223 protein-coding genes, 1 other RNA gene, 1 riboswitch and 1 other annotated feature (1 of these 226 cut by a window edge) are annotated in these 230686 nt (G+C 35.2%); of the genes, 144 read left to right on the forward strand and 80 right to left on the reverse strand.

Going from position 1 to position 230686, the window contains the following annotated elements:
• The coding region (locus QA612_RS02205) for a hypothetical protein (RefSeq protein ID WP_278282118.1) at window positions 1-590 on the reverse strand (590 nt) is incomplete at its 3' end.
• A gap of 260 nt (window positions 591-850) precedes the next feature.
• Between QA612_RS02205 and QA612_RS02210 the strand changes: the two genes are divergently transcribed.
• Both QA612_RS02210 and typA read left to right on the forward strand, forming a co-directional pair.
• Window positions 851-1006: a DUF1540 domain-containing protein gene (locus QA612_RS02210; protein WP_278282119.1), complete on the forward strand. Its 156-nt coding sequence runs from the start codon at window positions 851-853 to the stop codon at window positions 1004-1006.
• 201 nt (window positions 1007-1207) lie between these two features.
• Window positions 1208-3046 (forward strand): translational GTPase TypA, encoded by a 1839-nt coding sequence (typA, locus tag QA612_RS02215; protein ID WP_278282121.1) that lies wholly within the window; start codon window positions 1208-1210, stop codon window positions 3044-3046.
• A 90-nt stretch (window positions 3047-3136) separates the two neighbouring features.
• On the opposite strand, the gene QA612_RS02220 is transcribed toward typA, so the two are convergent.
• Complete coding sequence (locus tag QA612_RS02220) at window positions 3137-3370, reverse strand: hypothetical protein (protein ID WP_278282122.1); 234 nt, start codon at window positions 3368-3370, stop codon at window positions 3137-3139.
• Between the two features lie 509 nt (window positions 3371-3879).
• Between QA612_RS02220 and QA612_RS02225 the strand changes: the two genes are divergently transcribed.
• From QA612_RS02225 to eutH, 6 genes are all read left to right on the forward strand, one after another.
• Window positions 3880-4194 carry a YbjQ family protein gene (locus QA612_RS02225; protein WP_278282123.1) on the forward strand — a complete coding sequence of 105 codons (315 nt, stop codon included), beginning with the start codon at window positions 3880-3882 and terminating at the stop codon, window positions 4192-4194.
• A 143-nt stretch (window positions 4195-4337) separates the two neighbouring features.
• A complete protein-coding gene (gene sfsA / locus QA612_RS02230; protein WP_278282124.1) occupies window positions 4338-5063 on the forward strand; it encodes a DNA/RNA nuclease SfsA in 726 nt (241 codons plus the stop codon).
• Window positions 5064-5089: 26 nt separating this feature from the next.
• The gene (locus tag QA612_RS02235) at window positions 5090-5950 is read left to right on the forward strand and encodes a DMT family transporter (protein WP_278282125.1); all 861 of its coding nucleotides are present in this window, start codon (window positions 5090-5092) and stop codon (window positions 5948-5950) included.
• Window positions 5951-6146: 196 nt separating this feature from the next.
• A complete protein-coding gene (locus QA612_RS02240; RefSeq protein WP_278282126.1) occupies window positions 6147-7979 on the forward strand; it encodes a PAS domain-containing sensor histidine kinase in 1833 nt (610 codons plus the stop codon).
• 32 nt (window positions 7980-8011) lie between these two features.
• The gene (locus QA612_RS02245) at window positions 8012-8473 is read left to right on the forward strand and encodes a hypothetical protein (protein ID WP_278282127.1); all 462 of its coding nucleotides are present in this window, start codon (window positions 8012-8014) and stop codon (window positions 8471-8473) included.
• Between the two features lie 137 nt (window positions 8474-8610).
• Window positions 8611-9720, forward strand: coding sequence for an ethanolamine utilization protein EutH (gene eutH, locus QA612_RS02250; RefSeq protein ID WP_278282128.1), 1110 nt, complete (start codon window positions 8611-8613; stop codon window positions 9718-9720).
• Here the strand turns inward: eutH and QA612_RS02255 are convergent.
• Window positions 9717-9947, reverse strand: coding sequence for a hypothetical protein (locus tag QA612_RS02255; protein ID WP_278282129.1), 231 nt, complete (start codon window positions 9945-9947; stop codon window positions 9717-9719). The genes eutH and QA612_RS02255 overlap by 4 nt on opposite strands.
• 520 nt (window positions 9948-10467) lie before the next feature.
• Window positions 10468-10860, reverse strand: a complete 393-nt coding sequence (locus tag QA612_RS02260; RefSeq protein WP_278282130.1) for a response regulator — start codon at window positions 10858-10860, stop codon at window positions 10468-10470.
• 374 nt (window positions 10861-11234) lie between these two features.
• Here QA612_RS02260 and QA612_RS02265 point away from each other — a divergent pair, with 374 nt between their 5' ends.
• The 6 genes from QA612_RS02265 to QA612_RS02290 all read left to right on the forward strand — a co-directional run bounded on the left by QA612_RS02265 (window position 11235) and on the right by QA612_RS02290 (window position 18616).
• Entirely contained in the window at window positions 11235-11918 is a 684-nt protein-coding gene (locus QA612_RS02265) for a DUF2225 domain-containing protein (protein WP_278282131.1), read from the forward strand.
• Window positions 11919-12420: 502 nt separating this feature from the next.
• Complete coding sequence (locus QA612_RS02270) at window positions 12421-13956, forward strand: GNAT family N-acetyltransferase (RefSeq protein WP_278282132.1); 1536 nt, start codon at window positions 12421-12423, stop codon at window positions 13954-13956.
• Window positions 13957-14249: 293 nt separating this feature from the next.
• Entirely contained in the window at window positions 14250-14696 is a 447-nt protein-coding gene (locus QA612_RS02275) for a FixH family protein (protein ID WP_278282133.1), read from the forward strand.
• Between the two features lie 188 nt (window positions 14697-14884).
• Window positions 14885-16381, forward strand: coding sequence for a glycerol kinase GlpK (gene glpK, locus QA612_RS02280; protein WP_278282134.1), 1497 nt, complete (start codon window positions 14885-14887; stop codon window positions 16379-16381).
• A gap of 186 nt (window positions 16382-16567) precedes the next feature.
• Complete coding sequence (locus QA612_RS02285) at window positions 16568-18214, forward strand: glycerol-3-phosphate dehydrogenase/oxidase (protein WP_278282135.1); 1647 nt, start codon at window positions 16568-16570, stop codon at window positions 18212-18214.
• 195 nt (window positions 18215-18409) lie between these two features.
• Window positions 18410-18616 carry an aspartyl-phosphate phosphatase Spo0E family protein gene (locus tag QA612_RS02290; RefSeq protein ID WP_278282136.1) on the forward strand — a complete coding sequence of 69 codons (207 nt, stop codon included), beginning with the start codon at window positions 18410-18412 and terminating at the stop codon, window positions 18614-18616.
• A gap of 152 nt (window positions 18617-18768) precedes the next feature.
• Here QA612_RS02290 and QA612_RS02295 read toward each other — a convergent pair whose 3' ends face one another.
• Window positions 18769-19647, reverse strand: coding sequence for a DMT family transporter (locus tag QA612_RS02295; RefSeq protein ID WP_278282137.1), 879 nt, complete (start codon window positions 19645-19647; stop codon window positions 18769-18771).
• 170 nt (window positions 19648-19817) lie between these two features.
• Between QA612_RS02295 and QA612_RS02300 the strand changes: the two genes are divergently transcribed.
• A complete protein-coding gene (locus QA612_RS02300; RefSeq protein WP_278282138.1) occupies window positions 19818-20312 on the forward strand; it encodes a cation:proton antiporter regulatory subunit in 495 nt (164 codons plus the stop codon).
• Window positions 20313-21482: a cation:proton antiporter gene (locus QA612_RS02305; RefSeq protein WP_347568854.1), complete on the forward strand. Its 1170-nt coding sequence runs from the start codon at window positions 20313-20315 to the stop codon at window positions 21480-21482.
• Window positions 21483-22216: 734 nt separating this feature from the next.
• On the opposite strand, the gene QA612_RS02310 is transcribed toward QA612_RS02305, so the two are convergent.
• Window positions 22217-23761 carry a peptide chain release factor 3 gene (locus QA612_RS02310; protein WP_278282139.1) on the reverse strand — a complete coding sequence of 515 codons (1545 nt, stop codon included), beginning with the start codon at window positions 23759-23761 and terminating at the stop codon, window positions 22217-22219.
• 235 nt (window positions 23762-23996) lie between these two features.
• Here QA612_RS02310 and QA612_RS02315 point away from each other — a divergent pair, with 235 nt between their 5' ends.
• Window positions 23997-24257 carry a hypothetical protein gene (locus QA612_RS02315; RefSeq protein ID WP_278282140.1) on the forward strand — a complete coding sequence of 87 codons (261 nt, stop codon included), beginning with the start codon at window positions 23997-23999 and terminating at the stop codon, window positions 24255-24257.
• 87 nt (window positions 24258-24344) lie between these two features.
• Window positions 24345-24443, forward strand: coding sequence for a YjcZ family sporulation protein (locus tag QA612_RS02320; RefSeq protein ID WP_278282141.1), 99 nt, complete (start codon window positions 24345-24347; stop codon window positions 24441-24443).
• 299 nt (window positions 24444-24742) lie between these two features.
• Here QA612_RS02320 and QA612_RS02325 read toward each other — a convergent pair whose 3' ends face one another.
• Window positions 24743-24919: a hypothetical protein gene (locus QA612_RS02325; RefSeq protein ID WP_278282142.1), complete on the reverse strand. Its 177-nt coding sequence runs from the start codon at window positions 24917-24919 to the stop codon at window positions 24743-24745.
• A 472-nt stretch (window positions 24920-25391) separates the two neighbouring features.
• Here QA612_RS02325 and QA612_RS02330 point away from each other — a divergent pair, with 472 nt between their 5' ends.
• Window positions 25392-25955, forward strand: a complete 564-nt coding sequence (locus QA612_RS02330; protein ID WP_278282143.1) for a CBO0543 family protein — start codon at window positions 25392-25394, stop codon at window positions 25953-25955.
• A gap of 40 nt (window positions 25956-25995) precedes the next feature.
• Here the strand turns inward: QA612_RS02330 and leuD are convergent, their stop codons facing one another.
• From leuD to ilvE, 9 genes are all read right to left on the reverse strand, one after another.
• Entirely contained in the window at window positions 25996-26580 is a 585-nt protein-coding gene (leuD, locus tag QA612_RS02335) for a 3-isopropylmalate dehydratase small subunit (protein ID WP_278282144.1), read from the reverse strand.
• Between the two features lie 13 nt (window positions 26581-26593).
• Window positions 26594-28015: a 3-isopropylmalate dehydratase large subunit gene (gene leuC, locus QA612_RS02340; protein WP_278282145.1), complete on the reverse strand. Its 1422-nt coding sequence runs from the start codon at window positions 28013-28015 to the stop codon at window positions 26594-26596.
• A 63-nt stretch (window positions 28016-28078) separates the two neighbouring features.
• A complete protein-coding gene (leuB, locus tag QA612_RS02345) occupies window positions 28079-29170 on the reverse strand; it encodes a 3-isopropylmalate dehydrogenase (RefSeq protein WP_278282146.1) in 1092 nt (363 codons plus the stop codon).
• A 41-nt stretch (window positions 29171-29211) separates the two neighbouring features.
• Entirely contained in the window at window positions 29212-30762 is a 1551-nt protein-coding gene (locus QA612_RS02350; RefSeq protein ID WP_278282147.1) for a 2-isopropylmalate synthase, read from the reverse strand.
• Complete coding sequence (ilvC, locus tag QA612_RS02355; protein ID WP_278282148.1) at window positions 30749-31780, reverse strand: ketol-acid reductoisomerase; 1032 nt, start codon at window positions 31778-31780, stop codon at window positions 30749-30751. The genes QA612_RS02350 and ilvC overlap by 14 nt, the downstream gene beginning before the upstream one ends.
• Before the next feature lie 72 nt (window positions 31781-31852).
• Entirely contained in the window at window positions 31853-32374 is a 522-nt protein-coding gene (gene ilvN / locus QA612_RS02360; RefSeq protein WP_278282149.1) for an acetolactate synthase small subunit, read from the reverse strand.
• Window positions 32371-34056 (reverse strand): acetolactate synthase large subunit, encoded by a 1686-nt coding sequence (gene ilvB / locus QA612_RS02365; RefSeq protein WP_481804406.1) that lies wholly within the window; start codon window positions 34054-34056, stop codon window positions 32371-32373. Before ilvB ends, ilvN begins: the two co-directional genes overlap by 4 nt.
• A gap of 429 nt (window positions 34057-34485) precedes the next feature.
• Window positions 34486-36153, reverse strand: coding sequence for a dihydroxy-acid dehydratase (ilvD, locus tag QA612_RS02370; protein WP_278282151.1), 1668 nt, complete (start codon window positions 36151-36153; stop codon window positions 34486-34488).
• Between the two features lie 14 nt (window positions 36154-36167).
• Window positions 36168-37076 (reverse strand): branched-chain-amino-acid transaminase, encoded by a 909-nt coding sequence (ilvE, locus tag QA612_RS02375; RefSeq protein WP_278282152.1) that lies wholly within the window; start codon window positions 37074-37076, stop codon window positions 36168-36170.
• Between the two features lie 583 nt (window positions 37077-37659).
• On the opposite strand from ilvE, the gene QA612_RS02380 reads away from it, so the two are divergent.
• A complete protein-coding gene (locus QA612_RS02380) occupies window positions 37660-39081 on the forward strand; it encodes a SpoVR family protein (protein ID WP_278282153.1) in 1422 nt (473 codons plus the stop codon).
• A gap of 33 nt (window positions 39082-39114) precedes the next feature.
• Here QA612_RS02380 and QA612_RS02385 read toward each other — a convergent pair whose 3' ends face one another.
• The 5 genes from QA612_RS02385 to QA612_RS02405 all read right to left on the reverse strand — a co-directional run bounded on the left by QA612_RS02385 (window position 39115) and on the right by QA612_RS02405 (window position 42448).
• Window positions 39115-39561, reverse strand: coding sequence for a hypothetical protein (locus QA612_RS02385; protein WP_278282154.1), 447 nt, complete (start codon window positions 39559-39561; stop codon window positions 39115-39117).
• A gap of 309 nt (window positions 39562-39870) precedes the next feature.
• On the reverse strand, window positions 39871-40302 hold the full coding sequence (locus QA612_RS02390) for a CBS domain-containing protein (RefSeq protein WP_278282155.1): 432 nt from the start codon (window positions 40300-40302) through the stop codon (window positions 39871-39873).
• The gene (locus tag QA612_RS02395) at window positions 40295-41038 is read right to left on the reverse strand and encodes a P-II family nitrogen regulator (RefSeq protein ID WP_278282156.1); all 744 of its coding nucleotides are present in this window, start codon (window positions 41036-41038) and stop codon (window positions 40295-40297) included. Before QA612_RS02395 ends, QA612_RS02390 begins: the two co-directional genes overlap by 8 nt.
• Complete coding sequence (locus QA612_RS02400; RefSeq protein ID WP_278282157.1) at window positions 41007-41759, reverse strand: DUF1538 domain-containing protein; 753 nt, start codon at window positions 41757-41759, stop codon at window positions 41007-41009. The genes QA612_RS02395 and QA612_RS02400 overlap by 32 nt, the downstream gene beginning before the upstream one ends.
• Window positions 41756-42448, reverse strand: coding sequence for a DUF1538 domain-containing protein (locus tag QA612_RS02405; RefSeq protein ID WP_278282158.1), 693 nt, complete (start codon window positions 42446-42448; stop codon window positions 41756-41758). Before QA612_RS02405 ends, QA612_RS02400 begins: the two co-directional genes overlap by 4 nt.
• A gap of 317 nt (window positions 42449-42765) precedes the next feature.
• Window positions 42766-42932: riboswitch (M-box (ykoK) riboswitch) on the forward strand.
• 261 nt (window positions 42933-43193) lie between these two features.
• On the opposite strand from QA612_RS02405, the gene mgtE reads away from it, so the two are divergent.
• Complete coding sequence (mgtE, locus tag QA612_RS02410) at window positions 43194-44555, forward strand: magnesium transporter (RefSeq protein ID WP_278282159.1); 1362 nt, start codon at window positions 43194-43196, stop codon at window positions 44553-44555.
• A gap of 76 nt (window positions 44556-44631) precedes the next feature.
• Here the strand turns inward: mgtE and QA612_RS02415 are convergent, their stop codons facing one another.
• Window positions 44632-44973: a hypothetical protein gene (locus QA612_RS02415; RefSeq protein ID WP_278282160.1), complete on the reverse strand. Its 342-nt coding sequence runs from the start codon at window positions 44971-44973 to the stop codon at window positions 44632-44634.
• Between the two features lie 131 nt (window positions 44974-45104).
• Here QA612_RS02415 and QA612_RS02420 point away from each other — a divergent pair, with 131 nt between their 5' ends.
• On the forward strand, window positions 45105-46031 hold the full coding sequence (locus QA612_RS02420) for a manganese-dependent inorganic pyrophosphatase (RefSeq protein WP_278282161.1): 927 nt from the start codon (window positions 45105-45107) through the stop codon (window positions 46029-46031).
• A gap of 383 nt (window positions 46032-46414) precedes the next feature.
• On the opposite strand, the gene trhA is transcribed toward QA612_RS02420, so the two are convergent.
• Window positions 46415-47065, reverse strand: a complete 651-nt coding sequence (gene trhA, locus QA612_RS02425; RefSeq protein ID WP_278282162.1) for a PAQR family membrane homeostasis protein TrhA — start codon at window positions 47063-47065, stop codon at window positions 46415-46417.
• 42 nt (window positions 47066-47107) lie between these two features.
• Entirely contained in the window at window positions 47108-47305 is a 198-nt protein-coding gene (locus tag QA612_RS02430) for a hypothetical protein (protein ID WP_278282163.1), read from the reverse strand.
• A gap of 707 nt (window positions 47306-48012) precedes the next feature.
• Here QA612_RS02430 and QA612_RS02435 point away from each other — a divergent pair.
• The gene (locus tag QA612_RS02435; protein ID WP_278282164.1) at window positions 48013-48396 is read left to right on the forward strand and encodes an aspartyl protease family protein; all 384 of its coding nucleotides are present in this window, start codon (window positions 48013-48015) and stop codon (window positions 48394-48396) included.
• A 46-nt stretch (window positions 48397-48442) separates the two neighbouring features.
• On the opposite strand, the gene QA612_RS02440 is transcribed toward QA612_RS02435, so the two are convergent.
• A complete protein-coding gene (locus QA612_RS02440; protein ID WP_278282165.1) occupies window positions 48443-49930 on the reverse strand; it encodes a potassium/proton antiporter in 1488 nt (495 codons plus the stop codon).
• Window positions 49931-50178: 248 nt separating this feature from the next.
• Here QA612_RS02440 and QA612_RS02445 point away from each other — a divergent pair, with 248 nt between their 5' ends.
• Both QA612_RS02445 and map read left to right on the forward strand, forming a co-directional pair.
• Window positions 50179-51102, forward strand: a complete 924-nt coding sequence (locus tag QA612_RS02445; protein ID WP_278282166.1) for a ketopantoate reductase family protein — start codon at window positions 50179-50181, stop codon at window positions 51100-51102.
• 200 nt (window positions 51103-51302) lie between these two features.
• Window positions 51303-52058, forward strand: a complete 756-nt coding sequence (gene map, locus QA612_RS02450) for a type I methionyl aminopeptidase (RefSeq protein ID WP_278282167.1) — start codon at window positions 51303-51305, stop codon at window positions 52056-52058.
• Window positions 52059-52142: 84 nt separating this feature from the next.
• Here the strand turns inward: map and QA612_RS02455 are convergent, their stop codons facing one another.
• Window positions 52143-52973 (reverse strand): TerC family protein, encoded by an 831-nt coding sequence (locus tag QA612_RS02455; RefSeq protein ID WP_278282168.1) that lies wholly within the window; start codon window positions 52971-52973, stop codon window positions 52143-52145.
• A gap of 197 nt (window positions 52974-53170) precedes the next feature.
• Between QA612_RS02455 and QA612_RS02460 the strand changes: the two genes are divergently transcribed.
• The 5 genes from QA612_RS02460 (at window position 53171) to QA612_RS02480 (ending at window position 57651) form a co-directional block, all read left to right on the forward strand.
• A complete protein-coding gene (locus tag QA612_RS02460) occupies window positions 53171-53623 on the forward strand; it encodes a GNAT family N-acetyltransferase (RefSeq protein ID WP_278282169.1) in 453 nt (150 codons plus the stop codon).
• Window positions 53624-53761: 138 nt separating this feature from the next.
• Window positions 53762-54625 (forward strand): GNAT family N-acetyltransferase, encoded by an 864-nt coding sequence (locus tag QA612_RS02465; RefSeq protein ID WP_278282170.1) that lies wholly within the window; start codon window positions 53762-53764, stop codon window positions 54623-54625.
• 150 nt (window positions 54626-54775) lie between these two features.
• Window positions 54776-55483 carry an ABC transporter ATP-binding protein gene (locus tag QA612_RS02470; RefSeq protein WP_347568855.1) on the forward strand — a complete coding sequence of 236 codons (708 nt, stop codon included), beginning with the start codon at window positions 54776-54778 and terminating at the stop codon, window positions 55481-55483.
• Between the two features lie 2 nt (window positions 55484-55485).
• Window positions 55486-56739 (forward strand): ABC transporter permease, encoded by a 1254-nt coding sequence (locus tag QA612_RS02475; RefSeq protein WP_278282171.1) that lies wholly within the window; start codon window positions 55486-55488, stop codon window positions 56737-56739.
• Between the two features lie 105 nt (window positions 56740-56844).
• A complete protein-coding gene (locus QA612_RS02480) occupies window positions 56845-57651 on the forward strand; it encodes a 3'-5' exonuclease family protein (protein WP_278282172.1) in 807 nt (268 codons plus the stop codon).
• Between the two features lie 73 nt (window positions 57652-57724).
• Here QA612_RS02480 and splB read toward each other — a convergent pair whose 3' ends face one another.
• The 7 genes from splB to QA612_RS02515 form a co-directional block, all read right to left on the reverse strand.
• Window positions 57725-58750 carry a spore photoproduct lyase gene (gene splB, locus QA612_RS02485; RefSeq protein WP_347568856.1) on the reverse strand — a complete coding sequence of 342 codons (1026 nt, stop codon included), beginning with the start codon at window positions 58748-58750 and terminating at the stop codon, window positions 57725-57727.
• 116 nt (window positions 58751-58866) lie between these two features.
• Complete coding sequence (locus tag QA612_RS02490) at window positions 58867-59115, reverse strand: transcriptional regulator SplA domain-containing protein (protein WP_278282174.1); 249 nt, start codon at window positions 59113-59115, stop codon at window positions 58867-58869.
• A 272-nt stretch (window positions 59116-59387) separates the two neighbouring features.
• The gene (locus QA612_RS02495) at window positions 59388-59696 is read right to left on the reverse strand and encodes a phasin family protein (protein WP_278282175.1); all 309 of its coding nucleotides are present in this window, start codon (window positions 59694-59696) and stop codon (window positions 59388-59390) included.
• A gap of 78 nt (window positions 59697-59774) precedes the next feature.
• Window positions 59775-61415, reverse strand: a complete 1641-nt coding sequence (locus QA612_RS02500; protein ID WP_278282176.1) for an ABC1 kinase family protein — start codon at window positions 61413-61415, stop codon at window positions 59775-59777.
• Between the two features lie 157 nt (window positions 61416-61572).
• Window positions 61573-62595: an ABC-2 transporter permease gene (locus tag QA612_RS02505; RefSeq protein ID WP_278282177.1), complete on the reverse strand. Its 1023-nt coding sequence runs from the start codon at window positions 62593-62595 to the stop codon at window positions 61573-61575.
• Window positions 62585-63460, reverse strand: coding sequence for an ABC transporter ATP-binding protein (locus tag QA612_RS02510; RefSeq protein WP_278282178.1), 876 nt, complete (start codon window positions 63458-63460; stop codon window positions 62585-62587). Before QA612_RS02510 ends, QA612_RS02505 begins: the two co-directional genes overlap by 11 nt.
• Window positions 63450-63845 (reverse strand): GntR family transcriptional regulator, encoded by a 396-nt coding sequence (locus tag QA612_RS02515; protein ID WP_278282179.1) that lies wholly within the window; start codon window positions 63843-63845, stop codon window positions 63450-63452. Before QA612_RS02515 ends, QA612_RS02510 begins: the two co-directional genes overlap by 11 nt.
• A 381-nt stretch (window positions 63846-64226) precedes the next feature.
• Here QA612_RS02515 and QA612_RS02520 point away from each other — a divergent pair, with 381 nt between their 5' ends.
• The gene (locus QA612_RS02520; protein ID WP_278282180.1) at window positions 64227-65132 is read left to right on the forward strand and encodes an NAD-dependent epimerase/dehydratase family protein; all 906 of its coding nucleotides are present in this window, start codon (window positions 64227-64229) and stop codon (window positions 65130-65132) included.
• Window positions 65133-65136: 4 nt separating this feature from the next.
• Window positions 65137-65400, forward strand: coding sequence for a CGCGG family putative rSAM-modified RiPP protein (locus tag QA612_RS02525; protein ID WP_278282181.1), 264 nt, complete (start codon window positions 65137-65139; stop codon window positions 65398-65400).
• A gap of 126 nt (window positions 65401-65526) precedes the next feature.
• Here QA612_RS02525 and QA612_RS02530 read toward each other — a convergent pair whose 3' ends face one another.
• Both QA612_RS02530 and QA612_RS02535 read right to left on the reverse strand, forming a co-directional pair.
• Complete coding sequence (locus QA612_RS02530; protein WP_278282182.1) at window positions 65527-66420, reverse strand: hypothetical protein; 894 nt, start codon at window positions 66418-66420, stop codon at window positions 65527-65529.
• Window positions 66401-66967 (reverse strand): RNA polymerase sigma factor, encoded by a 567-nt coding sequence (locus QA612_RS02535; RefSeq protein ID WP_278282183.1) that lies wholly within the window; start codon window positions 66965-66967, stop codon window positions 66401-66403. Before QA612_RS02535 ends, QA612_RS02530 begins: the two co-directional genes overlap by 20 nt.
• Window positions 66968-67717: 750 nt before the next feature.
• Here QA612_RS02535 and QA612_RS02540 point away from each other — a divergent pair.
• The 5 genes from QA612_RS02540 to QA612_RS02560 all read left to right on the forward strand — a co-directional run bounded on the left by QA612_RS02540 (window position 67718) and on the right by QA612_RS02560 (window position 75129).
• Window positions 67718-69484 (forward strand): ABC transporter ATP-binding protein, encoded by a 1767-nt coding sequence (locus QA612_RS02540; RefSeq protein ID WP_278282184.1) that lies wholly within the window; start codon window positions 67718-67720, stop codon window positions 69482-69484.
• On the forward strand, window positions 69481-71502 hold the full coding sequence (locus tag QA612_RS02545) for an ABC transporter ATP-binding protein (protein WP_278282185.1): 2022 nt from the start codon (window positions 69481-69483) through the stop codon (window positions 71500-71502). Before QA612_RS02540 ends, QA612_RS02545 begins: the two co-directional genes overlap by 4 nt.
• Window positions 71503-71851: 349 nt before the next feature.
• Window positions 71852-72784 (forward strand): glycoside hydrolase family 16 protein, encoded by a 933-nt coding sequence (locus QA612_RS02550; protein WP_278282186.1) that lies wholly within the window; start codon window positions 71852-71854, stop codon window positions 72782-72784.
• On the forward strand, window positions 72784-74178 hold the full coding sequence (locus QA612_RS02555; protein WP_278282187.1) for a glycosyltransferase family 2 protein: 1395 nt from the start codon (window positions 72784-72786) through the stop codon (window positions 74176-74178). The genes QA612_RS02550 and QA612_RS02555 overlap by 1 nt, the downstream gene beginning before the upstream one ends.
• A 15-nt stretch (window positions 74179-74193) precedes the next feature.
• Window positions 74194-75129: a polysaccharide deacetylase family protein gene (locus QA612_RS02560; RefSeq protein WP_278282188.1), complete on the forward strand. Its 936-nt coding sequence runs from the start codon at window positions 74194-74196 to the stop codon at window positions 75127-75129.
• An 86-nt stretch (window positions 75130-75215) separates the two neighbouring features.
• On the opposite strand, the gene QA612_RS02565 is transcribed toward QA612_RS02560, so the two are convergent.
• Complete coding sequence (locus QA612_RS02565; protein ID WP_278282189.1) at window positions 75216-75389, reverse strand: hypothetical protein; 174 nt, start codon at window positions 75387-75389, stop codon at window positions 75216-75218.
• 312 nt (window positions 75390-75701) lie between these two features.
• On the opposite strand from QA612_RS02565, the gene QA612_RS02570 reads away from it, so the two are divergent.
• The gene (locus QA612_RS02570; protein WP_278282190.1) at window positions 75702-76430 is read left to right on the forward strand and encodes an urease accessory protein UreH domain-containing protein; all 729 of its coding nucleotides are present in this window, start codon (window positions 75702-75704) and stop codon (window positions 76428-76430) included.
• A gap of 86 nt (window positions 76431-76516) precedes the next feature.
• A complete protein-coding gene (locus tag QA612_RS02575; protein WP_278282191.1) occupies window positions 76517-76966 on the forward strand; it encodes a hypothetical protein in 450 nt (149 codons plus the stop codon).
• Between the two features lie 94 nt (window positions 76967-77060).
• On the opposite strand, the gene QA612_RS02580 is transcribed toward QA612_RS02575, so the two are convergent.
• Together QA612_RS02580 and QA612_RS02585 are read right to left on the reverse strand one after the other, a co-directional pair.
• Window positions 77061-77459 carry a hypothetical protein gene (locus QA612_RS02580; RefSeq protein ID WP_278282192.1) on the reverse strand — a complete coding sequence of 133 codons (399 nt, stop codon included), beginning with the start codon at window positions 77457-77459 and terminating at the stop codon, window positions 77061-77063.
• Between the two features lie 17 nt (window positions 77460-77476).
• Window positions 77477-77659, reverse strand: coding sequence for an IS200/IS605 family transposase (locus QA612_RS02585; RefSeq protein WP_481804405.1), 183 nt, complete (start codon window positions 77657-77659; stop codon window positions 77477-77479).
• Window positions 77660-78374: 715 nt separating this feature from the next.
• Between QA612_RS02585 and QA612_RS02590 the strand changes: the two genes are divergently transcribed.
• On the forward strand, window positions 78375-78890 hold the full coding sequence (locus QA612_RS02590; protein WP_278282193.1) for an RNA polymerase sigma factor: 516 nt from the start codon (window positions 78375-78377) through the stop codon (window positions 78888-78890).
• Complete coding sequence (locus QA612_RS02595; protein WP_278282194.1) at window positions 78880-79596, forward strand: hypothetical protein; 717 nt, start codon at window positions 78880-78882, stop codon at window positions 79594-79596. Before QA612_RS02590 ends, QA612_RS02595 begins: the two co-directional genes overlap by 11 nt.
• A gap of 142 nt (window positions 79597-79738) precedes the next feature.
• Here the strand turns inward: QA612_RS02595 and QA612_RS02600 are convergent, their stop codons facing one another.
• From QA612_RS02600 to QA612_RS02610, 3 genes are read right to left on the reverse strand one after another with little or no spacing between them, the layout of a single operon-like run.
• The gene (locus tag QA612_RS02600) at window positions 79739-80074 is read right to left on the reverse strand and encodes a hypothetical protein (RefSeq protein ID WP_278282195.1); all 336 of its coding nucleotides are present in this window, start codon (window positions 80072-80074) and stop codon (window positions 79739-79741) included.
• A gap of 28 nt (window positions 80075-80102) precedes the next feature.
• On the reverse strand, window positions 80103-80642 hold the full coding sequence (locus QA612_RS02605; protein ID WP_278282196.1) for a transcription repressor NadR: 540 nt from the start codon (window positions 80640-80642) through the stop codon (window positions 80103-80105).
• A complete protein-coding gene (locus QA612_RS02610; protein WP_278282197.1) occupies window positions 80626-81786 on the reverse strand; it encodes an IscS subfamily cysteine desulfurase in 1161 nt (386 codons plus the stop codon). The genes QA612_RS02605 and QA612_RS02610 overlap by 17 nt, the downstream gene beginning before the upstream one ends.
• 1263 nt (window positions 81787-83049) lie before the next feature.
• On the opposite strand from QA612_RS02610, the gene nadB reads away from it, so the two are divergent.
• From nadB to QA612_RS02675, 13 genes are all read left to right on the forward strand, one after another.
• The gene (gene nadB, locus QA612_RS02615) at window positions 83050-84612 is read left to right on the forward strand and encodes an L-aspartate oxidase (RefSeq protein WP_278282198.1); all 1563 of its coding nucleotides are present in this window, start codon (window positions 83050-83052) and stop codon (window positions 84610-84612) included.
• An 18-nt stretch (window positions 84613-84630) separates the two neighbouring features.
• Complete coding sequence (nadC, locus tag QA612_RS02620; RefSeq protein WP_278282199.1) at window positions 84631-85470, forward strand: carboxylating nicotinate-nucleotide diphosphorylase; 840 nt, start codon at window positions 84631-84633, stop codon at window positions 85468-85470.
• 3 nt (window positions 85471-85473) lie between these two features.
• Complete coding sequence (gene nadA, locus QA612_RS02625; protein ID WP_278282200.1) at window positions 85474-86577, forward strand: quinolinate synthase NadA; 1104 nt, start codon at window positions 85474-85476, stop codon at window positions 86575-86577.
• Between the two features lie 575 nt (window positions 86578-87152).
• Window positions 87153-88301, forward strand: a complete 1149-nt coding sequence (locus QA612_RS02630) for an acyl-CoA dehydrogenase (RefSeq protein WP_278282201.1) — start codon at window positions 87153-87155, stop codon at window positions 88299-88301.
• 14 nt (window positions 88302-88315) lie between these two features.
• Entirely contained in the window at window positions 88316-89668 is a 1353-nt protein-coding gene (locus QA612_RS02635; protein WP_278282202.1) for an acetyl-CoA carboxylase biotin carboxylase subunit, read from the forward strand.
• Window positions 89669-89689: 21 nt separating this feature from the next.
• The gene (locus QA612_RS02640) at window positions 89690-89908 is read left to right on the forward strand and encodes an acetyl-CoA carboxylase biotin carboxyl carrier protein subunit (protein ID WP_278282203.1); all 219 of its coding nucleotides are present in this window, start codon (window positions 89690-89692) and stop codon (window positions 89906-89908) included.
• A gap of 17 nt (window positions 89909-89925) precedes the next feature.
• Window positions 89926-90828: a hydroxymethylglutaryl-CoA lyase gene (locus tag QA612_RS02645; protein WP_278282204.1), complete on the forward strand. Its 903-nt coding sequence runs from the start codon at window positions 89926-89928 to the stop codon at window positions 90826-90828.
• A 5-nt stretch (window positions 90829-90833) separates the two neighbouring features.
• Window positions 90834-91610 (forward strand): enoyl-CoA hydratase-related protein, encoded by a 777-nt coding sequence (locus QA612_RS02650; protein WP_278282205.1) that lies wholly within the window; start codon window positions 90834-90836, stop codon window positions 91608-91610.
• A 30-nt stretch (window positions 91611-91640) separates the two neighbouring features.
• Window positions 91641-93170, forward strand: coding sequence for an acyl-CoA carboxylase subunit beta (locus QA612_RS02655; RefSeq protein WP_278282206.1), 1530 nt, complete (start codon window positions 91641-91643; stop codon window positions 93168-93170).
• 41 nt (window positions 93171-93211) lie between these two features.
• Window positions 93212-93904 carry a CoA transferase subunit A gene (locus QA612_RS02660; RefSeq protein WP_278282207.1) on the forward strand — a complete coding sequence of 231 codons (693 nt, stop codon included), beginning with the start codon at window positions 93212-93214 and terminating at the stop codon, window positions 93902-93904.
• Between the two features lie 19 nt (window positions 93905-93923).
• Window positions 93924-94568 carry a 3-oxoacid CoA-transferase subunit B gene (locus tag QA612_RS02665; RefSeq protein ID WP_278282208.1) on the forward strand — a complete coding sequence of 215 codons (645 nt, stop codon included), beginning with the start codon at window positions 93924-93926 and terminating at the stop codon, window positions 94566-94568.
• A 323-nt stretch (window positions 94569-94891) separates the two neighbouring features.
• A complete protein-coding gene (locus tag QA612_RS02670; RefSeq protein ID WP_278282209.1) occupies window positions 94892-95095 on the forward strand; it encodes an alpha/beta-type small acid-soluble spore protein in 204 nt (67 codons plus the stop codon).
• A 384-nt stretch (window positions 95096-95479) separates the two neighbouring features.
• On the forward strand, window positions 95480-95728 hold the full coding sequence (locus QA612_RS02675) for a hypothetical protein (RefSeq protein WP_278282210.1): 249 nt from the start codon (window positions 95480-95482) through the stop codon (window positions 95726-95728).
• 97 nt (window positions 95729-95825) lie between these two features.
• On the opposite strand, the gene QA612_RS02680 is transcribed toward QA612_RS02675, so the two are convergent.
• From QA612_RS02680 to QA612_RS02710, 7 genes are all read right to left on the reverse strand, one after another.
• Complete coding sequence (locus tag QA612_RS02680) at window positions 95826-96917, reverse strand: ABC transporter ATP-binding protein (protein ID WP_278282211.1); 1092 nt, start codon at window positions 96915-96917, stop codon at window positions 95826-95828.
• 318 nt (window positions 96918-97235) lie between these two features.
• Window positions 97236-98153 carry a PucR family transcriptional regulator gene (locus tag QA612_RS02685; RefSeq protein ID WP_278282212.1) on the reverse strand — a complete coding sequence of 306 codons (918 nt, stop codon included), beginning with the start codon at window positions 98151-98153 and terminating at the stop codon, window positions 97236-97238.
• A gap of 125 nt (window positions 98154-98278) precedes the next feature.
• Complete coding sequence (locus tag QA612_RS02690) at window positions 98279-98452, reverse strand: hypothetical protein (protein WP_278282213.1); 174 nt, start codon at window positions 98450-98452, stop codon at window positions 98279-98281.
• A 78-nt stretch (window positions 98453-98530) separates the two neighbouring features.
• Complete coding sequence (locus QA612_RS02695; protein ID WP_278282214.1) at window positions 98531-99562, reverse strand: YheC/YheD family protein; 1032 nt, start codon at window positions 99560-99562, stop codon at window positions 98531-98533.
• A gap of 38 nt (window positions 99563-99600) precedes the next feature.
• Window positions 99601-100995 (reverse strand): YheC/YheD family endospore coat-associated protein, encoded by a 1395-nt coding sequence (locus QA612_RS02700; protein WP_278282215.1) that lies wholly within the window; start codon window positions 100993-100995, stop codon window positions 99601-99603.
• A 36-nt stretch (window positions 100996-101031) separates the two neighbouring features.
• A complete protein-coding gene (locus QA612_RS02705; protein ID WP_278282216.1) occupies window positions 101032-102099 on the reverse strand; it encodes a YheC/YheD family endospore coat-associated protein in 1068 nt (355 codons plus the stop codon).
• Between the two features lie 26 nt (window positions 102100-102125).
• Entirely contained in the window at window positions 102126-103487 is a 1362-nt protein-coding gene (locus tag QA612_RS02710; protein WP_278282217.1) for a YheC/YheD family endospore coat-associated protein, read from the reverse strand.
• A 175-nt stretch (window positions 103488-103662) separates the two neighbouring features.
• Here QA612_RS02710 and QA612_RS02715 point away from each other — a divergent pair, with 175 nt between their 5' ends.
• The 5 genes from QA612_RS02715 to QA612_RS02735 all read left to right on the forward strand — a co-directional run bounded on the left by QA612_RS02715 (window position 103663) and on the right by QA612_RS02735 (window position 108902).
• Window positions 103663-104805, forward strand: a complete 1143-nt coding sequence (locus tag QA612_RS02715) for a DUF445 domain-containing protein (RefSeq protein WP_278282401.1) — start codon at window positions 103663-103665, stop codon at window positions 104803-104805.
• A gap of 350 nt (window positions 104806-105155) precedes the next feature.
• Window positions 105156-105509 (forward strand): YlbF/YmcA family competence regulator, encoded by a 354-nt coding sequence (locus tag QA612_RS02720; RefSeq protein WP_278282218.1) that lies wholly within the window; start codon window positions 105156-105158, stop codon window positions 105507-105509.
• Window positions 105510-105853: 344 nt separating this feature from the next.
• Window positions 105854-106705, forward strand: coding sequence for a Cof-type HAD-IIB family hydrolase (locus QA612_RS02725; protein ID WP_278282219.1), 852 nt, complete (start codon window positions 105854-105856; stop codon window positions 106703-106705).
• A gap of 148 nt (window positions 106706-106853) precedes the next feature.
• Window positions 106854-108359: a coproporphyrinogen III oxidase gene (locus tag QA612_RS02730; RefSeq protein WP_278282220.1), complete on the forward strand. Its 1506-nt coding sequence runs from the start codon at window positions 106854-106856 to the stop codon at window positions 108357-108359.
• Between the two features lie 111 nt (window positions 108360-108470).
• On the forward strand, window positions 108471-108902 hold the full coding sequence (locus tag QA612_RS02735; protein ID WP_278282221.1) for a PaaI family thioesterase: 432 nt from the start codon (window positions 108471-108473) through the stop codon (window positions 108900-108902).
• 146 nt (window positions 108903-109048) lie between these two features.
• Here QA612_RS02735 and QA612_RS02740 read toward each other — a convergent pair whose 3' ends face one another.
• Entirely contained in the window at window positions 109049-109234 is a 186-nt protein-coding gene (locus tag QA612_RS02740; protein WP_278282222.1) for a YhzD family protein, read from the reverse strand.
• A 148-nt stretch (window positions 109235-109382) separates the two neighbouring features.
• On the opposite strand from QA612_RS02740, the gene QA612_RS02745 reads away from it, so the two are divergent.
• From QA612_RS02745 to yhaM, 6 genes are all read left to right on the forward strand, one after another.
• Entirely contained in the window at window positions 109383-110618 is a 1236-nt protein-coding gene (locus tag QA612_RS02745; protein ID WP_278282223.1) for a metallophosphoesterase family protein, read from the forward strand.
• Window positions 110615-113605 (forward strand): ATP-binding protein, encoded by a 2991-nt coding sequence (locus tag QA612_RS02750; protein WP_278282224.1) that lies wholly within the window; start codon window positions 110615-110617, stop codon window positions 113603-113605. Before QA612_RS02745 ends, QA612_RS02750 begins: the two co-directional genes overlap by 4 nt.
• Window positions 113606-114264: 659 nt before the next feature.
• Window positions 114265-114822, forward strand: coding sequence for a GbsR/MarR family transcriptional regulator (locus QA612_RS02755; RefSeq protein WP_481804407.1), 558 nt, complete (start codon window positions 114265-114267; stop codon window positions 114820-114822).
• A 124-nt stretch (window positions 114823-114946) separates the two neighbouring features.
• Entirely contained in the window at window positions 114947-115618 is a 672-nt protein-coding gene (locus tag QA612_RS02760; RefSeq protein WP_278282225.1) for a response regulator transcription factor, read from the forward strand.
• Entirely contained in the window at window positions 115615-116970 is a 1356-nt protein-coding gene (locus QA612_RS02765) for a sensor histidine kinase (RefSeq protein ID WP_278282226.1), read from the forward strand. Before QA612_RS02760 ends, QA612_RS02765 begins: the two co-directional genes overlap by 4 nt.
• Before the next feature lie 169 nt (window positions 116971-117139).
• Window positions 117140-118099 carry a 3'-5' exoribonuclease YhaM gene (gene yhaM, locus QA612_RS02770; protein WP_278282227.1) on the forward strand — a complete coding sequence of 320 codons (960 nt, stop codon included), beginning with the start codon at window positions 117140-117142 and terminating at the stop codon, window positions 118097-118099.
• Between the two features lie 62 nt (window positions 118100-118161).
• Here the strand turns inward: yhaM and QA612_RS02775 are convergent, their stop codons facing one another.
• The gene (locus tag QA612_RS02775; protein ID WP_278282228.1) at window positions 118162-118467 is read right to left on the reverse strand and encodes a hypothetical protein; all 306 of its coding nucleotides are present in this window, start codon (window positions 118465-118467) and stop codon (window positions 118162-118164) included.
• A gap of 138 nt (window positions 118468-118605) precedes the next feature.
• Between QA612_RS02775 and QA612_RS02780 the strand changes: the two genes are divergently transcribed.
• The 3 genes from QA612_RS02780 to QA612_RS02790 all read left to right on the forward strand — a co-directional run bounded on the left by QA612_RS02780 (window position 118606) and on the right by QA612_RS02790 (window position 120367).
• Window positions 118606-118941: a sporulation YhaL family protein gene (locus QA612_RS02780; protein WP_278282229.1), complete on the forward strand. Its 336-nt coding sequence runs from the start codon at window positions 118606-118608 to the stop codon at window positions 118939-118941.
• A 177-nt stretch (window positions 118942-119118) separates the two neighbouring features.
• Complete coding sequence (locus QA612_RS02785; RefSeq protein WP_278282230.1) at window positions 119119-119646, forward strand: RNA polymerase sigma factor; 528 nt, start codon at window positions 119119-119121, stop codon at window positions 119644-119646.
• Window positions 119630-120367 carry a hypothetical protein gene (locus QA612_RS02790; protein ID WP_278282231.1) on the forward strand — a complete coding sequence of 246 codons (738 nt, stop codon included), beginning with the start codon at window positions 119630-119632 and terminating at the stop codon, window positions 120365-120367. The genes QA612_RS02785 and QA612_RS02790 overlap by 17 nt, the downstream gene beginning before the upstream one ends.
• Before the next feature lie 228 nt (window positions 120368-120595).
• Here the strand turns inward: QA612_RS02790 and QA612_RS02795 are convergent, their stop codons facing one another.
• The gene (locus tag QA612_RS02795) at window positions 120596-121483 is read right to left on the reverse strand and encodes a peptidylprolyl isomerase (RefSeq protein ID WP_278282232.1); all 888 of its coding nucleotides are present in this window, start codon (window positions 121481-121483) and stop codon (window positions 120596-120598) included.
• 177 nt (window positions 121484-121660) lie between these two features.
• A complete protein-coding gene (locus tag QA612_RS02800) occupies window positions 121661-121840 on the reverse strand; it encodes a hypothetical protein (protein ID WP_278282233.1) in 180 nt (59 codons plus the stop codon).
• A 112-nt stretch (window positions 121841-121952) separates the two neighbouring features.
• On the opposite strand from QA612_RS02800, the gene QA612_RS02805 reads away from it, so the two are divergent.
• A complete protein-coding gene (locus QA612_RS02805) occupies window positions 121953-122540 on the forward strand; it encodes a YpmS family protein (RefSeq protein ID WP_278282234.1) in 588 nt (195 codons plus the stop codon).
• A gap of 244 nt (window positions 122541-122784) precedes the next feature.
• Here the strand turns inward: QA612_RS02805 and QA612_RS02810 are convergent, their stop codons facing one another.
• From QA612_RS02810 to QA612_RS02830, 5 genes are all read right to left on the reverse strand, one after another.
• Entirely contained in the window at window positions 122785-123324 is a 540-nt protein-coding gene (locus tag QA612_RS02810) for a DUF3267 domain-containing protein (protein WP_278282235.1), read from the reverse strand.
• A gap of 212 nt (window positions 123325-123536) precedes the next feature.
• The gene (locus QA612_RS02815; protein WP_278282236.1) at window positions 123537-124124 is read right to left on the reverse strand and encodes an HTH-type transcriptional regulator Hpr; all 588 of its coding nucleotides are present in this window, start codon (window positions 124122-124124) and stop codon (window positions 123537-123539) included.
• 476 nt (window positions 124125-124600) lie between these two features.
• Window positions 124601-124966 carry a hypothetical protein gene (locus QA612_RS02820; RefSeq protein WP_278282237.1) on the reverse strand — a complete coding sequence of 122 codons (366 nt, stop codon included), beginning with the start codon at window positions 124964-124966 and terminating at the stop codon, window positions 124601-124603.
• Window positions 124967-125025: 59 nt separating this feature from the next.
• Window positions 125026-126108 carry a 3-phosphoserine/phosphohydroxythreonine transaminase gene (serC, locus tag QA612_RS02825; RefSeq protein ID WP_278282238.1) on the reverse strand — a complete coding sequence of 361 codons (1083 nt, stop codon included), beginning with the start codon at window positions 126106-126108 and terminating at the stop codon, window positions 125026-125028.
• Window positions 126109-126341: 233 nt separating this feature from the next.
• Window positions 126342-126773, reverse strand: a complete 432-nt coding sequence (locus tag QA612_RS02830) for an HIT family protein (RefSeq protein ID WP_278282239.1) — start codon at window positions 126771-126773, stop codon at window positions 126342-126344.
• Window positions 126774-126944: 171 nt separating this feature from the next.
• On the opposite strand from QA612_RS02830, the gene QA612_RS02835 reads away from it, so the two are divergent.
• The 4 genes from QA612_RS02835 (at window position 126945) to QA612_RS02850 (ending at window position 130910) form a co-directional block, all read left to right on the forward strand.
• A complete protein-coding gene (locus QA612_RS02835; RefSeq protein WP_278282240.1) occupies window positions 126945-128102 on the forward strand; it encodes an MFS transporter in 1158 nt (385 codons plus the stop codon).
• An 87-nt stretch (window positions 128103-128189) separates the two neighbouring features.
• Window positions 128190-128939 (forward strand): ABC transporter ATP-binding protein, encoded by a 750-nt coding sequence (locus QA612_RS02840; RefSeq protein WP_278282241.1) that lies wholly within the window; start codon window positions 128190-128192, stop codon window positions 128937-128939.
• Window positions 128929-130146 (forward strand): ABC transporter permease, encoded by a 1218-nt coding sequence (locus QA612_RS02845; protein ID WP_278282242.1) that lies wholly within the window; start codon window positions 128929-128931, stop codon window positions 130144-130146. The genes QA612_RS02840 and QA612_RS02845 overlap by 11 nt, the downstream gene beginning before the upstream one ends.
• 32 nt (window positions 130147-130178) lie before the next feature.
• Window positions 130179-130910 (forward strand): EcsC family protein, encoded by a 732-nt coding sequence (locus tag QA612_RS02850; protein ID WP_278282243.1) that lies wholly within the window; start codon window positions 130179-130181, stop codon window positions 130908-130910.
• A 217-nt stretch (window positions 130911-131127) separates the two neighbouring features.
• Here QA612_RS02850 and QA612_RS02855 read toward each other — a convergent pair whose 3' ends face one another.
• Window positions 131128-132303, reverse strand: coding sequence for a M20 family metallopeptidase (locus QA612_RS02855; protein ID WP_278282244.1), 1176 nt, complete (start codon window positions 132301-132303; stop codon window positions 131128-131130).
• A gap of 34 nt (window positions 132304-132337) precedes the next feature.
• A complete protein-coding gene (locus tag QA612_RS02860; protein WP_278282245.1) occupies window positions 132338-133084 on the reverse strand; it encodes a cytochrome c biogenesis CcdA family protein in 747 nt (248 codons plus the stop codon).
• A 387-nt stretch (window positions 133085-133471) separates the two neighbouring features.
• Here QA612_RS02860 and QA612_RS02865 point away from each other — a divergent pair, with 387 nt between their 5' ends.
• The 4 genes from QA612_RS02865 (at window position 133472) to hemY (ending at window position 139218) form a co-directional block, all read left to right on the forward strand.
• On the forward strand, window positions 133472-135628 hold the full coding sequence (locus QA612_RS02865; RefSeq protein WP_278282246.1) for a transglycosylase domain-containing protein: 2157 nt from the start codon (window positions 133472-133474) through the stop codon (window positions 135626-135628).
• Window positions 135629-135778: 150 nt separating this feature from the next.
• Window positions 135779-136828 (forward strand): uroporphyrinogen decarboxylase, encoded by a 1050-nt coding sequence (gene hemE / locus QA612_RS02870; protein WP_278282247.1) that lies wholly within the window; start codon window positions 135779-135781, stop codon window positions 136826-136828.
• Between the two features lie 19 nt (window positions 136829-136847).
• A complete protein-coding gene (gene hemH, locus QA612_RS02875; protein WP_278282248.1) occupies window positions 136848-137792 on the forward strand; it encodes a ferrochelatase in 945 nt (314 codons plus the stop codon).
• Window positions 137785-139218, forward strand: coding sequence for a protoporphyrinogen oxidase (hemY, locus tag QA612_RS02880; RefSeq protein ID WP_278282249.1), 1434 nt, complete (start codon window positions 137785-137787; stop codon window positions 139216-139218). The genes hemH and hemY overlap by 8 nt, the downstream gene beginning before the upstream one ends.
• A gap of 126 nt (window positions 139219-139344) precedes the next feature.
• On the opposite strand, the gene QA612_RS02885 is transcribed toward hemY, so the two are convergent.
• Window positions 139345-140301, reverse strand: a complete 957-nt coding sequence (locus QA612_RS02885; protein WP_278282250.1) for an agmatinase family protein — start codon at window positions 140299-140301, stop codon at window positions 139345-139347.
• 288 nt (window positions 140302-140589) lie between these two features.
• Between QA612_RS02885 and QA612_RS02890 the strand changes: the two genes are divergently transcribed.
• The 15 genes from QA612_RS02890 (at window position 140590) to yajC (ending at window position 161454) form a co-directional block, all read left to right on the forward strand.
• Window positions 140590-141714 (forward strand): sensor histidine kinase, encoded by a 1125-nt coding sequence (locus QA612_RS02890; RefSeq protein WP_278282251.1) that lies wholly within the window; start codon window positions 140590-140592, stop codon window positions 141712-141714.
• Between the two features lie 109 nt (window positions 141715-141823).
• Complete coding sequence (locus tag QA612_RS02895; protein ID WP_278282252.1) at window positions 141824-142366, forward strand: Spo0B domain-containing protein; 543 nt, start codon at window positions 141824-141826, stop codon at window positions 142364-142366.
• A gap of 32 nt (window positions 142367-142398) precedes the next feature.
• Entirely contained in the window at window positions 142399-143682 is a 1284-nt protein-coding gene (gene obgE, locus QA612_RS02900) for a GTPase ObgE (protein ID WP_278282253.1), read from the forward strand.
• A gap of 190 nt (window positions 143683-143872) precedes the next feature.
• Window positions 143873-144325, forward strand: coding sequence for an ACT domain-containing protein (locus tag QA612_RS02905; RefSeq protein WP_278282254.1), 453 nt, complete (start codon window positions 143873-143875; stop codon window positions 144323-144325).
• 15 nt (window positions 144326-144340) lie between these two features.
• Window positions 144341-145225, forward strand: a complete 885-nt coding sequence (gene pheA / locus QA612_RS02910; protein WP_278282255.1) for a prephenate dehydratase — start codon at window positions 144341-144343, stop codon at window positions 145223-145225.
• Window positions 145226-145874: 649 nt separating this feature from the next.
• On the forward strand, window positions 145875-146870 hold the full coding sequence (gene safA, locus QA612_RS02915) for a SafA/ExsA family spore coat assembly protein (RefSeq protein WP_278282256.1): 996 nt from the start codon (window positions 145875-145877) through the stop codon (window positions 146868-146870).
• Window positions 146871-147171: 301 nt separating this feature from the next.
• Window positions 147172-148035, forward strand: a complete 864-nt coding sequence (locus QA612_RS02920; RefSeq protein WP_278282257.1) for a YhcN/YlaJ family sporulation lipoprotein — start codon at window positions 147172-147174, stop codon at window positions 148033-148035.
• Between the two features lie 718 nt (window positions 148036-148753).
• A complete protein-coding gene (locus tag QA612_RS02925) occupies window positions 148754-155545 on the forward strand; it encodes a pectate lyase family protein (RefSeq protein WP_278282258.1) in 6792 nt (2263 codons plus the stop codon).
• Window positions 155546-155762: 217 nt separating this feature from the next.
• Window positions 155763-156329 (forward strand): intercompartmental signaling factor BofC, encoded by a 567-nt coding sequence (locus QA612_RS02930; protein WP_278282259.1) that lies wholly within the window; start codon window positions 155763-155765, stop codon window positions 156327-156329.
• 498 nt (window positions 156330-156827) lie between these two features.
• The gene (gene ruvA / locus QA612_RS02935) at window positions 156828-157448 is read left to right on the forward strand and encodes a Holliday junction branch migration protein RuvA (protein WP_278282260.1); all 621 of its coding nucleotides are present in this window, start codon (window positions 156828-156830) and stop codon (window positions 157446-157448) included.
• A gap of 33 nt (window positions 157449-157481) precedes the next feature.
• Complete coding sequence (ruvB, locus tag QA612_RS02940) at window positions 157482-158483, forward strand: Holliday junction branch migration DNA helicase RuvB (protein WP_278282261.1); 1002 nt, start codon at window positions 157482-157484, stop codon at window positions 158481-158483.
• Window positions 158480-158698 carry a DUF2905 domain-containing protein gene (locus QA612_RS02945; protein WP_278282262.1) on the forward strand — a complete coding sequence of 73 codons (219 nt, stop codon included), beginning with the start codon at window positions 158480-158482 and terminating at the stop codon, window positions 158696-158698. The genes ruvB and QA612_RS02945 overlap by 4 nt, the downstream gene beginning before the upstream one ends.
• Before the next feature lie 94 nt (window positions 158699-158792).
• Window positions 158793-159821 carry a tRNA preQ1(34) S-adenosylmethionine ribosyltransferase-isomerase QueA gene (gene queA, locus QA612_RS02950; RefSeq protein ID WP_278282263.1) on the forward strand — a complete coding sequence of 343 codons (1029 nt, stop codon included), beginning with the start codon at window positions 158793-158795 and terminating at the stop codon, window positions 159819-159821.
• 41 nt (window positions 159822-159862) lie between these two features.
• A complete protein-coding gene (gene tgt, locus QA612_RS02955) occupies window positions 159863-161005 on the forward strand; it encodes a tRNA guanosine(34) transglycosylase Tgt (protein ID WP_278282264.1) in 1143 nt (380 codons plus the stop codon).
• A gap of 185 nt (window positions 161006-161190) precedes the next feature.
• The gene (yajC, locus tag QA612_RS02960) at window positions 161191-161454 is read left to right on the forward strand and encodes a preprotein translocase subunit YajC (protein ID WP_278282265.1); all 264 of its coding nucleotides are present in this window, start codon (window positions 161191-161193) and stop codon (window positions 161452-161454) included.
• A gap of 61 nt (window positions 161455-161515) precedes the next feature.
• Here the strand turns inward: yajC and QA612_RS02965 are convergent, their stop codons facing one another.
• Window positions 161516-161893 carry a TIGR04086 family membrane protein gene (locus QA612_RS02965; protein WP_278282266.1) on the reverse strand — a complete coding sequence of 126 codons (378 nt, stop codon included), beginning with the start codon at window positions 161891-161893 and terminating at the stop codon, window positions 161516-161518.
• 157 nt (window positions 161894-162050) lie between these two features.
• On the opposite strand from QA612_RS02965, the gene QA612_RS02970 reads away from it, so the two are divergent.
• On the forward strand, window positions 162051-163340 hold the full coding sequence (locus QA612_RS02970) for an ArsB/NhaD family transporter (RefSeq protein WP_278282267.1): 1290 nt from the start codon (window positions 162051-162053) through the stop codon (window positions 163338-163340).
• A 94-nt stretch (window positions 163341-163434) separates the two neighbouring features.
• Window positions 163435-164094 (forward strand): DUF421 domain-containing protein, encoded by a 660-nt coding sequence (locus QA612_RS02975; RefSeq protein ID WP_278282268.1) that lies wholly within the window; start codon window positions 163435-163437, stop codon window positions 164092-164094.
• Between the two features lie 488 nt (window positions 164095-164582).
• Here QA612_RS02975 and QA612_RS02980 read toward each other — a convergent pair whose 3' ends face one another.
• Together QA612_RS02980 and spoVB are read right to left on the reverse strand one after the other, a co-directional pair.
• Entirely contained in the window at window positions 164583-165074 is a 492-nt protein-coding gene (locus QA612_RS02980; protein ID WP_278282269.1) for a hypothetical protein, read from the reverse strand.
• A 677-nt stretch (window positions 165075-165751) separates the two neighbouring features.
• Window positions 165752-167302, reverse strand: a complete 1551-nt coding sequence (spoVB, locus tag QA612_RS02985; protein WP_278282270.1) for a stage V sporulation protein B — start codon at window positions 167300-167302, stop codon at window positions 165752-165754.
• Window positions 167303-167603: 301 nt separating this feature from the next.
• Here spoVB and QA612_RS02990 point away from each other — a divergent pair, with 301 nt between their 5' ends.
• From QA612_RS02990 to QA612_RS03090, 21 genes are all read left to right on the forward strand, one after another.
• Window positions 167604-168377: a DUF368 domain-containing protein gene (locus tag QA612_RS02990; RefSeq protein WP_278282403.1), complete on the forward strand. Its 774-nt coding sequence runs from the start codon at window positions 167604-167606 to the stop codon at window positions 168375-168377.
• Window positions 168378-168437: 60 nt separating this feature from the next.
• A complete protein-coding gene (locus tag QA612_RS02995; RefSeq protein WP_278282271.1) occupies window positions 168438-168758 on the forward strand; it encodes a post-transcriptional regulator in 321 nt (106 codons plus the stop codon).
• Between the two features lie 189 nt (window positions 168759-168947).
• Window positions 168948-170264 (forward strand): protein translocase subunit SecD, encoded by a 1317-nt coding sequence (gene secD / locus QA612_RS03000; RefSeq protein ID WP_278282272.1) that lies wholly within the window; start codon window positions 168948-168950, stop codon window positions 170262-170264.
• Window positions 170254-171180 (forward strand): protein translocase subunit SecF, encoded by a 927-nt coding sequence (secF, locus tag QA612_RS03005; protein ID WP_278282273.1) that lies wholly within the window; start codon window positions 170254-170256, stop codon window positions 171178-171180. The genes secD and secF overlap by 11 nt, the downstream gene beginning before the upstream one ends.
• 183 nt (window positions 171181-171363) lie before the next feature.
• Window positions 171364-172278 (forward strand): cation diffusion facilitator family transporter, encoded by a 915-nt coding sequence (locus tag QA612_RS03010; RefSeq protein ID WP_278282404.1) that lies wholly within the window; start codon window positions 171364-171366, stop codon window positions 172276-172278.
• Window positions 172275-172628: a LapA family protein gene (locus QA612_RS03015; RefSeq protein ID WP_278282274.1), complete on the forward strand. Its 354-nt coding sequence runs from the start codon at window positions 172275-172277 to the stop codon at window positions 172626-172628. The genes QA612_RS03010 and QA612_RS03015 overlap by 4 nt, the downstream gene beginning before the upstream one ends.
• Window positions 172629-172699: 71 nt before the next feature.
• Complete coding sequence (recJ, locus tag QA612_RS03020; protein WP_278282275.1) at window positions 172700-175048, forward strand: single-stranded-DNA-specific exonuclease RecJ; 2349 nt, start codon at window positions 172700-172702, stop codon at window positions 175046-175048.
• 92 nt (window positions 175049-175140) lie between these two features.
• Complete coding sequence (locus QA612_RS03025) at window positions 175141-175653, forward strand: adenine phosphoribosyltransferase (protein WP_278282276.1); 513 nt, start codon at window positions 175141-175143, stop codon at window positions 175651-175653.
• A gap of 647 nt (window positions 175654-176300) precedes the next feature.
• Window positions 176301-178481 carry a RelA/SpoT family protein gene (locus QA612_RS03030; protein ID WP_278282277.1) on the forward strand — a complete coding sequence of 727 codons (2181 nt, stop codon included), beginning with the start codon at window positions 176301-176303 and terminating at the stop codon, window positions 178479-178481.
• A 55-nt stretch (window positions 178482-178536) separates the two neighbouring features.
• A complete protein-coding gene (dtd, locus tag QA612_RS03035; RefSeq protein WP_278282278.1) occupies window positions 178537-178977 on the forward strand; it encodes a D-aminoacyl-tRNA deacylase in 441 nt (146 codons plus the stop codon).
• A gap of 72 nt (window positions 178978-179049) precedes the next feature.
• A complete protein-coding gene (locus QA612_RS03040) occupies window positions 179050-179226 on the forward strand; it encodes a hypothetical protein (RefSeq protein ID WP_278282279.1) in 177 nt (58 codons plus the stop codon).
• Window positions 179227-179298: 72 nt separating this feature from the next.
• Window positions 179299-179540 (forward strand) — a binding site (T-box leader).
• A gap of 65 nt (window positions 179541-179605) precedes the next feature.
• Window positions 179606-180880, forward strand: coding sequence for a histidine--tRNA ligase (gene hisS, locus QA612_RS03045; protein WP_278282280.1), 1275 nt, complete (start codon window positions 179606-179608; stop codon window positions 180878-180880).
• A gap of 17 nt (window positions 180881-180897) precedes the next feature.
• Window positions 180898-182676: an aspartate--tRNA ligase gene (gene aspS / locus QA612_RS03050; RefSeq protein WP_278282281.1), complete on the forward strand. Its 1779-nt coding sequence runs from the start codon at window positions 180898-180900 to the stop codon at window positions 182674-182676.
• A gap of 263 nt (window positions 182677-182939) precedes the next feature.
• Window positions 182940-183128: non-coding RNA, 6S RNA (gene ssrS, locus QA612_RS03055), on the forward strand.
• Window positions 183129-183366: 238 nt separating this feature from the next.
• Window positions 183367-184134 carry a tRNA threonylcarbamoyladenosine dehydratase gene (locus QA612_RS03060; RefSeq protein ID WP_278282282.1) on the forward strand — a complete coding sequence of 256 codons (768 nt, stop codon included), beginning with the start codon at window positions 183367-183369 and terminating at the stop codon, window positions 184132-184134.
• A 532-nt stretch (window positions 184135-184666) separates the two neighbouring features.
• Window positions 184667-184918, forward strand: coding sequence for a hypothetical protein (locus tag QA612_RS03065; RefSeq protein ID WP_278282283.1), 252 nt, complete (start codon window positions 184667-184669; stop codon window positions 184916-184918).
• Between the two features lie 61 nt (window positions 184919-184979).
• On the forward strand, window positions 184980-185126 hold the full coding sequence (locus QA612_RS03070; protein WP_278282284.1) for a hypothetical protein: 147 nt from the start codon (window positions 184980-184982) through the stop codon (window positions 185124-185126).
• 9 nt (window positions 185127-185135) lie between these two features.
• Complete coding sequence (locus tag QA612_RS03075) at window positions 185136-185351, forward strand: hypothetical protein (RefSeq protein WP_278282285.1); 216 nt, start codon at window positions 185136-185138, stop codon at window positions 185349-185351.
• Window positions 185352-185788: 437 nt separating this feature from the next.
• Window positions 185789-186511, forward strand: coding sequence for a (Fe-S)-binding protein (locus tag QA612_RS03080; protein WP_278282286.1), 723 nt, complete (start codon window positions 185789-185791; stop codon window positions 186509-186511).
• A gap of 13 nt (window positions 186512-186524) precedes the next feature.
• Window positions 186525-187958: a LutB/LldF family L-lactate oxidation iron-sulfur protein gene (locus QA612_RS03085; RefSeq protein ID WP_278282287.1), complete on the forward strand. Its 1434-nt coding sequence runs from the start codon at window positions 186525-186527 to the stop codon at window positions 187956-187958.
• Window positions 187955-188680, forward strand: a complete 726-nt coding sequence (locus tag QA612_RS03090) for a LutC/YkgG family protein (protein ID WP_278282288.1) — start codon at window positions 187955-187957, stop codon at window positions 188678-188680. Before QA612_RS03085 ends, QA612_RS03090 begins: the two co-directional genes overlap by 4 nt.
• A gap of 72 nt (window positions 188681-188752) precedes the next feature.
• Here the strand turns inward: QA612_RS03090 and QA612_RS03095 are convergent, their stop codons facing one another.
• Both QA612_RS03095 and QA612_RS03100 read right to left on the reverse strand, forming a co-directional pair.
• On the reverse strand, window positions 188753-189433 hold the full coding sequence (locus tag QA612_RS03095) for an RsfA family transcriptional regulator (RefSeq protein WP_278282289.1): 681 nt from the start codon (window positions 189431-189433) through the stop codon (window positions 188753-188755).
• A gap of 190 nt (window positions 189434-189623) precedes the next feature.
• Window positions 189624-190952, reverse strand: a complete 1329-nt coding sequence (locus QA612_RS03100; RefSeq protein WP_278282290.1) for an AAA family ATPase — start codon at window positions 190950-190952, stop codon at window positions 189624-189626.
• Window positions 190953-191142: 190 nt separating this feature from the next.
• On the opposite strand from QA612_RS03100, the gene QA612_RS03105 reads away from it, so the two are divergent.
• From QA612_RS03105 to QA612_RS03205, 21 genes are all read left to right on the forward strand, one after another.
• Window positions 191143-191784, forward strand: a complete 642-nt coding sequence (locus QA612_RS03105) for a YczE/YyaS/YitT family protein (protein ID WP_347568857.1) — start codon at window positions 191143-191145, stop codon at window positions 191782-191784.
• Window positions 191768-192187, forward strand: coding sequence for a cysteine metabolism transcriptional regulator CymR (gene cymR, locus QA612_RS03110; RefSeq protein WP_278282292.1), 420 nt, complete (start codon window positions 191768-191770; stop codon window positions 192185-192187). The genes QA612_RS03105 and cymR overlap by 17 nt, the downstream gene beginning before the upstream one ends.
• A 191-nt stretch (window positions 192188-192378) precedes the next feature.
• Complete coding sequence (locus tag QA612_RS03115; RefSeq protein WP_278282293.1) at window positions 192379-193518, forward strand: cysteine desulfurase family protein; 1140 nt, start codon at window positions 192379-192381, stop codon at window positions 193516-193518.
• A gap of 19 nt (window positions 193519-193537) precedes the next feature.
• Window positions 193538-194641, forward strand: a complete 1104-nt coding sequence (gene mnmA, locus QA612_RS03120) for a tRNA 2-thiouridine(34) synthase MnmA (RefSeq protein ID WP_278282294.1) — start codon at window positions 193538-193540, stop codon at window positions 194639-194641.
• 66 nt (window positions 194642-194707) lie between these two features.
• Window positions 194708-195373: a tetratricopeptide repeat protein gene (locus tag QA612_RS03125; RefSeq protein ID WP_278282295.1), complete on the forward strand. Its 666-nt coding sequence runs from the start codon at window positions 194708-194710 to the stop codon at window positions 195371-195373.
• Window positions 195374-195391: 18 nt separating this feature from the next.
• Window positions 195392-197713, forward strand: coding sequence for an SF1B family DNA helicase RecD2 (recD2, locus tag QA612_RS03130; RefSeq protein ID WP_278282296.1), 2322 nt, complete (start codon window positions 195392-195394; stop codon window positions 197711-197713).
• A 25-nt stretch (window positions 197714-197738) separates the two neighbouring features.
• On the forward strand, window positions 197739-198218 hold the full coding sequence (locus QA612_RS03135) for a PRC-barrel domain-containing protein (protein ID WP_278282297.1): 480 nt from the start codon (window positions 197739-197741) through the stop codon (window positions 198216-198218).
• 22 nt (window positions 198219-198240) lie between these two features.
• On the forward strand, window positions 198241-198432 hold the full coding sequence (locus tag QA612_RS03140) for a hypothetical protein (RefSeq protein ID WP_278282298.1): 192 nt from the start codon (window positions 198241-198243) through the stop codon (window positions 198430-198432).
• An 18-nt stretch (window positions 198433-198450) separates the two neighbouring features.
• Window positions 198451-198642: a hypothetical protein gene (locus tag QA612_RS03145; RefSeq protein ID WP_278282299.1), complete on the forward strand. Its 192-nt coding sequence runs from the start codon at window positions 198451-198453 to the stop codon at window positions 198640-198642.
• 157 nt (window positions 198643-198799) lie between these two features.
• Window positions 198800-199876, forward strand: coding sequence for an AI-2E family transporter (locus QA612_RS03150; protein WP_278282300.1), 1077 nt, complete (start codon window positions 198800-198802; stop codon window positions 199874-199876).
• Window positions 199877-200415: 539 nt separating this feature from the next.
• Window positions 200416-203052 carry an alanine--tRNA ligase gene (alaS, locus tag QA612_RS03155; RefSeq protein ID WP_278282301.1) on the forward strand — a complete coding sequence of 879 codons (2637 nt, stop codon included), beginning with the start codon at window positions 200416-200418 and terminating at the stop codon, window positions 203050-203052.
• A gap of 101 nt (window positions 203053-203153) precedes the next feature.
• On the forward strand, window positions 203154-203420 hold the full coding sequence (locus tag QA612_RS03160; protein WP_278282302.1) for an IreB family regulatory phosphoprotein: 267 nt from the start codon (window positions 203154-203156) through the stop codon (window positions 203418-203420).
• 2 nt (window positions 203421-203422) lie between these two features.
• On the forward strand, window positions 203423-203842 hold the full coding sequence (gene ruvX, locus QA612_RS03165; RefSeq protein ID WP_278282303.1) for a Holliday junction resolvase RuvX: 420 nt from the start codon (window positions 203423-203425) through the stop codon (window positions 203840-203842).
• 77 nt (window positions 203843-203919) lie between these two features.
• Window positions 203920-204225 (forward strand): DUF1292 domain-containing protein, encoded by a 306-nt coding sequence (locus QA612_RS03170; protein WP_278282304.1) that lies wholly within the window; start codon window positions 203920-203922, stop codon window positions 204223-204225.
• A 558-nt stretch (window positions 204226-204783) separates the two neighbouring features.
• Window positions 204784-205893, forward strand: a complete 1110-nt coding sequence (gene mltG, locus QA612_RS03175) for an endolytic transglycosylase MltG (RefSeq protein WP_278282305.1) — start codon at window positions 204784-204786, stop codon at window positions 205891-205893.
• 139 nt (window positions 205894-206032) lie between these two features.
• A complete protein-coding gene (locus QA612_RS03180; protein WP_278282306.1) occupies window positions 206033-206695 on the forward strand; it encodes an O-methyltransferase in 663 nt (220 codons plus the stop codon).
• 1 nt (window position 206696) lies between these two features.
• The gene (locus QA612_RS03185) at window positions 206697-207626 is read left to right on the forward strand and encodes a peptidase U32 family protein (RefSeq protein ID WP_278282307.1); all 930 of its coding nucleotides are present in this window, start codon (window positions 206697-206699) and stop codon (window positions 207624-207626) included.
• Window positions 207627-207642: 16 nt separating this feature from the next.
• Entirely contained in the window at window positions 207643-208923 is a 1281-nt protein-coding gene (locus tag QA612_RS03190) for a peptidase U32 family protein (protein WP_278282308.1), read from the forward strand.
• Window positions 208923-209558 carry a uridine kinase gene (udk, locus tag QA612_RS03195; protein ID WP_278282309.1) on the forward strand — a complete coding sequence of 212 codons (636 nt, stop codon included), beginning with the start codon at window positions 208923-208925 and terminating at the stop codon, window positions 209556-209558. Before QA612_RS03190 ends, udk begins: the two co-directional genes overlap by 1 nt.
• A gap of 288 nt (window positions 209559-209846) precedes the next feature.
• On the forward strand, window positions 209847-210320 hold the full coding sequence (gene greA / locus QA612_RS03200) for a transcription elongation factor GreA (RefSeq protein ID WP_278282310.1): 474 nt from the start codon (window positions 209847-209849) through the stop codon (window positions 210318-210320).
• 172 nt (window positions 210321-210492) lie between these two features.
• Window positions 210493-211164 (forward strand): YrrS family protein, encoded by a 672-nt coding sequence (locus tag QA612_RS03205; protein ID WP_278282311.1) that lies wholly within the window; start codon window positions 210493-210495, stop codon window positions 211162-211164.
• Window positions 211165-211236: 72 nt separating this feature from the next.
• On the opposite strand, the gene QA612_RS03210 is transcribed toward QA612_RS03205, so the two are convergent.
• Complete coding sequence (locus QA612_RS03210) at window positions 211237-211440, reverse strand: DUF2536 family protein (RefSeq protein ID WP_278282312.1); 204 nt, start codon at window positions 211438-211440, stop codon at window positions 211237-211239.
• 153 nt (window positions 211441-211593) lie between these two features.
• On the opposite strand from QA612_RS03210, the gene mtnN reads away from it, so the two are divergent.
• From mtnN to QA612_RS03225, 3 genes are all read left to right on the forward strand, one after another.
• Complete coding sequence (gene mtnN / locus QA612_RS03215; RefSeq protein ID WP_278282405.1) at window positions 211594-212295, forward strand: 5'-methylthioadenosine/S-adenosylhomocysteine nucleosidase; 702 nt, start codon at window positions 211594-211596, stop codon at window positions 212293-212295.
• Window positions 212296-212492: 197 nt separating this feature from the next.
• Window positions 212493-212726, forward strand: coding sequence for a YrhC family protein (locus tag QA612_RS03220; protein WP_278282313.1), 234 nt, complete (start codon window positions 212493-212495; stop codon window positions 212724-212726).
• A 326-nt stretch (window positions 212727-213052) separates the two neighbouring features.
• Window positions 213053-214552: an MDR family MFS transporter gene (locus QA612_RS03225; RefSeq protein WP_278282314.1), complete on the forward strand. Its 1500-nt coding sequence runs from the start codon at window positions 213053-213055 to the stop codon at window positions 214550-214552.
• 47 nt (window positions 214553-214599) lie between these two features.
• Here the strand turns inward: QA612_RS03225 and QA612_RS03230 are convergent, their stop codons facing one another.
• Window positions 214600-215235, reverse strand: coding sequence for an NUDIX hydrolase (locus QA612_RS03230; RefSeq protein ID WP_278282315.1), 636 nt, complete (start codon window positions 215233-215235; stop codon window positions 214600-214602).
• A 217-nt stretch (window positions 215236-215452) separates the two neighbouring features.
• Between QA612_RS03230 and QA612_RS03235 the strand changes: the two genes are divergently transcribed.
• Window positions 215453-215695 (forward strand): HPr family phosphocarrier protein, encoded by a 243-nt coding sequence (locus tag QA612_RS03235; protein WP_278282316.1) that lies wholly within the window; start codon window positions 215453-215455, stop codon window positions 215693-215695.
• Window positions 215696-215812: 117 nt separating this feature from the next.
• Here QA612_RS03235 and QA612_RS03240 read toward each other — a convergent pair whose 3' ends face one another.
• Window positions 215813-217807, reverse strand: coding sequence for a S9 family peptidase (locus QA612_RS03240; protein WP_278282317.1), 1995 nt, complete (start codon window positions 217805-217807; stop codon window positions 215813-215815).
• A gap of 176 nt (window positions 217808-217983) precedes the next feature.
• Between QA612_RS03240 and QA612_RS03245 the strand changes: the two genes are divergently transcribed.
• Window positions 217984-218724, forward strand: a complete 741-nt coding sequence (locus tag QA612_RS03245; RefSeq protein ID WP_278282318.1) for a PRC-barrel domain-containing protein — start codon at window positions 217984-217986, stop codon at window positions 218722-218724.
• Between the two features lie 266 nt (window positions 218725-218990).
• Entirely contained in the window at window positions 218991-219161 is a 171-nt protein-coding gene (locus tag QA612_RS03250) for a hypothetical protein (RefSeq protein ID WP_278282319.1), read from the forward strand.
• A gap of 173 nt (window positions 219162-219334) precedes the next feature.
• On the opposite strand, the gene QA612_RS03255 is transcribed toward QA612_RS03250, so the two are convergent.
• A complete protein-coding gene (locus QA612_RS03255) occupies window positions 219335-219946 on the reverse strand; it encodes a class I SAM-dependent methyltransferase (RefSeq protein ID WP_278282320.1) in 612 nt (203 codons plus the stop codon).
• A gap of 142 nt (window positions 219947-220088) precedes the next feature.
• On the opposite strand from QA612_RS03255, the gene sigK reads away from it, so the two are divergent.
• Window positions 220089-220805 carry an RNA polymerase sporulation sigma factor SigK gene (sigK, locus tag QA612_RS03260; protein ID WP_278282321.1) on the forward strand — a complete coding sequence of 239 codons (717 nt, stop codon included), beginning with the start codon at window positions 220089-220091 and terminating at the stop codon, window positions 220803-220805.
• Between the two features lie 296 nt (window positions 220806-221101).
• On the opposite strand, the gene QA612_RS03265 is transcribed toward sigK, so the two are convergent.
• The 5 genes from QA612_RS03265 to pssA all read right to left on the reverse strand — a co-directional run bounded on the left by QA612_RS03265 (window position 221102) and on the right by pssA (window position 226320).
• Window positions 221102-221746 (reverse strand): TetR/AcrR family transcriptional regulator, encoded by a 645-nt coding sequence (locus QA612_RS03265; protein WP_278282322.1) that lies wholly within the window; start codon window positions 221744-221746, stop codon window positions 221102-221104.
• A gap of 121 nt (window positions 221747-221867) precedes the next feature.
• On the reverse strand, window positions 221868-222317 hold the full coding sequence (locus QA612_RS03270) for a TlpA disulfide reductase family protein (protein WP_278282323.1): 450 nt from the start codon (window positions 222315-222317) through the stop codon (window positions 221868-221870).
• 60 nt (window positions 222318-222377) lie between these two features.
• A complete protein-coding gene (locus QA612_RS03275) occupies window positions 222378-222923 on the reverse strand; it encodes a peroxiredoxin (RefSeq protein ID WP_278282324.1) in 546 nt (181 codons plus the stop codon).
• Window positions 222924-223081: 158 nt separating this feature from the next.
• Window positions 223082-225703: a CBS domain-containing protein gene (locus QA612_RS03280; protein ID WP_278282325.1), complete on the reverse strand. Its 2622-nt coding sequence runs from the start codon at window positions 225701-225703 to the stop codon at window positions 223082-223084.
• A gap of 74 nt (window positions 225704-225777) precedes the next feature.
• Window positions 225778-226320, reverse strand: a complete 543-nt coding sequence (gene pssA / locus QA612_RS03285; RefSeq protein ID WP_278282326.1) for a CDP-diacylglycerol--serine O-phosphatidyltransferase — start codon at window positions 226318-226320, stop codon at window positions 225778-225780.
• 165 nt (window positions 226321-226485) lie between these two features.
• Here pssA and QA612_RS03290 point away from each other — a divergent pair, with 165 nt between their 5' ends.
• Window positions 226486-227268, forward strand: a complete 783-nt coding sequence (locus QA612_RS03290; RefSeq protein ID WP_278282327.1) for a phosphatidylserine decarboxylase — start codon at window positions 226486-226488, stop codon at window positions 227266-227268.
• 152 nt (window positions 227269-227420) lie between these two features.
• Here QA612_RS03290 and mnhG read toward each other — a convergent pair whose 3' ends face one another.
• The 6 genes in view from mnhG to QA612_RS03320 are tightly spaced (at most 5 nt apart) and all read right to left on the reverse strand, a layout consistent with a single transcriptional unit that may run on beyond the window.
• Window positions 227421-227777: a monovalent cation/H(+) antiporter subunit G gene (mnhG, locus tag QA612_RS03295; protein ID WP_278282328.1), complete on the reverse strand. Its 357-nt coding sequence runs from the start codon at window positions 227775-227777 to the stop codon at window positions 227421-227423.
• Window positions 227758-228039, reverse strand: a complete 282-nt coding sequence (locus QA612_RS03300) for a Na(+)/H(+) antiporter subunit F1 (protein WP_278282329.1) — start codon at window positions 228037-228039, stop codon at window positions 227758-227760. Before QA612_RS03300 ends, mnhG begins: the two co-directional genes overlap by 20 nt.
• A complete protein-coding gene (locus QA612_RS03305; RefSeq protein WP_278282330.1) occupies window positions 228039-228515 on the reverse strand; it encodes a Na+/H+ antiporter subunit E in 477 nt (158 codons plus the stop codon). Before QA612_RS03305 ends, QA612_RS03300 begins: the two co-directional genes overlap by 1 nt.
• Window positions 228516-228520: 5 nt before the next feature.
• Complete coding sequence (locus tag QA612_RS03310) at window positions 228521-230014, reverse strand: Na+/H+ antiporter subunit D (protein ID WP_278282331.1); 1494 nt, start codon at window positions 230012-230014, stop codon at window positions 228521-228523.
• The gene (locus QA612_RS03315) at window positions 230007-230345 is read right to left on the reverse strand and encodes a Na(+)/H(+) antiporter subunit C (protein ID WP_278282332.1); all 339 of its coding nucleotides are present in this window, start codon (window positions 230343-230345) and stop codon (window positions 230007-230009) included. Before QA612_RS03315 ends, QA612_RS03310 begins: the two co-directional genes overlap by 8 nt.
• Window positions 230345-230686: the 3' portion of a Na(+)/H(+) antiporter subunit B gene (locus tag QA612_RS03320; RefSeq protein WP_278282333.1), read on the reverse strand. It continues 84 nt past the right edge of the window; only the last 342 of its 426 coding nucleotides appear in the window; the start codon falls outside the window, past its right edge — the gene reads right to left on this strand; its stop codon occupies window positions 230345-230347. Before QA612_RS03320 ends, QA612_RS03315 begins: the two co-directional genes overlap by 1 nt.

Raw genomic sequence — 230686 nt, forward strand, 5'->3', positions numbered from 1 at the left:
ATATCTTCCAAAAATGTATGGTAGTATATATCAAGTAGTGGTTCAAAGTGTCTTGAGAAGTGATTCTTTTTTATTGGAACATTGAACTTGAAAATAAAATACACCGTTGAACAAAGGGATAGAATTAATGTGAGAATAGGTCGTTTAGTAAATAAAAGACTGTACAAAAACATTTTGGCGTATAATATTCCCGACCAAAAAACATTCCAACCGTGAGCATAAAGTATTAACTGATTTTTTTTAACTACATATTCAACAGCAGTGCTTGCTGCAACCCAACGAATAAAGTGAATAAATTGCTTGAAAAGTGTATTTGGTAGCTTGCTCAAGAATACAAGAACTAATAATGGAGTGATTATCATAATATGAACGACTCTAAGTAACGGCCAGTGTGCCCCAGTTGTAGGAATAAACTCCCAAACAAGATGTCTTCTACATAAAAAATAATATATTACATTAAATAAACTAACAAAGCCCATGTTTTTATAGTACTTTGGAATCTGACGAAAGGAATTGCTGCATAGGGTTAGCAAGAAAATAAGTAATATCAAAACGATATGCCCATTTCTGATTTTTAGATCTTTTCGCATTATAATTCTCCTCTTAATTTATAATCAACATTTTGAACACCTTCGTAAGATAAGAAAATTTTTTCATTAATGTATTTGCCTTCCTTAGTATTAAATGAAAAATATTTTATATACTTGATCTTTCCACCATCCTCCCAATGACAATTTGTTATAACCTTCCGACTTTTTTTGAAATTTTTTGTAAGCTTCTTTTTTACTTTTTTTGTGAAGTATGTTTTCCGTTCATTCGATCAGTCTATTAAGGAGGGGAGGTGTTACTCATGGCAATAGACGTACTTTGCGAAGTAAACAACTGTAAGTTTTGGGAAAAAGGAAATAAGTGTGCAGCGGATCAAATTTACGTTGTAAGCCATAAAGGTAAAAAAGCAGAAAATCAAGAAGAAACAGACTGTAAAACGTTTGATCCACAGCTATAAGTGATATAAGAATAAGTAATAGGCAGTAAAACACTGCCTATTACTCACATACATAAATTGTAAGCTTGAATCAATTTAATACATACGTACTATTATTATCTATATTTACATTATGAATATGAAAAAAAACTTTATTTATTTTAAAACAGTGTTATAATAGTACAGTTATGAAATTGATTCATTTAAGGAGAGAAATTTTTAATGAATATTCGTGAAGATATTAGAAATATTGCTATAATTGCCCACGTTGACCATGGTAAAACGACGTTAGTTGATAAATTGCTTCATCAGTCAGGTACTTTCCGTAGTAATGAGCAGGTAGAAGAAAGAGCAATGGATTCCAATGCTATTGAGAAAGAACGAGGAATCACAATCCTAGCTAAAAATACGGCAATTAATTATGAAGATAAAAGAATTAACATTATGGATACACCAGGACACGCTGACTTCGGTGGCGAAGTAGAACGTATTATGAAAATGGTGGATGGTGTACTTCTTGTTGTAGATGCCTATGAAGGATGTATGCCACAAACTCGCTTTGTACTTAAAAAAGCGTTAGAACAAAAGCTCACTCCAATTGTTGTTGTAAATAAGATTGATCGTGACTTTGCAAGACCATTAGAGGTTGTAGATGAAGTAATCGACCTATTTATCGATTTAGGAGCAGATGAGGATCAGTTAGACTTTCCAGTTGTATACGCATCTGCAATTAATGGTACTGCTAGCTTAGATCCAGACAAGCAAGACGAAAATATGAATTCCTTGTTTGATTCGATTATTGATAATATTCCAGCACCAATTGATAATGCAGATGAATCCCTACAGTTCCAAGTAGCACTACTTGATTACAATGATTATGTAGGAAGAATTGGTATTGGTCGAGTTTTTCGAGGAACAATGAAGGTAGGACAACAAGTTGCTCTTATGAAGAATGACGGTTCTGTCAAACAGTACCGTGTTACGAAAATGTTTGGTTTCTTAGGGTTAAAGCGTATTGAAATCGAAGAAGCAAAGGCTGGAGATCTTATTGCCATATCTGGAATGGAAGCAATCAATGTTGGTGAAACTGTTTGTCCAGTTGATGCACAAGACCCACTTCCAATTTTGCGTATTGATGAACCAACATTACAAATGACATTCTTAGTTAACAACAGTCCATTTGCTGGACGAGAAGGTAAATACCTTACAAGTCGTAAAATTGAAGAACGTCTCCGTTCTCAATTAGAAACAGATGTTAGCTTACGTGTTGAGAACACAGAATCTCCTGACGTATGGATTGTTTCAGGTCGTGGTGAACTACACTTATCGATTCTTATTGAAAATATGAGACGTGAAGGGTATGAGCTTCAAGTTTCTAAGCCAGAGGTAATTGTCCGTGAAATCGATGGGGTTCGCTGTGAACCAGTAGAACGTGTTCAAATTGATGTTCCAGAAGAGTACACAGGTGCTGTAATGGAATCATTAGGAGCACGTAAAGGTGAAATGCTAAATATGTCCAACAATGGTGGGGGCCAAGTTCGACTTGAATTTATGGTTCCAGCTCGTGGTCTTATTGGGTATTCAACTGAGTTCTTAACACAAACAAGAGGATATGGGATCATTAATCATACCTTTGACAGTTATCAACCTATGGTGGAAGGCCAGGTTGGTGGTAGAAGAGCTGGAGTTATGGTATCAATGGAAACTGGTAAAGCAAGCCAATATGGAATTATGCAAGTGGAGGATCGAGGAACAATCTTCGTTGATCCAGGAACTGAAATTTACACTGGAATGATTGTTGGTGAGCACACCCGTGAAAACGATATTACTGTTAATATTACAAAGTTGAAGCAAATGACAAATATGCGTTCCGCAACGAAAGAACAAACCGTTACGATGAAAAAACCAAGAATAATGTCATTAGAAGAAGCTTTGGAATATTTGAATGAAGATGAATTTTGTGAAGTAACACCAGAATCCATTCGTTTACGTAAAAAAATTCTTGATAAAAATGAACGTGAACGTATTGCGAAGAAAAAGAAGTATGCAAATCAAGTTTAATAAAGAAAGAAAAAAGAGGGGGATATATCCTCCTCTTTTTTTTTCATATTATTCAGAAGCATAATCACATTTATTAAGCTAAAAATATGATTATGAAGCTGATTTTTTATTTGTAAGAGAGAGGAAGAAGCTAATAATACGATAAATAGAAAATAAAAGGACACAGGTTAAAAGTGATCCTGCCATATATCCTGCTGTTGCAAACGCCGGCCTAAACCATTCTGTGTTGTTTCCAACAAAGATTCCTACTACGATTGAAATAATAAAAATAGTGCTAATAATTATTCCGTCCGTTTTTTGTTCCTTAGAGAATTTTTTTAACATGTCATTTGTTCCCTCCCTTGCAAAAGTACGTCTATTGTTATTATTATACTTTTTTACTAAAAGTGATGCAATTTGTATTATTATTACTTAATGAATCAATTTTCATAAAAATGCTCTTCATTTAGAGTGAGGTTAATTAAAAATATCTCAATTTTTAAGGCTATCATGAAAATACAACAGTTCAGTAGTGAAGTGTGGCGACTCCAGTGGGATCAGCACGATTCGAAAATCCCCTAGCACTTACCGAGTAAGTGGTAGGAAGTTGAGGCCGTGCCCCACGGTAAAGAAGACACTGTGAAGCATGAACAGATGTCGCACTTATGCCTGTGGTGAAAGCGCCTGCCTGCAACGTATGAACATCCCTTTAAGAATATTTTCATCCTCCATGGTACAAGTTCCACTGAATGGTGGTCTACTATGAAAATAAAGCGAAAATTATCTTTAAAATGAAACCTAAACAAAAAGATTAACGTAGATATATTAATTATAAATGAAATGAGGAGATTGTAATGATATTAGTAAATACGGAAACAGTACCTGGTATGGAAATCGAAAGAGCTTTAGGAATTGTGCAAGGAAATACTGTTCAAGCAAAGCACGTGGGAAAAGATATCGTTGGCGGATTAAGGGGATTAGTTGGAGGGAAAATGGTAGAGTATGAAGAGATGTTTCGTGAATCTAGAGCAATAGCTGAAAAGGAAATGGTTGAGAAAGCGGAAAAGCTAGGAGCCGATGCTATTGTTAATGTTCGATACTCTTCATCCTCTATTATGAATGGAAGCTCAGAAGTAATGGTATATGGAACTGCTGTTACATTTAAATAAGATTAATATGATGGAGAAGGATTGATTTTTTGATCCTTCTCTTTTTGGTGTTAAAATTTATTATAAGGTACTGAATATCTACATTAGACAAATCTAATTTCAGGGAAACCAAATTATTAGCAAAAAGTGAGGAGCTATTGAAAATGGGAAAAATGTTTATACCATTTCCAAGTGGACTTTTACCTGGAATTTTTCTCGAGAGACCAAATCGTTTTATTATAATATGCCAACTGCAATCTGGTGAGATTGTAACTGCACATTTAGCAGATTCCGGTCGATTAAAGGAGCTTTTACTTCCTGGTAAAAAAGTTTATTTAAAGAATGTAAATGATCCAAATCGTAAAACAAATTACTCTGCAGTCATTGTGGAAAGGGAGGACGGAAATGGCTGGGTATCCATAAACACCATGTTGCCAAATAAATTAGCTGAATTAGCTATAAAGGAAAGATTTTTTCCAAGCTTAGAGGAATGGGAATATGTCCGATCTGAGTTTAAAAAGGGAGGCTCTCGCTGGGATTTGTTACTTGAGCATAAAAGTGGTAAAAAAATGGTGGTGGAAGTAAAAGGGGCGTCATTGCTAATGAATGGCAGTGGATTTTTTCCTGATGCTGTGACAGAAAGAGGAGCAAAGCATGTTAGGGAGCTAGGACAAATTGCTAAAGAGGACGGATGGGCTTCAACGCTGATGTTCGTTGCCCAACGAGAGGATATTGTGAATCTTTATCCAGCGAAACATATTGATCCTAACTTTGCAGAAGCCATGAAGGAAGCAAAACAAAATGGAGTAAATATGATTGGCTGCCGCTGTGCAGTTTCAGTAAATGGAATCGAAATTATAGATACTATTCCTGTTGGTGTAGAAATATAGTTTTACTGCGAAAGAGATGATGAAATATGATTGACCAAGTAAATAATAATAAAGAGCTTTTTCATGTTCATTTTGCTGTCCTTTTATTTGGTCTATCAGGATTATTTGCTAAGTGGTTGTCCTTATCAGCATATTTTATCGTTTTAGGGCGGGTGTTCTTTGCGGCTCTATTCCTTCTTATCGTCTTACATATACTAAATCAGTCTGTGAAATTGCCATCAACGAAAGAGTATCTCTATTTCTTAATACTAGGAGCAGTATTGGCCATCCACTGGACAAGCTTTTTTCATTCCATACAATTGTCAACCGTTGCTGTAGGATTAGTTACGTTTGCTACTTTTCCTATTTTTGCTAGTTTTCTAGAACCTCTCTTTTTTAAGGAGAAGTTTCAAAAAATTAATCTTCTTCTCGCCTTACTCACATTTATTGGAATTACATTTATTATACCGGAAATCAGTATGACAAATAGCATTACAAGAGGAGCAATGTGGGGAATTGTATCTGCCTTTACATTTGCTATCCTGTCTATATTAAACAGAGCTTTTGTGCGTCAGCATTCTAGCATTCTTATAGGGTTTTATCAAAATCTATTTGCGTGTCTTTTTCTATTTCCAATTATATTTTTTGTGCAAGTGTCCCCTACATTAAAAGATATTTCACTTCTCCTTTTGCTAGGTGTTGTGTTTACTGGTGTGGCACATGTGGTTTTCATACAAGGGTTAACTAAAATCAATGTCCAAACTGCCAGTATTATTGCCTCGTTAGAACCTGTCTATGGCATCATTGCAGCAGCAATATTTCTATTTGAAATTCCAGTATTCCAAGAGTGGATTGGAATTTTAATTGTATTATCGGTTGTTGTTTTTTCAAGCATGAGAAAACAATAATCATTATAATAAATATAATATTACCTAATTCTACATAGATGGACATGGAAAAAATCGAAAAATAGCGAATCGATAGTGCATTAGGGGAAAATTGCGATAAGAAAAAAAGATTAATCACTATTAATTCAACTAATTGTACTTATAATTTGATAATATTATTTATAGATGAATGGTCATGTAGAATGGGGTGTTATTGGTGAAGAACGAGACGGAAATAAAAGAAAATACTAACAAAATACCAATAATGGGGGATGACTCTGATCAATTAAATCTATTACAATCCATGTTAACATCAATGGATCACCTTGATGAAGGGGTTATGCTTCTAAATCAAGATTGGGAGTTAAAGTTTATTAATTTGTCTGCCTGTAAACTACTGCGATGCACTAGAGAAGAGATGATTGGGAGAAATATGTGGGAAAAGCTTCCTGAAAAAATTAAGAAACCCTTTTCGAACTCCTATAATAATAAAATGATAGAAAATCAACCAATTGAATTGAATGAATATTATTCTCCAACAAAAACATGGTTTTACGTTCAAGCATATACATCAGACAGTGGCTTAACGGTTATTTTTCGTGATACAACAGAAAAACATGCTGCAATGCAAGTGATGGAACAGGCTTATCGAACATTATTTGATGGACACCCTGATGCAGTTTGCTCTGTGGACCTGAAAGGACGTATCCTTTCTATCAATACTGCTTTTAAAGAAATATTTGCAGTAGACGAGAAAAATATTGTGGGAGACTTGTTTATAAAAAATCTTAGTCAAGATAAACAATCCAAATTAACAGATGTTTTTGAATTTGCGAAAAAAGGTTCGCCTAAAACGATAGAAATTAATTTAACTGAAGAAATGGAACGGCCTTTCTACATTATGGTGACAGCAATTCCTATCATTGCTAATTCTCAGATTATAGGAATATTTGGCATTATTAAAGATATTACAAAGGATTATCACAATATTGAAGAAATAAGAAGACTTTTTCATATGAATCAGCTCATCATGGAGTCTGTAGAGGATGGGATATTAGGCATAGATAGAGAATCGAATGTGGTTATGTGGAACGAAGCAGCTGAAAGAATAACAGGCTATCATAGAGAAGAATTAACACACAAAAAGCTGAAGGAAATAGTGAGCTTTTTATCTCCTACAGATAATAAACTAATTAAAAAAGGTTTCTCAAGAACATCTACCATTACGAAGGATACAGTCATTCGAAGGACTGGAGCTACTTTTTATCGAAAAGATGGAACTCCTTTTTTATGTGAATTTACCATAACACCTATGGTATCTTCGGATGAGATTGTAGGGAGTGTTTTCACCTTTAGGGATATAACGGAAAAAAAGAAGTCAGAAGAGCTTCTTCATCAATCTGAAAAATTATCAGCAGTAGGACAATTAGCAGCGGGAATTGCCCATGAAATTCGTAACCCATTAACATCTTTAAAAGGCTTCTTACAATTGATTAAAAATAACAATGGTGGGAAGAAAGAATATTTTGATATAATGATGTCGGAGTTCATGCGAATTGAACAAATTTTAAATGAGCTACTGGTTTTATCAAAGCCTCAGTCAATGAAGAAAGAGAAGAACTCTCTTGATAAATTGTTGAATCATACAGTAACATTATTGAATACGCAGGCAATTATTAAAAATATTGAAATTGAAACAAAAATAACGAAAAAAGATATTAATATAAAATGCTCAGAGCACCAAATAAAACAGGTTTTTGTCAATTTAATAAAGAATGCCATTGAAGCAATGGACAATGGTGGGAAAATAATAGTTTCATTAGAGCAAGAAATGGATGAAGCAACAGTTCGTATTATAGACGAAGGCTGTGGAATACCCGAAGAAAAGTTAAAACGACTAGGTGATCCTTTTTTTACAACGAAGGAAAGTGGTACAGGCTTAGGGTTAATGGTTTCCTATAAAATTATTGAAGATCATGGAGGAGAAATACACATTCATAGTATAGAAGGTAGCGGTACAACATTTACTGTTAAACTACCAACTGTTTAAATGCACTATTTTACTTTTGAAAGGGTTGAACGATGAAAAAGCTATTAATTATACTTCTTATTGTTGGAGCATTAGGTTATGCTGGGTATCGATTTGCACTTTCCTATGCTTCGGATGAGGTAATGAATCAATTATCACAGGAGTTATTAACGGAAGATGTGGTGTCTGAATTAATGGCAGACCCATCAATTAGAGATGTTCTTGAACAATTTCAAGGTAAAAATAACGAAACGAATACAAGAGATAATACTACTGCGGTGGAACAGTATAACCAACTACCATTTACTACAAAAGAGGAAGCAACCAAAACGATTGTAAGTAAATTTTCTGTAGGAGAGATACGAGATTTTACAACAAAGGCAGCGAGAGGATTAACGATAGAAGAACAAGTAGAGTACGAAAAATTAATCATGAATCGATTGTCTGAAGAGGAAATAGAAGCTATCATGCTAATCGGACTTTCTGAATTAAGTGAAGAGTTATTAATAGAGTAAGGGTGTATCTACATGGGTGATAGGAGAGCCTATAGGTAGGTACACCCTTCAATTAATAGAAATAAGGTTAACGCAGTTCTGTAGTGGTTGTTAATAGGCGAGCAGGCAGTCGTTTTTCTAAATAGAAGGTGCTTAAAATGTGGGTAAATGAAGTAGTTATATGGATTTTAGTGGTCTTTATGTGTATTGGTGTTATAGATCGAGTTTGTGGAAATAAGAAAGGATATGGAAAGGCCTTTGAGGAAGGCTTTATGTCGATGGGGCCAATTGCTTTAGCAATGGTCGGTATTATTTCTATATCTCCAGTTTTAGCAAATGGATTACGACCAATCATTACACCTATTTTTTCTGTATTAGGTGCTGATCCAGCAATGTTCCCAGGTATTATTTTAGCGATAGATATGGGAGGATATTCATTAGCCATGGAGTTAGCACAAACGGAAATGGCAGGGCAATTTTCTGGCATTATCGTTGCAACATTAATTGGACCAACATTCGTCTTTACGATCCCTGTGGCTTTAAGCTTAATTGAAAAAGAAGACGAGGCAATTTTCTCAAAGGGTATTTTAATTGGCTTGATCCCAATTCCAATAGGAGCTTTTTTTGCAGGTTACATAGGGAATTTTCCTATTTCATTTATATTAGTGCAACTCATACCATTATTCTTGTTTTCAGCTATCATCGCAACTGGTCTTCTAGTATTTCCTCAGAAAATGATAACATGCTTTTCTTACGTTGGAAAATTTGTTGTAGGATTAATTACAGTTGCTCTGGGAGTAAGTATTATTGAAACCCTTACAGGTTTTGTCATTATTCCAGGAATGACGCCACTATCAGAAGGTATTTATATTGTTGGGATTATTGCAATTACGTTAGCAGGTGCTTTTCCTGCAGTTCATTTTTTGAAACGTGCGTTAGCGTCTGTTTTACCTCCTTTGGCTAAAAAGATGAAGGTCTCTGAGATCGCCTTTATTGGCTTACTTTCATCATTGGCTCACAGCATACCGATGTTTAAGTTATTATCTAAAATGGATGAAAAGGGAAAACTAATGAATATTTCCTTTGCCGTCAGTGGTGCCTTTGTTTTAGGTGGACATCTCGGTTTTACTGCTTCAGTAGAACAGGACCTCATTTTGCCAATGATGACAGGAAAATTAGTTGCAGGTGTTTTATCGGTAATGCTAGCTTTTTATATAGGTAGTAGGAGAGCTAGCAGAAATTACTCTTCCAAAGGCTTGATAGATTAATTTTGATTCAGTTTTTCTTTAACAATTTGAAAATACTTTTTTATTGTGGTCCATAAAGTTATTTCTGTTTTTCTACCATCTAACCACTCTTTTTTCACTTGTTCATGAGCTTCCATTTTCCGTTCATGTCTACTACTTCCATAATAATAAAATTTAGCAAAGTGCCACATGTACCAAAAGTGATGCCAATGGGATATAAACTGTGCTTTTTTTGTTATTAGTGTCATTTTCATTCCTCCTATACAATTTTTTCCTTTGATAGACCTCAATACAAGTGAAACTTGCACCATGGGGTATGAAAATATTCTTTCAAAGGTGTTCATTCGTTGCAGGCAGTCGCTTTCACCACAGGCATAAGTGCGACATCTGTTCTGCTTCACTTTGTTTGCAATCACAGTGTATTCTTTACCAAGGGCAACGCCTCAGTCTCACACTAGACACTTTGTGTACTGCTAAAGTACTTGGTCCTGTCTCTGACTCTGCAAGTGTTGCTCTATTGTTTTATGCGTCGAGACCACTCGGAGTTTATTCGTGAAGCATATGCTCGTCACTGGAGTCACCGCATATCACTACTGAACCGATACTTATTTTCAGGGTAGTCATGATGGATTGCTAAATGCTCTATTAAAAAAATTGTATTTAGTAGGATGCTATTTTAGAACTTACAATGACATTTATTATTTCTTTTCTTTTTTGAAAGAAAAAAGCAAATCCCATTGAAGGAATTTGCTTAATTTTCAGTCATATTTAAACTTTTGAACGTGATTTAGATCGTTCATCTAAATATTTGTTAATAATATTCATTAATGTAATCTCACTAATTGGTTTTTGAATAAAAGAGTAAGCTCCTAATAGCTTTGATTTCTTTAAATGAGCTAACCCACTGGTAGATGAGGCCATGACGACTTTTACATGTGGGAATTGGTGGTGGATCTCCTTTAAAGCAGCTATACCATCTTTTTTAGGCATAATAATATCCATAAAAACTAGATGTGGTTCCTTTTCACGACACACGAAAATAGCTTCTTCACCGTTAGATGCTTCATACACGTTTGTTATTCCGATTGTTCCTAAAGTATCTATCATTTGCTTCCTGATTGTTTCTGAATCATCACAAACAAGTATTGATAGATCTTCCACAAAAAAACCCCCTCATTGAAAGAAACGTCCTTTGTTTTCTACCATTTTATCATATGATTTTAATAGATTTAGCATGTTTTTTTATTTGTCATGTGATCTTAATAATGTCGGATACTGTTGAATATAGAAGGAGTATTATTTTAATAGATTGTATTTTCATGGATATATGCTGTTTGTAGACTGAAACTAATCGTATTAATCTCAAATATTAGTTAAAAAGAATGGACAGAGTACTAATGGAACAGTGTACAATTTTTACCATTACGATAGGTCTTTTTAGTTTAAATATAGGATATTGTATGTAAGTCTTTCAGAAGTAGGTGGAGGTCTTTTATACTAATATAGAAGTATAGTATTAAAAGAAGGTGTTAACATTGAACGATCACATCTCAGCAACCTATGATAAAAAGCAAAAGTGCTCTATGTGTGAGAACGAATTTACTTCAAAAAAATTACGTTCTCGTTTTATACGACCGGATAAAATTGAAAATGATTTTTATACGATCTACAAAGAACCATTAAATAATCCTATCCTGTATGAAGTATATGTATGCCCTAAATGTGGTTTTGCATGTACAGAACAATTTAAAACAAACTTTACTGACAAGCTAAAAGGGGAATTTTTTAATAAAGTTACTAGACAATGGAATGGAAGGAACTACAATGGTGAACGGACTTATGAAGATGCAATCCAAACTTATAAGCTTGCATTAATTTCTGCAGAAGTTACAAATCAACCTCCCGTTGTCATTGGAGGAATTTGTCTACGGCTAAGCTGGCTTTATCGCTATCTTCAAAATGTGGAGGAAGAACAGAGATTTTCAAGTTTTGCCTTAAAAAAATATGAGAAATCCTTTATGGAAGGTGATTTTAAAGAGACATCAATGTCGGAACTAAAATTACTCTTTTTGCTAGGGGAACTAAGTCGAAAAGCAGATTTAAAAGAAGGAGCATTAAAGTTTTTTTCAAAGGTTGTAGAACATAAAGAACGTCATTTTGAACCACAATTGGTAGAAAAAGCTCGTGAACAGTGGTACGAAATGAGAAAAGATACGTAGATTATGGTGATTCATTGGGAAAAGAAAACTGAAACAGAGTAAGAGGAATAAAAAGGGTAAAGCTATAGTCAGAGGACTGTAGCTTTTTTTTTCAAATGTAGATAAAGGACGGGGCACTGAGATGGCAAAAGCTCATAGAATGTTGATAGTTGCTCATAGGAAGCAAGAATCGGCTCATAGAAGGTTCGTTTGTGCTCATAGGAAGCAAATATTAACTCATAGAATAAGGCTGGTATCATTGAACACCCGTTTCGGCTCATAGACACTCAATTTATGATCATAGTAGAGCACTTATTGCTCATAGACACTAAGATGAGCTTTTACAGAAAGGGCTTTATAACTTCATTAGATCTCAAAATAGTGTTTAATATAGTGGACAGATGGATAGCTACATAAGTATCAATGATTGCATTTATTTGTAGATCGTATTAGATTAGAAACTATACTTAAAGTTATGGATATAGTAACAAGTAAGTAAGGTATTACGAAAGGATGAACAAATATGAGTCCGTTAGATATGTCCAAGTTTGAGAAAAAAGTAATTATACGTAATCTTCAAGAAGAAGATATAGATAAAATTATTGAATTGTCGAAAGTTTGCTTTCCTCGAATGAATCCATGGAAGCGAGATCAATTAAAAAGTCATTTAGATATTTTTCCAGAGGGACAGTTTTGTGTGGAACTAGAGGGGGAAATTATTGGATCTTGTTCAAGCTTGATTATCAACTTTGATGAATATGATGACCAGCACACGTGGGATGAAGCAACGGATGAGGGGTATATAACAAATCACGATCCAGAAGGTTATAACCTTTATGGTATTGAGGTGGCCGTGCATCCTGATTATCGTAGAATGAAAATCGGTCGACGATTATATGAAGCAAGAAAAGATTTAGCAAGGAGAATGAATTTAAAGAGTATTATTATTGGCGGTAGAATTCCAAATTACAATAAGCATGTAAAGGATATGTCTCCTAGAGAATATGTAGAAGAAGTTATGAATCATAATATTTATGATCCAGTATTAACCTTCCAAATTATGAATGGCTTTACATTAAAGCGTGTTAATAAAAATTATTTAGATGATGATAAGGCTTCTATGAAATATGCTACCTTGATGGAATGGAACAATGTGGACTATCAGCCTACAACAAAGCGTCACTTTAAAACCTCCTTCCCAGTTCGAATATGCGCTATTCAATATATGATGAAAAAAATTAATTCCTTTGAGGAGTTTGCACAGCAGTGTGAATATTATGCTGATGTAGGTGCTAGCTATCAGTCTGATTTTGTTGTTTTCCCAGAAATTTTTACGACTCAGCTCCTTTCGTTTATTGAAGAGAAGAGTCCCAGTCAAGCAATTAGGCGTTTAACAGAATTTACAGAAGGGTATATAAACCTTTTTACGGAACTAGCTATTAAATACAATGTAAATATAATTGGTGGGTCCCATTTCGTAGAAGAAGATGGAAAAATATTTAATATCGCCTACTTATTCCGTAGAGACGGCACAATAGAAAAACAGTATAAAATTCATATTACACCAAATGAAAGAAGGTTCTGGGGAATCCATGGTGGTGATAAAGTAGAAGTATTTGACACAGATTGTGGTAAGATTGCTATTCAAATTTGCTATGATATTGAATTTCCAGAGCTAGGGAGAATTGCTACTGAAAAGGGAGCAAATATTATTTTCACTCCATTTTGTACAGATGAAAGACAAGGTTATTTGAGAGTGAGGTATTGTGCTCAAGCAAGAGCTGTTGAAAATCAAATTTATACGATGATTGCGGGGACAGTTGGGAACTTAACACATGTAGAGAATATGGATATTCAGTATGCCCAATCTGGAATTTTTACTCCTTCTGACTTTGCTTTCCCTCGTGATGGAGTAGTTGGGGAATGTCACCCTAATATTGAAACTGTTGTTGTAGGGGATGTTGACTTAGAAATTCTCCGTCGAAGCAGGAAATCAGGTAACGTAACACAATGGCGAGATCGCCGTAAAGATTTATATGAAATTAAGTCCGATTGCTAAATGAAATTTTATAAAAGTTTTGGAAACATGTTACTTGGTTCTTTTACTAATGTAATAAATTAATCAATGCAAACTGACTATTAAATCGTAATCGGTTATAATGGTCAGTTTTTGTTTGTATAGGTTATTTATTTCATAGTTACTGCGAAAACCAAATCACGGAAGCGGTATTCTTGCTCTTTGAGTACCAAACCTATTTAGTAATCTTCATGGATAAGAAGCAAAACATTTTTAAGAAAAGTTTATGATGGAATAATATTGTCTACCCTGTTGAATGGGAAGGGTGGACATATATGAATATGGGAGATAAGAAGATTGAACGAAAGTACTACCAACCAGCAAATTTAGGGAGCATATTAGTAATTTTTTTATGTGCTATTGCTGTATTAAACTTTTTACAAATCAATAATCCTAGCCAAGTAAATATGCAAGATAAATCGGACCAATGGCACGTGGAGGTCACGGCTAAGGAATTACCGATCACTTCAAATAGTCCTATTATCTTACAAACGGTTTTGATGACTAACGATGGAGGGTGGATCGAGGGGGCGAACATTAAAGCAACCCTTACAATGGATGGAGCAGAAAATAAGGAAATCCAATTTCAACATGTAGAGGATGGATTGTATGAGTATGCAACTCAAATGGGAGATTCAGGTACATGGTCTGGAGAATTAGAAGTGAAAAAAGACAATGGTATAATGACAAGGCCTTTAGAAATCGTCGTTGTTCCTAGATAAAAGACTTAAACAACTTACCCTAATCATAAAGGTAAGTTGTTTTTAGTATTATTTATTGTGTAGTAATAGCTAATGAAGGGTAGGAAGAAAATGAAATTGACCTTTTCATATGATATTCTAAAAGTATTAATTAATTTCCTGAATAAACCAATATGGAAAGTTCTATCATGCTTTTAGGGGGAGAGAGTATGGCAAAAAAATATGTCCTTGCAATTGATCAGGGAACAACTAGTACGAGAGCTATAATTTTTGATCATCAAGGGGAAATAATTGAAGTGGCACAGCAGGAATTCAAGCAATATTTTCCTAATCCTGGCTGGGTGGAGCATAATGCAAATGAAATTTGGTCATCTGTATTATCCGTTATTGCAGAGGTTTTGAATACATCTGAGATTTCCCCGAAGGAAATAGCTTCTATTGGAATAACGAATCAACGAGAAACGACGGTCGTGTGGGATATAGAGACAGGACAGCCAATCTATCATGCCATTGTTTGGCAATCCAGGCAAACAGATGGTATATGTGAGGATTTAAAAAAGAAAGGCTATGATAATGTATTCAGAGAAAAAACAGGATTATTAATTGATGCTTATTTTTCAGGAACAAAAGTTAAGTGGATACTAGATCATATTGATGGTGCAAGGGAAAAAGGAGAGCAAGGGAAGCTCCTTTTTGGCACAATTGATTCGTGGATTATTTGGAAGCTAACTGGTGGAAAAGTGCATGTGACAGATTATTCAAATGCTTCTAGAACGTTAATGTTTAATATACATGATTTAAAATGGGATGATGAGCTCTTATCTATTTTAGACATACCGGTAGCCATGCTTCCAGAGGTAAGGCCATCCTCTGAAGTTTATGGTAAAACGGTAGATTATCATTTTTTTGGTGTAGAAGTACCTATTGCTGGTGTAGCTGGAGATCAACAAGCTGCTTTATTCGGGCAAGCATGCTTTGAGAAAGGGATGGCTAAGAATACTTACGGAACAGGCTGTTTTATGCTAATGACAACAGGGGAGGAAGCTGTAAAGTCTAACCACGGCTTGTTAACTACTATTGCGTGGGGACTTGATGGCAAAATTCAATATGCGTTAGAAGGTAGTATATTTGTTGCAGGATCAGCAATACAGTGGCTTCGTGATGGATTAAGGATGCTTAAAAAAGCAGCTGATAGCGAAATATACGCAAACAGAGTTAGTTCATCTGATGGCGTGTATGTTGTACCTGCTTTTGTTGGACTAGGAACTCCATATTGGGATAGTGAAGTACGTGGAGCTATTTTTGGATTAACGAGAGGAACGGAAAAGGAACAATTTATCCGTGCAACTTTAGAGTCATTAGCGTTCCAAACAAAAGATGTTCTAGATGCAATGGAGGCCGATTCTAACATCTCTGTAAAGAAGCTAAGGGTTGATGGTGGAGCTGTTGCCAATAATTTTCTCATGCAATTTCAAAGTGACATACTTGATGTGCCTGTTCAACGTCCAGTCGTGCAAGAAACTACAGCACTTGGTGCTGCATATCTTGCTGGATTAGGAGTAGGCTTTTGGAAAGATCAGAATGAGATAGCAAAGCAATGGAAAATTGATCATACATTCCAATCAACGATGGAAAAACATGAACGTGATGATTTATATTCTGGTTGGAAGCTCGCAGTAAAAGCAGCTTCAGCATTTAAGCGGTAGCTAAATAAGAAATTAGTTTTAATTTCTTATCTGGCACATAAATTGGTTATATACAATTGATACAGGGTAAACACAAATATATTGTTTGATTCTAGTATATAAAACTACAATTCTCAATGAACAAAAGGAATATATTGTCCATTGTTTTGAGAGACTTGTAGTTTTTTGCATTTTTAGGGGGGAAACATGACAAAAATGAAACGTTTTTCTGCAGAATATAGAAGGCATTATTTAGAAGAGATGAGTGAAAAAGAATTAGATGTTTTAGTTATTGGGGGTGGAATTACAGGTGCTGGAATTATATTAGATGCATCCTCAAGGGGCTTAAAAACTGGTTTACTGGAAATGCAGGATTTTGCTAGTGGTACGTCAAGTAGGTCTACTAAACTGGTTCATGGAGGACTAAGATATTTAAAGCAGTTCGATATAAAGCTCGTTTCTGAAGTTGCAAAAGAACGTAAAGTGGTATATGAAAATGCTCCTCATGTAACGACACCAGTTCCTATGCTATTACCCATCATAAAGGGGGGAACATTTGGAAAAATCTCAACTTCAATTGGCTTAAAGGTGTATGATTATTTGGCAAAGGTTAAGAAAAAAGAAAAAAGAATAATGTTAAACAGGAAAGAAACCTTAAGAAGAGAACCATTATTAAGAAAAGAGGGTCTAAAGGGTTGCGGTGCTTACGTTGAATATCAAACTGATGATGCAAGATTAACGATTGAAGTGTTAAAGGAAGCAGTCAAAAGAGATGCAATTGCTGTCAATTATGCCAAGGTCGTTCAGTTTATATATAAAGAGTCTCAGGTGACTGGAGTAGTTGTCAAAGATGTCATTCATAATAAAGAATATAATATAAAAGCTAAAAAGATTATAAATGCCACAGGTCCGTGGGTGGATACACTTCGTGAAGAAGATCGTTCAAGGGATGGAAAAAGACTATTTTTATCGAAGGGAGTTCATATCGTTGTTGATAAACAGCGATTACCTTTGAAACATGCCATTTATTTTGATACGGAGCATGATGGTCGGATGCTCTTTGCAATTCCCCGTGATCATAAAGTATATATCGGTACTACAGATACAGCTTTTGATGGAGATATTGCAAACCCTAAAATGACTGAAGAAGACGTAAATTATTTATTAAATGCTGCAAATTATATTTTTCCCACTGCACAATTAACAAAGATAGATGTGGAATCAAGCTGGGCAGGTATTCGACCTCTAATACATGAGGAAGGGAAAAAAGCTTCTGAAATTTCTAGAAAAGATGAAGTATTTATTTCGCCATCAGGTCTTATCTCCATTGCTGGAGGAAAGCTTACTGGATATAGGAAAATGGCAGAAAAAATAGTTAATATGATTTGCAGAGACTTAGAACTTAGATCAATTTGCATAACAGAAAAATTACCGTTGTCAGGGGGGCATATTGGAGGATCTAACAAACTAGAGAAATATATTGAAGAGAAGGTAAAAGTAGGTGTGAAATATGGCCTAGATGAAACGGAGGCTTTAAGTCTAGTTAGGCGATACGGAGCGAATGTGGAAACTATTTTTAAGGAAATGAGGGGAAATAATAGAATTAGCATTAGACAATCCGCCATGCCAGACTCTTTATTTGCTTCTCTAAAGTATGGAATTGAAGAAGAAATGGTTACTTCACCAATAGATTTTTATAATCGGCGTACTGGTATCTTGCTTTTTAATATAAACGAAGTTAATAAGTATAAAGATGAGGTGTTAGATTATCTTTCCTATCGACTAAAATGGTCGGCAAGAGAAAAAGAGAAACATCGCCATTCGTTAGAGAAAGAGATGAATAGGACTTTATAGGACTTTAGAACTAAAAAGTGATAGAAAAAGTGAATAAATTTAAAAAAAGTATAATAAATATTAGGAAACTATTGTAATTTTTTTTCTTTTACATATAATAGTATTCATAGTATAAATAGTGATCTTAATTTCGGACAATTTTTATTTATACTGTTAATATAAAAATAGTAACTAAATGTAAAGTGAGTGAGTAATATGGGGATTCATTACTACTTAAAAGATCAAATGGAAACGAAGAGAAGTGAGATGATTCAATCTGCAAAAGTTCATGGATTGGCTTCACAAGAAACTGTACGTCACAGTCAAGAGCTTGACCATTTGATGAACCTTTACAGAAAATTAACAGTCAGAAAAAATACCTATACATCAAAAGTGTCAGAACCAATAGGCTATATGAATTAGAAATAATTCACCCTTGTCATCAGGCAAGGGTGTTTTTTTCTTTTGTTCGTGAATAGATAAAGAAGTTAATTTGAGAAAACTACTTCTTATATACAAAAAAAGCACGAATATGTTATTATTACCCATTGCTATTAAAGCTTAAACATTTTTAATTATTTCTTTGTAGAAAAGTATACTCCTATTAATACGACGACCCCACCTAGTAGTTGATGATAGCTAAAAATCTCCCCTAAAAAAATGATTGCAAGAATGGTTGTAAAGATTGGAACTAAATTGAAAAAGATTGATGCACGAGCTGGTCCTATAGCAGCAACACCTTTGTACCATGCTAACAATGCTAGTGCAGATGGAAAAATACCGATATAAGCAATCCCTAATAAAACGTTCCAATTGAATATGTTAGGAAAACCATACAAATACCATTCTATTGCTGACATTGGTAATAAAAAGAGAATTCCAATGAACATGGTAACAACTAAGCTAGCAACACTAGGGAATTTATGGTTGTGCTGTTTTATGATAATAGAGTAGAGAGCCCAAAATATAATCCCAATAAGCATAATAATATCGCCTATATTAAAGGAAAGAGATAATAGAACACCCAAAGATCCTCGACCAATGATGTATAAAATACCAGCAAAGGAAAGTCCAATTCCTATTAACTGAAGCTTTGTTAATGATTCCTTTAATAAAATAAACCCTAGTATTGCAGCAACTGTTGGGGTTAGAGCATCTACGATTGCTGCGTTAATGGAGGTTGTATAATTAACGGATAAATATAAGCAACCATTAAATAATACGATGCCACAAATGGATAGACCTAATAGGGGCTTCCATTCTTTTTTCCATAGAGGATGATTCAACATCACAGTTTTATAGCATAAGGGTAAAAGGAAGACTAATGCTGAAACAAAACGAAAAAGTGCGAGAGTGAACGGTGGAACCACTCCCTCGAAGGCTTTTCCAACGATAAAGTTACCAGAAAAAAATAGCATTGCCATTGTTAATAAAATATACGGATGAATTCGCAAAAAAACACCTCCACCGTCCATGAGTATAACATGGCTGTGGAGGAAGGAGAAAGTATTAGTATTGTTTTAGTTAATTCACTGGATTAAGTGAATTAAAATATTTTTCACATTAACTCTCATGGTATATACTTAAAATGATGTTAGTAATGGAGAGAAAGGAAGTTGTTATAGTGCAGGTTAAAGCAACAGATCTACCAGGAATCGGAAAGAAATTATCTTTTATTACAGCTGAAAATAATATGCTAGTATTAATTGTTCATCACACTGGAAAAAGAGAGTTATACTTCTTTCAAGACCAAGACAATGATGAAGCAGATTTTGCCATCAATTTATCTGCTGATGAAACGAGAGAATTAGGTGCACAATTGTTAGGAGCAGTTTTTCAGCCTGTAGATAGTGAAAAAATGAAGCTATTAAAAAGTCAAATCGTTACTGAATGGATAAAACTAGACAAAAATTCTAGTGTTGTTAATAAAACGATCGGAGAATCAGAAGTACGTAAAAAAACCGGTATCTCTATTGTTGGTATATTTAGAGATAACGATGTAATAGCAAGTCCAGACCCTTCTGAAATGTTAAAGGTTGGGGATACGGTTATGGCCATAGGAAAACAGGAGGATATTGCTCAATTTGAAAAGCTTTGTGAAGGTAAGGAGTCCTCTTAATTGGAAATTCAGCTACCGATCATGCTGAGTGCCGGAATCATCTTCCTCCTGATGTTTTTATTCGGGCTTTTCAGTTTGAAGTTTAAAATACCAGAAGTAATTATATATATATTATTAGGACTAGTTTTAGCATCATTCTTAGGGGATTCTTATCTTCTTCATTTAATCGGTGAAGTGGGAATAGTATTGTTATTTTTTATGCTAGGTATGGAGTTCCCAATTAAACAGCTATTGAAGGTATCGAAAAAAGTTACGCCTGCTGGGACATTAGACGTCCTGTTGAATATTGGGGTTACAATGGTCATTGTTTATTTATTTGGACTTGGTTTAATTGAATCACTATTGATTGGAGGAGTAGTATATGCAACCAGCTCATCCATAACAGCGAAGCTACTCGAAACGAATAAACGAATGGCAAACCCAGAATCTGAGTTTATTTTAGGATTACTTATTTTTGAAGATTTAGTAGCACCAGTTTTAGTGGCAATTTTGGTTGGTTTAACTGCAGGAACTGGAATGAATGCAGGAGCATTTACTATCTTAATTCTTAAAGTTGTACTGTTAACTGCAGGTGCAATTATTTTAGGTCAATTGTTATTCAAAAGACTTAGAGGATTCTTTGAAAGGTATTTAAGTTCTGATATTTTCATTATGTTTGTTATTGGAATCGCCCTAGCTTATGGTGGAATAGCACTTTATTTAGATTTATCAGAGGTATTAGGGGCATTTCTAGCTGGTATTATGATTGCTGAAGTTCGTAAAACTGAGCAGCTAGAGCATTTAATTGTTCCAATTCGGGACCTTACTCTTCCATTATTTTTCTTATGGTTCGGTACAACGATTGAATTTGGAACAGGCATTCCTTATGTAGGACTGTTAGTTACACTTATTATTTGGGCTATCATCGCTAAGATAATTGTTGGTATTGTTGGTGGTAGATTATATGGCTTAAGTAAAAAGGTATCAGTACGAGCAGGATTTTCATTAATACAACGGGGAGAATTTTCTATCATTATTGCTGCTTTAGCAACAACAGAAATCATGGTTTTTAGTAGTGTATTTATATTATCTACAGCAATAGTAGGTATTATCTTTTTCCAATTTGCACCCAAAACCGCAAACAAATTTTATCCTAATAAAAAACCACAAAAGGTAAAGCTACCAGGATAATAATCAAGATAGAATAGATAAGGCATTGCTTCTCAATAGGAGACAATGCCTTTTATTTAAAGATAAGTATAAAATTTTCACTCTACGTAAGGTGTCTAGGAGACAGGATGTCGATGATTTACTCTTTGCCCACAGGACGTGGGCTGTACTTAGGCGGAATTGAGGCGCCTTGCCTTTTCTTATATGTGGATACCTAATGCATTTCTTTTTAAGTTTGTCATATTATTTAACAGACTTTTTTGAAAACTTAGAGTCAAACAAGCCACAAAAGGTGTTAAATATATTATAATTTATAAAAAGCGGTGAGGTGTTATAAATGGCCATTATATATATATGTAGAATGTGTAATGGAACTGGTCTTGTAGAAAAAAAATATTGGTTTTTAACGAAGAGTATATCTTGCCGCATTTGTAAGGGATCAGGGAAAAGAAAATCAAAGAGTAACATTGTTTGTTAATTTACCTGCATGAGTTCTCTTCTGGCATTAGGTAGTAAAGCAAGGGGAAATAGGATGGACTCTTATCAAAATATTTCTTAATTTATTCTAAGGTTGCTTTAAATACCGAAACTCTAAATGAAACGACGAAGGTTATGTAGCAATTAGTTTTAGTTTTTCGAATAAGCTGTCCTACAAGGGAGTATAGAATTTCTCCTTGCCGGACAGCTTATTCATTTTTATCTATACTTAATAATGTTTGTTTAAAACTTACTCACTAATGAGTCAATAAATTGATTTACTCTAGAAGCTCCCAGCCTGTTGATAGCTTTATATCCGGGTTTTTGTCCTGGAACATCCGTAATGTAAATTCGTTTTCAAAAAGGAGTACAGGACGCTTCTGTTGATCATGTACAAGCATTTTTCGGCTATCAGTCATTCTATCAGTTACTTCCCCTTTTGTTACCCAACGAGCTAATTCATGGGTCATATGTTGAAATTCTATATCTACGTTATATTCATTTTTCATTCGGTATTCAAATACTTGGAATTGAAGTTCACCTACTGCACCGATAATAAAATCTTCAAAATATGGAGTTTTATATAACTGGATAGTACCTTCTTGTACTAATTGTTCCATTCCCTTATGATATTGTTTATGTTTTAGTGCATTTTTTGCTGTGATTTTTGCGAATTTCTCAGGTGGGAACTGTGGCATTTCTTCATAAATAAGGCGTTCGTTGCCAGTTACTAATGTATCTCCAACTTGAAAGTTTCCAGAGTCGTATAGGCCAATTATATCTCCTGGCATTGCAGTATCTACTGTTTCACGATCGGATGCAAAGAAAGAGTGAGACTGATTCAGCTTCATTTTCTTCCCGGTTCGAGAAAGCATTATCTCCATGCCACGTTCAAACTTTCCAGAACAGACTCGTAAAAAAGCGATTCTATCACGATGGTTTGGATTCATGTTAGCTTGAATTTTGAAAATGAATCCAGAAAATGTATTGCTTTCAGGTTGAACTAGCTCTCCTGACGCTTTTCGTGGCTGAGGTTCAGCAGCAAGTGTAACAAAATTATCTAAAAATGACTGAACGCCAAAGCTGGATAATGCACTTCCAAAAAATACAGGAGTTAATTGTCCACTTTGTACTTTTTCCATTGTAAACTCATTTCCTGCTTCCTCTAGTAGCATGGTATCTTCCTCTAGTTTTTCTTTTTCAAAATCTTGAAGGACGGTTTGTTCCTTGTAAGATACGATTTGTCGTTCGTGAGAGTCATTATATACTTCAATTTTTTCATCTGGAATACTATAAATTCCTTTTAAGGTTTTACCCATACCAATTGGCCAATTCATTGGATAAGTTTCCATTTCCAGAACTTCTTCAATTTCAGCTAATAGATCTAACGGTTCTTTTCCTTCGCGATCAAGCTTATTAATGAAAGTGAGAATGGGGATACCGCGCATACGGCAAACCTTAAATAGCTTTAAGGTTTGGGCTTCTATCCCTTTAACACTATCGATAACCATTACAGCAGTATCTACAGCGGTCAGTGTTCTATACGTATCTTCACTAAAATCTTGGTGACCTGGTGTATCTAATATGTTTATTTGAACATCATTATATATGAGCTGCATCACACTTGATGTTACAGAGATACCTCTTTGCTTTTCAATTTCCATCCAGTCAGATGTGGCATATTTCCCTGACTTTTTCCCTTTAACTGTTCCAGCACTTCTTATTCCTCCACCTAATAACAATAACTTTTCCGTTAATGTTGTTTTACCAGCGTCTGGGTGGGATATAATGGCAAACGTTCGTCTTGGTGTTTCGTTAGACATATAACATAACCCTTTCATTTTAAAAAGTGTACATTGCTCCAATTCCTCATTATATACAAATATAAGGAAAGAATCACTTATTTTTAAAAGTTTATTTAATATTATTTATCAATTCTTTATTTCCACCGAATTTATACTGATTATTTTGATTAATGTAGAGGTGTATAAATAAAGGAGGATTGTAGTTTGAGTGTTGTACAAAGAGGAATAAATAATGATAAAAGGAGGGTGTAACATGTCCTCATATAAATTGTGGTATATGTTAATGACTGGAATATTTCTAGTAGTTACCTCTGTTACAGTTTACTCTGTTTTTCAAAACGATGAGAGGGAATGGTCTTTTCCTACACATGTATTTGTAATAGCATTAGTATTTGCTGTATTAGGAATTATCGTATGGAAAAAAGGTCGAGAGCACTATCCTTACGCATATTTATTAGGATTATGCTCTTTATATGCCTTTGTCCTTGTTATTTTAACAATGATTCAGATGTGAAAAATAATAACCTCTTCCGTTTTGCCCACGCCAATCTGGTGAAAATGCATATGCTGTGTGTGAACCCATGAAAGGAGGCTTTCTCTCATGTCTCACGCACCAGCTACAGGTCTATTTGGAGGCTTTGCCTTCATCTTAGTTTTATTCATTTTGTTAGCGATTATTGGTAGCGCAGTGTATATGTAATAAAAAATAAAAGTCAGCCGGAGAGGCTGACTTTTATTTTTGCATATCTAATGTGAGCACTGTTAATAACCTATTGTTTGGGGAGACTTCCATTCAAGTGCATCTTGCACCATGGAGGATGAAAATTATACATCAAGGTGGTTCATTCGTTACAGGCGAACGCTTTCCGCGGGCACGGCCTCAACTTCCTAAAACTTACACAGTAAGCTTTAGGGGATTTTCGTCTAGGCGCTAATCCCGCTGGAGTCGTCACCCTTCACTACTGAACCAGTCTATTTTTAGGGTAGGTATTTTGGCAATCAGGATACTCCTTCTTCTGCAAAATGTAAATATTTTGTGAAATAAGCACCAAATAAGGTTAAAATCGTCGTCCCTGTCCAAAATACAATGCCGTTTAAAGGTAGGCCGACAATACCAACTAAAAAGTACAGGATTGGAATTAATAAAAAGCAAATAGCGGTTAACCAAGATTTCATTTAATTTACCTCCTTTCACCATAAATACTTTTTTATAATTATAGATAGTCGTCAGAGTGAATAGTGTCCTTATAAAAAATATATATTCGTTAAAGAAATGATTGATCGTTTACAACATATTTATGGTGCAAACAGTATTATGATGATTACTAATTCGATAATGGGTAGGGAAATCCTCCAGAATATTTAGAAAATAATAAAAATATTATGTGGAATGGATGACGAAAGGGGGATGTTGAAGTGAAAAGGAGTTTCCATTGGAAGAAATTTTTAATAATAGAAGGAGGAAGTAATCTAAAATTCTGAAGTAAGTACTATATTGTAAATGATTCTATTATAGGACCGAGGTAGATCATCAAAGCTATGTATGTGATTAACTGGATGGATATTCAATAAATAAATAGGCAATAATAATGTAGCTACACCAACACAGCTAGATTATATATTTATTTCAGAAAGAGAGATATTTTATATGGCTAACCCTAGTTTTGATGATATAAGAGAGGTACACCAAAAATTAGTGGAATTGAGATTGGAATACTGGATAAATGATAATTTATTTACTTTTCAGTGGTGGCTTCTACTTTTTTTACTGATTGGGCCTTGGATTATATGGTGGAAGGTTGTACATAAAGAGAGAATTTCTGAAGTATTATTATACGGATCTATTTTAATGGTTCTCGTCATTATATTAGATGATATTGGTGTTGAACTACATCTATGGTCATATCCATATCAATTATTTAGCTTATTACCTCGTCTCATCTCTATAGATCAAGGAATCATTATTGTACTACATATGGTGTTATATCAGTATTTTACTAAATGGAAATCCTTTATTATTTCTAATACTGTAATGGCATTAATTTTTGCTTTTATTTGTGAACCAATTACCGTGTGGTTAAATGTGTACCAAATAGATAATTGGGAATACATCTATTCATTTCCTATCTACATAGTCAAAGCGATATTAATAAAATGGTTAGTTGATGAAATAATCTTAAAAAAACAGTACGAAAACAAGAAAACACTTTGACTCTACCATAAAGGAGGTCAAAGTGTTTAATAAATTATGATTAGTTTTGAGCTGCTTCATATTGACTGATTTTATCTTCATGAGTCAATGTTACTGCAATCTCGTCCCATCCGTTGAGAAGCATTTCTTTATGGTATTCAGGTACATCAAAGGATACTTCAAAGCCAGTTGAATCCTTAATTGTTTGGTTTTCAAGGTTTACTGTTAATGTGTAATTTTCAGCTTCTGCTTTTTCGATAAGCTTTTCTGTCACTTCTTCAGGTTGAATAATTGCCAATATGCCATTTTTAAGACAGTTATTGTAAAAGATATCAGCATAACTAGGGGCTATAATTACTTTAAAACCAAAGTCTTGAATTGCCCACGGTGCATGCTCACGTGAAGAACCACAACCAAAGTTTTCACCAGCAACTAGTATTGATGCACCTTCATATTTTTTATCGTTTAAAGAGAAGTTTTCTCTAGGTGTCCCATCATCCTCAAAGCGCCAGTTATAGAATAGGAATTGCCCGAAGCCTTGACGTTCAATTCTCTTTAAAAATTGTTTAGGAATAATTTGGTCTGTATCAATATTTGCTCGATTTAAAGGATAAACGAGACCTTCATGTTTTCTAATCGGTTCCATAATGTGTTACCTCCTATGACGAAAGAGTAGGTGCAGAGTATTTTCGAACATCAACAAATTGTCCTTCGATAGCAGCAGCCGCTGCCATTTCTGGACTAACTAGATGCGTACGTGCGCCATTACCTTGACGTCCTTCAAAATTTCGGTTCGAAGTAGAGGCACAACGTTCTCCTGAAGGAATAATGTCATCGTTCATGGCTAAACACATACTACATCCAGCTTCTCTCCATTGGAATCCAGCTTCTTTAAAGATAGTATCTAAGCCTTCTTCTTCAGCACGAAGCTTGATTGTTTGTGATCCTGGTACTACGAGAGCTGTAACAGATGGATTTACTTTTTTACCACGGACAATGTTTGCAGCTCTTCTTAAATCACTTAGCCGTGAGTTTGTACAGGAGCCGATAAATACATGGTCAATTTTTACAGAAGAGATAGGTTGATCTGCTTCAAGCCCCATATACTCTAAGGCACGTTCAATTTCTTCTCTTTCCACTGCTGTTTTAGCTGTATTTGGGCTAGGTACGTTTGCACTAATAGGTAGCCCCATACCAGGGTTTATCCCCCATGTTACTTGAGGTTCTACTTCAGCTGCTTCGATTTCTACCGTTGCATCGTACGTAGCACCTTCATCTGTTGCTAAAGCCTTCCACTTTTCTAAAGCTATATCAAAATCTTCACCTGCCGGAGCATGGCGTCTACCTTTAATGTATTCGAATGTTTTTTCATCAGGACTTATTAATCCAGCTCGGGCACCGGCTTCAATAGACATGTTACAAACTGTCATTCTTTCTTCCACAGTTAAGTTTCTAATTGCTTCTCCTGTGTATTCGATAACATATCCAGTTCCAAATCGGACACCGAATTTAGCAATAATAGCTAAAATTAAGTCTTTTGCCGTTACGCCTACACCAAGGTCACCATTTACTTTTACGTTAAGTGTTTTAGGTTTGTTTTGCCAAAGTGTTTGTGTTGCAAGCACGTGCTCCACTTCACTTGTACCGATACCGAATGCTAATGCACCAAAAGCACCATGAGTAGAAGTGTGGCTATCTCCACATACGATTGTTTTTCCTGGCTGTGTAAGTCCAAGCTCAGGTCCAATAACGTGGACGATACCTTGATCAGGATGGCCAATATCTGCTAATGGAACATTAAATTCTTCACAGTTTGCTTTTAGCGTATCGATTTGTTTTTTTGAAACAGGATCTTTAATAAAATAACGATCTAACGTAGGTACGTTGTGATCCATTGTTGCGAATGTTTTCTCTGGTTGTCTAACTTTACGGTTGTTCATTCTTAGACCCTCAAATGCTTGTGGAGAGGTAACTTCATGAACGAGGTGTAAATCAATATATAATAGATCAGGCTTACCTTCTTCTTGATGGACAACATGTTGATCCCAAATTTTTTCTACTATTGTTTTTGGTTGTGACATACGCTTCACTCCTCACATTACACTCTTTTAATTTTGATCTTCAAATGGCGTAAAAAAAGTATCTTAAACTTTTGAAGTACTTTGAGCCTTTATGAAGTCAACAATAAGCTTTGTCATTGTATCTGTATTTACTTTTTTTCCTTCACCTAAAAGGTTCAGGTCTGCAGTATGATAACCCTCTTCAAGGACTGCTTGTACGGCAGATTCTACTAGTTTTGATTCTTTATCTAGCTCAAATGAGTGCTTTAACATAAGAGCAGTAGATAAAATCATGGCAAGTGGATTGGCAACTCCTTGTCCAGCAATGTCTGGTGCTGAACCATGGACAGGTTCATATAATCCAAAGCTATCATCTCTTAAGCTAGCAGAAGGTAGCATACCTAGAGATCCAGTTAAAACAGATGCTTCATCACTTAAAATGTCACCAAACATGTTCTCAGTAACAATGACATCAAATTGAGTTGGTGCAGTAATGAGTTTCATGGCTGTTGCATCTACTAGCATGTGCTCAACCGTTACATCTGGATAATCACCTTTTTTCTCCTCAACAACTTCACGCCATAATTTACTAGACTCAAGAACATTTGCTTTATCTACAGAAGTAAGGTGTTTACGGCGACGCTGTGCACACTTAAAGGCATTGTCAACAATACGTTCAATTTCTTCTCGTGTATATGCTAATGTATCAACAACGGATTGACCATCGTTTTGGCGTTCACTTGGAGTACCAAAGTAAAGACCACCAGTTAATTCTCTTACTATGAGAAGGTCGCTTCCTTTTACTACTTCTTCCTTTAATGGAGAGGCATGTAGTAATTGAGAGAACCCTTTTACTGGTCGTAAATTTGCGAATAATCCAAGTTCTTTTCGAATTCCTAGTAATCCTTTTTCAGGGCGAAGATGGGATGGGTTGTTATCCCATTTCGGTCCACCAACTGCACCTAATAATACTGCATCTGCTTTTTTACATGCCTCGACTGTTTCATTAGGAAGTGGAGTACCGTTTTTATCGATAGATGTTCCACCAATGTCATGAGTACTAAATGTGAATGTATGGTTAAATTCCTCTGCAATTGTTGTTAATACTTCTTTTGCAGCTTGAATAACTTCCGTACCAATACCGTCACCAGGAAGTAACACGATTTGTTTTTCCATAGAAGATACCTCCTCGTATAATTTAATATTAAATATAGTTTTTATAGCTGTGCTGTTTCTTTTTCTTTTTCCTCTAATTTTTTGTTAAAGAAAACTCGGTTTACTGCATTTAAAAATGCTTTTGCAGATGCTTCTAAAACGTCTTGAGCAGACCCTCGACCACTTACTGTCGTATCATTTACAGTCATTTTTATATGAGCTTGAGCAAGAGCATCACGTCCTTGCCCAATAGAGCTTAAATGATAATCTGTTAAATGGATCTTCTCTTTAATTAATGATTCTAACGTATTATAAAGAGCTTCGACACTACCTTTACCTGTACAAGCTGTTTCTACTTGAATTCCTTCAGGTGTTTTAAGTGCCACTGTTGCAGTAGGAATATTAGAAGAACCATATTGTACTTGGAAGGATAATAATTCATATTTTTTCACATTTTGTATGTCTGTTTGAATTTCCGTTAAAATAGTGAATAGGTCATCATCTGTTACTTCTTTTTTACTGTCTGTTAGTAATTTAAAAGCTTTAAAGGCTTCAGTTACCTTTTCATCAGAAAATTGATAACCTAGCTGTTCAATTTTATCTTTAAATGCATGGCGACCAGAATGCTTACCTAAAACAAGATTGTTAGATTGCACCCCAACTAATTCTGGTGTAATAATTTCATACGTAGACGCATTCTTTAAAATACCATCTTGATGGATACCTGATTCGTGTGCAAAAGCATTTCGACCAACAACAGCTTTATTTGCAGGTACTGGCATTCCTGTTAATTTACTAACAAGGTCACTCGTTCGTTTGATCTCATTAAGAACAAGGTTTGTAGTAAAAGGATACACATTATTTCGAATATTTAAAGCAACCGCAAATTCTTCTAAAGAAGCATTACCAGCTCGTTCTCCAATACCATTAATCGTACCTTCTACTTGCGTAGCGCCGTTATTAATGGCTGCCATCGTATTGGCAACTGCCATCCCTAAGTCATCATGGCAATGGGCAGAAAGGACAACTTTATCAATATTCGGAACATTCTCTCTAACATACTTAAACATGTATCCATATTCTTCAGGAGTAGAATATCCTACTGTATCAGGAAGGTTAATGACAGTGGCTCCTGCGTCAATAACCTTTTCGATAATATGAACGAGAAAATCTAAATCAGTGCGAGAGGCATCCTCAGCAGACCATTCTACATTAGGAAACTTCTTTCTTGCATAAGAGATCATGTCTTCAGCTATTTGAACGACTTGTTCAGGTGTCTTTTTTAATTTATACGTCATATGAATTGGGGATGTTGCTAAAAAAATGTGTAGACTCGGTTCTTGTGCTTCTTTTAAAGCTTCCCAAGAGATATCAATGTCTGATTTTTTTGCTCTTGAAAGAGCAGTTACAGAAGCATTTTTAATTGTTCTTGCAATATTTCGAACACCTTCAAAGTCTCCTTGGGAGGAGGCTGGAAAACCAGCCTCCATAATATCTACACCGAAACGTTCTAATTGTTTAGCTATTTCAAGCTTTTCAAGTTGATTTAGGTTAACGCCAGGGGATTGCTCACCATCTCTGAGTGTTGTATCAAAGATGTTAATTCGTTGCATTAGTGACCACTTCTTTCTTTGAGTTGACCTGTTTTTTTACAAATGGCATTAACTCACGAAGCTCTTTACCTACCTTTTCAATTTGATGTTTATTTTCATTTGCATTAATTGCGTTAAATTGAGGGCGATTAGCTTGGTTTTCAAGGATCCATCCATGAGCAAATTTCCCAGTTTGAATATCTGTAAGTACGTCTTTCATACGAGCTTTCGTTTCTTCGTTTACTACTCTAGGACCTGATACGAAATCACCCCATTGTGCTGTGTCAGAGATGGAGTAGCGCATTCCTTCAAGACCACCTTCATACATAAGGTCTACGATTAGCTTTAATTCATGTAAACATTCAAAGTAAGCAACTTCCGGTTGATAGCCTGCTTCTGTAAGAGTTTCGAAACCAGCTTTTACAAGAGCTGATAAACCACCACATAATACTGCTTGCTCTCCGAAAAGATCTGTTTCTGTTTCTTCTTGGAAAGTTGTTTCTAAAATTCCAGCACGACCTGCACCTACACCTTTAGCATAAGCTAAAGCAAGCTCTTTTGCTGACCCAGTTGAATCTTGGTATACAGCGTATAAAGCTGGAACACCAGCACCTTCTTCAAATGTACGACGAACTAGGTGACCAGGACCTTTTGGTGCAACTAAGAAAACATCAACATCTGCTGGAGGAACGATTTGTGTAAAATGAATGTTAAAGCCATGGGCAAAAACTAATGCATTACCTGCTTGTAAATTAGGTTTAATGCTCTCTTCGTAAATTTTAGGTTGATATTCGTCTGGTAGTAATACCATAACTACGTCTGCTTGAGCTGTTGCATCAGCAACGCTTAGTACTTGTAGACCATCTTCAACTGCTTTATCCCAAGATTTCCCTGGTCTTAACCCTACAATTACGTCAAAACCACTTTCTTTTAAATTAAGGGCATGGGCATGACCTTGTGATCCGTAACCAATAATTGCAATCTTTTTACCTTTTAAAACCTCTTCTTGAATATTGTTGTTATAAAGAACTTTAGTCATTATGAACATCCTCTCTCTTTTTTCCAATTTTATTTATGATAAGAATTTTTAAATTCTTTATCTAGCAAATAGTTATTTTAATAAAGAAAAACTAGCTAATTCACTTGCTTGAGGCTGGTGACCTCGTAAAAATGCTGTTAATCCTGTACGGGCTAGCTCTTTTATTCCGTATGGTCGAAGGAGATCGATTAACGCTTCAATTTTATCTGGTTTTCCAGTTACTTGGATTGCTAAACTATCCTTGCTTACATCAATGATGGAAGCTCTGAAAGGTTCAATAATCCCTTGAATTTCACTTCTTAATTGGCTTGTTGAAACAACTTTTATTAATGCCAATTCTCTAGCCACAATAGCTTTATCTGTTATGTCAGAAACTTTTAAAACGTCAATTTGTTTATTTAATTGCTTTGTTAATTGTTCTAGCTTTTGATTGTCTTCAACATCTACAACTAATGTCATCTTAGAAATGCCGTCTGATTCCGTTCGTCCTACAGATATGCTATCAATGTTAAATTGACGCTTTTGCATTAATCCCGTTACTCGGTTTAATACCCCACTGCGGTTTTGAACTACAGCCGTAATAATTCGTTTCATGGTTTCACCCCTATCATTTCATGAAGTCCTTTACCTGGTGCAATCATTGGATATACATTTTCTTGTTGTAACACACGACAGTCTAACACCATTGGTCCGTCGTAAGCGAAAACTTCAGGAAGGACATTGATAAGATCTTCTTGTGTCTCTATTTTCATCCCCTTAATATCATAACTATCAGCGAGCTTTACAAAATCTGGTTGAACGCTTAATAGGGACTCTGAATAACGTTTATCATAGAATGACTCTTGCCATTGTCTTACCATACCTAAAGCACCATTGTTAACAATAATCACCTTTACAGGTAAACCTCTCTCTTGAAGTACGGATAGTTCCTGTAAAGTCATTTGGAAGCCACCGTCACCAACGACAGCTACAACAGTGGAATCTGGTTCAGCTAGCTGAGCACCAATAGCAGCAGGAAAGCCGAAGCCCATCGTACCTAAACCACCGGATGTAACCCATCTATTAGGTTTATTAAACGTATAGTATTGAGCAGCCCACATTTGATGCTGTCCAACATCTGTTGTAATAATCGCTTCTCCTTTAGTAACTTTATGAACAGCTTCCATAACCCATTGAGGAATCATTTCACTTTGTGGGTTGTTATACCATAAAGGATAATCAACCTTTCTTGCATTAAGTGTGTTATGCCATTCATAGTGGTTCGGTGATTCCTTCGCATGATTAACAAGTTGTATTAAAGCTTCATTCGCGTCTGCAACAATTGGTATTTGAGTTGATACATTTTTTCCGATTTCTGCAGGATCAATATCAATGTGTGCAACAGTTGCGTTTGGAGCAAAGTGTTGTAAATTACCTGTAAGACGGTCATCAAATCGTGCACCAATATTAATCAATAGGTCACATTCGTAAAGTGCCATATTAGCTGTATACGTGCCATGCATACCTGCCATCCCTAGGGACAATTTATGGTTACCAGGGAAGCTACCCAATCCAAGCAAAGTTGTTGTAACTGGAAGATCATGCTTTTCAGCAAAGCCAATTAAATTTTCAGTGGCTTTAGCGAACAATACTCCAGCACCTGCGAGAATAATAGGCTTCTCAGATTTAGCAATTGCATCTGAAAGCTTTTTAATTTGTAAAGGACTAGGCTTTGTTGTAGGCTGATAACCTGGTAAATGGAAGCTGTTATCATACGTGTCTTCACAAGGGTTAGCAGAAATGTCCTTTGGTATATCAACAACGACAGGGCCCGGACGACCAGTTGAAGCAATATGGAATGCTTCTTTTACGATTCTAGGTAGATCACTAATTGATTGAACTTGATAATTTTGCTTCGTAATTGGAGTAGTTAACCCCATTACATCCGCTTCTTGGAAAGCATCTGTACCAATAACACCACGAGCTACTTGACCAGTAAAAACAACTAACGGTAAGGAATCCATCATTGCATCTGCAATTCCTGTTATAAGGTTTGTTGCTCCAGGACCTGAAGTGGCAATGACTACCCCAGGTTTTCCTGAAACACGAGCATAGCCTTCTGCAGCATGAATGGCTCCTTGTTCATGTCTTGTGAGAATGTGTTGAAACGAATCTTTAGCTCTATATAGAGCATCGTAAATAGGTAAAACTGCCCCTCCTGGATACCCAAAAATTGTTTCAACTTTCTCTTCAATCAACGTCTGTACGAGCAGATCAGCACCAGTCTTCGGCTTCATGTCAGTGTTCTGTGTCGGTTTTGCTTCTACCTTCACCTTATATTCCTCCTAAAGATAAATATTTATATTAGCTTGCATTGTAATTTGATGAGTAAAATAATAAAAAGGCCTGTTTCTCCCAAATAACCCACACGTATGTGAAGTTTTTCGGGGAGAAAAGACCTTTCTTTTCTCGGTACCACCCGGATTCACAGTATTTTTACAAATACTGCCTCGTGAGGCTCATTCACGAAACGAAAGAATAGCCTCTTTTGGTAACAGGTGCTAAGTAACACCTGATTAAGCCTACTGAGAAATGACCGTTCAGCTTAACACTCAGGGATGATGTCAGAATAAGGTGTATTTCCGGGCTTCCAGCAACCCCGGCTCTCTGTGAATACTAGAACTTATTCCTTTATTCCCGTCATCGTTTTCTTATATTTTAACTTTTTATATTTTCATTACTCCACCTGTATTTGCAGAGGTTACTAACTTAGAATACCTAGCTAAGTAGCCTTTTTTAATTTTTGGTTCAGGCTTCGTCCATTCTTCCTGACGTTTCTTTAGTTCTTCTTCTTCAACGAGAAGTTCGATGGATCGTGTTGGTAAGTCAATTAAAATAGGATCACCATTTTTAACAAAGGCGATTGGTCCACCTTCCGCCGCTTCTGGGGAAATATGACCGATAGATATTCCACGACTAGCTCCAGAGAAACGTCCATCTGTGATAAGGGCAACCTCTTTATCCAGTCCGCGACCTGCAATGGCAGATGTAGGAGCTAGCATTTCCGGCATTCCTGGTCCACCTTTTGGACCTTCATAGCGTATAACGACTACATGACCTGATTGAACAGTACCATCGTATATTCCAGCCTGAGCTTCTTCCTGAGATTCAAAAACGATTGCTTCCCCTAAAAACTTTTTGATAGAAGGATCTACAGCACCAACTTTAATTACCCCTCCATTTGGAGCTAAATTTCCGTGTAGGATAGATAAGCCTCCTACTGGACTATATGGGTTATCTTTCGTGCGGATAACTTCTTCATTTAAAATTTTTGCATCTTTTACTGTTTCTGAAATTGATTTACCAGTTATAGTAATACGATCCTTATGAATCAAGCCATCTATTTTACATAATTCGTTAATGATGGCGCTAACTCCTCCTGCTAAATGAACATCGTGCATGGAATAATCAGATGCAGGACTTATTTTAGAAAGATAAGGAACTTTTTCAGCAATACGATTTATTTCATGTAAGTCATATTCGATTTCTGCTTCATGTGCAATAGCTAATGTATGAAGAACAGTATTTGTAGAACCGCCCATTGCCATATCTAGTGCAAAGGCATTATCAATTGTTTCCTTTGTTAAAATATCACGCGGTTTTATATCTTGTTTTACTAATTCCATTAAATGATTTGCAGCTTCTTTTATTAAACGGTGTCTTTCATCAGATGTTGCTACCATCGTGCCGTTTCCAGGTACTGTTAAGCCTAACATTTCCATTAGTGAATTCATAGAATTCGCTGTAAACATACCTGAGCATGACCCACACGTAGGGCAAGCGGATGTTTCTAAAGCTTTTAGCTCGGCCTCGGACATTGACCCTTGATGATAAGCACCAACTCCTTCAAAAACAGATACGAGAGATAGGTTTTGACCTGTTTCAGAAACTCCTGCTTCCATTGGACCACCTGATACAAAAACGGATGGTACATTCGTTCTAGCCGCTGCCATTAACATACCTGGAGTTATTTTGTCACAGTTTGGAATGTAAAACACTCCATCAAACCAGTGAGCATTAATCACTGTTTCTGCACTATCAGCAATGATTTCACGGCTTGGAAGGGAATACCGCATACCAATATGTCCCATTGCAATGCCGTCATCTACCCCAATTGTATTAAATTCAAATGGAATGCCTCCAGCTTCTCTAATTGCTTCTTTGACAACCTCTGCGAAACGATTAAGGTGCATATGCCCTGGTATAATATCAATGTATGAATTACAAACACCGATAAACGGTTTCTCAAGATCTCTTGTTTTGACTCCTGCTGCGTGTAATAGACTTCGATGTGGAGCTCGGTCTATTCCTTTTTTTATCATATCGCTACGCATTGTTGACGTCCCCCTTAACTTACTTCAGCTTGATTTGCTGATGATGAGTAGCATTGAACCCCATCAGTAGTTACAATTTTTCTAAATTCTTTTAATAAATGATTTGTAATTTCTCCTGGCTTTCCATTACTAATTATACGATTGTCGACCTTCACAACGGCAATAACTTCTGCAGCAGTTCCTGTTAAGAATACTTCATCTGCTACATAAACATCGTGTCGTGTAAAGGGATCTTCTTTTAGTTCGTAACCGAGTGTCTTTGCAATATCTATAATTGCATTTCGCGTTATTCCTTCGAGTGCCCCTAAATAAACGGGGGGAGTGTACAACACACCATTTTTTACAATAAATATATTGTCAGCTGAGCCTTCAGTTACATACCCTTGGTCATTTAGCATTAATGCTTCATCAGCTCCAGCTTGATTAGCTTCTAGTTTAACAAGAATGTTATTTAAATAATTTAATGATTTTATTTGAGGACTTAATACATCTGGGCGATTACGTCTACTAGCAACTGAAGCAACATTTAGCCCTCGTTCATATAATTCTTTTGGAAAGAGAGCAAGTTCTTCAGCAATCACGATAAGTCCTGGCTTAGAACAGGACTTTGGATCAAGTCCAAGGTTCCCAGTGCCACGTGAGACAACAACACGGATATAAGCACTTTTTAACTGGTTCTTTTGTACAGTATCTATAATAATCTGCTGAAGTTCCTCCTTCGTGTATGGAATCTCTAGCATGATAGACTGTGCGGATTCAAATAGACGCTGAAGGTGTTCATTAAGTCTGAAAATATTTCCACTGTATACTCGAATACCTTCAAATACTCCGTCTCCATATAAGAACCCATGATCGAAAACGGAAACGACAGCTTCTTCTTTCTTTACAAATTTGTCGCTTAAAAATATCCATTGATTGCTCATACGTTACACTCCTTCCTTTAAAGTTTTTGATTGTTTTAAAGTATTAAAGTCAACTTGTTAAATAATAGCCTAAGTCCATTTTCTCCTATTTTGACGAAAATGGACAGAGGCTTTTATCCATTTTAAAAAATTAGTAGAACTAAATAGTTTGAAGTTTTAAATAATTATTATATTGACGACAATATTACAATCAATTAAAGGTAAGGTCAACAGTATTATGGTAAATTTTCTGACAGTTATGATAATTTAGGCCTATTGTAAACGTTTACATCCTTGTGTAATAAGGGAAAAAAGAAATCGAAAAAAATGAATTGTAAATTTTTTTGAAGCGCTTACAATAATGAACTCTAATCAAACAAATGCCTACTGCCAGTTGAAGTTTGGTGTGTTAATGTATTAATTTACCATCACAAGAATTACATTCCATATATATTACTCATTGAATGTGAAAGTAGTTGTCGATCTGCCAAACACTCTTATCATTAATCTTTTCATCAATAATTATAATGAGATTGATGTTTTTTTCATCATCTTCGTCGCTTGTTCATAAACTGTGATAACACATCAATTAGGGGGCGAAGGGATGACAACAGAATCAAAAGAGCTAGTGAAGGCGATTGAAGAGATTACAGAAATAGCAGAGGGGTTCGGTTTGGATTTTTATGAAATGAGATATGAAATATGCCCAGCTGATATTATTTATACTTTTGGAGCATATGGAATGCCGACTCGTTTTTCCCACTGGAGTTTTGGAAAACAATTTCATAAGATGAAACTTCAATATGATTTAGGGCTAAGTAAAATATATGAGTTAGTCATTAACTCTGATCCATGCTATGCCTTTCTATTAAATACGAATTCTATGATACAAAATAAATTAATTATAGCTCACGTTTTAGCGCATTGCGATTTTTTCAAAAATAATGCTCGTTTCTCAAATACAAGACGAGATATGGTTGAAAGTATGACGGCAACGGCAGAACGAGTTGCTCATTATGAAATGGTTCATGGAAGACAAGAAGTGGAAGAGTTTCTAGATGCAGTGTTAGCTATTCAGGAGCATATTGATCCTAGTTTAGTTAGACCTAAACTTTCTTGGTCAGTAGAAGATGTGTGGCAGGATGTGGATGAGGAAGATGATGTGAAAGAAACACCTTTTGATGATTTATGGTCATTAGATGATAAGAAGGAACGAAAAACTAGATCATCAAAGAAAAAGAAGAAACTTCCTCCACAACCAGAAAAAGATATTCTTTTATTTATAGAAGAATATAGTAGGGAACTAGAAGATTGGCAACGAGATATATTAACAATGATGCGGGAAGAAATGCTCTATTTTTGGCCACAGCTTGAAACAAAAATTATGAATGAAGGCTGGGCGTCCTATTGGCATCAACGAATAATTCGAGAAATGGAATTAACGTCAGATGATGCTATTGAATTTGCTAAGCTAAATGCTGGTGTTGTTCAGCCTTCAAAAACTCAAATCAATCCTTACTATGTTGGTTTAAAAATATTTGAGGATATAGAAGAGAGATACAATAATCCATCTGACGAGATGAAAGAACGTCAAGGTGTTCAACCAAATAGTGGTAGAGAAAAATTATTTGAAGTTCGTGAAATTGAGTCGGACATTTCCTTTATTAGAAATTATTTGACGAAGGATTTAGTTATGCGTGAGGATATGTATTTATTTCAGAAAAAAGGAAGAGAATATAAGATTGTCGATAAGGAATGGGAAAATGTTCGTGATCAACTAATAAGTAGTCGAGTTAATGGAGGATTTCCATATATCGTTGTTAAAGACGGAGACTATTTAAAGAATGGAGAATTGTATTTAACCCATGAGTATGAAGGCATTGAACTTGATTCTCAATATCTTGAAAAAACATTACCTTATATTTATCAGCTTTGGGGGCGACCAGTTCATATGGAAACGGTCCTTACTGATCGTAAAATTGTATTTACTTATGATGGTAGAAAAATTCATAAAAGGTATGTGTAGAGGAGGAAAGAGCTGGTCCATTGTTAGAATGGATCAGCTTTTTGCTAATAGCCTTTTTAATATAATTCCTACGATTAAACCAGGAATAACAAACAGCATGGGTAGCCACATGGGTCCTAATATATGACCAAATATTTTAAGCTTAGAGGAATATATCAAACCTACCGTAACGAAATATGCTGAAAATACAAAGGGCAAGGAAGCATATCGGCTTTTTCCCCCTCCTGCATCTTTGTATGCATCCCACATAGCGAAGAAATACAAACAAGGGTAAAACATTAACCATAAATAATTTGTACTAAGAACTGCCATTTCGATATCGCCATGAAAGCTATAGATAATTATTTCGTTGAAATTTGCTTGAACATTTATAAAAATTTCTAAAAATACAAATATAAATCCTTTTATATATTTTCCATTTAATATTTGTCCGAAACCAGGCAGTGCGATGCTCCAAAATAACGCTTCTTTTGAGTTCACATAATTTGCTCCCCTTATGTAGTTCTTTTTATGTAATTACGAAGAAGTTGTCGCGACAACTGTTTTATTATTTTGGGCAATTGTACGAGTATTATTCTTATTTAAGTGATATATCTTTTTTAAATTTTAAATTTCTCTTAAAGAATTTATACATTTCTTCTATTGATGCTATATTTTCTTTTCCTTATTGATTGTTTAATGTTTGCATAAAAAAGAAGTCTCAAATTATTTTCGAGACATCTTTATAATTTCTCTATTCTTTCTATTGCTTGTAAGATATCTATCTATATAGTTCCATATTAATAAAAGTTATAATTTAGTAATAATTTCATATGCATTTAAATCACCAATAACTTTTCTAGAATCATTTATAACAGGTATTTCATCCAAATTATGATTTACCATTTTTTGTAGTGCTTCCTCTAATGGATCATCAGTTACTACAGAAATTGGTGATCTCATAATGTCTTTTGCAATACTATCTTGTGATACGGATAAATATAGTAATTTTTTATTACTAGATGTAGTCTTGTGGAGACTTTTCTGAACAGATATGGTTTCTAAAAGGTCATGCATCGTAATTATGCCGGTTAAAGTATCTTCGGAATTTACAACATAAAGGCATCTTTTGATTGGTTCTGTACTTGAGAATTTTTGCCGTACTTCGTGAATAGAAAAATTTTCTCGAACAATTGAAGCTGTTAATGTTATATTTTTATAAACATCTTTTACTTTAGGCATCTGTATCACCAATTCTATTACGAACCATTTGGTTAAGTATATGATTAATACCGATTGTTCGTTCTACTTCTAATACAAAGGCAATACCTTTTCCTGGTTGATTTAATCCTGCGTCCTCATTAATTTGTCCAAGAACATCATCTGTTTTATTTCTATCGATCAAAGTTAGTACTACTTCTTTCTCTGGTTCAATGGTAATATTTAAAAATTTTGCTTGTTCATGAATCCCCGTACCTCTACCAGTTAAAATTGTTCCCCCTTCAGCACCAGCTTTTTTTGAAGCAGTTACTACTTTGTCTGAGTCTCCCTTATTTACAATCGTTACTATAAGATCATATAAAATCCCGTGACTTTCCATTGGCATATTAACTCCTCCCGTAAGTGGTGCTGAACCTATTTCTCCACCTAATAGGTGGCATATTCCAATAATTGATTTTGTGTTTAATACGATACCTAAGCCAGTTCCAGGATTCTCTAGTTTACTTTCTCTTATAATACTTTCAATTATATTTTCTATTAATTCATTTTTTGCTAGTGTAAAGACTATTTCTTTTTCAGGTGTGATAGGAATACCTAAAAAGGATTTATTTTCATGGACGCCAGTTCCTCTTCCTAAAAGAACTGTACCTCCTTCAGCACCAGCTTTTTTAGATCCGTTAACCACTTTTTTAGCTATTCCTTTTTTGACAATTGTAATAATTAGTTTATGCTTTTGATTTATTTTGTTCAGTAACACGTTCTCGCCCCTTTCCTTCAAATAGTAATCCTAATGTGAGAACGGATATAATGGGTATTAGTGCCACTAGAGCAATCATACCAAACCCATCTATAAGAGGATCTCTTCCTTCAATGACTGACGCTACACCTACTGCGATAGATAGGATAAACGTCACAGTCATGGGACCAGTTGCAACTCCCCCAGAATCGAAAGCAATGGATGTGAAGGTACTAGATGAGAAAAACATCATAATAATAGCAATCATATAACCAGGGATAACAAAATACCACAATGGTAGACCTACTAATATTCTAGCCATTGATAGGGCAATAGAAACAGCTACACCGATAGATAAAGTATATAGCATTACTTTTTGTGAAATATAACCGCCGGATACCTTCTCTACTTCATGATTTAAGATTCTTACAGCAGGTTCGGCGAACGTAGCAACAAAACCAAATACGAAACCAATGGGAATAAGGACCCAACTTTGAGAAATCCCACCTAATTTCTCCCCAATTAATTCTCCTACCGGAAAAAAACCTACATGAACCCCTTGTAAGAAAAATGCTAATCCAAAAAAGGAAAGAATCATACCTTTTCCTATGTTAATTAGTTTTTCTTTGCTTAGTTTTAAAAAGAAAAATTGAAAAATTGCGAAAAAAATGATCAACGGTATTAATGCAAAGGTGACTTCAAATAATACGTGACCAAAGCCGTGGAATATTTGTATTTTCATCCGTATATCACTCCTAAAATGAGGACCGCTATTATTGGACCTATGGATGCTAAAGCTACTAGACCAAAGCTATCACTAGAGGAAGTCTTTCCTCTTATTACAGAGGCAACACCTACACCAAGAGCTAATATAAAAGGCACTGTCATTGGTCCGGTAGTTACACCGCCAGCATCAAAGGAGATTGGAATAAAGCTTGCTGGGGTAAAAGATGCTAATAGAAAGACTACACCATAGCCTCCCATTAATAAGTAAGTGATATTAATATTAAAAATAATTCTAAGCATCGCGAGCAAAACAAAAATTCCTACCCCTAAGGCAACAGAATAGACAAGAATGTTTCGTGAGATTTCCCCACCTGATACTTGGTCTACTTGAAGTGCTAAAACACGCACATCAGGTTCTGCTACCGTAACGACGAAACCAAGTAGAAATCCAAAAAATAAAATTAATCCTAGTTTTTGAGTTTTGGGTAAAGTAGAACCGATCATTTCACCAACTGGGAGGAGCCCTATATGCACTCCTAACAAAAAGAGTATAAGTCCAATACTTACAAATGCAACTCCGATTAAGAATTGTAAAAAAACATCCATTGGTAGCCAGAGTATGGAGAATTGTAAAATAAAAACTACAGCTGTAATTGGCATAACTGCATAGACAACTTCTTTCACTGTATCTCTAATTTCCTGCATCATATCCCCCCAATATCTATTACATTTCCTTTTTATTATATTTATTAAACGATATTTATTTGAATCATTATTAAATCATTTTTTTAAAGAATGATAATTTTCGGATTTTTTTATCGGTATTTATTTAAGTTCATTTAAATTTTATTATTAGCTTTTACTTCTTGATACACTTTCACCAAGGGTATAAGTGTCACCACAACCGTTCTTCCTTCACTCTTCTCCTATCAGGCTCTTTTTTTATTCTATTAAAATGTCTTTAAATACAAAATACGTGGTTGACAACTTAACTATACTAATGTAACTTTATCAGTGAAATTGAATACCCTCGTTAGGTGAGGCTCCTGTGCTGGAGATATGCTGCTGCCCAAAAATGTCCAAAGACGCCAATGGGTCAACAGAAACCATCGACATAAGGTGGTTTTTAATGTAGCTGGAATTTTTTCCTATGCCGCACAGTGCTAAAGCTCTACGAATGGAGGAACTTATTCGTGTGATATTAATACAATATCACTATGCTTATGCTTGGTTACGTATAACTACTGACCACCTTCATTTGTTGAGGGTGGTCTTTTGTTGTTAATAATATAATTAGGAAAGTAGAGGTGAGTTGGAATGGATAGTAGTCCCGAACCTGATTCAAAAAGGATAAAAGGCAAAAAAATATGGGAGAAGTTGGGGAGAAATCCATTCTACTTATCTCAAAAAATAATAAGTGAAATGGTTTTCTCCTAAGGGAGGAATCGTAATGGTTAAATTAGATGAAAGAAATCGTGAGCAATATGAAAAGTATATTATTGATATTTTAGAAAAGAGAGATATAAAAAAATTCCGTGATTCGTATTTAGAATTACATCCAACTGATCGTGTTGATTTATTTACTATGCTAAATGGGGAGAAGAGAAATCTTGTTTATGAATACTTATCTCCTGCAGAATTTGCTGATATATTTCAAGGGTTGGATGTTGAAAATCAAAAGGAAATTGTTTTAGAAATTAAGGAAAGCTATGCTTCAGAGATGTTTAATAATATGTATGCTGACGATGTTGCAGACTTTTTAAGTGAAGTAGTAGATTCTAAGGCAGAAAATATATTAACATCTATGGATAAAGAGGAAGCGGAAGAGGTTAAAGAACTTCTTTCCTACCAACCTGAAACGGCAGGTTCCATTATGACAAAGGAATTTATTAGCCTTTCCTCAACTTGCCGTGCTACAGATGTCATAAACCTCCTCCGTAATGAAGGACCAGATGCAGAAACAATCTATTATTTATATGTAGTAAATAGTGGAGGACAATTGGTTGGAGTTGTATCATTAAGAGATTTAATTATTGCACCGCCTAGTGAATTCGTAGAAAATATTATGAGTTCCAGAGTAATTTCTGTTTCTGTTAATGAAGATCAAGAGGATGTAGCAAAGCTGATTAAAAAATATGATTTCTTAGCAGCGCCAGTTGTTACTGACAATAATATCCTTGTTGGTATTGTTACAGTGGATGATGTAATGGATGTATTAGAAGATGAAGCAACAGAGGACTTTGGTGAATTTACTGCTTCAAGAGGAGCAACAGATGTAAATATTAGTTCTTTTTCTGCTGCTAAGAAACGATCTCCTTGGATTATTATGCTAATGTTTTTTGGCTTAATTACCGCAGGAGTGATTGGGCAGTTTGAAGAGACACTTGAAGAGATTGTGTTATTAGCAGTATTTATTCCATTACTCATGGATTCTGCAGGGAATACGGGAACGCAATCATTAGCTGTGATGGTACGTTCATTAGCAACAGGATCTTTTGAAAAGAAGGGTATGTTCCATACAATTAAACGGGAATTTGGAACAGGGGTTATGCTCGGCATAATATGTGCAGTCGTTCTATTCATTATTATACCACTATTTTATGGAAGCTTTATTATTGCATTTATTGTAGGTATTTCCTTATTTTTAACCCTTAGCATTGCAACGATTATTGGAGCAGTTGTTCCAGTCATGATTAATAAGTTAAGACTTGATCCAGCTATTGCATCAGGACCGTTTATTACTACGGTTAATGATATTTTAGGTTTACTCATTTACTTCTCTATTGCAACAGCATTATTAGAATATATATAAGGTAATTGTGGTTTAATTGATAATTAATCAAGGTCCTAGTGAGTTGTTACTGCTCCCTAGGACTTTGTGTTACATTTTATTGAATGTGAACAATATCTACAGGGCCGTGGTCATCACAATGATCACCGTGTACGTGGTGAAGTCGTCCATTCACTAAATAATCGAAATGATCACCGTGTGGTACCATTTCATGACCGCAATCTTTTTCGTGGTTACAGCCACAATCAATTGGCTTACATTCGGTTTTATTTACTTCATTTGTAGGGATGGAACATTCAAACCACTTTCCATCTTTTTCATGATGGAGGTGACCGTTGTGAACATAATCAATGTGATCATCATGACGTATTTTTGTATGGCCACAAGCTATACTATGCTTATGGGGATGCTCATGGTGTTCATTGTTTATTCCATTCATAATAAAAAGCTCCTCTCCGAATGTAAACTGTAGGATAGATATTACATATTCAGTTGTTATTATAGTGTGTCCAAAAAAAAGTTGATTTACTATTACTGAAATGATAGAACTATATGGAAGGGGTGATTTTAATGGAAAAAGTTCTAGTATTTGGTCATAAAAATCCTGATACAGATACGATTTGCTCAGCTATAGCTTATGCTGAATTGAAGAAAAAATTAGGTGTTAACTGTGAAGCAGTACGATTAGGTTCAGTAAATGGGGAAACGCAATATGCACTTGATTATTTTAAACAAGATGCACCTCGTTTAGTAGAAACTGTTTCAAATGAAACAAATAGCGTTATTTTAGTTGATCATAATGAACGCCAACAAAGTGTAGATGATTTAGGGGATGTTCGCGTTCTTGAAGTAATTGATCATCATCGTATTGCAAATTTTGAGACGTCAGATCCATTATATTATCGTGCTGAACCAGTTGGTTGTACGGCAACCATCCTTAACAAGCTATATAAGGAAAATGGTGTTGCAATTGAAAAAGAAGTAGCTGGTTTAATGCTTTCTGCTATCATTTCTGATTCTTTACTTTTCAAATCTCCGACGTGTACAAATGAAGATGTTGAAGCGGCTCAGGAATTAGCAAAGATTGCTGGTGTTGATAGTGAAGCATATGGCTTAGAAATGCTTAAAGCTGGCGCGGATTTAAGTGAAAAGACTCCAGGAGAATTGATTTCTCTCGATGCAAAAGAATTTCAAATGGGTGATGCTAAAGTAGAAATTGCTCAAGTGAATGCAGTTGATGTGAATGAAGTTTTAGCACTTCAAAGTGAATTGGAGAAGGAAATGTTAGCAACAATTGATAAGAAGGATTTAGATCTTTTCTTATTAGTAATAACAGATATTTTAAATAACAATTCTGTAGGTGTAGCTTTAGGAAAACAATCTAATTCTGTTGAAAAAGCCTTTAATGTATCCCTTTCCAACAATACAGCTACTCTTGATGGTGTTGTATCTCGTAAAAAGCAAGTGGTACCGCAATTAACTGCAGCATTAACTTAAAAGTAAGGCTAATACATAAGGACTTAGATTTTTTATAATCTAAGTCCTTTTTATATGGTAAATGGGATGTAAATTAGGATAGATCCCCCATATACAAGTAATAATTTGCACCATGGGGGATGAAAATGCTCATCAAGTGGGTTCATCCGTTTCAGGCAGGCGCTTTCACCACAGGCATAAGTGCGACATCTGTTCATGCTTCACAGTGTCTTCTTTACCGTGGGAACGGCCTCAACTTCCTATCACTTACTCGGTAAGTGATAGGTGATTTTCAGATCGCGCTGATCCCACTGGAGTCGTCCCCCTTCACTACTGAACTGTCTTATTCAGGATAGCTGCAATTGTTTTTAGATATCATTTATTATTTAAATGCCCATTTCAGATTAACCAGCATACGGTAATAAATAAAGAAGCACGGCAAAGAAATGACTTGTGGTACCACCTAAAACAAATAGGTGCCATACTGCATGATGAAACTTAAATCCTCTCCAAACATAAAACACAGCACCAAATGTATATAGAAGTCCTCCAATAATTAATAAATTGATACCGTTAGGATGTAAATTTTCCTTCAAAGGAGTCCATGCAAATACAATTAACCATCCCATAACAACATACAGAAGTGTAGAGGTAACTAAAAATTTTTTTACAAAAAAGCACTTAAACACAGTACCACCAATGGCTAATCCCCAAACGATACCGAACAAAGTCCAACCTAAAGTTCCTTGGACAATAATAAATAAGAAGGGAGTATATGTACCTGCTATAAAAAAATAAATGGAGGAATGATCTAGAATCTCAAATAGGTCTTTTCCTCTTCCTTGCGGGAGAGCATGTACAAAGGTTGAAGCAGTATATAAAAGGACCATGGTTGTACCGAACAATGTAAAACTGACTATGTGCCAAGGGGTTCCGTGAATACTAGAAAAAAAAATCAATAGAACTAATCCTGCAACACTTAATAGAAATCCTAAGCCGTGTGTGATTGAATTTGCAATCTCTTCTCCCTTGGAGAACGTATGAGTATTTGCCACATTGATCATCCTTTTACAAGAAAGTATTGTAGTTAGTAAACTTTATTTCCGTTTATTATTATTAATATGTGAAGAATTTTGCTCTTCTTTTTCATTTCGTTTGCTTTCTTCTTCTGCCAAACGTTTATTTGCTCTTTTTAATCTACTAACAGTAAATGAAGCTGCAATAAATACTAAAATCATTATGATATAAGCGTATAAAAAATTTTCATCTCCGTCAGGAAATGTAAAAATATCCACAAAAAACACACCTTTCATTTAAATGTTTTAAAACAATTTTCAGGGTAGTCCTCGATGCAAGTGAAAAAATTTGCACCATGGGGGATGAAAATTATTTCATAGTGAGTTCATCCGTTTCAGGCAGCCGCTTTCACCACAGGCATAAGGGCGACATCTGTTCATGCTTCACAGTGTCTTCTTTACCGTGGGGCACGGCCTCAACTTCCACACTATACATTTTGTATACCGCTAAACGTAAATGGTCCTGTTTCGGCCTGCAAGTGTTGCTCTGTTGTTATATGCGTCGAGACAACTGGAAGTTTATTCGTGAAGCATATACTACTCGTCGCAGGAGTCGCCGCATTTTCACTCCTGATGCCATTTAAAATTTCGGAGTCTTCAATTTATTATAGATAACTTAATTTCTTCATAATTATATCAATTGATGTGAGATAATTCTAAGCTTTACTCTCAAATATTTTAAAATATTATGTTGAAATTAACGATATTAATTCGGAAACTTCACAAAAATTATAAGGGTGTAAACATCTGGAGTACAGGGAAAACAATAATGATGGGAATGCTTTTGTGATAATTCATAGTAATAGATATGGAATATATAGATGATAACGGGTAATAGGCATATAATAAAAATAAATAATACTGAAATTTTGTGAAAATGATCCGTTTAGAAAGATTATGATAATTATTAATTGGGGGAGTTTAAAATGAAAAGCCTAAGAATTGAAAATGGATTTTTGTTGACCGAAATGAAGGTTACACATGATGAAGCATCAATAGAGCTTCAACGAATTTTAGTGGATACATGCTCCAATTTTAGTGTTTTATCTATGGAAAAAGCTGAGGGGATAGGTTTAATAACGTCAGAAGATATAAAAGAATTACAAGATAAAAATAATGAAAACAAGAGAAGTTTAATTAAACCAGTATGTATTAGTGTCGGTCCGTTAAAGATCGTTGATTTTCCAATTGAAATACAAAGAATAAATGATACAAATCTAGAAGGAGTACTTGGATTAGATTTTTTGAAGAGAGTTGGTGCAAAAATTAATTTAGACGCAATGACTTTATCAGGCTCTAGAGTAATTTAACCAAAATGCATAGAGGAAATTAGTAATAGGATAAAAACGAACCACGTTATTGTTGGTTCGTTTTTTGTCTTTCAGCAAGGATTATTTTTTTAGCTAATGGAAGGTCTTCTTTTTTTACTAGTACGAACAATGTATCTCCAGCATATATTTTTGTTTTTCCATGAGGAGGTATTAACTCTTTTTTTCGTATGATAGCATTGATGAGAACATTTTTCGGTAATGGGAGGTCTACAATAAATTTTTCCGTATTCAAATTGTTTTTATCAATGAAAAATTCAACTATTTCTGCATTTGTTTTTCCTATTGAGCTTAATTCAATCACATGTTCTGGTGTTGTTTTTGCTGGCTGTGTTAATTTCAAATTTTTCGCTAATAATGGTATAGTCGCCCCTTGTAAAAGGGTAGAAGTAACAACGATGAAAAATACAAGATTAAAGACCAGCTGACTGTTGCCAACACCTGCTATCATTGGAAAAGTTGCTAATATAATTGGAACTGCTCCTCGTAAGCCTGCCCATGATAGAAAAAGCTTCTCTTTCCAGTTAAAAGGATAAAAGTGTAATGAGATAAATACGGAAATAGGTCTAGCAAAGAGCATTAATATAATTGATAAAAGAGTTCCTTGTATAATTAATGTTCCATTTATTAACTGACCTGGAAAAACAAACAGTCCAAGAATTATAAACATTATCATTTGCATCATCCAGGCGAAGCCTTCATGAAATCGAAAAATAGATTGGCGATATGGTAAATCGTTATTTCCCATCATTAGTGCAGTTACGTATACTGCAAGGAAGCCACTTGCTTGAATAAGTGATGTGCTACTGTATGCAAGAATTGCAAAGGCTGCAGCAAATACTGGATACAGTCCACTTGAATCTAAGTTTATTTTATTAATTGAATAAATGGCAATCTTCCCAATTAAATACCCCACTATTAAACCGATTCCCATTTGCCAAAAGAAAGATAAAACTACAGTAGTTGTGTTTATCGTTGTAGCTGTATACATTCCAATAAATGTAATCGTTAAAAATACGGCCATTGGATCATTTGTACCAGATTCAACTTCTAATGTTCCTTCCAAACGTTTTTTTATATTTTTCCCTCTTAGAACACTAAAAACTGCAGCTGCATCCGTCGATCCAACGATAGAACCAAATAAGAATGCTTCTATCCATGTGAATCCTATAATATATTTAGCACCTATTCCAACGATAATAGCTGTAAATAAGACTCCAACAGTAGCCAAAGTTAATGAAGGTGCTGTAACACTTTTAACATTTTCCCACTTTGTTTGTAGTCCACCTTCAAACAGAATTAAAATAAGTGCAAAAATTCCAATGAATTGAGCAATTTTTGGATTATCAAAATAAATAAATCCTAAAATATCACTACCCATTAATATACCAATGCCAATAAACAAAACAAGTGCAGGAACACCAATACGGGAGGAAAATTTTGTTGTTAGTACACCTAAGATGAGAAAAAACGCAATAAACAAAATGATAGTGGTAGCATCATAAGTGATATCCACCTTTTTATCCCCCCTATTTTTTTATCTAGTATTAAATTATTTTAACATTGATTAAGAAAGACGTTTTAACGTGTGAAGAAATCTAACATTTTATTTTAGTTTATTATACTGCGTTTATAAAATGAGAAAATACAGTGAAAAATAGTACTCAATTACTGTGTTTTACAAAAGTGGATAGAAAAAAGGATTTTACCTCGATTTGTAGAAATAAGACACATGAGAAAGATGGAGAGGAGATCGATCGTTAAATGAAAATATTAATTCTTGGTGCAGGTGCTGTTGGAGGCTATTTTGGAGGACGGTTGATAGAAAAGGGAGAAGACGTAACTTTTTTAGTTAGAGAGAAAAGAAAACAACAGTTAAGAGAAACTGGACTAGTGATAAAAAGCGTACATGGAGATGTAACACTTAAGCCAAAAACCATATTGGAGTCTGATTTAGATGAACCGTTCGATATCGTGATTATTGCTACTAAAGCCTACCACTTAGAACAGGGGTTAAAATCAGTAGAACCTTTCATTCGAGATTATACATTAATCCTTCCGTTATTAAACGGGATTGAGCATATGGATGAATTAAAGGCTTATTTTTCACCAGAACAGGTTATCGGGGGGCTGTGTTCCATTGAATCTACTCTCGATGAAACTGGTGCTATCATCCAAACTTCGGGATTTAATGAATTAGTTTTTGGGGAGTGGAGTGGGGAAAGAACAGATCGAATTTTAAAGGTAACTGATGCTTTCTCGGGCACAAAAGCATCTTTTCGTCTAAGTGAAAACATTCAACAAGAAATGTGGCACAAATATTTATTTATTACGACTTTTTCAGGTATCACTTCACTTATGAGGTCTCCTATTGGCCCTATTAGAGATACATTTGAGGGACGTACATATACTCAACAATTATTTGAAGAGATTCGTCTAACAATGGAAGCTTTTGGTGCTCCAATAGTTGAAGGAATAATTGAAAAGCAAATGGGAAAAATAGAATCTTTATCACCACAAATGAAATCATCTATGCTACGGGATATAGAGAAAAACGCAGCTATCGAAGGAGATCATTTACAAGGGTTTCTGTTGTTATTAGCAGAAAGGTGTGGCATAGAAACTCCTTTACTTCGCCTTGTATATCAACACTTAAAAGTTTATGAAAAAAATCAGTTTCATGATTAGTAATAATGCAGATTGTATGGGATTTATATAATATAAAATATTCAGTGAAGTTTGTAGAATATTGCCCGGGAAAACATGTGTACAAGTGGACTTTAGTTAGAACTGTTAAATAAAAAAGTTGCAAAATTCTATTTAACAACATATGGTGAAAAGTAAATACATATTTAATCGGTCTTTAAGATTAGAAAGGAGAACATATTGTGATTCAACGAAAATCAGCAAGGGAAATAGAGCTAATGCACGAAGCTGGAAGGCTTGTTGCATCTATTCATAAAGAAATTGCAAAATTAATAAAGCCAGGCATAACAACTTTAGAAATTGATACATTTGTAGAAGATTATTTAAGGAATAATGGAGCAAAGCCAGCTCAAAAAGGATACCAAGGTTATCAATATGCTACTTGTGCTTCAATAAATGATGAAATTTGTCATGGATTCCCAAGAAAAGAACCGTTAAAAAATGGGGATGTTGTGACAGTAGACTTTGTTGCAGATCTCAATGGTGCATTAGCAGATTCTGCATGGACACATTTAGTTGGGGATGTACCTGATGAGGTAAAAAAGCTATGTGATGTGACGAAAGAAGCTCTGTATATTGGCATTAGGCAAGCTGTTGATGGTAACCGGGTTGGAGATATTGGTGCAGCGATTGAAGCGTTTGTTAATCAATATGGCTATGGTATTGTTAGGGATTTTGCAGGTCATGGAATTGGTCCTACAATACATGAGGAGCCGAACATTCCTCACTTTGGAAGCAGTGGAAAGGGTAAACGGTTAAAGGAAGGCATGGTCATAACGATTGAACCAATGATCAATATGGGGCTTTGGGCATCTCAAATGGATAACAATGGTTGGACAGCAAGAACCGTTGACGGTAGCTTATCTGTTCAATACGAACATACGATTGCTATCACAAATGATGGCCCAATAATTTTAACAGAACAAGAAGGATTTTAAACATAAATATTAAAAGAAACTAATTAGGCTGTCAGACAAGTCATAAACAATTGACTTAAGACAGCCTAATTTTTTCTTAAGTAATTAAGTTCTATTTTGAAGTAAGTCTTCATCAGTTTCTAATGTGTTTTCCGTTCCTTCTGATTCTTCATCAAAAGCATCCTCTTTTGTTAAAACCCAACCTAACACTACTATGAGAAGCAATATTGACCAAAATACAACTTTCCACAGGGTGGATTCAGGAAAATGGTGAGGAATTATAGCGACATCAGGGTGTGCTAATGTATGAATAATAAGTTTTATTCCTACCCAACCAACTATTAGAAATGCTGCTGTCTCTAATCCAGGTCTAGTTTGTAATACCCTGACGAAGTATGTTGCTGCAAAACGCATAATAATTACTCCAATCAATCCTCCTAATAAAATAACGATAAATTGTCCGCCGTCTAGTTCTCCAATTTGAAATGCACCTGTAGGAGTAAGTGTTAATGCTAAGGCAATAGCAGCTAAAATAGAATCTACAGCAAAGGCAATATCAGCTAATTCCACTTTTAATACAGTTAACCAAAAGCCAGATTTCGATACGTCTTCCGTAGGGCTGGTATTAGCTTGAAAAGGACTTTTATTAAAGGTATGTTTTTTTATAAGATGGTTTAGTGATATATATAATAAATATATGGCACCAACTGCTTGTACTTGCCACACATTAAAGAGAAATGAAATGATAAATAAGGATCCGAAACGGAAAATGAAGGCTCCAGCTAATCCATAAAACAAAGCTTTTTTTCGTTGCTTTTCTGGTAAATGTTTAACCATTATTGCTAATACAAGGGCATTGTCGGCAGCTAAAATCCCTTCTAGACCAATGAGTACAAGAAGGACCCACCCGTATTGTAATAGCATAGCACTGTCCATACATACTGCCCCCTTTATACTTATTTTCTCCATTTTCCTGTTTCCTACCACTTCCTTTTAAAGGATTTTTGCATTGAACAAAGAAATTATGAGAATGGGGAAGATTGAAGTTAGTTCACAAAATGTTCAGGAACATGGTCCCTGAACATTTTGTGAACTAGGATAGTCTTGTTTAGTTAGGAAGGATGATTGACATTATGTATAAATGGTCTTGGATGGATAATGATGCAGCTTTGGAAATTGCTGAGTGGGAATATGAAGGGGATATCTCTGTGTATAATTTAGCAGATGATCTTGATGCATTAGATGAGTTTTTGAATCCTTTTAATTGGAAATATGCGTATGCTATTTACGATTATGAAAACTATTTGAAAGGCTTTATGATGTTGAAGCCTACTGCAAGTAACGGATTTACTATTGAAAGAATTGGGTTGCATCCTAGTATCATTAATCAAGGGTACGGAATGGGATTTATTAAGTATTGCATAGACATTGTACAGGAGAAATATCAGACTAGAGAGATTAATGTACATATTCCTATCTTCAACAAACGAGCAATTAACGTTTTTTCAAAAAATGGGTTTGTTCAAAAGGGGCAAGTGAAAGAAGGTAATGAAGAATTTATAATATTAGTACTAAGCTTAGAATAGAGATAAAAAGCATATTTTTTAATTGGACTACATTAAATTTGCAGGATTTTTAAAAGAATAACTGGAATATATTGATAGAGAAGTAAAAATAAAATTTACTTTCAGCAGTATACATGAATTTGTTAGGGGGAGTGGATCATGGACATACGTTTACGTGCATACACATCACCAACAATTGTTTTAAAAAAAATTGAAAAACCCTTAATGGAAAAGGAAGCGGAAAATAACCTCCCTCTTGGATTATTAAGACGATTAAAGGTGGAAGAGGAAAAAAATGTTCATTACAAGGATGGACAACAACCAATTATCGTGTTAGGAGAAAAAGAGGGTGAAGCAGTTCCTTTCGTAATGGTTCAAACGCCTCCTTACAACCTCGTTATATGTGGTAATGAAGAGTTTGTTGATGTAGCAGTTCAATGGTTACATAAACGAAAAATTTCCATTCCTGGTGTAGTAGGCTGTAGACCGTTGGTAGATAAATTTGCTGAGGCTTGGGGAAGGAAATCTGGAAAACAAGTTAAGCAATATATGAGGCAACGTATTTATCAACTTGAAGAGCTCAATCAAGTATCTATGCGTAAGGGAAGGCTCTGTTATGCAACGGAAGATGACTTAGCACTAGTCACATATTGGACTCAGAAATTTTATGAGGAGTCCTTAGAACCAATTGATATGGAGCAGGCGGAGCTTTTTGTAAAAAATGAAATCAAAAGAAATACAATCTTTCTTTGGCGTACTGAATCATGTACTCCTGTTTCAATGGCTAAACGAGCTAGGGAATCTGAAAACGGAGTCGTTGTGAGCTTAGTTTATACCCCTGATGAATACAAAAAACAAGGGTATGCAACTACGTGTGTAGCAGCACTAAGTAAGAGATTACTTCAAGAAGGTTTTAAATTTTGTAGTTTATATACAGATCTAGATAACCCTATTTCCAACAGTATCTATATGAAAATCGGTTATAAACCAGTAGCTGATAGCATGGAATATCGTTTTGAATAATCATATAAGTTATGTTTCTACTCACTTCCTATGAAGTGGTTTTTTTTTTGAAATTACTAATTATCATAAAAAAATTCGAAACATTATCTAAATGTAAATCGTACTACTAGTTGCCAATAGTAAAGGTTATTAAATGTAGGATGTGATATTTTGAAAAATGTTCTTGAAGTAAAAATAGAAAGAGCAGGCTATCATGATGAGAAAAATACCATTACAAATATACAATTTGACGTTGGTGAAGGGGAATTAGTGGGACTGATTGGGGCAAATGGCGCTGGGAAAAGTACAACTATAAAGGCTATTTTAGACATGCTTGATATAGATGGGACTATATTGTTCAAACAAACTTCTGGTAAGAGGTATGCATACATACCAGAACAACCAACATTTTATGAAGAATTAACCCTATGGGAGCATCTAGCCTTTGCTGCAACTGTTTGTGAGTTACATGAGACTGAATGGAAGAAAGATGCAAAAAAACTGTTGGAGGATTTTCGTATGGAACATGTTATACACCATCTCCCATCTAGTTTTTCAAAAGGAATGCAACAAAAACTCATGATCATAATAGCTTTTCTAATAAAACCTAAAGTTTACATAGTAGATGAACCATTTTTAGGGTTAGACCCTAAATCAACAAAACAATTTTTACGCTACATAGATCAGGAGAAAAAGCGTGGAGCAGGAATTTTAATGTCTACACATGTACTAGATACAGCGGAAAAAATTTGTGACTACTTGTTGCTTATTGCAGATGGCCATATTAAAGCGACGGGTAATATAGAGCAGATTCGAAAGGAAGCAGGCTTACCAAATGGTTCATTATTGGATTGCTTTGAAGAACTTGTGGAGTGGTAGAAATGGAAAAAAACACAACAAAAAGGATTTTTCAAACAAGAGTGAAAAAGCATTATTGTACTATATTAGATCTTTATAAACGGACAGTTGACTGGGTCACCTGGCTATACTTAATTATTCCTGCAGCAGTAATTTCTTTTTATCAATATATTGAATGGTGGCAGACGCCATGGGAATGGAAGGCATCTGAAATTCAATTTGTGTCACTCCTTTTTCTATTCTTTTTCATCTATACAGGTAACATTCGTCTCTTTATTGAAAAGGGAGATCAGCTTTTTTATAGACAATACGAAAAAAAATTCTATTATTTAATGAAATTAGGAATGGCTTATTCGTCTTTAGTCAATTTCATTCTAACAACGGTAATTTTTATCATTCTTGCACCAATTTTAATCGTTCAGCTTAATTATCCAATCTTTATTACAATTGCTTTACTTTTTTTTATTTCTATTTCAAGGTTTCTTGTTACCACAATTAAACAAATAGTTCATGCTAGGTTTTCTGGATGGCAATTTTATATTGTATATTCATGTTTTATACTTCTTTCAGCTGTCATTTATAGTTGGATTCTCTATGTTTGGTTTAGCATAAATGACAAATTGTTGATTATCCTTTCCATTTTCATATTACTAGTATTAAATCTTCTGTTACTTATCTATAAACTCCACCAAAGAGATACATTTGAAGAGGATTTAACACGTGAAATAAAATTGAAATATCGTTTTATGACATATGCTTTGCAAAGTGCTAGTTTACTAGGAGCTCCGAAATATGAAAAGCTTAAAGTAATGAGGAAGAAAAAAAGGTCATGGTTGTTCCGAAACTCAGGAAGTATTTTTTTCAAACGTACAACACAATCCGCGTTTATAGAAATATATATAAAGTATCTTTTAAGAAGTAAAGATAGACGGATGGTATTTCTACAATTAATTGGTGGGATTCAGTTTGCAATAATTTTAGCACCAGATGTAATAAAATGGATAATTTGGATTCTTACAATTTTAATTATTTTACAAATGAGTAACTATTATGTAACAGAATTAAAAAAAGCAACATTTTTAAAGTTATTTGATTGGGATAATGAGAAGCTTTTTCATTACACTTCAAAAGCAGTTTTTGTTGTGAATTTACCCATTATCTTTATTATTGGAGCAGTAGGAGGAGCCTTGTTGATAGATGCTTGGTGGGGCTTTCTTATATTGGGTTTAGGATCTATATGTATAACCTACTTAATACAACCATTTATGCAAAAATAATAAAAATGACTACTACAACACGTTTTCTATTCAAAATATTGAAACATAACATCCTAAAATCTCGTTCTATGATGTAAGAGAGACAGCATAGGAGTGAGAAAAAGGATGAAAGCCATATTAATGGAGATAAACTGGACAAAAGAGAAAGGATTTAACAACTTTTGTGAAATGACGGAAATCGCCGCTATACAGCTTCAAGTAGTTGATGGAATTCTTATTGAAGGTGGCTCCTTCCATTCCTTTATTCGGCCAGTATTTTCGCCCTGGAAAAAGGAAAATCATCCAAACTATTCCGATTGGTGGTTAGCATCAACTTTTCCAAGTGTGATGAGAAAGTTTACTCAATGGTACGAATCCTTAGGTGATATCCCTTGGATCGTATGGAACGATTATTTATTTACCATACTTGTAATGAATATGGAGAGGCACAACTATTTTTTTCATGGGGCGAAAAGGACAGTTTTTTTGCAGAATGAACTTAAGAAGAGAAAACGTCCTTATCATTTTCAAGAGGTAGTATTAAATCAGATAAAAGATAAGGAGAAAAGTGGGCAGGAAGTTGAAATACTAGCATCAGAAAAAATAGCTATATTACGTAAAATGGTAGTAAATACAATGAATCTTAATGAATTAACCATGGAATCTTTTACTTTTAAGTCAAATATGAGAAGGAAAATGAATGGACGGCATCACAAAGATTTGGTTATAACAAAATTAATTGGTTTGCTTAAGGATGGTGATATAACCATTGATGATATTGCAGAATGGAGTCGCCTATCTAAAGATAGGGTAGTCCAAATTTTATCGTCAAATACCATTATAAATGATTATTACCGAAAACAACTGAACGAAGCGTGGACCATGTGGATAACAATAGAAGAAATGAGTAGAGAATTTAATGGAAAAGACTAGGGTGCAGGTTGAAAGTATATTTTGCTTCCAATAAAAAACCTTCAGGCAGGGATATGGCATGAAGGTTTTTACTCTAAGTAAAATATTCAATTTTTGCCTTTGGGAAGTATTTGTTCATATAACTATAAAGAGTATCTTTTAATTCCTCTTGTTGTTCTATCTGATATACGTATTTTCCAATTCCGTACTTTCCCCATTTATACTTTCGTTTTTCCTCATCAAGTTCCAGCTTTGTCATAGGGTAATTTTTTTGAATGACGCGTTTTGCTGGTTTTGTAAATCGATGCTGAATAAATTCGAAGGTAATATCATCACGAGTATCCTGTCCTAGTTTTTCATCTAGTATTTCGAACATTTTTTTATAACCTTCCTGCCATCCTTCATGAATGTAAATAGGTGCTACAATAAATCCAAGAGGATATCCAGCTCTTGCAACCTTTTCTGCTGCCCCTATCCGTTCTGTTAATGGGGAAGTACCATGTTCAAAGTTGCGAATAACATAGTCTGCATTGATGCTAAAGCGGAATCGAGTTTTTCCGCGATGGTCTGCATCTAATAAATGATCCACATGATGATACTTCGTGACGAACCGTAGCTTACCTAATTCCGTTTTACCGAAAAACTCAATCGTTTTCTTTAAAGAATGTGTTAAATGATCAATTCCAACAATGTCTGATGTACATGCTGCTTCAAATCTTGTTATTTCAGGAGCATGCTCGTCAATGTATGATTGAGCTGCTCCTAATATTTCTTCTACATTCACATATGTTCGGATGTAAGGCTTACTTCCCATCGTTGTTTGTAAATAACAATATTGACAGTGCCCCATACATCCTGTTGCAAGAGGAATTGCATATTCAGCAGAGGGTTTAGATGTGTCGAATTTCAATGTTTTTCTAACACCAACAACGAGAGTTGATTTTGCATTTCTATACTTTTGTAAATCATTTTCTCCTGGGATGTTTCGAACCTGGTTATGAGAAGTTGTTTGGCGAATTTCCAGCCCCATTTTTTCGAATTTTCCCTTTAGTTTTTCTCCTAAAGGATATTCTAATGCTTTTGGTTCGATATATACTAGCTGTGGTGTAAATGGCTTAATCGTCAACTTTTTCACCTTCTAGATGTTTTATACTATTGTAAAAGTATTGTTAGCCTTTTTCCTTTACTTAACCACAGTATATTTTACCTGTTTGTAATTCTAGTTTTTATGGATTGTTAATACATGTCGATTTCTGTTTCGTTGAAATACATATTATACATTTCTTCCGCTTCTTGATAGCTTGAAAAAAGGGCATAGTCATCAGTTAATGGGATATAATCTTCAAATAAAAATAATACCGTCCTGCCTGGATGATCAGGATGTTCAACAACAGAAGCTTCTTGAATCTCAGCTACAGTTTGTGTATGTGGATTTCGACAAATGACAAAAACAGAGTCACCAGAATGGAGCTGTGTGATATCCATCAACGTACCTCCTTTAAATATGACATGATGTAATACGGGTGGTAATAAAAAATAAAAAGGTACTTAAGGTATAGCATACTGTTAATGTTTCATATGAAAAAAAACAATATACTATGCATTCGTTGTCAATTATATCCCGTGAAAAGTTTTGGCTGACTTTAGGTGTAATTGAGTCGCCAGTAACGGATGAACACCTAACACCATTGGAAGAAAATTATCACCCCCCATGGTGCAAATTTCCACTTGCATGAGAGGTGAAAGTTTATTTTGTATTATTCATTTGACTGTTCATTTAATTTCTTTTCTAGTAAAGCAATTCGCTGCTCTAATTTTTCCAGATCCTGCTTGGAGGCAATGTCTAAATCATCGAAAACAGAACGTGCTTTTTCCTTGGATAATCTGCTCCAACGATCACCTGTTTCTTCACCTTTTTTTATTAAAGAATCAAATAACTCATCCGCTTCCTTCGGTGTCACCTTTCCTTTAGAGACTAGTTCATTAATGTACTTTTCTACTTTTTCTTTGCTTGCAACAGCAACACCTAGACCTAGCAAAAAACCTTTTTTAAATAAATCTGACATAGTAAAAAACCTCCTAATGTTTTTTATTGATACTTAATAATAGCTGTTATGAAATGATTGGTTAGAGCTTGTTGTTAATTACCGATGATTATTTTTGACCCAGCGACTGTGGCTGGCTGTGAAAATAATGATTAGCAGGATAGATATGATGGTAGAGCCTAATGAAAGGTATATTAAAAAGGTATGGTTTAACCATATGGATATGAACAATAAGATAAAGGAAATGATAAAGGTAATAAACGAAAAGACTGTGACTAACAATTTTCGTGCTTGCTCATAGCTGTTCCATTGTTGCCGTTCTGATTGCTCTAGCTGTTGCTTTGGGGCTTCTAACCATTGGTTTAAATTTTTTGGTACGTGAAGTAGTGGTTTTGCTGCATCTTTTAGGAGATCATATTGAAAGGACTTTTCCTGTTCCCCATTCGACTCATTTAACCATTTTTGTACAACTGGCTTTCCTAACTCAATAAAGTCAATTTTAGGATCTACAATGGTTAATACCCCAAGGGCAATAGAAGCAGCTCGACCTAAAAATGCATACTCTGCAGGTAGCTGAATCGGTTGATTTCTCACGAGGTCTTGTAGATCATCAAAGATTCTTTCGATTAACGCTTGATCTAATGCAATGAGTGATTCATCAAGATATGCCTCCACTCCATGCTTTAATATGGTTTGCAGCTGACGTTTATTTGCATGTGGAAGGAGAAAGCCTAACTCTTCAAGTTGTTTAATTATTAATTGGTAGTCCTTTAACACAAAGCCTTGAATCATTTGTCTAAGCATCAATGTATCATGACGGTCCACGAAGCCTATCATTCCAAAATCGATGAGGACAATTGTACCGGTTTTTGTTATAAGAATGTTGCCTTGATGAGGGTCTGCGTGGAAAGTACCATAATCAAGTAGCTGTTCCACAAAAAAATCAAATAATTCTTTCCCGACTTTTTCTCGATCAATATGGTGCTTTGTTAAATAAGGGATGTCAGTAATTTTTGCTCCGTTAATCCATTCCATGACTAATACTCGTTTAGTGGAATATTCTTCGTAGAATTGTGGAATGTAAATTTTTTTGTTTTCTTGAAAACGGGATTGGAAATACTGCCCATTTTTAAGCTCTTTTTCATAATTTAATTCATCACTTATAGTAATGACCATCTCTTTGTATAACGCACTTAAATCAGCTTTTTTACCAATGGTTGTGAATTTTTTAGCTATCCATAAGACAATACGTAGAGCTTTGAAATCCTTTTTAATAATTTTATCGATGTCGTGTCTTTGAATTTTTATTGCTACCTCTTGCCCATTGTGTAGTGTTCCTTTGTAAACCTCTCCAATAGAAGCAGATGCAACAGGTTTGTTGCTAAGATTTAATAATATATCGTCAATTTCTCTATTCCATTCCTTTTTTAGTATTCTTTTAGAAACTTCAACTGGGACAGGGGGGACTTGATCAATGAGGTCTGTTAGCTCTTCTAAAAATGCTTGAGGGAAAATATCTGCTCGAGTGCTTAAAAATTGACCCACCTTAATTAATAAACCTTGTAGTTTAATTGCTTTTATTCGGTATTCTTCCGCTTGCTTTCTTAATAAGTTCTCCCAAGCTTCATATGTCGTTGTATCCCAATTTTTATTCTTCTTATTAAACATATAAACCTGGAAAATAAACTTAATAAACATTGAAACAATCACTGTAATTCGATATAAAGAGAGTTGTTTCATGGACACTCACCCTACCTATCAAAGTCAATCTGTTCCATAATTAATCCTATACCCAACAAATCGTGAGAGTATGTCATCAATTTTATGAAAATATTATAAGAAATAAGAAGTTTAGCCACAAAAATGTCACGAACCAGGTTCGTGACATTTTTGTGGCTTATTTGTTTTTGATCATGATATTCATTCGTAGTAATCGTCTTGTGATGAGGTAGGAGAATAGAAGGAAAATTCCTACGCCAATCCAATAGGCTATGATACGTAATGTTGTAGCGTTCCAAGGTGCTAGAGAGGATATGATAATTCCTCCTAATAGGGCGAAACAGATAGTGATTCCAACAAGAAATATTGGATTCAGTTGTTTGAAGATTAAAAACTCACCATTATGCTCAATTTTATTTCTTTCGTAAAGAAAAATACTTAATATAGTAAATAAAGCAATTCCTATTAGCGGATAAAGTAGGTCGAGGAATTCATTCCCTTGATGGTTTAGGACAAAATTAAATATCGTTATATTCTCAACCCATTGCAAATTCTCAATCCAGAAACGACTGTAACCAAAGTGAACTTCTATCAACGATTGCACAAGAATCATTACGCCTATTGGGAAAATTCCGAAGATAAACGTTAAAGCAATTTGTGATATCATTTCTCCAGTAATCGTTCCAATAAACAAAGCAAATGTAAAGACTAATAGATAGCCGATTAGAGGTCCGTAAAATATTTCAATTAATGTAACCTTTCCTAACTCACTACTAAACTCCGATTGCATAAACGTGAAATAGGATATGAAAAAATTAACAATATGGAAAACGAAGATGAGTAACATGCCATATAACCATTTCGATAAGAACATGTCTTTTCTAGAAAATGGTAGGGAAAAGGTGAAATCCATTCTTCTTGTATTTCTTTCTACTCCAATAAGTAAGCATGCTAAAAAGATAATGCCGAACATAACGATGAATGGAAATATTCCTTGAAAGTATAAATTATAAATCTCAAAGGCATGAAACTCTACTTGTTGTCCTGGGAAATGTTCGTTCATATGTTTCACATGTGATCGCCATGATTCTAATAGTAAAATTGTCTGAAATGGAAGGTGGATGACAAATAGCACTAATAATATCCAGACGACCATTTTCGTTTGTTTATAGTTTTGATACCAAAGTCCTTTATGAAACAATGTCTTCACCTCCTAGTTTTGCAATAAAAAGATCTTCAAGAGAGATGGGAAGTTCTTCGTAAAGTATTGGATTATGTTCTTGAACAATGCTTTCCCCCTGGATGTTCTTTCGTTCTAAAATGATCGTATATACTCTACCTGTTTGATTGATGATATTCACTTCTTTTTTTACAGCGTCAGGCATGTGATCTTGGAAAGCAACCTGTGCTTTTTTATATTGCGTTTTTAATGCATCTAGCTCATAATGACTATCCACTTTTCCTTCTTTAATCATGACAATATCGTTTGCCATGAACTCTAATTCATCCAATCGGTGAGAGGATATAATAACTGCCATATCGTTTTCCGCAACCTCTTCTACTAAAATTTTTAAAATTCTCTTTTTTACGATGACATCTAGTCCATCAGTGGGTTCGTCTAGAAGAATATATTTTGCTCTTGTTGAGAAAGCAACAACGAGTGAAAAGAGTGCTTTCATCCCCTTTGAATAATTTCCAATTCGTTTTACGTTCGGTAGTGAAAAACGATTCATTAGATCGTGAAAGTATTCTACGTCAAACCGTGGATAGATGTTTTTATAAAGTGTTACGATTTCCTTCGTACTATATGCCTTTAAAGCTTGTGAGGAATCTGGCACAAAAATTATTTCTTCTTTTAGCTTCGGGTTCTGAAAGATAGATTCTTCACCAATAAGAACGTCCCCTTCCGTTGGATCGAGAATACCTACCATTGTACGTAGTAAGGTCGTTTTCCCAGCACCATTTCTCCCTACAATCCCAATAATATTACCTGTATTCACTTCAAAATCTATATCAGATAAAATAATATGCTGATGAACTCGCTTGGAAAGATGTTTAATCCTCATTGTTATTCCCTCCTATTTCATCGTAAATTTCCTCCAACCATGTGGATACTTCTTCTTTTGTTATCCCTGCATAATGGCTATCAATAATCATTTGCTTTAGTGATTGCTTCAATTTTTCCACCTGCCTTGGATCTTGTAATTGGTTTATTTCTTCTGAAATAAATGTTCCACGACCTCGAATGGTTATGATTACACCTTGTCGTTCAAGTTCTTGATAAGCTTTACTCACAGTATTTGGGTTAATAACCATTTGAGAGGATAATTCTCTAACTGAAGGTAGCTTTTCATTTGGTTTCAAAATCCCTTTGGCACACATTTCTTTCACTTGCTGAATGACTTGTTCATATAAAGGTGTATTTTTTTTTGGGTCAATATTGAAATACATCCTTTCACCACCTTTTAGCTTTTTGGAAAGTCTATTTGGATCATATGTTAAAAATATTATGTGTATTATTTGTAGTAGTACACTTGCAGTATATTGGTTTTATGTTTCACCGTCAAGAGGAATTTATTGTTTGATAGTAAAAAGTAAAATTTGTGTGATGTGGATAAAGATTAGTCGGCTATTTCAGTGGATCTTTTATTGGAATGACTTTATTAATAATGAAAAACTCTTTTGACCGCCTTAACTATTTTTTATATATAAACGATTCATCTTAGTTTAAAATAAAAGGATGGAAGTATCAGAATATTCTTTTAATGTGATCTATATCAATAACATTCTTAATAAATTCATTTATAATTTTATTGGAGAGAGGGATGGAGCATGAGAAAGATCTTAGTTCTAGGGGGAACTCGTTTTTTCGGAAAACGTCTCGTACAAAAGCTTATTGAAAACGGGGATAAAGTAACAATTGCCACAAGAGGGGAAACGAAAGATTCGTTTGGTAACAGTGTAAATCGATTAAAAGTGGATCGTTTTAATAGACGTTCGATGGAAAGGGCTTTTGATGACGAAACATGGGATGTTATTTATGATCAAATTTGTTTCTCGCCAGACGACGCCAGAGATGCACTTGAGATTTTTGAGGGAAAGGTTAAAAAGTATGTATTAACATCCACTCTTTCCGTTTACCCGTTTGATGAAAAGGCCTTAAAGGTAGAAAAGGATTTTGATCCTTTTGTTTATGATTTGGAAGATGGACGTAAGGAGGATTTTGAATACGGTGAAGGAAAGAGGTTAGCAGAAGCAGTGTTGCTACAAGAGGCAACTTTCCCAGTCGTAGCTCCCCGGCCACCAATTGTATTAGGATTGGATGATTATACAGAACGTCTTCAGTACTATGTTCGGAAAATATTATCTGATGAAGTTATAGGTATTGATGACTCGGATACAAAGCTCTCTTTTGTAGAGGCTGGTGATTTAGCTGAATTTTTGTTTTGGGTTGGATTTCAAAATTTGAATGGACCTGTGAACACCTCAGCACCAGATCAAATTACTTTAGGCGAAATGATAAAGGTAATTGAGAAGAAAATAGGAAAAAAAGGGAAGGTTGAACAACCGAAAATGAAGTCAGAAAGCTCTCCTATGAATTTTCCCGTATCTATTTATCAAGATGTTTCTATGGCAAAGGCTGCAGGTTATGAATTTATGCCTCTTTCACAGTGGTTCGAACCGCTAATTGAACAAATTGTAGAACAGGAATTAAAGGTAAGTACAAAAGGGAGTTGAAGGAATGAAAAAGACTATACTTTCTTGGTCAGCGTCATTAGAACATGGAGAGTATGAATTAGATCAAGATCTAGTTATTCAACATGGGATTGAGGCTGTCGATGAAACGACGAAAGGTGCCTATGTAAATCTGGTAACGCCAAATACATTTGGCAATCCAGTAGAATATTTAAGTCCAGTACTTAAAGAGAAGTACGGTGACTCTATTCAAATAAAGTATATAGATCAGTGTGGGTGCGGAGGATATGTCCTTCGAATCTATAAATGACACAAAACGTTCAGGGACCTGTTTCCTGAACGTTTTGTGTCTGTTAAGAAAAAATGTTCACCAAAATATACGGAATCAGGTTCCGTACATTTTGGTTCTATACATTTACGTACAAATTAGACTATCTTACTGAACTACAAGCTCTTCAACAAAGGTTTGTATGGAATCATGAAAGGTGACGTATTCACTATTTACTGGTTGCTGTGCCTCAACGTAATAAATTACTCCATTATCCTCAATAAATGCATAATAAAGGTTTATCCAATCATCAGGGTGATTAAGGAATCCTTGGAAATCCACATTATTAAAAGATTGCTCTGTTGAACTGCTTTCTATTACAAAGCCTTCTTCTTCAAAATTTGACTCATATTCCCTTTCTACCGCATGTACATCAATATTTTCACTAGTTCCTAATCTTGTAATAGAAATCCATGTACGTTCTGTTAACGTGAAGCTTACTTTTTCTGTCTTAATATCTTCCTCAATAGTCATAGTTGAATCTACATAGGTGGAAAAGCGAAGAGCCTGATTAACGTACAACTCATAAGCTTGATGTATATTTTCTCCACCTACATTTATTTCCTTTACAATACGTGGCGATCGATCTTCTAAAGCCACTCTATATTCAACAGGTGAATTAAAATCATCTGAGACAACTTCACCATTATTATTTCTATCAATAAATAGGTCCCCGCTTTCAGCCATATCTTCTTCTATTTCATTATCACTTGAATCCAGAACAGCGTTTTCTCTCAGCGGTCCATTGCTCAATTCATAGTTTGCCGAATCATCAAAGCTGAATTGATTTCCTGATAAAAGAGAAGTAAAGAGAATGCCAGCTATGAATAGGATTCCAATAGAAGCTGCAATTGCAGGGATATACGTGACGAATTTATTTCGTCTCGATAGCTTTGATTGTTGGACAGATTGAAAGATTTCTTTCGCTGATGTTGTCGGTTCTGCTTGGGTATATTTCTGTTTTAATTCTTTCATCCCTTTATCAAAACGCTTTTGACTCATATGGGATACCTCCTTCCGCTATGCTTACTTTTAACCGTTCCTTTCCTCTTTTTAATCTTGTTTTAACGGTAGCTTCTCGCATCCCCATAATGGTAGAAATTTCTTTAATAGATGCATCATGAAAGTAAAATAGGACAATTGGAATTCGATATTTCTCATCCATTTTCTTAATAGCATCATGTAAAATGCGGCTATCCTCTGTTAAATCAAGATTTTCCTCATATTTTGTAACAGGGTTTTCCTGAATTGTTTTTAAAACCTTTGCATTTTCGCGCTTCTGCTTACGGAAAAAATCCTTCGCCACATTTAATGTAACACTATAGAGCCATGTACTGAATTTCCCTCGAGAGTATTTGTGTAGGAAGCGATACACCTTAATAAAAACCTCTTGCGTTACATCCTGTATATCCTCATCACGGACACCTATTTGTCTCGCGAACCGTTCTACTGTTGTATGATAATGATTGATTAGTTCATAAAAAGCCTGTTCATCTCCATTTAAAGCATTTTGGATCCATTCACGTTCATGCTCCGATTTTTCACACATGCTTCCGGCCTCCTCTCACCTATTAAACTATACATTTACAGAAAAAGTTTCAGTTGATTTTTAAAAAGGCTGTTTTAAAGGTTAGTGTATTTTTAGCAAAAATCAACATTAAAATCTAACAGAACGCATAAAAAAAGTGTTGACGAAAACAAACTAGGAGCGCTACGATCTTAATTAGAAATTACCTAAATTTACTAAACATTTCGAAAGGAGGAGACCAACATGATTAAGTTAAGAATGAATGATAATGCTTTAATCAATCAAATTGTAAAAAAAATACATGTTGTGACTCCGCCTAATAGTAGAGATCTATCTCTCTAGTTGTATGTTCATTTTGTAAAACAAAGGGGCAGGTCACACGTGCATTTGTGTGGCATGCGCCTTTTTCTATTTTATAAGATAATATAGCTGAAAAGATAGGGGAATTCTGTCTGTACATGTAAGGAGCTCTAACACAGCTTCTAATTGTTCATCAGCTTTGTTTTATAAAAGACACATGGGCCATTAGTATGCCTCTGTGTCTTTTTGTCGTTATAAACAGTTTTCTACAGCCCATTGATTATTTGGGACTATGTGATTAATTTTTAGTTGGTGTTATCGGTCTTTACCGTTCACATAAAAAATCGATTTAGGAGGAATGTTGAGATGATTATTTGGTTTTTTATTTGTAAAAGAAGGTTGTCGGAGGAGGATAATGCAGGTGGCGGTTAGTGAAAGAATAACAATTGAATATAACAGGGAGATGTTATTATGTTTTCAGCGTTAAAGAAATTAACCTGGTTTTTTAAAAAGCATTGGAAAAGATATACGATTGCAATCGTCTTTTTGCTGATTGTTAGTTTATTAGAGGTGTTGCCCCCAAGAATTTTAGGCTACTTTATTGATGAAGTTCACCAGGAGCAATTAACAGCAGAAAGACTTCAATATTACATTCTCATTTTTTTAGGGTTAATGGTGATTATTTATCTTATGACCTTCGTATGGATGAGACAGCTCTTTGGTGGAGCATATATAATCGAACGGACTCTTCGTTCAAGATACATGCATCATTTAATGAAGATGACACCATCGTTTTATGAAAAAAATAAAACTGGTGATTTGATGGCAAAAGCTACGAATGATTTGAAAGCCATCTCATTAACAACTGGAATAGGGGTTCTTACTCTCATTGATTCGACCGTATATTTAGTTATTATTTTATTCATGATGTCTGTCCTTGTTAGCTGGAAGCTCACCTTAGCTGCAATACTCCCATTGCCAATTATGGCTTGGCTAATGAAACGTTATGGAAAAATTATTCATGAACGTTTTACAAAAGCCCAAGGAGCTTTCGGTGATATGAATGATCAAGTGCTAGAATCAATTGCAGGTGTTCGAGTTATTCGAGCATTCGTAAAAGAAAAGGATGATCAACAGCGTTTTAATCGGTTAACAAATGATGTGCTTCAAAAAAATATTGCTGTTGCAAAAATAGATGCCTTATTTGAACCAACCATTAAAATTCTTGTTGGCTTGAGCTACATGATCGGATTAGGCTACGGTGCATTCCTCGTATTTCATAACGAAATAACACTAGGACAGTTAGTGTCCTTTAATATTTATTTAGGAATGCTTATATGGCCAATGTTTGCATTTGGAGAGTTAATGAACATTATGCAACGAGGAAATGCCTCCATGGACCGAATAAACACAACCTTTGATTACGAACCAGATGTAAAAAATAGTATGAAGCCATGTGACGTCAACAAGCCTACAGAAATAGAATTTAGAAATTTATCGTTCCACTATCCAAGCTCTAAGGAAGAAGTACTAAAGAATATTTCTTTACTTGTTCCAAGGGGAGCAACAGTTGGGGTAGTTGGAAAAACAGGTAGTGGCAAAACAACATTATTAAAGCAGCTATTAAGGGAGTATCCAATTGATAATAGTAGACTTTTTATTTCTAACGTGGCCATTGAAAATATACAATTAAACTTGCTTAAAAGCTGGTTTGGCTACGTACCTCAGGATCAGTTTTTATTTTCCAAGTCCATTAGAGATAATATTTTTTTTGGTCGACCAAATGCAGAGGAGTTTGAATTATATCGTGTTATGGATTTATCCTCCATCACTGCCGATATTGATACGTTTTCAAACGGAGTAGAAACCCTTGTTGGAGAAAAAGGGGTTTCCTTATCTGGGGGACAAAAACAGCGAATTTCCATTGCAAGAGCATTGATTAAGGATCCAGAAATCTTATTATTAGATGATGCCCTTTCTGCTGTAGATGCCAAAACGGAATCTACCATCATCCATAATATTCGTAGGGAACGAAAGGGAAAAACAACCTTTATTACTGCCCACCGTATGTCAGCAGTTCGACATGCAGAAATTATTATCGTTCTTGAAAATGGTAAGGTGATAGAACAAGGTTCCCACGAGGATCTATTGGAACGAGAAGGCTGGTATTTTAACCAGTACTCAAAACAACAAATGGAGCAAAGTCAACGGGATTCAGTGGAGGTGTTCCTCAAATGAAAAAGCAAGTAGGTAAACGATTGTATCAGTATGCATTGCAATTTAAAGGTTCAATTCTGTTAGCATTATTTCTTCTTATGATTGCAGTGGCTGCAGAATTAACTGGCCCTTTTATAGCAAAAACAATGATCGATAATCACATTCTTGGTATAGAACGCCCTTGGGTAGAGGTAGAAGAAGATGGTGAAGTTATTTTTTCAGACAGGGAGTTTATTCGATCGGATCGTTTTGATGGAGATGTTGACACACACCATGTGGTGCAGGTTTATCAACAAGGTTTAAACTATTATTTTATAGATGAACAGGTTCCAAACGGTGGTAATCGAAGAGTAGAAAATGAAACACTAATTATTGAACGTGGAGAAAGGATGGAAACTTATTCTGTAACTTCACTATCGAATACAGAGGTCTTTCAATTTTTTCAACCAGAGATTCGATATCTTATCTTTTTAATGGGAGGCTATTTATTGTTAATTGTCGTCGCGGCCATATTGCACTATCACCAGCGATACCTCCTACAAACCTCTGCAAATCGAATTATTAAACAAATGCGTGAGGATGTATTTGGTAAAATACATCAATTGCCAATCCAATACTTTGATCATCTTCCAGCAGGTAAGATCGTTTCTCATATTACAAACGATACAGAGGCCATTCGGGAGCTTTATGTTCGGGTATTAGCTACTTTCTTTACAAGTATCATCTATATGACAGGGATTTTTATAGCTTTGTTTTTACTAGATTCCCGTTTAGCAACAGTTACGTTGTTGTTGATTCCGATATTAATCGTATGGATGATTTTATACAGGAAATATGCAGGAAAATATAATCGAATGATACGAGAACGACTAAGTGATATTAATGGAAAAATAAATGAAAGTATTCAAGGAATGCCAGTTATCCAAGCCTTTGGAAGAGAAAAGGAAGTTAGTACGGAGTTTGAAACATTAAACCAAGAGCATTATCGTAATAACCATAAGCTGCTGTCTCTAAATTCCTTAACATCCTTCAATCTCGTTCATTTTTTTAGAAACCTAACTTTCGTTGCTTTCATTTGGTATTTTGGTGGAGGTGCTTTAGGGGTAGGGGCTATGTTTACTATGGGTGCTTTGTATGCCTTTGTTGACTATATTAATAGATTATTCGAACCTGTAAATGGTATCGTGAATCAGTTAGCGCATTTAGAGGAAGCGAGAATTGCTGGTGAACGTGTATTTTCTTTAATGGATGAAGGTGGTATACCTTTATCAAATGAAAAGGTAGAACGCTTTAAAGGTAATGTAAATTTTGAACAAGTATTTTTCGCATATGAAAAGGATGAATATGTCTTAAAAAATATTTCCTTTTCTGCTAAACAGGGGAATACTGTAGCTTTTGTAGGTCATACAGGTTCAGGAAAAAGCTCTATTATGAATATCCTTTTCCGTTTTTATGATCATCAAAAAGGTAAAATTACGATTGATGGCACCGATATTCATACTATAACAAAGCAAGCCCTTCGGGAGCATATGGCTATCGTGTTGCAGGATCCATTTTTGTTCACGGGAACAATCGCTTCAAATGTAAGCATGTCTGATCCTTCAATTACGAAGGAAGAAATCATTGCTGCTTTAGAAAAAGTTGGAGCAGGTAGCATGATCCGAAACCTTCCAAATGGTATTGATGAAGAAGTTAAAGAAAAGGGTAGCACCTTATCGTCTGGACAAAGACAGCTCATTTCCTTTGCACGAGCCCTTGTCTTTAATCCTCCTATATTAATTCTCGATGAAGCAACAGCGAATATTGATACAGAAACGGAGGAGCTTATTCAACAAGCTTTGGATGTCGTTAAGGAAGGAAGAACAACTTTTGTTATCGCACATCGATTGTCAACAATACGTCAAGCTGATCAAATTTTAGTTCTTGATCATGGAGAAATAGTAGAAAGAGGGAACCATGAATCACTAATGGCTGAACGAGGGAAATACTATACAATGTATCAGCTTCAATCAGGAGATAAAAAAGCACCAGCTAGTTAAATAAACATTGAAGTGGGACTAATGGTCTCACTTCTTTTTTTTGGAAAATTATAAGCGTCATCCCATTACTTTAGTTCATGTCTTACGTTTATTAGTAGAAAGAACTTTATATAGAACGAAGAAATTGTAGAAAAAGGCTAGAAAAGTAAGAAAAAACGAGTAAATACGATATAAAGAACGATTATATTCTCTATACAGAATATAATCATAGATTTTGCCTTTTCCCCTTCTTGATAATTCGTAATATAATACGAATAAGTTCTTTATAAAGAACATAGATGAAGGGATTTCCCTTAACTGATTGTTATTTATTGAGAACGTTATTGGTAATTTTGTGGAGGGGAGCTACATGAATAGAGAATCAAAAGTATTTTCAACGATACTCGCTTTTATTGTTCCAGCAGTTATTGGTGTGTTGTACTTTATTGAAAGTAATTTACATCTTGATGAATTATCACAAATAACAATTTTTCAAAATAGATCTGAAATGATAAGTGAAGATATATCTCTACGCAAGGCAGTACTTGATAGAAAACTAGAGTCAATAAATTACGAAAGAGATAGTGATGACATTCATTATGTTCACCCTGTAAAGAAAGAGGGATGGGAATTAATTTGGCAAGATGAGTTTGAATTTAAAGAATTGAATAAAGACAAATGGAATGTAGAAAATTGGGCAGCAGAAAAAAATAATGAATTACAGTTTTATACACCGAATAATGTGGTGGTTGAAGATGGAATTTTAAATCTATTAAGCAAAAGAGAAAGTTACAATGGGAGAGAATATACATCTGGTGCTATACACTCGAAGGATAAGTTTAGCTTTCGATATGGAAAAGTGGAGATGAGAGCTAAATTGCCAAGTGGCCAAGGTATCTTTCCAGCATTTTGGATGATGCCAAATGTTGATGAAACGTGGCTACCTGAGATCGATATTATGGAGATGTTAGGTCATAAACCAGATGAAATATGGATGGTGCTGCATTGGTTGAATGACCAAGGGGAGCTTACTACTATTTCAAAAATGCACAAAGGAAACGATTATTCGAAGGATTTTCATACGTACAGTGTGGAATGGTCCCCTACTAAAATTTCATGGTTTATTGATGATGTGGAGAAATTTAGTACAGATGCATTTATTCCACATGTTGATATGTACTTATATTTAAACACGGCAGTAGGAGGAAATTGGCCTGGTAGTCCTGATGAAACAACCATATTCCCTCAAATCTATGAAGTTGATTATGTACGAGTCTATCAAGAGGAGAGGGGGAATGAATAATGTTTCTTAAAATTACATTAGTATTGTTTTTCATTTATATGTTATTTCAGTTAATTTATATTTTTGTTCCATTATTTGCAGTTAAAAGCAAAAATAGGTTTAGTAAATTAGAGAAGGAAAAAGGAATTTCAATTTTAATTCCTGCTTACAATGAAGAAAAAGTAATTCTAAATTGTCTACAAGGAATTGTTAATCTAAAATACAAAAACTATGAAGCTATTTTTATCAATGATGGTTCTTCTGATCAAACCTTAAATATTCTAAAGGAGCATTTGCAACTAGAACCAACATTCCAAAGGTTACCTGCAATTAAAATTCCACATGAAGCTATCATTGAAGTATATCAATCAAAGCTATACCCTAAAATTCTCGTTATAGATAAAGAAAATGGAGGAAAAGCAGACGCCTTAAATGCAGGTATTGAATATTTGAAAAAGGAGATTGTCATTACACTTGATGCAGATAGCATATTAGAACCCCATTCTCTACAAGCTATGAACAAAGCATTTGAGGATGAAAAAGTTATTGCTGCAGGAGGAATGGTGCAAATTGGGCAAGGCTTTCATGGAAACTTTCTAAGGCCTAAGCCAACTTTTCTAACTTCTGGAATCATTCGTTATCAAATCATTCAATATTTAACAGCCTTTTATTTGCATAAATTTACACTGATGAAGATGAGTTCCATAACTGTTATTGCTGGAGCATTTGGAGCATTCAGGAAAAATATATTATTTGAAATTGATGGCTTTAGAAAAACTGTCGGTGAGGACATGGATATTACATTAAGAATCCAACGATTAGTAAAAACGAAATACAAAGATTGTAAACTGATATTTAATCCACAAGCAACATGTTATACAGAATGTCCAGAAACTTACAAAGCATTATTTAACCAACGAATTAGATGGCAAAAAGCATTTATGGATTGTGTGATCACTTATAGAACTTCATTTTTTAACAGATTTGGCTTTAGATTATCCATTTTCTTTCTTATCGAAGCATTTCTATTAGGGACATTAAGTGCTTTCCCAATCATTTTTATACCTATTATCTTAATTTTTAACCTTGAGCATTACATGATTGCACTTGGGCTATTAACTGTCACTTTCTTTCTTGGAAACTATCAAAGCTTTTCTACGTTAGTTGTAAGTAGACGATTTGGATTACGTTATCATAGAAAAGATTATCTGAAAATTGCAACATTTATACCTATAGAGATTATTACATATCGGTTATTAGGGCTAGCTTTTGTAATCTCTGGAACAATCATGTATTTTATCAACAAAGAAAAGTGGAATGTTGCAACGAGAATAGGGACAAATAGTCAATCTTATGATGAAGGAGTACTTCTGTTAAATGAAAAGACCGTTTTTATGAACGAAAAAGTAGGTTGATGGGAGATCGTTAAAATGAAAAGAATCGTTTTTAATATGACCTTTGTTGTTTCGTTTTTACTCATATTCTCAATAATTGTAAAAGTATATTATGCTGATTTTGCTGAGGCATTGTCTCAAGAACCACACTTTTATCCAAGAGACAAAAGCTTACCACTTCAGTCGTGTCAAGGATGGACAGATGTCGTCAGAGATTTTCAGGTTGATGATGGACAAGGAGCCGATGAAGTACCAGTGCTTATGTATCACCGAGTAATTGATGAAGAAGATCTTGCAGAAAACCATTTTGACGAAGAAAACAGATTACATTCTACGATTCTTTTAAAAGAAAGCTTTAACGACCAAATGGAATTACTGAGGGAACATAATTTCACTACATTAACATCAAAGGAGCTTAAGCTATTTTTGAAGGGAGAACTAGAGGTTCCGAAAAATAGTATTGTTCTAACTTTCGATGATGGATCTAAAGATAATTATGTAGAAACGTATCCTATATTAAAAGAAAATGGATTAACGGCCTTAAATTTTATTATTACTGGAGCTATTACAAGTAAAGATAGTAAATATGAGGCGAATGCCTATCAATATTTAAGTGAATCAGAAATAATTAATAGCTGTGATGTATTTGAATTCCAAAGTCATACGTATAATTACCACAAACGAACATTTAATTATGTTCCGTACCTAATTGCTAAATCAAAAGAAGATATAAAATACGACTTAGAAGCGAGTATTGTGAATTTAGACCAACGAAATCGTGCCTTTGCATATCCATATGGCGGATATAATGAAGAAACGATTGATGTATTGAAGGAGTTAGAGTTTGAGATGGCCTATACAGTAGTACCTGAAATAGCTCGTCCAGGAATACATCTGTATGAAATACCGCGAATTGAAATATTTCCAGAGGATTCACTGGAGGATTTTAAGCGTAAAATTAGACTAAATTAAAGAGAGTCTGTCTTCAAAAACGATGAACGATTGGAAATGCTAACCTGGTAATTAAACTAGCACTTCCACATCTGCTATCGTTTATGTTATTCTCCACTACCAATATCCCCTAACCCACTATCATTGCTCTCTTCTTTTGTGGCATCTAAGTTAATAAATTCTTTTTTCTGTTCAGTAGAAGCATTTGGATCCTGCTTTAAGTCAAGAAACTTGATAAATCCATATGCTTCGTTTGGCCTTTCTTTTGTTCGTGTATTCAAAAAGGTTAGGATAGATAGACCAACTAAAAAAGCTAAAATCTTAATCGTTCTCCCTCCTCGTTAATAAGTGTTATTACGTTATATTCGAATAATCAGCACGATATGAAATGTATATTTTAATAGTAAAAAAATAATATTAGCTAAATGGCTTTTATTATGAAGTGGTATTAATCTATTCAGCAATGTTGCCTTTGATTGTATTCGCAATATGTAAATATTACAATACAAGTTTTCTTCACAATTAATTCCTGTATTTTTGTTAAAATATAAGTTATTAAGAGAAATATAGATTACTTGTGAGGAGATAATTGAATGTTTCAATATATAGAGCAAATTAGTTACTTTTTTCGTGAACCCTTTATGAATGCAGCAAATAGTGTAGAATCTGTTCCAATTCTATTTGCATTATTATTAGGTGTTGTAGGAGCATTGGCTCCATGTCAATTTTCTGGAAATATTAGTGCTATTACTCTTTATGGAACCAATTCACTGAAAAAGGGTGTTTCCTGGTCTGACACTATTTTTTATGTCCTTGGGAAAATTGTAGCCTTTTCTGGATTAGGACTTATTGTTTTTTTACTTGGACAAGAAATACAGCAACAATTACCGTACTTATTTGAACCTATGAGAAAAATATTAGGTCCTTTACTTATTATTATTGGGGTATTTATGTTAGGTTTGTTTCAAATGCGGTGGAATTTTAATTTGTGGAAATCTACTTCAAAAGAAAACCGTCATGGTAAGTGGGGCGCATTTATGCTAGGGTTCAGCTTTTCTCTCGGTTTTTGCCCAACAATGTTTCTTTTATTTTTTATGTTATTAATGCCTATGACTCTTTCTACAGCGTATGGTGCAGTATTGCCACCGTTATTTGCTATAGGTACATCTGTCCCATTTCTTATTGTAATATTCATTATATGGTACCTCGGTCTTGGTGGTAAGGTGTTAAAAAAAGGCCGGAAAGTTGGTTTAATTGTTCAACGTGTTGCAGGGAGTTTTATGATTCTTATCGGAATTTTTGATATTCTAACGTTTTGGTAAATGTCAGTAAATTAATCTTGAAACCTCCTTCCTTTTTACAACGTATAAATAAAAAAGGAATATAAAGGTAGTGGAGGAAACCATATATGAATTACAAATTTTGGGGAATCTATTTATTAATTTTAAATATTTCAGGATTCGCAACATTGTTATATATAAATTATTCGGTGTATGGAAATATTATTGAATCAGGCTTTTTTGTTGTTATGTTTATTCCGCAACTAATCATGATACACAAAATTATTGTGAAGGAAAATAAACGAGCAATTATGGGTAACAGTGGTGCATTTTTAGTTTTAATGTTCGCTTTTATGATAGCTATGCCTTCTGTGACATATGAAGAGGGGAAAGAAATTGTTGAAGAATACTATGAAATAGAAACGATAGAGTTTCTCGAAACAGACTGGAAATATACGTATTATAACGATTCGCGTTTTTTACTAAACGGGAACTACTATTACACAATAAAGTTAAATGGAGTAGATAAGTATTTGATGGTAGACCCAATTGATGGAAAAGTCATTGAATTTAATTAGGATTAACACTTAAGAAAGCTGAACCTCCACACGAATGAATTCGGTGGGTTCTAAGGTACTTAAAGGCACTTCCTCTAAAACTATGGTATCTGTTTTAGAGACTAATGCTGTTCCCTTTGACTTTGGTGTCTTTATGGAATAAGTATTTTTCAAAAGTCCTCCAACTACGTGTCGCTATTTTTTGAGCTGTCAAACTATCTATGTTTTCCTTGAAGTAGTGTTGCATTGGCTTTACAAAGGCATGAATAGAGTATTCGCTTAACTCATGCTTTTTTATTAACTCTCTCAGTGCCTGAGAACGTTCCTTAGATGCTTTCTGCTGTACCCAACACCTATATTCCTTATCTTGCTTCATACGTCTATAACGCTTCATTAACCTTCCTAGACAGGCATTATACATGTTTCTAGCAATCTCTAATCGCTTGGATAATACATCTTCTTGCCATTCCTCTGTTACGAGAGGGAGAGACAAAATATAGGATTGTTTAGCCAATGGTATCACCACCTTACTTACACATTTTTTTGGTTTTTAATATACTCCTGAACCGTTTTTTCAGAAATATGTCCTACCGTACAACTGAAATAACTCCTTGTCCATAAGCTCGGCAACCTACTTTTTAGGTGCGGGTGTTTTTCCCTAAGAATTCGACTACTACTACCTTTAAAGTCTTTATGAGTATATTCTGTAGCCATTAAATCCACCACCTCTCCACAACTAATTATACCATATCATAATTATTTTGTTACACAATAAACTAATGAATAGCTAAAAAGAATTGGCACAATTCATCCCCATCAATGAATGAAGGGGCTTTCTTGTGCCATAGTTGTAATAGAGGCTATCTCAAAGGTCATGAAATGATGACTAAGAGAAAGCCTCTTTTATTATATCTTCCTAGAGATAATACAGTATATTTTTGATAAGTTAGACGGTCTACCCTGAAAATAAGAAGCGTTCTAGAAGCCCGGAAAGCAATGAAAAACACAAATGCGGTATTCAAGAAGCGTTCTAGAAGCCCGGAAAGCAATGAAAAACACAAATGCGGTATCCAAGAAACGTTCTAGAAGCCCGGAAAACAGTGAAAAAAGCAAATGCGGGGTGAATGAAGACGATGTTCTTCCCACAAACGGCGGAAGATTACAAATGCGTGAAGGTAGTAGGTAGTATACTTTAAAAAGAACATCTTCATCCTCCATGGTGCAAGTCTCCACTTGCATGGGCGGTCTACCCTAAAAAAGAACGGTTCAGTAGAGAAGGGTGACGAATCCAACGTCGAGAGTATATGCTTCACGAATAAGCTTCAAGTTTTCTCTTCCTTTAATAATTAAAATTAGTGATAAACTAAACTGAAACAAACGCTTTTGGCAAACGTTTTATACATAGATAAACAAAAATAGGGAGAGTTCTATGGAAAATAAGAGGATCATTATAAAATGGTTTGATCTATATAGTGATGATATTTATCAATTTCTCATCTACCGAGTAGGAGTTAAGGATGCTGAGGATCTCGTACAGGAGGTTTTTATTCGGGCATTGAAAAATATCGATTCCTTTCAAGATGAGGGGAAAGAAAAAAGTTGGCTATATAGCATTGCTCGTAACCTAGCTGTTGATGAAATAAGAAAAAGAAGTCGAAATAAGTGGAAAACGTTGCTCTCCTCTGATATAGGACAAGAAGGAACAAATGAGGTTACTCCAGAAACCATTCTCGAAAAAAATGAAATAAATATAGCCCTATACAACGGAATTCATCGGTTAAAGCCTACTTATCGTGATGTCATTATTTTAAAGGGCTTAAAGGAATTGTCTGTATCAGAAACGGCTGCAGTTTTAGACTGGAAGGAAAGTAAGGTTCGGTTAACTTACCATCGTGCTAAGCTTGCCCTTAAAAGGGAGTTAGGAGGAGTGCAAGATGAGAAATGATGAATTTGACAAATTTTTAGGGGAGACACGAAAGCCGAAAATGGACGAACAAGAAAAGAATAAAATACGCCAGACAATACTACACTTTTCCCCAGATTCTCAACAAGAGAAAAGAAGCATAGGAACATGGAAGAAAATAGCTGTTAGTTTTAGTAGTATAGGGGCTGTTGTATTATTTGCTACTCTACTTTTGTTTAATGGAGATAGTTCTACTCCCCCTTCGTTAGGGAATTCCGTAACACCAGAGGATGTTTCTATAAAGGCAACATTAATGGTTAATGATAACGATTATATGAGTCATAAGGATTATGTCCTTGAAGTAGTAGTCCATCGGGAAAAGGATGGATGGAATATGATTTATCCCTTTATCCAAGGAACAAAGGTGATGGGATATACTGATTACGAAGCAGATGAGTATTTTATTCCTGGTAGTATAGGCAGGAAAGACGTAGATGTAGAAACTGTAATAAATGCATTAATAGAAGAGGAAATTATAGCAGAAACAGATCGTGAACTTGATTCATACAGTGACTTACTAAGTTTTTGGACTCCTGAGGAAGCTGGAGAATATAAAGTGAGAATGTACTTCGAAGACGATGGCTTTACTGGTAATGATCCCATGTATGTTGTGTATATCCATAAAGAGGGCTTTGGTCGAGAAGTTAGATGGACGAAGGTTGTGGAGGTAGAGTCAGAGGTATATTGAATATTTTCTTTTTTCTACTAACATAAAATTCATTACGAAGGATAGGAGAGTACTTTTTCATCGTTTATTATTGTAACGAAAGGCTCTTTTCTAAAAGTTTGCGAAAACAGCCTAACGAAAAAAGGAATCCTATCCTTCTTATTTATGTTAAAGTTTTGTTTCTAGATTGCTCCTCATCTAAGCAAATGATTTCAATACTCTTATCAACAAATTTTTTTTCGTAGAGTTCATAAAACAAAACTCTAGAAGTATTTAAATGATAATATGCCGGTAAAATGACGGATTGAATATGATCAAGGTTATCCATCATTCTATACTTATTTGTGGATGAAGATCCAACGTCCTTGTAAAACAAACATTCTTTTTCACTATCTAGCTTTAGCGTATTAACTGCGTAGTTAAGTAATTCCTTACAGTACTCTGCTACTATTTCATCATTTTTACCGTAACAAAAAAAAGCATGTTTTTTTTCTGGCATTCGATCCTTCCTCCCAAACAGGTTTGTATTAATCCTTCAGTAAAAAGCCAGCATTGTCTAGTGCTTCAACTGCATCATCAATATCAGCTTCTGATTTAGCCTCTAACGTATGAAGGTGGACACCATCTGTTAATTCGGAAAGGTATGATGCCTTCGTTTCCATAATTTTATTTAAAAACTGTCTTACTTCCTTACGATTACTTACCATGATGGACGAAGTAAGATCACCATAAACAGGGTGTTCAATTTTAACATCCTTTACAGTAACACCATGATCAACAAGTAAAAGAAGCTCCTCTTCTGTACGTTCTGGAGGGTGGTAACATGCAACAACACGTGAAAAAGGTAATCCTTCATGCTCTTCTTTAGCCAATACATAACCCTGACTAGTAGCCATTATAGGAATATTTTTTGCTTTCAGTAAAGAGATATCTTGAACGATAACCTGCCTACTAACATGTAATTCATCAGCTAATGAACTTCCTGTTTGTGGATCTTTTCGTTCCTTTAATAAACTCATGATTTTTTCTCGACGTTCTTCTCCTAACCATTTACGTTTTACGTCCATGACTATACCCCTCCTTTTCTTGAAAGCATTGAATCATTCGTTTTGCTGCTTCCTTTATCTCTTCTTCTGTATTATAAATTCCCATCGATATTCGGAAAAAGCGCTTTGCCTCCTGTGATGAACGATGTAATGCCTTCATGACAACAGAAGGGTCTTGTTTATCTGACTGGCAAGCACTACCTGTTGAAATACATATCCCGAAACGATCTAATGTTAACAGCATATATTGCCCTTCGATACCATGAAGTCCCATTCCTATAATATGTGGCAGTTGGTTAGACTTATCCTTTCCTCCTTCTATTAGAAGCAACTGACGAATAGGAGCTAATTCGTTAATGAGTGTATTTCGTAGATCCCATATATGATCAAGATGTTTCCTTTGTTGACTACAGATATCCATTGCAGCAGCGGTAAATGCTGCGATGCCAGGAGTGTTCACGGTACCTTGCCGAAAACCTCCTTCATGACTAGTGAAAGGATCAATAGGCTCCCATAAAACCGAAGAAGATAAGAAGACGGCTCCAACTCCTTTTGGACCATGAATTTTGTGACTAGAAATAGAAACAGCATCTATATTCCACTCATGTACATCAATTGGAAGCTTACCGAAGGATTGTACACAATCACTATGAAAAACAATATCATTCTCCTTTAATAAAGTACCTATTTTTTTCATAGATTGAATGGTTCCTATTTCTGAATTGACATGCTGAATAGATGCAAGAAAAGTGGTTGGGCGAATACATTTCTTTAATTCTTCTATCGTAACTTGTCCTTCATTATTTATATCTACGTAGGTAACTTCTATCCCCTTTTTCTCTAGTCCTTTAAAAAAGGAGTGAACAGATGGATGCTCCATTGCTGTTGTAATGACATGGTTTCCTTTGTGACGATTTGCTAAAAATAACGATTCTAATACACGTATATTTGATTCAGATCCACCACTTGTAAAATAGATCTCATTTTTTTCTGCCCGAAGTAGATTTGCTAATTCTTCACGGCACTTTTCTAATAATAGCTTAGCCTTTTCTCCTTGCTCATGTAAACTACTAGGGTTTGCAAAATATTCATTGGTAGCTTTTACATATGTTTCTATAGCTTTTTGGGACATTTTTGTCGTTGCAGCGTTGTCTAAATAAATCATTTTTACCCCTCTCTTTGCCTCTCTTCTTTCTTACACTACTGAATCGTTTTATTTTCAGGGTAGACCTCACATGCAAGTGAAGTGAATCTTGCACCATGGGGGATGAAAATATTTCTATCTAGCGGCTTCATTCTCACCGTATATTCGTTTTTCCACCGTTTGTGGGAACAAAAGCGGCTTCATTCATCCCGCATTTTCGTTTTTCCACCGTTTGTGGGAACAAAAGTGGCTTCATTCATCCCGCATTTTTGTTTTTCCACCATTTGTGGGAACAATAGTGGCTTCATTCATCCCGCACTTTTGTTTTTCCATTATTTGCGGGAACAAAAGCGGCTTCATTCTTCCTGCATTTTTGTTATTCCATCATTTGCGGGAACAATAGTGGCTTCATTCATCCCGCACTTTTGTTTTTCCATTATTTGCGGGAACAAAAGCGGCTTCATTCTTCCTGCATTTTTGTTATTCCATCATTTGCGGGAACAATATCGAGTCTTCTTTCGTATTTTCAGGGTAGACCGCCGATGCAAGTGAAGATTTGCACCATGAAGTATGAAAATAATCATTTTTGTCTATACATCATTTTGCTTTTATACCATCTATTTTCAGGGTAGACCTCACATGCAAGCAAAACTTGCACCATGGAGGATGAAAATTATACATCAGGGTGGTTCATTCGTTACTGGTGAATCAATTACGTCTAAGGGCAGCCCACGTCCTGTGGGCAACGGCGTAATCCTGCCATCCTGGCTGCGTGGGCACGGCCTCAACTTCCTACCACTTACTCAGTAAGTGCTAGGGGATTTTCGGACTCGTGCTGATCCCACTGGAGTCGTCACCATTCACTACTGAACCGTTTTTATTTTTCAGGGTAGACCTCGATGCAAGTATGAATTTGCACCATTGGGGATGAAAATTAATCATCTGAAAGTTCATCCGTTCTATTAGGAACAATTATGCCTAAGGGCAGCCCACGTCGCAACGTCATAATCCTGCCATCCTTCAATTAGGCCTAAGTACCGCCTACGTCCTGTAGGCAACGGAGTAATGTCACCGTCCTGGTTCCAGTAATACCTCAGCCTTCACCAGTTACTTTTCCCCATTGGAGTCGTCGTCCTTCTATTATTGAACTATTCTATTTTCAGCGTAGTCAATAGAAGAGCAAAATACGAATATTTTTATAGTAAATTAATAAATGTCTTGTCATTAGTTTAAATTTATGTAAATATAGGTGTCAAGACACATGTAAAAAAAGGGTGTAACAAAATGGCTACCGATCGTGATGTAATCATCGTAGGATCTGGAATGGCTGCTCTTGTTGCGGCTATGAAACTAATAAATGAAAAGAATGTGAAGATATTTACAAAGGAGCCTCGTACTGGAGGGAACTCTTGGCGAGCGCAAGGTGGAATGGCTGCGGCGATACATCAGGAAGATAGTCCCTTTCAACATCTCCAAGATACCCTTGAGGCAGGTTGCTTTCATAATGATCCAGACATGGTTTCTATTCTTGTAAATGAAGGATTAAGCCGTGTAAAGAATTGGTTAAAACAAGGTATGACTTTTGATCATCATAATGGAGAGTTATCATTAGGGATGGAAGGTGCTCATCGAAATCGAAGAATTCTCCATGCTGGTGGTGACCAAACAGGTTATAAATGCATGGAATTTTTGCATCGTCAGCTGAAGGATCATCCCAATATACAAATATTTGAAAATGAGATGGTGTTCGATCTAATTATAGGTGAAGGACAGTGTCAAGGTGTTTTATCGAAAAATCATAATGGAACTATAGTTGAGCATCGAGGTGGTCATACTATATTAGCAACAGGTGGCTGCGGTGGTTTATTTGAGGCTACGACAAATGATACAGCAATTATTGGCGATGGGTTAGCAATGGCATATCGAGCTGGAGCTGCTTTGTCTGATTTAGAATTTATGCAGTTTCATCCTACATTAATTAAATACAAAGGTCGTGTTGTTGGCTTGGCATCGGAAGCATTAAGAGGCGAAGGTGCAATATTAGTAGATGAAACGGGAAGAAAAATAATGGAGAATGTCCATCTTCTAAAGGACTTAGCACCTAGAGATGTAGTGGCCCGTGTCATTGAACGGGAAACACATGCTGGGAAACAAATCTTTTTAGATATTTCAGCAATAGTAAATTTTGAAAAACGTTTTCCAACGATTTATCGTTTGTGTAAAAATGCACATATTCCATTGGAAAAAGGACTCATCCCAATTACAACAGGTGCTCACTTTTTAATGGGAGGAATTGTAACTGATTCTAATGGGAGAACGACAATTCCTAATTTGTATGCAGTTGGTGAAGCTGCTAGGACAGGAGTGCATGGAGCAAATCGTTTAGCAAGCAATTCCTTATTAGAGGCCCTTGTTTTTGGGGAAAGAATAGGTGAATTTATCTGTAAAGAACCTAATATGCCTACTAATTATGCTAGAAAAGAAAATCAAAAGCTGAAAAAATTATTAAAAAATACGGTTAAACTACCTTCAAAGGGTGAAATTCAATATTTTGTATCTAGATCACTTGGGGTAGTTCGAAATGAACAAAATCTATCTAAACTTATTCAATGGCTAGAAAAGTGGGATATTCAATCTCATTTCAAAATAGATCGTACTTTATGGAGAAAAGAAGAGTTAGAGATATCGAATATGATGATCATTGCCTTCCTAATGGGGAAATCTGCATTAGAAAGAACGGAAAGCCGTGGTGCGCATTATCGAACTGATTATTCTTTACCACTTCAGGAATGGGATAGAAAGCAAATTACATTACAAAAAAAGGAAAGAGTAGCGTCAAATCAATAAGGGAAGGGGCAACATATTGTGAATAAGTTATCACTTAGGGGGAAGTTACTAGATTTTTTTCAAGAGGATCTAGGCTTTGGTGATCGGACATCAGAATGGATTTTTTCAAATGAACGAAGTAAAGCAGTCTATTTGGCTAAAGAAGATGGTATTTTTTCTGGAGAAATGATACTTCAAGAAGGGTATAAATTACTTCAAGAAGATATTGAAATTACACTGTTAAAACGTGACGGAGACTCTTTGAAAGCAGGAGATATAATAGCAGAGGTTACAGGACCTACAGTGGATATTTTATCAACGGAAAGAGTGCTGCTCAATTTAATGCAACGAATGAGTGGAATTGCAACATTAACCTGGAAAGCGGCAGAACAGTTGCGTGAATCACATACATCTGTTTGTGATACGAGAAAAACGACACCAGGATTAAGGATGCTAGAAAAGCATGCAGTAGTTTGTGGTGGAGGGAAGAATCATCGCCTTCGTTTAGATGATGCAATTATGATAAAGGATAATCACATTGCTCAATGCGGCTCTATTACTGCTGCTGTTCAGCGTGTTAAAGAGAAGGCTGGTCACATGATGAAGATTGAAGTGGAAGCAGAGTCGTTAGAAGCGGTGAAAGAAGCAGTGGAAGCTGGAGCTGATGTCATCATGTTTGATAACTGTTCTGTAGAAGAAGCAATCGAATGGAGAAAAGCAGTACCTAGCTCCATTATTACAGAAGTTTCTGGAGGAATTACTCTTGATACCTTATCACAGTATGGAAAAACAGGTGTTGACTTTATTTCCATAGGGGCATTAACCCATTCAGCTAAAGCGTTAGACATAAGCCTAGATATTTTAGAAACGGGGGAGTAATGAATGGCTAGTATAGAACTGTTTGATACAGTACAAACGACGTTGCCGGAAGAATATAAACAAAGAACGACAGAAGAGTTAATTCAGCGGGCGAATGAAATAAAAAGCAAATTAGGAAGTCGTTTATTTATTCCAGGTCACCACTATCAAAAGGATGAAGTGATTCAATTTGCTGATGCTACAGGTGATTCTCTTCAATTAGCACAGATTTCAGCACAAAATGCAGAAGCAGATTATATTGTTTTTTGCGGTGTTCATTTTATGGCAGAAACGGCTGATATTTTAACAGGTGAACATCAAACAGTTGTACTTCCAGATATGCGTGCTGGCTGTTCAATGGCAGACATGGCCAATATGGAGCAGACGGAAAAAGCTTGGGAACAATTAGTGGAGCATTACGGCGATACAATCGTTCCATTAACTTATGTAAACTCAACTGCAGAAATTAAGGCTTTTGTAGGTAAGCATGGAGGAGCAACAGTAACATCCTCTAATGCAAAAAAAATGCTTCAGTGGGCTTTTAAACAAAAGAAGCGAATTCTATTTTTACCAGACCAACATTTAGGAAGAAATACAGCTTATGACTTAGGAATAACATTAGAAGATATGGTTGTTTGGAATCCAATTCAAAATAATTTTGAAGGTAATCCACATGAGGACGTAAAAATGATCCTTTGGAAGGGGCATTGCTCTGTTCATGAAAATTTCCGTATAGAGCACGTAGAGCAGCTTCGTAAAGAGGAGCCAGATCGACAAATTTTAGTTCATCCAGAGTGTACCCATGATGTAGTTCGTGCATCAGACTTAGATGGTTCTACAAAGTATATAATAGAAACCATAAAAGCTGCACCTGCAGGAAGTAAATGGGCAATTGGAACGGAAATGAACCTTGTGAACCGTTTAATTCAGCAGCATTCAGACAAGGATATTGTATCGTTAAACCCTGAGATGTGTCCTTGCTTAACGATGAACAGAATTGATTTACCGCATTTTGTATGGGCACTAGAAGAGATTGAAAAAGGAACACCAATGAATGTCATTCGAGTTGATCAATCCATTGCAGCTGATGGGAAATTAGCAATTGAACGGATGTTTGAACACGTTTAATAAACGAAAAAATATCGCTGTCTTGAAGGGATAATATTTATTTCTTCAGGACAGCTTTTTTAATATTGGTAATGTTGATTTATTCAACATTTGATTTTGTTGGTTCAAGATGTAAGACTCCTCTGTTTAGGAAATATTAACCCAAATGACAACATTCATTTTTGTCATTTTTCAAAACTACTAAAATATATATTATTTAAGGGGTTGCAAGGTTATCAGCTATTTAGTGGATTGTGATTAATTAACTCAAAATACTAAAAATTCTAAAATATTTGTAAATTCATTCTAGATTTCATATAATAAACATACAGCCTATAGACAGTAAAAACATCTAATGGAGTGACTCTGAACGATTGCTCAGTCAGTTATGACCTACCAAACTTCTATTCTATATAACAATCCGCGGTTTCTATAAATATGACAAGTATCCCAAAACCACAAACATACATACCAAGGAATATCATTCACTTTGCTATTTTCTTCTAATCAAACAAACAAATATTTCAGCATTCCATTGTAATGTTATAACTCTTAAAAATGTAAGCCCTTACAAAAAGCTAAGAGGAGAGGATGGAATGGATTTTACCTTTACGAAGGAACAAGAGATGATTCGTGAGATGGTCAGAGATTTTGCAAACAAAGAAATAGCTCCTATTGCAGAAGAAATTGATCGAACGGAACGTTTTCCAATTGAAAGCTTCAAAAGGATGGGAGAGCTCGGTTTATTAGGAATACCTTTTCCAGAGGAATACGGTGGATCAGGTGGAGATACAATCTCCTATATTTTAGCTGTTGAAGAGATTGGAAAAGCTTGTGGAAGCACAGGCTTAAGTTATGCTGCAGCAGTGTCTCTAGGTGCTTCTCCTATATATTACTTTGGTACAGAGGAACAGAAGGAAAAATATTTAGTCCCCTTAGCAAAAGGGGAAAGCTTAGGAGCCTTTGGCTTAACAGAACCAAATGCAGGTTCTGATGCAGGTGGGACACGAACAAAAGCAGTCCTTTCTAGTGATCATTATTTGATCAATGGGGAAAAATGCTGGATTACAAATGCAAGCTTTGCGAGAACAGTTATTGTTACAGCATTAAATGGAACAGATGATAGAGGGAAAAAGAAAATTTCTGCTTTTATCGTACCTACGGATTGTAATGGGTTAACGATAAGAAGCGAATACGAAAAAATGGGAGTAAGGGGATCGAATACAACAGAAATAGTGTTAGAAGATGTAAAAGTACCGAAAGAAAACCTTTTAGGAGATCCTAGTAAAGGTTTTGGGCAATTTTTATATACGTTGGATGGTGGAAGAATCTCAATTGCTGCCTTAGCTGTAGGAATCGGAAAGGCGGCGTATGAGGCAGCTCTTGCTTATAGTAAGGAAAGAAAGCAATTTGGAAAGTATATCGGAAGCTTTCAAGCCATTCAATTTAAATTAGCAGACATGGCAATGGAACTTGAATTAGCACAAAACATGGTCTATAAGGCTGCTTGGTTAAAGGATGAAGGAAAACCCTTTAAGAGAGAAGCGGCCTTTGCAAAGCTGTTTGCATCCGAAGCGGCTATGAGAATATGTAATCAAGCTATACAGATACATGGAGGCTATGGCTACATGCGTGAATACCATGTGGAACGATTTTTACGGGATGCAAAACTACTAGAGATTGGGGAAGGTACATCCGAAATACAAAGAATGGTTATTGCTCGGGAGATTGGTTGCCCGAAGTAAAAGGGGGAAACTAGGTGTTTAAAAAGCTATTAATAGCAAATCGCGGTGAAATTGCAGTGAGAGTCATTAAAACGTGTGAAAGACTAGGAATAAAGTCAGTTTCTGTTTATTCAGATGCGGATAAAGAAAGTCTTCATGTCCAAATGGCTGATGAAGCTTACTATATTGGAGGATCTAGGGTAAAAGAAAGCTATTTGAATATAAATAACATCATAGATGTTGCGAAAAAGGCAAACGTTGATGCCATACATCCTGGCTATGGTTTTTTATCTGAAAATAGTGAATTTGCAATGAAGATAAAGGAATCTGGGATAATTTTTATTGGACCAAGTGTTACTGTGATTGACCAAATGGGGAACAAAATTAAAGCGAGAAATATGATGGAAGCTGCCAATATTCCTGTTGTTCCAGGAGCAACAATTACTGATTCCGATGAAAGGAAGGTAATGTTAGCAGCACGTAAAATTGGCTATCCAATCATGGTTAAGGCTGCAGCTGGTGGTGGCGGAATAGGAATGGAAAAAGTAACAAATGAAGAAGAATTATTAAAAGTCATTCCATCTATCATGAAAAAATCAGCCATGTTTTTTCGTTCTAGTGATATTTACTTGGAGAAATACATTGAAGGCCCCCGTCATATTGAAGCGCAAATAGTTGGAGATACGAATGGAAACGTCATTTGTTTAGGAGAACGAGATTGTACAATACAGAGGCGTCATCAAAAAATCATTGAAGAATCTCCTGCACTTTCTTTATCCATAGAAGGGAGAAAGAAGCTGCACGAATTAGCAATCCGTGCAGGAAAAGCTGTTCATTATACAAATGCAGGAACCGTTGAGTTTTTAGTTGATGAAAAGGAAGAGATATATTTTTTAGAAATGAATACAAGACTTCAGGTGGAGCATCCAGTAACAGAAGAAACTACTGGGATTGATCTTGTGGAGCTTCAATTGAACTTAGCTCTAGAAAAAGATGTTACAGAATGTATAACACCTTATAAAAATAAAGAAAACCATGCAATAGAGGCTAGGATTTATGCAGAGGATCCTGTTCGATTTTTTCCTTCACCAGGCCATTTACTGAAATGGAGATTTCCTGAGATGGACCACATTCGATATGATTTTGGCGTAATAGAGGGGAAAGAAATAACACCCTTTTATGATCCAATGATTGGAAAAGTAATTGCAAAAGGAGAGTCAAGAGAAGCAGCTATTCACTTACTTTTAGAATGCATGGAACGTGCTGAGGTTGATGGGATAAAGACAAATATCCCTTTAATAATAAATGTGTTAAAAAGTGATTCATTTCAAAGAGGACTCGTTACAACCAATTTTGTATATGACGAATTACTTCCAACATTAAAATAACCCAAACGAGGGAGGAGTAACATGAAAAACATAAGAACATCGATGGCAGGAAACGTTTGGAAGGTTCAAGTGAAGGTAGGAGATAATGTACGAATAGGGGATGAAGTGGTTATTCTTGAATCAATGAAAATGGAAATCCCCATCGAAGCAGAAGTAGAGGGGATCGTGGAGGAAGTGAAGGTAGAAGAGGGAACCTTTGTAAATGAAGAGGACGTCTTACTTCTTATTAGAGAAGAATAGGAAGGAGAGGCTTTCATATGAAAATCCCTCATTTTATTCATGTAAAAGAAGTGGGACCTCGTGATGGTCTTCAAAATGAAAAGCAATTTATTTCTACAGATAAAAAGATAGAATGGATTAATTTATTGTCCTCATCAGGTCTTTCTTATATTGAAGTTACTTCCTTTGTACATCAAAAATGGATACCAGCATTAGCAGATGCCATGGAGGTAGCCAAAGGAATCAAACGAAAAGAAGGCGTAACATATGCAGCCCTTGTACCTAATCGAATAGGATTAGAAAGGGCATTAGAAGCAGATATGGATGAGGTATCTATTTTTATGTCTGCTACTGAGACGCATAATTTAAAAAATATAAATAAATCCATAGATGAAACCTTTCCGATCCTAGATGAGGTTATTAAAGATGCAATAGCCTCTGGAAAAAAAGTTAGAGGATATGTTTCCACTGTATTTGGCTGTCCTTATGAAGGTGCTGTTCCTATTGAACGTGTTAAACGTATTGCTGATCGATTATTTTCAATGGGAATATATGAGTTATCTCTAGGCGATACAATAGGAATTGCAAATCCAGTACAAATGAACCAAGTTTTAATGGAGTTATTAAAAAGCCTTCCTCCTACCTCCATTGCATTACATCTTCACGATACACGAGGAATGTCTCTTGCTAATACGCTTGTAGGCTTATCTAATGGAATATCAACTTTTGATAGCAGTTGTGGTGGGCTTGGGGGATGTCCATATGCGAAAGGAGCATCTGGTAACATCGCATCGGAGGATTTTATCTATATGTTAGATGCAATGGGATGTGAAACTGAAATTGATTTTGAAAAATTGCTTAGGGCTAGCCGATATATTCAATCACTGTTTTCGAAATCCTTACCTAGTCACCAGCTAGGCTTGAATGTAAAAGGGGGTTAGCTTTATTGAAAACAATAGATGCTGTAATAGAAAATAGAGTCGGATTGTTAAAGCTAAAGCGTAAGGAATCAGCAAATGCATTATCTATGTTAATGCTTGAAGAATTAAATATACAATTGGATCAGTGGGAAGAGAATGACAACGTTAGAGCAATCATTATAACTGGTGATGGAAATAACGTTTTTTGTGCTGGGGCTGATTTAAAGGAAAGAGGAGGAATGACAGAACAGCAAGTGAAGGAGGCTGTAAAAAAAATTCGGCACACGATAAATAAAATCGAACATATTCCAATACCTGTTATTGCTGCAATTAATGGAGCTGCAATTGGAGGGGGCTTAGAATTAGTTTTAGCATGTGATTTAAGAATATCATCCGATAACGCAACATTTGCACTAACAGAAACAAGCTTAGGTATTATACCAGGAGCAGGAGGAACGCAACGCTTACCAAGAGCAATCGGAATGCAAAGAGCAAAGGAAATGATTTTTACAGGGGAAAAAATATTAGCAAACACTGCATTACAATGGGGCTTAGTATTGAAGGTTGCTCCAGCTGCTGAATTACTAACTACTGCTGAGAATTTAGCTCATAAAATTTGTAGAAATGGCCCAATAGCAATGAAGCAAGCTAAATATGCAATGAATCAAGGTGCCGAAATGGAACTAAACACTGCATTAAAATTAGAAGAAAATGCCTATGAAGTAGTCATCCCTACAAAAGATCGTCTAGAAGGTCTAGCTTCATTTAAAGAAAAAAGAAACCCACATTTTACAGGTGAATAAGGAAGTTAACGGTGATGGAGGTGTTGGTGAATGAGTAAGGATAATAGGTGGAGTGAACTCGTTAACAATATTGAAAAAGGTGGTTCAGATAAATACCATCAGGCAAATCAAACTAAAGGGAAGTTATTTGTTAGAAAACGTTTAGAATTACTTTTTGATAAGGGGGAATGGAATGAAGACGGGATGTTTGCCAATTGTCAGGAAAATAATCTGCCAGCAGATGGCGTTATTACGGCAGTAGGAAAGGTTCAAGGAAAAAACGTATGTGTCATGGCAAACGATTCTACTGTTAAAGCAGGATCATGGGGGGCAAAAACAGTAGAAAAAATAATTCGGATTCAAGAAAAAGCTGAAAAGCTAAAGACTCCACTTCTTTATCTTGTAGATTCTGCAGGAGCAAGAATTACAGATCAAATTGAAATGTTTCCCGGTAGACGAGGTGCCGGAAGAATTTTTTATAACCAAGTTAAGCTTTCAGGAAAAATACCACAAATTTGTCTTCTTTTTGGTCCCTCTGCAGCAGGAGGTGCGTATATCCCCGCATTTTGTGACGTAGTAATGATGGTAGATGGAAATGCTTCCATGTATTTAGGTTCACCTAGGATGGCAGAGATGGTAATTGGTGAAAAGGTTTCTCTTGAAGAAATGGGAGGAGCACGAATGCACTGCTCTATTTCCGGTTGTGGCGATATCCTTGTATCTACGGAAGAGGAGGCTATTCATCAAGCAAAAGATTACCTTAGTTACTTCCCTTCAAATTATCTATCAAAACCTACAGTACAGAAATCTGTCCCACCAATGGATTTGGAAAAAACATTAGAAGAAATCATACCGGAAAATCAAAATACCCCTTTTAACATGTACGACTTTATTGATGGCATTATCGATAATGGTAGTTTTTTCGAAATGAAAAAGCTGTTTGCAAAGGAGCTTATAACAGGTTTTGCAAGATTGAATGGTATGTCCGTTGGTATTATTGCTAATCAGCCTAAACAGAAAGGAGGCGTCCTTTTTCACGATTCTGCCGATAAAGCCGCTAGATTCATTACCTTATGCGATGCCTACCATATCCCATTATTATTCTTAGCAGATGTGCCTGGATTTATGATCGGAACAAAGGTGGAAAGAGCAGGAATTATTCGACATGGTGCTAAAATGATTTCAGCCATGGCAGAAGCTACTGTGCCGAAAATTTCTGTCATTGTTAGAAAAGCGTATGGGGCTGGACTTTATGCTATGGCGGGTCCTGCATTTGAACCTGACTGCTGTATAGCATTACCGTCTGCACAAATAGCAGTTATGGGGCCTGAAGCTGCCGTCAATGCCGTCTATGCTAATAAAATAAGTTCACTGCCCACTGAAGAACGGCTTCCATTTATTCAAGAAAAGCGAAAGGAATACGAAGAAAATATTGATATATACAGACTAGCTTCTGAGTTGATTGTTGATGATGTTGTTCCAGCTGATCACCTCAGAAATGCTTTAGTTTCACGCTTTGAACATTATTCATCAAAATATGAAGTTTTTACAGATCGGAAGCATTCTGTTTATCCAGTTTAAGAAGATTGTTTAATAAATACATTGAATGGAGGGGAGAAGAGATGAAAGAAATATTAAACTCGTTTACGGAAGCTGTAGAAAATATTGAAGATGACTCTACATTACTTGTTGGTGGATTTGGTTTATGTGGAATACCTGAAAATTTAATTAAAGGACTTAGAGAGTCAGGTGTAAAGGACTTGACAATTATATCAAACAATTGCGGTGTGGACGATTGGGGTCTAGGCTTACTATTAGAAAATAAGCAAATCAAAAAGATAATGGCATCGTATGTTGGCGAAAACAAAGAGTTTGAACGGCAAGTGCTAGCGGGTGAATTGGAGGTAGAGCTTATTCCCCAAGGGACTCTTGCTGAAAGAATACGTGCCGGTGGAGCTGGTATTCCTGCATTTTACACACCAGCAGGAGTAGGAACGAAGATTGCTGAAGGGAAGGAAGTACGAACCTTTGACGGAAAAGAATATCTACTTGAAAAAGCAATTACAGCTGACTATAGCCTCATTCGAGCTTATAAAGGGGATCTTCACGGAAACTTGATCTATCGATTGACAGCACAAAATTTTAATCCTATGATGGCTGCTGCAGGTAAGGTAACCATTGCAGAGGTTGAAAACTTGGTTAAAACTGGGGAATTAAACCCGGAGCATATTCATACACCGAGTATTTACGTAAATAAATTAATAGTTGGAAAACAAGAAAAGCGGATAGAAAGAAGAACGATCGCCCAATCATAAAAAGTAAGGAGGGAATGAAATGGCAGTTGATCGGAAAGCATTGAGAGAGCTCATTGCAAGAAGAGCTGAAAAAGAAATCCATGACGGCGATTATGTAAATCTGGGAATTGGTATGCCTACGATGGTAGCAAATTTTATTTCTAAAAATAAACAAGTTATTTTACAATCAGAAAATGGATTATTAGGTATTGGTCCTTTTCCAACGGAGGAAGAGGTAGATGCAGATTTAATTAATGCCGGAAAAGAAACAGTAACAACTGTTGACGGAGCCTCCTTTTTTAGTAGTGCAGAATCTTTTGCAATGATCCGTGGAGGACATATTGATGTTGCAATATTAGGAGCTATGGAAGTTGCAGAAAATGGAGATTTAGCAAACTGGATGATCCCAGGAAAAATGATTAAGGGAATGGGTGGTGCCATGGATCTTGTTCATGGAGCAAAGAAAGTCGTTATTATTATGGAGCATGTGAACAGGAACGGCGCCCCTAAAATATTAAATACATGCAGCTTACCCTTAACTGGAATGGGAGTTGTTAATCGTATCATTACGGATCGAGCAGTGATCGATGTGACTGATCGCGGTTTAGTTTTAAAGGAAATTTTAGGTGACTATAGCTTTGAGGACATTCAAGCTGTAACGGAACCCACATTAATTAAAGAATAGAAAAATTGAGAACAAAATATCATAGTAGTATTCACTTCAAAAAAGACTGTCTAAAGGTCATTATAAAATGACTGGACGGTCTTTTAATTTTTATAATGAGCATATTCTCATGTTGCGTCATCTGCCGAACAATTAAATAAGACTGGAAAATATGCATAATAAGGAATTGGATCCTAGGTTTCTTTTTTCTAATTCACATTATTTATTTGCTTAAAATGCCGATATCATCGTTTCTATCATCGTTACCTAAAAATTGCTAATTAGATTTTTACATACCTGAAAACAAATGAATCATACTATGATTACGACAGGAGGTGAGACACATGGCAAACAACAACAGTTCAAACCAATTACTTGTTCCTGGAGTACAACAAGCTCTTGATCAAATGAAATATGAGATTGCACAAGAGTTTGGAGTTCAGCTAGGACCAGATGCTACTTCTCGTGCTAACGGATCTGTTGGTGGAGAAATTACAAAGCGTCTAGTATCTATGGCTGAGCAACAATTTGGCGGTCAACAACAATAATGTAAATGAATAACATGGCTGTAAAGGGGATGGACAAGCTCCATCCTCTTTTTGTAAGATGATTTAAGTATTACTGCATTAGTGGATGAAACGAATGATTAACTTAACCTTTATTTGTTAGTATTCATAAGTTCGATAATTGTTATTATGGGGTAGACCACCCATGCAAGTGGAGATTTGCACCATGGGAGATGAAATAATTTTTATCCAATTGGAATGAGTGGAATCACATCAGATGTCGCACTTATGCCCTTGTGGTGAAAGGGAAGTGTGGTGTAGCGAATGAATAGAGTATCTATATTAGGATTATCGATTTTTTCAGTAGACCTCACATGCAAGTAATCTTGCACTTGGGGGGAATTTTCAGGTAAAGGAGTGGGGAAATTGAGTTTTTGTCCAGTGTGTAATGGTATGGAGAAAATAAACAAAAAGTGTCCATCTTGTCAAACGATAATGGAGGATGAGGGACGCCTTCATGATTATTATGATGATTATAGTGCATATGAATCCATTGATCTAATGAAATTAGAGGATGGTATTAAAAATGATAATGAAGAACATTTATGTCCCCACTTATTATTGTGTAAGGAATGTTTAAAGGATGAAGTAATTCTTGTTAATGAAGATATATAAATGTATATCCTACACTTTTATAAAAAAATACATAATTTAAAAAAGAGAGGCTGTCCTCATAAGTCATTCAATGACTTGATTGGACAGCCTCTTGTTATTAACGTAAACGTAATTCAGTTGCAGGGTCGAAGAAGTGAACTTTGTTCATATCAATTGCCATAGTTAGAGAGCTACCAGCACCGATATCAGTACGGGAATCTACACGTGCAATAAAGTCTTGACCACCAACTTTAGAGTAAAGGAATGTTTCCGCACCCATTAATTCTGATACTTCGATTTTAGCTTCGAAGCTAGTTTCTTTTGAAGATTCAATGAATACAGGCTCATCGTGGATGTCCTCAGGACGTACTCCAAGGATGATGTCTTTTCCATTGAACTTTTCAAGAGGCTTCATTTTTCCTTCAGGAACTTTTACTTTGTACCCATTAACTTCGAAGAAACCATCAGTTAATTTACCAGTAAGGAAGTTCATAGATGGTGCACCGATGAATCCACCAACGAATACGTTTTCTGGATTATCATAGATATCTTTTGGAGCACCTACTTGTTGAACAACTCCGTCTTTCATAACAACGATACGAGTCGCCATTGTCATCGCTTCTGTTTGGTCATGCGTTACATAAATTGTTGTTGTTTGTAGACGTTGGTGTAGTTTAGAGATCTCAGCACGCATTTGTACACGTAGCTTTGCATCAAGGTTAGATAATGGCTCATCCATAAGGAATACTTTTGGATCACGAACGATTGCACGACCAAGTGCAACACGTTGACGCTGACCACCAGACATTGCTTTAGGCTTACGATCTAACATTTCTTCTAGACCAAGGATTTTTGCAGCTTCTTGTACACGTCTTTCAATTTCGTCTTTCTTAAACTTACGAAGCTTAAGACCAAAAGCCATGTTATCATATACATTCATATGTGGATAAAGTGCATAGTTTTGGAATACCATCGCGATGTCACGATCTTTTGGTGCGATATCGTTTACTAGAGTGTCTCCGATATATAACTCACCTTTTGAAATTTCTTCAAGACCGGCAACCATACGAAGTGTTGTAGATTTACCACAACCTGATGGTCCAACGAATACGATAAATTCTTTATCTTCAATTTTTAAATTGAAGTCAGTTACTGCTTGTACGTCTCCAGGATAGATTTTGTAGAGACCTTTAAAAGTAATATCTGCCATGAATTCCACTCCTTAAATTATGTGAACGTAGTAACGTTCCATTCATTTTTGATTTCTAGACATAGTGTATAATGAAAAGGTTTTCAAAACTACTGTAATGTTGCATAAAAAATAGGCGGTTTTTTTATGCAAATTGCAAACGTTGTTATTTTAACGAAGTAATTTAGTGTAAATAGACGATAAAGAAATGAGTCATCCTACTCCACGAAAAGGTATCTAGAACTACTATCCCAGTGATTTATCCGTTGGACGAAGGTCTTTGGGAAAGAGAGTACAAGTTGTGACTTTATATCTTTGATTATTGTTACAATATTGTGTCTAGTCATCAGGATGTGTGTGTTGCAGTAATATAAACAAAAAGTAAACTGCTACTGCATTTGGAAAACGTTTAATATCTATTGATGTTTTTTCAATAAATTTATCCACTCGGTATTGAAGTGTATTTCGATGCATGAACATTTTTTTAGCAGCTAAACTGGTATTCATATTACACTCTAGATAAAACTTAACAGACTCTAACAGCTGCTGATCATCTATAACGGGTGAAAGCATTGTTATTAATGTATTTTTTGTTGTATCTTTTATGTCACGGAGAAGAAGGTATGGAATAATTTCATGTTCAATAAATATTTTTTTTGATGGCATAACTTGTCTTGTTACATCGAACATATCTTTTTCCCATATAAACCGTTCCTTCATATCTTCCACATTTGACATAGAGGAACCAACATAAACATAGAGCTGAACAAAAAAGTCTGAGGCAATGGTGTCAACGATAGAATCAATTGGAATTTCCTCTTCTTCCTCTATGTTCATCAACTGTATAAAAAAACCGTGATTAGAATTAATCCACAAAACCTCTTGCGACGATGAAAATAGGTTTTTCAATGCTTCTTCAAATTCACCGTGATCTCCAATAGAACCTTGAATATAAAAATAAACAAATCGAAAAGGAGAGGTGTAACTCTTTTTTAGAATTGTTAGATCTGGCTCCATACTCTCTACAAGTAAATTGTATAATATTTGTTCTTTTTCATTTTTCGGAGTATAGAAAGCATCATTGTTAGAATTGAAAAGTGTTTCTAGCAGTTGTATTTCATCACTAGAAAGGTTTCGTTTATCGAAGATGATGCTGTCCCCAGTATGATCGGATAGTTTTAATCGATATGTTGATGGTATGTCATTAAAATTGTTTGAAATTGCATGTGCATAATTGTCTTTGAGTCGATTGAGCATTATTCTAGTACTCCTTTATTAAGGTTCCATATCTAGTATATATAAACTACGGTCTGAGTGCTAGTGAAGTACTTTTCCAAGTTGAAAGACCGAACAATGACGTTCGGTCTTTTTTTATCGTTTTTTTATTCTTTAGCGTGATATGGTGGTGATTCTTCCTTCAAATCTTGTGCTTCATCTATTTGTCTTTTACTAAAAGTAATATGATCTTTACCACCTGCTAAACCTTCATTCGTCATTCGATCAACATCAACCATTGCACGGTCTCGGCCTTCAAAATTTGAATCTTTTTTATCCATAACAATATCCCTCCTCATTTACTATTTTTATCAAATGAAAGGGAAGTTATCCTACTTATATTAATAATTGTTATAACACTAACCTTCTTCCATAAAAATTTTTGTTAATAATATTATTCTTCGCTTTTGAATTTTTTGTTCATCAAAAGACATAGGCTTACTATTAATATCTAAAATCCAAAAATGGTGAGAATAATCAAGGGCAAAGTCAAAGGAAAACTCTTTAATGTGAATATATTCTTCCTGAAGCATTGTCCCAATTAAGTTTCCTACATGTAATACCTGTTTTAACTGGGGACGTACTGTAATATCATCCATTGAGAGCATTTGCCCCCCTTGTGGAACATGTGTAGTAAACCCTCCATGGGCTGCATGACGTATGCCGATACCAACAACATGCCATTCGTTTTCACAATATAGCATTAAAACTCGGTAGTCATAAGGATTATCATCAATTTTAGGAAAAGTTAATCCTTTTTGCATGAGAGTGTTTTCCTTTTGAATGATAGGTTTAAGTAAATTGGCTAATTTTGCGTAGGAAAGGGAAGAGAATGTTTTTTCTTGGGAGTATAGAGTATATTTATTTGCATGTCGTTCAATCTTCCATATGCCGTGTCCTTGAGAACCAGAGCTTTCTTTTAAAAAAGTAGTTGGACAAGCTTCTAGAAATGAGTGGAGATCTTTCTTTGTCCGTAAGAGATCTGTTTGTGGAAAATGAATTTTTAATTGTTGATGTTGTAACACTAATTTCCAAATGGATACTTTATTAAAAAAACAGTGGTTGAAATATGGAATACCCTCTTTATTTAGCCATGAAAGGTAGGACTGAAAAAATTCTTCCTTTTCTTTGCGACGATAAGGGTAACGATTGTATACGAATGAAGGCTTTGGACATTTAACCTTCATCCAATAATTAGCCTCTTCATTCCATTGAAACCCGAATGATTGATTAGATTTACTAATAGGAAGAATGTAACCAGTCCCCCCTTTCTTTTGAATGGCGTATAACAATTTCATATAATATTCAATTTCACCCGTAAATAATGTGTCCTCTTTAGGTGCTACAAGAATAATGACGTTTTTATTTCTTCTATATAAAGAAATATTCAATTTAAACCATCCTTCATAAATATTTTGTAGGTTTTCGGTTAAATTGTTACTTCGTCATTCGCGCTATAATCCATAATGGCTTCTTTATATAAATAGTTAGCATAATTCATTGGTAATTTCCTCGTTAATTGATCCTCTTGTTTTAATTTTGGATGAGAAAAAATTGTTCTTCCTGGTTTTGAATTGGCTTCAAACATCCAAATGTCTTCATTTTGGTCAATTCCTATGTCAAATCCAATTTCCCCCACAATTCCATCTGTTGTTTTATCGATTGCGTACGTTAAATGCAGTGCAGTTGTCTTTAATTCCTCTAGTAATGATTTCCGTAATTTTAAATCCTCCCATATTTCATTTATTGACTTAATATGTCCACCACTCTTAACATGGGTTGTTACACTTCCAGATCCAGCGATTTTGGCAGCTATTGCACTAATACGCCATTTCCCCATTTCGTCTTTATTCGTGTGAACCCTAAAGTCAATAGGATTGTTTTGATATTTCAATAATGATATTCCTTGTTGAACGACCATTTGATCAAAGCCATTTGGGAATTGGTTTTGTAATAATCTTGTAAGAGATCCGTACCTTCTAAGACGGTTACGAATGTGGTCTCGAAAACGACAGTAATAATAATTTTCTTTGTCATCAAACAGTACTTGATGAATTCCCATACCGAGACTTCCATTCTTTGGTTTTATATAGACATGTTTATATTGATTAATAAAGGACTTTATTTCTTTGTCAGTTGGACTAGTAATGGTAGTAGGTAAATATTTATTCACATCGGAAAGGTTAATTAGTTGTTCGTATATGTGAGATTTATCAAAAAATCCAGGGTTAAACCAAGGGATTTGGTAGTTTTTTTGGAGACGTTCTTTTATTTCAGAATACGTAGGGTGCATTTCTGTTCTTCTGTTAGGTAAACGATCGTATACAACATTAGGAATTGGAACCTTTATTTTTTTCCATCCTGTTTCTTGAAAGGAGTAGCCCTCCATCGTTTCGTTCTCCCAATCAATATGGTGTGATCCAAATATAATAGCAAGTGCTCCAGTTGTCCTTGCAGCGTGAAGGTATTTTGCAAATAAAAACGATCTTTCTCCTACAGGTCTTAATATGCTTCCGGTAAATCCAGCAGTGTATATGCCGATAATGGGACCAATGAAAATTCTTTCTACGTTGTCATATTCTATTGAAAGCTTAATTGGATATGGAATACATAATTTATTCCATGCGCGATTGGAAAGGAAACAAGTATCATTTGTAATGTCCTCTTTAGAATGGACAGTGCAAGTCACTTCTTTTGTACCAAATTGAACGTTCTTCTCTGTTCCTTCTTGAATATTCCATTCACTTAAATAATTGTTCGAGATAAAAAGTTTATATGCATGATCATTTGATTCTAGTTGTTTTATCTCAACCATATGAGGCATTTTTTACACTCCTTTAACACAATATAGAATTTTTCATTAAAGTATGTCATTATTTTTTGATTTAGGAATGGAAGTGTGTTCGATAATTTGTATGATCCCTTTATAGATTTCTAATCTTTTTTCAGGTGTGGTAGTTTTCATCACAGTTTGATAACCAGGTTTTGAATTTATCTCCAGTATCCAAACATTTCCATCTAGATCGATACCTAGATCAATTCCTAATTCAAATAATGGATGATGATAGTTATTTAAATGATAAGGGATAACATGTAACAACTGCTTCACCGTTTTTTTTACACTTTCCATATACTTCTTTGATATTTTCATAGATGGAGAAACAATTCCTCCACCATGCAGGTTAGAAATAAAACTTCTATTATTTCCTATTCTAAAGCCGTTTCCAACAACTATCCATTTTTGTGAAGAAGTTTTATGGAGGATAGTTCTTAAGTCAAAAGGCTGCTCACCAACTTTAAGTGAAAGCATAGGTTGAATTAAATAGTTACTGGAAATCACATTTTCTATTAAATATTGATGGAGAGTTTCTATTTCACCACGAATAAGGTGATGTTGCTTTCTTTTTCCACAATAAATAGAAAATAGATCCCCCCTTTTCCTTTCAATAACATATATCCCGATGCCATTTGAACCGAAAATTGGTTTGATAATTATCTCTCCATATTGATTTAAAAATGTTTGCAAAGTGCTTTTCTTTAAAAGTTCAGTTGGTGGTAAGAATTCCTTAATAAAATGGTTGTCATTTAACCATTTATATACAGTCCATTTATTTGGAAGTCCAGTCCCCAGAAAAGTTGTTTTTTCTTTTATTTGATTAAGCATTCTATTTATTTGCGGATGAATGCTTTTGTTGCTTGGAAAAAATATACGATCATATATATATAAAGGAAGTGGATACGTAGTTTTATTCCAAAAATTCTTATCTCTGTTGAAAAGTAAACCTTTTACACTATTGTTTTTTTCGTCATAGTTAAATGGAGAAAAGGAAATAACATCTATTCCAGCTAAGGAACAGCTCTTAGCTAATTCATTCATATATTCGTTATGAATAGTTGGATTCAGCTGTAGGATACCTAGTGAACTCATGATAAGCTCTCCTTCATTACAAAATATTAAAAGTGCGTTAAAGAGGCAGCAAAAAGTAGAATTTGTATTATAGAAGGAGGAGTTTTCCCTTCCATTTGTCTAAATTCACTTTTGGAAGGCTTAATATTCACTTCTAAAATCCAAACGCGATTACGATTATCAACCATAAAGTCAAAACCTAATTCCCCGTAAATTCCGCTTGCTTCTTGATCTATAACATTTGCACATTGAAGAGCAAGCTCTCGCAAAAGTCGATCCATTTGGAGGGCTTCATTTTTGGACATTAGATTTTCTAGAACATCTATTGATTTTTTTTGTGTTCCCCCTTGTGAGAGGTTAGAAACTATTTTATTTTTCTGTCCTATTCTTGCAATAGAAGAGCACGTTTCCCAATAACCACGATGATTTTTTATGCAAAGAATTCGAAAGTCTATAGCTGAATCAAAGATTTCTTTCGTATATATTTTTTGTTGTACTAGATACAACCTTCTATTTATTCTATCTTTTAATAGCATTAAAAGTTCATTTAAAGAAGTAGATATTTTTGTTTCCCAATCACTATCTTGCGGGTACGTGATTAAATAACGGTTCTCACTTTGTTTTTCTATAAGAATAATTCCTGATCCTTCTTTTCCCCAAAAAGGTTTTAAGTAAATAGAGGTATAACGTTCGAACATATCTAATAAATCCTTTTTTGATCGCAAATGTCTCGTTTCAGGAATATAGGGTTGTAGAATTGGTTCATTATAGAAGAAAGTAAAGGTTTTCCACTTGTGTATGAATTGATCATTAAAATACGGAATATGGAACTCCTTTAAAAGGTTGAAAAAATTCTGTCCTCTCGTGGAGAATTCTTGATCTCTTCGACCGATACGGTTATAAATAACTTGTGGTAAAAGAAAGTTTTCTTCACACCATTTATTATCTCGAAGGACGAATCCATCTACAAAAGAACCATTTACATTCTTATAAGAGAAAACAAAGAATGGAATAAATAATTTAGACGCTTGTTTTGCCATTTCTTTTATATATGGTGTGATTATTCCAAAGGGCTCTTCAATATCCGTTCTTATATCACCAAGAACGACACCGACTGTAGGACCTAAATGAAACTTCATATTGGCTGAGTCGTATATACATTGAATTCTCTCTTGTTTAGGAATTGCTAGCTTTGAAAATACTGTTGATTGTAATTTCATCGTAGAATCATCAAGCAGTGGATCAACAACAACTTCAACACTCATGGATAAAATATGGTTACACATGGTTGCAGTCATCGGTGATTGAATATTCCATAAGGATGCAACCTTCTTTGGAATAATTACTTGGTTTGTTTTAATATAGTGACTTATCTCCATGTTATTAATGTAAAAAGTGAAGGAAAGCATCAATAATCCCTCATTTAATATCTATTGTTTAAAATTGAATCTATGTTGAATTCTCATTCCATGTTTCAACGTTAGCACTAGGTAAACCACATTTTTTACTAGGTAGTAGTGGATATCGTATCTTATGACTAACATTGTTAAGATGTGCAGAGGATGAAAAGAAAAGGTGATACGAATGGATTTTAATGCATTGTGGATAGTAGGTCTTATGTTAATTGGGGCTGTATTAGGTGGAGGGACGAACCTGATAGCCATTCGAATGCTGTTGCGCCCGTACCATGCAGTGAAAATAGGCCCCTTTCACGTTCCTTTTACGCCAGGTCTTATTCCAAAAAGACGAGAAGACATTGCCTTTCAGCTGGGGAAGATGGTGGAGGAGCACTTAGTTACTCCTGAGGGGATTTCCAAAAAGATTTTTGAAAGCTCCTTTCAAAAGGAAATAGAAGGGAAGTTTATTCATATTGTTCGTTCGTTTATGAATCAAGAAGGAACAATTGATTCTTTATTAGGAGAACACTTGGGAGATCGTTGGTCAGTAAAACAGGTGAGGGATTCCTATGAAAGAACGATAAAACGTAAAATTGAGCAAGTACTTACAGAAAATAGACATAAAAGAGTTGGAGAACTTTTATCCGATGAATGGAAAAAGCAGATTGAAGGTCACATACCAACGGTGTCTCGAGGGCTTCTAAAAAAAGGAGAAGAATACGTTAATTCACCTGAAGGTAAAGAACAAATTGACATTCTAGTAAGTCGCTATTTTGAAACGAAGGGAAATGTGGGAGGATTATTCGGAAAGATGCTACAAAGAGTATCTCCTTCCACTTTAATTACGAAGGAGTTAACAAAACTAATTCAGGATGAAAATACAAATGATTTATTAAATCGTTTGCTAAAAAATGAATATGAAAATATTTTAAATAAAAGAACAGACGATATATTGTCTAGCTTTGTATTAGAAGAAAAAATTGAACAAATTGTAGAAAGTATTATAGATGAAACTCCTATCATTGGTCAGTGGAATGCCCCGGTGAAGGATTGGGCAAGGCAATATGAAGAGGTTATCGTAAAATCAATTTTTCCATCGATAGTAGAAGTAATTACTTATGTTGTAGAAAGAAATTTAGAGTCAGTTATGAAAAAGATTGGTATTCGAGAAATTGTGCAGGACCAAATAAATAATTTCCCCCTTGAAAAACTAGAAACGATGCTCCTTAGTATTGCTAAAAGAGAGTTAAAAATGATTGCTACTCTAGGAGCACTTATTGGGGCGCTAGTTGGCTTCGTTCAAGGTGTAATCATTTATATATTTTTGTAAGAAATATTTACTCTCATAGTTAAGGGTCTAAACAGGCTATTAACTTATATAAGAAAGTTGGTTTTGAACCTTTATATGACTTATATTATTTTACGAAAATAATAAGGTCATAAGCGTTTTAAAAAAAGCTGTAAAAAATCTTCCCTGTTTTTGTTTTTTCTATTCTTATATAAATGAAAATATATGAAGCTGTATATCTTTTCCTAATAGTTTGAATTTTTATTCATAGGATGAATTCCACTATGTTTCATGTTATAGTCGTAAGGGTAGAATAATAAATACGTATCTTTCGTTCATAGTATTCGTTCTGCTTCGAATGTGCGTACAAAATTTGAGGAGGAAATAGTTTTATGGCAAATCCTTATGATAAGGCACACGAACTTGCCAGTGTCTTAAAAGAAAGTGAAGAGTTTACTCTCTTAAAAAATTTACACGACCAAGTAAATAGTGATGAGGTTGCAAAGCGTATGCTTGATAACTTTAGAAATGTACAAGTTGAATTGCAACAAAAGCAAATGCAAGGTGCTCAAATTACAGAAGAAGAGATTCAACAAGCTCAAAAGCAGTTTGAATTAGTTCAACAGCACGAAACAATTTCAAAATTAATGGAATCAGAGCAACGCATGAGTCAATTAATTACAGAAATTAATAAAGTGATTACTGAACCATTAGAAGAGCTTTATGGTGCAGCACCACAAGAATAATAAGAAAATGCTTAATCGGATGTGAAAATTTTTTCATGTCCGTTTTTCTTTATATATGAAAGAACTTGAACCAGGTACGAAAAGACCGAGTACAAAAACCCCGTGCAACAAAATTTTACATGCATGAAGGTCTGCATTCCTATGAATAACCTAACCCCATACCAAACTTATTACTATTTGTTCTGATTCACTTTTTTTGCATTCCTATGAATATAAATCCAATGTAGTACGAATAAAACAGTACTTATAGCCAAGTTTTCTTTTCCGAATGGTTCTATTCATTTCTAAATGGACATATATGTATTACCAATACGGGTAAGGACCAAGGAAGGGAGTTGGCAGCAGTGACATTTCGTCTATTAGCGTTAGACATCGATGGTACCTTATTAAAACCAAATCATCGGTTGGCAAAGGAAACGAAGGAAGCAATTGAGTATGTAAAAGAAAAAGGGGTGTATATCACTTTAGCAACTGGACGATCATTTCCATCAGCAAAGAAAGTTGCAAAAGCATTAAAACTTGAGGATGCATACTTAGTCACTCATGATGGAGCATTTGTAGCATCAGAATTAGAATCACCAATATTTGAACGCAGGTTAGATTCTGAACGAGTGTACCAAATTGTGGATATATTAGAAAATTACCATTGTCATATACGGTTATTACATGAAAAATATGCAATAGGAAATAAAGTCCGTATACGTCATCATTTAATTGCTAGAATGAATATTGGTGTAGGAGACCCTCTGTTCTATCCAATCAATTATGTTGACTCACCGAGCCATCATTTAATTGATCAACCATTAACCGTACCAAAGATAAAAGCACAGTTCTGGAATGAAAAGGAACGACAAGATGCAATGGAAGAAATAAAAGAGACTATTGGAAATGTTCATATGACTTCTTCCGCTGAAGGGAGTCTAGATATAGTAGATGGTACTGTATCTAAGGCAAAAGGTCTCCAAATTTTAGGGCGTAAATTAGGGATTTCTCTACAAGAAATGGTCACAATTGGAGCAAGTGAAAATGATGAAGAAATGATTACTCAAGCTGGGTTAGGAGTGGCGATGGGTAACGCTTCACAAGATTTAAAAAATGTAGCGGGTTGGGTAACAAGATCGAATAATCAAAATGGAGTTGGATATGCTGTTAAAGAAGTGTTTAGGAAACAGTTACATCCAGCCGTTTACAAATAAGAACTGAAAGTAAAAGGTGCGGTTTCTATTAACCGCACCTTTTGTATTTAAAAGAATTGTATCATTGTCATTGCAATCTAATGCTCCCCTTGATAAAATTCAAATCGAACGTAAGATAATGTTGGTAGTTTAGAAAGGAATAAAAAGGATGAATTCAATTACACTCTTCGGGATCGAGGAAAAAAATAAACGAAGTTGTGAACGGATTGTACAGTTATTTAATGATGAAGCGGAAGTGACATTTATTGAAAAAAGTGAGTCCGTTGATAAAGGGATTTACCTATCCATTTATGAAGAGGAAAATAGTGACCATTCCCTGAACGTTTATGGTTACTTAAATGAGCATGGAAAAGAAATTGGTTTTCAAGAGGTAACGTTGCAGAGAAATGATGACAAACCGAAAATCAAGTTAAAAAAACAAGGGACAAGTATCGTTCTTTTGAAATTACTTGAAAACTATACGGAAATAGAACAGCCCTGGGGTATTCTAACTGGAATTCGTCCTACGAAGCTCTATCACTTCATGAGAAAAGAAGGGAAGACAAAACAACAGATTCATGAAACTCTAAAAGAAGAGTACTTATTGAAGAGTGAAAAGATAAGCCTTCTTGAAAATATTGTAGATAGACAATTATCTGTTGTTCCTGATTTAGATCGAATAAAAGAGGAAGTAAGTATTTATATAGGAATACCTTTTTGTCCCACGATGTGTGCCTATTGTACTTTCCCTGCTTACGCTATTAATGGAAAAAATGGTTCTGTAGAGGAGTTTTTAAAAGGATTACATTATGAGATGGAGATAACAGGTAAATGGTTAAAAGACGAAAATATTAAAGTAACAACAATCTATTATGGTGGTGGAACCCCTACAAGTATTACGGCAGAACAAATGGATGCCTTATATGAGAAAATGTATGATGTTTTTCCAAATGTGGATCAAGTAAGAGAGCTGACAGTGGAAGCGGGACGTCCAGATACAATTACACATGAAAAAATAGAAGTACTCAAAAAGTGGAAGGTAGATCGTATAAGTGTTAATCCTCAGTCCTTCACAGATGAAACCTTAAAAGCCATCGGGCGGCACCATTCCGTGAAAGAAACCATTGATAAATATCGACTAGCATATGAAAGTGGCTTAAGGAACATCAATATGGACTTAATTATTGGTCTCCCTGGGGAAGGGGTAAAGGAATTAAATCATACGTTAGAGGAGACAGAACAACTTCGCCCAACTTCTTTAACTGTTCATACCCTTTCGTATAAGCGAGCATCTCAGATGACGAAATATAAAGAAAAGTATAAAGTAGCAGAACGAGAAGAAATTCGAGAAATGATGCAACTTGCCAGTCGTTGGATGGAGGAGCAAGGATATGTTCCTTATTATTTGTATCGCCAAAAAAACATTCTTGGTAATCTTGAAAATGTAGGGTATGCATTACCTGAGCAAGAAAGTATCTATAATATTATGATTATGGAAGAGGTTCAAACAATTATTGGCTTAGGCTGTGGTGCTGCAAGCAAATGGGTGGATCGTAACACAGGCAAGATAGATCGTTTTGCCAATCCTAAAGATCCTCAAACCTATATTGATCGGTATAAAGAATATACACATAAAAAAATTGATATGTTAAAGGACTTATTTTCTAGTAACTGAATGGATTTCATAATTGAAATATTGTTAATAAATTCGAACATTATTTTCGATTGCAGGGAAGACGTCGACTCTAAATATATAATAAAAAAGTAGAAAGTTGAGGTGTACCAAATGGATGAAAGGAAGCTACGAGACAACTTTGAACGTGCATTAAAGGTTCATCAAGATGATACTGGTCAACAATTTATGTATTCCTTGTTAGATCTAAATATAGAATATGATGAAGGGCAAGAAAAAGTTTACATAGATGCACCTGTTACAGAAATAATGTTTAATCCCGTAGGCTTTATTCACGGAGGTATTCTTACGTATATTGCTGATACTGCTATGGGACATCTATGCGCTGCCTTTAGTGATCGACCTGGTGTAACCTTAGAATTAAAAACACAGTTTTTTCGAACGAGTAGAGATGGGAAGATTCATGCTACTGCGCAGTTTGTAAAAAAAGGGTCAAATATAAATTTTGTAGAATGTGTCCTACAAGACGATAAAGAAAGACTACTGGGTAAAGTAACGGCAACATTTTATTCGATGCAAAACTAAACGAATATGTAATAAGCAAAAATAAACCACCTTTATTAGGTGGTTTCTACATTTTTTGTTATGCAATAGTTTCCTACAGGACTTAGGCTGCACCTAGGCGTAATTGGAACGCCTTGTGCTTTTCTTACTTATTAGACTACTAAGTATTATTGATGGAAGTAAAGCAAGCCCCCAGAAGAATGGACAATGCGACTTGGGTTTTGTAATAATCTTTTTTCTGACAATCTTCTTAAACCTAGGTTTTGTGCCTGTATATCATCTGCTGCATCTAATACCTCATTTAATACTAGCGTTCCCTGTCGATCAAATGCTGTTAAATAATATTTTCCCATTTTCCCCACCTCTTTATAAGATTCATTCTATATATATTCTAATTCCCAAAGTTTATACCAAAATAAAATAGTTTTTTAACATGAGAACATTCATTCTTATTTTGTGGTAAAATATGATAAATATTACTAAAATGAAAGGGTGAAAAACATGCTCCGTTTTATTCATTGTGCGGATATTCACCTTGGACGATCTATTCGAACTCACTATGATATGCCGCAACAACTTACTGAGAAAATAAAAAGAGCAACGTACGATTCATTTGAGGAACTCGTTTGTAAAGCTATAGAAAAAAATGTGGATTTTGTGTTAATCTCTGGTGATATTTATGATCGTGAACAACGTTATTTAAGAGGACAATGGTTTTTAAAAAAACAAGCGGAACGTCTTAACGAACAGAAAATTCCTCTCTATATTATACATGGTAATCATGACCCACTGATTGATTCTAAAGACAAAACAACGATGCCTGATAATGTCCATATTTTTAAAAAGGATGTTAAACCAATTTACATTGAAAATAAGGACCATGATCGTATTTATATTTACGGGTTTAGTTATCCTTCTAAAGCTTTTTTCGATAATCCAGCCCCACTCTATCAACATGTAGGTGATAGGGATGCCTACCATATTGCCTTACTACATGGACAAGAAAAAACACAGTTTGGTCATGAACCATATGCCCCATTTACCGTGAAGGAACTAGTGGAAAAAGATTTTGATTATTGGGCGTTAGGACATATACACAAAAGACAACTATTACATCACAATCCACCAATTATTTATTCGGGTAATATTCAAGGTGGAAATAGAAAAGAAACGGGAGAAAAGGGAGCTTATTATGTTGAACTAACAAAGAGTAATGCAAGTTTGTCCTTTTTTAATACAGCTTCCGTATTGTGGGAGACCATATCGATTTCTATAGATAATTTAAATACAATTAATCAATTGGCAGATAGAATTGAAGAAGAAGTATATAAGAGAATAGATAATCGAGTCTATTTATTTACAATCCACATCATTGGAAATGGTGTGTTACACGATCAGCTCATAGAGGATAATGAACAACAAAATTTACTTGCATTAATGAGAAATGATATTTTTACAACTCCTAGTGTTTGGATAGATCATATAAATGTATTAACTTCACCTTCTATTGATAGGGAAAGACTTCGAGAACAGGAGCACCTTTTAGGTGATATTGTTCGAATTGTTGATTCACTTAAGGATGAAAAGGATATTAGCAGTGTGGTCAATCCAGTGTTCTCACATCCAATAATGAAGAAATACATAACAGATTTAGAGGAGGAGGAAATTTTAGAAATTATTGATCAGGCAGAAAAAAAATTACTTTCACCATTAATAAGTGAGGTGGAAAAATTATGAAGCTAGTAAAGGTTCATATATACGGATATGGAAAGTGGAAAGATGTAAGTTGGGATTTGACTGACAAAGGAATTCAACTCTTCTTTGGAGAAAATGAGTCTGGCAAAACGACTTTTATGTCCTTTTTAAAGGGAATATTATTTGGATTTCCCAAAAAAGGTGAAAATCAATACTTACCTATGGAATATAATGCTTACGGTGGTACTATAACTATCGAAAACGATCAACAAGAACGTATTGTAATTGAACGGATAAAAGGTCGAAAGGTAAAAGGTGATGTAACCGTTTATTTTGAGGATGGCCAAACTGGTGATGAAAAAACTTTAGAAGAAATTCTAAAAAATATGGATGTTAGTAGCTTTCAGGGAATCTTTCATTTCGATTTAGAAGGGTTAAATGGAATAGGAAACATGAACCCAGAGGATTTAAATCAACTTTTGTTTGATACTGGAATTGGTGGTGGACAATCCGTTTTTCATCTACAAAAAAAACTCCATTCAGAAATGGATCAGTTATTTAAGCCTCGTGGTAAAAAAACAGAAATGAACGTATTAGTAAAAAAGCTAGAGGATACGGAAAGGGAAGTTAATAAGTGGGAAGAACGTATAGATCAATACGATGAATTGACTAATAGATTGAAATCCTTTAAACAAAAACTAGCTTTAAACAAACAAAGTCAACATGAAATTAATACAAAAACGAATAAAGCTGAAAAGCACGAATTACTTATAGATTTAGCTAAGGATTGGGAATCGAAACGCTTATTAATAGAGAATGAAAACAATATTGTCTCATTTCCTGAAAATGGTTTGAAGAGATTAGATGATTTTTTAGATAAAAAAATGGATAAACAAGCATTATTAAGAAACGAAGAAGTAAAACTACAGGTTATAGAAGAAGAAATTAGTTCACTTTCCCTCCATCCACAATGGTCAAGCATGAGAAATGAGATTAATTCTCTCCTGCAAAATGAAGAAATGTATAAAGGAAGGCAGCAGGAGTTACATAACATGGAAATAGAAAAGGAGCATCTGATAAATAAAATGTCCTCCTTAGAACTAGGATGGGATAAAGAAATGAACGGTGAGAGCTTTGAATCTATTCCGTTCTCCCCTTATATGAAAGGACAATTACAAGACATTAAACAAAGATTAAATATCGAACAGGAAACAGATCAACGTCTTTCTGAAGATGCAGATCGATTAGAGAGAGAGCTTGACTTTAAAGAAGAAGCTGTAGAAAAACTTGCAACAACATTACTTCCGTCAAAGGAAATAGATGAACTTAAACGAAACATTAAAGTGGTAGAGAGTAGGACTCAAATTGATTTTGAGAGAACGCTGTTGAAAGATCAGCAAAACGACATGATCAATCAAAATAAAGCTATGATCAAACGGGAAAAACAACAGCAGAGATTTTTTGTCGTTTTAAGTGTTGTTTTATTAGGAACAAGCCTCCTGTCTATTCTATTTAATGAATTGCTAGTTACAGTTGTATCGGGTAGCCTATTTCTAATCTTTCTTTTTCTTATCATTACTAAAAGAATTTCCATAAGAAAAACTAAGAATAAATTTCTTATTAAAGAAGAAGTTATTAGTCAGCGACTAGAGGAGAAGGAATTAGCCCTTACTGATTATCAATTATCAGACGTAAAAAAATGGAAAGAAGAGCTAGAAAAACATCAAAAGCAACTCAGTCTTTATGAGCAAGGAATTGAGCATCTACAAATGCTTCGAGAGCAACGAAAAGAGCAAGAAAAAAGAATCCTACAATGTAATGGGAAGATAGAATCTATTTTAAATGAATTAAAGGAATGGTGTGATAAATACCATATTCCAAATAAATTGAGCTTAGAATATTTTAATAGTCTTCTTCAAGCTGTTGAGGAATGGAAAAAGTATGAAGAAGAGGTAAATCGTATAGAAAAAAAAATAAAACAATATGAATTATCACAAATAGCTTTTGAGAAAAGGGTTGAGGAATTAATAAACAATATTGGAGTAAATGATGAATTATCCATTATTCATTCAATGGATAGGTTGAAGCATTTCTTAATAGAGCAAGGAGAATTGGAACAAGAACAAAATAAGAAGGAACATCAGAGAAATCATTATAAAGAGACGGTTACTCGATTGAAAATTGAACTAGAAGAAATTCAACGAGAGATAAATGGAATGCTTAATAAAGCGAAAGTAAGTAATGAAGAAGAGTTTCGTCATTATGGAAATGATTTTGAAAGGCAAACAAAATTAAAGAATGAAAAGCTTCAGCAATGGATAAAGATGAAAATAATTATTCCTGATGAAAATGAATTAGAAAAAGTTATTAACCTTTTATTGTACGGTGATTATGATCCAGTTGAAGAACAGAAAAGGTTGAAAATTGATTGGGAGCAATTGGAATCGGAAAGCGATGAATTACGCCAAAACATAGCAGCTTTAGAAAAAGAATTATCATTTTTAGAGAAAGATGGAACGTACGAAGAAGTGAAACAAATTTTTACCCAAATGAAAGAGGAGCTTCAATCAATTGTAAAAAGGTGGACTATCGCTTCCTTAAGCAATCACATTATTGAGGAAGTGAAAAAAGTGTATGAGAAAGATAAACAGCCAAATGTAATAAAAAAAGCTGAAACTCTTTTTTGTGAAATGACAGAGGGGAAATATATAAAGGTTTTTGCTCCATTAGGTGAGCAACGATTTATCATCGAGAGGAACGATGGAATCCGATTTGAACCTGCACAATTGAGTCGTGGAACCTGTGAATTACTATATTTAGCTTTCCGTTTTTCCTTAGCGCTAAATGATCCTTCTTATATAAAGTTTCCAATAATAATGGATGAGACGTTAGTAAATCTTGATCGAACACGGCGCAAGCGTGTCCTTTCTATTTTAAATGAAATGGCTAAGGAAAGGCAGATATTGTTTTTTACATGTCATCATCATATTCAACGTGAAATAAGTGACTCCTCCATTACATTTGTATAGTTTATTAGTTCTGTTATTAGGTAAGTGATACTTTTATTCACTATTTTTTGAAGGGATAGATGGCTCATGGAAGTGGAGATTTATAATATGAGGGAAGAAAATAATTTTATTCTATTGGAATGAGTGAAATCACACGAGATTTTAGCAGAAGAATGCCTCAGCCTCCACACTATATATTTTGTATACTGCTAAAGTACATGTGCCTGTCTCTGCCTCTGAAAGTGTTGATCTGTTGTTATTTGCGTCGAGACAACTCGAAGTTTATTTCGTGAAGCATATGCTCGTCGCTGGAGTCACCGCATTCCTTCCTGAACTAACACTGATTTTTTAGGGTAGACCGCCCATGCAAGTGTAAATTTGCACCATGGAGGATGAAAATCTCTTTCTAAGGTATATTCCCTAACCGCAAACCTTCTTCTTCTCCATTTGCGGGAACATTGGCAGCTTCTATCTTATTTTCAGGGTAGATGCGAGACTCTTTACAGTAAAATCAACAACATTATTACCAGAGGTATTAAAAAAGAGTATATTTAAAAATTCTATTTGATTATCTATGAAATCGCTTTAATCTTACTCAAACTTTTGGTAAAATCATCTTCATAATGTGTATCGGGTATATGGGGGTTGTTTCTTTGAATAAGGAAGATAAGATGGATAAAATGAATGAAAAAAATTGGGTGACCTATGAAGAAACAAAGGACCAATTTATTCAAAGTATAGCGAAGAATATGACTTTATACGGAATAACTCCTTCTATAGGTCGATTGTATGGTGCTTTATATTTTTCAGATACACCAATGACCTTAGATGATATGCGAGATGAGTTAGCTATGAGTAAAACGAGTATGAGTACTGGGGTTCGATCGTTATCCGACATGAAAATGGTAGAACCAGTATTCCGGCGGGGAGTAAGAAAAGACCTTTATCGAACAGAGCAAGATTGGTATAAATCATTTACAGCTCTTTTCTCTCGACAATGGAAAAAGGCTACAGAAACGAATATTGAAGAAGCAGACGAAGCAATAGGAGAGTTAGAGAAAATTTATAACTTGACTGAAGATGAAGAATTAAAAAGTAAGATTGAAAATGACATTGAACGTTTAGCTTATGCAAAGGAATATTATGAATGGCTTTTACGATTTGTTGAGGCTGTAGAATCTGGAAAAATTTATGAACTTGTACCAAAAACAAAAGATCACAAATTAGATAAGGAATGAGGGGGGGGCGGTTCGAAAAGGTTTATTTCATATCTTTTCTGAACGCCCTCTTTTAGAAGAATATTGTTATATAAAGAGATCTCCTTGTTAAAGCCTTACATAAAACAGTTAAAGGATGATGACGATGAAAGGGATTCAAATTTATTTAGTAGAAGACGAAAAAAATTTGGGAGAAGTAATTAAAGCATATATGGAAAGAGAAGGTTGGAAGGTGAAACATCTTACAGATGGAAATGAAGCATATGAGTTGATTGAAACTCATCCCCATCTATGGGTGTTAGATATTATGCTTCCAGGTATGGACGGTTATCAGCTATTAAAAGCAATCAAGTCTAAAGGAAATACTCCAGTTATCTTTATTTCTGCTCGAGATAAGGATTTAGATCGAGTATTAGGATTAGAGTTAGGAAGTGATGACTATCTCGCAAAACCTTTTCTTCCAGAAGAACTAGTGATTCGAACAAAAAAGCTTTTAGAACGAGTATACCCTGACGAAAAACAAGAAATTGAAAAGTTTGAACTTAATGGATATACAATAGATCCTAAAAGAAGAATGGTGTTTGATGATGAAGAGGTCATTGAACTTACAACAAAGGAATTAGACTTAGTTATTTTATTGACGAGTAATATAGGAAAGGCACTATCTAGAGAAGAAATAATTGAGTATGTGTGGGGTAGTGATTACTATGGTTCTGAACGAGCCGTAGATGATGTAGTACGTCGAGTAAGAAAAAAATTACCAAGAATCCATTTAGAAACTCTTTATGGATTTGGATATAGGGTTTTATCTTCATGATAAAAATGAATTTAACACGAAGAATTTGGTTTTCCTTTATTTCTATCATTTTAATGGTGGGCTTACTCATCGGTGTCATTTATCCAATTTCCTTGAAAAGTACATTAACAGAGGAAACATATCGTATTATTGAACAGGAACAAGCTAGATATACGGACCCCTTTGGAGTAAATACGATTCCACAATCGGAAATAGATTTTATTGAACGTAGAGAAGCAGAGAGGTCTGTTGGTCATATAATTTTAATGAATCAATTCACAATCATTGAAGGTGACCCTGTTCCTAGCGAAGTGATAACAGAAATGGGGGCTAGGGCATATAATCAAGTGACGAGACGCGGGCGATATGAATTAACATACAATCAGGCAACATTGTTTTATAGTGTATATAGAATTAATATGCCTAGTGGAGAAGCGTTTTTTATCTCTTTTATGTGGGATACGTATCGTGACCAAATGGTAAATCGTTTATGGAGTCGACTTTTTTATATTATGTTGTTAGCAGGTCTTCTTAGCCTTGTTCCAGCCTTTTGGCTTAAATATTATTTAAAACAACCACTGGCAAGCCTTGGTAATCATTTTGACCAAATTGCAAAAAGGAATTGGAAAGAACCCTTTCATTGGAAGGGTGATGATGATTTTGAAAAACTTTCAGGACAATTTGAAAGTATGCGACAAAATTTAATACGCTATGATAACGTACAAAAGACATTTATACAGCATGCATCACACGAATTGAAAACACCTATTATGGTCATTCAAAGCTATGCGAAGTCTGTTAAGGATGGGATATTACCTAAGGATAATTTAGAAAAAACGATGGATGTCATTCTAGAGGAATCGAAGCGAATGGAAAAAAGAGTAAAGGACATGCTCTATTATACAAAGCTTGATTCAATAAAAGAAATTCCTACAGAAAAGGAACATTTTGAGTTTGGTACGATTGCATATGGCATTGCTGAAAGGTTGCGCTTGCATAGAGAGGATGTAAAGATTGTCGTCAAAGGAGATGATCAAACTATTTTTGGTAATAAGGAATTATTAAGTGTTTCCTTAGAAAATTTAGTTGAAAATTCACTCCGCTATGCATTGGAACGAGTAGAAATAGTGGCTGATGAAATTGGCGAAAAAACTACTATAAGTGTTATCAATGACGGTGACGCTATTCCGGAGGATGAAATTGAACATATTTTTACACCATTTAGAAAAGGAAACAAAGGACAATTCGGTTTAGGACTGGCTATTGTAAAACGTATCTGTGAAATACATGATGGGTTTCCAACTGTAAAAAACAAAGATGGTGCTGTTCAATTTATAATGATGATCTCTAAAGAAGAAAGGCATGAGAAATAAAACTTTTATAACTATTCTTTTTAGTTTGATTGTCTAAAAGATTCAAGGAATATAAGGTGAGTGTATCTACTATTATAGTCAGATACTCACCTTCAATCTTTCCTCTAATAAACGTAAATATGGTATAATTATGAAAATATACATGGGTGATAATAGAGGAGGTTTACTGATGAAAAAAGGAATTAATCACCATCAAATTGGTGATAGCATAGATATGTACTTATTAATTAAGTCTGCAAAAAAGGGTACAGCTAGTAACGGAAAGCCTTTTTTAACATTACTAATGTCAGATAAAACAGGTGAAATTGATGCAAAGCTATGGAGTATATCACCTGAAGATGAAGCGGCCTTTATAAACGGAGTTATTGTCCATGTTCAGGGAGATATTCAAGAATTTCGAGGGATGAGACAATTAAAAATTAAAGCGATACGTCCCACAACAGCAATGGATCAAGTAAAGCCAGCCGATTTTTTACCAACAGCCCCAATGGATCCTCAAGAAATGCTAGAAATTGTAACACAGTATATTTTTGAGATGAGCAACGCAAAAATTCAACGTTTAACAAGACATTTATTTAAAAAGCATCAACAAGCTTTTTCCGTATCTCCTGCTGCAACAAAAAATCACCATGAATTCGTATCAGGACTAGCCTATCATGTTGTCTCCATGCTGGAATTAGCAAAGGGGATTACTAATTTGTATCCTACTTTAGATAAGGATTTGTTATATTCAGGTATCATACTACATGACTTAGGTAAGGTTCGGGAGTTAGCTGGTCCGATCGTATCAGAGTATACGACAGAAGGAAAATTAGTAGGCCATATTTCCATAATAGCCAATGAGATAGTGGAAGCTGCCAAGGAATTAGAGATTGAAGGAGAAGAAGTAATGGTCCTTCAGCACCTTGTATTAAGCCATCATGGAAAAGGTGAATGGGGTAGTCCGAAGCCACCGTTAATTCGTGAAGCAGAAATTTTACATATGATAGATAATATTGATGCAAAAATGAATATGATGGATCGAGCTTTAGAAAGAGTTTTACCAGGTGAATTCAGTGAACGAATTTTCCCAATGGATAATCGTTCTTTCTATAAACCTACTTTTCATAAGCCACCTTTAGATATATAGGGTTCTTTATGTCTTTAAAACTGAGTACATGGCCGGTTCCAAGTACTCAGTTTTTATATTTTTTAAAAGATAACTGTTTCCTTCTCCTCTTTATTATCAATTTCATGTAATAGATCATTCACAACCTCTTCCCGAAATAAAGTATAGCATTCTGAATAAAGCCAGTCGTTCCATGTCATATGCAAGCAATTTTTCCAAACATATTCCCAGTGAGCTATTAAGAATACCTCTACCCGATCATTAATGATAGGAAAATAAATAAGTGGGGAGGTCGTTTCACTTGCTTCTAATTGCGTTAGGATATATTGATTTAATTGTTGCTGAAATTCACCATATGATAAATCTGCAAGCTTGTTAATTGTCTCCATTTAATCCGTACCTCCTCATTTTGATGTTATGGTTTCAGATTCCCAAAAACTATTATTATTAAACTTTCTATCATATTTTTATATCTTTTTCGTAAAGATAGAGTATAAAGTAATTTTTACTAGAGGAAGGAGAACAAAATGAATCCCATTACTATTATATTTTCTATTTTAGGCATCTTGTTTCTTACATTTGTAGTACGACTATTAACACTAACAAATGCTGGACCTGCAGTCGTATCTGCCCCATGGTGGGTATATGTCATTTATTTAGCTATTATTTTTAGTGGCATTATGTTTGTTTACACGGTGATAGATGAACGGCGAAAAGAGCAAAGAATAATAGAAACAGAAGGTAGAGAAATTTTAATACGATATAACAATAGTAGAGAAAAATTGAAAGAAACAGATCGGACTACTTTGACAGGTGACAGTACAGAGGACCTTGATAATGAATTGAAAAGGTATATGGTATGATTAAACAGGTTGGATTTTAAAAAAATAATGGCTCTTTTCTAAAAGCAACAAAGTTTGCGAAAACAGCCAAAATAATACCCTTCGATGGGGTATTATTTTTTATTTTATAAATTTGTAACTTTTGAATGAGTACATACGTCTGAATATAGAAATTTTTGAAAAGAAGGTGGTGTAGGTTTGCCTAAAGATACAAAAACAATAATAGATGAAGCATATGAACAATACAGTGATGCTATCTTTAAATATATTTGCATGATGGTTCGTGATTACCAGCAAGGACAGGATCTTACTCACGAAACGTTTATTAAGGCTTATGAAAACTATGAATCCTTTGAAGGAAAAGCGGAATTAAAGACATGGTTATTTCGTATCGCACATAACGTGACCATTGATTATGTGAGAAAGAAAAAGCCTTTAAGATTGATAGAAAGCTTTCTAAATAATAAAAAGGATCCAAGCCCTTTACCTGAAGAAAACTTAAAGATTCAGGAAGACGTAAAAGTCCTTTATAAAGGGATTAGTAATCTCAAACCTGCATACAAAGAGGTAATCATATTAAGGAAGATTAAAGGTTTTTCCATAAATGAGACAAGTGAGATTTTACATTGGTCTGAAAACAAAGTGAAGGTAACACTCCATAGAGCAATGCCACTATTGAAGAAAGAGCTCGAGAAGGAGGGATATGAACATGAAACAAAACAATAGTAAGGAAGAGTTGGACCAAACGTTAAAATCGTTAGACGAAAAAAGTGAATGGAATCAAGTGGATCGTGAAAGTTTGAAGAAGAGGATTTTTACTGACATAGATGGAAAAAGTACTTTTAAACGAAACATACAACGTCAACGGTTAAAGTATTATATGGCTTTGGCGGCGGTGGGAATGTTGTTATTTCTACTTGTTTCTCCTAACCTATTTTCTTTGGGTGAAAATGGCGGGGAGGGTCTCCAAAATCCTTTAAATGAATTCGATATTAAGAATTATGAACAGTATGCTGTAACACTTCAAAATGAAAATGGATATACCAAAGAAGAAGCAAGTAAATTTGCATTTGAAGTTGAACTACTAAAAGTAGCTTTAATAAATAAAGCAATAGAAATAGGTATAGAAATAACTGATGAAGATGCTAAGAAACAAGCAAAAGAAGAAAGAGAAATGTTTGAATCTGGTAAGTTATCTGATGCAGAAAAGAAAAGCATAGAAGAAACGATTGTTGATTTAGGGATAACAGAAGAACAATTTTGGAATGAGTATGTAGTTCAAACTGGTGCAAAGATGCAGTTAATGATAGAAAGATTACACGATTACCATAACGAAAATTATCCTGAAATGCACTGGGATGATTTTGCCAATCAAATAGTAGGAAATTTTAGAATTAAAGAGGCTGAAAAGATAAAAAAATTTAAGGGAGAAATAGGTCTAGACTAATATCTTCTTTAATGTGTAACATTAGTGAACGTTATTAAAGGTATAAAAATGGTCGGTTCCATAACTGAGCCATTATATATAAAGTTGTTAAAAGCTAATGTTGATTTTAAAAATTGTGGTCTGGAGGTACCGTCCAACATACCCCTTACCAAAACAAAAAAAGAAGAACGTCCATAGAGGGGAGAACTCTTCCCTTTATAAACGACCTTCTTTCACTAAAAGATTTTATTAGTCTACTTGGAAATTATCTTCAACAGATTGGAATTGACTATCCACTACATTAATTTCAATATCTCTAAATAAATCTCTTTGTCTTTCGGACATTTGATTAACTAAACGATTTTGTAATGTTCCTCGTAACTGTTCTTCAACATCTTCAAAGTCTTCGTCAAAAGGATTTCGATCAGTAACTTCAATAACATGGTAACCATACTGAGTACGAACTGGTCCACTGATTTCCCCTATTTCAAGGTGGAAAGCAGCTTCTTCAAATGGTACCAACATCGTTCCACGTTTGAAGAAACCAAGGTCTCCACCCTCTTGGGCAGATCCAGGATCGATGGAATGCTCTTGAGCAAGTTCAGCAAAATCCTCACCAGCTTCAATCTGATCTATAAGGTCAAGGGCAGTCTCCTCATCACTAACAACAATATGGCGAGCCTCTACTTCTTCCCCTCGATCATATTCAGCTTGGATATCCTCATCTGAGATTTCTCCACCTTGTCCAACAAGTCCTTCTAGTACAAGCTGAATCATCACACGATTACGAAGATCTTCTTCTCCATTAATTTGCTGCATTGCAAGCATTTGATAGAATTGCTCATCATTTGTAGCGCCGAAAGTTTCTTTCAAAGATTCAATCTCTGCATCTATATCATCTTCGGAGATTCCTAAACTTTCAGCTTCATTTTCCATTACTTTAAATTCGATAAGCTCTGTCAGAACTCTTTCTCCATATTGATCCTTTAAGGCTTGTACTAACTCTTCCTCTGTAATATTCCCAGCACTTGTTTCTACAACAATATTTGCGTCTGTACCTGTATTATTTGTATCATTTGTACATGCTGCTACTGTTAATAAAAGGCTGGCAAATAGTAAAACCATCCATTTCTTCATGTAAACACTCCTTATGTAATATAGTATTTTTCTGCCAATCTTAATTACTATAGCATATAGTTTCATCCTTTTGAACATCTATACTTGAAGAATTGTAAAACATCATACAATATAAGTATAAACAAAAAAACGAGTAGAGATATCATCTCTACTCGTTAAACTTATTTAATCGAACTTTTATGTTAGGAAAATTCGAAAATAGGATGAAGTAAGAAGTATTGTAATTAATACGTTAATTGTTCGAAAAACTTTGGATCTTCTTTCTTCAGGTATTTCCTTTTGTATACAAAGAGAGTTTGTCATTGTGTTAATCATAAATAAATAAAATATTGAAAATAAAAAGAAAGGTATAGCCATCTATTAACCCCCACCTAATTTTACGTATTCCCTTTCTACTTTAACAAAATATGTTTGAAATGAATAGGTTTCTGGTAAAATTCATATAATCTTTATTATTTGGAGGTGCGAAATGGAAAGAAAAAACAGAAATTTATGGAAAATATTGTTTTTAAGCTTATGTTTTATCCTAGTCATATGTATAGTCGGTATTCTTATTTTTATTAATTCTTTCTTAACTTCATCCAATGATCTAGAAAGAATACCTCCAACAGATTTTAGTTCAGGTGGTGCAGAATTTACAATTTCTACAACAAAAGAAGATATAAATTATTGGTTAAATAAAGAACTAGAAAAAGAGCAAGGAGGAGTTAATTCATATGAGTTGTATTTAGAGGATTATGTTTATTTTCAAACAGTGTTAAGTGCCTTTGGTATGAATATTCCATTAGAAATGAGGTTAGAGCCAGTCATTACTGAGGATGGTAATATTGAATTAATCGAACGTTCGTTTCAAGTTGGACGTTTTAATGTACCAGCTGAAAGTGTATTTAATATAATAGAGGCTACTGTAGATTTGCCTGACTGGATTTATATTTATCCAAGAGATAGGCGACTATATTTAGATATAAGGAACGGTATATCTAATGAATTTGAGATAAAAGTAAGTAAATTTGATCTAATTGACAATCAAATTGAAATAAAGTTATTAATTCCATAAAATAAAAAATGAGTGCTTCACTTTAAAATGTTGAAGGCACTCATTTTTATTATGCAAAAAAATTAATCTGAGCACTCCCATAGCTCAGAAGTATTGGTCATCATGGAAATAGAATTCTAATAGTTATGATGAGCTCTGTTATAACGGAATTATATTCATTCTGAGCAAAAGGAATACTTAATAAATTTATTATCAAAAAATGTCATAATTTAAATAAAATATGAAAAACGAACGATTAGTCGTTTTAATGTTTGGTTTTGGGACAGAGAATATGATAGCCATTGCTGTGTTCCTCAATATAGGCTTCCCGTGGTGCTGATTTTAATTGTATTAAATATAAAAAATCACATACACAAATACCTATGTTAAGTGCTGCAGCAATAGCAAGATAATGCATTATTTCTGGCATAAATAAAGATAGAATAATAGCGATTCCTGTAATTGTTAATGCTGGAAGTGATATGGATAACAATAAAAGTTGTTTTGGTATTGCTTCTTTTGTTGAGAAATAAAAATAAGGCCATTGATTTCTTCTATATCCAAAGGTTGCTTTTTTTCCTACAAGCCATATTGGTATACAGTGAAGAAGAAGGTGTACTGGAATGATAGAAAAAATGATGATCAATAATAGCAGTCCATGATCAGAATAAGTGGTTGTCGGAACAATTGCACTTAAAATGACGAAATGAAATATAAAATATAAAATGGATATAAGTGCAGATATCATCCATAATTTTTCTTTTCCAAATTGATTTTCAATAGAAATCGTTTTCCAGCAATTCACCTAACTTCACCTCCATTATATATTTGATCAAAAAAATCATACTTATGTAATTTAAGCTTTATTGGAGAAGAAATCAAGTGTTTTTTTAAAAATAAAAGGTGATAACCTACAACCATTCAGGTGTAAAATGACTAGAAGTATTAATGAATTTATACGGAATAAGTAAAAAACCAGTGGTCTGACCACTGGTTAAAAAAAATTATTATATATTATTATGATGATTTCATCTCTTGTTTACTATTTTCTAACGAAACTAATTTTCCATCCACCTCTTTAAATTCTGTTTCAATTTTTGACAGTGACTCTTCGAAAATTGAAATGAAATCAGGTCCATAAATATGCTTGACGATACTCATGAGTTCAGAGAATTCAGGGAATTTACCATATAATTCTTTTATAGGGAGGGAACCGCTGTACACCCCGTATTCTGCAGGGTTATACGTTTCTAACGTTTCAATTAGAAGGGATTCACCTTCTTTTGTTAAAAACACATACGTATTCCGTTTGTCTTTTTGACGTTTTGAAAATGTAAGTAATCCCCTTTCCTCTAATTTCTTAGAGAAATTAAATGCAGTTGAAACATGCATTACTCCAAATTTAGCTATGTCTGATATTGATGCACCCTCAAGTTGATAAGCTATTAAAAGAATATGATGCTCATTAATGTTTAAATCATAAGGTTTAATCCAGCATTGCCAATCCTTTTCAATTGATTTCCATAAAGCTTTACTTAATTGAGCAACTTTATGGCTAAACATAATGGACTGTTTAATGGATTCTGATTGCTGTTGCTGCTCCATAATGTCCCCCCGTCCTGAATTTCTAAATGGTAAGTATTTTTAAAATTCAATATTTTACTACGAAAATGATAATAACATCATAACATAATGTATGAATTATTCTCAATACCATTTCAGTATTTTCTGAAAATTAATTAAATCTTATAAAAATACATTTATAAGCATAATTAACAATGGTGAGTTTGCATAGGAGATATATGACACTTTTTATTCATTTTCACTGAGTCAGAGTTTTGATAAATTTACGAAACGCATCATGTAGAAAAATTGAAACGTTCTTATACAGGATATTGTGTTCATTCAATAGATAGCATAAAAAAAATAAAACCAAAAATGAATAATGTAATATTCCGCCCTATTAAAAGTTAAAAATAATAAGGACGGAATAGAAATTATCCATACACAATGTAAATAATATTAACTGTTTTCTGCATAGAGGTTATTCGCCTCATGTGGATTTTGTACCAAGTAGTATCTTAGTTTTCTTTATAGCTATATAAGGTCTCTCTTAAATTTTCAACAATATGTTGCAGTTGAAACACCTGCTCTTTAATCTCTATCAAGTGCGGCTTTAACTCATCTTTAAACATGTGAATACGATCCATTATTTCAGGTAGTTTTTCGTTTATGTAACGAATTGTCGTTTCTTTTAAATCCTTTGCTTTTATCAATAGCTCAGAAATATCTTTCTTTAAAGAATTCCAATTAGTAAGAAATTCCTGTTGGAAACTGACTAAATCATTACGAAAAGCTTCTCCTGGCTTTGTAGTAGTTAAAAGTGTTGTGGCACTTGCTATTGTTCCTCCGATTATAAAGCCATATAAATAGGATGTTTTACTCATTTTTTTTTCACCTTTTTCCTTTAGATACTTTTGAAATTAGTGATTAAAATAAGATGTTATTAGTTGTTTTGTTGGAATTCCTTCATAAATTGTGCTAAAGCTTCCACATGTTCAACAGGAACTGCGTTGTAGATAGAAGCTCTACATCCACCAACAGAACGATGTCCTTTTATACCTTCAAAGCCTTTCTCGGCAGCTTCTTTAATAAATTTCTTCTCTAGCGCTTCATCTGCAATACGGAATGTCACATTCATTAATGAACGGCTGTTCTTTTCGGCATGTCCCACATAAAAGTTATTACTATTATCAATAACATCGTAAAGTAGTGCAGCTTTGTTAGTAGCTTTTTCCTTCATTCCATCAACGCCACCATTTTCTTCAATCCATTTCATGACTAATCCAAGCAAATAAATGGATCCAGTAGGAGGAGTATGGTAGAGAGAATCGCTTTTTGCATGTGTTTCATATGATAGAATCTTAGGTATAGATTTGTTTCCTTCTTGCATTAATGATTTACGCATAATTACGACTGTCACTCCAGATGGACCAGCATTTTTTTGTGCACCTGCATAAACAACGTCAACATTGTTCCAATCAAATTTATAGCTAAAAATATCGCTTGATGCATCAACAAATACAGGGATATTTGTCTTTTTAGGAAATTCTGCCCATTGTGTTCCGAAAATGGTATTGTTTGATGTAATGTGAATATAGCTTGTATCATCTGAACATTGATTATAATCAACACTTGGAATGGATCGAAATTGATTCTCTTTTGATGAAGCAAGTGTATATGCATTTCCAATACGTTCAGCCTCTTGGTAAGCTTTTTCAGACCATGAACCACTCAATACGTAAGCACCTTTTTTCTCTGGTGTTAAAAAGTTCATAGGAAGCATTGCAAATTGTAAGCTAGCTCCACCTTGAATAAATAAAATGTCAAACTCCTCTGGAACATCAAGTAAAGCCCTTACTCGATTTATAGCTTGAAAATGAATTTCCTCATATAATGGACCTCTGTGGCTCATCTCTATAACAGATAAAGAAGAGTCCTTGTAATCAAACATAGATTCTTTTGCTTCTTGAAGCACCTCTTTTGGAAGTGCACTAGGCCCTGGGTTAAAATTGTAAACTGTTTTCATTTTTATTCCTCCATTTCATAGTAATCTAATTCGACATGATTTCTTGTTTTCCTTTTTCACTTTTAAGTATAGATGTTATAAAGTATAAAAGAAAATGTCAAATAAGTTAACAGAATCTTAGAAAATGCTAAAAAAAAGAATATTACTGGGGAATTATGTAATCGGATTTCTTCTTGTTGCTCACATAAATAAAGCAACCGGATTAGTACCGATTGCCTAAACGTCAACCTCTACTATAAAAGCTTTGCAGAGATTTCCTTTGCTATATTACTTAAATCTTCACTAGTATATTTGTTACTGTGGTCATGCCATACAGCGCCAAATCCGTCTCCCTTACCATAGCGAGGAATAAGATGAACATGATAATGGAATACTGATTGTCCAGCATTCTCTCCGTTATTATTTAACATATTTAGTCCTACTGGGTTAAAGGCAGACTTAAGGGCTTTTGCAATCTTAGGAACGGCAGTAAAGACTGCTTTAGCACTATCCTCTGATAATTCATACACATTTTCTTCATGATTTTTCGGTATAACGAGAGTATGTCCTTTTGTAACTTGGCTTAAATCTAAAAAGGCTAGAACTTTATCGTTTTCATAAACTTTTGAAGAAGGAATATCACCATTCACTATTTTACAAAAAATACAATCATCATGTTTTATCATAACTAACGCCCCTTCTAAATCCATTTAAAATGTTCCTGAAAAATACTCCGATAATCACTAAAGCTATTTAGCTTACTTCCTTCCTAGTTTACCACATTTTTGTAATTATAAAAAAGCATGTCTAATAGAGAAATTTCACTCATAGATTATTGATGTAAGGAGTGAGTATTCATGCAAAATAGAAATGAAAAATTTGTTTTATATATTATATTGTTTTTAATATTTATAAGTATACATATGCAGTTTCCCGTATTTACTCCGTTGGCAGTTTCATTAGGAGCAGGAAGCTTACTTGTTGGGATCATGTTAAGCGCCACATCTTTTGTAAATTTAACTGGAAATATGATTGCAGGTTCTTATATTGATCGTTATGGATCGAAAATGTTTATTGTCTTTCCGTTATTTCTATTGTCCATTTCATTATTTGCACACACATTTGTTGTAAATACTACAACCTTGTTTATTCTAAGAATTATAAACGGATTTGTTTTAGCATTTTTAACACCGGCATGTATGACATTGTTAGCATCCTTTGCAAAAAATAGTCAATCACAAAGTAAGAATATGGCTATGAATACCTTTATGGTTACATTGGCAATGGCTGTTGCTCCTGTAATAGGAGGTTTTATAGGAGAAAGGTTTGGAGCTGATGGTGCTTATTATGTGATAAGTTTTACAACAGGGATTGCTTTTTTATTATCTATTTTTTATTTATCACAGCCGAGAGTGGCAATTCAAAGAGGAATGAATCGTACAGGAATGCTACAATTGTTTTTTTATCCACCGCTTCTCCCTGTATTTCTAACGGGATTCGCAATTATGTTTAGTCAAGGAACCTTAATGTATGAACTACCATTTCTATCAATAGAACAAGGAATGTCTAAAAGTTCTGTTGGACAAATGGCAGGAGTGATAGGAATTGGGACTTTACTAATACTTAGCTTTATAACTGTTCACCGCATATCAGCGAAAGTTAGAACTTTATTTGGATTATGTATTATGGCTGGTGCATTATGCTGGATAATGATCCTTGAAGGGATACCATCCTTTGGGAGTTTAATTTTGTTTGGGATTGCTTCAGGTTTAATTTTCCCTGCATTAATGACACTTGTAGTAGAAAATATAAACGAGGGTGACAGAGGAAAAGCCTTTGCATTTTTATCTGCAGTATTTTCAGTAGGAACGATTTCATCTCCATTTATAGCAGGAATAATCAGGGTTCACATTTCCCCATTTTATGTAGCCTGGTTAGTGATGATGCTTATCATCACGATGCTGGGTTTAATTTTCATTACATCTGAAAAATCTGATCAAGTTGTACGGTCATAGCTTTAAAAAAGATACAGAATTGGTTATAGTTAAAGATGGTACAAGTTGGCAATATTTATACTAGCTGTTATAAAAGGGGATAGAAAAATGGAGCCTTTATTGACAATTGAGAAATTAACTGGTGGTTATCAACGGAGCAAACCAGTGTTACACGATTTATCTTTTACCGTAAATAAGTATGAGATCGTAGGGTTAATTGGACTAAATGGAGCTGGAAAAAGTACTACAATAAAGCATATATTGGGATTAATGGAGCCCCATGCTGGTCATGTACGTCTGTTAGGGAAGACCTGGACGGAAAGTGGTGATGAATACCGCCAAGGGTTAGCCTATATTCCTGAAATGCCCCTCTTATACGAAGAAATGACATTGTGGGAGCATTTAGAATTAACTGCAATGGCGTATGGACTTGATGAAGAAACATTTAAAAAACGAGCAGAAAGATTATTGAAGGAATTTAGAATGACCAAAATGGTGAAGTGGTTTCCAAGTCACTTTTCAAAAGGGATGAGACAAAAGGTAATGATTATGTGTGCCTTTTTAATTCGTCCATCCCTATACGTTGCTGATGAACCATTTGTAGGTCTAGACCCTATCGGCATTAAGTCCTTCTTAGATCGCATGCTAGAAATGAAGGCAGAAGGGTGCGGCATACTTATGTCCACTCATATTCTAGCAACTGCTGAAAAATATTGTGATCGTTTTATTTTACTTCATGAAGGTAAAATTTTGTTACAAGGAACATTAAAGGAGTTACAGATCCAAGCGAATATGCCTGGGGCGGACTTAGATGAAATATATGTTGAAATGACGAGGGAAGATGACGATGGTGAATGAAAAACAGCTCTGGCAAAATAGACGAAGTGAATATTGGGAGATGGCTATTAAATATTTAAAATTGATTGGTAATAGTGGGTTTCTCTTCACCATATATCTCTTATTCGTATTTGGTAGTTATTATTATGGGCAATTTTTACAGTGGTTACCAGAGACATTTCCTGCAACACTTTTTTTTACTCTAGTATTTACATGGTTCATCACTAGGGGGCGCGTTAGGACATTTGCTAAGCAAGGAGATTTATTCTTTTTAACTCCTCGAGAGGGAAAACTAAAAGGTTATTTTCGTTCATCTATTTTCTATAGTTTAGTTATGGAAACGATTTGGCTATCTTTACTTTTGTTAGTCCTGGCACCTTTATTTTTTGATCGTGTCCATTCTTCAGGTAGCTTTCTATTATCCATTCTTTTCTTATTAATAGGTTTAAAATGGTGGAATCTAGCAGCTGGTTTTGAAGAACAGAGACTTCAAGAGAAAGCTCGTTATTTAACTCATACGATTATTCGGTTAGGGTTAACTGGTGTTAGCGTTTATGCTCTTTTTTCCATACAGCCAATCTGGATTATTGGTGGAATTGCTGGAGCACTTATAATTTTTTATTTGGGGTACTTCTATCGTTTATCAAAATATCATAGCTTAAAGTGGGACCGATTGGTTGAAATTGAAGATCAAACAATTATGACCTTTTATCGAGTTGCTAACTCCTTTACGGATGTACCTGCTCTCAAATCTAAAGTAAGAAGTCGGAATTGGTTATCACCTCTATATAAATTAGTTTCATTTAAACAAAAGAACGTTTATCACTATATGTTTAGTCGTGCCTTTAGTCGTGCAAATGATTATTTTGGCATTTACATTCGTTTAACCTTATTAGGCTTGCTATTTTTAAGTATTGTTCAACTTGATTGGGGTAGATGGTTCATTGTTGCTCTTTTTGCTTATATGACTGCTCTACAAATCGAAACGTTAAGGTTACATTTCAATACGAGTAAAATGGTCGACTTATATCCTATTTCGTCAATGGAAAAATTCAAAAGTCATAAATTTTGGCTGTTTGTATTAGGCTGTATTCAAGCAATTGTGTTTGGGATCGGATCTGTTATAGCCTTTAATTTCATAGAAGGTGTCATTAGTCTTGTCATTACCTTCCTTGTATTTGTACTACATGGGCTATTTAGATTACCTAAGTTATACAATGCAATGTAATTTTATTCTACAAAACGGATTGGAGGGGTTTTATGTCAACGTATGAGGAGAAGGTACAGCGAGAGCTTGAACGATGGGAAAGAAAAGCATTACAACCCCTATCCATAACAAATAAAATTGCGAAAAATTGGCAAAATAAAATTAATGATAAAATTCCAGAAAAAGTTCACCGTACCGTCTCAGAGAGTATAAAAAACATGGTGAAGGCAACTTTGGCAGGTAGTGATTACTTTTCAGATCAAGAGATTATTAAAGAGGCTTCGTTAGAGGTACGAGAAACGCTAATAGAAAAAAGAATTGTAATGTATAAACGAACCGCAGCTGTTGAAGGGGCTGGCACTGGAGCAGGGGGCCTATTATTAGGCTTGGCAGATTTTCCATTATTATTAAGTATAAAGATGAAATTCTTATTCGATACAGCAAAAATTTATGGATATGATGTTTCTGACTATAGGGAACGGTTATTTTTATTGACTATATTTCAGTTAGCTTTTTCGAAAGAAGATAAAAAGAAAGCTGCACTTGAAAAAATAAAAAGCTGGGAAGTAGAGAAAGTGAATCTCCCTAGTAAAGAGTTTTATATGGAATCAATAGATTGGAAAACCTTCCAGTTAGAATATCGTGATTTTATTGATCTACCAAAAACATTACAATTGATTCCAGGATTCGGTGCCATTGTTGGAGCAGTGGCAAACTATCATTATCTCGATGTTTTAGGAGATCATGCAAAAAACAGCTTTCGTCACCGCAAACTAATTCAGTGAATGAAGATGAGATAATTAATAAACGCTTAGGGAGTATCAGTTTATGTTTCTATAAACTGATTGCCTAAGCGTTTTTTATAAAAAGGTAAGAATTTATAAGCTTTTTTCTAATGATAACTTGGAGTTAGGCAGGCGAAGATTTGACCGTTGCCCACAGGACGTGGGCTGTACAAAGGCGTAATTGGGGCGCCTTGCGCTTTTCTTATAATGAAAACAATTACTTTATAGAAGTAGACAATACTAATCGCCCTAACGTTTTAGCGGCTAAAAGCATAGAACGTTCATCAATATTAAAACGCGGATGGTGGTGAGGGTATGCCTCATCCACATTTGGATCCTTTGCACCAGTAAAGAAAAATGCCCCTTTTACATTCTGCAAGTAGTAACTAAAGTCCTCTCCACCCATTTGAGGTCTCATTAATTCAACCTCTTCTATTCCAGGAGTTGTAGAAGCTACTTCTTTAACAAATTCCCCTTCATTTGGATGGTTAATAAGAGCAGGATATCCTTTATAATAGTTTAATTTTGCATCTGCACCAAAACTGCTTGCTATACCTGTAACAATTTGCTCCATTTCCTTTATTACATTGTTTTGTACTTCTTCACTAAAAGTTCGTACTGTTCCTTCTAGTCTGGCTGAATCTGCAATAACATTAAAGGCATTCTTCGCTTCAAAAGCACCAAAGCTTAGAACTACTGAATCCATGGGATCTACCCTACGGCTCACGATGTGCTGAAGAGATTGGACAATTTGTGCACCAAGTAAAATAGAGTCCTTCGTATAGTGAGGTTGTGCCCCATGTCCTCCTTTTCCCTTTATAAGAATTTCAAATCGATCAGCAGCAGCCATTATAGGACCAGTTGTATACTGAATTTTTCCTAATGGTTCCGTTGCCCATAGATGTGTTCCGAATATAACATCCACACCGTCAAGACAACCATCTTCAATCATTGGCTTAGCGCCACCAGGAGCATACTCCTCCGCATGTTGATGAATAAAGACGATAGATCCAGATAAATCATTTTTTAATTGGTTTAATGCTTTGGCTAAAACTAATAATTGGGCTGTATGACCGTCATGTCCGCATGCATGCATGACCCCTTTTACCTTTGATTTGTATGGTACATCATTTTCCTCTTGTATTGGTAATGCATCAAAGTCTGCACGTAACGCTATGGTAGGACCAGGCTTTCCACCTTTTAAAGTAGCCACAACTCCTCTACCACCAACACCTTCACGAACGTCATGACCTAATTGTTTATGATAATTTGAAATATATTTTGGCGTCTCTACTTCTTGAAAGGATAATTCAGGGTACTGATGTAGATAGCGACGTATTTCTACCATTTCATTAAATGAAGTATTTAAAAGTTGATCTAATTTATCAAACATTTTTTTCTCTCCTTTAACGATTTTTAGTATTACTTTATATATTGAATGGGATAAATTGTGATAAGTAACCTGCCATTCTAGCAAAAATACCTGTAAATAACATAACACCTAAAATAACCATTATGACACCACTAGATTTTTGGATGATTGGTAAATATCGATTCATGTTACGAATTTTATCTAAAGACTTGGAATAAAGAACTGCAACAAGTAAAAAAGGAATTCCAAGACCTAATGAGTACATTAATAATAGAATCATTGCCCCATATGCATCTGTACTTTGAGCCGCAAGAGTAAGAATAGATCCTAGAACTAGTCCGATACACGGAGACCAACCAGCGGCAAAGACAAGACCGAATATAACAGAACGGCCGAAGCTTGCAGACTTTGTTGGTCTAGAAAGTCTTTTTTCACTTAATAGGAATGTAATATTGAAAACTCCCATTAATTGAAGGCCGAAGAGAACGATTATAATACCGCCTAGTCTTTCTAACAATGTTTGGTTTTGAAAAAATATATTACCAATAAATGATGATGAAGCACCTAATATTAAGAAAATTGATGTAAAACCGATTATAAAACCAATACTTCTCGATATAATAAGCTTTTGATCAGCCATTACTTGATTATTTGAAATATTACTTCCAGTTAATTGTGCAATATATGCTGGGACAAGTGGAAAGACGCATGGGGATAAGAATGATACGACACCAGCAAATAGTGCAATCCACAAAGATATAAATGTAAACTCTGTAATATGAAACACGCCTAATATATCCATTAAAGTAACCTCCATATAATAAACCCTTAAATTATCTTCCATTTCATTATTGACTTCTATGATACATGCTAATATATTATCACGGATTTTTCTATTAAAGTACTAGAAGGACTTTTTGAAGATTAAATAATCCTTACTTAACTTTAAGTTTATTTGAAAAAAATTATTTTCAGGGTAGCAATTAAAATAGGAAATAAAATTTCAATTCTTTTTGACTTTGAAACATTTTTCGAGTATTTTCGTAAACAATATGAATAGGAATACGTGTAAATATACATTGAATTAAAGAAATGAATAAATAGTGAACTGTAAACCCATTTAATATAACTATTCATTCGCCAAAATTCGCGTCATAAAGTATGATAGTTTATGTGGAGGTGATTTTTTATGATTAAACGGATTATTATTGGTGTTGTCTTTTTATTGTCCATTTTTATTGTTGGATTTTCATTATATTTAGGGGTTATTTTATTTGGGAATTATGCCATTGATAATAAACAGTTAGTGATGCATGCATCTACAACAATAGAAGACCAAAATGGAGAAGAGATAACAAAGCTTTTTGTTGAAAATCGAGAAATAATTTCTATAGATGATATTCCAGAGCATGTACAAAATGCCTTTATTGCAGTAGAGGACCATCGATTTTTTTCCCACCAAGGGGTTGATTTCCGAGCAATTGGACGAGCTTTGCATAGAGATATAATGGCAGGAGCAAAGGTGGAAGGTGGAAGTACAATAACGCAGCAATTAGCGAAGAATGTGTTTTTGACACATGATAAAACATGGTTAAGAAAAACGAAAGAAGTTTTGATTGCGGTTAATCTTGAAGAACGTTATACCAAAAATGAAATTCTTGAAATGTACTTAAATCAAATTTACTTTGGCCACGGAGCTCATGGAATACAAGCAGCAAGTAAAATGTACTTTAACAAAGATGCTTCAGAATTAGCAATTGAGGAGGGAGCTTTGCTTGCTTCGTTACCTAAAGCACCCAATCATTATTCACCAATTAATGATATAGAACGGAGCAAAGGACGAAGAGACCTTGTCTTAAGCTTAATGGAGCAAAGAGGATTTATAACTGCAGAAGAAGCAGTAAGGTTACAGGGGAGAACAGTTTCTATACAGCCTACAAGGTTTACTCAAAATCCTGCATATCACTCTTATGTAGATTTAGTTTTAGAGGAGGCTGAAAATAAATACCATCTATCACAGGAAGAAATATTAAGAGGTGGATACAAGATTGTTGTAGAAATGGATTCCAAACTTCAACAAGCCTCTTATGACACTTTTCAGGATGATAATCAGTTTCCAGTTTCAACGGGTGAAAGTCCTGTTGAAGGAAGTATTGTTCTTATCAACCATGAAACTGGTGGTGTCGTTGCAGTTCAAGGTGGACGTGAATATGTTCGACGTGGCTTTAATCGTGTTCATGCAAAGCGACAGCCAGGATCATTATTTAAGCCATTAGCTGTTTATGCACCAGCACTTGAGAGTGGGGAATATCATCCATATTCGTTGCTGCAAGATGAATTGATTGATTATACCGGATATGTTCCTCGTAATTTTAACCATAGGTATAATGGAGAATTAAGTATGTATGATGCTATCAAAGACTCTGCTAATGCACCAGCTGTATGGTTATTAAATAAATTAGGTGTTGATCATGCCAAGGAATTTGTACAAACACAAGGAATTACTATGGAAGAAGAGGGGCTTGCTTTAGCATTAGGTGGCCTCCATGAAGGTGTAACTCCACTACAGATGGCAACTGCTTATGCTACATTTGCTAATGGAGGCTATTATCGAGAACCAGGCTTTATTTCTAAAATTTATGATCGTAATGGCGAAGTAATTGCTGAACGAGAAGTACAGGAAGAACAGGTGATTTCTGCACAAACTGCATGGTATATGACACGTATGTTAGAATCGGTAATTGAAGATGGAACAGGAATATGGGGTACGTATGACGGTGCCTTAGCTGGAAAAACTGGAACCACTGCCTTTGAAGGAGTAGCTGGAGCTAATCGAGATATATGGTTTGCTGGGTTTACCCCAACTTTAACGGGGACTGTTTGGATGGGGTACGACAGGACAGATGATATGCATTATTTAACAGATGGAAGTAATGTTCCTACGAAACTTTTTAAACATGTTCTTTCAAAAAATGAATCAAAACCGATTGCTTTTGAAGCACCAACAGGAATTGTTGATTTAGCTGAACCTATTCGTTTAGTTGATATTCATGATTTAACTGCTAATGTTTCTTTAGGATGGCGTGGTGCAAATATTCACCTTCAATGGACAGGGAGTGACGATAAAAGGTTACAATATGTTTTATATGAAGAAACTTCTGAAGGGTATAAGGAAGTTGCAAAAATTGAAGGTGAGCACGAATACACAATTACAGGTGCAAATATATTTTCCTCCTATTCTTATAAAGTGGTTCCATATAGCCCACAAATTAATCGTGAGGGAGAACCATCCAATATTGTGAGAACTCAATTTCGTTTATTTTCACAAGGTGAGAGAGCCTCTTAGAATAGGATTTAATAAAAGACACGGACTGTCTCAGAATAGTAAAACAATGCTTCTGAGGCAGTCACTTCTTCGTTATTATGATAATTTAAATTAGTGAGTATAAAAAATTACAATTAAAGCTTACATAGACCAGAAGGGATGTTGTGTTAGATGACAAAAATGAATGATCAATTTTTAAGAGCATGTAGAAAAGAACAAGTTAGTCATGTGCCGGTTTGGTATATGCGTCAAGCTGGTAGATCACAGCCAGAGTATAGAGAACTAAAAAAGAAATATTCCTTAGAGGAAATCACTCATCGACCAGAAACATGTGCATGGGTAACGAAGCTACCTGTTGATCAATACAATAATGATGCAGCTATACTTTACAAAGATATTATGACGCCACTTCCAGCTATTGGTGTTAATGTAAAAATAAAGTCTGGTATTGGGCCAGTTATTAGTAACCCAATTGAAAGTCTAAAAGATGTCATGAAATTAGGAAATCTAGAGCCTGAAAAGGATGTAGACTTTGTTTTAGAAACGATAAAAATTTTACGAGGGCAATTAACAGTCCCTCTAATAAGCTTTAGTGGTGCACCATTTACGTTAGCGAGCTATTTAATTGAAGGTGGCCCGTCAAAGAATTACAATAAGGTTAAAGCGTTTATGTATTCACAAACAGAAGCGTGGTTCCAATTGATGGAAAAGCTTGGAGATATGGTCATTACATATGTAAAAAGCCAAATTCATGCTGGTGCTCAAGCAATACAGATTTTCGATTCATGGGTTGGAGCTTTGAATCAAGAAGATTATCGGAAATTTGTAAAACCAATTATGGAAAGAATTTTTACTGAACTAAGAGGGGAAGGAGTGCCCTTAATAATGTTTGGTGTTGGTGCTAGACACTTAACAAAGGATTGGCACGACCTACCTTTAGATGTTGTTGGATTGGATTGGCGATACCCTATTGCAGAAGCAAGAAAAGATGGAATTGTTAAAACTGTTCAAGGAAACTTAGATCCATGTGTATTGATGGCTCCATGGGATGTTATTGAAGAAAAAGCAAAAGGAATCATCGATCAAGGATTAACACACCCAGGGTTTATTTTTAATCTTGGCCATGGTGTATTTCCTGAGATTAAACCAGAAACATTAAAGCGTTTAACAAGCTTTGTTCATGAATACTCAGCTGAACGAATTGCAAAATTAAACCAATAAAATAAAGAGGTGCTAAACTGTGAAAAAAACGGTTGGACTATTAGTCATGGCTTATGGGACACCAAGAAGTCTTGATGAAGTGGAATCATACTATACACACATTCGTAGAGGGAGGAAGCCTTCAAAAGAGCAATTAGATGATTTAATAAGTCGTTATGAAGCCATTGGTGGTATTTCACCATTAGCGAAAATAACGGAAGAACAAACGATAAAATTAGAAGAAGAGTTAAATAAACGGTGTGAAAATGTTCAATTTAAGTCCTACCAAGGATTAAAGCATATTGACCCTTATATTGAGGATGCCATTCATCAAATGAAAGAGGATGGAATTGAGGAGGCGGTGAGTATCGTATTAGCTCCTCATTACTCTACATTTAGTGTGAAGTCTTATAATGGACGGGCAGTAGAAGAATCGGAAAGTATTCAAGGGCCAAGAATTACGACAGTGGATAGCTGGTATGATGAATCGAAATTCGTTCAATATTGGGCTGATGAAATTGAAAAAACTCGACAGAATATGACTGAAGAAGAAAAGGCAAATCACGTTGTTATTTTTTCAGCACATAGCTTACCAGAAAGAATATTACAAAATGGTGATCCTTATCCTGAGCAATTAAAAGAAACAGCAGCATTAATTGCAGAAAAGGCAGGAATAAAGCATTACGAAATCGGTTGGCAGAGTGAGGGGAACACTCCTGAACCATGGCTAGGACCAGATGTACAAGATCTTACTAGGGAACTTTATAACAATAATAAGTATCAAGCTTTTGTTTACTGTCCAGTAGGCTTTGTAGCTGATCATTTAGAGGTTCTTTATGATAATGATTATGAATGTAAGGTAATTACGGATGAATTAGGTGTAGGTTATTATCGTCCAGAGATGCCTAATGCAAAAGAAACATTTATTGCCACCCTTGCTACAGTTATTGAAAAACGACTAAAGGAAGAGGAAATTAATGTCTAAAAAAAGAATTGCAATTATTGGTGGAGGAATAACAGGTATCAGTGCAGCTTATTATTTACAAAAAGAGCTTAGAGATAACAATATAGATGCTGAATTTACTCTATATGAGGCGTCTTCAAAGCTCGGGGGGAAAATCCATACAGAGATTTCGGATGGATTTGTAATGGAATTAGGTCCCGATTCCTTTTTGGCTAGAAAGGTAAGTGCATCAAACCTAGCTAACGACGTGGGACTTGGGGATGAGCTTGTATATAATACATCAGGAAAATCGTATATTTTACATGAAGGTTCCCTTTATCCAATGCCAGGTGGTGCCATTATGGGGATACCGACACAATGGGGGCCTTTTTTAAGCACGAAGCTTTTTTCACCAATTGGAAAAGGAAGAGCCGCTGGAGATTTGTTTCTTCCAAAAGTAATAAAGGATGGGAATGATGTTTCTTTAGGAACGTTCTTTAGAGGGAGATTAGGAAACGAAGTAGTAGATCGTTTAATTGAACCCCTGTTATCAGGGATATATGCTGGAAATATTGATAAACTCAGTTTACAAGCTACTTTTCCTCATTTTCAACAGATTGAAGCAAAGTACAAAAGTCTAATATTAGGCATGAAGTCTTCTATTGCTAAGCAGCAACAAGGGACTCAACAGAAAAAAAGTGGGAAGCCAAGAGGCATGTTTCTGTCATTTAAACGAGGACTACAATCATTAGTAGATGCAGTAGAAGATCACTTAGATGATTCTGTTGTTAAGAAAAATTACAAGGTATCAGAGTTTAAAAAAGAAAAGAATCGATATTTTTTGAAATTTGATAATGGGCAAACAGATGAAGTAGATTACGTTCTTATGACAACCCCTCATGAAATAACATATAAACTACTTGGGAATCACTCATTTATGAATTACTTAAATGAAATTCCTTCAACATCAGTTGCAACTGTCGTTCTAGCATTTCCAAAGTCGGCAATACAAAAGGATATAGATGGATCAGGTTTTGTTGTTTCCAAAAAAACAAATTATTCTATTACTGCCTGTACATGGACCCATCGAAAGTGGGAGCATTCAGCACCTGATGGTTATGCCTTGTTACGAGGGTATGTTGGACGAGCTGGAGATGATGACATCGTAAATAAATCAGATGAAGAGATTGTTTCACTTGTCATGAAAGATTTAAGTAATATCATGAATATTTCTGGAAAGCCTAACTTTTTTAAAGTTACTAGGTGGAAAAAATCAATGCCTCAATATGAAGTAGGACATTTAAATAGATTAACAGAAGTATATGAAGGGTTAAGAAGTGAACTTCCTGGAGTAGTTTTAGCAGGTGCATCATATAAAGGAATTGGAATTCCAGATTGTATAGATCAAGGGAAAAATGGAATAAATGAAATAATAAGTTTAATAAAAGATACGAACAATAGCCATTAACATATACAAAACAAAAAGGTGCTCCTAAATATATATTTAGGAGCACCTATATGAAAAAAGAAGAGGTATATATTGGAGGAGTATCTCCTACTTAGGACATTATCCTACTTTTTAAATAAATAAACGTCAAATATTTTTATTTTTAAAATGAATATGACCAGCCATTGCATAAAGTAATATTGTCGTAGCAAAATGGGAACTAAAGTCATTCTCATCCTGCTGCGGATACACTTCAACAAAATCCATACCAATTACCCCTAGCTTACAAATTTCATATACAATGGAAAGTAATTCATAGGAAGTTAACCCATTACCATCAGCAGGACCACCAGGGTTGAAAGCATGATCAAGGACATCTGAGCAAATACTTAAATATACTACATCCGTTTGATTAGAAGCGATTTCATATGCTTTTCTAATTAAGCTTTTTAAGTCATTTGCTTCACGAATTTGATTGGACGTAATAGTTGTAGCTCCGACATCTTTGGCAAGGCGACCATTTTCAGGTTTGTTTCTAGGACCGTGAATTCCCATGTGTACAATACTTTCATTCCGTACGCCATCTGTTTCATATAAACGGGCAAATGGGGATCCCCTTCCGTATGGATCACCTACGGAGTGTAAATTATTATCATAGTGAGCATCTAAATGTATAATTCCAACTTTTTTCCCTGATGATTTAATATAACCTTCAATTATGGGGTACGTAATTCCGTGGTCACCACCGAGAGCAATGGGAAAAGCTCCTGTTTTCCACGTTTCTTTGGAAAAATTCATTATCTTTTCTTTTGTTACTATGGGGTCGGCAGGAATTACAGCTATATCCCCTTTATCACCAATTCGTAAATGTTCAGATATGTGGATATGATCTAATTCTGGGAGATAAGTGCTATATCTAGCTGAACATAATCGCATCACTTTGGGGCCTAACTCACAGCCTGTATAATCACCCCAAGTAACAGCACCTTCCCAAGGGACACCGTAGATGATCACGTCCATATCTTTTTCTTTTATAGGGGATTCAACTAAATTAACTCCATTTAAAAAACACGGTGTATTTCCATAAATCATATTAGTGGACAAAGATTATCCTCCTTTACAATCTCAAATATTAAATACTTACTATTACTTTACCCATATTACATATATACATAATCTCCACATTATTCTACTTGTAAAGAAAATAGTTTTTATAAAAGAATGTCGAAAAGCTTTTGGTTTTTTGTAGAAAGTTATTCTATTTTGTCATTTATTAACCTTTTATGAATAATCCCCACAGAAAAACCATCTCTTTGTCGTAAATTTCTTGCTCCGTTGATTGCTATCTTATTTTATACTTAAGTTTGGATAAAACATTGAGGTGAGAGAAAAGTGAGCACATACCAAAAAACAATAATAGTTGGAAAGTTTATTGACGCGAAGCCTCTCATCATCAGCGAAGTTTTAGAGGAATTTAGAGAGTGTTTTCACTGTACAGAAGAAGATATTACTAGGTTAACAGGTGATTTCTCTCGTTTATTTGATTTTTTTATATCATATTTTTCTGGGACGAAGGAGTTAGATTTCGAGGATGTTGGGGAAGAAATTGTTAGTTTTTTACATGCGAGGAATATTAATTTTGAAGAGTTTACTGTTTTTTTTGATTCTTGTAGAATGATACTTGAAAACTGGGTAGAGAAGCAACCTATTACTGAACTTGAAAAAGCTTCTAGTATTGCAACTATGAACAAATTTTTCTTAGAATTACTCAAAGCATATACAATAGAAATGAATACAAAAAATGAAGAAGATTTAAATATTAAATCGAATGAAATTTATCAGTTACAGCAAGAAAGATTACAAATCCTATCTAAGCTTTCCAATAGTTTTGCACATGAAATTAGAAATCCCCTTACTTCAATTAAAGGATTTATTCAGTTATTGGAAAATAGAATAGAAAAACCGTCAAATGAGGGGATTTACTTTGATTATATAAATCAAGAAATTATGGAGCTTGAAGAACAAGTGAATCAAATCCTATATTTATCTAATAGGAAAAATCATCAAGATTTTAACCACCATTTTGTCTCCTTAAATGAGCTCACCATTAACGCTGTAAGTAAGTTTCAACCACTATTTAATGAACACCGAATTGAAGTAGATGCACAATTAAAGAAGCAAATTGTTATTAAAGGAATTGAGGATCAGTTAAAATTAGCTCTTTATAAACTTATACAAAATGCGATTGATGCCCTTCTAATGAAGGATAAAGATAGAAAAGTTATCATCCAGATGAATGTAGTGGAAGAGAGTGTTGTAATAACAGTAGCCAATAACGGCCCTCCTATTCCAGCAGTTATTAAAAAGAATATTTTTGATCCTTTTGTGAGTACTAAAGAACTAGGGAAAGGAATAGGACTTGCTATTACAAAACAAATTGTAGAAAAGCACAACGGTTCCATACAGTGTTTTTCAGAAGGGATATGGACAAAATTTAATTTGACATTACCGTACTAGTTTATAAATTTTATCAAATAATTATAAGGCAATCCTCCTATTGCTTATGATAAGATAAGGGATAGGTAAATAATAGTAACACAGGTAAAGATGTTTGGGAGTTGTTTATATGGGAAAAGATTGTGATGTCGTTGATGTTTTGCGACACTACCGTCATGATTGGTTGAATAAATTACAGTTAATAAAGGGGAACTTAGAAATTGGAAGAGTAGAAAAAGTGGAAAGTCTGATTGAGGAAGTCATCCAACAATCTAAGAATGAAAGTGATTTAACCAATATGAATATACAAAAGGTTGCCAAACGATTGTTAACCTTTAACTGGGAAAGACATCCTTATTTACTTTCATATGAAATTTTAACTAGAAAAAAGGACTGGGATAAAGTAGAAGATTTCGTATTGAAAGTATTGGATGATGTTGTTTATTTACTTGATCAATATGCTGTTTTTGGTGATTCTAATCAACTATTCATTATTTTTAGAGATGACATTAATAAATATGAGCTTGAATTAGATTTCCATGGGCATCTTAATATTATAGATGAAGGCTTTGGGAAAGGTATTCATCAAATTAAAGAACAGTATGGAGCATTGATTAGAAATTTAGAATGGGATAAACATGGATGTTATTTGAATATTATGTTTTCTAATTAACACTTGTTTAATCTTTTAATGAGGTGAACATCATGTTTGTGGACAAAGTGAAAATTTATGTTAAAGCTGGTGATGGTGGCAATGGAATGGTAGCTTATCGCCGTGAAAAATATGTGCCAGATGGAGGGCCAGCAGGAGGCGATGGAGGGAAAGGTGCCGATGTCGTTTTCATAGTAGATGAAGGGTTAAGGACGTTAATGGATTTTCGATACCAGCGTCACTTTAAAGCAGAACGTGGAGAAAATGGACGACCTAAAAATCAACATGGTAAAAGTCGTGATGATATGTTAGTTAAGGTCCCACCAGGTACTACAGTGATTGATGAGGAATCTGGAAAAATAATTGCAGATCTAACGGAACATGGACAAAAAGCAGTGATTGTTAATGGAGGACGTGGTGGTCGAGGGAATAGCCGTTTTGCCACTCCAGCAAATCCAGCACCTGAAATAGCAGAAAATGGACAACCTGGGCAAGAACGAAATCTTATATTAGAACTAAAGGTATTAGCAGATGTAGGATTAGTAGGTTTTCCAAGTGTTGGGAAATCAACATTACTATCTGTAGTATCTTCAGCAAGACCTAAAATAGCTGATTACCATTTTACGACGTTGTCACCAAATTTAGGTGTTGTTGAAACGGATGATCAACGAAGCTTCGTGATGGCGGATTTACCAGGCTTAATAGAAGGTGCTCATTCTGGTGTAGGATTGGGGCATCAATTTCTAAGACATATTGAACGTACTCGTGTAATAGTACATGTTATTGATATGAGTGGCTTAGAAGGTAGAGATCCATATGAAGACTATTTAACGATTAATAAAGAATTAAAGGAATATAATCTCCGTTTAACGGAAAGACCGCAAGTCATCGTAGCAAATAAGATGGATTTAACAACTTCTGAAGAAAATTTAGAGGAATTTCGTAAAAAAATTGGTAATGATGCAGACATTTTTCCAATATCTGCAGTTACAAAAGCAGGATTAAACAGCTTGTTACGAACGATTGCTGATAAGGTGGAGACAACGCCAGAGTTTCCTTTATATGAAGAGGAACAAATTGAACAGCGTGTTGTTTATAAATTCAATAAGCGTGAAGATCCATTTACAATTTCTAGAGATGATGATGGAGCATTTATTATTGAAGGGCATGAAATTGAAACAATTTTCAAAATGACAAATTTTGATCGAGAGGATTCTGTACGTCGATTCAGTCGTAAAATGCGCCATATGGGAATTGATGAGGCACTACGTGATCGAGGTGCTGAAGATGGAGATACTGTACGTATATTGAATTATGAATTCGAGTTTGTGGAGTAATGTGTAATATAAGTTAATGATAAAGATTATTGTCATAAGAAATATCCTTTTAAGAAGGGCGATTCTATTATAACGAATTGCTCTTTTTAATCATTTAGTATATATCATAAGTATTATAGTGGAATATTGTTGTCAATAAATTCTTTCATCTTTATAATGAATGAATAGTAAGAATTTTTAGGTGGTGGCAATGGTGAGTAAACGGACAGATCAATTTTACCTTGTTAGAGAGGATATGCTTCCAGAAGCAATGTTAAAGACAGTCGAGGCGAAGCATCTGTTGGAAAGCGGGAAATGCGAAAAAATTAATACTGCAGTAAAACAGGTGAATTTAAGTAGAAGTGCTTTTTACAAATACAAAGATGGGATATTTCCTTTTCATACAATGGTCAAAGAAAAAATTATTACTCTTTCCATCCACCTTGAAGATCGTTCAGGAGCCTTATCTAGACTTTTATCACTTGTTGCACAGACCGGAGCAAATGTACTTACGATAAACCAAACGATACCATTACAAGGTAGAGCAACTATAACATTATCCATTGAAACTGCAGCTATGAATGCAGAGGTTACTGAATTAGTAAAGAAAATTGAACAATTAGATTCTGTTGTAAAAGTTGAACTAATTGGATCAGGAACGTGAGGAGAGGAGAATACGATGGTTAGAAGTACAGTAGCATTTTTAGGACCAAAAGGATCATTTACTGAAGCCGCTGCTAGGGCTTTGTTTCCAAATGAAACACATGTACCCTTCCGTTCCATTCCAGATTGTATGGATGCAGTTAATGAAAGCAATGTAGATTGTGCAGTAGTTCCATTAGAAAATGCAATTGAAGGCTCAGTAAATATCACGTTAGATTATTTAATTCACCACCAACGCATGGAAATGGTTGGGGAGGTAACAGCTCCAATTAATCAAAATTTATTAGTAAAAAAAGAGGATGCGACAGCTTGGAAAGATGTTAAAAAAGTTTATTCCCATCCTCAAGCAATAGCCCAATGTCATCAATTCCTTCGAGAACATTTGCCAAATGCTGAAATTTCTTATACAAATTCAACTGCTGAAGCGGCTAGACTTGTTAGTGAGTTAGATGGAGAAACTGTAGCAGCTATAGCTAATGATATTTCTGCACAAGAATATGGATTAGACATAGCTCAGGCAGATATAAATGATTACGAAAATAATCAAACGCGATTCATTGTTTTAAAAAAAGGATCGTTAGCTGAAGAGGATTCCTCTGAAAAAAAGGAGCTTACTTATAAAACCACACTAATGATAACCTTACCAACTGATTTTTCAGGTGCGTTACATCAAGTTTTATCTGCCTTTGCTTGGAGAAAAATAAATTTAAGTAAAATTGAATCAAGACCAAGGAAAACAGGTTTAGGTAATTACTTTTTTATTATTGATGCTGATATGAAATTAGACAAAGTCCTAATTCCTGGAGTATGCGAAGAGTTAAAGGCATTAGGTTGCACTGTAGAAATATTAGGAAGCTATCCTTGTTACGAATGGGAAACCTTATGTTCAGTCACAAAATAAAGTTACGTGTTCAAATTAACCTTCCAATTATTTTGGGAGGTTTTTTGGTGTTAATTAGATAAGTTGTCATTTCTCCTTAGGGAGGGGAATTGGAGTGTCACGATTGAAATAATAAATTTTGATTGCTGATTCACACTGTGTCGCTGCCCTCCACTCCTGAAACAGCTTTATTTTCAATGGAGACCGCCCATGCAAGTTAGAATTTGCACCATGGAGAATAAAAATATTCTTTCAATGCTACCACTTCTCATGGTTTTCCTGCTTTGCAGTTGTCTAGACGTTGCTTGGGTTGCTTGGCTACCGCATATGTTTTTTTCACTGCTTTACGGGCTTCTAGAAAGCCTCTTGAGTACCGCATTTGTATTTTTCACTGCTTTGTGGGCTTCTAGAACCCTTCTTGAGTACCGCATATGCTTATTTCTTTGTTTTGCAGTCGTGTAAAACGGTTCTATTTTCAGGGTAGACCACACATGCAAACAATACTTGGTTAAAATTAAAAAGTTTTATTTTGTTTATACATTTCAGTGCTATTTAAAAAATGGATGCATAAATTATTTGAGGAGTAGAAGAATTGTTTTATGAAAAAGGTGTGACGATTCGCCCAATCTAGCATAGTATGTAGTGATATTTTATGGGAGGGATCTGAAAAGTGAGAATTCATATTGTTCAAAAAGGTGATACCCTTTGGAAGCTTGCACAAAAATATGGAGTGGATTTCGAAGAGCTTAAAGCTGTAAATGATAATTTAAGTAATCCAGATCTCATAATGCCAGGAATGAAAATAAAAATTCCAACTGGTAGTGTTCAAGCAAAAAAGGAATATCAAAAAGAAAATCTGTCTGTAAATTTTGGGACTCAAGAAAAAGCCAAAAAAGAACAACCAAAGGCAAAGGAAGTACCAGTAAAAGAAAAAACACCGCCTCCTTCCATAAAAGAAGAAAAGGAGGCACCAATACCTGTACCAACACCACCAAAAGTCCCAATGAAAGAAACACCATCCTATCATATGCATAAAACAGATATGAATTTTAACATTTACAAACAAAAAGCTGCACCAATTCCAGCACCACCTAAAATGCCGAAGCAAAAAGAAGCACCTACTGTAAAAAAGCCAGTAGAAAAACAGCCTAAGCCTGTTGAAACGAAACAGCCGATGCCAGTAGATTGCTATCCAGTGCCACCAATGTACCAACAAGGCTGTTATCCATGCCCACCATATTATGGGTATCCAGCATATCCTGGAGTAGCACCTGTACCAGCGCACCCGTATCAGCATGGTGGCCATGTATCACCACAGCCAATGCAGCAACCAATGCAACACCAGCCAGGAGCACCAGCTCCACACCCTCATGGCTTTTATGGTGAAGTGGATAAAACTAAGAAAGGCAATAAGGAACAGCCTGATGTGAATTATGATACAATTCAAGGGTATGGTGATGTAACCGCTGTTCCATATCAGCAACCACATACACCATATTTCCCAATGCCAGTCCAAACACATCATGGCCATGGAGTAAATCAATATATGCAACCTTATATGCATACAGTACCTACTCCACCTCAAAATCCAATGCAACCAAATTACCCGTCTCAACAAGGGTATGGTTGGAGAGAAGAGGATAATGAAGAAGGTCAAAATGAATAGTTAACTTTAAACATGGAGAAAACCATCTAAAATTAAATAGATGGTTTTCTTTTCTATTGCCAGTGTTAACAGAGAACTTCATACAAAAAATAGTGCGTGGTAAATGAAAATTAATTTAAAACTAATCGAATAAATAAATTTTATATCTATATCATGATTTTATTTGCAATGTTGCCTTTCTTATAGTACGCTACACATTTATTTCGAGCAGTTAAGATGTTTTCTCGAATAATTTCAATAAATTGTTAGCATCAAATTCACTTCTCCTACGCAAGATAAGGGTGAAAGGAGGAGGTTTATTATGAAAAAAGTAGCAATGACCTTAACAGCAGCAAGCTTATTAGTAACAGGGTTAGCAGGTTGTGGTGATGTCAATGATGCTGGTATGAATGATACACGTACTGGCTATTCAACAAATTTTGGACAGGATACTGCAAGAGGCTACGGCACAACTGCTAATGATTATGTTGGTTCTGGTAACTATCCGTCCGGAAGCTATCCAATAAGAGAAGAAAGAAATTTTGGGAGTGCTTACGACTATCACACAGGTAATGGAAATGTGACGGGACAAAATAATCGTGGTAATAAAAATACTTCAGCTTATGAAGCACGTGAAAATAGAAATCACAGAGGTTTTGGACGAGGAATTACTGGAGATGATCAACCTGGTATGGTTGATGAAAATGGGATTCTTAATCGCCAAGATAGTACTGTAGGTGAAATAAGAGGACGAGATAACACACGTGGCTTTAACAGAAGAAACCACGAAGGTGCTTTAAATGATACACGCGGTCAGAACCAAACAATGAATGGCTATTTCGATAGTGAAGATGGAAGATTAGCTACAAGAATTTCTGATCGTTTAGCTGAAAATGATATCTCTGATTCCCATGTCATTGTTCATGGAGACGATATTATTATAGGTGCAGATCATGATGGTGATGAAGCTGAATTTCAAGGAAGTGTACGTGCTAATCTTGATGATGATATCGTCGGAAATCGAAATGTTCATGTCGTAACGGATCGCAACCATGTAAGGAACATTAGAGGAATGAATGATCGCTTACGTGGAGGGGAACCATTTGAAGAAATTGGAGCAACCTTTAATGATATGATTCAAGATATTGGAAATGCAGTACAACGCCCATTTGAAAGAAGTCGATAATATATGGAAAAGGAGAACAGGTCACTGAACCTGTTCTTTTTTCTTAAATAAGAAATTGTAAAAAAAACAATTCATCATTACAAAAAAAGTAATAATTATTCAGAAATCTACCAATTATATTGATTTTTTGCTATAAGTTACAAATTTTGTTATTTATTAGCAGTATCAATTGAATGTGTCGAATTAAATCTAACGTTGATAAGGTTTGACTTATTTTAGGAGAATTGCAGGCAAAAAGTACCTTTTTATCTTTTTGGATTATCAATACAATATTCCTATTATTATAAATATTGGCAATAGCTGTTGACTATAATTAGACAGTACTTTAAATTAATAATACAAACATATTATTATTTCTTACATTCTTCAAAGGAAACCCACATAAAACGCCAGAGAGAAAATCACCCCATAATTCTTTATTACTTCTTATGTGAAACTTAATTTTAACAAAACCATGCTAAAAAAAATTACATTACGATTAATTATGCTTATTAAATTATTGTTTAATATCTATAAATTTTAGCATATGTAAACCTTAGTATTCCGATAAATTTAATAAACTTTAAATCATTTTTTGTAAAATGTAAGCGCTTTAATGGTTAATTATTCATATTAATTCAAGGAGGTGATAACATAATGAGGTTTTATCTAGTTCCTCCATAAATGAGGATAAGAAAGGTAGGTAGTTTTGTAAAAAAACATAGGAGGTATATGTCAATTGAATAAAAAAAGTAGAGGGAAAATATTAAGGATATTTTTAATATTCGTACTAGTTTTTTCGTCATTTCCAACAGCACCAATGAGTCAAGGACAAACAAGTGGTACATCCGATCATATCCTTGTAGATGATAATTTTAATGATCAGGAAACAGGCTCTATTCCAGTAGGCTATTCTGTTGATGAGTCTGGTGGATCCGTTAGAATTGCAGAGGTTCCAAGTGGAAGTAACAAAAGTGTTCACTTGAGTAACGAAAGTAGTTCAACGAATGTTGAGTTAAGTAGATCTTTTGATGAACAAGAAGACTCTATTACAGTAGAATTTAAATTCATGCAGCCGATTGTTAATAGTTCTCATAAAATTATGAAGCTGTATGATCCAACAGGAACAATTGGTGTGTTTTTAGAAACGACAGGTGGAAATTTAGCTTTTCGTCATTCAAATAATTCATATACTCATTTAGAAAGCTATAGTGCAAACACATGGTACGATTTTAAAATTGTAGCTGATATTAATGCTAATTTAGTAGATGTTTACATTGATGGTGATTTAAAAATTAGTGGTGCTGATTTTTATAATCCTGTTAATAGTATTGATTCCATGAAATCTTATACTCCAAATAGTGATACACGTGATCATTATATTGATGATGTTAAGGTTATTGGAACTTCTTCTCAAGAAGATCCAGTACCGCAACCACCATCTGGTGTACTTGTGGAAGATGACTTTAACGATCAAACTACAGGAGCTATTCCTACTGGATATACAGTGGATGAAACTGGAGGGACGGTGAGAATTGCAGAAGTCCCTAATGCAGAAAATAAGAGTGTACATTTTAATAATCAAAGTAGTTCATCCAATGTAAGATTAAGTAGATCGTTTAGTGAGCAATCTGAGTACGTAACACTGGAATTTAAATTTATGCAACCAGTGGTAAATAGTGCTCATAAAATTGCTAAACTATATGATCCTTCAGGAAACATAGCTGTTTACTTAGAAACAACTGGCGGTAATTTATCGTATCGTCATTCTAATAATTCTTATACACATTTAGAAAGTTATAGTGCTAACACCTGGTATGATTTTAAGGTTGTTGCAGATATAGCAAATAATTCAGCAGATGTTTATATTGATGGAGATCTAAAAATAAGTAATGCCAATTTTTACTCACCAGTATCTAGTATCAGTTCATTTGGTTCTTATACCCCGAACAGTGATACACGTGATCAATACATGGATGATATAAAGATTACGGGTGGATTGGAAGATAGTGACCCTGACCCAGAACCACCAGCAGTGCCAACAGGATTATCGGCAAGTGCGGAAGATGGTAAAGTTCATTTAGATTGGGATGCAGTAGAGGATGCGACAAACTACCATGTAAAGAGATCAACTTCAGATGGTGGACCATATATAGTTGTTTCAACTATCAGTGATACAAGCTTCACGAACACAGGCTTAACAAATGGAACAACGTACTATTACGTAGTGAGTGCAGTGAACGCAGATGGAGAAAGCGATGACTCTGCCCAAGTGAGTGCAACACCAGTTGCCCCAGAGCCTGATCCAGAACCACCAGTAGCCCCAACTGGATTAACAGCAAGTGGGGATGACAGTACTGTACATTTGGAATGGAACGAGGTTTCAAATGCTGATAGCTACCGAGTTAAGAGAGCTACATCAGATGGAGGTCCTTATAGTGTTGTTAGTTCTGTAAACGATACAAGTTTTACCAACACAGGCTTAACAAATGGGACAACGTATTATTATGTAGTGAGTGCAGTGAATGCAGATGGAGAAAGTGAAGATTCTGCCCAAGTGAGTGCAACACCAGTAGCCCCAGAGCCTGATCCAGAACCACCAGTAGCCCCAACTGGATTAACAGCAAGTGCAGATGACAGTACTGTACATTTGGAATGGAACGAGGTTTCAAATGCTGATAGCTACCGAGTTAAGAGAGCTACATCAGATGGAGGTCCTTATAGTGTTGTTAGTTCTGTAAACGATACAAGCTTTACCAACACAGGCTTAACAAATGGAACAACGTACTATTACGTAGTGAGTGCAGTGAACGCAGATGGAGAAAGCGATGACTCTACCCAAGTGAGTGCAACACCAGAAGCATCGGAGCCAGATCCTGGAGAACCAGGAGACCCAGATAGTCCGTTAGTGGTTGTTTTTGAAGACAACTTTAATGATCAAGCAACGGGATCATCTCCTGAAGGGTATTCGATTGACACATCTGGCGGTAATGCTACTATTGTTGAAGAACCAAGTGAATCTGATAAGAGTGTATATTTAAATAACACTAGTTCATCTGGAAATGTAACATTAAGTAAATCTTTTGACTCTCAATCAGATATCATTACATTTGATATGAAATTTATGCAAGAATCAATGACAAGTGCTACAAAAATTGTCAGACTTTTAGAGGTTGATGAGGAAGTAAATACAGCAGTATTCTTAGAAACCGACAATCAAAATTTAGCTTATCGTCATTCAAATAACACGTATACACATTTACTAAGTTACGACACCGGTACGTGGTATGACTTCAGAATTGTAGCGGATATTGCTAATAATAAAGCAGATGTATACATTGATGGTGATTTAAAAATAAGTGATGCTGATTTTTACGCACCTGTTTCCTCCATTAATGCCTTTGATACATTTGGACCAAATAGTAATACAGATAGTCATTTTATAAATGATGTGAAGCTAACTCAAGGTGCTTGGGCTCCTGGAAGTGATGAACTTCCACAAACTCCAACAGGTTTAACTGCTATTGCTGGGGATGGACAAGCAGAGCTTCAATGGAATGAATCTTCAAATGCAAATAGCTATACAGTAAAACGAAGTACGTTTGATGGTGGTCCGTATTCTGAAGTTGCAACAGGGGTTACAAGTACTAACTATACTGATACAACGGTAAGCAATGACATAATGTATTATTATGTTGTAATTGCTGAAAATGCAATTGGAGAGAGTGATCAATCCAATCAAGCAACTGTCGTACCGAGAATGCCAGTACCACCAAATCCACCTAGCGATTTAACTGCAACTCCAGATGCAGGACAAGTGACATTATCTTGGTCACCACCTGTGCCTAATTATGCAGAAAGCTACACGGTTTATCGTAGTACAACTGATGGTGGAGCATATAGCGTTGTAGAAACAGGTATTACCGGAACGGAATATACGGATACGGGATTAGCAAATGGAACGTACTATTATGTAGTTTCTGCTACAAATAGTGATGGAGAAAGTAACCTATCCAGCCAAGTTACTGCAACTCTAGACTTCCCACCTGCTGCCCCATCGGCCTTAGAAGCTAGCAGAGGAGACCAATCAGTAACATTAAACTGGGAGGAAGCTCTGTATACTGATAGCTATAATTTATATAGAAGCACAGTAGACGGTGGTTCCTATAGCTTAGTTGCTACTGGAATAACCGGCACGAGTCATGTTGACACAGGTTTAACTAATGGAACAACGTATTACTATGTGGTAGCAGCTGTAAATGCTTATGGTGTAAGTGAATATTCTAATCAAGCATCATCTACACCACAGGATGCTCCTGTATGGACAGATACACCGATGGGATATGCGTCTATGAATGGTGGAACGACAGGTGCACATGGAGCTTCCAGTTATGAAGAATATGTATTAAGTGAATACTGGCCAGAAAGTGGTTATTCTGATCCAGGTGAAGCAATGTATCAGCTTTTACGTCACCATAAATTTAAGCCAGATGAAGGATTAGTTATTTATGTGGATGTACCAATAACAGCTGATAATTTTGGAAGAAGTAAAATGAATGTTGTGGATGTGTACAACGTATCCATCCTTGGAGTTGGAACACAAGGTGAGTTTAATGGAGTAGGGTTTACTGTATCAAGGTCAGAAAACATTATTTTCCGTAACCTAGAAATACATCATGTATCTCAAGGGGAAGGTACTGGTATTGAAGTAACAAACAATAGTAAAAACATTTGGATTGACCACAATACGTTCTATAGTGAGCCTCTCGATCAAAATGATGATAAAGATTACTATGATGGACTAGTGGATATAAAACGAAACTCAGAGTATATTACCGTTTCTTGGAATCGCTTTCATCATAGTTGGAAAACAAACTTATTAGGTCATAATGATAATGCTGGCTTAGCACCTGATAAAGTAACATATCATCACAATTGGTGGTATGATGTAAATTCTCGAATCCCTTTAATACGATTTGCTGATGTACACATGTTTAATAATGTAATGGAAGATGTACAAGATACAGCGGTTAATGCAAGAATGGGTGCGAGAGTTTTAGTCGAAAGTAATCACTTTATAAGAACAGGCTCTGGGCAACCAGATCCAACAACAGGATTTATAAAAGGACCTGTAGGGTGGTTCTATGGAAGTTCAGAAACAGGATATTGGAATTTAGTGAATAACATTTATGAAGATACTCCTCATGAGCATTTAGAGTCAACAACAGATTTTACAGTACCTTATGACTATACAGTTGATCCAGTAGAGGATGTCTATTCTCTCGTCACACAATATACAGGTGTTGGTATAATCGACACAAGTGGTAATCCACCGATTGCACCACCTGGTGTTACGACCACCCCTGATGATGAACAGGTTGAGATTAGCTGGAATTATGTAGAAAATGCACACAGCTATAATGTTAAACGTTCTGAAACACCTGGTGGACCTTATACAGTCGTTGCATCTGGTCATACCTCAACTAGTTATATTGACACAAACTTGTCCAATGGAACAACATATTATTATGTAGTAAGTGCTGTAAACGAGCATGGCGAAAGTACTAATTCTAATGAGGTTAGTGAAACGCCACGAGTGCTTCAGCCACCAAATGCACCTTCTCATTTATCTGCATCTGCAGGTGACGGAGAGGTTAGCTTAAGCTGGTCTTCAGTATCAAATGCTGATAATTATACAGTTAAGCGAGGTACTGTCGATGGAGGACCATACCAAGTGGTTGGAGAGGATATCGTTGGTACAAGCTTTGCTGATTCTGATGTAAGAAACGGATTAACTTATTATTACGTTGTTGTAGCTGTAAACGAAGATGGAGAAAGTGTGTCATCTAATCAAGCAACTATAACACTAGAGTTTCCTCCATCAGCTCCTACTGGAGTAAGTACAATGGTAGGAGATGAACAGCTGACCATTAGCTGGAATGCAGTAGAAGGAGCAACCAGCTATACGGTGTTAAGAAGCACCACAGACGGGGGACCATATAGCGAAGTAACATCAGATATTATAAGTACACAGTACGTGGATTTGGGCTTAACAAATGACACTGATTATTATTATGTTGTGAAAGCTGTTAACGCATATGGAGCTAGTCCTAATTCGAATCAAGTTAGTGCAACTCCAAGGGATGGTGCAGTCTATGGAGAGCTAATGACAGATACGAATTTTGATTCAAGAGAGCATTATATTTTTGTGAATAAAGAGACTGGCAAGGTTATGCAAGTGGAAAATAGCAGTGTGGCTAGTGAAGCTAGCGTTATACAGTGGATGTATAATGACAGCACAACTCAATTATGGGGAATTGAAAGTACAAGTGGTGCATTCCAACTATTAAACAGACATAGTGATCGCGTCTTACAACCTATTGGACGTTCATCAAATGATGGTGCTGACATGGTTCAAGTAAGAGATGGAAGTAGTCAAGCTCATCGCTATAGTATTGATCATTTAGGAGATGGAGATTTTAGTCTCATAAATGAAAATAATGGTAAGACATTTGCTGTTGAGGGTTCTTCCACAGATGATGGTGCTAATATTATTCAAGAAACCTATAATGGAAGTGACAATCAAATATGGAATATCTATTTGGCAAAAGCTGAAGAAGAAGCTCCTGACTTTAGTCTACAAGGATGGGCTTCTGTGGGGCCGGGAGTTACTGGTGGTGAAGGTGGACAAACTGTTACAGCAACAACAGCAGCAGAATTGGCTGATTATATTTCTCGAGAAGAGCCGTTAATTATCCAAGTGTCAGGTACAATTGAACTTCCAGATAATCCAGAAGGAAATAGGCCTTCACATCGTATGTATAATGTTGCTTCCAATAAGACAATTGTAGGTATTAATGATGCCCATATTAAATATGGTGGATTTAATATCAGTCGAGCTCACAATATTATTATCCGTAATATTACGTTCTCAGAAGCTAAGGATGATAATATAAATATTGAGGAAGGGTCAACACATGTTTGGGTAGACCATAATGAATTCTTCAATAGCTATGATGGATTGTTAGACATAAAACGGGAAGCTTCATATATCACGGTTTCATGGAACGTATTCCATAATCATGACAAGACGGCTTTAATTGGACATGATAATGGACATACAGATGATCGTGGTTTCTTAAAAGTAACCTATCATAATAATTGGTTCTATGACTCTGAACAGCGTCATCCACGTGTACGTTATGGACAAGTTCATGTGTTTAATAACTACTTCCAAAACATTGGTGGATATACAATGGGTGTTGGAGTAGAAGCACAAATTGTTTCTCAAAATAACTACACTGAGGATGCAAACAGAGGGATGCGTTGGTATGACTCCTCATCACAGCCTGGCTACTTTTTAGATGAAGGAAGTATCCATGTGAATGTGGATAATGATCTTGAGGAATCAAGAACAGAGGGCTTAACGTTTTCTCCAGATGATCATTATGACTATACACTAAATCATGTATTAAATGTAAAAGATCTAGTTCAGCAATATGCTGGGGTTGGTGTAATTGATGTAAATTAATCATTTAATTAACTTTTGATAAACCGTCCCATATTAGACTGCGTAATGCACTCTATATGGGACGGTTTTTTGTGTTGTTATAGATTATGGGGGAGTGTAGCAAATGAAAAAATCGATTGTTTAGAAAGATTATTTATAAACAATGGATAATTTTATTAATGATTGGAAATCATAGTAATAACCTTATTGGAATGTATTAGCAAGGAGGCGTCAGGTTATGTGTCTCTCATGTACGAATCTACAAAATGACCGTACAGAGTATTTAAGTAGGATAACTATCTTTCTTTTTAGTTGCATCTTATTTATCTCCTTTTTTGGGGTAAATGCTACATTTGCTGAAAATTTTAATAAAGATGAACAGATTGAAAAGCTAAATGCGCAAACTGTTGAGGTTATTTTACAACGACATTATTTAGACGGAGAAATTAGTGAAGAATCCGTTCAAGAAACCATTTGGTCAATGGAAGATTTTTGGGCTTTTTACGAGGAATGGCAATTAGTAGATCAAAATGAAGAGAGAATAATATTTAAACAAGATTTTAATGATATTTCTCCTTTATTAAAAATGAATGGCTATTTCGGCTTATCTGAGGATGGAACATTAAATATTTACAATGGAAACCCTAATGAAAATGATGTGATTCAATCATTTTTTCAAGTAAATACAAGTAGATTAAAAAGCCATCTTCATCAAGAATTAATGGAAGGAATACCGGTAGCTACAAAAGATCAATACTTACAAGTGTTGAAAATGTGTGAAAAGTATGCAATAAATGAATTATAATTATGAAGGAGGCTACCTCTTAAAGGTAGCTCCTTTTTTAATGAGAAAATAAAAGGGAAATTAAAAATAAGGTTCAATGTGATAAAATAGAAATGTGTGTTCTCATAATTCTAGATAGTTATTTTCAGGGGAGACCGCCCATGCAGGAAAACACTTGCACCATGGAGGATAAATATAACTTTAATCCAATTGGAGTGAGTGGAATCCCACGAGACTCCAGTGGGAAAAGCAACAGGTGAAGACCCGACACTTCGGCACATAAGTGCGAAGTGTGGAGGCTGAGGCGTTGCCCACGGTGAAGAAGTCACTGTGACTGCGAACGGAGTGAAGCAGAGCAGATGTCGCACTTATACCCTTGTGGTGAAAGCGAAGTGGTGTGGAACGAATGATTAACATAACCTTTATTTGTTAATACTGCTAAGTTCGATAACACTTATTTTCAGGGTAGATTATATAAAAATGAGAACTATATTAGTTTTAAAGTAGAGGAGATATAAAATGATTGAATCTTTAACTGGGAATGTTGTTAATATAGAAGATGATTCCATTACGATTGATGTTCATGATGTAGGGTATTTAGTATTCTGTGCAAATCCATATCGTTACCAAGAATGGCTTCATGAGAAGGTTACGGTATATACATATCAGCATGTTAGAGAGGATGCTATCCGACTTTATGGTTTTTTACATCGAGAAGAGAGACGTCTTTTTGAAAAATTATTACAAGTATCCGGAATAGGTCCTAAAGGTGCATTAGCTATTTTGGCATCTGGAGAAACAAGACATGTTGTTCAAGCGATTGAGGAAGAAAATGAACGATTCCTTGTTAAATTCCCCGGTGTTGGGAAAAAGACAGCTAGACAGATTATTCTTGATTTAAAGGGGAAGCTTATTGAATTGATTCCAGCACAAGAAGACCATGATGGAAAAATCACAGTAGAAGGTGATAATACTTACGATACAGGTGTAAATAGAGAATTAAATGAAGCTATCGAGGCATTAAAGGCTTTAGGATATGTGGAACGAGAAATAAATAAAGTATTACCAGCCCTACAAAAAGAAGATAACACAACGGATCAATATATAAAAAATGCACTTCAATTAATGTTACAAAGATAATGTGTGAACTGGATGATAATGGAGGAAGATAATATGGAGGAACGAATTGTCAGCGGTGAGTCGCACGAACAAGAGGATTGGGAAGAACGGAGCTTACGACCACAAAATTTAACCCAGTACATTGGTCAAAAAAAAGTAAAAGAAAATTTAACTGTTTTTATTGAAGCAGCAAAAATGAGGGAAGAAACATTAGACCATGTTCTTTTATATGGACCTCCTGGATTAGGAAAAACAACATTATCCATGATTATTGCTAATGAAATGGGTGTGAATCTTCGAACCACGTCAGGTCCTGCTATTGAACGTCCTGGTGATCTAGCGGCAATTTTGACTGCATTAGAACCAGGAGATGTATTATTTATTGATGAAATTCATCGATTAAATCGTGCAGTAGAAGAAGTGTTATATCCAGCAATGGAGGATTTTTGCTTAGATATTGTTATTGGAAGCGGACCAACAGCACGGTCTGTTCGTCTTGATCTCCCTCCTTTTACATTAGTCGGAGCAACTACGCGAGCAGGAATGCTTTCTGCACCACTAAGAGATCGATTTGGAGTAGTAAGCCGACTAGAGTACTATACACATGAAGAGTTAACGGAAATAGTGGAACGTACAGCTGAAATTATGGAAGTATCAATTGTCTTTGAGGCAGCGGTGGAAATTGCACGAAGGTCTAGGGGAACACCTCGAATTGCTAACCGATTATTAAGACGGGTAAGAGATTTTGCACAAGTAAGAGGTACAGGTGATATAGACCTTTCTATAACAAAAACAGCGTTAGAACTATTACAGGTGGATGAGTTAGGGCTTGATGAAATAGACCAAAAATTAATATTAAATATTATTGAAAAATTTCGTGGTGGTCCTGTTGGATTGGATACGATTGCAGCAACGATAGGAGAAGAGTCTCATACAATTGAGGATGTTTATGAACCATATTTATTACAGATTGGTTTCTTACAACGTACCCCAAGAGGTAGAATAGTAACGATACAAGCTTACGAGCATTTTCATTTGGAGGTGCCAGAGCAGTGAATCAAATTCCGAAAATACTAATAACTTTAGGAGTTATCATGATTGTTGTTGGTTTACTATGGCAGGTGGGTGGAAGATTTTTTTCTCTTGGGAAATTACCAGGTGATATTTTAATAAAACGAGGGAACACAACGTTTTATTTCCCGATCGTAACATCCATCATTATTAGTATTATACTGTCGTTTTTGTTATTTATTTTTAGTCGATTTCGATAATAAAAAGCTTTACTAGCTTGTTATTAATTTTAAATACTAAGGATAAGATATGCATACTTAAATAACTATTAAATGTGAGGAATTGATAAATACAATGGACGTAAAAGAATTTGATTATGACTTACCAGAACGACTTATCGCACAAACTCCTTTAAAAGATCGAACAGCATCGAGGCTATTAGTGTTAAACAAAGAATCTGGAGAGATTGATCATCAACAGTTTCCAGATTTAATTCATTATTTGTCTCCTGGCGATGTTCTTGTATTAAATAATACGAAGGTCCTTCCAGCCCGTTTACTTGGAGTAAAGGAAGATACGGGTGCTAAAATTGAACTACTACTGTTGAACGAAGAAGGAGAAGATACATGGGAAGCATTAGTTAAACCAGCTAAAAGAGTCAAGGTTGGAACTGTTGTTCAATTTGGAGATGGGTTACTAAAAGGAACATGCGTTGAGGAGCTTCCAGAAGGAAGAAGGCGTATTCAATTTGATTACAAAGGAATTTTTAATGAGATTTTAGATAATCTCGGGCATATGCCACTACCTCCGTATATTCAAGAGCAATTAGAAGAAAAAGATCGTTATCAAACAGTATTTGCTAAGCACAGTGGTTCTGCAGCAGCACCAACGGCAGGTTTACATTTTACTAAAGACTTTTTGAGGAAAATGGAATCATCTGGTGTGAAAATTGTCTATATTACCCTTCATGTTGGACTTGGCACATTTCGACCTGTTTCTGTAGATACCATAGAGGATCATAAAATGCATGCTGAATTTTATGAAATGTCAGAAACGACTGCCAATATATTAAATGAAGCGAAAGAGACTGGGAAAAAAATTGTAGCTGTAGGTACCACATCCTGCCGTACGTTAGAAACAATTGCGTCCCAAACAAATGGAAAGTTTACAAAAACATCTGGCTGGACGGACATATTTATTTATCCTGGTTATTCATTTAAAGGAGTCGACGGTTTATTAACAAATTTTCATTTGCCAAAATCCACATTGGTGATGCTCGTAAGTGCTTTTGCAGGAAAAGAAAATATTTTAAAAGCATATAACCAGGCTGTAGAGGAGGAATATCGCTTTTTCAGCTTTGGAGATGCAATGCTATTAATTTAATGTAATGCTATGTATTTGAAAAAAAGAAGGAAGTGAATAGAGTGTCAGCAGCAATAACTTATGAACATATTAAAACATGTAAGCAATCTGGAGCAAGACTTGGTATCGTTCATACTCCACATGGGTCTTTTGAAACACCAATGTTTATGCCAGTAGGAACGTTAGCTACCGTAAAAACAATGAGTCCTGAAGATTTAAAGGACATGGGAGCAAAAATTATTTTAAGCAATACGTATCACTTATGGTTGCGACCAGGACATGACATTATTAAAGAAGCAGGTGGACTTCATACATTTATGAATTGGGATCGCCCTATTTTAACAGACTCTGGTGGATTTCAAGTTTTTAGTTTAAGTGATATGAGAAAGATTAAAGAAGAAGGAGTAGAGTTTCGAAATCACTTAAGTGGTGAACGATTATTTCTATCACCTGAAAAAGCTATGGAAATCCAAAATGATCTAGGGCCAGATATCATGATGGCCTTTGACGAATGTCCACCTTACCCTGCTGAACATGAATATATGAAAGCCTCAGTGGAGAGGACAAGCCGTTGGGCAGAAAGATGTTTAAAAGCTCATGGACGCCCAAATGATCAAGGATTATTTGGAATCGTACAAGGGGGGGAATATGAGGAACTCAGACGTCAAAGTGCACAAGATCTTGTTTCATTAGATTTTCCTGGCTATGCAATAGGAGGCTTATCTGTAGGAGAGCCGAAGGATGTTATGAATAGTGTATTAGAGTTTACAACGCCATTACTCCCTGATGATAAACCGAGGTATTTAATGGGGGTTGGATCACCTGATTCATTAATCGATGGATCGATTAGAGGTATTGATATGTTTGACTGTGTATTACCAACAAGAATTGCTCGTAATGGGACATTAATGACTAGTGAAGGGCGTTTAGTTGTAAGGAATGCAAAGTTTGCTAGAGATTTTAGACCATTAGATGAAAACTGTGATTGTCATGTATGTAAAAATTATAGTAGAGCATATATAAGGCACTTAGTTAAATGTGATGAAACGTTTGGGCTACGTCTTACAACGTACCATAACTTATACTTCCTTCTTAAATTAATGGAGAATGTCCGGGACGCTATTAGAGAGGACCGGCTTTTAGATTATCGAGAAGAGTTTTTTGAAGCATATGGCTTTAATAAACCGAATGCGAAAAACTTTTAAATAAAAAATAAAAATTTGCAATGTGATTTTTATTGCTTTTAACATAGATTATTGTCTAAAATAGAACGGGAGAGACAATCCTTGTTAAGAGGGAATTTGATGAATAATTTAGCTTTTGTATAAAGAGATGAAATTTTAATTTTATCAAAGGTTGAGGTGTTTATTACTGAAAGGGGTGAATTTTAATGGAATTTGCACAAGCATTATTACCGTTATTATTAATGTTTGCAATTTTTTATTTTCTTTTGATTCGACCACAACAAAAGCGTCAAAAGAGAATTCGTGAAATGCATGCAGCGCTTCAAAAGGGTGATCGTGTTATTACTATTGGTGGTATACACGGCACACTAGATGCGATTGACGAAGATAGAGTTGTTATCGATGTTAATAATGGACATAAGTTAACATTTGATCGTCAAGCAATTCGAGATGTTGTAAATCAAGATTAATATATATTAACTATTAATGTTAATAAAAAAACGATTTCCTTTTACAGGAAATCGTTTTTTACTAAAATGATTCTCCTCGAACATTAACTCCAAGCATTCCACCTAAGATAGCAATTAATACATAACCACTGTGTACAAGAAGTTGTTCCCCATCAAACCCTTGATTATAGCCTAAGTACTGGACTAAAAAAATTACGAAAGAATAAAGGATTGCAGTAGTAGCCCCAGCTAACCACCCCTTTTGTCCAGATCTCCCTCCTGAAATAAATCCTCCACAAAAAACCGCTAAAAAGGAGAAAATTAATAAAATCCAGGTTAGACTCCCTTCTTGAATGGAAGTAAACTTTAAGATTGCTGAACTAGTTAAACTTGCTAAAATGACGAGTACAAGTATCGTAAGTATTCCGTAAAGTGCACTACTAAAAATCCGTTGATGCATTCTTCATATCCCTCCCAATAAAAATCTTATTTTATACATATTCATAAGATAAAAATTTAGACGAGCTTTTTTAAAAAGATGACATACATAGAATTTGAATCATGTTTGTCCCAATCTTTTCATACAATGTATGGAACGAATGGGGAGGGACAGGTTAATGGATTGGATTGTAGCACTGGTTATCTTTATTATTAGTTATATTTTTATTATATCTGAAAAAATGAATCGAGCACTCATCGCCTGTGTTGGTGGCGTATTTATGCTATTTGCAGGTGTATTAGATTTGAATTCTGCATTTCTACAGCATATAGATTGGCATACTATTGTTTTATTGCTATCAATGATGATCCTTGTATCGATTACAAGTCAAAGTGGTTTTTTTGAATTTTTGGCTGTGTATATGGCTAAATTGATAAATGGTCGTCCTATACCACTATTAATCATGATTTCTACACTAACAGCAGTAGGTTCTGCGTTTTTAAATAATGTAACTACTGTATTATTGATTGTTCCTATCGTTCTTACTCTAACAAATATGCTGAAAATATCAGCTATTCCATATTTGCTATCCGCCATTTTAGCTTCCAATATAGGAGGAACGGCAACGCTTATTGGCGACCCTCCAAACCTAATGATAGGCCAAGCAGTTGAGCATCTAACATTTAATGATTTTTTAGTTCATTTAGGACCAATTGTTATTGTCATTTATATTGTCATTATGGTTGGTGTTTGTTTTTTATATCGGAATCAGCTTGAGGTATCAATCGACAATCAAAAAAAGTTAATGAGTATTCGACCAAAAGAATACTTACAGCATCGTTCTCTCCTTTTTAAATCTGTTACGGTTTTAGTATTGACTACTGTCGGTTTTATCGTTCAACCTCTTTTAAACGTTGAATTAACAAGTGTAGCCATGGCAGGTGCGTTGTTGCTTATGTTACTTACCCATGATGATAAGAGGACTGAAGAGGTTTTTCAATCTGTTGAATGGGTGACACTTTTCTTCTTTGTAGGATTGTTTATGCTTGTTGGAGGGTTAAAAGAAGTAGGGATTATTGATGAAATTGCTAAGTCAATTATATATTATACAGAAGGAGACTTACCTAAAACAGCGATGCTAATTCTTTGGGCATCAGGTATATTATCAGGTTTCGTAGATAATATTCCATTCGTAGCTGCCATGATTCCTGTTATATTAGAATTTCAGGATTATGGAATGACTAATTTAGATCCATTATGGTGGGCATTAGCTTTAGGTGCTTGCTTAGGTGGTAATGCAACATTAATTGGTGCAAGCTCTAATGTCATTGTTGCTGGGTTAGCTATGAAGGCAAAACAACCTTTCACCTACATGGATTTTCTGAAAATTGGAGCACCAACAGCTATTGTTTCGTTTGTATTATCAAGTATATACTTATATTTTAGATACTTAATTTTTTTTCAATAAGAGGATCATGGAAATTTCCAATCCTTCTCATTCATGTATTTCAGTCCTCTTGTAAAAAATAAAGTGGAATGAGGATGAGAAGGGGCGTTCACCAGTGGAATTCGGAACAATCATTACAAGAACAATTGTCATCTACATTGTGATCCTCCTTGTGTTTCGATTAATGGGAAAGCGAGAAATTGGAGAGCTTTCTGTTGTAGACTTTGTAATATCCATCATGCTTGCAGAGCTTGCAGTAATTTCGATAGAAAATGAAAGTGTACCAATGGCAAAGCAAATTGTTCCAATGCTTATATTGATGATCATACAAATAACTCTTGCGTTTGTATCGTTAAAAAGTCAGAAGCTACGTAAATTTATCGATGGTTCGCCATCTGTTTTAATTCGAAAAGGAAAAATTGACGAAAAAGAAATGAGGAAGCAGCGCTACAACTTTGACGATCTAATGCTCCAGCTTAGACAGAAAAACATTAAATACTTAGCAGATGTTGAGTTTGCAATACTTGAACCTTCCGGAGATTTGTCCATAATAAAAAAAGAAGAAGGCCCAAATGCAAAATCATACTCTCACTATCTACCGTTACCATTAATTCTAGATGGAAAGATACAAAAAGATCATTTACAGCAGATTGAGAAAACGGAACTGTGGTTACGGCAGGAATTGCGAAAACTTGGCTTCAGAGATGTAAAAAAAATATCGTATTGTTCACTAAATAAAGATGAACAATTTTTTGTAGACTTAATTGATACATGATGACTTCACAGCAAAAGCACCTCTGCATTTTGAATATGAAAATGCAGAGGTGCTTTTTTGTGCAAATAGTACTGAGGAAACCTGCAACCCGAAAAAGTCTACCCTGAAAATAGAACCGTTCAGGAGTGGATTTCGGCGACTCCAGTGGGAACAGCACGAGTCCGAAAATCCCCTGGCACTTACTGTGTAAGTGCTAGGTAGTTGAGGCCGTTCCCCACGGAAAGCGTCCAAGAAACGGATGAACCATCTTTATGTATAATTTTCATCCTCCATGGTGCAAGGCTTCACTTGCATCGGCGGTCTACCCTGAAAATACGCGGTATAAAAGCATAATGAAGTATCGACAAAAATGATTATTTTCATACCTTATGGTGCAAGTATTTCTTGCATGGGGGTCTACCCTGGAAATACAAATGATTCTGGAGTGAGAGGAATCGATTCAATCGACGAAACTTCAAATCCACTACCCGTTGTCTCGACGGAGGAAGCTACAGAACAACACTATACATAGGTAGATAATAAAGTGGCACTACAACTGGCAATTCTAAAAATTCATGATAGGTGATAGTGAAGAAGAAGGCTGAACCATCGAGATCCTGCGCATTGTTGATTTGCAGGCACATTGGCTCGCTTCTATCGGCCTGCAAATCTCTTTTTCCCATTTGCAGGCTCATTGGCATCCCTCTATACGCCTGCAAACCTCTTTTTTCCATTTGCAGGCACATTGGCTCGCTTCTATCGGCCTGCAAACCTCTTTTTTCCATTTGCAGGCACATTGGCTCGCTTCTATCGGCCTGCAAATCTCTTTTTCCCATTTGCAGGCTCATTGGCATCCCTCTATACGCCTGCAAACCTCTTTTTTCCATTTGCAGGCGTATTGGCTCGCTTCTATCGGCCTGCAAATCTCTTTTTTCCATTTGCAGGCGTATTGGCTCGCTTCTATCGGTCTGCAAACCTCTTTTTCCCATTTGCAGGCTCATTGGCTACCTTCTATACGACTGCAAACCTCTTTTTTCCATTTGCAGGCACATTGGCGACCGCAAAGTAGAGAAACCATAGAAGTGATTTTAGTGAAAGAACATTTTCATCCTGCATGGGTGTAATTTCCACTTGCATGAGAGGTCTACCCTGAAAATAAGAATGGTTCAGGAGTGAATGCGGTGACTCCAGCGGAAAAGCAATAGGTGAAGACCCGACAATTCGGCACGTTAGTGCGAAGTGTGGAGGCTGAGGCATTGCCCGCGGAAAGCTTCCGCATAGAACGGATGAACTTCTAGATGAATATTTTCATCCCCCATGGTGCAAATCTCCACTTGCATGGGCGGTCTACCCTGAAAATAGAAACGATTCAGCAGTGGAAGGTAGCGACTCCAGCGACGAGCATATGCTTCATGAATAAACTTCGAGTTGTCTCGACGCATATAACTACAGAGCAACACTTGTAGAGGCAGAGACAGGCCCATGTACTATAGCAGTATACAAAATGTATAGTGTGGAGTCTGGGGTGTTGCCCGTGCAGCTAGGATGACAGGATTACGCCGTTGCCCACAGGACGTGGGCTGCCCTTAGGTGTAATTGATTCACAAGTAACGGATGAACTTCCTGATGAGTAATTTTCATCCCTCAAGGTGAAAGTTCCATTTGCATGTTTTTACTTTTAAAGTAGCTTTCGTAAAAATGGTATGCGATTCACCTCATCCCTTTTAATAAGGCCTAGAATAAGAATAAGAAACATGTAAATGAAACCAGTTGTTAATACGGACAAACTAGTTTTTACTACTAAACTTTGCTGTAAAAATGAATGATTTAATAACCAAGTTGAAAAGTACCCAGTGATGAAAATAGCGAATATAACTTTTAACACATCTCTAAGGTGTAATGTGAAGCTTATGGTTTTTACTAACGTTGCAAAGTGTAGCAATGTGACTAAAAGGAATCCTACTACAATTGCTAATGCTGCCCCCATTATACCCAGTTCTGGTCGCGAGGCTAGTACAAAAATAGCTCCTATTTTAACAAAAGCCCCAATAAAACTATTAATCATTGCAGCTTTTGCTAATCCTAGTGCTTGTAATGCCGCTTGAAGAGGTGATTGGAAATATAAAAAAATGCTAAAAGGTGCCATCACTTTTAAATATGTTGCTACTGTTGGTGCATTGTAAACAAGCTCCATTACAGGCTCTGCATAGACATATAAGACAACAACAGCACCTCCACCTGACACTAAGGCTAGTCGAAGGGCCTGTGCAAGACGATGATGGATGAGACTGTAATTATTTTGATAAGCTGCTTCGCTAATAGCTGGAACTAACGATACGGATAAGGAATACGTTATAAAAGTTGGTAATAATAACATAGGAATCACGTATCCTGAAAGTTCTCCGTATTGAGCTGTAGCAATGGTAGTAGCTACACCAGCGATAGCTAAGCTTTGAGCTACAACAATAGGTTCAAAAAAGAAAGAGACTGATCCAATTAAGCGACTACCGGTAGTAGGCAAAGCGATAGACATTAAATCCTCGAACGTTCTCTTTCCTTCCTTTGCATAGCTAAAGAATTGCTTTCTTACACGAAATCTCTTCTTTTGTTTAAACATCGCAATCATAAAAATTAGAGAGGCTAATTCCCCAATTACGACAGATACCATTGCACCGGCTGCTGCATATTCAAGTCCAAGCGGTAAAAAAGCAGTGGTTAATGCTGCAACGAGTAAGATCCTTACGATTTGTTCAATAACCTGTGAGTAAGCGGTCGGCTTCATGTTCTGTAAGCCTTGAAAATAACCTCTTAATACAGACGATAATGCAACAATGGGCACAATTGGAGAAATTGCAATGAGAGGATAAAAAGCACGAGAATCTGTTAAGAGAGTTTTAGAAATGATTGGTGCAGCTAAGATCATAACAACTGTAAAAAGAATACTTAAAACTCCTGTGACAGATAAAGATACTACTAGGATACGCTTTATTCTTGCACGATCTTGGTCTGCATCCGCTTCTGCAACAAGCTTTGATATAGCTACTGGGAGTCCCATCTGGGTTAATGTAATAACTAGAAGGAGAGTAGGAACAGCCATCATGTATAAACCGACACCTTCAGCGCCCATAATTCTTGCAACCACTATTTTATTTATGAATCCTAATAATCGTGTTATAAGTCCTGCAGCTATTAAGATGAAGGCTCCTTTTAAAAAGGATTGCTTTGTCATGAATAACCCTACTTTCTATGTGAAAAAGTTATTTTCTGTTTAAGGTGTAGATGGTAGTATGAAAACTAAAATCACTACATAGAACATAAAAAATACACTTTTTAAAATTCAAAAAGTAATAGATTTTTTCATTAAAGATGTATATGCTGAAAAGGGGGCCAAGCATGACAAGTTTTAGAAATTGTTAAACTTTAATTTATAACAAGGAAGTTGTTAAAGAATACAGATAATAATTTAAATACATAATCTTTGAGGTGAATAGAAATTGTTCGTAGAATGGAGAAATCTTTATCGCGGTGCCATGATGGGAATTACGGAGCTGGTTCCCGGTGTCAGTAGTGGGACAATAGCTGTAGTATTAGGGATATATGATCAATTAATCGTTGCTATTAATGGTTTATTTAGTAAGGAGTGGAAGAAGCATTTAGCTTTTCTTATACCACTTGGTGTAGGAATGGTCATTGCTATTTTGTCATTTGTTAAACTAATTCGATATTTATTAGATCATCATCAAGAACCTACTCATTTTTTTTTCTTAGGCTTAATTATAGGTGTTCTACCTCTTCTTATTAGGAAAGCTAATGTAAAAGCTACATTTGGTAAGGGGCATTATATAGCTCTATCTGTAGCCGCTATATTAGTAGGTATGTTAGAATTTGTTCCAAAAGGTGATGCAGAAGCAATAGTTTCGTTAACAGTACAAAATACTTTTGGTTTATTTTTCTCTGGGTGGTTAGCTAGTGTATCTATGCTTTTGCCTGGAATAAGTGGATCTCTTGTTTTTCTTATCCTTGGTGTATATGACACAGCAACTTTAGCATTAGATACCTTTAATTTTCCTATTATTATCGTAATTGGTAGCGGTGTTGTTTTTGGATTCTTTGTAAGTAGTAAAGTCATTAAGTATTTATTAAAAAACTTTCATTATATGACGTATGCAGTTATTATTGGTCTCGTTTTAGGATCAACCATTATTATTTATCCAGGTATTAGTTCCGTTTATGTCATTTTTCCAAGTGTTATTACGTTTATTGGAGGAGCTGTTACGGCATTTTTATTAGGTTCAAAGGGATAGATAATTGGTTATAATGATAAGAAGGTGTATTTTACTAATACATGTTAGGAGGTATGCATGATGACTGAAGAGCAATGGGAAGAATGGAAAAAAGAAGTTGATACAATTTTAGATAGTAAGGTAGAGGAATGGAAGCTACTAGGTTATGAAAAAGTGAAGAAAGAGGAAATCTGGGATTGCTTTATGAAAAAGCTACCTAGATTAGATGCGCCAGAGCCTATGCGATTATATTGGGTAGTTTCTGAACTGTTTCACCTAAAAGTAAATGATTATATGAATTGGCTGACTTTAGAAGCGTACCAAGGTCCTAGCTGGTTTGATAATGAAGATGCAGTATCCTTTCGATTAGATAGTTTTAAAAAGGAACAATCACATAGATAAGGATATTATTGACATCGTTTTTTTATCATCGCTATAATAATACATGTTAACTCATTTTTGATACGCTTACATAAAGAAATTAAATGGTGCCTCCAATAGATTTTAACTATTGGACACTGTACGCTTTATAAAGGCTTGGGTTACCAAGTTTTCTTTTTATGCGTGATTATGAAGGAGGACAATTTGTTCATGAAAAAGAAGAGAGGGGTCAAAAAAGGGAGGATTGTTACATTTTTTATTATCGTTGCAGCTTTAGCAGCGTTAATTGCAACAAACGTCCTTGACCATGCAGAGGAAATTAGTTTAGGTCTTGATCTTCAAGGTGGTTTTGAAGTCCTTTATGAAGTTCACCCAATAGAGGAAGGACAAGAAATAAATCGAAGCCTATTAAGTGATACAGTTGCTTCGATTAACGCAAGAATTAATGTTCTTGGTGTATCGGAACCGAATGTAAGAATTGAAGGGGACGATAGGATTCGCGTACAGCTTGCGGGTGTATCAGATCAGCAAACGGCTCGAGAGGTCTTATCAACGCAAGCGAGGTTAACATTCCGTGACATCGACGATAATATGATGTTAGATGGATCAGATCTTGTTGAAGGCGGGGCTAGACAAAGTTTTGATCAATATAATCAGCCAAATGTAACAGTTACATTAAGAGATGCGAATTTATTTGGGGATGTAACTCAAGAGATCTTATCTAGAGATATTTTAGAAGAAAGAAGACTTGTCATTTGGTTAGATTGGGAGGAAGGGGATACCTTCATTGAGGAATATGGTAAGGAAGACTCCAAAATTGTTTCAGCACCTGCTGTAAGTCAAGTGCTACGAACAACCAATATTGAAATAAACGGTAATTTTACAATAGAAGAAGCACAACAGCTTGCTGGTATTTTAAACGCAGGGGCTCTTCCAGTTGAATTGGAAGAGATTTATTCCAATGCAGTTGGGGCATCTCTAGGTGAGCAGGCGATGGATGCAGCAATATTTGCTGGATTTATAGGGATTGCTTTAATTTTTGCCTATATGATCTTTTATTATCGATTTATGGGCGCTATCGCAATCGTTACATTAAGTGTTTACATTTATATTGTGTTAGTCGTATTTAATTGGATGAATGCAGTACTAACGTTGCCAGGTATTGCAGCCCTTATTCTTGGAGTAGGTATGGCGGTAGATGCAAACATTATTACGTACGAACGAATAAAGGACGAATTACGTTCCGGAAAATCGACTATGAGTGCTTTTAAAGCAGGTGGTCGTAGATCTTTGTCAACGATACTTGATGCAAATATTACAACAATATTAGCAGCAGCCGTTTTATTTTATTTTGGAACGAGTGCTGTACAAGGGTTTGCAGTAATGCTTATCGTTAGTATTTTAACAAGTTTCCTAACGGCTGTATTTGGTACAAGACTATTATTAAGTTTATGGATAAACAGTCGTATTTTGAATGGGAAGCCCCGCTTATTCGGTGTGAAGGAGAGTGAAATTAGTGAACTTTGATCACGCAGCGACGAAACTTGATTTTGTAAAACATCGAAAAAAATTCTTCCTCTTTTCTGGGGTACTTCTCTTTGTTGGGATCATATTACTTTCGACGGTTGGACTTAACTTAGGTATTGATTTCCGAAGTGGAACAACGGTTGAGGTTTTATCTAACGATCCTGTTACCTCAGAAGAAGTTTCTGCGGAATTTGAAGCGATTGGTTTCACTCCAGATGATATTACGATTGCAGGAGATAATAACGAAATTGGACGAGCTGGCTTTATTGGCCCATTGAACCAAGAAGAGACGTTACTCATTCAAAGACACTTTGAGGAGATATATGGACACACACCGACAGCAAACACAGTTACACCGATGGTTGGGGAAGAGTTAGCAAGAAATGCTATCATTTCAGTACTAATCGCTGCTGTTGGAATCATCATTTATGTTACGATTCGATTTGAATTTCTTTATGGAATTTCTGCCATTGTAGCCTTATTCCATGATGCTTTGTTTATTCTTGTGGTGTTCAGTATTTTGCAATTGGAAGTGACCATTCCATTTATTGCTGCAGTATTAACCATTGTTGGTTATTCGATAAATGATACAATTGTTACCTTTGACCGCATTCGTGAGAATATGAAATATGAAAAGAAAGTAAAGTCATTTAATGATGTAGCGAGAGTTGTAAACAAAAGTCTCGTACAAACATTGGCACGTTCTATTAATACAGTATTAACGGTAGTATTCGCTGCAGGAGCACTATTTATATTTGGTGGAGAAGCACTTCGTACCTTCTCGTTTGCCCTCGTTGTCGGGCTAGTGGCAGGAACGTATTCTTCATTATTTATCGCGGCACAGCTTTGGTTAGTATTAAAGTCGAAGCAACTTGAAAGAATGAGAAAACGACCTATAGAACAGACTGAAGCATAATATTTTAAATAGTAAGGGATGTCAAAGGGGATCGAAGCCTTTTATGACATCCCTTTTCCCCTCTTTTGAAAAGGAATAAGAAATTCGTTCTTTTACTAATAAAATTAGGTGTAAAAAACAATAATGTTACAGTAGGAAAAAAATGTGTAGAACATGGTGGAAGGTGTAATAGAAATGGAAAACATTAATCACGATGAACGGTATAAAAAAGTAAAATTTGGAGCTTGGGTAGGAATTATTGGTAACATTGCTCTTGCTATATTAAAAGCCATTGTAGGAGTGATCTCTAATAGTCGCGCTTTAGTGGCAGATGCCGTTCACTCTGCATCTGATGTTGTAGGTTCTGTAGCAGTTTTAATTGGAATTCGTGCTGCACAGCTTCCTCCAGATCGTGATCACCCTTATGGTCATGGAAAAGCAGAAACAGTCACAGCGATTATTGTTGCTGTCTTACTTTTTTTTGTTGGTCTAGAAATCGCAATTGGGGCTGTAAAAGCTTTTTTTGAACCAATAGCTGTACCAAAAACTGTAGCTATTTATGCTGTTATTTTATCTATTATTGTAAAAGAATGTATGTTTCGTTATAAAATATATTTGGGTAAAAAATATAAGAGTGATGCTTTAATTACAGATGCTTGGCATCATCGTTCAGATGTTTTTTCATCAGTAGCAGCTTTGTTAGGTATTGGGGCATCCATTCTAGGTGGGGCAATTGGTATTTCTTTTCTTGTTTACGCTGATCCGTTAGCTGGTCTATTTGTTGCATTGTTAATTTGTAAAATGGCATGGAAGCTAGGGAGTGAAGCGATTCATAATACTCTTGATCATGTTTTGCATGATGAGGATACAAAAGAGATGCTTCAAACAGTAGAGAAAGTACCAGGTGTTTTGGAAGTTAATGAACTATTAGCAAGAGAGCACGGTCATTATGTTATTGTTGATTTGAAAATTGCTGTTGATCCAACAATAACTGTGGAGGACGGGCATAAAATCGGGAAGAGGGTGAAAGAAAAGCTGATGGAGGATAACTACGTTCAAGATGTTCGCGTTCATATTAATCCATACGGTAGTAATGGGCAGGAGGTAGAGTTAGAATGAGAGGTCAATGGACTTTAATTGTTGGAATCATTGTTGCTTTAATTATCGCTGTTTTTGCTGTTATTAATGTAGACCCTGTAGAGGTGAATTATATTTTTGGTCAAAATGAATGGCCATTAGTATTAGTAATTTTAGTATCTGTCCTTATGGGGGGACTTATTGTTGGTAGTGTTGGTATGTATAAGCTATATAAGCTACAACAAGAGGTGAAAACTTTACGGAAAAAATTAGGTGAAGGACAGAGTACAAGTGCTTCTGTCAACAATACTGAAGGGAAAAACGGAAAAAAGAATGGTGAGATTTCAAAGGAAAGTCAAATGAGTAAACCGAAACAGGATAAAAATGCATAGTATTAATCTAGTTATAAGCATTGCCACCCTTCGATAGCTTTTGTATAATAGCTTAGTTAGGGGTGGTTTTTATGTTACAAGGAAAAGCACGGTGGAACGTATCGAAAATAGATGAATCAGTAGTGAAGTCGTTAGCTGAAAAGCTAGGAATTTCCATGATTGCTTCCCGTTTTTTAGTTCAACGAGGTTTTACTGATTACGATAAAGCGAAAGAATTTTTACATATAGAACCTTCAGCTATGCACGATCCATTTTTACTAAAAGATATGGAGAAGGCAACAAATAGAATTCAAGCAGGCATTGAACGGGGCGAAAATATTCTTGTATTTGGTGATTATGATGCAGATGGTGTAACGAGTACTTCATTAATGTATTTAACTTTAAAACAATTAGGTGCAAATGTAGGCTTTTATGTTCCTAATCGATTTACAGAAGGATATGGTCCAAATGAGCAAGCCTTTCGTCATGCAAAAGAAGAAGATGTTTCAATAATCATAACTGTAGACACTGGTATTTCAGCAGTTCATGAAGCAAATGTGGCAAAGGAGCTAGGGATCGATTTAATTATTACAGATCACCATGAGCCTCCTCCAGAAATTCCTGATGCATATGCCGTTATAAATCCTAAACAAGAAGATTGTACGTATCCTAATCCTAATCTAGCAGGAGTAGGAGTTGCCTTCAAGGTTAGTCACGGGTTATTAAATCGTTGTCCGGAAGAATACTTTGATCTAGTTGCAATGGGTACGATTGCAGATTTAGTGCCTTTAGTAGGGGAAAATCGGTTTTTAGCAATAGCTGGGGTTCGTAGTTTAACGAAAGAGCAACGCCCTGGGGTAAAAGCATTATTGGAGCAATGTGGTATTACACCTACAGAGATGACAGAAGAGCAGATTGGTTTTATGATTGGTCCACGTCTAAATGCAGCTGGAAGATTAGATTCTGCTGAGCCAGCTGTCCACTTATTAATCTCTGAAGATGTGATAGAAGCTTTAGAATTAGCTACAATGATAGATGATTTAAACAAAGAAAGACAAAAAATTGTAAATGATATCGTAACGGAAGCTGAAGAGGAAGTGTTAAAGAAAGAGGAATTACCACCAGTTCTTATTATTGGTAAGGAAGGATGGAATGCTGGTGTTATTGGAATTGTTGCAAGTAGATTAGTGGAAAAATTTTATCGACCAACAATTATCTTAAGCTATGATTTTGAGACCGGGCTTGCTAAAGGATCAGCGAGAAGTATAAATGGATTTGATCTGTTTCAATCCTTATCTCAATGTCGAGAATGGTTACCTCATTTTGGTGGACATACTATGGCCGCAGGTTTAACGATGAAAATTGAGCATATTCCATTACTTCAAGAGAAATTAAATAGTATTGCAGAGTCTACTATGTCACCAGAGGATTGGGAACGGTCTCTTTCAGTAGATTTACCAGTATCTTTGAGTGAAGTGACAATTAAGGCTATTCAAGATTTACAATGTATGGCTCCATTTGGAGTAGGGAATCCTGCTCCTAAGGTTTTGGTTGAGAAAGCGCAGATATCCTCTGCCAAAAAAATAGGTACTAAGGATGATCATTTAAAGCTTGCTTTAAAACAAGGGGACAGTCCGTTGGATGGAATTGGATTTCGAATGGGAGATCTATACGATCAATTATCTCCATTAGCTAACGTTTCCTTAGTTGGCCAGCTATCAATTAATGAGTGGAATGGTCACAGTAAGCCACAAATGGTTATTGAAGATATAAAAGTAGAGGAATGGCAGCTTTTTGATTTGCGTGGTGTAAAGGACATAACAAAAAAATCAAATGTACTTCCTACTACAGATGTGGCAGTGGTTGTATTTCGAAAAGAATCTGAGGAAATATTATCCATGCTTCCTCAGGATTGGTTAGTAGTTAACTGTATAGATAAGGATGGAGTAATACCCAAACATCTAGATAATAAGCATCTATTATTTCTAGATCTTCCTGAGTCTATGAGCCAGATAAAAAATGTATTACATTCAGGGGGAACACCTCTACGTATCTATGTAGCATTTATCCATGATAGAGATTACTTTTTTGACATGCAACCAACACGAGAACACTTTAAGTGGTTTTATGCTTTTATGATGAAACGGAAATCCTTTGATATAAATAAAAATGGTACAGATTTAGGGAAGCATAAAGGGTGGCCAATTGATGCAATTCATTTTATTTGTCAGGTGTTTTTTGAATTGGAATTTGTTAAAATAAATAATGGAATTGTAACGATTGTGGAACAACCTAATAAGAAGGATTTGTTAGACTCATCTACTTATCAAAAGCGAATGGAACAAAGTGACATTGAAAATGAACTGCTTTATTCTTCATTAGGGCAGTTAAAGGAATGGTTTTCGAAGCACTTAAAGGAAAAAGTTCCAACATATAGTTAGTATGAAAGGGAGTACCTGTGCAGTACTTCAGGCCCTTTGCCCTTTTCGATAATTTTTAGAAAATGATGTTAGTTAACTAGGAGGAAGTTTGAATGAATTTTAAAGATTATATTACGGTGGTCCCTAATTTCCCAAAGGAAGGGATAAAATTCAAAGATATTACAACGTTAATGGAAGATGGACAAGCGTACAAAAAAGCTATTGACGAAATGGTAGCTTTTGCAAAAGAAAAGGACATCGATGTTGTAGTGGGGCCAGAGGCTAGAGGCTTTGTAGTTGGGTGTCCTATATCATATGCATTAGAAGTTGGTTTTGTCCCAGTTAGAAAAGCAGGGAAATTACCTAGAGAAGTGATTGAAGTTGATTACGGCTTGGAATATGGAAAGGATTCTCTTAACCTCCATAAAGATTCTATTAAGCCAGGACAAAAGGTTTTAATAACTGATGATTTATTAGCAACTGGTGGTACAATTGAGGCAACTATTCAAATGGTGGAAAAGCTTGGTGGCCAGGTTGCAGGTATCGCTTTTATGATTGAATTAAGTTATTTAGATGGACGAAAAAAATTAGATAAATACGATGTATTTTCACTGATGACATACTAATCAAACACTAAACATTTCATAACATAACTTTCAGGGGTGTTACATTACACTCCCTGAATAAAACTAAAGCTTGTGATGGCATAACTCGCTATACTACTTGATAAACAGATTTATTTTTAGTCTACCCTGAAAATAAGTATGGGTTCAGTAGTGACGAGCATATGCTTCACGAATAAACTACGAGTTGTCTCGACGCATATAACAACAGAGCTACACTTGCAGAGGCAGAGACAGGCCCATTTACTTTAGCAGTATACAAATTGTATAGTCTGGAGGCTGAGTCCGTGCCCCACGGTAAAGAAGACACTGTGAAGCATGAACAGATGTCGTACTTATGACTGTGGTGAAAGCGACTGCCTGCAACGGATGAACCCCTCTTAGAAAGGATATTTTCATACCCCTTGGTGTAAATTCTTACTTGCAAGAGGGTCTACATATAAAAAGAATAACATCATTGCTAAAAAAAGCATTGTATAATATACTAATTCCATTATGTTGTACAGAAAAATATGTTATTCTTAATGAAAGTCTTTTCTACGGAAGAGGCGACTTTTTTTATATGGGAATTCGACAATATTCTCATTCTTTACAAAAATATTAAACTATCCGAAAATAAAAGAAATAAGACTGGATGTTAAGGTGATTTCATGAATAGTGAACAAGTAATTCAAAGGGCAAGTGAATATTTGGGAGAAAAAGAAATTGCTTTTTTAAAGAAGGCTTATGATGTGGCGGAGTCTGCTCATAAAGAGCAATTCCGTAAGTCAGGTGAGCCTTATATTTGGCATCCAGTACAAGTAGCTGGGATATTAGTGGACCTTGGTATGGATCCAAATACAATCGCAGCTGCCTTCCTTCATGATGTGGTTGAAGATACAGATGTTACATTGGAGGAACTAGAAAAGGAATTTGGAAAAGAAGTAGCGATGCTTGTAGATGGTGTAACAAAGCTAGGGAAAATTAAGTATAAATCGAAAGAAGAACAGCAAGCAGAAAACCATCGGAAAATGTTCGTGGCTATGGCTAGGGATATTCGGGTAATATTAATAAAGCTAGCAGACAGACTGCATAATATGCGGACGTTAAAACATCTTCCCCCAGAAAAACAACGAAGAATTGCCAACGAAACACTTGAAATTTTTGCTCCATTAGCTCACAGATTAGGGATTTCGAAGATTAAGTGGGAGCTTGAGGATACTGCATTACGATACATGAACCCTCAGCAATACTATCGAATTGTAAACTTAATGAAGAAGAAGAGAGCCGAACGTGAGGAATATGTTGAAGCGGTTCAACAAAAGATTCGTGAACGGTTAGAGCAAGTAAATGTGAAAGCAGAAATACACGGACGCGCTAAGCATATTTATAGTATTTATCGTAAAATGGCTCTTCAAAATAAACAATTTAATGAGATTTATGACTTATTAGCAGTTCGAATAATCGTGGATAGTATAAAAGACTGTTATGCAGTTTTAGGAATCATCCATACCCATTGGAAGCCAATGCCTGGCCGATTTAAGGACTATATTGCTATGCCAAAGGCGAATATGTACCAGTCTCTTCATACGACCGTAATTGGTCCTAAAGGTGATCCATTAGAGGTTCAAATACGTTCTGAGGAAATGCATAAAATTGCTGAATTTGGTGTTGCTGCTCATTGGGCCTATAAAGAAGGAAAAACTGTTACAAGTGCTGAATCACTAGAAACAAAGATGTCATGGTTTAGAGAAATTTTGGAATGGCAAAACGATGCGAACGATGCACAAGAATTTATGGAATCGTTAAAAATTGATTTATTTTCTGATATGGTCTTTGTATTTACTCCTAAAGGGGATGTTATTGAATTACCAAAGGGCTCTGTTCCACTAGACTTCGCGTTCAGAATTCATACAGAAGTAGGAAACAGGTGTATTGGTGCAAAGGTAAATGGCAAAATGGTACCTCTTGATCATGTATTGAAAACAGGAGATATCGTTGAAGTCCTTACTTCTAAGCATTCCTATGGTCCAAGTCAAGATTGGTTGAAGGTTACTCAAAGCTCTCATGCTAAAAATAAAATACGTCAGTGGTTCAAGAAAGAACGTCGGGAAGAAAATGTGGAAAAAGGACGAGAGTTAGTGGAAAAGGAAATTGAAAGGAAAGGCTTTTCCATTAAAGAAGTAATGATTGATGAAAATATTGAACGTGTTGCGAACAAATTTAACTTTACTGCAGAAGAGGATATGTATGCAGCCGTTGGTTACGGAGGCATCACTGCTTCTCAAATTGTAACGAGATTAACGGATAATATTAGGAAACAACAAGACGAGGAGCAAGAGAATCTAACTCTCAATCAGGCAGTAGAAGAATTAAAGCCATATGATACTACCCGTAAGGCGAGTGTAGGAGTAAGGGTAAAAGGGATTGATAACTTACTTATACGTTTATCCCGTTGCTGTAATCCGGTTCCTGGAGATGATATTGTAGGATATATCACAAAAGGACGTGGAGTCTCTATTCATCGAAGTGACTGTCCAAATATTAATACAGAAGAAGCTAGCACCCGTTTACTTCCTGTTGAATGGGAAGGAGATCAGCAACAATCGAAGAATTATAATGTCGATATAGAAATTTCAGGTTATGATCGAAGAGGCTTATTAAATGAAGTACTACAAGCTGTAGCGGAAACGAAAACAAATATAAATGCTGTTAGTGGTCGAACGGACAAAAATAAGATGGCTACAATTGATATGACTATTTCTATACACAATATATCTCATCTTCATAAAGTAGTAGAACGAATAAAACAAATTTCTGATATATATTCTGTCAGAAGGGTTATGCATTAATCAATGAAAACGTAATACTTCATATTCTTTAGATAGATAGAGAAAGAGGGATTTGATGCGAGTAGTAGTTCAACGTTCGTTAGGAGCAAAGGTGGATGTTGCAGGAGAAATTGTAGGTGAAATTGACCAAGGTCTCGTCTTACTCGTTGGAATCTCGCATGATGATACAGAGGCAGATGTTCAATATGTTGCTGATAAGATTGCAAATTTAAGAATATTCGAGGATGAGAATAATAAATTAAATTTGTCAGTGAAAGATGCTAAAGGTCAAATCCTATCCATTTCACAATTTACTCTTTATGGTGACTGTCGTAAAGGTAGGAGACCTAATTTTATGGCAGCGGCAAAACCAGATTATGCTGAAAAGCTCTACGAGTTGTTTAATACGAAATTAAGAGAGCTTGATCTACAAGTAGAAACAGGCTCCTTTGGTGAAATGATGAATGTATCCTTTACAAACCACGGTCCTGTTACTTTAATTGTAGAAAGCGTTTAAAACGACCTTTATAAAAAATGAGTAATCTTCTGCTTTTTTGGTAAAACTGTAAAAAAAGTGGAGGGATTACATATGAGATCAGGACATCAGCATGAAAGGTTTACAAATCCAGCATCTAAACTAATGGGCGTCAATCTTCACAGGTTTACAGAAGTAGAACAGCATTCAGATAATTATGAGATTGCTTCTGAATTTGGATTGTCGCTAAGAGAAGTAAAAGCATTAAAGAAACGGATGCAAAGGAATTAAATATTTTTTTCCGTTTTAACGTTGACATATAATATAACAATGATTATGATTAAAAAAATTGAATTTATATTTTCATCACCGTTGAAGGAGAAGAGTAATGAAGGAACACCTGTACCAGAGAGGAAGTGTCCTTGGCTGTAAGCACTTCTACATGGCTCTTCATGAAAGAACACTCCTTAGGTATTTCTCTGAAAGGACAATGTTTTACTAGGAGAAATCGCCGGATCAGGCGTTACATGATTAAGCGGAAGTAATTTTTATTTTTTATTACTTCAACTAGGGTGGTACCACGGGATTAAACTCTCGTCCCTGACATTGTTCAGGGGCGGGAGTTTTTTTATGTTCATACATATTTATAGTTGTTTTAGGAGGAGAAAAAATGAATTATAAAATTCCAAGAGGAACTCAGGATATCCTACCTGATCAATCTTCAAAGTGGCAATACATTGAACAGAAGGCACATGATTTATGTAGTAGATACAATTACAAGGAAATTCGAACTCCTATTTTTGAACAAACAGAGTTATTTGCTCGAGGTGTTGGGGATACAACAGATATTGTGCAAAAAGAAATGTATACCTTTGAAGATCGGGGGGGGAGAAGTCTAACATTACGTCCAGAAGGAACTGCCTCAACAGTACGTTCTTATGTAGAAAACAAGATGCATGGGTGGGCAGACCAACCTGTAAAGCTATATTATATTGGACCGATGTTTCGTTACGAACGTCCTCAATCTGGTAGGATGCGTCAATTCGTTCAATTTGGAATTGAGGCAATGGGAAGTGCTGATCCTGCTATTGATGCAGAAGTAATAGGCTTAGCCATGGACTTCTATGGTGAGCTAGGTTTAAAAAATCTAAAGCTTGTGGTTAATAGCTTAGGTGATAAAGAAAGTAGAGATAATCACAGAAATGCACTAGTTAAACATTTTCAACCAAGGATATCTGAATTTTGTTCTGATTGTCAAAGCAGATTAGAAAAAAATCCGCTACGGATACTTGATTGTAAGAAGGATCGAGACCATGAATTAATGACTACAGCTCCGTCCATTCTTGATTATTTAAATGAAGAGTCCGTTCAATACTTTGATACAGTTCAGCATTATTTACAATCAATGAACATTCCTTTTGAAGTAGATGGAACATTAGTAAGAGGACTAGATTATTATAACAACACAGCATTTGAAATCATGATAGATGGTGACGGATTTGGTGCAATCACGACATTAAGTGGTGGTGGTCGATATAATGGTCTCGTGGAAGAAATCGGAGGACCAGCAACACCTGGAATTGGATTTGCTCTAAGCATTGAAAGATTACTTATGGCTCTTGATGCTCAAAACATTACACTTCCTGTGAAAAAAGGACTGGATGCCTATTTAGTGGTAATGGGAGAGGAACCAAAAAAATACGCCCCAAAGCTATTACATGATTTGAGAGCAAAGGGATTATCAGTAGACACAGACTATTTAGATAAAAAGATGAAAGGGCAATTAAAGGCAGCGGATCGCCAACAAGCAACGTTTGCCATTATATTAGGGGAAGAGGAGCTTTCCCAGAAAATGGTTCAAGTAAAAGAACTTGAAATAGGAAACCAAGAAACTATTTCATTAGATAGTATTACAACATATATAAAATCGAAAATTGAGGAGTAATAGAAAGGGGAATTATTGTGAATCGTAGAACACATTCCTGTGGAGAAGTATTAGAAAATTTAATTGGTGAAAAAGTATGTTTACAAGGTTGGGTAAAAAAACGCCGTGATTTGGGACAAGTTATTTTTATAGATCTTCGTGATCGGTCTGGTCATGTACAAATTGTTTTTAATGGAGAAGTAAACCCTGATGCATTAAAAATTGCAGATAAAGTTCGAAATGAATATGTCATTGATATTTGTGGGACTGTTGTTGCTAGGGATGAAGAAACAGTAAATCCAAAAATTAAAACAGGTAAAATAGAAGTTATTGTTGACGAAATTACTATTTTGAATGCAGCTAAAGGGCTTCCATTTACAATAGAAGATGATGTGGAAATTTCGGAAGATGTTCGATTAAAGTATCGTTATTTAGATTTACGTAGACCAAAAATGTTTGAAACAATGCAATTACGTCACCGTACGACAAAAATTATTCGGGACTATTTAGATGAAGAACAATTCATGGAAGTAGAAACACCTATGCTTACGAAGAGCACGCCAGAGGGAGCTCGTGATTACCTTGTTCCATCTCGCGTGCATCATGGAGAATTTTACGCTTTACCACAATCTCCACAACTATTTAAACAGTTACTAATGGTTTCAGGATTTGAAAGGTATTATCAAGTAGTGAGATGCTTCCGTGACGAGGATCTTCGTGCTGATCGTCAACCAGAATTTACTCAAGTGGATATTGAAGCTTCCTTTTTAGATAAAGAGGATTTATTGACTATGATGGAAGATATGATGGCAAGATTAATGAAGGAATTAAAGGGTATAGATATCCCACGTCCTTTTCCACGACTAACATATAATGAGGCAATGAACCGATTTGGTTCTGATAAACCGGATACACGTTATGGAATGGAACTGATAGACATTTCAAAAGCTGTTCAGGACAGTGACTTTAAGGTATTTGCTAGTACTGTAAAAAATGGTGGCGTCGTAAAAGGAATTTGTGTGAAGGGTATTGCTGATGATAACTCTAGGAAGGATCTTGATGACCTAAGCAAATTTGTTGATATATACGGTGCCAAAGGCTTAGCTTGGTTAAAGGTAGAAGAGAATAATACGTTAAAAGGTCCAATAGCTAAATTCTTTAATGAAACGGAAGCTACATCATTATGTGATGCTTTTGAAGCAGAGGCGGGAGATGTCCTTTTCTTCGTAGCTGATAAAAAGCGTGTCGCATGGGATGCGTTAGGTGCATTACGTACTAAGTTCGCCAAGGAATTAAAATTAGTGGACTATAATGAATTCAATTTCTTGTGGGTGACAGAATTCCCGTTATTATCCTATGACGAAGATGAGAATCGGTATGTAGCAGAACATCATCCATTTACAAGACCAATTAAGGAAGATGAGGAAAAATTAGAATCTAATCCAGAGGAAGTGCGTGCAGAAGCATATGATCTTGTATTAAATGGATATGAACTAGGTGGAGGCTCTCAACGTATTTTTGAACGTCCACTTCAAGAGAAAATGTTTACAGCATTAGGTTTTTCGGAAGAGGAAGCAAAAAATCAATTTGGATTTTTGTTAGATGCCTTTGAATATGGTACTCCTCCACACGGTGGGATTGCCCTCGGATTGGATCGTTTAGTAATGATTTTAGCCGGAAGAAGCAACTTAAGAGAAACGATTGCCTTTCCTAAAACAGCAAGTGCAAGCTGCTTATTAACAAATGCTCCAAGTGGCGTAAGTGAAGCACAATTGAAGGAATTAAATCTTACAGTCGTTCCTAAGAAGGAAGAATAAACTTTTTAACTAAAAATAGTTTATAATGGATAGCATGTTTACTAATTGTGTTCAAAGGGTATCTCAATACTAAATGATTGAGATATCCTTCATTTATTCTTATATAAACATTACATTTGTTTCCCTCTATAAGTCATCAGCATAAATAAAGAAAATATTGATGAAAGAAAGTAATTAAGACTATATGTGTTGTTTCCAATTTTTTTACATTGCATTTATTTCATTTTTTTTATAAAATATAAATATAGAAAACGCTTTCAAAAAGAGTCCTATGGTGACCGTCAAAACTCCAACGTTTTGAGCCAACACAATAAAAAAGGGAGCACCGAGTTTTAATGAGGATAGCATGCCTTTACATACTTTGTAATGGAAGCTAAAATTATTAAACAGGGCACCCACCTGCTTATGCAGGTTCAAAGCAAGGATTAACCTACGGCACATATGGGACTCTTATAACTACATTAAAATAACAAATCGTAAGCAAAACGCCTTATAGAGGTGTTTTTTTGTGCTTTTCTTGATATCACCATTGATGTAATGCTAAATAAATAGCTAAAGCCTATGAGGCCTGAGAATATTCTTTTTCTTATGGATAATTCTATTAGGGAGTATTGCACTTTGATTATTGTTTTAGCTATGATATAGTCAATTTTGAATATATTGCTCGATGGAAGGAGATTCAATAATATAATGTTACATCAGTTTTCTAGAAATGAATTAGCGATTGGGAAAGAAGGTCTCAATCGTTTGAAAAATAGTACTGTAGCTGTGTTAGGTATAGGAGGCGTAGGTTCCTTTTCAGCAGAAGCTTTAGCGCGATCTGGTGTTGGTCGCCTAGTTCTTGTTGATAAGGATGATGTAGATATCACCAATGTGAACCGACAAGTTCATGCTTTATTGTCAACAGTTGGACAACCAAAGGTAGACTTAATGAAGGAGAGAATTGCGGATATTAATCCTGACTGTGAAGTAATTGCTTTAAAAATGTTTTATACAGAGGAAACGTATGAGCAATTTTTTAATTATGGTCTCGACTTTGTTATAGATGCATCTGATACGATTAGCTATAAAGTTCATTTAATGAAGGAATGCCTAGCTAGGAATATTAGAATTATTTCTAGTATGGGTGTAGCTAATAAAATGGATCCTACAAGACTTCGAATTGCTGATATTTCAGAAACATCGTACGATCCCATTGCAAAGGTAGTCCGAAGAAAATTAAGAAAAGAGGGAATTCGTAAAGGGGTAAATGTTGTTTTTTCTGATGAACAACCGATTATGATTAGGGAGGAAATTAGAAAGAGCATTGTTTCTGAGAAACAAGAACAAGGACCCATACGAAAAGCAAAGATGCCGCCATCATCAAATGCCTTTGTTCCATCTGTTTCTGGATTAATTATGGCAGGGCATGTGATCACGAAACTCCTTGAAGATATCGAGATACAAAGAGTGAATTAAATTTCGAGAAACTAGTTGTAGTATCAATTAACCCGTTCGGTTGAGAGGGAGAAGATGATAAAAACAATAGCTTTTGGAGATGCAATTAGCATCTCCTTTTTATGTTGTCATATCAACATTTAGGGGAAGCACTTTGTGTTTTAACAGCCATTTTAGGGCTCTTTTTAGCACAACAAATGACAGGGGGGAATAAATTTTGCATTGGAACATACGTCAATATGGTGCAACCTAGCAATTCGATGAGGAGAAGAGATCAGCTCAGCTCGGGCCATAAGGGTCCGTTCTTATGGATTAGGATGAAATCAGGCTAGTGACCCAATCTGATAAATAAGCGGAGAATTTACCCTTACTTAATATATAGCACGATAAATAGTCTGAATAGACGGAGAAATTCCGCTTATTGACTCAAATCTATTTGAAAAGGGGGAATTTCCTTTGCATAGGAGGAAAAACTACCCTTATTTGCCACGAAATTAGGAGAATTTTGATTTTAAACGGAATTTCTCCACTTATTTTATTTCACTGGTAAGGTTTGCAGGAACAGAGGAAGAGGCCAGCGTTCCTGCAAAGAGTGAAAAAGAGGTTTGCAGGAACAGAGGAAGTGTCCAGCGTTCCTACAAAGAGTGAAAAAGAGGTTTGCAAGCACAGGGGGGAAGTAGCCAGCGTTCCTGCAAAGAGTAAAAAGAGGTTTGCAGGAACAGAGGAAGAGGCCAGCGTTCCTGCAAAGAGTGAAAAAGAGGTTTGCAGGAACAGAGGAAGTGTCCACCGTTCCTACAAAGAGTGAAAAAGAGATTTGCAGGAACAGAGGAAGTAGCCAGCGTTCCTGCAAAGAGTGAAAAAGAGGTTTGCAGGAACAGAGGAAGTGTCCACCGTTCCTACAAAGAGTGAAAAAGAGATTTGAAGGAACAGAGGAAGAGGCCAGCGTTCCTGCAAAGAGTGAAAAAGAGGTTTGCAGGAACAGAGGAAGAGGCCAGCGTTCCTGCAAAGAGTGAAAAAGAGGTTTGCAGGAACAGAGGAAGAGGCCAGCGTTCCTGCAAAGAGTGAAAAAGAGATTTGCAGGAACAGAGGAAGTAGCCAGCGTTCCTGCAAAGAGTGAAAAAGAGGTTTGCAGGAACAGAGGAAGTGTCCAGCGTTATTGTTTTTCCACCAATTGCGGGAACAATAACGGCTTCATTCTTCCCGCATTATTGTTTTTCCATCATTTGCGGGAACAATAACGAGTCTTCTTTCGTATTTTCAGGATAGACTTTGATGCAAGTGAAATTTGCACCATGAGGTATGAAAATAATCATTTTTGTCGATACTCCATTTTGCTTTTATACCCCGTATTTTCAGGAAAGACTCCATTACAATTGAAAACCTTCATCGTGTGGTAAAAACGGAACTAGTAATAATTCATTTCGATTCAAATTAACATCGTTTTGTGCTTCAACGCCCCTGTTACTTTAACTGCTATAGTTACCAATATTGAATTTTAGCCATTTTATGCTAGTAGTGTTATCATTGGATTTTCCATGAATATACACTTTCTTTTCTTCGCTATATCCTGTCAAAACTCTCAATGTATGAGATAATATGTAATGAATTCAATTAACTGAGCACATAAGACTGACAGATATAAAACAGTATAAATACACGAAAAGGAGGAGTAGTTGTGAAGGTTTCCTTATTTATAACATGTTTGGCTGATGTTGTTTATCCAGCCGCAGTAGGAAGAAGTACCGTGGAATTGTTAGAACGATTGGGATGTGAGGTTGATTTTCCTAAGAATCAAACCTGCTGTGGGCAACCAGCATTTAATAGTGGTTATCATCGAGAAACAAAAGAGGTTGCAAAGCATATGATTAAAACTTTTGAGGATGCTAAATATGTCGTTTCACCCTCAGGGTCTTGTACAACGATGCTGCATGAATATACAAAATTATTTGATGATGATCAATATTGGAAGGAAAAAGCAGTCAAACTTGCAGAGAAATCATTTGAACTTACTCAATTCATTGTTGACGTATTAGAAGTAGAGGACGTAGGGGCAGAATTTAATGGTAATGTTACTTATCATACGTCATGTCACATGACTAGACTGTTAGGCGTAAAGGCAGCTCCTATTAAATTGTTACAAAATGTAAAAGGACTGAATTATACTGAGCTCCCTAATAAACAGCAATGTTGCGGGTTTGGTGGGACTTTCTCAGTTAAAATGCTTCCTATTTCAGAACAAATGGTTGATGAAAAGGTTGATCATATTGAAAAAACAGAAGCGGAAGTATTAATTGGGGCGGACCTTGGATGTTTAATGAACATTGGTGGAAGAATTGAACGAAAAGGTAAACCGATAAAAGTAATGCATATAGCTGAGGTGCTGAATAGTAAAGGATGAAAGAGGTGAGACTATGGGAATTAAAATCGGTAATGATAAGTTTTTTAATCGAGTGGAAAAAGGAATTAACGATTCATTTATGCGCCAAGCAGTAGTGGAAGCACAAGGAAGATTAGAAGGAAGAAAAACAGAAACGACAGAAGAATTAGGTAATTGGGAAGAATGGCGTGATTTGGCTGAAGAAATCCGTCAGCATACATTAGAAAACTTAGACTACTACCTAGAGCAATTTGTGGAAAACGTTTCGAAACAAGGTGGACATGTCTTTTTCGCTGAAACTACTGATGAAGCAAACGATTACATTAAATCAGTAGTACATGATAAAGATGCAAAAAAGATTATTAAATCCAAATCTATGGTTACAGAAGAAATAGGTATGAACGAAGCACTAGAATCAATTGGCTGTCAAGTTATAGAATCTGATTTAGGGGAATGGATATTACAGTTAGATGATCATGATCCCCCTTCCCATATTGTTGTTCCTGCCCTTCATAAAAATAAAGAACAAATTAGAGATACCTTTACAGAAAAGCGAAAATATACGAAATCGTCTGACCCAAATGAATTGGCTCAATTTGCTAGAGAGCAATTAAGAGAAGATTTTCTAGAAGCGGAAGTTGGGATTACAGGGTGTAACTTCGCTGTTGCAGAATCAGGATCTATCTCTCTAGTAACGAATGAAGGGAATGCACGACTAGCAACAACATTACCAAAGACTCAAATAACAGTAATGGGTATGGAACGGATTGTTCCAACATGGAAGGAACTAGACATACTAGTTACTATGCTTTGTCGTAGTGCTGTTGGCCAAAAGTTAACTAGCTATATTACTGGTTTAACAGCAGCAAAAGAAGATGGAGATGTAGATGGACCAGAAGAATTCCATGTAGTCATTATTGATAATGGTCGTTCGAATATATTAGGAACAAAATTTCAATCAGCATTGCAATGTATTCGTTGTGCTGCATGTATTAATGTATGTCCTGTATATCGTCATGTAGGAGGGCATTCTTATGGATCCATTTATCCAGGTCCAATTGGTGCTGTACTTACTCCATTGCTAGAGGGCTATGATGACCATAAAGAGCTACCATACGCTTCTACTTTATGTGCTGCTTGTACAGAAGCATGTCCAGTCAAGATTCCTTTGCATGAATTATTAGTGGAGCATAGAAAAACGATTGTTGAAAATGAAGGAAGATCAAGCTTTGCTGAAAAATTAGCCATGAAAGGCTTTGCTTATGGAATGAGTAACCCTACACTTTATCAAATGGGTTCAAAGGCAGCCCCATCTATGATTGGTCCTATAGCAAAAGGGGAAGAAGGAAAAGGAAAAGGTCCTGGTCCTGTGAAACTATGGACTGGTATTCGAGATTTACCGGAACAAACAGGTGAGAGCTTTCGTAAATGGTTCGATAACCGGCATAGAGAAGGTGAAGATTCATGACAGAAAGAGGAATGATACAGAATAAAGATAGGTTCCTTAACAATATAGCAAACAAGCTTGGACGTAAGAGGCAAATAGCTCCTGTTGAAATACCAAAATGGAGTAAATTACCTCAATATGAAGTGTTTAAAGATCATTCTCAAGACGAGTTAATGAATGAATTAGTTCAACACTGTAGTAAAATCCACACATCTGTTACTATTACGTCAAGAGATAGATTAAAAGAGACATTTCACGAAGAAATAAAAAAATTAGGTGGTCAATCTATCGTTCACTGGAATGATGAGAGATTTGATCAGTTTGAGTTAACTGGTGCATTAAGGGAACAACAGAAGGAACAAGGTGTAGATGTACATGCTTGGAAGCCTGAATTAGGTAACTATAACATTAAAAAAGCAGAACAAGCCAATATAGGAATAACTTTTGCAGACATTGCATTAGCGGAATCTGGAACAGTTGTTTTACTTAGTGATTCAGGCAAAGGAAGATCCGTTAGTTTATTACCACGAAAATATTTAGCTGTCATTCCGAAAAGTATAATCGTAGCAAGAATGACCCAAGCTACAGAAAAAATACATGAGATAGCAGAAGAAAAGGGTAGAATGCCCTCATGTATTAACTTTATATCAGGTCCAAGTAATTCTGCAGACATTGAATTAAGACTGGTGGTTGGTGTACATGGACCAGTTGAAGCAACATATATCATAATTGAAGATGCATAATGAATAGAAAAAACCCAACCATACTTAGGTTGGGTTTTTATATGTTTTTCATCAAGCTATTTGTCTAGGTTACTATTTAGCAATCTTCTCTAAGTTTCCGTTTTTATCCATACGGAATGCAGGAGAGTGATGATCATCTGTTTCCTCATCCATTAGAGCCATTCTTCTAGCTCGATTCATAATTTGAATAATGGATTGATAGTCTTCTTCAATGACTTGATGTTCTTCTTTCAATTTATTAAGTTGATTTTCAAGCTCATTTACCTTTAACTTTAATTCTTTATTTTCTAGTTTTAACGATTCATTTTCTTGCATTAATAGTGACTCTTTATGTCCTCTACCATTCATGCTCTGTAAAAATTGGATGACATCATTCATTGAAATCTCATTTTCTTTTACACCACTTAATACGTTACTATCTGATGATAGACTAGGTGGTGCCTGATATACTGGTTTCGTTGTTGTGGTAAAGCTCGTAGATGGTACTGTATAGCTTGAAGCTGGCTTTGCTTCTTGAGCAAGCTTTCGTTTTCTGTCTTTACGATGTTTTTTTGCTAGTTTGATGGCATCTTCATATTTATCTCTAACTACGGCATTCCATCGGAAACCACAAGCAGCAGATGTTCTATTTAGAGCATCTCCCACTTCATCAAATGCTTGTAATTGGGTCCCGCCTTCACGAATATGGCGTAACACTGTTTCTGCTAATAGTAAGTCATCTTCTTCTGACCATGCATCTTGTCTAACTTTCATTTCTATTCAATCCTTTCTTTCATAGACTTTACCAAATGTTGTGTTTGTTACTATATTGGGCATCCATGAAAGAAAATATACTAATTTATTAACAAAACTTGTAAGTTTTATCTTTTTTCAAGTAATAGATTTTATCAAGTCTATAAAAAAACTAACATATCTAACGAATAAAGGAAGTATTTAGATGGATTTATTCTCCTTTATTTTTTCTTTCTTCAAAATAGTCTAATCGTTTTTGTACTGTTTTCTCGTATCCATTTATGGATGGTTGATAAAATTGTTTTTTAATTAAATGGTCAGGTAAATATTGCTGTGGAACATAATGGAGTTCATAGTTATGAGGATATTTATACCCCTCACCGTGACCAAGCTTTGTGGCACCTTTATAGTGTGCATCCCTTAAATGAACGGGTACATCGCCTGTTTTTTCTAGCTCAACAGTTCTTAAAGCGGAATCTATACCAGAAATAACAGCATTACTTTTTGGTGCAGTAGCTAAATATAATGCAGCCTCGGCTAAAGGAATTCTAGCTTCAGGCATACCTACAAAATCTACAGCATATGCTGCTGCTTGAGCTACAAGAAGGGCGTTTGGATCAGCAAGTCCAATATCCTCAGCTGCATGGACATAAATCCTTCTAGCAATAAAGCGTGGATCTTCTCCTGCATATATCATTTTTGCTAGCCAATATAAGGTTGCATCTGGATCTGATCCTCTTATACTTTTAATAAATGCAGAAATAGTATCGTAGTGTTGATCACCAGATTTATCGTATTGTAGTACTCGTTTTTGGATAGATGCTTCTGCTGTTTCTATATCAATATGTATCTCGCCGTCATTATTCGGATCAGTAGTTAATACAGCAAGCTCTAATGCATTTAAGGCAGTACGAGCATCACCATTGGACACATTTACAAGATGATCCATTGCTTCATTATCAATTCTAATTGCATATGCTCCAAAGCCACGTTCTTGATCGGTTAAAGCAGCTTGAAGTACTTCATAGAGTTCTTCATTTGAAAGAGATTGAAGTCTAAATAAGCGAGATCGAGATAATAGGGCTGGATTAACCTCGAACATTGGATTTTCAGTTGTTGCTCCAATTAAAATTACTGTCCCATCTTCTACAAATGGAAGTAATGCGTCTTGCTGTCCTTTGTTAAAGCGATGAATCTCATCAATAAATAAAACAGTTTTTTCTTCATCATATTTAAGGCGATCCTTTGCCCGTTGGACAACTTCTCTTACATCTTTTATTCCAGCTATGACGGCATTTAATTGTTCAAAATGTGCGGACGTCGTATTAGCAATAACCTTTGCTAATGTGGTTTTTCCTGTTCCAGGAGGGCCGTAAAAAATCATAGGGGTAAGTTGATCGGCTTCAATAGCGCGTCTTAGTAGTGTCCCTTTACCGATTATATCCTTTTGTCCCATAACTTCATCGATTGTCCGTGGTCTCATTCTTGCTGCTAATGGTCCACCTGACACTTTTTTACGGGATTGCTCAAATAAATCCAATGTGATTTCCTCCCTTCAATAGTATTCATAATAAGGTAGCTAAAGTTAAGGAAATAATGCTTATATATACTAGAAATGATCTTAACACTGATACAAAGAAATAGCCATATGTATGCTATAATGGTTATAATTAGAGAATAGAAATAAAAAAAAGAATAAAATGATGGTCATTGGGGATGAGAAATTGAAAGTGAAGAATAATGATCAGGCATGGATATTCCGGTGGAGTGTTTTTCTTATTGGATTAATTATTATGAGCTTTGGTATTGCTCTAATTATTCGTGCTGATTTAGGAAGTGCACCTTGGGATGTTTTGCATATTGGTTTAACAGAGCAGGTAGGATTAACAGTTGGTACTTGGACCATCATTATGGGGTTTTTACTTTTAGTTGTAGCCACATGTATTTCAAAGGAAATACCTAAGCTTGGAGCCTTTTTAAACATGCTCTTTGTAGGTCTTTTTGTCGACCTTTTTTTGTTTATTATACATACGCCTGACGTGTTGTTTCTAAAAGGCTTTTATTTAGTAGTAGGTATTCTTATAATGGGACTTGGGATAGGAATATATATTTCACCTAAATGTGGTGTAGGACCAAGGGATAGCTTAATGTTAGCTGTTTCCCAGAAAACAGGTTTTACTGTGGCACAAGTAAGAATTACAATGGAACTTATTGTCTTGGGAGCAGGTTGGTTATTAGGTGGTCCTGTGTTTGTAGGAACGATACTATTTAGCGTCACGATAGGACATGTTACAGGGGTTTCCTTAGTATGGTGTCAAATTTGGATCGATCGACGAATGGAAAGAGGGATTAAAGTTGAAAATATCCACTAAAGGTAGATACGGTTTAACAATTATGATGGCATTAGCAAAAAAGTATGGTGAAGGTCCTATTTCATTAAAATCTATTGCAAAGGATCACGACCTTTCTGAGCATTACTTAGAGCAATTGATTGCCCCTTTAAGAAACGCAACCTTGGTAAAAAGCGTTCGAGGAGCTTATGGCGGTTATATGCTTTCAAAAGCACCAGAAGAGATTACTGCAGGAGATATTATAAGAGTTTTAGAAGGACCTATAAGTCCCGTTGAGGTTGTGGATGATGAGGAGCCAGCTAAACGTGATTTATGGATCAAAATTCGAGATGCAGTAAAAGATGTACTTGATAACACCACATTGGCAGACTTAGCTAATTATGAAGATAAAGGTGATCAAGAGTATTTCATGTTTTATATTTAAATAGCTTTCTTTGTATAGAATGACGTATGAAGTGGGGAAAAGTGAAATTCAGCTTCCTCACTTTTCTTTTCGTCAAAAAATGGGTATTCTTATATGAAGAGCAATCAACAAAAAGACAATAACACTGAATAGATGTTAATTAAAATTGCTTTCGGTTATACCGAAGTTTTTCAATAAAGGTTGTGAAATGAATGAAACATATATACTTAGACTATGCTGCCACTTCACCAGTTCATCCAGAAGTATTTGCAGCCATGAAGCCTTATTATGAATCACAGTTTGGTAACCCTTCTAGTATTCATCACTTTGGACGTCAAGCTAGAAGGGGACTTGATGAATCTAGAGAACTTATCGCAAAGGCAATTGGGGCGTCATTTGATGAAATTATTTTTACAAGCGGTGGGACGGAAGCTGATAATTTAGCAATCATCGGCTACGCTACTGCTCATAAGGAAAAAGGGAATCACCTAATTACTACGAAGATAGAGCATCACGGCGTTCTTCACGCCTTTGAATTTTTAGAAAAACAAGGATTTGCTGTAACTTATATTGATGTAGATGAATCAGGAGTTGTCTCACCATTTGAAATTTCAAATGCATTACGTGACGATACTATTCTTGTATCTTGTATGTTAGGAAATAATGAAGTAGGGACTGTTCAACCAGTTAAAACAATAAGTGAGTTACTTTCCGAACATGAAGCTGTACTTCACACAGATGCTGTTCAAGCCTTTGGCATGGAAGTAATTAATGTGGACGAGCTAGGTGTAGATTTCTTAGCAGTTTCTGGGCATAAATTAAATGGACCAAAGGGGATCGGTTTTTTATATGCTAGAAAAGGGTTAGTATTTTCACCTCTTTTGCACGGAGGAGAACAGGAACGAAAGCGTCGAGCTGGAACGGAAAACGTTGCAGCGGTTATTGGGCTGCAAAAAGCTGTAGAGCTTTCAATAGAAAACATAGATGAAAAACGTTCATTATATGAAGGCTATCGCCAAGAGATACTTAAAGTCTTTAAGGAGCAAAATATTCAATATGAGGTAAACGGTTCTAGCAATCACTACTTACCTCACATTTTGAATGTTAGTTTTCCAGGGTTAAGTGTAGAATCATTGTTAATGAACCTAGATTTAGAAGGGGTAGCAGTTTCTAGTGGTTCAGCATGTACAGCAGGTTCTATCGATCCGTCCCACGTATTAACTGCTATGTTTAAAGATGAAAGTCGAAGTCATTCTGCCATAAGGTTTAGCTTTGGTTATGGTTTAACGATAGATGATGTAAAAGAAGCAGCTATTCGTACAGCAAAAGTCATTCATCGATTGATGAAATAAAAAGAAAGGAGGGAATACATTGGAGCAAGGTAATAAGAACATTAGAGTAGTAGTAGGGATGTCAGGTGGTGTTGATTCCTCTGTTGCTGCTTACTTACTAAAGGAACAAGGTTATCAAGTGATCGGAATCTTTATGAAAAACTGGGACGACACAGATGAAAATGGAGTTTGTACGGCTACAGAGGACTACAATGACGTAATTCGTGTATGTAATCAGTTAGATATACCTTATTATGCAGTAAACTTTGAGAAGGAATATTGGGATAAGGTATTTACCTACTTCTTAGATGAGTATCGTGCAGGGCGGACGCCTAATCCTGACGTCATGTGTAATAAAGAAATTAAATTTAAAGCCTTTTTAGATCATGCTATGTCTCTTGGTGCAGATTATGTTGCTACAGGACACTATGCTCGTGTAAGACGTGAAGGAGAACGAGTAGAATTGTTACGGGGAATAGACGATAACAAGGATCAGACTTATTTTCTAAATGCATTAAGTGAAGAGCAATTAAAAAATGTTCTTTTCCCTATAGGCGAAATAGAAAAGCCGAGAGTGAGAGAAATAGCGAAAGAAGCTGGTTTAGCAACGGCAGGAAAGAAAGATAGTACTGGTATTTGTTTTATAGGAGAAAGGAATTTTAAAGAGTTCTTAAGTCAATTTTTACCAGCACAACCGGGCAATATGGAGACATTAGACGGAGAAGTAAAAGGAAAGCATGATGGTTTAATGTATTATACGTTAGGACAACGACATGGATTAGGTATTGGTGGAGCTGGTGAACCATGGTTTGTTGTTGGGAAAAACTTAGAAAAAAATATATTGTATGTTGGCCAAGGCTATCATCACCCAGCATTATATTCTAAAGGTTTAATAGCTGAAAAAGTGAATTGGATTAGTTATGATTTCACAGATGTGCTTCATTGCACAGCAAAATTTAGATACCGACAAGGGGATCAAAAGGTAAAGGTCTCAAAGCTTGGTAACGATAAAGTTCGTGTAGAATTTGTTGAACCTCAAAGAGCAATAACACCAGGTCAATCCGTTGTTTTTTATGATAATGATGTTTGCTTAGGTGGAGGAACAATAGATGAAGTAATTCAAACAGAAATGGTAACTTCTTAGAAATAAATCAAGAAGCTCGGCAAATGCCGGGCTTCCTTTCAAGTCGAGACTAGGATGTGAAATGCAATGGATAAGAATCAATTAGCTGTCAGAAAAATGAAAGAAGGTAATATTGAAGAAGCAGCAAAGCTTTTGAATGAAGTGATTGAAGAAAGTCCAGAGGATCCAATTGGGTACGTTAATTTCGGAAACTTACTATCTACAATTAACGAAGAAGAAAGAGCTTTGATCTTTTTTAACAAAGGTCTTGAACTAGACCCAACATTAGGAACAGCTTATTATGGTAAAGGAAACGTCTTTTATAATCAGGAAAAATTTATGGATGCTATTAATGAATACCAAGAATCATTAAATAATGGGTTAAAAGAAGCAGATGTATATTATATGTTAGGGATGAGTTTTTATTTATTAGGAGATTTCTATCGTGCTCTTCCAGGTTTACAAAGAGCCTCGGAAATGAACCCTGAAGATGTAGATGCCAAATTTCATTATGGGTTATCGTTAGCACAACTAGAACAAATTGATAATGCAATAGAAGTGTTTGAAGATATAATAAAACAAGATGAAAACCATGCAGACAGCTATTTTAACTTAGGTGTTGCCTATACGTATAAAGAAGACTTAAAAAAAGCATTACATATGTTTAACCGTTCACTAGAGATACAACCTGAGCACACCTTAAGCGCAAATGGAAAAAGACAAGTGGAAGCTCTATTAGAAAATGGGGAATAAGAAAGTAGGTTCCATGTCATGAACGAGATAGAAAAGCAAGCACAAGAGCAGGAGAAAAATTATATAAAGGGAGATCTCATTCATCTCATTTACCATAGCGAAGAATCCCTTTATACTGTTGCCAAAATTAAAGTGTTTGAAACAAATCATCCCATGGATGAAAAAGAAGCTACGATTGTGGGGACTTTACCCCTTCTTGAAAGAGACGTTAGCTATCTTTTTCATGGACATTTTACAGATCATCCACGATTTGGTCGGCAATATAAAGTAGAGCAATTTCAGAAAATTATGCCTGAAACAGAACAAGGAATTATTTTATATTTATCGAGTGATCGTTTCCCAGGGATTGGTCGGAAAACAGCAGAAAAAATAGTAGATGAGTTAGGGAAAAATGCTGTCTCTATTATTATTGAGGATAGAAGTGCATTAGAACGAATTCCTAATTTAAAACCAAAGAAAGCGGAGGAAATTTATCAAACACTTATGGCTGACCAAGGCATTGAACAGGTCTTGATGAAGCTCTACGAATTCGGCTTTGGGTTACAATTAGCGATGAAGGTGTATCAAGAATATAAAATAGAAGCCCTTGAAATAATCGAAACAAATCCATATCAGATGATTGAAGATGTAGAAGGGATCGGTTTTGGAAAAGCAGATTTAATTGGTAGGAAGCAGGGGATTACAGGTAATCATCCAGATCGAATTAAAGCGGCAATACTCTTTACACTAAATGAAAACTGTCTGAATGAAGGCCATGTTTATTTAAAGAATGAAATGGTAGTTACGAATGCAAAATCCTTACTAGAAAAAGAAGGTGGTGAAGAAATTTCGCCACTAGAAATTGCCGAACAAGTAATAGCGCTAGGTGAAGAACAGAAAGTAATGATTGAAGAAGATAAAATGTATTTAAAGACGCTTTATTTTGCCGAACAAGGTATTGTCAGTAATTTGAAGCGGCTTATTAAAGATCATTCAGAATTAAATGAATTTCCTGATTCGGAATTCTATAAAGCTTTAGGAGAAGTGGAGGAGTCGTTAGGTATTCAGTATGCTCCATCCCAGCAAGCTGCAATTAAACAAGCTATACATTCTCAAGTGACAATATTAACAGGTGGTCCTGGTACAGGGAAAACGACCGTTATTAAAGGTCTTGTGGAGGTATTTGGTAAATTAAAAGGCTTATCAGTAAGTCCAGATGATTATGATAAAAAACAAACCTTTCCTATATTAATGGCAGCACCTACAGGTAGAGCAGCAAAGCGTATGACGGAATCTACGGGCCTTCCAGCATCAACAATCCATCGTCTTCTCGGATATAAAGGGAACGAGGATTATTTAGAGAAAGATGAACATGACCCGTTAGAGGGAGAGCTAATTATACTAGATGAAATGTCAATGGTGGATACGTGGTTAGCTAATCAGCTATTTAAAGCAATCCCTCCTACTATGCAAGTAATTCTAGTTGGAGATGAAGATCAACTACCGTCTGTTGGACCAGGACAAGTGTTGTCTGACCTATTAGAGACGAACATTGTACCCTCCGTAAAGCTAACTGATATATATCGTCAGTCGGAGGATTCCAAAATAATTGAGTTTTCACACCAAGTAAAGGATGGCAATATTCCACAAACAATAGATGATAAAAGTAAAGATTTACGCTTTTTCCCTTGTGCTCAGCATCAAGTCCCCGATGTAGTGAAACAGATTTGTGAAAAAGCTGTCGGAAGAGGCTATACTGCGAAAGATATACAAGTATTAGCGCCTATGTATAGAGGAGAAGCAGGCGTTGAAAACTTAAATAATTTACTACAATTACTTTTTAATCCACCTTCCGATCAAAGAAGAGAAGTTGCTTTTGGAGAGAATATATACCGTGTGGGAGATATGGTTTTGCAATTAGTAAATAACCCCGAGGATAATGTTTATAATGGAGACCGTGGTGAAATTGTAGCAATTTTTACAGAAAAAGAGAATGAAGATAGAGAATTAAAGATCATTATTTCTTTTGATGGAAATGAAGTGACGTATACAAAGCCGGACTTGTCTCAAATTACACATGCCTATTGTTGTTCGATTCATAAGTCACAAGGAAGTGAATATCCCATTGTAGTTATGCCTGTGGTCAAAGGATATTATCGGATGCTACGGAAAAAACTTATTTATACAGGAATTACCCGTGCAAAAAACTTTCTTCTTATGTGTGGAGACCGCAGTGCTCTTGACTATGCAATAAAGAATGATCAAGATTTAAAAAGAAATACAACATTAGCAACAAAACTAAAGGAACAATTAATGGAAAAGGACTACCAGCATGAAAATAAAGGTGTTTCCAAAGACTAAGAATGTTCGAAAGGAGGAGAGATCCTTGCGGACATTTCAAAAGGTCAAGGGAACACCTATTTTTTTTAAGGATAAAGGGAAGTTCATTGGTAAAATATCTGATCTAGTTTTATCTGCCAATAAAGATACAGTAAATGGCTACTGGGTCCAGACTAGCCAATGGTGGTCTAAGAAGCATTTTCTTCCTATAGAGGACATCGTTCATATTGACGGAGAAGGGATGTACGTAAGTAAGAAAACCAAATTAAAGCCTATGTCTAAGAAATCGGAAATACGTCTATGTGATGGTAAAGATCACATTTTAGGGAAAGCCTTAAGAGACAAACATGGGTTAATGGTTGGATTAATTGAGGACGTATATTTTCTTCCAGATTCGGGGAAAATTGTAGGGTATGAACTAACGGAAGGATTATTCTCCGATCTTAAAAGGGGAATTTTAGTTGTAAAACCAAAGGTACCATTTATTAATCAAAATAATTCTTTCGTTGAAGTATCGGATTTATGAGGAACTGGAGGGGGAAACCGTCATGCGATGTCCTAATTGTAAAGGGAAAGACATTGGAAAGATAGGAACCAATCAATATTACTGCTGGAATTGCTTTATTGAACTTTCTATTGCTGATGGTCGCTTTTGTCTTCATCAAGTGGAAGTAGATGGATCGTTAAGCTCACTTGATGATTTATTTGAGGAGAAAGAACGACAAATAGAAATGGAATAATGATTGGTGGTGAAGAAGTTGAAAAAGGTGGTTTCATTTGCTGCAATCGGTTTAGGAGCATATGCTTATGCTTCTTCGATGGATAAAAAGACGAAAAAACAATGGAAGAAAAAAATGGACCAGTTTACTTTTACCAATATTTCAAACTACCTTCCAAATCAACATTCAATGAAACAAATGGGAAAAAGATTCTCGAAAGCCATTTCGTAGTAATAGCATAATAGCTGTGCAAAAGTGTGAATGAAGTATGCAATATTAGCAAAGTCATGTATAAAGCTTCACGGATTTGGAGGGTGTACAAGGGCATCGACCTTATTGTTCACCCTCTATTTCCGTTAAACATATGTAGAAGGAGGACAAGAATTTTATGGAAAACCGAATAGTTCATTGGGTTATGCGACTTACTTTTATTTTGCTTATTGGTCTTGTCCTCTTCATGTTTACTCAGATATTTGTTTATTTAAAACCTGTTATTGAAATTATTTTTCGAATTCTACTACCATTTTTAGTTTCAATTGTTATCGCTTATATACTCCATCCTATTATCAATGCTCTTGAAAAGAGAAGAATGCCACGACCACTTTCAATCATATTGATTTACACGTTATTTGTAGTTCTTTTTGTTTTTGTTTTATTTAAAGGAACGCCATATATTATTGACGAAGGACAAGAACTATTAGAGCAGCTCCCAGAAATGGCAGATACATATCGTAACTTTGCGAATACGATACACGAACAAACAGAAGTCCTTCCAACAACCTTTCAGGACCGTGTAGAAAGCTGGATGGAAAGTGGCGAAACGTTTATTGCTGAAGCAATAATGAAGGTTGGTCTCTTTCTTCGACAATTAATTGATTGGTTATTATTGCTTGTTGTCATTCCGTTTTTAGTCTTTTATTTATTAAAGGATACGGAGCTTATAAAAAAAGTGTGTTGGTATTTAACTCCAAAAAAATGGCGTAAAGAAGGATTAAGTTTAATAAAGGATATTGATAAATCTTTAGGCTATTACATTCGCGGGCAGCTTATCGTATGTGTTGTTGTAGGTATACTGGCTTATATAGGATTTTGGATTATAGACATGCCTTATGCATTGTTGCTAGCTGTTTTTATTGGTTTAACAAATGTCATTCCATATTTTGGACCAATTATAGGTATGGTTCCTGTAGTATTTATTGCATTAACGGAATCATTAGAACTCGTTATATTAGGAATTATCGTTAACTTTATCGTTCAAATTATTGAAGGAAATTTGATTGCACCTCTTGTAGTTGGAAAAAGCCTGCATATGCATCCAGTTTTAATAATTTTTGCACTTGTCGTCGGGGGAGAGTTAGGTGGGGTCATTGGATTAATTATCTCTGTACCAATTCTCACTATTTTACGAGTTATCTTACTACATGTGAGACAGATTGTCCGTGAACGAAAAGGAATTTATTATTAATTTGACAAATATGTCGCTAATTTTTATAATATGACAGAGTATATGAAAAAAATGCATCCCTTAAGGGGATTTTCGTATCGCGCTGATCTCGCTGGAGTCACCGCATTCACTCCTGAACTTACAGCTATTTTCAGGGTAGATAGCCTATAGAGTTTTTAATTACATAAACATAAATATAATTAAATCATAAATTGATGACGGAATTGAGTTACTGAAGCCCCCTAAGAAGTAAGTTTGCTTTATCAGAGAGGAATTTCCTTGGCTGCGAGAAATTCTAGGTGAAGATCAGTAATGCGCTACTCCTGAGAGCAGGAAAAACCTGCCGTACGACGTACGTTACATGTCTTCTGAGGTGACAAAGTATTTTTATCTTTGTAACTAGGGTGGTACCGCGATTAACTCTCGTCCCTGATTTTATTAGGGATGAGAGTTTTTTTATTATTTATAAGTAACAGAGCTGGGACGGCGGTATATTGTTCCAGAAAGCAATCATGTTGATTTTTAATAAATATCTGATTGAATAATTAGGAGGTTGTAAAATGAAACGATTAAGCTCAGCTGAAGTACGACAAATGTTCTTAGATTTCTTTAAAGAAAAGGGACATGATGTAGAACCAAGTGCACCGTTAGTTCCACATGAAGACCCTTCCCTATTATGGATTAATAGTGGAGTAGCAACTCTGAAAAAATATTTTGATGGCCGTGTTATCCCGAAGAATCCTAGAATTACGAATGCCCAAAAGTCAATTCGTACAAATGATATTGAAAATGTAGGTAAAACAGCCCGTCACCATACTTTTTTTGAAATGTTAGGGAACTTTTCAATTGGAGACTATTTTAAAAGAGAAGCTATCCACTGGGCATGGGAGTTTTTAACTTCGGAAAAGTGGATAGGTTTTGACCCAGAAAAGCTGTCTGTTACTATTTATCCAGACGATGATGAAGCATTTGAATTTTGGAAAAAGGATATAGGACTTCCAGAAGAAAGGATTATTCGGTTGAAAGAAAATTTTTGGGATATAGGTGAGGGGCCATGTGGACCAAATACAGAAATATTCTATGATCGTGGAGAAGCATATGGAAATGACCTAAATGATCCTGAATTATTTCCTGGAGGAGAAAATGAAAGATATTTAGAAGTATGGAACCTAGTATTTTCTCAATTTAATCATAATCCTGATGGTAGCTATACACCACTTCCTAAGAAAAACATTGATACAGGTATGGGCTTGGAAAGAATGGTCTCTATTATTCAAGATGCTAAAACTAATTTTGATACGGATCTTTTTATACCGATAATTAAAGTAACAGAACAAATATCTGGATTAAGCTATGGGAAAACAAATGAAGCTGATACTGCATTTAAAGTTATTGCGGATCATATTCGTACAGTAACATTTGCAGTAGCTGATGGTGCTCTACCATCCAATGAAGGTCGAGGCTATGTTTTAAGAAGGCTATTACGTCGTGCTGTAAGATTTGCAAAGCAGCTTCAAATAGAACGTCCATTTATGTATGAGCTAGTGCCAGTAGTTGCTGACATAATGGTAGACTTTTATCCGGAAGTAAAAGAAAAAACTGAGTTTATTCAAAAGGTAATAAAAAATGAAGAAGAACGCTTCCATGAAACTCTAAATGAAGGCTTAACTATTCTAGGACAAATAATCGAAAAGGCTAAAGAGGCAAACCAAGACACGATTGAAGGTACAGATGTTTTCCGCCTTTATGATACGTATGGATTTCCAGTTGATTTAACAGAAGAATATGTAGAAGAGGCTGGTTTTACCATTGATAGACAAGGCTTTGAAAAAGAAATGGAAAAACAGAGAAATCGTGCACGTGAAGCACGACAAGATGCGGGATCTATGCAATCACAAGATGAAATATTAGGAAGTATTAAAGTAGAAAGTAAATTTATTGGATATGACCAGTTAGAAACATCTGCTGTAATAAAAGAGATTGTAAAAGATAAGGATTTAGTTGACATAGCTAATGAAGGGGATATCGTACAAGTTATTACGGATCGAACATCCTTTTATGCAGAGAGTGGCGGGCAAATAGCAGATTATGGTACATTTGAAAACGAGGACACTATTCTTGTGGTAAAAGACGTTCAAAAAGCACCGAATGGTCAAAATCTTCACACTGTGGAAGTAGCTAAAGGAACTTTAAAAAAGAATATGTCTTTTACTGCTAAAGTAGATAATAAAAACCGTAAAGGGATAATTAAAAACCATACAGCCACACACCTTTTGCATCAAGCGTTAAAGGATGTATTAGGTGAGCATGTGAATCAAGCGGGTTCACTCGTTGCGGAAGAACGTTTACGCTTTGACTTTTCTCACTTTGGCCAAATAACAGAAAAAGAATTAGAAGAAATAGAAAAAGCAGTAAATGAAAAAATTTGGGACGGTATAGCAGTTGAAACGATGCAAAAAAGCCTTAATGAAGCAAAAGAAATGGGGGCAATGGCTCTATTCGGTGAAAAATACGGAGAAACAGTTAGAGTTGTTAAAGTAGGAGATTACAGCTTGGAGTTATGTGGAGGGTGTCATGTAAATAATACAGCTGAAATTGGGTTGTTTAAGATTTTATCAGAAGCAGGGATTGGTGCAGGTGTTCGTAGAATAGAAGCTGTAACTGGACAGAATGCATATTCTCATATGTCTGAACTTGTTGATATATTAAAAGAAGCCTCTGGCTTATTAAAGTCAAAGGTTGTAGATGTACCGTTTCGAATTGAGCAACTCCAAAAACAATTGAAGGAAAAAGAAAAAGAGAACGAATCATTTGCTGCAAAGCTAAGTAATCTAGAGGCTGGTAATATTCTTGATGAAATGATAGAAATTGAAGGTGTCTCCCTGTTAGTTAAACAAGTAAATGTATCTGATATGAATAGATTACGCCAAATGGCAGATTCGTTAAAAGAAAAAATAGAATCAGGTATTCTTGTTTTAGCTGCTGTCAACAATGGTAAAGTTAGTATTGTTGCTAGTGTTTCAAAAGATTTAGTTAAGGATGGACACCATGCAGGTAATATAGTAAAAGAAGTAGCTACACGCTGCGGTGGTGGCGGTGGAGGTCGACCAGATATGGCACAAGCCGGTGGTAAAGACCCTAGTAAATTGCAGGATGCTTTGAAAATTGTACCTGATTTTATTAAAAGAAATTTCTAATTGTATTTTAATTAGTGTAAAATAGAGACAAGGTGAAGATCGTAACGGAAGTTTATGGTAATGGGTATCCTTTTTTTCAAAAATGGAGAGAGGTGTTTATGATGAGTTCAATGGATAATACAATGAAATTTAATTTTAACGACGACTCTATGGATGAAGATGTGAAGGAAATATTATTAACAGTATATTCTTCTTTGGAGGAAAAAGGCTATAACCCAATTAATCAAATTGTAGGTTATTTACTGTCAGGAGATCCAGCATATATTCCACGCCATAATGATGCTAGGACGCTTATTCGAAAAATAGAACGTGATGAAATTATTGAAGAATTAGTTAGATCCTATTTATCTCACCGCGAGAAGGAGTAAAGATGAAAGTATTAGGACTTGATGTAGGAACAAAAACAATTGGGGTTGCTGTTAGTGATGCATTTGGTTGGACGGCTCAAGGACTTGAAACTATTCAAAGAGCTAATGGTGATGAGGAAAAAGACTTTCTTCGTCTTGATGAGATTATTAAAGAGCACGAAATACAAACGATTGTTGTAGGGCTACCGAAAAATATGAATGGAACAATAGGTCCAAGTGGGGAATTGTGTCAAGAATTTGCCCGAAAGTTAGAAGCAAGAACAAATTTGAAGATTGAATTAATTGATGAACGCCTATCTACAGTGGCTGCAGAAAAAATGTTAGTAACTGCAGATGTAAGTAGAAAAAAAAGGAAAAAAGTCATTGATAAAATGGCCGCAGTCATCATACTACAAAGCTACTTAGATCGAAAACAAAACTAATTTTTGTTATTTTTTAAGTTATTTTTGAGCATCCTATATGAACGACAATTATTAGTAAAAGAAAAGGGGGATTAAAAATGTTAAGTTATAATCTACCGGAGGAAGACGACAGTCGAATTATTATTCCAGGAGAAAATGGAGAAGAGCATCTTTTTGAAATTTTGTTTACTTTTGACGTTGATACTACTGGGAAATCTTATATGGTATTAACACCTGAAGGATCTAATGAAGATGATTCGGAGGAAGAGGAAGTGGAGGTTCATGCCTTTCGGTACGAAGAACCAGAAGGAGAGGAGCTTTCTTTGTACCCAGTTGAATCTGATGAAGAATGGGAAATGATTGAAGAACTCTTAAACACTTTCACAGAAGCAGAAATGGAATAATATATGACAACAAAAACTGATGAAAATTTCATCAGTTTTTTGTTTTTTAAAAGGGAAGAGAGATGTAACGAATAAATAGTATATCTTTATTTTTGGATTAGCTATATTCAGTGTAGACCGCCCATGCAGTGAAAGTTCACTATGAGGGATGAAAATTTTCTATCTAAGGTATACTACCTTCCCGCAAATCCACTCTCCTACTATTCGTGGGAACTGATGGCTTCTTTCTTCCCGCATTTTTGTTTTTCTACCGTTTGCGGGAACAATATCAAGTCTTCGTATTTTCAGGGTAGTTTTGCAGTCGTCAAGAGCAATTCTTTCTCTACCACTGCATAGTGTTGATCTGAAGCTTGATCAATCGAGACAACTTGAAGTGATTCAAAAAAGAGGATGCTCATCGATAGAGCACCGAATTAAACTCCTGAACCTCTTTTTATTTTCGTGGTAATTTTTATTAAATAAATGACAATATTTTTATTATATGTCACTATTTCAGTAGAGGGATCGAAATTTGAAAAATATGTAGTATAATAGATGAGGTGAAAGGGGGAGCAAGGTTTGACTGATAATAATAATTTTAAGAAAAAACATATAGAAAAACTAAAAGAAAGACAAAAAGAAGCAAGTATTGTTAGAAAAATCGTTCTCATTTGTTTATTTGTTATTATCTTAATTCTAGCAGGAGGCCTCTACAGTGCCTATAATTTTATCACAGGGGCAATTGGGCCACTAGATGAAAATGATGATGAGGTCATACATGTGACGATTCCAATAGGGTCCACTGCTACAACTATTGGTAATATACTTGAGGAATCGGAAGTAATAAGTAATGGAACTATTTTTCGATATTATGTTCGTCTTACCAATGAGACTGGCTTTCAAGCAGGCGAGTACGAATTAAGCCGATCAATGGATATTGATGATATTATATCTGAATTAAAGGAAGGGACTGTGTATCAAGATTATCAACTTACCTTTACAATTCCTGAAGGGCGTTGGCTTGATAATGTGGTTAATATAGTTTCAGAGCAAACTAATGTTACTGAAGATGAAATGTTTGAACTCATCCATGACGAAGAGTATTTAGAAGAATTAATTGAAAGATATATTATATTAGAAGATGTTATTTTAGATAGTGATATCCGTTGGCCTTTAGAAGGTTACTTATTCCCTGCTCGTTATGATTTTGTTAATGATGAGATCGAGGGAGAACAGTTAATTGAAACGATGATTGAACGTACTGCCAATGTTTTATCTGATAGTGGTGCAGGAGCATCTGATTATAGTTACCATGAAATTTTAACAATAGCATCCATTATTGAAGGGGAAGCTCGTAATGATGAAGAAAGATATAGAATATCTGGGGTGATTCATAATCGCTTAAATATTAACATGGCTCTTCAAATGGATCCTACGATAGCCTATTCATACGGTGAGCATTTATCCCGTACGTTATATGATCATTTGGACATCGATTCTCCTTATAATACGTATCGAAATAGAGGCTTACCAATTGGGCCAATAAACAACCCTGGTGAGGCTTCCATACGAGCAGCATTAAATCCAGAAAATCATAACTATTTGTATTTCTACCATGCTCCGGATGGTCAGGTATTCTTTACTGAAACGTATAATGAACATACTGATATAGTAAACCAATATCAATAAATGAAGAATAATCTCCTGTGGGAGAATGTGTTATTCGCATTCTCCCTATGTTTATGTTAAAATATATCGGTCAAAGTACTAACACAAACAAATTTAGATGAAATGACTAAAAGGGCAGCCAGAAGGAGGCGCTTTTTTTATGAATATAAAAACAGAGAACTATTTAGAAAGTCTCATTCAAAAGAGATCCTCATTTATTACTGAGATGGAACGCTTTGCAGCTGAAAATGATATACCAATTATGGAACCAACTGGTATGGAGCTCTTACTTCAATTTTTAGAAATTCAACAACCTAAAAGAATTTTGGAAATTGGTACTGCAATTGGGTATTCTGCAATCCGAATGGTTGAGAGGATTCCTAATTGTATCGTCTATAGTATTGAACGGGATGAATCGAGACTAACAATTGCACAAGAGAATATATCAACACTTGGGTTAGAAAAGCAAATAAACGTTATATATGGAGATGCTCTTGAAGTAGTAGATGATGTCTCTATACATGGCCCTTTTGATATGTTGTTTATTGATGCAGCAAAAGGTCAATATGAACGATTCTTTACACTTTATGAACCGTATGTTGCTACTAACGGTTTAATCATATCGGATAATGTGTTGTTCAAAGGAATGGTAACTGGAGAAATGGACATCCCTTCAAAAAACACAAAAGGTTTAGTGACGAAATTAAGAGCTTTTAATGAAGAACAGATGGCAGATAAACGATTTTCTACCATGATTTATCCTGTAGGTGATGGTGTGATGGTGAGTCGGAAGAAAAATATGGATGAAATAGGTGGTGAATAGAATGAAAAAACCAGAACTATTAGTAACTCCAACATGTTTGGAAGACATAAAACCTTTAATTGATGCAGGAGCTACTGCCTTTATTATTGGAGAAGAAACATTCGGTCTACGATTAGCAGGAGAGTTTGATCGAACAGCTGTACAAAAAACAGTAGAACTTTCTCACGAACACGGTGTTAAGGTATATATAGCTGTAAATGCTATTTTTCATAACGATTTACTGCCAAAGCTACCTGAATACATTAATTTTTTACATGAAATTGGTGTAGATAGTATCGTTTTTGGCGATCCTGCAGTATTAATGAATGTTCGTGAGGTGGCTCCTTCTATGAAGCTTCACTGGAATACAGAAACAACTGCAACAAACTGGTATACTGCTAATTATTGGGGGAGAAAGGGTGCCAAGCGTGCTGTACTTGCCCGAGAAATTAATATGGACTCTATAATTGAAATAAAAGAACAAGCTGAAGTTGAAATTGAAGTACAAGTCCATGGAATGACTTGTATGTTTCAATCCAAACGAACACTAATAGGTAATTATATGGAGTTTCAAGGGAAAGATTTAAAGGTAGAAGGACGTAGTAAGGATCGTACTCTTTTCTTACATGATCCAGAACGAGATTCTAAATATCCAATATGGGAAGATGCTAATGGGACTCACATTATGAGTCCTAAGGATATTTGTATTATTGATGAACTAGAAGACATGATTGATGCAGGTGTTGATTCCTTTAAAATAGATGGAATCTTAAAAAGTAGTGATTATATAGTAAAAGTGACTTCTTTATATAGAGAAGCAATTGATTTATATGTTGAAGATCCTGATAAATATTCGGAGCTTAAAGACGATTTTGTTGAAAAAATAAAGGCTATTCAGCCTCCGAATCGTGACCTTGACACTGGATTTTTCTTTAAAGAATCGGTTTATTAAGTAAGGGGTGAAAAAAATGGAACAGATTGCAATGAAAACAGCAGAAGGAAAACGTGTTATTACGAAAAAACCAGAATTGTTAGCACCAGCAGGTAACCTTGAAAAGCTTAAAATAGCCGTTCATTATGGTGCAGATGCCGTTTTTATTGGTGGACAAGAGTTTGGATTACGTTCCAATGCAGATAATTTCTCTATAGAAGAAATGGCTGAAGGAGTTCAGTTTGCTAATAAATATAATGCAAGAATTTATGTGACGACCAATATTTTTGCCCATAATGAAAATATGGATGGGTTAGAGGAATATTTAGAAGCATTAGAACGAGTAGGAGTTGCAGGAATTATCGTAGCAGATCCAATGATAATTGAGACGTGTAAACGTGTGGCGCCCAAACTAGAGGTTCATTTATCAACACAACAATCGTTGTCAAACTGGCAAGCCGTGAAGTTTTGGAAGGAAGAAGGGTTAGAACGCGTCGTTTTAGCACGTGAAGTAGGATTAGAAGAGATGCTATTAATGAAAAAAAATGTTGATATTGAAATTGAAACATTTATTCATGGAGCAATGTGTATATCCTATTCAGGTAGGTGTGTACTTAGTAACCACATGACCGCACGAGATTCAAATCGTGGTGGTTGCTGTCAATCATGTCGGTGGGACTACTATTTGTATGAGGAGAATGATCAAGAGGTTGAAAATGGAATGACAGAGATGAAAATGTTTGAAGAAGATGATGCGCCTTTTGCTATGTCTCCAAAGGACTTAAATTTAATTGAATCCATTCCTAAGCTTATTGAAGCGGGTATCGATAGCTTAAAAATTGAAGGACGTATGAAGTCAATTCATTATGTTGCAACAGTTGTAAGTGTTTATCGTAAAATAATTGATACGTACTGTGATGATCCTGAAAACTTTAAGATCAAACAGGAATGGTTAGATGAATTAGCTAAATGTGCTAATCGTCCTACAGCACCAGCATTCTTTGAAAATGTTCCTGGTTATCAAGAGCAATTATTTAGAAACCATAGTCAAAAAACAACACATGATTTTGCAGGGCTCGTATTGGATTATGACGAAGAAACTCAAATCGTTACGTTACAGCAAAGAAATCACTTTAGACCGGGGGATGAAATTGAATTTTTTGGCCCTGAGATTAATAACTTTACACAAACAGTTGGAACTCTATGGGACGAAGATGGTGAGGAGATAGATGCTGCTCGTCATCCTTTACAAATAGTAAAGTTTAAAGTTGAAAAGCCTGTTTATCGTAATAATATGATGCGAAAGGAAGCAATGTAATGGTGAAAAAACCTGTTATTATTGGTGTGGCAGGTGGATCTGGTTCAGGAAAAACAACTGTTGCAAAAAAAATATTTTGTCAATTTCATGATCAAGATATTCTTATGATTGAACAGGATTCCTATTATAAAGATCAAAGTCATTTGCCCATGGATGAACGTTTAAAAACGAATTATGATCATCCTTTAGCATTTGATAATGATTTATTATTGGAGCACTTAAAGATCCTTCTAGAAAGAAAAAGTATTAGAAAGCCTGTTTATGATTATGCTAAGCATACACGTTCAAATGAGATAATTAATGTCATTCCTCGTGATGTTATTATTTTAGAGGGTATTCTTATTCTAGAGGATGAACGATTAAGAAATATGATGGATATTAAACTATTTGTAGATACAGATTCAGATATAAGGATTATTCGTAGGTTAGTCCGAGATATGAAAGAAAGAGGGCGTACGATTGATTCGGTAATAGATCAATACACTTCTGTTGTTCGGCCAATGCATTTACAATTTATTGAACCGACAAAAAGATACGCTGATGTTATTATACCGGAAGGTGGCCACAATCAAGTTGCAATTGATTTAATGGTAACAAAAATAAAAACGATTCTTGAAGAAAAAGCAATTTTGTAATAGCATAAGATAAAGATAGAAAAAGCAACTAGGACGGAACGGTTTTTGTTTATTTATTAACGTATGATCAGCGCCCCACTTTCCAAATCCTTTTAAAGGAATGAGAGAGTGGGCGCTGAACATTTATATAAAAGTGAAAAAATATCATTTTTTTATTAAAATATCATATTGTTCATATAAACCGTTTCTATTTTTGCTAACATTTGACGTAGTGCATACAATAGAGAGATGAAAAGGCGCACGTTGAGTAGGATTTATGATTGATCACACTAAGGAGTGAAGTAAGTTATGGCAGAAGAAAAGCACTATATGACCCTTGAAGGTAAGGGTAAGCTTGAAAAAGAATTGGAATACTTAAAAACAGAACGACGAAAAGAAGTCGTAGAACGAATAAAAGTTGCTCGTAGCTTTGGAGACTTGTCTGAGAACTCAGAATATGACTCTGCGAAAGAAGAGCAAGCTTTTGTTGAGGGACGTATTATACAGATTGAAAAAATGATTAGGAATGCACAAATCATTGAGGAAGATACTACTAATACTTCCGTTGTTTCACTTGGTAAGACTGTTTCATTCAAGGAATTACCTGATGGTGAAGAGGAAGTATATACCATTGTAGGTCGTGCAGAAGCAGACCCAATCGATGGGAAGATCTCAAATGATTCTCCTATGGCTCAAAGTCTTATGGGTAAGACGATTGGAGATAAAGTATCAGTTACTACGCCAGGTGGAGATATTAAGGTAGAAATTTTAGAGGTTAAATAATGTAATTATTCTCCCTTTGTGATGGGTATTCACAAAGGGTTTTTTTTGTCTTTATGTTAGTCTGAAAAAAAATTTTTATTTTTGAGTGTTAATTTAAGAAATATCGAATTTTTTGAGTGTTTCAATTATAATATATAGGACAAGGTAGTGGAGTAAAAGGAGGAAGAGTGTAATGAATCATTATGGGGGTTATGGACCTAGACGAGCAGAAATGAGGAAAAAGAAAAGAAATAATATTTGGTTGAATACTTCCATTGCACTGGTAGTTGCTGCGATTATTTTTGTGGGAGGAAGTCTATTTTTTGGAAATAATTCAGAACCAGCATCTGTAACAGGAAACGGAGAAAATAATGAAAGTGAAAATAATGAGGAACAACAAAATAATAATGCTGAGGAATCACCTTTAAATAATGAGTCTGTAAACGATGGAGTTAACGACGAATCAAATAACATGAATGACAGAATAAACAATAACGATGAATTAGATGATCAAGATATAGACAACAATAACGAATCAGATAGTGTTGGGGAAGTAATTGTTAATGAATGGGAACCTGTTGGTACAATTCAAGAAGAGCCATTTGAGGCAGTGTTTAGTAGTGATCATGTGAATTGGGAAGAGATGCTAACAGCCTTAAGATATGCTACAGGTATACCTGAGGATGAACATATGGAAGTTTGGTTTCTTGGAAATGGTGGAGATCTCCAAAGTGCTGAAGGCTACGTGAGTGATGCTGCTAACCATGACACGCCATTTAAAGTCAGGCTAGAATGGGTTACAAATGAAGGTTGGATGCCTGTTTCTGTTGAGCATCTAGAAGAAAATCCGAGAAGAAACAACTAAGGAAAACATAAAGGATGGTGAAGGAAGTTGTTCTTATATCTCTTTCACTATCCTTTTCCTATGTGTTTTTTCTTATTTTTTCCCTTTAAAGTGTACGACAGCAGTATAGAGTTTACTCCCTACAGGATCTATTAAGACTTGATGGGAGACGTGATTTACACTTAACATAATAGCTTGATTTTGTTCAATTTTTGTTGCAATTTGTTTTTCTAATGTTTGTAAATTTTTAGTTTCAAAAAATTCTACCTTATCTTCAATAAAGCCTGTGTGAATCATATTATACCCCTCTCTATTCCATTTCTATTTCTTCTATCATTAGAATAACTAAATGAATGAAAGAAAACAATAATTCATTGAGAGCATTTGCCATTACTCCATCATTTCGCTATGATAAAAAAGATGATTGAAAAGAGAGAGGGTACAAATGATATGAGAATAGGTATTATTGGTGCAATGGAAGAAGAAGTAGAATTATTACGTTCGAAGATGAATGTATTGGAAAACGAGAATATAGCAGGTTGTGAATTTTTTCTTGGTAAGCTTCAAGGAGTAGAGGTTGTCCTTTCAAAATCTGGTATTGGGAAAGTAAATGCTGCTATTAGTACGACTTTAATGAATCGATTATTTCATCCAGATTATATAATAAATACAGGTTCTGCTGGTGGTTTTCATAAGGAGCTTTCTGTAGGAGATATCGTTATCTCTACAGAAGTAAGATACAATGATGTGGATGCAACAGTATTTGGTTATGAATTTGGACAAGTTCCACGAATGCCTTCTTTTTATACTCCTACAGATGAGCTTATAAAAATTGCAGAGGAGTGTGCAGAGGAAGTAGGAATCCATTCTGTAAAAGGGTTGATTATTTCAGGAGATTCTTTCATGAGTGATCATGAAAGAGTAGAAGCAATTCGTCAAAAATTTAATGATCCATACTGTTCAGAAATGGAAGCGGGAGCAATTGCTCAAGTTTGCTATCAATTTCAATGTCCATTCGTAATTATACGTTCCCTATCGGATATTGCAGGACAAGATGCAAAGTTATCATATGACCAATTTCTTGAAACTGCTTCTGTGAACTCTGCTAAGATGGTATTGCTCATGCTTGAGAAACTAAGAAAAAAACAATAATTATTTTACTCTAACAAAAAGAGCTTCCAATAATGGAGCTCTTTTTGATTCCAATTTTAACAAATATTGCTTGTCCCATCCTTTATAATACATGTTATACTATTCATAGATTACAAACTTCGTCTCTTCTATATAGAGGCGATTTTATTATGATACTTGCTTCCTTCAATGTATTTTAATAGATGAGGTGAGGAATAATGGATGAGAAAAAAATAATTGATTTAAAAAATAAAGTAATAGATTTAAAGCGTTTTGCTTTTATTTTATTAGCACTTTGTGGTTTTTTAGCAATTGGTTTAGTTTTACCTGATAATATTGCAGGAGAACATCAAGGGATGATGATTGGGTTAAATGCATTACTATTAATTGCAGCTATCTACTTTCATCGTACTGCTTTAGCTACACAACGGAAACTTTTGGAGGAAGAATAATTTAAATTTTTATTGTCCTTTTTTAGAAAAGGAATTTTTGACAATGGACGTGATTTCATTAAACTATGAAATCACGTCCGTTTTTTATTTGCAATGAATTTAAATAATGTAGTGTAAATGTATTTCAGCTGTTACTCATTTAAACCTTTTCTAAAGAGGTCTAGGAGAGTCAGGACGACGATGATTTAGCCGTAGCCCACAGGAATGAACTGCACTTAGGTGTAATTGGGACCACTTGCTCTTATCTTTTCTTATGTATGTTCCAACTCTGCTATAATTATCTTGGGACAATATGGTGATTAGTTCTTAATAAACGGAGTGGTACTATGACAGGAAAACAGACAAAAAGGCCATTTGTATTAGCAGCAGTGATGCTTGGTATGTTTATGGCAGCAGTTGAGGCTACGATTGTTGCAACAGCAATGCCAACAATTGTGGCAGATTTAGGAGGATTTTCGTTATTTAGCTGGGTGTTTTCAGCATATCTCCTTATGCAAGTTGTCATGGTTCCCATTTATGGGAAGCTATCAGATATATACGGAAGAAAGCTTATATTCTCAATTGGTGTGACCATATTTTTGATAGGATCCTTCCTATGCGGTCTTGCACCTTCTATTGAATTTTTGATTATTGCCCGTTTAATTCAAGGATTAGGTGCAGGTGCTGTACAGCCTGTAGCTACAACAATTGTTGGAGATATTTATACGAAAGAGGAAAGAGCAAAAATTCAAGGGTATTTAGCCAGTGTGTGGGGAATTTCCTCTGTTCTTGGTCCCGTATTAGGTGGATTGTTCGTTGCATTTACTCATTGGAAATGGATTTTTTGGGTTAATATTCCATTTGGTCTTATTGCTATGGCTGGAATTATCGTCTTTTTAAAGGAGGATGTTGATCAGGAAAAACGAAAAATAGATTATCTAGGATCAGGTTTTTTACTTATTACCGTCAGTGCATTAATGGTTGTATTTATTCAAGGTGGTGTGCAGTGGAATTGGACTTCTCCACAAATTATATCACTAATGTGTATTGCAGCATTATCACTTATAGCCTTTTTGTGGCAGGAAAAGCGAGCAGAGGATCCAGTAATGTCACTGTCTATTTGGCAGCATCGGTTAATTGCGTTAGCAAATATTGCTTCCTTAACATTAGGAGCCATGTTAATTGGGGTTTCAAGTTTTTTACCTACATATGTACAAATAGTATTAAATCAACCAGCGATAATTGCAGGGTTTACGTTGACGATGATCAGTGTTGGGTGGCCGATATCCTCAACACTAGCAGGTAGATGGATTATCCCACTAGGTTCTAGAAAAACAGCACTAATCGGTGGGGTTAGTTTAATGATTGGTGCAACCATGTTTCTTACATTATCGATTGTTCAGCATCCAGTTTGGGCAGGTGCTGGTTCCTTCTTCCTAGGAGCTGGAATGGGCTTTTCTACAACAACGTTTATTGTAAGCATTCAAAGCAGCGTCTCTTGGCGTATGAGAGGAGTTGCTACAGCATCCAATATGTTTATGCGTTTATTAGGAAGTGCCCTTGGAGTGGCTTTGCTAGGTGGAATATTAAATAGTAGAATGCAGCAATTTTTAATGGAACAAGGGGATGAGCTTACGATTGAACCTTCAATTGATGTTGTAAATATGCTCTTAGACCCAGTGGGGAGAGAACAATTTAGTGCAGAAGAGAGTCAGCTAATTCAAGAAGGAATAACTCATTCATTAAATAGTGTTTATATTGGTGTATTTATTTTAGCTTTTATTAGTTTTTTACTCATTTTTTCATTACCTAAATCAGATATGCAAAACAGCTCTGTTAATAAATGATTTAGGCTAGACGTAAAAGTATTCATGAAATAAGTGACCAGAAGGAATTACTCCTTCATGGTCACTTTTCTTATTTCATCAAGAACATGTGTTAAGATTCTCGCAGTAAGACCCCAAATGACATGCCCTTCATATTCATAAAACTGTTCCGTTATTTTTCCTGTTCTCCAATTATAATTTTCCCCATTAGGAATGAGATGGTATGGAAAGCTTTCTTCTGGCATTACCTTTAAAAAGACATGGTGCTCCTTTGGTTTCATTTTTAGTAATGTTGAAAGTGGAATGTATAAAACTTCTTTTACTTCTGCATCATTCTTTTCTATAGTAGCATCGGAACTAATTTTTCCTAGGAAGGGATATAGAATTAACTTAAAAGGAGTTACCATATAATCAAGTTCTCCTAATAGTTCAATATTACTTGTTTCTACCCCTAATTCCTCTGACAATTCACGAACTGCTGCAGATGAGTAGGAACGATCTTCATCATCTACCTTTCCACCTGGAAAACAAATCTCTCCAGGCTGGCGTATGTTTTGAGCCCTTACTTCAAAAATAATAGTTAATTCTCCATCCTTTTCAATTAGAGGAACAAACAGAGCAAAAGGGATGTAAGTTTCATAGTCTATAATATTTGCTTTCCTTTTACGAAAATGATTCATTACACTTTGATCGTTAAAATTCAAATAGGACACTCCTTTTTTTATAAAAATATGACTGATTTCTGACAATTGAAGTTACCATAAATATTCCATTCGGTTTAATTAACCTTTAAAATGCAGAAATATAGCTTTCATAGAACGAAACTTATAAATTGGTTACAAATATATAATACAAGAAATATTTGTATTTATCACATTATCAACTTATAATAAGATATATCACAAATTGAGGAGTGGTCAAATGAAACTGACAGTACAAAAACCTATTTTTGCAGATGCAGCAAGTAAATTTGTTAACACAGCTAGTAAATATTCTTCTACGATTTTATTAAAAAAAGATCACTGGGTAATAGATGCTAAAAGTTTACTAGGTGTTTTAGCACTTTCCTTACAACCAGGTCAAGAAGTTGAATTTACCTTTGACGGGGAAGTTGAAGAAGGATTTATCAATGACCTTGTGGAATCAGGTCTTTTCCAAAAATAATTTAATGATTTAAGAAAAGCACATGGAGCTAGACACCTTACGTAGAGTGAAAATTTTATACTTTAACTTTAAAAAAAGGCTAGCCTTCATTGGCTAGCCTTTAGACTTGTTATTAACTTAGTTTTTAAGATATTTTTCAAACCATGTCATTAATTCTTGTAAACGAGCATATCTTAAATACGGAGCGCCGCTTCGGGATAATTCATGATTAGAATTAGGGAATCGAACAAAGCGTGTTTCTTTCCCTCTATGTTTTAATGCAACAAAAAGCTGTTCTGCTTGTTCCACAGGACAACGGAAATCCTTCTCCCCGTGTAAAATGAGTAATGGTGTTTCGATGTTATTTACATATTTTATAGGAGAGTGGTTCCAAAGCTTTTCAGGATCCTTTAATAAGTCAGTACCAATCTCCCACTCTGTGAAAAAGTAACCAATGTCACTTACGCCGTAAAAGCTAATCCAATTTGAGATGCATCGAAGAGTTGCAGCTGCTTTAAATCGGTTGTTATGGGAAACAATCCAATTCGTCATAAACCCTCCGTAGCTGCCTCCAGTTACACCTAATCGATCCTTATCAATATCCGGGTATTTTGCAATGGCATCATCTGTAAAGGCCATGATGTCCTCATAATCCATCCCACCGTAGTCACCACGACAGGCGTCTACATATGCTTGTCCGTATCCATGACTCCCTCTAGGATTAGAATAGATAACAAAATAGCCTTGTGCAGCTAAAAGCTGCAGCTCATGGAAAAATGTATTTCCATACATAGCATGGGGTCCACCATGAATTTCTAAAATGGTTGGATATTTCTTTCCTTCCTCATAATTATAAGGCTTAAGAACCCAACCGTGAACGTTCCAACCGTCACTAGAAGAACAATTGATTTCCTCTGGATCTTGAATGTGTACTTCCTTTAATAATTGAGTATTCGCTGATGTTAGTTTGACTACTTCTTTAGTTTCAAGATTTACAATATGAAGGTCTCCTGGATTTGTTGGAGTACTAATACCTAATACAGCTAGGTTTTCCCATACGTTTACATCGTAGCCATACACGTGCTGTGTTCCTACATGAATCTCATCAATAGCTCCATTTCGGTCTACAGCATAAAAGTTCGTATTACCATGTGAACTTGCTGTTACATATAATTTTTGATTATCTTTAGACCAAATAGGCCCAGGAGTAGGATGGCCGGAACGAATATCTCCAATGGCAGCATCTGTTAGGTGAATATCCCAATCCTTAGTTAAACATGTACGTTCCTTCGTTTTTACGTCAATGAGCCATAACTTAGAGTGGGTTGCTCCTAAAAATTCCTTTCCATGACCATAACAAGCAATAGTAGTTCCATCTAATGAGAAGGTTCCGTTTGTAAACATTCCATCATTAGAGGTTAGAAGCTCCGGTTTCTTCGACTCCACATCCATTAAATAAAGATCTGCAATCAGCTTTTCATCCCCTTGCTTATTAGCTGTGTATACAATGCTTTTCCCATCAGGAGACCAAGCGGAGGGAGCATGATCGAAATCATCGTCTGTTAAAAATGTAACTGTTTCTGTTTCTAGATCGTAATAGGCAATTTGTTGACGTTTCCCATCTAAAAATCCAGCAGCATCTGATTTGTACTTTAATCGTTCAACAACGAGTGGTTCAGGCTTTTTGTCCTCCTTTTTGTTTTCTTTTTGGTCTGCAGCACCTGGTTGTTCTTTTTCTTTATAAGATGTAGTAAATAGAATTCGTTTACTATCAGGTGACCAAATAGGCTGGGAAGCACCATTTTCTAAAGATGTTAGTGGCTTTCCTTCACCACCATCAAGGGATAAAAGGTATAATTGCGGTTTCTCTTTATCTCCTTTAGATGTTATGTAAAGGAGCCATTTCCCGTCTGGTGAAAAACGAGGTGAAGATACTCTTCCTTTTCCAAACGTCCATTGTACAGCATCGTGCTCCACAGCTGATTGAACAAAAAGGTGGGAAGTGTATTCATCTTCATCATTTATAAATTGACGCGTAAAAGCTATTGTAGCCCCATCTGGTGATAATTGAGGTTCATTTATTACATTAATCTTTTTTAGGTCTTCGACAGTAATTGCTCTTTGATTAGGCATTTATAATTCTCCTTTCACTTTTACAATTCAGTTATGTAATATTTTTTATCTGAATCTTCCTTTAATTTTAGCAGAAATATTCGGAAATCGAAATAAATAACTAAAATAAATAGTTTATGAATCTATTATCAGGGAAAAAGAATTATAACCTCACTTTATGAAAGGTAGGGGATTACATGTTATTTCATTTAAGTAATTGGTTAAAATCTTTTTCAGTCGTAGGAAATGATGGTGGGTTTGGTACAGTAGATAACGTCTTATTTGATGAAGATAAGTGGACAATTCGTTATCTAGTTGTAAAGGCTGGCTTATGGTTTACGAATGAAAGATTATACATCTCACCTGCATCTATTGAAGAGATCGATATAAAATCAGAGATGATTCGTTTGAATATTTCGAGAGACCAAGCAGCAAAAGCGCCAATTATTGGAGATGAACCCATTAGTAGAAAACAAGAAAGAGAGTTCTCTTCGTATTATCAATTTAGTCCTTACTGGTTAGGAGGTAAAGTTTGGGGCGGTGTTGTATTGGCAAGAGATTTACTAGATTTTGATCAACCTGTTCAGGAAGTAGAGGATAATGAAGATGAACCTAAAATTCATGTTGCTAACGATGTTATAGGTTATGAGCTTGCAGCCCAAGAAGATACTTTTGGAAAAATAGAAGATTTACTGTTTGAGGAAGAATCGTATGTTATTCGATATTTTGTTGTAGATACGAAAAAGATTTTACCAGGAAAAAAAGTTTTAATTTCTACAGAATGGATTTCCCATGTAGACTGGGTATCTGGAAGAGTAGAGGTAACGATTACGAAAGAGCAAGTAGAAAAGTCTCCTGAGTATTTACCAGGACAGCCATTAACACGAGAAATAGAAGAAGCTTTGTTTGAGTATTATGATAAAGAAAAATATTGGTAATAAAGAAGGTTGTCCTTTATTAAGGACAACCTTTCTTTTAGTTTCAAGTCCATGAGCTAGTACATTGTTTTTCTTATGTATACTTGTTAATATATACTTTGTTACATTTTCCTATGATGAAATGAATCAAAGAATGATACTGAGGTGAAAACATGGTAATTACAAATGATGCAAAAGACTTCATTCAAGAACTATTGGTGGAGCATGGGGCTAGAAACATACGAGTGTTCTTTGCAGGAATGGGTTGAGGTGGACCCCAACTGGGATTGGCTCTGGATGAGACAACTGAAAAGGACATCGTGAAAGAAATTAATGGTTTAACCGTTGCATTTGATGAAATGATACACGAACAAACAGAAGGATTAACACTAGAACTAAAAGTTACTCCTGAAGGTAAAGGCTTGACAATTACAGGTAATGAAAGTGACTGCTGTTAACTTTCAAGGGACTACTTTCTTAAAGGATGTTTCATTAGGAATTTTATTTTTCTGGTGGGACATTCTTTTTATATTTTTCATTAACTGTTTGTCTACCCTGCAGGGGGGAGGGGAGAGTATGTTAGTCTCCTCAAATAATTTATTTATGGTTTCGATTGGAACTGAAGATCTTTTTATTTTGTTGCAACTCCAATTCCGATTGGATAATGGACATTTTCTTTTGGAGGTTCAAACATAACCCCTTTTTGAAAATAAAAATCCACGGACTGAAAATTGTTGAAGTTTTCTTTAAATTCGGCCACCGTTAATTGATGGTAATGAAAAGGTTGATTTGTAGGTTTGCCTCTTCCTTGTCCAAATGGTGTTGATAAAATTAACGTTCCGCCAGGTTTTAGGAGACGATGCATTTGATTCATAAATGCAATATCATCTTCTACATGCTCTATCGTTTCAAAGCTTACAATTGTATCAAAGCTACCTAGTTCATTAACAATACTTTCATCCATAATATCTCCTTGTCTGAATGATAGGAGTGGATGATAATAAGCTTTTTGCGCATATGTAATTGCATCCTCTGCAATATCTACACCAATAAGCTCTGATATATCTTTTTTTCTTTTTTTAGCTAGCATTTTACTCCCGTACCCAGAACCACATGCTATATCCAATACTCTTCCATTAACAAAGGGCATAGAAAAATAATACCTTGCGAGATGCTCTAAGAGCATACCATTCATGGGATCCATTTTTTCGGGAATGACACGTTCCCCAGTGTACTCTAACAAATTAATCACCGCTTTTTAATATTTTTCCCCTTTATTATACACGTTTCTGAAGATTTATTTTAATAACATTTCATTGAGACAGACACAGACAATCTATCCTCTGCATATATATTAGGTACAATGCCTAAACGGAGGTGTGTGAATGTCTAGTTTACTTGCAGCGATTACACATTTTGCAAAAGAATTTATTGTTTTTGTATCATTTGTAAAAAATAATGCATTTCCACAACCGTTAAATGCGAAAGAAGAAAAAAAGTATATTGAAAAGATGCACGAAGGTGACGATGAAGCACGAAATATTCTTATAGAACACAATTTGCGTTTAGTGGCTCATATCGTCAAGAAGTTTGAAAACACTCGTGAAGAAAATGAAGATTTAATCTCGATTGGTACAATCGGTTTAATTAAAGCCATTGAAAGTTATTCCCCAGGAAAAGGTACGAAGCTTGCAACGTACGCTGCTCGCTGTATCGAAAATGAAATACTTATGCATCTACGAGCACTGAAGAAGGTAAAAAAAGATGTCTCTTTACATGATCCTATAGGTCAGGATAAGGAAGGGAATGAAATCAGCCTAATTGATGTACTTCAAGCAGAGACGGAGGACGTTGTTGACACGATCCAATTGAACATGGAGAAAAAGCAAATTTATAAGTTTATTCATGTTTTAGATGAACGGGAAAAAGAAGTTGTTGTAGGGAGATTCGGACTTGATTTAAAAAAAGAAAAGACTCAGCGAGAAATTGCGAAGGAATTAGGAATCTCAAGAAGTTATGTTTCTAGAATTGAAAAGCGAGCATTAATGAAATTGTTCCATGAATTTTATCGCCATCAAAAAGGAGCATACAAAACAGAGTAAACATGCTTATTTCTAGCTCTCCCCTGAAAATAGAAACGGATCAGTAGTGAAGGGTGACAACTCCAGTGGGATCAGCACGAGTCGAAAATCCCCTAAAAGCTTACTGTGTAAGTTTTAGGAAGTTGAGGCCGTGCCCCACGGAAAGAGTCCGCAAGAAAACGGAGGAACTCCTTGATGTTTATTTTCATCCTTCATGGTGCAAGTTAAATAAGTAAGAAGGTGTCAAAAGTTTGCAATTTTAACTTTATGACACCTTCTTTCTTCCATGTGTTTAGTGGGAGAGACATTTCATTTTATTACCTCTTGATCCCATTTAATAAGATATCCACCATTTTCGTAATTTCTGTTTCATCATTTCTAGGATATAGCTTTGGGAAATAATTTGATAAAACGATATAGCCAAGGAGTAAACTAATAAAGGAACGACTTATTGTTGTACTATCAACCTTTCTTAGCTTATGCTTTTCCCTTTGTTGTTCGATAAACTGCTCCATGGAAGGGTAAATTGTCTCCTCCATTAACTTCTGTACTGAAAGCATCAATTCCGGATAATAGATGGATTCAATTAAAACAATCTTAAGAATTTTTCTGTTTTGATCAATGAGATGAAGTCTTTGCTTAAAAAGAAGAGTTAGTTCCTGATTTAATGCTCCTTTTTTATCTTCTTTGATTTTTGCTAATGTTTCTTCAATAATTGGCTTAAAAAAATGATGAATAATCAGGGGTAAAAGAGCCAGCATCATATCTTTTTTGCTTGGGAAATAACGAAATAATGTACCTTCAGAGACACCTGCTTTTTTAGCTATTTCACTTGTACGACTGGAGCTAAAACCTTTTTCAGCAATAATATCAATAGCTGCTTTTAAAATGCTAATTTGCTTTTCGTTGAGTTCTTCACCGTTGTAATCTACAAAGAGGAAATCATTTGAATGCGCTTCCATAATTTATTGCCTCCTTTTAGTGTGAGTACTCACATGTTTATACTTATCGTATTGAATTCTACTCCTCTTGTCAAAGAAAAAGAACAGTCAATCTGACTGTTCTTTTTCAAATATATAGAATTTACTTAGTTTCAATACCCAGTACTCTATTTACGCGCTTACGTAGCATTTTCATTCCGCCACCACCCGCTTGGAAATGACGAAGCTTTCCTTCTTCATCAAATACATAATAAGCTGGTACATATTGATTTTCGAAGGCATCCGTTAATTTATGCTCACCATCAACAAAAATTGGCTGTGTTATGTCATGTCCTTGACTCATGGCTTTTATGACATCAAGATCTAAATCCTTTTCAGAACGAGGCATATGAACTGCTATAACATTTAATTCATCCTCAAATTCATCTCTAAATTCATTTACTTCAGGCATAGCTTCTTTACATAAGCCACAGCTTACAGACCAAAAGTGAATAAGGGTTGGTTTATCTCCAATAAGATCACTTTTTGTTACTTCTCCATTGATCCATTCTGTTGCACCTGTTAATTCTGGTAATTCTGAACGAAGTTTCATTGTCAACTGCCCCTTTTATTAAAATGAGTATTTTTATTATGCTACTTAGTGGAGAATTGATTAAAGCGTTTCTTGACCTGGCTTCCAGTTAGCTGGGCAAAGTCCACCTGTTTGTAGTGCTTGAAGGACACGTAACGTCTCGTCCACATCACGACCTATATTGTTGTGGTTTACGACAGAGTACATTAACTCTCCTTCAGGGCTAATAATGAATAGACCACGAAGTGCAATTCCTTCATCTTCTACTAGTACACCATATTCGCTGCTAATTGTGTGGTTTGTGTCAGCTGCTAATGGATATTTAAGGTCTCCTAGACCATTATCATCACGGCTTGTATTAATCCATGCTAAGTGGGTGTGGATAGTATCTGTTGAAACACCAATAATTTCTGCATCTAAATCCTCAAACTCGTCGTAGCGATCACTTAATGATGTAATTTCAGTTGGACAAACAAAAGTGAAGTCCATTGGATAGAAGAAAAGAACTGTCCACTTATCCTGCTTCATATTTTCTTCAAGACTAACTTTACCGAATTCCTTATTTGCTAAAACAGCATCCATTTCAAACCTTGGCGCTTGTTTTGCTACCATACGCTTATCTGACATGTATAACATCTCTTTAGATTATAATAATTATTATTTAATATAAAATATATTATAATTATTATTATTATAAAAAGTCAAGTGGAGTGTTAATAAAATATCGTATAAGATTATTATAAGTAAAAGAAATGATAGTTCAATTAATGTGCTCATTAGAAAAATTATTCTCGATGATTATCATTATCATCGATATCTTCTTTATTATTAAATAGTAAAATTTTATTCATTATTTCATCCTTCGTTAAATTTGGATTGTTTAATTGAATACTTTCCCCTAGAAGTAACAACTCCTTGTAGATAGGACCAGGTTCAATTCCATATTCCTTTAAATCTCTACCTCCGACCTTTGGAGTCATTTTTTCTCGATTTAGCAGATAATTTAAACTATCATCATATTTTTCGTTTGGAGCTACGGAGAAATAGGCTACAAGTGATTCTAATTCATAAGTGGAAAAGAAAGAATGCCAATTGCCTAAATCTGATCTTGTGACTAATTGTAAAACATCTTGTTCCCATAAGGATTGAATATCATCTAACAGCTTTTGATCCTCTTTACGTAATGAAAACTCCTTTAATTCATCCCAGCTTTCATCTTTTAAATTGGTTAAACATAAAAGGTAAACAATCCAAAAAGAATTAGCTAATTCTATTTTGTCCTTTCTTAATAAGTTACTTGCATGAACTAGTCGTTCCATTCTTAACTTGATAGTTGATTCCTTATCAAAATTTTTCAGGAAAAAAGGAAGCAAGCCTAATTGTTCCATTCGTTTAAATGTACGTAGTTGATTTTCTTCAAGAAATAATTTTGATATTTCGTTAGCGAGTCTGGGCTTAGAAACAGATAAAATATTGTTTGCAGATTCTTTTACTAACGTTTCTGTTTGTTTATCCATTCGGAAATGAAATCGGTTTTCAAAGCGGATAGCTCTAAATATTCTAGTTGGGTCTTCTACAAAGCTTAAATTATAAAGAACTTTAATTTTTCTATGGATTAAATGTTCGTACCCGTGAAAATAGTCAATTAATTCACTAAATTCGTCGCTGTGTAAGCAAATACCCATTGCGTTTATGGTAAAGTCTCGTCGAAATAAATCCTCTTTTATGGTTGAAATTTCTACTTTAGGAAGAGCTGCAGGAAAATCGTAATATTCTGTTCGAGCAGTTGTGATGTCAATTTTCAAACCAGAAGCATGCTTCCATGTAGCTGTCTTAAAGTTTTCATGGGAACGTATATGTCCACCATACTTGTCCTGTAAATGTTGTGCTAATTGAATACCGTCCCCTTCAATAACGATATCCATATCCTCATTAATACGATTTAATAAAATATCTCTTACCATACCACCTATTAAGTAAGCTTTCATCCCAAGTTGAGAAGCTTCGTTACCAATTAATCGTAATAAACTAACGATAGTTTTAGGTAATAGATGCTTCATCTCTTGCTCTAGCTTTCTTTTAAAAGGTTTAGCCATAGCTGGTGGGTTAGCGTGTAAGCTGTTATTACCATGAGTAGCTTGAATGACATCTGTTCTTGAAACGATTCCAATTAAGTGACCATTCTCTAATACAGGTAGCCTACCAATTTGCTTTTCAATCATTACTTCTTGAATATGTTCAAGACTGTCGTTTATTTGAATTGTATCTACTTCCCTACTCATATACCCTTTTACTGGTGCATGCCCCAATCCGTGATGTAATGCTTTATCTACATCACGTCTTGATATGATTCCTACAAGTTTTCCATCCTCAATTACAGGAAAGCCTGTGTGTCCATATCGGTACAACATTTTCGATACATCTTCTATCGTTGTTTTAGGCGCTACTACGCGAACTGGACTTGTCATTAGGTGTTTGGCTGTAATAGCAGGAGAAACAATGGTAGGTAACATTGTTTTTATGAAATTTTTAATGGTCGTTTCAGTTTCATTATCATTTCTAACCATTGCAGAGGCAGCATTTCTATGTCCTCCACCTTCAAGTTCCTTTATAATTGGTAATACATTTACTCGTTCTGATGAAGCTCGTGAAGTAATAAAAATTTTTTCTCCCATTTTTACGATAGAAAAGGCAGCATCGGCACTGGTTACGTCTAAAATTTTTCTAGTGATATAAGCTAAATTACCAGTATAGTAACTCTGAATATGAGTACTAATGACAATATCAATACTATCAATTACTATTCGTTCACTATTGTCTAATAAGGATAGAAATAATGATCTTTCTGTTTCACTTAAGGGAGCCTCTCTGAATTGATCCACAACAGAGAGGTTTGCACCACATTGTAATAACCAAGCTCCAACAAGTAAATCTCTACTAGTTGTTTGCTCATATGTAAATGAACCTGTATCAGAATAAAGACCTAATGCGAATACAGTAGCTTCGAAAGGGGTAATTATTATTCCGTTTCGTTGAATATGCTCTGAAATAATCGTTATAGTAGCACCAACAGCTGAAATTTCCCCTTTTGTCTCTTTAATAGATGCAGAAGTAATTGGGTGATGATCAAAAATAGTTATAGGTAAATGCTTTATAGATGTCTCTAAGTTTCCGAGACGAGAATAACTATTCGTATCTACAACAATAATATGGTTTACGTGTTCCCAATTAATACTAGTTTGTCGTTTAAATGGGAAGATATCTTTGTAGATACCTAAAAAATAAGCTACGTGAGAACTAACCTTATCGGGTAATATCAATTCTGCCTGTGGATACAATTTTTTAGCACCTATCATAGATGCTAGGCCATCAAAATCTAAGTTTGTGTGGGATGTAATAACTTTCATTATTTGATCCTCCAACTTCAATTGTTTAAGATACGTTGAAAAAACGTCTCCCATTATGGAAGACGTCGAATATATTATACCTTTTTTATTCGAAAATTGCTTATCATTAGTAATGATAGTGTTAAAATAATAAACATGAACACTGGAGATTCAATGAAATCGTTTACTAAATGACTAATTGTAAGAATACATCCAGCAGCCGTAATAGGCAATCCTACAAAGAAACCATCCTGTTCAGAAACATTAAATCGTGCTAACCGGATTGCACCACAAGCAATGAAAATAATGGTGAACATAGCACCAGCGAAACCAAATTCAATTAAGGTAGAATAGTAAAGTAATATTGCAGGAGCAACTCCAAACGAAATAATATCACATAATGAGTCCAATTGCTTTCCGATTTCTGAAGTAATATTCATTTTTCTAGCGACCATTCCATCAAAGCGATCAAAAATTGCTGCAAGACATATAAAGGTGACACTTAATCCAAATTGACCTTGAATGACAAAAATAATAGCAAACCCTCCTAAACCAAGGTTTATAATTGTTAATAGGTTTGCTATTTGATATCGGAGCTTTTTTACAGTATTGTCAACTAGATGTTGAAATAATATCAAACACATCACTCCTTCATTATTTTATTGTTTTAAAAAATAAGTACGTTTTTATGAAAAAAGGAGACTAGGTTCATGATCTATCCATAATTTCTTTGTATAATTATACCACATAACCCAAATATTTAAGTTAAATAATTTTTTGCATATAAAGAGAGGAAGAATTTAATGAAAAAACATTTATATACTTCAATTGTCCAATTAACGAATAATCCAATTTACACGATGGCATTAAAACGGTTTGCAACATCAAAACTAAGTGGTTTATTAACGAATTCCTTTTCAAAAACCTTCAAAATAGATGAACAAGAAATGGAAGGAACTAGTTCTGATTACCCTTCGTTACATGATTTTTTTGTTAGAAACCTAAAGGAAGGCTCAAGACCTTTACATGAAGAAGTAGATAGTATTGTTAGCCCAGTAGACGGTAAATTATCTCAACTTGGAGTTATTGATAGTGAGAATTTCTTTCATGTAAAAGAGAAGGATTATTCCTTAGCTACCATGTTAGGTTTAACGAATACAACAAAAAGATATGAAGGCGGAACATATATGCTTTTCTATCTAAGTCCTAGAGACTATCACCGCATACATAGTCCAATAAAGGGTCATGTAGTAAAAAGGTGGGCAATTGGTAAATATTCCGAACCAGTTAATCAATGGGGATTATTATTTGGGAACAGTCCTTTAGCTAATAATTATCGTCTCATAACAGAGCTTGAATATAATAATAAGCGTATGGCAGTTGTAAAAATAGGGGCTTTAAATGTGAATAGTGTCCAAACTACACACCTTAATTCATCTGTAGAAAGAGGAGAAGAAATAGCGTATTTCACCTTTGGTTCTAGTGTTATTTTGTTGTTTGAAAAGGATATGGTGACACCATCCTTTGACATGAACCACGAGAATGTTCCTATAAAGCAAGGCGAAAAGATTGCTTCTTTAAACTAGACTCTCATAAATTTTGTTATTGATTTTTCTACTGGGTACTCAAATTATACTTAAGCTCTATGTATACTAAAACAACTGCATTCTTTAACAAAGCCACAAACGAAGAGAACCCCCACTATATTTTGCGGGGGTTCTCTTCGTTATGAATGTTATTATTGCCTAGCTTTCTTTTCAGCTTTTTTTATTGCTTTTCCTAAATCATCTTGAATACTTTGGTCCCACAGCTTTACTCCAACATTATAGGCAGATTTTGAAACCATGAAACCTACAACTGGAGCAGTCATGAAAACAAAAAGAATAGTTAACAATAATTTACCAATGAACAGTTCTTGTACAAGTAAAAAATATAGAAATGTTCCAATGATAATACAAATAACACCAAGGGTGGCACTTTTGGTAGCAGCATGTAATCTCCCATAAACATCAGGGAATCTAACAATACCAATCGATCCGAGGATACTAAATGCACCACCTAAAAGAATAAGAATACTAACGACGATCTCTGTCAAGTACCACACCTCCCTCTATAAACTTTGCAAATGCAATGGAACCAATAAAGGCGATTATTGCAATGACTAAAATAACTTCTGAGTAAGCTACAGTTTTTTGAATTATCATTAAGATCCCAATGAAACCAATAAGGTTTATACCAATCGTATCCAATGCAACTACCCGATCGGACATTGTAGGACCCTTTACAACACGAATAAAGCAAATAAATATGGAAATGGACATCATGATTAATACGATTGTTGTGACGGTTTGAAGCATTATTTCGTCACCTCCAGGATGGCCTTTTCAAAAGAATTATGAATTTCTTTTATTGCTTCATTTTTGTCTGGAACATGGATAGCATGAACATAGATTGTTTTACCATCCTCTGAAAAATTCATCGAAAGTGTCCCAGGAGTTAATGAAATTAAACATGATAATAAGGTAACTTCCCATTCAGTTTTAAGCTTTGTGGGTACAGCAATAATACCGGGTTTTATATTTAATTTAGGGCTTAATACTATTTTAATGACGTCTATATTCGCTAGGATTAGCTTGTATATGAATAATACGATTAGCTTAAATACGGCTATCACCCTTCTAAAGTAAAAATCGAAATTAAGGAATCTTCTTAATACAAATAGTAAGAGCAAGCCTACAATATAACCAATGGCAAATTCAACACCGGTAAAATTGTTTTTTAATAGCATCCAAATAAACGCAATTGCAATATTAAGCAGGATCTGAAAGGCCATAGTACCTACTCCTTAATTACAGAATTAATATAGATTGATGGATCTAACATTTGATTTGCAGCTGCCTCAAAAAGAAGGTAAACAGGTTCTGCAAGGATCCCCATAAGAATGCTAATGATAACTAATGGGATTCCAGGAATTAATAACTTACCTACTTTTGTTTTCTTTACTTCTTCAGGGGATAGTGACGGCGATCCCCAGAATACGTACATAAAGATTTTTACCATTGAGAATAGGGTCAATAAACCAACTACTAAACTGACGAATACGATAAAATATCGTTCTGCTTCAAGACCACCTAAAACAAGGGCGAATTTACTAAAGAATCCACTTAGTGGTGGTATACCTGCTAATGAGATGGCAGCGACGAAAAATAACCAGCCTAAGTATGGATGAGTCTTTAATAAACCACTCATTTTCTTTAAGTTTGTTGTGCCAGTTACTTTTTCTGTAGCTCCACAGAATAAAAACAGAGCAGTTTTTACGATCATGTTGTGAGTAATTATATAGATGGAGCCAGCAATAGCCATTGTTGTACCAATACCTAATCCCATTATCATATACCCAACCTGACTAACGATATGGATTGCAAGGATACGCTTAAAATCAAACTTTGATACAGCCCCAATAACCCCAAAGAACATAGTTAAACCGGCTAAGATTAATATGATCGTTAACGTGAAATCTTGATTGTGTGTAAAGATTAACGTGTGTGTACGCATAATGGAATATACGCCCACTTTCGTTAATAGTCCCCCAAGTAATGCTGCAATAGCAGTAGGAGGGCCAAAATATGCGTTTGGTAACCAAAAATGGAGTGGAACTAATGCCCCTTTTAAACCAAATACTATCAAGAATAGAATGGCAATAACCGTTAATATTCCTGATTGACCTTGCTGAGCGGCTTCAGCAACTCTTTCAGCAAGATGAGCATAGTTTAATGTCCCAGTTACGGAATAAAGAAGTGCAACTGCAATAACAAAAAACATAGACCCAAAGGTACTAATTACGACGTATTTGAACGATTCTCTTAGCTGATATTTTGTTCCTCCCATAACTATTAACACGAAGGAAGAAATAAGCATTACTTCAAAGAATACGAACAAGTTAAATATATCACCTGTTAAAAACGAACCATTCACCCCTGTAAGTAAGAAAAAGAAAAAGGGATAAAAATAGTATTTCTCTCGATCAGGATGGAGAGTTTGAAAGGCGAAGAATAGACATGCTGCAGCAACAATGCTTGCAAAGACAACCATAATACTCGCAAATAAATCTCCAACTAGTACAATTCCAAATGGCGCTGGCCAGTTTCCTAATTCAAGTGTGATTATCCCGTCCTGATAGATTAAATAGGTGATGTAAGCTGAGATACCGACTAAACCTAGAGTAGTTACTCCACTTACAAAACGTTGAATGGGTAATTGATTTCTAAAAAGAATTAGGATAACACCCACTAAAAATGGTATCAAGACAGGTAGCAATACAATATTATTCATCGGCACTACCCCTTAATTTTTCAAGATCATCTGTCTTGTGCTCTTTATATGTTCGGTAGGATAAAACTAGTAGAAACGCAGTTACACCAAAGCCGATAACAATCGCTGTTAATATAAGAGCTTGCGGCAAAGGATCAGCGTAAGATGCAGCTTCTTCTCCTAATAGTGGAGGAGCCCCTTCTTTAAGACCTGCCATCGTTAAAAAGAGTAGATGTGCAGCGTGAGAAAGGAGAACTATTCCTAGAACTACCCGTAATAAACTTTTCGTTAAAAGTAAATATGTGCTTACGGAGACTAGAACACCGACCGTAAGAATCATTAATATTTCCATTACGAATCATCCTCCGCAATCGTCAAGATTATTAACAACGCGATTGCCACCACAACTAAGTATATTCCTAAGTCAAATGGAAGAGCTGTTGTTAATTCTATTTCTCCTAGAATTGGTACATTGTAATACTCAAAGTACTGAGTTAAAAATGGATCTCCAAAAAGTAAGCTATTTAATCCAGTAATGATAGTAATTAGTAAACCTACTGCTATGATTACTGGATAATTAAAGGGTATCACTTTCCTAATTTTCTTAATATCAAAACTAACATACAGGAGGAGGAGGGCAGAAGCGGTCATTAACCCGCCAATAAAGCCCCCACCTGGGTTATTATGTCCTGC

Source organism: Evansella sp. AB-P1 (genome assembly GCF_029688925.1).
In the GTDB taxonomy this organism is placed as follows: domain Bacteria; phylum Bacillota; class Bacilli; order Bacillales; family Salisediminibacteriaceae; genus Evansella.

What these genes read in the sequence shown, in the direction of transcription:
- QA612_RS02285 (WP_278282135.1), top strand. Translation starts at nt 16,568, where the DNA reads ATGACAAAAATGAAACGTTTTTCTGCAGAATATAGAAGGCATTATTTA.
- QA612_RS02780 (WP_278282229.1), top strand. Translation starts at nt 118,606, where the DNA reads ATGAATCCCATTACTATTATATTTTCTATTTTAGGCATCTTGTTTCTT.
- QA612_RS02595 (WP_278282194.1), top strand. Translation starts at nt 78,880, where the DNA reads ATGAGAAATGATGAATTTGACAAATTTTTAGGGGAGACACGAAAGCCG.
- recD2 (WP_278282296.1), top strand. Translation starts at nt 195,392, where the DNA reads ATGAACGAGATAGAAAAGCAAGCACAAGAGCAGGAGAAAAATTATATA.
- QA612_RS02275 (WP_278282133.1), top strand. Translation starts at nt 14,250, where the DNA reads ATGAATATGGGAGATAAGAAGATTGAACGAAAGTACTACCAACCAGCA.
- yhaM (WP_278282227.1), top strand. Translation starts at nt 117,140, where the DNA reads ATGAAAAAAGGAATTAATCACCATCAAATTGGTGATAGCATAGATATG.
- QA612_RS02575 (WP_278282191.1), top strand. Translation starts at nt 76,517, where the DNA reads ATGAATTACAAATTTTGGGGAATCTATTTATTAATTTTAAATATTTCA.
- greA (WP_278282310.1), top strand. Translation starts at nt 209,847, where the DNA reads ATGGCAGAAGAAAAGCACTATATGACCCTTGAAGGTAAGGGTAAGCTT.
- QA612_RS02525 (WP_278282181.1), top strand. Translation starts at nt 65,137, where the DNA reads ATGAAAAAGACTATACTTTCTTGGTCAGCGTCATTAGAACATGGAGAG.
- QA612_RS02530 (WP_278282182.1), bottom strand. Translation starts at nt 66,420, where the DNA reads ATGAGTCAAAAGCGTTTTGATAAAGGGATGAAAGAATTAAAACAGAAA.
- QA612_RS02835 (WP_278282240.1), top strand. Translation starts at nt 126,945, where the DNA reads ATGCAAAATAGAAATGAAAAATTTGTTTTATATATTATATTGTTTTTA.
- QA612_RS02545 (WP_278282185.1), top strand. Translation starts at nt 69,481, where the DNA reads ATGAAAAAGCAAGTAGGTAAACGATTGTATCAGTATGCATTGCAATTT.
- QA612_RS02550 (WP_278282186.1), top strand. Translation starts at nt 71,852, where the DNA reads ATGAATAGAGAATCAAAAGTATTTTCAACGATACTCGCTTTTATTGTT.
- mgtE (WP_278282159.1), top strand. Translation starts at nt 43,194, where the DNA reads ATGGTTAAATTAGATGAAAGAAATCGTGAGCAATATGAAAAGTATATT.
- QA612_RS03315 (WP_278282332.1), bottom strand. Translation starts at nt 230,345, where the DNA reads ATGGAAATATTAATGATTCTTACGGTCGGTGTTCTAGTCTCCGTAAGC.
- QA612_RS02990 (WP_278282403.1), top strand. Translation starts at nt 167,604, where the DNA reads ATGATGGGAATTACGGAGCTGGTTCCCGGTGTCAGTAGTGGGACAATA.
- glpK (WP_278282134.1), top strand. Translation starts at nt 14,885, where the DNA reads ATGGCAAAAAAATATGTCCTTGCAATTGATCAGGGAACAACTAGTACG.
- QA612_RS02350 (WP_278282147.1), bottom strand. Translation starts at nt 30,762, where the DNA reads ATGCAACGAATTAACATCTTTGATACAACACTCAGAGATGGTGAGCAA.
- QA612_RS02760 (WP_278282225.1), top strand. Translation starts at nt 114,947, where the DNA reads ATGAAAGGGATTCAAATTTATTTAGTAGAAGACGAAAAAAATTTGGGA.
- QA612_RS02690 (WP_278282213.1), bottom strand. Translation starts at nt 98,452, where the DNA reads ATGGATAAAAAAGATTCAAATTTTGAAGGCCGAGACCGTGCAATGGTT.
- QA612_RS02255 (WP_278282129.1), bottom strand. Translation starts at nt 9,947, where the DNA reads ATGACACTAATAACAAAAAAAGCACAGTTTATATCCCATTGGCATCAC.
- QA612_RS02865 (WP_278282246.1), top strand. Translation starts at nt 133,472, where the DNA reads ATGATTAAACGGATTATTATTGGTGTTGTCTTTTTATTGTCCATTTTT.
- QA612_RS02495 (WP_278282175.1), bottom strand. Translation starts at nt 59,696, where the DNA reads ATGTCAGATTTATTTAAAAAAGGTTTTTTGCTAGGTCTAGGTGTTGCT.
- QA612_RS02570 (WP_278282190.1), top strand. Translation starts at nt 75,702, where the DNA reads ATGTTTCAATATATAGAGCAAATTAGTTACTTTTTTCGTGAACCCTTT.
- QA612_RS02585 (WP_481804405.1), bottom strand. Translation starts at nt 77,659, where the DNA reads ATGGCTACAGAATATACTCATAAAGACTTTAAAGGTAGTAGTAGTCGA.
- QA612_RS02455 (WP_278282168.1), bottom strand. Translation starts at nt 52,973, where the DNA reads ATGGACAGTGCTATGCTATTACAATACGGGTGGGTCCTTCTTGTACTC.
- QA612_RS02555 (WP_278282187.1), top strand. Translation starts at nt 72,784, where the DNA reads ATGTTTCTTAAAATTACATTAGTATTGTTTTTCATTTATATGTTATTT.
- QA612_RS03125 (WP_278282295.1), top strand. Translation starts at nt 194,708, where the DNA reads ATGGATAAGAATCAATTAGCTGTCAGAAAAATGAAAGAAGGTAATATT.
- sfsA (WP_278282124.1), top strand. Translation starts at nt 4,338, where the DNA reads ATGGGAAAAATGTTTATACCATTTCCAAGTGGACTTTTACCTGGAATT.
- QA612_RS03280 (WP_278282325.1), bottom strand. Translation starts at nt 225,703, where the DNA reads ATGAAAGTTATTACATCCCACACAAACTTAGATTTTGATGGCCTAGCA.
- pheA (WP_278282255.1), top strand. Translation starts at nt 144,341, where the DNA reads ATGGTTAGAAGTACAGTAGCATTTTTAGGACCAAAAGGATCATTTACT.
- QA612_RS02315 (WP_278282140.1), top strand. Translation starts at nt 23,997, where the DNA reads ATGTCCTCATATAAATTGTGGTATATGTTAATGACTGGAATATTTCTA.
- QA612_RS02980 (WP_278282269.1), bottom strand. Translation starts at nt 165,074, where the DNA reads ATGAGCCTGCAAATGGGAAAAAGAGGTTTGCAGACCGATAGAAGCGAG.
- QA612_RS03140 (WP_278282298.1), top strand. Translation starts at nt 198,241, where the DNA reads ATGCGATGTCCTAATTGTAAAGGGAAAGACATTGGAAAGATAGGAACC.
- QA612_RS02420 (WP_278282161.1), top strand. Translation starts at nt 45,105, where the DNA reads ATGGAAAAAGTTCTAGTATTTGGTCATAAAAATCCTGATACAGATACG.
- ilvD (WP_278282151.1), bottom strand. Translation starts at nt 36,153, where the DNA reads ATGCGTAGCGATATGATAAAAAAAGGAATAGACCGAGCTCCACATCGA.
- QA612_RS02660 (WP_278282207.1), top strand. Translation starts at nt 93,212, where the DNA reads ATGAAAGAAATATTAAACTCGTTTACGGAAGCTGTAGAAAATATTGAA.
- QA612_RS02700 (WP_278282215.1), bottom strand. Translation starts at nt 100,995, where the DNA reads ATGCCTCATATGGTTGAGATAAAACAACTAGAATCAAATGATCATGCA.
- dtd (WP_278282278.1), top strand. Translation starts at nt 178,537, where the DNA reads ATGCGAGTAGTAGTTCAACGTTCGTTAGGAGCAAAGGTGGATGTTGCA.
- QA612_RS03265 (WP_278282322.1), bottom strand. Translation starts at nt 221,746, where the DNA reads ATGGAAGCGCATTCAAATGATTTCCTCTTTGTAGATTACAACGGTGAA.
- hemE (WP_278282247.1), top strand. Translation starts at nt 135,779, where the DNA reads ATGACAAAAATGAATGATCAATTTTTAAGAGCATGTAGAAAAGAACAA.
- QA612_RS02500 (WP_278282176.1), bottom strand. Translation starts at nt 61,415, where the DNA reads ATGAAACAACTCTCTTTATATCGAATTACAGTGATTGTTTCAATGTTT.
- QA612_RS03305 (WP_278282330.1), bottom strand. Translation starts at nt 228,515, where the DNA reads ATGGCCTTTCAGATCCTGCTTAATATTGCAATTGCGTTTATTTGGATG.
- secD (WP_278282272.1), top strand. Translation starts at nt 168,948, where the DNA reads ATGAAAAAGAAGAGAGGGGTCAAAAAAGGGAGGATTGTTACATTTTTT.
- ilvN (WP_278282149.1), bottom strand. Translation starts at nt 32,374, where the DNA reads ATGAAACGAATTATTACGGCTGTAGTTCAAAACCGCAGTGGGGTATTA.
- QA612_RS02310 (WP_278282139.1), bottom strand. Translation starts at nt 23,761, where the DNA reads ATGTCTAACGAAACACCAAGACGAACGTTTGCCATTATATCCCACCCA.
- QA612_RS03150 (WP_278282300.1), top strand. Translation starts at nt 198,800, where the DNA reads ATGGAAAACCGAATAGTTCATTGGGTTATGCGACTTACTTTTATTTTG.
- QA612_RS02855 (WP_278282244.1), bottom strand. Translation starts at nt 132,303, where the DNA reads ATGTTTGATAAATTAGATCAACTTTTAAATACTTCATTTAATGAAATG.
- QA612_RS02765 (WP_278282226.1), top strand. Translation starts at nt 115,615, where the DNA reads ATGATAAAAATGAATTTAACACGAAGAATTTGGTTTTCCTTTATTTCT.
- QA612_RS02815 (WP_278282236.1), bottom strand. Translation starts at nt 124,124, where the DNA reads ATGGAGCAGCAACAGCAATCAGAATCCATTAAACAGTCCATTATGTTT.
- QA612_RS02670 (WP_278282209.1), top strand. Translation starts at nt 94,892, where the DNA reads ATGGCAAACAACAACAGTTCAAACCAATTACTTGTTCCTGGAGTACAA.
- QA612_RS03190 (WP_278282308.1), top strand. Translation starts at nt 207,643, where the DNA reads ATGGAACAGATTGCAATGAAAACAGCAGAAGGAAAACGTGTTATTACG.
- QA612_RS03025 (WP_278282276.1), top strand. Translation starts at nt 175,141, where the DNA reads ATGAATTTTAAAGATTATATTACGGTGGTCCCTAATTTCCCAAAGGAA.
- QA612_RS03270 (WP_278282323.1), bottom strand. Translation starts at nt 222,317, where the DNA reads ATGAAACTTCGTTCAGAATTACCAGAATTAACAGGTGCAACAGAATGG.
- QA612_RS02220 (WP_278282122.1), bottom strand. Translation starts at nt 3,370, where the DNA reads ATGTTAAAAAAATTCTCTAAGGAACAAAAAACGGACGGAATAATTATT.
- QA612_RS03185 (WP_278282307.1), top strand. Translation starts at nt 206,697, where the DNA reads ATGAAAAAACCAGAACTATTAGTAACTCCAACATGTTTGGAAGACATA.
- QA612_RS03030 (WP_278282277.1), top strand. Translation starts at nt 176,301, where the DNA reads ATGAATAGTGAACAAGTAATTCAAAGGGCAAGTGAATATTTGGGAGAA.
- QA612_RS02790 (WP_278282231.1), top strand. Translation starts at nt 119,630, where the DNA reads ATGAAACAAAACAATAGTAAGGAAGAGTTGGACCAAACGTTAAAATCG.
- QA612_RS02735 (WP_278282221.1), top strand. Translation starts at nt 108,471, where the DNA reads ATGGATGAAAGGAAGCTACGAGACAACTTTGAACGTGCATTAAAGGTT.
- QA612_RS02640 (WP_278282203.1), top strand. Translation starts at nt 89,690, where the DNA reads ATGAAAAACATAAGAACATCGATGGCAGGAAACGTTTGGAAGGTTCAA.
- recJ (WP_278282275.1), top strand. Translation starts at nt 172,700, where the DNA reads ATGTTACAAGGAAAAGCACGGTGGAACGTATCGAAAATAGATGAATCA.
- QA612_RS02730 (WP_278282220.1), top strand. Translation starts at nt 106,854, where the DNA reads ATGAATTCAATTACACTCTTCGGGATCGAGGAAAAAAATAAACGAAGT.
- alaS (WP_278282301.1), top strand. Translation starts at nt 200,416, where the DNA reads ATGAAACGATTAAGCTCAGCTGAAGTACGACAAATGTTCTTAGATTTC.
- QA612_RS02995 (WP_278282271.1), top strand. Translation starts at nt 168,438, where the DNA reads ATGACTGAAGAGCAATGGGAAGAATGGAAAAAAGAAGTTGATACAATT.
- leuB (WP_278282146.1), bottom strand. Translation starts at nt 29,170, where the DNA reads ATGGAAAAACAAATCGTGTTACTTCCTGGTGACGGTATTGGTACGGAA.
- QA612_RS03060 (WP_278282282.1), top strand. Translation starts at nt 183,367, where the DNA reads ATGTTACATCAGTTTTCTAGAAATGAATTAGCGATTGGGAAAGAAGGT.
- QA612_RS02720 (WP_278282218.1), top strand. Translation starts at nt 105,156, where the DNA reads ATGGCAAATCCTTATGATAAGGCACACGAACTTGCCAGTGTCTTAAAA.
- QA612_RS02235 (WP_278282125.1), top strand. Translation starts at nt 5,090, where the DNA reads ATGATTGACCAAGTAAATAATAATAAAGAGCTTTTTCATGTTCATTTT.
- leuC (WP_278282145.1), bottom strand. Translation starts at nt 28,015, where the DNA reads ATGTCACAACCAAAAACAATAGTAGAAAAAATTTGGGATCAACATGTT.
- mtnN (WP_278282405.1), top strand. Translation starts at nt 211,594, where the DNA reads ATGAGAATAGGTATTATTGGTGCAATGGAAGAAGAAGTAGAATTATTA.
- QA612_RS02800 (WP_278282233.1), bottom strand. Translation starts at nt 121,840, where the DNA reads ATGGCTATACCTTTCTTTTTATTTTCAATATTTTATTTATTTATGATT.
- QA612_RS03220 (WP_278282313.1), top strand. Translation starts at nt 212,493, where the DNA reads ATGGATGAGAAAAAAATAATTGATTTAAAAAATAAAGTAATAGATTTA.
- queA (WP_278282263.1), top strand. Translation starts at nt 158,793, where the DNA reads ATGGACGTAAAAGAATTTGATTATGACTTACCAGAACGACTTATCGCA.
- QA612_RS02920 (WP_278282257.1), top strand. Translation starts at nt 147,172, where the DNA reads ATGAAAAAAGTAGCAATGACCTTAACAGCAGCAAGCTTATTAGTAACA.
- QA612_RS02965 (WP_278282266.1), bottom strand. Translation starts at nt 161,893, where the DNA reads ATGCATCAACGGATTTTTAGTAGTGCACTTTACGGAATACTTACGATA.
- QA612_RS02930 (WP_278282259.1), top strand. Translation starts at nt 155,763, where the DNA reads ATGTGTCTCTCATGTACGAATCTACAAAATGACCGTACAGAGTATTTA.
- QA612_RS03290 (WP_278282327.1), top strand. Translation starts at nt 226,486, where the DNA reads ATGAAAAAACATTTATATACTTCAATTGTCCAATTAACGAATAATCCA.
- serC (WP_278282238.1), bottom strand. Translation starts at nt 126,108, where the DNA reads ATGAAAACAGTTTACAATTTTAACCCAGGGCCTAGTGCACTTCCAAAA.
- hemY (WP_278282249.1), top strand. Translation starts at nt 137,785, where the DNA reads ATGTCTAAAAAAAGAATTGCAATTATTGGTGGAGGAATAACAGGTATC.
- QA612_RS02740 (WP_278282222.1), bottom strand. Translation starts at nt 109,234, where the DNA reads ATGGGAAAATATTATTTAACAGCATTTGATCGACAGGGAACGCTAGTA.
- eutH (WP_278282128.1), top strand. Translation starts at nt 8,611, where the DNA reads ATGTGGGTAAATGAAGTAGTTATATGGATTTTAGTGGTCTTTATGTGT.
- QA612_RS02610 (WP_278282197.1), bottom strand. Translation starts at nt 81,786, where the DNA reads ATGATTTATTTAGACAACGCTGCAACGACAAAAATGTCCCAAAAAGCT.
- QA612_RS03240 (WP_278282317.1), bottom strand. Translation starts at nt 217,807, where the DNA reads ATGCCTAATCAAAGAGCAATTACTGTCGAAGACCTAAAAAAGATTAAT.
- QA612_RS02480 (WP_278282172.1), top strand. Translation starts at nt 56,845, where the DNA reads ATGAAAGCCATATTAATGGAGATAAACTGGACAAAAGAGAAAGGATTT.
- QA612_RS02750 (WP_278282224.1), top strand. Translation starts at nt 110,615, where the DNA reads ATGAAGCTAGTAAAGGTTCATATATACGGATATGGAAAGTGGAAAGAT.
- QA612_RS02850 (WP_278282243.1), top strand. Translation starts at nt 130,179, where the DNA reads ATGTCAACGTATGAGGAGAAGGTACAGCGAGAGCTTGAACGATGGGAA.
- QA612_RS02600 (WP_278282195.1), bottom strand. Translation starts at nt 80,074, where the DNA reads ATGCCAGAAAAAAAACATGCTTTTTTTTGTTACGGTAAAAATGATGAA.
- QA612_RS03095 (WP_278282289.1), bottom strand. Translation starts at nt 189,433, where the DNA reads ATGAAAGTTAGACAAGATGCATGGTCAGAAGAAGATGACTTACTATTA.
- QA612_RS02560 (WP_278282188.1), top strand. Translation starts at nt 74,194, where the DNA reads ATGAAAAGAATCGTTTTTAATATGACCTTTGTTGTTTCGTTTTTACTC.
- QA612_RS03160 (WP_278282302.1), top strand. Translation starts at nt 203,154, where the DNA reads ATGAGTTCAATGGATAATACAATGAAATTTAATTTTAACGACGACTCT.
- ilvE (WP_278282152.1), bottom strand. Translation starts at nt 37,076, where the DNA reads ATGAGCAATCAATGGATATTTTTAAGCGACAAATTTGTAAAGAAAGAA.
- QA612_RS03015 (WP_278282274.1), top strand. Translation starts at nt 172,275, where the DNA reads ATGAGAGGTCAATGGACTTTAATTGTTGGAATCATTGTTGCTTTAATT.
- QA612_RS03225 (WP_278282314.1), top strand. Translation starts at nt 213,053, where the DNA reads ATGACAGGAAAACAGACAAAAAGGCCATTTGTATTAGCAGCAGTGATG.
- QA612_RS02225 (WP_278282123.1), top strand. Translation starts at nt 3,880, where the DNA reads ATGATATTAGTAAATACGGAAACAGTACCTGGTATGGAAATCGAAAGA.
- QA612_RS02390 (WP_278282155.1), bottom strand. Translation starts at nt 40,302, where the DNA reads ATGCCTAAAGTAAAAGATGTTTATAAAAATATAACATTAACAGCTTCA.
- QA612_RS03245 (WP_278282318.1), top strand. Translation starts at nt 217,984, where the DNA reads ATGTTATTTCATTTAAGTAATTGGTTAAAATCTTTTTCAGTCGTAGGA.
- QA612_RS03040 (WP_278282279.1), top strand. Translation starts at nt 179,050, where the DNA reads ATGAGATCAGGACATCAGCATGAAAGGTTTACAAATCCAGCATCTAAA.
- QA612_RS02320 (WP_278282141.1), top strand. Translation starts at nt 24,345, where the DNA reads ATGTCTCACGCACCAGCTACAGGTCTATTTGGAGGCTTTGCCTTCATC.
- QA612_RS03180 (WP_278282306.1), top strand. Translation starts at nt 206,033, where the DNA reads ATGAATATAAAAACAGAGAACTATTTAGAAAGTCTCATTCAAAAGAGA.
- QA612_RS02540 (WP_278282184.1), top strand. Translation starts at nt 67,718, where the DNA reads ATGTTTTCAGCGTTAAAGAAATTAACCTGGTTTTTTAAAAAGCATTGG.
- QA612_RS02415 (WP_278282160.1), bottom strand. Translation starts at nt 44,973, where the DNA reads ATGAATGGAATAAACAATGAACACCATGAGCATCCCCATAAGCATAGT.
- udk (WP_278282309.1), top strand. Translation starts at nt 208,923, where the DNA reads ATGGTGAAAAAACCTGTTATTATTGGTGTGGCAGGTGGATCTGGTTCA.
- ruvX (WP_278282303.1), top strand. Translation starts at nt 203,423, where the DNA reads ATGAAAGTATTAGGACTTGATGTAGGAACAAAAACAATTGGGGTTGCT.
- QA612_RS02400 (WP_278282157.1), bottom strand. Translation starts at nt 41,759, where the DNA reads ATGAAAATACAAATATTCCACGGCTTTGGTCACGTATTATTTGAAGTC.
- sigK (WP_278282321.1), top strand. Translation starts at nt 220,089, where the DNA reads ATGTCTAGTTTACTTGCAGCGATTACACATTTTGCAAAAGAATTTATT.
- QA612_RS02840 (WP_278282241.1), top strand. Translation starts at nt 128,190, where the DNA reads ATGGAGCCTTTATTGACAATTGAGAAATTAACTGGTGGTTATCAACGG.
- QA612_RS02245 (WP_278282127.1), top strand. Translation starts at nt 8,012, where the DNA reads ATGAAAAAGCTATTAATTATACTTCTTATTGTTGGAGCATTAGGTTAT.
- QA612_RS02405 (WP_278282158.1), bottom strand. Translation starts at nt 42,448, where the DNA reads ATGCAGGAAATTAGAGATACAGTGAAAGAAGTTGTCTATGCAGTTATG.
- QA612_RS02520 (WP_278282180.1), top strand. Translation starts at nt 64,227, where the DNA reads ATGAGAAAGATCTTAGTTCTAGGGGGAACTCGTTTTTTCGGAAAACGT.
- QA612_RS02475 (WP_278282171.1), top strand. Translation starts at nt 55,486, where the DNA reads ATGGAAAAAAACACAACAAAAAGGATTTTTCAAACAAGAGTGAAAAAG.
- QA612_RS03170 (WP_278282304.1), top strand. Translation starts at nt 203,920, where the DNA reads ATGTTAAGTTATAATCTACCGGAGGAAGACGACAGTCGAATTATTATT.
- QA612_RS03300 (WP_278282329.1), bottom strand. Translation starts at nt 228,039, where the DNA reads ATGCTTCAAACCGTCACAACAATCGTATTAATCATGATGTCCATTTCC.
- yajC (WP_278282265.1), top strand. Translation starts at nt 161,191, where the DNA reads ATGGAATTTGCACAAGCATTATTACCGTTATTATTAATGTTTGCAATT.
- QA612_RS02970 (WP_278282267.1), top strand. Translation starts at nt 162,051, where the DNA reads ATGGATTGGATTGTAGCACTGGTTATCTTTATTATTAGTTATATTTTT.
- QA612_RS02435 (WP_278282164.1), top strand. Translation starts at nt 48,013, where the DNA reads ATGAAAAGCCTAAGAATTGAAAATGGATTTTTGTTGACCGAAATGAAG.
- QA612_RS02710 (WP_278282217.1), bottom strand. Translation starts at nt 103,487, where the DNA reads ATGCTTTCCTTCACTTTTTACATTAATAACATGGAGATAAGTCACTAT.
- QA612_RS03115 (WP_278282293.1), top strand. Translation starts at nt 192,379, where the DNA reads ATGAAACATATATACTTAGACTATGCTGCCACTTCACCAGTTCATCCA.
- QA612_RS02830 (WP_278282239.1), bottom strand. Translation starts at nt 126,773, where the DNA reads ATGATAAAACATGATGATTGTATTTTTTGTAAAATAGTGAATGGTGAT.
- obgE (WP_278282253.1), top strand. Translation starts at nt 142,399, where the DNA reads ATGTTTGTGGACAAAGTGAAAATTTATGTTAAAGCTGGTGATGGTGGC.
- QA612_RS02380 (WP_278282153.1), top strand. Translation starts at nt 37,660, where the DNA reads ATGACAACAGAATCAAAAGAGCTAGTGAAGGCGATTGAAGAGATTACA.
- QA612_RS02465 (WP_278282170.1), top strand. Translation starts at nt 53,762, where the DNA reads ATGGACATACGTTTACGTGCATACACATCACCAACAATTGTTTTAAAA.
- QA612_RS02795 (WP_278282232.1), bottom strand. Translation starts at nt 121,483, where the DNA reads ATGAAGAAATGGATGGTTTTACTATTTGCCAGCCTTTTATTAACAGTA.
- QA612_RS02705 (WP_278282216.1), bottom strand. Translation starts at nt 102,099, where the DNA reads ATGAGTTCACTAGGTATCCTACAGCTGAATCCAACTATTCATAACGAA.
- leuD (WP_278282144.1), bottom strand. Translation starts at nt 26,580, where the DNA reads ATGGAACCGATTAGAAAACATGAAGGTCTCGTTTATCCTTTAAATCGA.
- nadA (WP_278282200.1), top strand. Translation starts at nt 85,474, where the DNA reads ATGGCTAGTATAGAACTGTTTGATACAGTACAAACGACGTTGCCGGAA.
- typA (WP_278282121.1), top strand. Translation starts at nt 1,208, where the DNA reads ATGAATATTCGTGAAGATATTAGAAATATTGCTATAATTGCCCACGTT.
- QA612_RS02605 (WP_278282196.1), bottom strand. Translation starts at nt 80,642, where the DNA reads ATGGACGTAAAACGTAAATGGTTAGGAGAAGAACGTCGAGAAAAAATC.
- QA612_RS03235 (WP_278282316.1), top strand. Translation starts at nt 215,453, where the DNA reads ATGAAACTGACAGTACAAAAACCTATTTTTGCAGATGCAGCAAGTAAA.
- QA612_RS02210 (WP_278282119.1), top strand. Translation starts at nt 851, where the DNA reads ATGGCAATAGACGTACTTTGCGAAGTAAACAACTGTAAGTTTTGGGAA.
- QA612_RS02270 (WP_278282132.1), top strand. Translation starts at nt 12,421, where the DNA reads ATGAGTCCGTTAGATATGTCCAAGTTTGAGAAAAAAGTAATTATACGT.
- hisS (WP_278282280.1), top strand. Translation starts at nt 179,606, where the DNA reads ATGAATTATAAAATTCCAAGAGGAACTCAGGATATCCTACCTGATCAA.
- QA612_RS02685 (WP_278282212.1), bottom strand. Translation starts at nt 98,153, where the DNA reads ATGCTCAATCGACTCAAAGACAATTATGCACATGCAATTTCAAACAAT.
- QA612_RS02860 (WP_278282245.1), bottom strand. Translation starts at nt 133,084, where the DNA reads ATGGATATATTAGGCGTGTTTCATATTACAGAGTTTACATTTATATCT.
- QA612_RS02745 (WP_278282223.1), top strand. Translation starts at nt 109,383, where the DNA reads ATGCTCCGTTTTATTCATTGTGCGGATATTCACCTTGGACGATCTATT.
- spoVB (WP_278282270.1), bottom strand. Translation starts at nt 167,302, where the DNA reads ATGACAAAGCAATCCTTTTTAAAAGGAGCCTTCATCTTAATAGCTGCA.
- ilvB (WP_481804406.1), bottom strand. Translation starts at nt 34,056, where the DNA reads ATGAAGCCGAAGACTGGTGCTGATCTGCTCGTACAGACGTTGATTGAA.
- QA612_RS02820 (WP_278282237.1), bottom strand. Translation starts at nt 124,966, where the DNA reads ATGAGTAAAACATCCTATTTATATGGCTTTATAATCGGAGGAACAATA.
- QA612_RS02775 (WP_278282228.1), bottom strand. Translation starts at nt 118,467, where the DNA reads ATGGAGACAATTAACAAGCTTGCAGATTTATCATATGGTGAATTTCAG.
- QA612_RS03310 (WP_278282331.1), bottom strand. Translation starts at nt 230,014, where the DNA reads ATGAATAATATTGTATTGCTACCTGTCTTGATACCATTTTTAGTGGGT.
- QA612_RS02645 (WP_278282204.1), top strand. Translation starts at nt 89,926, where the DNA reads ATGAAAATCCCTCATTTTATTCATGTAAAAGAAGTGGGACCTCGTGAT.
- QA612_RS02665 (WP_278282208.1), top strand. Translation starts at nt 93,924, where the DNA reads ATGGCAGTTGATCGGAAAGCATTGAGAGAGCTCATTGCAAGAAGAGCT.
- QA612_RS02515 (WP_278282179.1), bottom strand. Translation starts at nt 63,845, where the DNA reads ATGTATTTCAATATTGACCCAAAAAAAAATACACCTTTATATGAACAA.
- QA612_RS02460 (WP_278282169.1), top strand. Translation starts at nt 53,171, where the DNA reads ATGTATAAATGGTCTTGGATGGATAATGATGCAGCTTTGGAAATTGCT.
- QA612_RS02630 (WP_278282201.1), top strand. Translation starts at nt 87,153, where the DNA reads ATGGATTTTACCTTTACGAAGGAACAAGAGATGATTCGTGAGATGGTC.
- QA612_RS03085 (WP_278282287.1), top strand. Translation starts at nt 186,525, where the DNA reads ATGGGAATTAAAATCGGTAATGATAAGTTTTTTAATCGAGTGGAAAAA.
- QA612_RS02905 (WP_278282254.1), top strand. Translation starts at nt 143,873, where the DNA reads ATGGTGAGTAAACGGACAGATCAATTTTACCTTGTTAGAGAGGATATG.
- QA612_RS02805 (WP_278282234.1), top strand. Translation starts at nt 121,953, where the DNA reads ATGGAAAGAAAAAACAGAAATTTATGGAAAATATTGTTTTTAAGCTTA.
- QA612_RS03205 (WP_278282311.1), top strand. Translation starts at nt 210,493, where the DNA reads ATGAATCATTATGGGGGTTATGGACCTAGACGAGCAGAAATGAGGAAA.
- QA612_RS02510 (WP_278282178.1), bottom strand. Translation starts at nt 63,460, where the DNA reads ATGAGGATTAAACATCTTTCCAAGCGAGTTCATCAGCATATTATTTTA.
- QA612_RS03275 (WP_278282324.1), bottom strand. Translation starts at nt 222,923, where the DNA reads ATGTCAGATAAGCGTATGGTAGCAAAACAAGCGCCAAGGTTTGAAATG.
- QA612_RS02290 (WP_278282136.1), top strand. Translation starts at nt 18,410, where the DNA reads ATGGGGATTCATTACTACTTAAAAGATCAAATGGAAACGAAGAGAAGT.
- ruvA (WP_278282260.1), top strand. Translation starts at nt 156,828, where the DNA reads ATGATTGAATCTTTAACTGGGAATGTTGTTAATATAGAAGATGATTCC.
- QA612_RS02490 (WP_278282174.1), bottom strand. Translation starts at nt 59,115, where the DNA reads ATGGATATCACACAGCTCCATTCTGGTGACTCTGTTTTTGTCATTTGT.
- ruvB (WP_278282261.1), top strand. Translation starts at nt 157,482, where the DNA reads ATGGAGGAACGAATTGTCAGCGGTGAGTCGCACGAACAAGAGGATTGG.
- QA612_RS02715 (WP_278282401.1), top strand. Translation starts at nt 103,663, where the DNA reads ATGGATTTTAATGCATTGTGGATAGTAGGTCTTATGTTAATTGGGGCT.
- QA612_RS02680 (WP_278282211.1), bottom strand. Translation starts at nt 96,917, where the DNA reads ATGGCAGATATTACTTTTAAAGGTCTCTACAAAATCTATCCTGGAGAC.
- QA612_RS02655 (WP_278282206.1), top strand. Translation starts at nt 91,641, where the DNA reads ATGAGTAAGGATAATAGGTGGAGTGAACTCGTTAACAATATTGAAAAA.
- QA612_RS02590 (WP_278282193.1), top strand. Translation starts at nt 78,375, where the DNA reads ATGGAAAATAAGAGGATCATTATAAAATGGTTTGATCTATATAGTGAT.
- QA612_RS02535 (WP_278282183.1), bottom strand. Translation starts at nt 66,967, where the DNA reads ATGTGTGAAAAATCGGAGCATGAACGTGAATGGATCCAAAATGCTTTA.
- QA612_RS02755 (WP_481804407.1), top strand. Translation starts at nt 114,265, where the DNA reads ATGAATGAAAAAAATTGGGTGACCTATGAAGAAACAAAGGACCAATTT.
- QA612_RS02845 (WP_278282242.1), top strand. Translation starts at nt 128,929, where the DNA reads ATGGTGAATGAAAAACAGCTCTGGCAAAATAGACGAAGTGAATATTGG.
- QA612_RS02445 (WP_278282166.1), top strand. Translation starts at nt 50,179, where the DNA reads ATGAAAATATTAATTCTTGGTGCAGGTGCTGTTGGAGGCTATTTTGGA.
- ilvC (WP_278282148.1), bottom strand. Translation starts at nt 31,780, where the DNA reads ATGACTAAAGTTCTTTATAACAACAATATTCAAGAAGAGGTTTTAAAA.
- QA612_RS02330 (WP_278282143.1), top strand. Translation starts at nt 25,392, where the DNA reads ATGGCTAACCCTAGTTTTGATGATATAAGAGAGGTACACCAAAAATTA.
- QA612_RS03090 (WP_278282288.1), top strand. Translation starts at nt 187,955, where the DNA reads ATGACAGAAAGAGGAATGATACAGAATAAAGATAGGTTCCTTAACAAT.
- QA612_RS02325 (WP_278282142.1), bottom strand. Translation starts at nt 24,919, where the DNA reads ATGAAATCTTGGTTAACCGCTATTTGCTTTTTATTAATTCCAATCCTG.
- QA612_RS02895 (WP_278282252.1), top strand. Translation starts at nt 141,824, where the DNA reads ATGGGAAAAGATTGTGATGTCGTTGATGTTTTGCGACACTACCGTCAT.
- nadB (WP_278282198.1), top strand. Translation starts at nt 83,050, where the DNA reads ATGGCTACCGATCGTGATGTAATCATCGTAGGATCTGGAATGGCTGCT.
- QA612_RS03210 (WP_278282312.1), bottom strand. Translation starts at nt 211,440, where the DNA reads ATGATTCACACAGGCTTTATTGAAGATAAGGTAGAATTTTTTGAAACT.